The 230686-nt window shown below is 36.6% G+C and carries 168 protein-coding genes, 10 tRNA genes, 6 rRNA genes and 1 riboswitch (2 of these 185 running past the window's edge); of the genes, 120 read left to right on the forward strand and 64 right to left on the reverse strand.

Features of this window, described 5'->3' with window-relative positions; genetic code table 11:
- Both sov and gcvH read left to right on the forward strand, forming a co-directional pair.
- On the forward strand, positions 1 to 380 hold the 3' end of the coding sequence (sov, locus tag ACY0M5_RS04300) for a T9SS outer membrane translocon Sov/SprA (protein WP_461630918.1). It extends 7189 nt beyond the left edge of the window; only the last 380 of its 7569 coding nucleotides appear in the window; its start codon lies off the left edge, out of view; its stop codon occupies positions 378 to 380.
- A 174-nt stretch (positions 381 to 554) separates the two neighbouring features.
- Positions 555 to 929, forward strand: a complete 375-nt coding sequence (gene gcvH, locus ACY0M5_RS04305; protein WP_156195387.1) for a glycine cleavage system protein GcvH — start codon at positions 555 to 557, stop codon at positions 927 to 929.
- 283 nt (positions 930 to 1212) lie between these two features.
- Here the strand turns inward: gcvH and infB are convergent, their stop codons facing one another.
- The 3 genes from infB to rimP all read right to left on the reverse strand — a co-directional run bounded on the left by infB (position 1213) and on the right by rimP (position 6011).
- Complete coding sequence (gene infB, locus ACY0M5_RS04310; protein ID WP_156195388.1) at positions 1213 to 4230, reverse strand: translation initiation factor IF-2; 3018 nt, start codon at positions 4228 to 4230, stop codon at positions 1213 to 1215.
- A 61-nt stretch (positions 4231 to 4291) separates the two neighbouring features.
- Positions 4292 to 5527 (reverse strand): transcription termination factor NusA, encoded by a 1236-nt coding sequence (nusA, locus tag ACY0M5_RS04315; protein ID WP_101309910.1) that lies wholly within the window; start codon positions 5525 to 5527, stop codon positions 4292 to 4294.
- A 19-nt stretch (positions 5528 to 5546) separates the two neighbouring features.
- A complete protein-coding gene (rimP, locus tag ACY0M5_RS04320; RefSeq protein WP_461630919.1) occupies positions 5547 to 6011 on the reverse strand; it encodes a ribosome assembly cofactor RimP in 465 nt (154 codons plus the stop codon).
- 355 nt (positions 6012 to 6366) lie between these two features.
- Between rimP and ACY0M5_RS04325 the strand changes: the two genes are divergently transcribed.
- The 4 genes from ACY0M5_RS04325 to lpxA all read left to right on the forward strand — a co-directional run bounded on the left by ACY0M5_RS04325 (position 6367) and on the right by lpxA (position 11204).
- Positions 6367 to 7635, forward strand: coding sequence for an HD domain-containing protein (locus ACY0M5_RS04325; protein ID WP_461630920.1), 1269 nt, complete (start codon positions 6367 to 6369; stop codon positions 7633 to 7635).
- 224 nt (positions 7636 to 7859) lie between these two features.
- Positions 7860 to 8897 carry a UDP-3-O-(3-hydroxymyristoyl)glucosamine N-acyltransferase gene (gene lpxD / locus ACY0M5_RS04330; RefSeq protein WP_124994377.1) on the forward strand — a complete coding sequence of 346 codons (1038 nt, stop codon included), beginning with the start codon at positions 7860 to 7862 and terminating at the stop codon, positions 8895 to 8897.
- Between the two features lie 57 nt (positions 8898 to 8954).
- Positions 8955 to 10346: a bifunctional UDP-3-O-[3-hydroxymyristoyl] N-acetylglucosamine deacetylase/3-hydroxyacyl-ACP dehydratase gene (locus ACY0M5_RS04335; protein ID WP_461630921.1), complete on the forward strand. Its 1392-nt coding sequence runs from the start codon at positions 8955 to 8957 to the stop codon at positions 10344 to 10346.
- Positions 10347 to 10421: 75 nt separating this feature from the next.
- Entirely contained in the window at positions 10422 to 11204 is a 783-nt protein-coding gene (lpxA, locus tag ACY0M5_RS04340; protein WP_124994375.1) for an acyl-ACP--UDP-N-acetylglucosamine O-acyltransferase, read from the forward strand.
- A gap of 114 nt (positions 11205 to 11318) precedes the next feature.
- Here the strand turns inward: lpxA and ACY0M5_RS04345 are convergent, their stop codons facing one another.
- Both ACY0M5_RS04345 and thiL read right to left on the reverse strand, forming a co-directional pair.
- Complete coding sequence (locus tag ACY0M5_RS04345) at positions 11319 to 11780, reverse strand: hypothetical protein (protein WP_461630922.1); 462 nt, start codon at positions 11778 to 11780, stop codon at positions 11319 to 11321.
- Between the two features lie 141 nt (positions 11781 to 11921).
- The gene (thiL, locus tag ACY0M5_RS04350) at positions 11922 to 12968 is read right to left on the reverse strand and encodes a thiamine-phosphate kinase (RefSeq protein WP_461630923.1); all 1047 of its coding nucleotides are present in this window, start codon (positions 12966 to 12968) and stop codon (positions 11922 to 11924) included.
- A gap of 297 nt (positions 12969 to 13265) precedes the next feature.
- Between thiL and ACY0M5_RS04355 the strand changes: the two genes are divergently transcribed.
- Complete coding sequence (locus ACY0M5_RS04355) at positions 13266 to 14462, forward strand: S8 family peptidase (RefSeq protein ID WP_124994372.1); 1197 nt, start codon at positions 13266 to 13268, stop codon at positions 14460 to 14462.
- Positions 14463 to 14991: 529 nt separating this feature from the next.
- Here ACY0M5_RS04355 and ACY0M5_RS04360 read toward each other — a convergent pair.
- From ACY0M5_RS04360 to ACY0M5_RS04370, 3 genes are all read right to left on the reverse strand, one after another.
- Positions 14992 to 15471, reverse strand: a complete 480-nt coding sequence (locus ACY0M5_RS04360; protein ID WP_461630924.1) for a hypothetical protein — start codon at positions 15469 to 15471, stop codon at positions 14992 to 14994.
- 86 nt (positions 15472 to 15557) lie between these two features.
- Complete coding sequence (locus tag ACY0M5_RS04365) at positions 15558 to 17366, reverse strand: hypothetical protein (protein WP_461630925.1); 1809 nt, start codon at positions 17364 to 17366, stop codon at positions 15558 to 15560.
- A 339-nt stretch (positions 17367 to 17705) separates the two neighbouring features.
- Positions 17706 to 17921, reverse strand: a complete 216-nt coding sequence (locus ACY0M5_RS04370) for an HTH domain-containing protein (RefSeq protein ID WP_461630926.1) — start codon at positions 17919 to 17921, stop codon at positions 17706 to 17708.
- A 585-nt stretch (positions 17922 to 18506) separates the two neighbouring features.
- Here ACY0M5_RS04370 and sufB point away from each other — a divergent pair.
- The 16 genes from sufB to ACY0M5_RS04450 all read left to right on the forward strand — a co-directional run bounded on the left by sufB (position 18507) and on the right by ACY0M5_RS04450 (position 37318).
- Complete coding sequence (gene sufB, locus ACY0M5_RS04375) at positions 18507 to 19958, forward strand: Fe-S cluster assembly protein SufB (RefSeq protein ID WP_461630927.1); 1452 nt, start codon at positions 18507 to 18509, stop codon at positions 19956 to 19958.
- A 53-nt stretch (positions 19959 to 20011) separates the two neighbouring features.
- Positions 20012 to 20764 (forward strand): Fe-S cluster assembly ATPase SufC, encoded by a 753-nt coding sequence (sufC, locus tag ACY0M5_RS04380; RefSeq protein ID WP_101309900.1) that lies wholly within the window; start codon positions 20012 to 20014, stop codon positions 20762 to 20764.
- A gap of 63 nt (positions 20765 to 20827) precedes the next feature.
- Positions 20828 to 22189 (forward strand): Fe-S cluster assembly protein SufD, encoded by a 1362-nt coding sequence (gene sufD / locus ACY0M5_RS04385; RefSeq protein WP_461630928.1) that lies wholly within the window; start codon positions 20828 to 20830, stop codon positions 22187 to 22189.
- Between the two features lie 43 nt (positions 22190 to 22232).
- Entirely contained in the window at positions 22233 to 23459 is a 1227-nt protein-coding gene (locus ACY0M5_RS04390) for a SufS family cysteine desulfurase (RefSeq protein WP_461630929.1), read from the forward strand.
- Positions 23460 to 23593: 134 nt separating this feature from the next.
- Positions 23594 to 24016, forward strand: a complete 423-nt coding sequence (locus ACY0M5_RS04395; protein WP_124994365.1) for a SufE family protein — start codon at positions 23594 to 23596, stop codon at positions 24014 to 24016.
- A 10-nt stretch (positions 24017 to 24026) separates the two neighbouring features.
- Complete coding sequence (locus ACY0M5_RS04400; RefSeq protein ID WP_101309896.1) at positions 24027 to 24338, forward strand: metal-sulfur cluster assembly factor; 312 nt, start codon at positions 24027 to 24029, stop codon at positions 24336 to 24338.
- A 627-nt stretch (positions 24339 to 24965) separates the two neighbouring features.
- The gene (queG, locus tag ACY0M5_RS04405) at positions 24966 to 25907 is read left to right on the forward strand and encodes a tRNA epoxyqueuosine(34) reductase QueG (RefSeq protein WP_461630930.1); all 942 of its coding nucleotides are present in this window, start codon (positions 24966 to 24968) and stop codon (positions 25905 to 25907) included.
- Positions 25908 to 26070: 163 nt separating this feature from the next.
- Positions 26071 to 26922, forward strand: coding sequence for a lysophospholipase (locus ACY0M5_RS04410; RefSeq protein WP_461630931.1), 852 nt, complete (start codon positions 26071 to 26073; stop codon positions 26920 to 26922).
- 3 nt (positions 26923 to 26925) lie between these two features.
- Entirely contained in the window at positions 26926 to 27915 is a 990-nt protein-coding gene (locus ACY0M5_RS04415) for a GSCFA domain-containing protein (RefSeq protein ID WP_124994362.1), read from the forward strand.
- Between the two features lie 617 nt (positions 27916 to 28532).
- A 16S ribosomal RNA gene (locus ACY0M5_RS04420) occupies positions 28533 to 30052 on the forward strand.
- Between the two features lie 146 nt (positions 30053 to 30198).
- Positions 30199 to 30272, forward strand: a tRNA-Ile gene (locus ACY0M5_RS04425).
- A gap of 86 nt (positions 30273 to 30358) precedes the next feature.
- A tRNA-Ala gene (locus ACY0M5_RS04430) sits at positions 30359 to 30432 on the forward strand.
- Between the two features lie 121 nt (positions 30433 to 30553).
- Positions 30554 to 33430, forward strand: a 23S ribosomal RNA gene (locus ACY0M5_RS04435).
- Between the two features lie 106 nt (positions 33431 to 33536).
- A 5S ribosomal RNA gene (gene rrf / locus ACY0M5_RS04440) occupies positions 33537 to 33647 on the forward strand.
- The 16S, 23S and 5S rRNA genes sit together here with 2 tRNA genes alongside, the layout of an rRNA operon.
- A gap of 181 nt (positions 33648 to 33828) precedes the next feature.
- On the forward strand, positions 33829 to 35811 hold the full coding sequence (locus ACY0M5_RS04445; RefSeq protein WP_461630932.1) for a putative porin: 1983 nt from the start codon (positions 33829 to 33831) through the stop codon (positions 35809 to 35811).
- A 91-nt stretch (positions 35812 to 35902) separates the two neighbouring features.
- Positions 35903 to 37318, forward strand: coding sequence for an MltF family protein (locus ACY0M5_RS04450; RefSeq protein ID WP_461630933.1), 1416 nt, complete (start codon positions 35903 to 35905; stop codon positions 37316 to 37318).
- Here the strand turns inward: ACY0M5_RS04450 and ACY0M5_RS04455 are convergent.
- The 7 genes from ACY0M5_RS04455 to gdhA (ACY0M5_RS04485) all read right to left on the reverse strand — a co-directional run bounded on the left by ACY0M5_RS04455 (position 37307) and on the right by gdhA (ACY0M5_RS04485) (position 45236).
- The gene (locus ACY0M5_RS04455; RefSeq protein WP_461630934.1) at positions 37307 to 37966 is read right to left on the reverse strand and encodes an NUDIX hydrolase; all 660 of its coding nucleotides are present in this window, start codon (positions 37964 to 37966) and stop codon (positions 37307 to 37309) included. The two genes, ACY0M5_RS04450 and ACY0M5_RS04455, sit on opposite strands and share 12 nt — an antisense overlap.
- A 118-nt stretch (positions 37967 to 38084) precedes the next feature.
- A complete protein-coding gene (gene gatD, locus ACY0M5_RS04460) occupies positions 38085 to 39467 on the reverse strand; it encodes a Glu-tRNA(Gln) amidotransferase subunit GatD (RefSeq protein WP_461630935.1) in 1383 nt (460 codons plus the stop codon).
- The gene (gene gatE, locus ACY0M5_RS04465; RefSeq protein WP_461630936.1) at positions 39467 to 41440 is read right to left on the reverse strand and encodes a Glu-tRNA(Gln) amidotransferase subunit GatE; all 1974 of its coding nucleotides are present in this window, start codon (positions 41438 to 41440) and stop codon (positions 39467 to 39469) included. Before gatE ends, gatD begins: the two co-directional genes overlap by 1 nt.
- 102 nt (positions 41441 to 41542) lie before the next feature.
- Positions 41543 to 42016 carry a DUF2059 domain-containing protein gene (locus ACY0M5_RS04470; protein WP_101309602.1) on the reverse strand — a complete coding sequence of 158 codons (474 nt, stop codon included), beginning with the start codon at positions 42014 to 42016 and terminating at the stop codon, positions 41543 to 41545.
- A gap of 26 nt (positions 42017 to 42042) precedes the next feature.
- Positions 42043 to 42843, reverse strand: coding sequence for a class D beta-lactamase (gene blaOXA / locus ACY0M5_RS04475; protein WP_156194982.1), 801 nt, complete (start codon positions 42841 to 42843; stop codon positions 42043 to 42045).
- Between the two features lie 6 nt (positions 42844 to 42849).
- The gene (locus ACY0M5_RS04480; RefSeq protein ID WP_461630937.1) at positions 42850 to 43740 is read right to left on the reverse strand and encodes a lysostaphin resistance A-like protein; all 891 of its coding nucleotides are present in this window, start codon (positions 43738 to 43740) and stop codon (positions 42850 to 42852) included.
- Positions 43741 to 43880: 140 nt separating this feature from the next.
- The gene (gene gdhA, locus ACY0M5_RS04485) at positions 43881 to 45236 is read right to left on the reverse strand and encodes an NADP-specific glutamate dehydrogenase (RefSeq protein ID WP_461630938.1); all 1356 of its coding nucleotides are present in this window, start codon (positions 45234 to 45236) and stop codon (positions 43881 to 43883) included.
- A gap of 220 nt (positions 45237 to 45456) precedes the next feature.
- Between gdhA (ACY0M5_RS04485) and ACY0M5_RS04490 the strand changes: the two genes are divergently transcribed.
- A complete protein-coding gene (locus tag ACY0M5_RS04490) occupies positions 45457 to 48912 on the forward strand; it encodes a DUF5752 family protein (protein ID WP_461630939.1) in 3456 nt (1151 codons plus the stop codon).
- Positions 48913 to 48915: 3 nt separating this feature from the next.
- Here ACY0M5_RS04490 and ACY0M5_RS04495 read toward each other — a convergent pair whose 3' ends face one another.
- The 3 genes from ACY0M5_RS04495 to ACY0M5_RS04505 all read right to left on the reverse strand — a co-directional run bounded on the left by ACY0M5_RS04495 (position 48916) and on the right by ACY0M5_RS04505 (position 51716).
- On the reverse strand, positions 48916 to 49515 hold the full coding sequence (locus ACY0M5_RS04495) for a hypothetical protein (RefSeq protein WP_124994007.1): 600 nt from the start codon (positions 49513 to 49515) through the stop codon (positions 48916 to 48918).
- Positions 49515 to 50324: a metallophosphoesterase family protein gene (locus ACY0M5_RS04500; RefSeq protein WP_461630940.1), complete on the reverse strand. Its 810-nt coding sequence runs from the start codon at positions 50322 to 50324 to the stop codon at positions 49515 to 49517. Before ACY0M5_RS04500 ends, ACY0M5_RS04495 begins: the two co-directional genes overlap by 1 nt.
- A 147-nt stretch (positions 50325 to 50471) precedes the next feature.
- On the reverse strand, positions 50472 to 51716 hold the full coding sequence (locus ACY0M5_RS04505; protein WP_461630941.1) for an ABC transporter permease: 1245 nt from the start codon (positions 51714 to 51716) through the stop codon (positions 50472 to 50474).
- 70 nt (positions 51717 to 51786) lie between these two features.
- Between ACY0M5_RS04505 and ACY0M5_RS04510 the strand changes: the two genes are divergently transcribed.
- Both ACY0M5_RS04510 and ACY0M5_RS04515 read left to right on the forward strand, forming a co-directional pair.
- On the forward strand, positions 51787 to 52998 hold the full coding sequence (locus ACY0M5_RS04510) for an exo-beta-N-acetylmuramidase NamZ family protein (protein WP_461630942.1): 1212 nt from the start codon (positions 51787 to 51789) through the stop codon (positions 52996 to 52998).
- Between the two features lie 303 nt (positions 52999 to 53301).
- Entirely contained in the window at positions 53302 to 53883 is a 582-nt protein-coding gene (locus tag ACY0M5_RS04515) for a thioredoxin family protein (protein WP_461630943.1), read from the forward strand.
- An 80-nt stretch (positions 53884 to 53963) separates the two neighbouring features.
- Here ACY0M5_RS04515 and ACY0M5_RS04520 read toward each other — a convergent pair whose 3' ends face one another.
- The gene (locus ACY0M5_RS04520) at positions 53964 to 55163 is read right to left on the reverse strand and encodes a pyridoxal phosphate-dependent aminotransferase (RefSeq protein WP_461630944.1); all 1200 of its coding nucleotides are present in this window, start codon (positions 55161 to 55163) and stop codon (positions 53964 to 53966) included.
- Positions 55164 to 55468: 305 nt separating this feature from the next.
- Between ACY0M5_RS04520 and ACY0M5_RS04525 the strand changes: the two genes are divergently transcribed.
- Positions 55469 to 58090 carry a valine--tRNA ligase gene (locus ACY0M5_RS04525; RefSeq protein WP_461630945.1) on the forward strand — a complete coding sequence of 874 codons (2622 nt, stop codon included), beginning with the start codon at positions 55469 to 55471 and terminating at the stop codon, positions 58088 to 58090.
- A gap of 99 nt (positions 58091 to 58189) precedes the next feature.
- Here ACY0M5_RS04525 and ACY0M5_RS04530 read toward each other — a convergent pair whose 3' ends face one another.
- Entirely contained in the window at positions 58190 to 58555 is a 366-nt protein-coding gene (locus ACY0M5_RS04530) for a hypothetical protein (RefSeq protein WP_156194972.1), read from the reverse strand.
- Between the two features lie 470 nt (positions 58556 to 59025).
- Here ACY0M5_RS04530 and ACY0M5_RS04535 point away from each other — a divergent pair, with 470 nt between their 5' ends.
- The 4 genes from ACY0M5_RS04535 (at position 59026) to ACY0M5_RS04550 (ending at position 64023) form a co-directional block, all read left to right on the forward strand.
- A complete protein-coding gene (locus ACY0M5_RS04535) occupies positions 59026 to 59418 on the forward strand; it encodes an HU family DNA-binding protein (RefSeq protein WP_156194971.1) in 393 nt (130 codons plus the stop codon).
- A 254-nt stretch (positions 59419 to 59672) separates the two neighbouring features.
- A complete protein-coding gene (locus tag ACY0M5_RS04540) occupies positions 59673 to 61010 on the forward strand; it encodes an NAD(P)/FAD-dependent oxidoreductase (RefSeq protein ID WP_461630946.1) in 1338 nt (445 codons plus the stop codon).
- Between the two features lie 221 nt (positions 61011 to 61231).
- On the forward strand, positions 61232 to 61990 hold the full coding sequence (locus ACY0M5_RS04545; RefSeq protein ID WP_461630947.1) for a DUF6515 family protein: 759 nt from the start codon (positions 61232 to 61234) through the stop codon (positions 61988 to 61990).
- Positions 61991 to 62517: 527 nt separating this feature from the next.
- The gene (locus ACY0M5_RS04550; RefSeq protein WP_461630948.1) at positions 62518 to 64023 is read left to right on the forward strand and encodes a glutamine synthetase family protein; all 1506 of its coding nucleotides are present in this window, start codon (positions 62518 to 62520) and stop codon (positions 64021 to 64023) included.
- An 84-nt stretch (positions 64024 to 64107) separates the two neighbouring features.
- Here ACY0M5_RS04550 and ACY0M5_RS04555 read toward each other — a convergent pair whose 3' ends face one another.
- Both ACY0M5_RS04555 and ACY0M5_RS04560 read right to left on the reverse strand, forming a co-directional pair.
- Complete coding sequence (locus tag ACY0M5_RS04555) at positions 64108 to 65433, reverse strand: ammonium transporter (protein WP_124994019.1); 1326 nt, start codon at positions 65431 to 65433, stop codon at positions 64108 to 64110.
- 287 nt (positions 65434 to 65720) lie between these two features.
- Positions 65721 to 66122: a DUF4783 domain-containing protein gene (locus tag ACY0M5_RS04560; protein WP_124994020.1), complete on the reverse strand. Its 402-nt coding sequence runs from the start codon at positions 66120 to 66122 to the stop codon at positions 65721 to 65723.
- Between the two features lie 271 nt (positions 66123 to 66393).
- On the opposite strand from ACY0M5_RS04560, the gene rlmH reads away from it, so the two are divergent.
- The 3 genes from rlmH to ACY0M5_RS04575 all read left to right on the forward strand — a co-directional run bounded on the left by rlmH (position 66394) and on the right by ACY0M5_RS04575 (position 71399).
- Positions 66394 to 66867, forward strand: coding sequence for a 23S rRNA (pseudouridine(1915)-N(3))-methyltransferase RlmH (rlmH, locus tag ACY0M5_RS04565; protein WP_124994021.1), 474 nt, complete (start codon positions 66394 to 66396; stop codon positions 66865 to 66867).
- 82 nt (positions 66868 to 66949) lie between these two features.
- Positions 66950 to 70621: an ATP-binding protein gene (locus tag ACY0M5_RS04570; RefSeq protein WP_461630949.1), complete on the forward strand. Its 3672-nt coding sequence runs from the start codon at positions 66950 to 66952 to the stop codon at positions 70619 to 70621.
- Between the two features lies 1 nt (position 70622).
- Positions 70623 to 71399 (forward strand): MBL fold metallo-hydrolase, encoded by a 777-nt coding sequence (locus ACY0M5_RS04575; protein ID WP_461630950.1) that lies wholly within the window; start codon positions 70623 to 70625, stop codon positions 71397 to 71399.
- On the opposite strand, the gene ACY0M5_RS04580 is transcribed toward ACY0M5_RS04575, so the two are convergent.
- The 5 genes from ACY0M5_RS04580 to era all read right to left on the reverse strand — a co-directional run bounded on the left by ACY0M5_RS04580 (position 71400) and on the right by era (position 76753).
- On the reverse strand, positions 71400 to 71993 hold the full coding sequence (locus ACY0M5_RS04580; RefSeq protein WP_124994024.1) for a response regulator transcription factor: 594 nt from the start codon (positions 71991 to 71993) through the stop codon (positions 71400 to 71402).
- 9 nt (positions 71994 to 72002) lie between these two features.
- The gene (locus tag ACY0M5_RS04585) at positions 72003 to 72731 is read right to left on the reverse strand and encodes a hemerythrin domain-containing protein (RefSeq protein WP_101309628.1); all 729 of its coding nucleotides are present in this window, start codon (positions 72729 to 72731) and stop codon (positions 72003 to 72005) included.
- A gap of 349 nt (positions 72732 to 73080) precedes the next feature.
- Positions 73081 to 74340, reverse strand: coding sequence for a tetratricopeptide repeat protein (locus tag ACY0M5_RS04590; RefSeq protein WP_461630951.1), 1260 nt, complete (start codon positions 74338 to 74340; stop codon positions 73081 to 73083).
- 129 nt (positions 74341 to 74469) lie between these two features.
- Positions 74470 to 75777, reverse strand: a complete 1308-nt coding sequence (gene der / locus ACY0M5_RS04595; protein ID WP_461630952.1) for a ribosome biogenesis GTPase Der — start codon at positions 75775 to 75777, stop codon at positions 74470 to 74472.
- 94 nt (positions 75778 to 75871) lie between these two features.
- On the reverse strand, positions 75872 to 76753 hold the full coding sequence (gene era / locus ACY0M5_RS04600) for a GTPase Era (RefSeq protein WP_461630953.1): 882 nt from the start codon (positions 76751 to 76753) through the stop codon (positions 75872 to 75874).
- A gap of 294 nt (positions 76754 to 77047) precedes the next feature.
- Positions 77048 to 77166: riboswitch (FMN riboswitch) on the forward strand.
- 115 nt (positions 77167 to 77281) lie between these two features.
- Here era and ribD point away from each other — a divergent pair.
- The 4 genes from ribD (at position 77282) to ribH (ending at position 80942) form a co-directional block, all read left to right on the forward strand.
- Positions 77282 to 78406, forward strand: coding sequence for a bifunctional diaminohydroxyphosphoribosylaminopyrimidine deaminase/5-amino-6-(5-phosphoribosylamino)uracil reductase RibD (gene ribD, locus ACY0M5_RS04605; RefSeq protein WP_461630954.1), 1125 nt, complete (start codon positions 77282 to 77284; stop codon positions 78404 to 78406).
- Between the two features lie 37 nt (positions 78407 to 78443).
- Positions 78444 to 79103 carry a riboflavin synthase gene (locus tag ACY0M5_RS04610; protein WP_461630955.1) on the forward strand — a complete coding sequence of 220 codons (660 nt, stop codon included), beginning with the start codon at positions 78444 to 78446 and terminating at the stop codon, positions 79101 to 79103.
- A 38-nt stretch (positions 79104 to 79141) separates the two neighbouring features.
- Entirely contained in the window at positions 79142 to 80380 is a 1239-nt protein-coding gene (locus ACY0M5_RS04615; protein WP_124994029.1) for a bifunctional 3,4-dihydroxy-2-butanone-4-phosphate synthase/GTP cyclohydrolase II, read from the forward strand.
- 100 nt (positions 80381 to 80480) lie between these two features.
- Positions 80481 to 80942 carry a 6,7-dimethyl-8-ribityllumazine synthase gene (ribH, locus tag ACY0M5_RS04620; RefSeq protein ID WP_101309634.1) on the forward strand — a complete coding sequence of 154 codons (462 nt, stop codon included), beginning with the start codon at positions 80481 to 80483 and terminating at the stop codon, positions 80940 to 80942.
- An 82-nt stretch (positions 80943 to 81024) separates the two neighbouring features.
- Here the strand turns inward: ribH and ACY0M5_RS04625 are convergent, their stop codons facing one another.
- The gene (locus tag ACY0M5_RS04625) at positions 81025 to 82524 is read right to left on the reverse strand and encodes a pseudouridine synthase (RefSeq protein ID WP_461630956.1); all 1500 of its coding nucleotides are present in this window, start codon (positions 82522 to 82524) and stop codon (positions 81025 to 81027) included.
- Between the two features lie 218 nt (positions 82525 to 82742).
- On the opposite strand from ACY0M5_RS04625, the gene glmM reads away from it, so the two are divergent.
- The 9 genes from glmM to ACY0M5_RS04670 all read left to right on the forward strand — a co-directional run bounded on the left by glmM (position 82743) and on the right by ACY0M5_RS04670 (position 92823).
- Positions 82743 to 84131 carry a phosphoglucosamine mutase gene (glmM, locus tag ACY0M5_RS04630; RefSeq protein ID WP_156194957.1) on the forward strand — a complete coding sequence of 463 codons (1389 nt, stop codon included), beginning with the start codon at positions 82743 to 82745 and terminating at the stop codon, positions 84129 to 84131.
- A 438-nt stretch (positions 84132 to 84569) separates the two neighbouring features.
- Positions 84570 to 85508, forward strand: coding sequence for a malate dehydrogenase (mdh, locus tag ACY0M5_RS04635; RefSeq protein WP_101309636.1), 939 nt, complete (start codon positions 84570 to 84572; stop codon positions 85506 to 85508).
- 240 nt (positions 85509 to 85748) lie between these two features.
- Positions 85749 to 86177, forward strand: a complete 429-nt coding sequence (locus ACY0M5_RS04640) for an aspartyl protease family protein (protein ID WP_461630957.1) — start codon at positions 85749 to 85751, stop codon at positions 86175 to 86177.
- A gap of 149 nt (positions 86178 to 86326) precedes the next feature.
- Positions 86327 to 89302 (forward strand): protein translocase subunit SecDF, encoded by a 2976-nt coding sequence (gene secDF, locus ACY0M5_RS04645; protein WP_461630958.1) that lies wholly within the window; start codon positions 86327 to 86329, stop codon positions 89300 to 89302.
- A 133-nt stretch (positions 89303 to 89435) separates the two neighbouring features.
- Positions 89436 to 89663, forward strand: coding sequence for a twin-arginine translocase TatA/TatE family subunit (tatA, locus tag ACY0M5_RS04650; protein ID WP_124994034.1), 228 nt, complete (start codon positions 89436 to 89438; stop codon positions 89661 to 89663).
- A gap of 61 nt (positions 89664 to 89724) precedes the next feature.
- On the forward strand, positions 89725 to 90660 hold the full coding sequence (locus ACY0M5_RS04655; RefSeq protein ID WP_461630959.1) for a calcium/sodium antiporter: 936 nt from the start codon (positions 89725 to 89727) through the stop codon (positions 90658 to 90660).
- 9 nt (positions 90661 to 90669) lie between these two features.
- Positions 90670 to 91329, forward strand: coding sequence for an ABC transporter ATP-binding protein (locus ACY0M5_RS04660; protein WP_461630960.1), 660 nt, complete (start codon positions 90670 to 90672; stop codon positions 91327 to 91329).
- Positions 91316 to 92098 (forward strand): TIGR02757 family protein, encoded by a 783-nt coding sequence (locus tag ACY0M5_RS04665; protein WP_461630961.1) that lies wholly within the window; start codon positions 91316 to 91318, stop codon positions 92096 to 92098. The genes ACY0M5_RS04660 and ACY0M5_RS04665 overlap by 14 nt, the downstream gene beginning before the upstream one ends.
- Before the next feature lie 5 nt (positions 92099 to 92103).
- On the forward strand, positions 92104 to 92823 hold the full coding sequence (locus ACY0M5_RS04670) for a tRNA1(Val) (adenine(37)-N6)-methyltransferase (RefSeq protein WP_461630962.1): 720 nt from the start codon (positions 92104 to 92106) through the stop codon (positions 92821 to 92823).
- Between the two features lies 1 nt (position 92824).
- Here ACY0M5_RS04670 and ACY0M5_RS04675 read toward each other — a convergent pair whose 3' ends face one another.
- Both ACY0M5_RS04675 and ACY0M5_RS04680 read right to left on the reverse strand, forming a co-directional pair.
- Complete coding sequence (locus tag ACY0M5_RS04675) at positions 92825 to 93583, reverse strand: hypothetical protein (protein ID WP_461630963.1); 759 nt, start codon at positions 93581 to 93583, stop codon at positions 92825 to 92827.
- Between the two features lie 85 nt (positions 93584 to 93668).
- Positions 93669 to 95039, reverse strand: coding sequence for a saccharopine dehydrogenase C-terminal domain-containing protein (locus ACY0M5_RS04680; protein WP_461631693.1), 1371 nt, complete (start codon positions 95037 to 95039; stop codon positions 93669 to 93671).
- 310 nt (positions 95040 to 95349) lie between these two features.
- On the opposite strand from ACY0M5_RS04680, the gene mutS reads away from it, so the two are divergent.
- From mutS to ACY0M5_RS04695, 3 genes are all read left to right on the forward strand, one after another.
- Positions 95350 to 97929: a DNA mismatch repair protein MutS gene (gene mutS / locus ACY0M5_RS04685; protein WP_461630964.1), complete on the forward strand. Its 2580-nt coding sequence runs from the start codon at positions 95350 to 95352 to the stop codon at positions 97927 to 97929.
- 211 nt (positions 97930 to 98140) lie between these two features.
- A tRNA-Gly gene (locus tag ACY0M5_RS04690) sits at positions 98141 to 98213 on the forward strand.
- 16 nt (positions 98214 to 98229) lie between these two features.
- Positions 98230 to 98313 (forward strand) — tRNA-Leu (locus ACY0M5_RS04695).
- Between the two features lie 113 nt (positions 98314 to 98426).
- Here the strand turns inward: ACY0M5_RS04695 and ACY0M5_RS04700 are convergent.
- The 5 genes from ACY0M5_RS04700 to ACY0M5_RS04720 all read right to left on the reverse strand — a co-directional run bounded on the left by ACY0M5_RS04700 (position 98427) and on the right by ACY0M5_RS04720 (position 106867).
- A complete protein-coding gene (locus ACY0M5_RS04700) occupies positions 98427 to 99608 on the reverse strand; it encodes a PAS domain-containing sensor histidine kinase (protein WP_461630965.1) in 1182 nt (393 codons plus the stop codon).
- A 461-nt stretch (positions 99609 to 100069) separates the two neighbouring features.
- On the reverse strand, positions 100070 to 101335 hold the full coding sequence (locus ACY0M5_RS04705; protein WP_124994042.1) for a cation:proton antiporter domain-containing protein: 1266 nt from the start codon (positions 101333 to 101335) through the stop codon (positions 100070 to 100072).
- 5 nt (positions 101336 to 101340) lie between these two features.
- The gene (locus ACY0M5_RS04710) at positions 101341 to 102054 is read right to left on the reverse strand and encodes a hypothetical protein (RefSeq protein ID WP_124994043.1); all 714 of its coding nucleotides are present in this window, start codon (positions 102052 to 102054) and stop codon (positions 101341 to 101343) included.
- Complete coding sequence (locus ACY0M5_RS04715) at positions 102055 to 104439, reverse strand: ATP-binding protein (protein ID WP_461630966.1); 2385 nt, start codon at positions 104437 to 104439, stop codon at positions 102055 to 102057.
- A gap of 268 nt (positions 104440 to 104707) precedes the next feature.
- Positions 104708 to 106867 (reverse strand): glycoside hydrolase family 3 N-terminal domain-containing protein, encoded by a 2160-nt coding sequence (locus ACY0M5_RS04720; protein WP_461630967.1) that lies wholly within the window; start codon positions 106865 to 106867, stop codon positions 104708 to 104710.
- 298 nt (positions 106868 to 107165) lie between these two features.
- On the opposite strand from ACY0M5_RS04720, the gene ACY0M5_RS04725 reads away from it, so the two are divergent.
- The gene (locus ACY0M5_RS04725; RefSeq protein ID WP_124994046.1) at positions 107166 to 108590 is read left to right on the forward strand and encodes a bifunctional metallophosphatase/5'-nucleotidase; all 1425 of its coding nucleotides are present in this window, start codon (positions 107166 to 107168) and stop codon (positions 108588 to 108590) included.
- A 50-nt stretch (positions 108591 to 108640) separates the two neighbouring features.
- On the opposite strand, the gene ACY0M5_RS04730 is transcribed toward ACY0M5_RS04725, so the two are convergent.
- The 4 genes from ACY0M5_RS04730 to selD all read right to left on the reverse strand — a co-directional run bounded on the left by ACY0M5_RS04730 (position 108641) and on the right by selD (position 112970).
- Positions 108641 to 110881 (reverse strand): TonB-dependent receptor domain-containing protein, encoded by a 2241-nt coding sequence (locus ACY0M5_RS04730; RefSeq protein WP_461630968.1) that lies wholly within the window; start codon positions 110879 to 110881, stop codon positions 108641 to 108643.
- A gap of 90 nt (positions 110882 to 110971) precedes the next feature.
- Complete coding sequence (locus ACY0M5_RS04735; RefSeq protein ID WP_156194941.1) at positions 110972 to 111250, reverse strand: hypothetical protein; 279 nt, start codon at positions 111248 to 111250, stop codon at positions 110972 to 110974.
- Positions 111251 to 111581: 331 nt separating this feature from the next.
- Positions 111582 to 111923, reverse strand: a complete 342-nt coding sequence (yedF, locus tag ACY0M5_RS04740) for a sulfurtransferase-like selenium metabolism protein YedF (protein WP_124994049.1) — start codon at positions 111921 to 111923, stop codon at positions 111582 to 111584.
- A 6-nt stretch (positions 111924 to 111929) separates the two neighbouring features.
- Positions 111930 to 112970 carry a selenide, water dikinase SelD gene (gene selD, locus ACY0M5_RS04745; RefSeq protein WP_461630969.1) on the reverse strand — a complete coding sequence of 347 codons (1041 nt, stop codon included), beginning with the start codon at positions 112968 to 112970 and terminating at the stop codon, positions 111930 to 111932.
- Between the two features lie 266 nt (positions 112971 to 113236).
- On the opposite strand from selD, the gene ACY0M5_RS04750 reads away from it, so the two are divergent.
- Positions 113237 to 114019, forward strand: coding sequence for a histidine phosphatase family protein (locus ACY0M5_RS04750; RefSeq protein WP_461630970.1), 783 nt, complete (start codon positions 113237 to 113239; stop codon positions 114017 to 114019).
- Between the two features lie 45 nt (positions 114020 to 114064).
- Here ACY0M5_RS04750 and ACY0M5_RS04755 read toward each other — a convergent pair whose 3' ends face one another.
- Both ACY0M5_RS04755 and ACY0M5_RS04760 read right to left on the reverse strand, forming a co-directional pair.
- On the reverse strand, positions 114065 to 114706 hold the full coding sequence (locus ACY0M5_RS04755; RefSeq protein ID WP_461630971.1) for an O-methyltransferase: 642 nt from the start codon (positions 114704 to 114706) through the stop codon (positions 114065 to 114067).
- Positions 114707 to 114708: 2 nt separating this feature from the next.
- Positions 114709 to 115929 (reverse strand): M16 family metallopeptidase, encoded by a 1221-nt coding sequence (locus ACY0M5_RS04760; RefSeq protein ID WP_461630972.1) that lies wholly within the window; start codon positions 115927 to 115929, stop codon positions 114709 to 114711.
- Between the two features lie 126 nt (positions 115930 to 116055).
- Between ACY0M5_RS04760 and ACY0M5_RS04765 the strand changes: the two genes are divergently transcribed.
- Together ACY0M5_RS04765 and ACY0M5_RS04770 are read left to right on the forward strand one after the other, a co-directional pair.
- Positions 116056 to 116128 (forward strand) — tRNA-Phe (locus ACY0M5_RS04765).
- 28 nt (positions 116129 to 116156) lie between these two features.
- Positions 116157 to 116229, forward strand: a tRNA-Phe gene (locus ACY0M5_RS04770).
- Positions 116230 to 116289: 60 nt separating this feature from the next.
- On the opposite strand, the gene ACY0M5_RS04775 is transcribed toward ACY0M5_RS04770, so the two are convergent.
- Positions 116290 to 117582 carry a S41 family peptidase gene (locus ACY0M5_RS04775; protein ID WP_461630973.1) on the reverse strand — a complete coding sequence of 431 codons (1293 nt, stop codon included), beginning with the start codon at positions 117580 to 117582 and terminating at the stop codon, positions 116290 to 116292.
- Positions 117583 to 117943: 361 nt separating this feature from the next.
- On the opposite strand from ACY0M5_RS04775, the gene ACY0M5_RS04780 reads away from it, so the two are divergent.
- The 6 genes from ACY0M5_RS04780 (at position 117944) to ACY0M5_RS04805 (ending at position 123592) form a co-directional block, all read left to right on the forward strand.
- Positions 117944 to 118016, forward strand: a tRNA-Phe gene (locus tag ACY0M5_RS04780).
- Positions 118017 to 118144: 128 nt separating this feature from the next.
- Entirely contained in the window at positions 118145 to 118432 is a 288-nt protein-coding gene (locus tag ACY0M5_RS04785; RefSeq protein ID WP_156194935.1) for a GIY-YIG nuclease family protein, read from the forward strand.
- 318 nt (positions 118433 to 118750) lie between these two features.
- Entirely contained in the window at positions 118751 to 120280 is a 1530-nt protein-coding gene (gene gpmI, locus ACY0M5_RS04790) for a 2,3-bisphosphoglycerate-independent phosphoglycerate mutase (protein WP_461630974.1), read from the forward strand.
- A gap of 99 nt (positions 120281 to 120379) precedes the next feature.
- Positions 120380 to 120961, forward strand: a complete 582-nt coding sequence (locus ACY0M5_RS04795; protein WP_461630975.1) for a DUF3109 family protein — start codon at positions 120380 to 120382, stop codon at positions 120959 to 120961.
- 225 nt (positions 120962 to 121186) lie between these two features.
- Positions 121187 to 122557, forward strand: coding sequence for a dipeptidase (locus tag ACY0M5_RS04800; RefSeq protein WP_461630976.1), 1371 nt, complete (start codon positions 121187 to 121189; stop codon positions 122555 to 122557).
- A 315-nt stretch (positions 122558 to 122872) separates the two neighbouring features.
- The gene (locus ACY0M5_RS04805; protein WP_124994061.1) at positions 122873 to 123592 is read left to right on the forward strand and encodes a FadR/GntR family transcriptional regulator; all 720 of its coding nucleotides are present in this window, start codon (positions 122873 to 122875) and stop codon (positions 123590 to 123592) included.
- 72 nt (positions 123593 to 123664) lie between these two features.
- Here ACY0M5_RS04805 and murQ read toward each other — a convergent pair whose 3' ends face one another.
- Positions 123665 to 124495: an N-acetylmuramic acid 6-phosphate etherase gene (gene murQ / locus ACY0M5_RS04810; RefSeq protein WP_124994062.1), complete on the reverse strand. Its 831-nt coding sequence runs from the start codon at positions 124493 to 124495 to the stop codon at positions 123665 to 123667.
- Between the two features lie 10 nt (positions 124496 to 124505).
- Positions 124506 to 125336, reverse strand: a complete 831-nt coding sequence (locus ACY0M5_RS04815) for an ATPase (protein ID WP_461630977.1) — start codon at positions 125334 to 125336, stop codon at positions 124506 to 124508.
- Positions 125337 to 125605: 269 nt separating this feature from the next.
- Between ACY0M5_RS04815 and nagB the strand changes: the two genes are divergently transcribed.
- The 11 genes from nagB to ACY0M5_RS04870 all read left to right on the forward strand — a co-directional run bounded on the left by nagB (position 125606) and on the right by ACY0M5_RS04870 (position 142886).
- A complete protein-coding gene (nagB, locus tag ACY0M5_RS04820; protein ID WP_124994064.1) occupies positions 125606 to 127588 on the forward strand; it encodes a glucosamine-6-phosphate deaminase in 1983 nt (660 codons plus the stop codon).
- Positions 127589 to 127673: 85 nt separating this feature from the next.
- A complete protein-coding gene (locus ACY0M5_RS04825) occupies positions 127674 to 130793 on the forward strand; it encodes a golvesin C-terminal-like domain-containing protein (RefSeq protein ID WP_461630978.1) in 3120 nt (1039 codons plus the stop codon).
- A 27-nt stretch (positions 130794 to 130820) separates the two neighbouring features.
- A complete protein-coding gene (locus ACY0M5_RS04830; protein ID WP_461630979.1) occupies positions 130821 to 132290 on the forward strand; it encodes a glycosyltransferase family 2 protein in 1470 nt (489 codons plus the stop codon).
- A gap of 292 nt (positions 132291 to 132582) precedes the next feature.
- Entirely contained in the window at positions 132583 to 133461 is an 879-nt protein-coding gene (locus tag ACY0M5_RS04835) for an N-acetylmuramoyl-L-alanine amidase-like domain-containing protein (protein ID WP_461630980.1), read from the forward strand.
- A 76-nt stretch (positions 133462 to 133537) separates the two neighbouring features.
- Positions 133538 to 134566 carry a DUF4922 domain-containing protein gene (locus ACY0M5_RS04840; protein WP_461630981.1) on the forward strand — a complete coding sequence of 343 codons (1029 nt, stop codon included), beginning with the start codon at positions 133538 to 133540 and terminating at the stop codon, positions 134564 to 134566.
- A 298-nt stretch (positions 134567 to 134864) separates the two neighbouring features.
- Positions 134865 to 135779: a GNAT family N-acetyltransferase gene (locus ACY0M5_RS04845; protein ID WP_461630982.1), complete on the forward strand. Its 915-nt coding sequence runs from the start codon at positions 134865 to 134867 to the stop codon at positions 135777 to 135779.
- Positions 135780 to 135890: 111 nt separating this feature from the next.
- Positions 135891 to 137216 (forward strand): SpoIID/LytB domain-containing protein, encoded by a 1326-nt coding sequence (locus tag ACY0M5_RS04850; protein ID WP_461630983.1) that lies wholly within the window; start codon positions 135891 to 135893, stop codon positions 137214 to 137216.
- A 184-nt stretch (positions 137217 to 137400) separates the two neighbouring features.
- On the forward strand, positions 137401 to 138708 hold the full coding sequence (locus tag ACY0M5_RS04855; protein WP_461630984.1) for an MFS transporter: 1308 nt from the start codon (positions 137401 to 137403) through the stop codon (positions 138706 to 138708).
- Positions 138698 to 139228 carry a GDSL-type esterase/lipase family protein gene (locus ACY0M5_RS04860; protein WP_461630985.1) on the forward strand — a complete coding sequence of 177 codons (531 nt, stop codon included), beginning with the start codon at positions 138698 to 138700 and terminating at the stop codon, positions 139226 to 139228. Before ACY0M5_RS04855 ends, ACY0M5_RS04860 begins: the two co-directional genes overlap by 11 nt.
- Positions 139229 to 139241: 13 nt before the next feature.
- The gene (locus ACY0M5_RS04865) at positions 139242 to 140351 is read left to right on the forward strand and encodes an acyltransferase family protein (protein WP_461630986.1); all 1110 of its coding nucleotides are present in this window, start codon (positions 139242 to 139244) and stop codon (positions 140349 to 140351) included.
- Between the two features lie 57 nt (positions 140352 to 140408).
- Positions 140409 to 142886 carry a glycoside hydrolase family 9 protein gene (locus ACY0M5_RS04870; RefSeq protein ID WP_461630987.1) on the forward strand — a complete coding sequence of 826 codons (2478 nt, stop codon included), beginning with the start codon at positions 140409 to 140411 and terminating at the stop codon, positions 142884 to 142886.
- A 9-nt stretch (positions 142887 to 142895) separates the two neighbouring features.
- On the opposite strand, the gene ACY0M5_RS04875 is transcribed toward ACY0M5_RS04870, so the two are convergent.
- The 3 genes from ACY0M5_RS04875 to ACY0M5_RS04885 form a co-directional block, all read right to left on the reverse strand.
- The gene (locus ACY0M5_RS04875) at positions 142896 to 143405 is read right to left on the reverse strand and encodes a threonine/serine exporter family protein (RefSeq protein WP_461630988.1); all 510 of its coding nucleotides are present in this window, start codon (positions 143403 to 143405) and stop codon (positions 142896 to 142898) included.
- Between the two features lie 3 nt (positions 143406 to 143408).
- Positions 143409 to 144179, reverse strand: coding sequence for a threonine/serine exporter family protein (locus ACY0M5_RS04880; protein ID WP_156194921.1), 771 nt, complete (start codon positions 144177 to 144179; stop codon positions 143409 to 143411).
- Between the two features lie 283 nt (positions 144180 to 144462).
- Entirely contained in the window at positions 144463 to 145737 is a 1275-nt protein-coding gene (locus ACY0M5_RS04885) for an exo-beta-N-acetylmuramidase NamZ family protein (RefSeq protein ID WP_461630989.1), read from the reverse strand.
- Between the two features lie 311 nt (positions 145738 to 146048).
- Here ACY0M5_RS04885 and ACY0M5_RS04890 point away from each other — a divergent pair, with 311 nt between their 5' ends.
- Both ACY0M5_RS04890 and ACY0M5_RS04895 read left to right on the forward strand, forming a co-directional pair.
- Entirely contained in the window at positions 146049 to 147539 is a 1491-nt protein-coding gene (locus tag ACY0M5_RS04890) for a glycoside hydrolase family 10 protein (RefSeq protein WP_461630990.1), read from the forward strand.
- A gap of 59 nt (positions 147540 to 147598) precedes the next feature.
- Complete coding sequence (locus tag ACY0M5_RS04895; protein WP_461630991.1) at positions 147599 to 149056, forward strand: sodium:solute symporter; 1458 nt, start codon at positions 147599 to 147601, stop codon at positions 149054 to 149056.
- Between the two features lie 99 nt (positions 149057 to 149155).
- Here the strand turns inward: ACY0M5_RS04895 and ACY0M5_RS04900 are convergent, their stop codons facing one another.
- Positions 149156 to 150262 carry an anhydro-N-acetylmuramic acid kinase gene (locus ACY0M5_RS04900; RefSeq protein ID WP_461630992.1) on the reverse strand — a complete coding sequence of 369 codons (1107 nt, stop codon included), beginning with the start codon at positions 150260 to 150262 and terminating at the stop codon, positions 149156 to 149158.
- A gap of 320 nt (positions 150263 to 150582) precedes the next feature.
- Between ACY0M5_RS04900 and ACY0M5_RS04905 the strand changes: the two genes are divergently transcribed.
- From ACY0M5_RS04905 to ACY0M5_RS04965, 13 genes are all read left to right on the forward strand, one after another.
- The gene (locus ACY0M5_RS04905) at positions 150583 to 153534 is read left to right on the forward strand and encodes a SusC/RagA family TonB-linked outer membrane protein (protein WP_461630993.1); all 2952 of its coding nucleotides are present in this window, start codon (positions 150583 to 150585) and stop codon (positions 153532 to 153534) included.
- 12 nt (positions 153535 to 153546) lie between these two features.
- A complete protein-coding gene (locus tag ACY0M5_RS04910) occupies positions 153547 to 154872 on the forward strand; it encodes a RagB/SusD family nutrient uptake outer membrane protein (protein ID WP_461630994.1) in 1326 nt (441 codons plus the stop codon).
- A 60-nt stretch (positions 154873 to 154932) separates the two neighbouring features.
- Complete coding sequence (locus ACY0M5_RS04915) at positions 154933 to 157545, forward strand: serine hydrolase domain-containing protein (RefSeq protein WP_461630995.1); 2613 nt, start codon at positions 154933 to 154935, stop codon at positions 157543 to 157545.
- Positions 157542 to 158717 (forward strand): NlpC/P60 family protein, encoded by a 1176-nt coding sequence (locus ACY0M5_RS04920; protein WP_461630996.1) that lies wholly within the window; start codon positions 157542 to 157544, stop codon positions 158715 to 158717. Before ACY0M5_RS04915 ends, ACY0M5_RS04920 begins: the two co-directional genes overlap by 4 nt.
- Positions 158718 to 158723: 6 nt before the next feature.
- Positions 158724 to 159863 (forward strand): dipeptide epimerase, encoded by a 1140-nt coding sequence (locus ACY0M5_RS04925; protein WP_461630997.1) that lies wholly within the window; start codon positions 158724 to 158726, stop codon positions 159861 to 159863.
- A 40-nt stretch (positions 159864 to 159903) separates the two neighbouring features.
- A complete protein-coding gene (locus tag ACY0M5_RS04930; RefSeq protein WP_461630998.1) occupies positions 159904 to 163014 on the forward strand; it encodes a SusC/RagA family TonB-linked outer membrane protein in 3111 nt (1036 codons plus the stop codon).
- An 11-nt stretch (positions 163015 to 163025) separates the two neighbouring features.
- Positions 163026 to 164726 (forward strand): SusD/RagB family nutrient-binding outer membrane lipoprotein, encoded by a 1701-nt coding sequence (locus ACY0M5_RS04935; protein ID WP_461630999.1) that lies wholly within the window; start codon positions 163026 to 163028, stop codon positions 164724 to 164726.
- Between the two features lie 188 nt (positions 164727 to 164914).
- Positions 164915 to 166096, forward strand: coding sequence for a phosphodiester glycosidase family protein (locus ACY0M5_RS04940; protein WP_461631000.1), 1182 nt, complete (start codon positions 164915 to 164917; stop codon positions 166094 to 166096).
- Positions 166097 to 166370: 274 nt separating this feature from the next.
- Positions 166371 to 167576 carry a metallophosphoesterase gene (locus tag ACY0M5_RS04945; protein WP_124994081.1) on the forward strand — a complete coding sequence of 402 codons (1206 nt, stop codon included), beginning with the start codon at positions 166371 to 166373 and terminating at the stop codon, positions 167574 to 167576.
- Between the two features lie 20 nt (positions 167577 to 167596).
- Positions 167597 to 168712, forward strand: coding sequence for a hypothetical protein (locus tag ACY0M5_RS04950; RefSeq protein ID WP_461631001.1), 1116 nt, complete (start codon positions 167597 to 167599; stop codon positions 168710 to 168712).
- Positions 168713 to 168967: 255 nt separating this feature from the next.
- Positions 168968 to 171157, forward strand: a complete 2190-nt coding sequence (locus ACY0M5_RS04955; protein ID WP_461631002.1) for a glutamine synthetase III family protein — start codon at positions 168968 to 168970, stop codon at positions 171155 to 171157.
- A gap of 163 nt (positions 171158 to 171320) precedes the next feature.
- On the forward strand, positions 171321 to 173678 hold the full coding sequence (porE, locus tag ACY0M5_RS04960; protein ID WP_461631003.1) for a PorE family type IX secretion system protein: 2358 nt from the start codon (positions 171321 to 171323) through the stop codon (positions 173676 to 173678).
- 107 nt (positions 173679 to 173785) lie between these two features.
- Positions 173786 to 174955: an AIR synthase related protein gene (locus tag ACY0M5_RS04965; RefSeq protein ID WP_461631004.1), complete on the forward strand. Its 1170-nt coding sequence runs from the start codon at positions 173786 to 173788 to the stop codon at positions 174953 to 174955.
- Between the two features lie 69 nt (positions 174956 to 175024).
- Here the strand turns inward: ACY0M5_RS04965 and ACY0M5_RS04970 are convergent, their stop codons facing one another.
- On the reverse strand, positions 175025 to 177070 hold the full coding sequence (locus ACY0M5_RS04970) for a DUF3857 domain-containing protein (protein ID WP_461631005.1): 2046 nt from the start codon (positions 177068 to 177070) through the stop codon (positions 175025 to 175027).
- A gap of 265 nt (positions 177071 to 177335) precedes the next feature.
- Here ACY0M5_RS04970 and prfA point away from each other — a divergent pair, with 265 nt between their 5' ends.
- From prfA to rrf (ACY0M5_RS05015), 9 genes are all read left to right on the forward strand, one after another.
- Positions 177336 to 178421 carry a peptide chain release factor 1 gene (prfA, locus tag ACY0M5_RS04975; RefSeq protein ID WP_124994087.1) on the forward strand — a complete coding sequence of 362 codons (1086 nt, stop codon included), beginning with the start codon at positions 177336 to 177338 and terminating at the stop codon, positions 178419 to 178421.
- A 155-nt stretch (positions 178422 to 178576) separates the two neighbouring features.
- Entirely contained in the window at positions 178577 to 179404 is an 828-nt protein-coding gene (gene pyrF / locus ACY0M5_RS04980; protein ID WP_101309690.1) for an orotidine-5'-phosphate decarboxylase, read from the forward strand.
- A 110-nt stretch (positions 179405 to 179514) separates the two neighbouring features.
- Positions 179515 to 180792 (forward strand): DUF2851 family protein, encoded by a 1278-nt coding sequence (locus tag ACY0M5_RS04985; protein WP_461631006.1) that lies wholly within the window; start codon positions 179515 to 179517, stop codon positions 180790 to 180792.
- A 78-nt stretch (positions 180793 to 180870) separates the two neighbouring features.
- The gene (locus ACY0M5_RS04990) at positions 180871 to 181905 is read left to right on the forward strand and encodes a potassium channel family protein (protein WP_461631007.1); all 1035 of its coding nucleotides are present in this window, start codon (positions 180871 to 180873) and stop codon (positions 181903 to 181905) included.
- A gap of 664 nt (positions 181906 to 182569) precedes the next feature.
- Positions 182570 to 184089: ribosomal RNA gene (locus tag ACY0M5_RS04995) — 16S ribosomal RNA — on the forward strand.
- A gap of 146 nt (positions 184090 to 184235) precedes the next feature.
- Positions 184236 to 184309: transfer RNA gene (locus ACY0M5_RS05000), tRNA-Ile, on the forward strand.
- Positions 184310 to 184395: 86 nt separating this feature from the next.
- Positions 184396 to 184469: transfer RNA gene (locus ACY0M5_RS05005), tRNA-Ala, on the forward strand.
- Positions 184470 to 184590: 121 nt separating this feature from the next.
- Positions 184591 to 187467, forward strand: a 23S ribosomal RNA gene (locus ACY0M5_RS05010).
- A 106-nt stretch (positions 187468 to 187573) separates the two neighbouring features.
- Positions 187574 to 187684: ribosomal RNA gene (gene rrf / locus ACY0M5_RS05015) — 5S ribosomal RNA — on the forward strand.
- A gap of 88 nt (positions 187685 to 187772) precedes the next feature.
- Here the strand turns inward: rrf (ACY0M5_RS05015) and ACY0M5_RS05020 are convergent.
- The 4 genes from ACY0M5_RS05020 to ACY0M5_RS05035 form a co-directional block, all read right to left on the reverse strand.
- Positions 187773 to 188489 (reverse strand): response regulator transcription factor, encoded by a 717-nt coding sequence (locus ACY0M5_RS05020; RefSeq protein ID WP_124993995.1) that lies wholly within the window; start codon positions 188487 to 188489, stop codon positions 187773 to 187775.
- Positions 188479 to 190086, reverse strand: a complete 1608-nt coding sequence (locus ACY0M5_RS05025) for a sensor histidine kinase (RefSeq protein ID WP_461631008.1) — start codon at positions 190084 to 190086, stop codon at positions 188479 to 188481. The genes ACY0M5_RS05020 and ACY0M5_RS05025 overlap by 11 nt, the downstream gene beginning before the upstream one ends.
- A 116-nt stretch (positions 190087 to 190202) precedes the next feature.
- Positions 190203 to 190952, reverse strand: a complete 750-nt coding sequence (kdsB, locus tag ACY0M5_RS05030) for a 3-deoxy-manno-octulosonate cytidylyltransferase (RefSeq protein ID WP_461631009.1) — start codon at positions 190950 to 190952, stop codon at positions 190203 to 190205.
- Between the two features lie 21 nt (positions 190953 to 190973).
- Positions 190974 to 192143: a sensor histidine kinase gene (locus ACY0M5_RS05035; protein WP_461631010.1), complete on the reverse strand. Its 1170-nt coding sequence runs from the start codon at positions 192141 to 192143 to the stop codon at positions 190974 to 190976.
- Between the two features lie 191 nt (positions 192144 to 192334).
- Between ACY0M5_RS05035 and ACY0M5_RS05040 the strand changes: the two genes are divergently transcribed.
- The 6 genes from ACY0M5_RS05040 (at position 192335) to groL (ending at position 197824) form a co-directional block, all read left to right on the forward strand.
- A complete protein-coding gene (locus ACY0M5_RS05040) occupies positions 192335 to 193579 on the forward strand; it encodes a sigma-54 interaction domain-containing protein (protein ID WP_461631011.1) in 1245 nt (414 codons plus the stop codon).
- Between the two features lie 133 nt (positions 193580 to 193712).
- Positions 193713 to 194225 (forward strand): LptE family protein, encoded by a 513-nt coding sequence (locus ACY0M5_RS05045; protein WP_124993990.1) that lies wholly within the window; start codon positions 193713 to 193715, stop codon positions 194223 to 194225.
- Positions 194226 to 194228: 3 nt separating this feature from the next.
- Positions 194229 to 195266: a hypothetical protein gene (locus ACY0M5_RS05050; RefSeq protein WP_461631012.1), complete on the forward strand. Its 1038-nt coding sequence runs from the start codon at positions 194229 to 194231 to the stop codon at positions 195264 to 195266.
- Positions 195267 to 195273: 7 nt separating this feature from the next.
- Complete coding sequence (secG, locus tag ACY0M5_RS05055) at positions 195274 to 195615, forward strand: preprotein translocase subunit SecG (RefSeq protein WP_101311745.1); 342 nt, start codon at positions 195274 to 195276, stop codon at positions 195613 to 195615.
- A gap of 259 nt (positions 195616 to 195874) precedes the next feature.
- Positions 195875 to 196153: a co-chaperone GroES gene (locus ACY0M5_RS05060; protein WP_101311744.1), complete on the forward strand. Its 279-nt coding sequence runs from the start codon at positions 195875 to 195877 to the stop codon at positions 196151 to 196153.
- Positions 196154 to 196186: 33 nt separating this feature from the next.
- Positions 196187 to 197824 carry a chaperonin GroEL gene (gene groL, locus ACY0M5_RS05065; protein ID WP_124993988.1) on the forward strand — a complete coding sequence of 546 codons (1638 nt, stop codon included), beginning with the start codon at positions 196187 to 196189 and terminating at the stop codon, positions 197822 to 197824.
- Positions 197825 to 197879: 55 nt separating this feature from the next.
- Here the strand turns inward: groL and ACY0M5_RS05070 are convergent, their stop codons facing one another.
- Positions 197880 to 198509, reverse strand: a complete 630-nt coding sequence (locus tag ACY0M5_RS05070; protein WP_461631013.1) for a hypothetical protein — start codon at positions 198507 to 198509, stop codon at positions 197880 to 197882.
- Between the two features lie 145 nt (positions 198510 to 198654).
- Here ACY0M5_RS05070 and ACY0M5_RS05075 point away from each other — a divergent pair, with 145 nt between their 5' ends.
- Both ACY0M5_RS05075 and ACY0M5_RS05080 read left to right on the forward strand, forming a co-directional pair.
- Entirely contained in the window at positions 198655 to 199035 is a 381-nt protein-coding gene (locus ACY0M5_RS05075; RefSeq protein ID WP_461631014.1) for a BlaI/MecI/CopY family transcriptional regulator, read from the forward strand.
- Positions 199028 to 200383 (forward strand): peptidoglycan DD-metalloendopeptidase family protein, encoded by a 1356-nt coding sequence (locus ACY0M5_RS05080; protein WP_461631015.1) that lies wholly within the window; start codon positions 199028 to 199030, stop codon positions 200381 to 200383. Before ACY0M5_RS05075 ends, ACY0M5_RS05080 begins: the two co-directional genes overlap by 8 nt.
- 31 nt (positions 200384 to 200414) lie before the next feature.
- Here ACY0M5_RS05080 and ACY0M5_RS05085 read toward each other — a convergent pair whose 3' ends face one another.
- Positions 200415 to 201962: a hypothetical protein gene (locus ACY0M5_RS05085; protein ID WP_124993984.1), complete on the reverse strand. Its 1548-nt coding sequence runs from the start codon at positions 201960 to 201962 to the stop codon at positions 200415 to 200417.
- Between the two features lie 171 nt (positions 201963 to 202133).
- On the opposite strand from ACY0M5_RS05085, the gene ACY0M5_RS05090 reads away from it, so the two are divergent.
- Entirely contained in the window at positions 202134 to 202496 is a 363-nt protein-coding gene (locus tag ACY0M5_RS05090; RefSeq protein ID WP_461631016.1) for a hypothetical protein, read from the forward strand.
- 383 nt (positions 202497 to 202879) lie between these two features.
- Here the strand turns inward: ACY0M5_RS05090 and ACY0M5_RS05095 are convergent, their stop codons facing one another.
- The 4 genes from ACY0M5_RS05095 to ACY0M5_RS05110 all read right to left on the reverse strand — a co-directional run bounded on the left by ACY0M5_RS05095 (position 202880) and on the right by ACY0M5_RS05110 (position 207788).
- Positions 202880 to 205378: a TonB-dependent receptor gene (locus ACY0M5_RS05095; protein ID WP_461631017.1), complete on the reverse strand. Its 2499-nt coding sequence runs from the start codon at positions 205376 to 205378 to the stop codon at positions 202880 to 202882.
- Positions 205379 to 206248 (reverse strand): FecR family protein, encoded by an 870-nt coding sequence (locus ACY0M5_RS05100; RefSeq protein WP_461631018.1) that lies wholly within the window; start codon positions 206246 to 206248, stop codon positions 205379 to 205381.
- Positions 206249 to 206734 (reverse strand): sigma-70 family RNA polymerase sigma factor, encoded by a 486-nt coding sequence (locus ACY0M5_RS05105; RefSeq protein WP_321320423.1) that lies wholly within the window; start codon positions 206732 to 206734, stop codon positions 206249 to 206251.
- Between the two features lie 106 nt (positions 206735 to 206840).
- A complete protein-coding gene (locus tag ACY0M5_RS05110; RefSeq protein WP_461631019.1) occupies positions 206841 to 207788 on the reverse strand; it encodes a hypothetical protein in 948 nt (315 codons plus the stop codon).
- Between the two features lie 357 nt (positions 207789 to 208145).
- Between ACY0M5_RS05110 and lepA the strand changes: the two genes are divergently transcribed.
- The 3 genes from lepA (at position 208146) to ACY0M5_RS05125 (ending at position 212030) form a co-directional block, all read left to right on the forward strand.
- Positions 208146 to 209933: a translation elongation factor 4 gene (gene lepA / locus ACY0M5_RS05115; protein WP_124993978.1), complete on the forward strand. Its 1788-nt coding sequence runs from the start codon at positions 208146 to 208148 to the stop codon at positions 209931 to 209933.
- A gap of 343 nt (positions 209934 to 210276) precedes the next feature.
- On the forward strand, positions 210277 to 210975 hold the full coding sequence (locus tag ACY0M5_RS05120) for a hypothetical protein (RefSeq protein WP_461631020.1): 699 nt from the start codon (positions 210277 to 210279) through the stop codon (positions 210973 to 210975).
- Between the two features lie 371 nt (positions 210976 to 211346).
- The gene (locus tag ACY0M5_RS05125; RefSeq protein ID WP_461631021.1) at positions 211347 to 212030 is read left to right on the forward strand and encodes a LytR/AlgR family response regulator transcription factor; all 684 of its coding nucleotides are present in this window, start codon (positions 211347 to 211349) and stop codon (positions 212028 to 212030) included.
- A gap of 236 nt (positions 212031 to 212266) precedes the next feature.
- On the opposite strand, the gene aspS is transcribed toward ACY0M5_RS05125, so the two are convergent.
- Positions 212267 to 214024 (reverse strand): aspartate--tRNA ligase, encoded by a 1758-nt coding sequence (gene aspS, locus ACY0M5_RS05130; RefSeq protein WP_461631022.1) that lies wholly within the window; start codon positions 214022 to 214024, stop codon positions 212267 to 212269.
- 372 nt (positions 214025 to 214396) lie between these two features.
- Between aspS and ACY0M5_RS05135 the strand changes: the two genes are divergently transcribed.
- Both ACY0M5_RS05135 and deoD read left to right on the forward strand, forming a co-directional pair.
- Complete coding sequence (locus ACY0M5_RS05135) at positions 214397 to 214864, forward strand: nucleoside deaminase (protein ID WP_461631023.1); 468 nt, start codon at positions 214397 to 214399, stop codon at positions 214862 to 214864.
- 268 nt (positions 214865 to 215132) lie between these two features.
- Complete coding sequence (gene deoD / locus ACY0M5_RS05140) at positions 215133 to 215849, forward strand: purine-nucleoside phosphorylase (RefSeq protein WP_101309457.1); 717 nt, start codon at positions 215133 to 215135, stop codon at positions 215847 to 215849.
- Between the two features lie 797 nt (positions 215850 to 216646).
- On the opposite strand, the gene ACY0M5_RS05145 is transcribed toward deoD, so the two are convergent.
- The 3 genes from ACY0M5_RS05145 to ACY0M5_RS05155 all read right to left on the reverse strand — a co-directional run bounded on the left by ACY0M5_RS05145 (position 216647) and on the right by ACY0M5_RS05155 (position 219689).
- Complete coding sequence (locus tag ACY0M5_RS05145; RefSeq protein WP_461631024.1) at positions 216647 to 217390, reverse strand: carboxypeptidase-like regulatory domain-containing protein; 744 nt, start codon at positions 217388 to 217390, stop codon at positions 216647 to 216649.
- A 445-nt stretch (positions 217391 to 217835) separates the two neighbouring features.
- Positions 217836 to 219059, reverse strand: coding sequence for a 3-phosphoshikimate 1-carboxyvinyltransferase (gene aroA, locus ACY0M5_RS05150; protein ID WP_461631025.1), 1224 nt, complete (start codon positions 219057 to 219059; stop codon positions 217836 to 217838).
- Between the two features lie 99 nt (positions 219060 to 219158).
- The gene (locus ACY0M5_RS05155; protein ID WP_101309472.1) at positions 219159 to 219689 is read right to left on the reverse strand and encodes an adenine phosphoribosyltransferase; all 531 of its coding nucleotides are present in this window, start codon (positions 219687 to 219689) and stop codon (positions 219159 to 219161) included.
- Between the two features lie 314 nt (positions 219690 to 220003).
- Between ACY0M5_RS05155 and ACY0M5_RS05160 the strand changes: the two genes are divergently transcribed.
- The 10 genes from ACY0M5_RS05160 (at position 220004) to ACY0M5_RS05205 (ending at position 228365) form a co-directional block, all read left to right on the forward strand.
- Positions 220004 to 220465: a hypothetical protein gene (locus ACY0M5_RS05160; RefSeq protein WP_461631026.1), complete on the forward strand. Its 462-nt coding sequence runs from the start codon at positions 220004 to 220006 to the stop codon at positions 220463 to 220465.
- A 42-nt stretch (positions 220466 to 220507) separates the two neighbouring features.
- Positions 220508 to 221155, forward strand: coding sequence for a hypothetical protein (locus ACY0M5_RS05165; RefSeq protein WP_461631027.1), 648 nt, complete (start codon positions 220508 to 220510; stop codon positions 221153 to 221155).
- Positions 221156 to 221198: 43 nt separating this feature from the next.
- Positions 221199 to 222302 (forward strand): DNA-processing protein DprA, encoded by a 1104-nt coding sequence (gene dprA / locus ACY0M5_RS05170; protein WP_461631028.1) that lies wholly within the window; start codon positions 221199 to 221201, stop codon positions 222300 to 222302.
- Between the two features lie 203 nt (positions 222303 to 222505).
- Positions 222506 to 223840, forward strand: a complete 1335-nt coding sequence (gdhA, locus tag ACY0M5_RS05175; protein WP_461631029.1) for an NADP-specific glutamate dehydrogenase — start codon at positions 222506 to 222508, stop codon at positions 223838 to 223840.
- 120 nt (positions 223841 to 223960) lie between these two features.
- Positions 223961 to 224737: a TatD family hydrolase gene (locus ACY0M5_RS05180; RefSeq protein WP_461631030.1), complete on the forward strand. Its 777-nt coding sequence runs from the start codon at positions 223961 to 223963 to the stop codon at positions 224735 to 224737.
- 1 nt (position 224738) lies between these two features.
- Complete coding sequence (locus ACY0M5_RS05185; protein WP_461631031.1) at positions 224739 to 225773, forward strand: asparaginase; 1035 nt, start codon at positions 224739 to 224741, stop codon at positions 225771 to 225773.
- Positions 225774 to 225988: 215 nt separating this feature from the next.
- Entirely contained in the window at positions 225989 to 226810 is an 822-nt protein-coding gene (locus ACY0M5_RS05190; protein ID WP_124993962.1) for a MotA/TolQ/ExbB proton channel family protein, read from the forward strand.
- Between the two features lie 9 nt (positions 226811 to 226819).
- Positions 226820 to 227269, forward strand: a complete 450-nt coding sequence (locus ACY0M5_RS05195; protein ID WP_124993961.1) for a hypothetical protein — start codon at positions 226820 to 226822, stop codon at positions 227267 to 227269.
- 53 nt (positions 227270 to 227322) lie between these two features.
- Positions 227323 to 227898, forward strand: a complete 576-nt coding sequence (locus ACY0M5_RS05200) for an ExbD/TolR family protein (RefSeq protein WP_124993960.1) — start codon at positions 227323 to 227325, stop codon at positions 227896 to 227898.
- Positions 227898 to 228365: an ExbD/TolR family protein gene (locus tag ACY0M5_RS05205; RefSeq protein WP_124993959.1), complete on the forward strand. Its 468-nt coding sequence runs from the start codon at positions 227898 to 227900 to the stop codon at positions 228363 to 228365. Before ACY0M5_RS05200 ends, ACY0M5_RS05205 begins: the two co-directional genes overlap by 1 nt.
- A gap of 220 nt (positions 228366 to 228585) precedes the next feature.
- Here the strand turns inward: ACY0M5_RS05205 and ACY0M5_RS05210 are convergent.
- Positions 228586 to 228659: transfer RNA gene (locus tag ACY0M5_RS05210), tRNA-Arg, on the reverse strand.
- Between the two features lie 222 nt (positions 228660 to 228881).
- On the opposite strand from ACY0M5_RS05210, the gene leuS reads away from it, so the two are divergent.
- Positions 228882 to 230686, forward strand: partial view of a leucine--tRNA ligase gene (gene leuS, locus ACY0M5_RS05215; RefSeq protein ID WP_461631032.1) — the 5' portion only. The gene runs 958 nt beyond the window's last position; the window shows 1805 of its 2763 coding nt (coding positions 1-1805); the start codon lies at positions 228882 to 228884; the stop codon falls past the right edge of the window.

A 230686-nucleotide genomic window follows, 5' to 3' on the forward strand; every position in this document is an offset into this window, starting at 1 on the left:
TAAGTTTATCAAATACCCAGTTAACAGAAGTCGCTTCTAATGAAATGATTTTTGGTTTGGGGTATCGATTTGATGATTTTGGTATGATAATAGGCTCAGGGTCTAAGCAAAAAAAATATAAGAGTGATCTTAATTTGAGGGGAGATCTATCAATTCGTAAGAACAATACCATCATTAGAAAAATTGTTGATGAAGTGGATCAGTTAACATCAGGACAGAAAGTAGTAACAGTTAAGTTTAGTGCTGACTATGTTTTGAGTAACAGATTTAATTTAAGACTGTATTACGACCGGATTGTAAATACTCCTTATGTTTCACTTTCATACCCAACTACAACTACTGAATTTGGTGCGAGTATTCGTTTTACTCTTGCGAATTAGAGGTTTACTGTTATGCTCTTATATTCTGATTTTGCACTGATTATTAATCATCACATAGAATGAATAAGAATAAGTTCTAAAACATTCAATTACGTATGACGTGATATTTTATAATTAAAAAAAAAATGTAAATTTGGGCAGTAATTTAATACTCTTAATAAACAACATACTATCATGAATGTACCTGAAAATTTAAAGTATACCAAAGATCACGAATGGATTCGTGTTGAAGGAGAAGAAGCCTTTGTTGGTGTTACTGACTTTGCTCAAGGAGAGCTTGGAGATATCGTTTTTGTTGAAGTTGAAACCGAAGGCGACGAATTAGATAAAGAAGAAATATTCGGAACTATTGAGGCAGTTAAGACTGTTTCAGACATGTTTATGCCAATTGGGGGTGAAGTGTTAGAGTTCAATGAGAAATTGGAAGAGGCTCCGGATTTGATCAACTCTGATCCATATGGTGAAGGTTGGATTGTGAAAATTAAAATTGCAGATAATTCAGAATTAGAAGAATTATTAACTGCAGAACAATACAAAGAATTATTGTAATTATTCAATATGTAATGAAACCCTCATACCATCCGTGTGAGGGTTTTTTTATGCATTGAAATCTTTTGTGTAAAAAATAATTTAGGATTTATTTATCTGGCATATTAGTAATTTTGCACGATATAGAGTATTAAATTGTAGCCCTTTATACTCTCAATCTGCAATTTAAAAAATCTGGAATACTGATTTAGTAATATCCTGACATTAAAACTAATTGCAAAGTAAGAACATAAAAAAAGCAGGCTGAACAGCCTGCTTTTTACTATTTATAGAATTGTATATTTTACAATTTCTTTTTTACCTCTATTTCTTCAAATGCTTCTACCATATCGCCAACTTTAATGTCGTTGTATTTGTCGATATTTAATCCACATTCGTAACCTTTCGCTACTTCTTTCACATCGTCTTTGAAACGTTTCAGAGAACCAAGTACTCCTGTATAAACAACAATACCATCGCGAATTAATCGGATTCTAGAGTTACGGTTGATTTTTCCATCACGAACAAGACAACCTGCAATATTACCCACTTTGGTAATATTAAATACCTCCACAACTTCAACCGTAGCAGTAATTTCTTCCTTAATTTCAGGAGAAAGCATACCTTCCATTGCTGATTTTAATTCATCAATTGCATCGTAGATGATTGAGTACAAACGGATATCGATTTCTTCCTTCTCAGCAAGTTTTCTTGCTCCAATAGAAGGTCTAACCTGGAATCCAACAATAATAGCATTAGAAGCTGTTGCAAGCAATACATCCGATTCGGAAATCTGACCAACTGCTTTGTGAATAACATTCACCTGAATTTCCTCGGTAGAAAGTTTTATTAATGAATCAGAAAGAGCTTCAATCGATCCATCCACATCACCTTTTACAATAACATTAAGCTCCTGGAAGTTTCCAATTGCAATACGACGGCCAATTTCATCAAGTGTAATGTGTTTCTGAGTACGAAGACCTTGTTCACGTTGCAATTGTTCACGCTTATTTGCAATGGAACGAGCCTCTTTTTCACTTTCCATTACGTTGAAATTGTCACCAGCCTGTGGGGCACCATTCAAACCAAGAATTAAAGCTGGTTCTGAAGGACCAACCTTCTCTATTCTATTACCACGCTCATTGTACATTGCTTTTACGTGACCAGTGTAACTACCTGCTAATAGAACATCTCCAACTTTTAAGGTTCCTGCCTGTACTAATAATGTAGTAACATAACCTCTACCTTTATCTAGTGAGGATTCAATTACTGAACCAATAGCACGTTTATTTGGATTTGCCTTAAGTTCCAGCATTTCTGCTTCTAAAAGAACTTTTTCCAGCAACTCTTCAATGTTAATACCATTTTTTGCTGAGATTTCCTGACACTGGTATTTTCCACCCCAGTCCTCAACTAAATAGTTCATATTTGCTAATTCCCCTTTAATTCTTTCAGGGTCAGCACCTGGCTTATCAATCTTGTTAATTGCAAATACAATAGGAACTCCCGCTGCACTTGCGTGATTGATCGCCTCAATTGTTTGTGGCATTACGTTGTCGTCAGCTGCGATTATAATAATTGCAATATCAGTTACCTGAGCACCACGTGCACGCATTGCGGTAAACGCCTCGTGACCTGGAGTATCAAGGAAAGAAACTCTTCTTCCATCATCAAGTTTCACATTGTAAGCTCCAATGTGCTGCGTAATTCCTCCGGCTTCACCTGCAATTACATTCGCGTGACGAACGTAATCAAGCAGGGAGGTTTTACCGTGATCAACGTGTCCCATTACAGTAACAATTGGAGCACGGGATTGTAAATCTCCCTCTTCGTCAATTTCTTCTTCAATTGACTCCTGAAGTTCAACACTTACAAATTCAGCTTTAAAGTTAAATTCATCAGCAACAATAGCAATAGTTTCTGCATCTAATCGTTGATTGATAGACACAAATAAACCTAATCCCATACAAGTTGCAATAATATTGGTAACAGGAACAGCCATCATTGTTGCCAATTCATTAACTGTAACAAATTCAGTAAGCTTTAAAATATTTTTTTCAGCTTCAATTTGTTCTGCTATTTTTTCTCTTTTTGCACTTTCGATGTCACGTTTATCTCTACGGTGTCTCGATCCTTTCGATTTACCTCCTTTAGAAGTTAATCGGGCAAGAGTATCCTTAATCTGCTTTTGTACATCTTCTTCGCTAACTTCTTTTTTAACGACTCTTTTCTTCTTCAGCTTATTAAACTTAGCAGCACCAGCGCCAGTCCCTTTAAGTCTTACTTCAGTAGTTCCTGGTTTTCCTGGCTTTCCTTGTCCGGGATTTGCCAAATTTACTTTTTCAGTATCCTTTTTAATTCTTTTACGTTTCTTACGCTGATTGGCTGATACTTTATCTTTATTACCCGCACCCGGCTTTTTCTCAACTGGTAGTTCAATTTTTCCAACTACAGTAGGACCAGCTAGTCTTTGGGTAGAAGATTTAAAAATTTCTTCTTTTCCTGAGCCTGAATTTTCCTGAGCCTGAGGTTTTGAAGCAGGAGCTTTCTGTTTTTCCCTTCTTTCAACTTCTTTTTCGGCCTTGGTTTTTTTGGTTGGTCTGGTTTTTTGATTTAATGCAGATAAATCAATCATGCCAACCACTTTAAGCTCATCTTTTTTCTCCTCTTTAGGAGCTCGAGCTTTTTCCTCTTTTTTCGGGGTTTCCATTTTAACAGTTTGGTCATCAGAAACTGGATTTTTAGCAGGTTCAGATGTTTGTTCAGTAAGTTCTACTTTTGGAGGTGTAACTATTTTAACTACAGGTGTCTCTGCAGTCACATCCGCCTTAGGAGCTTCCTTCTTGGGAGCTTCAGACTGAACTGGCTTAATAGTTTTTTCTACCTTATCCGGATTCGTTTTTGCAACGACTTCCTGTTTTGTTTCCTGTGGTCTTTTTGCTTTAGGTTTTAATGCATCTAAATCAATTTTACCAACTATTTTAACAGGTTCCTTTTTAGCAATTACTTCTTCTGTTTTTTCAACAGATTTTTCTTTACTACGAGTTTCAGGCTCTGAATCTTCAGAAATTTTTTCAATTGAAACTGTTTCTTTTCTTTCGCGGGTACTTTTCAGATTTACCTTTTCAGATTCCTTTTTCAGATTCAAGTCAGAGCTAAACTCTTTAGCGAGGATATTATAAGCCTCTTCTGAAACTTTGGTATTTGGATTGGAATCAATCGGAATGCCTTTTTTGTTCAGAAATTCAACAATTGTTGAAGTACCAACGTTTAGTTCTCTTGCTAATTTACTAAGTCTTATATTTTTATCGACTTTCACCATATTTAAAAGTTAACTGTTAAAATGTCCCGTTTCAAAAATTTACATCATGATTCTGAAGAATTTAATTATCGAACTCGGATTTAAGAATATTCAAAATCTCATTAATGGTCTCTATTTCAAGATCAGTTCTTTTTTCTAACTCCTCAGGAGATAAATCAAGAACGCTTCTTGCTGTATCACAACCAATTTTCTTTAACTCATCAATTATCCAGGCATCAATTTCATCCGTAAATTCTGATAAGTTTACATCTTCTTCAACTTCCTCCTCAGACTTCTCACGATATACATCAATTTCATATCCTGATAACTGACTTGCCAGTTTGATGTTTAAACCACCTTTACCAATAGCTAAGGAAACCTCTTCAGGATCCAGATAAACTTCAGCACGCTTGGTTTCTTCGTTAAGTTTTACCGAGGAAACTTTCGCTGGGTTAAGAGCTCTTGTGATAAATAGCTGAGTGTTGGTTGTGTAGTTGATCACATCGATGTTTTCGTTACGTAATTCACGAACAATACCATGTATTCTCGATCCTTTCATACCTACACATGCTCCAACAGGATCAATTCTTTCATCGTATGATTCAACTGCAACCTTAGCTCTTTCACCTGGAATTCGAACAATATTTTTAATAGTGATTAAACCATCAAATATTTCCGGTACTTCCAGTTCAAATAATCTCTCAAGGAAAACAGGAGAAGTTCTTGAAACAACAATAAGAGGACTGTTATTTTTCACCTCAACACGAACAACTACCGCTCTAACTGTTTCTCCTTTGCGGAAATAGTCAGAAGGGATTTGTTCTGTTTTCGGCAGAATTAATTCATTTTCTTCATCATCCAGAATAAGAATTTCTTTTTTCCAGATTTGATAAACTTCACCGGTGACAATTTCGCCAACCCGGTCTTTGTATAAGTTAAAGATATTGTCTTTCTCCAATTCTAAAATTCTCGCAGAAAGATTCTGACGTAAAGTTAAAATCGATCGTCGGCCAAAATCCATAAATTTCACTTCGTCAGTAACTTCTTCACCAACTTCGTAATCATCATCTATCTTTTTTGCTTCAGAAAGTGAGATCTGCAGGTTTTCATCTTCTACTTGTCCGTCTTCTACAATTTCTCTATTTCTCCAGATCTCTAAGTCTCCTTTGTCTGGATTAATAATGATATCATAGTTTTCGTCGGTGCCATAATTTTTCAATAGAAGATTTCTGAAAACATCTTCTAACACGCTCATCATTGTAGCGCGGTCGATGCTTTTCAACTCCTTAAATTCTGAAAAAGTCTCAATAAGGTTCATGTATTCAGCTGTTTACCTGTTAAAAAGTAATAATATCTTTTGTTGATTTAATTTGATCTAAAGTGAAGGAGTAATTTTTCACAACAAGTTGCTTCTTCTTTTTTCCTTCAACCTTTTCCATTTCTTCAACTTCAATTTCTATTTCATTATCACCAACGGTGATCAGTTTTCCTGAGAATTTAATCCCCTCAGTTGTCAATACCTCAACATCTTTATTTATGTATTTGTGGTATTGTTTAAAAACCTGAAAGGGTTGACCGATTCCAGCTGAAGCAACTTGTAATTCAAAGTCTTCAACTTCACGATCAAAATGCCCTTCGATAGCTTTGCTTAGTTCGATACAAGTAATGATCGGTACTCCGTTATAGCTATCAATTACAACTGAAATGACATTTCCAGATGAAACACTCACATCAACCAGAAACAGGTCGGTATCAGCAATTTCATTTTCAATAATTTCAGTTATAGTTTTCTTATCAATCATATATCGGTTAATATCAATAAAATAGGGGACTTTTTGTCCCCTAAAGCTCACAATTTGTTTACTTTTCGATGCAAAATTAGAGATAAATGTTCTAAAAAACAAATGACATCCCTCTAAATTATTGTATTCTAATCGCTAATGAAAAATTATTCTCTTGAAAATGAGTTTTTTTAATGAAATTTGATCTCTTCCTTTGTTCAATTGAATGATTTTAACCCATTTGAACGATTTTACTTTATTTCAAGAAAGATATTTTTATTCACAAGCCAATTTTAATTGGGGTTTGAATAGTACTAAGATAGGCTTTTTTCGCTACTTTTTATACATTTGTTACCAGCCTATGATACAAAAGCGCATGAGTTTAAATACTGGTAGTAAGAAAAAAATAGTAAATGATCCGGTTCACGGATTTATTCATATCCCATCCGGGATATCGTACGATTTGGTTGAGCATTCTTTTTTTCAGCGTTTGAGAAGAATAAAACAGCTGGGGCTCTCCTTCCTGGTTTTTCCGGGAACTTTTCATAACAGATTTCAGCACGCTTTGGGTGCAACTCATTTAATGAGTCTTGCGATAGAAACCATTCGATCGAAAGGACACGTAATTACTCAGGAAGAGGAGGAAGGAGTACATGCGGCAATATTACTTCACGATATTGGACATGGGCCATTTTCTCATGCATTAGAGTATAGTATTGTTGATGGTATAACTCACGAGCAGATTTCTGAATTATTTATGAAACGTTTAAATCATCAATTTAAGGGTGAGTTGGATGTGGCCGTAAAAATATTTCGGAATGAATATCCAAAGCGTTTTTTGAATCAGTTGGTGTCGAGTCAGTTGGATATGGATCGTTTGGATTATTTAAGGCGCGATAGTTTTTTTGCCGGTGTTACCGAAGGGGTGGTTGGATCGGCACGGATTATTAAAATGCTGGATGTTCGTAATGATCAGTTGGTAGTGGAGGCTAAAGGCATTTATTCAATTGAAAAATTTTTGATCGCCCGGCGTTTGATGTATTGGCAGGTGTATTTGCACAAAACAGTTATTGCTGCAGAAGAGATGTTGGTTCATATTTTGAAGAGAGCTAAATGCCTTGCCGAAAAGGGAGAGGAATTGTTTGCGACTCCATCTTTAACCTACTTTTTGTATAACAAAGTAGGTAAGGTGGAGTTTGAAAATCCGAATGTTGTTTGTAATGGTAGAAATGCCTTGGAGATGTTTGCCGATCTTGATGATGACGATATCATGGTTAGCATTAAGGTTTGGGCTGACCACAGCGATAAAGTTCTTTCTTATTTGTGTAAATGCATACGCGATCGCCAATTGTTTAAAATTGAGATTCAAAAAACGACCTTCACTAAAGAATATATTGATCAAGTGAAAAAACGGGTGGGGCGTTATTTTGGATGTTCAGATCATGCTCTCGAATTTATGGTGATTTCAAATTCGATCAGCAATAATGCATATAGTTCGGATGATGATCAAATAAATATTTTATATAAGGATGGCACGCAGTGCGATATAGGAGAGGCTTCGGATATGCTGGATGCTTCTGTCTTGTCTAAAACAGTAAAAAAATATTACCTCTGTTATCCTAAAATCCAGGAGTCATTTGTTTGATTCAACAGCTTTTAAGAAGTGATTTCAACTTCATTTTCAAGAATACTTTTTCTATAGATAAAGCAGGCAATAGGAGAAAAAATTTCATGCGCATGAAATAATTATTAGATTTGCAGAAATTTTTTTCTTATAAATCAGCTATATTGGATGATTTGTGCTTGGTGTTTGTATTGTGAATACCGGATATAATGAATCTTTTTTTGATCTGATAAAAAATAGAACGAATGGAATTTACAGCAGAAGATATTGCAGAGTTTCTTAACGGAGAGGTAGATGGGAACGCTAAGGTTAAAGTAACCAATGTTTCCAGAATTGAAGAAGGGAAGCCTGGAACTCTTTCATTTTTAGCAAATCCTAAATACGAGCACTATATATACTCTACACAGTCATCAATTGTTTTGGTAAACAAGGATTTTGAGACTGAAAAGGAGATTGAGACAACACTTATTCGTGTTGATGATGCTTATCAGGCATTGGCTCAGTTGTTGGAAATGTATGAGCAAAGCAAACCTCAGAAAACAGGAATTGAAGAGCCTTCTTTTGTGAGCAAGTCATCGAAATTGGGTGAGAAGATTTATATTGGTGCCTTTGCATATATAGGTAGTAATGTTCAGATTGGAAATAATGTAAAAATTTATCCTCATTGCTATGTAGGCGATAATGTGATTATTGGCGACAATACCATATTAAATTCAGGAGTTAAAATTTACGAAGGATGTAAGATTGGTGCTGAATGCATTTTTCACTCCGGCGTTGTAATTGGCGGTGACGGATTTGGTTTTGCCCCTTCATCGGCAAACGACTACAAAAAAGTTCCTCAGGTAGGAAATGTAGTAATTGAAGATCATGTAGAGATTGGTGCAAATACGTGTGTTGATCGTGCTACTATGGGATCAACAATCATCCGTAAAGGAGTGAAGCTGGACAATTTGATTCAGGTTGCTCACAATGTAGAAATAGATGAAAATACAGTGATTGCCTCTCAAACCGGTATTGCAGGAAGTGCAAAGATTGGTAAAAATTGTATGATAGGCGGACAGGTGGGAATCGTAGGTCATTTATCAATTGCAGATGAAGTGAAAATTGCTGCTCAATCTGGTATTGGCCGCACGATTAAGAAAGAAGGAACTGTATTGCAAGGATCACCGGCTTTTGATTTTGGACCTTATCAAAAATCATATGTGCTGTTTAAGAATTTGCCTAAGATGAGAGAGCAAATTATTGAACTGGAAAAGGAAATAAAAAGATTAAAGGAAGAGTAAAGGGAAGTTTTGCTTTCAATTAGTTAACCTGGGATTTAAAAATATTGATGTCAAGTTATGGCAGATAAACAAAGAACATTAGCAAAAGAATTTACTCTTACAGGAAAAGGACTTCACACAGGACTGGAAGTTTCTATAAAGTTTCTGCCTGCATCCGAAAATCATGGATATCAGTTTAAACGGGTAGATTTAGAAGGTCAGCCTGTTATAGAAGCAAGTGCCGAGTATGTTGGTGATACATCGAGAGGAACTGTATTGGAAAAAGGAGAATGTAAAGTTCAGACTATTGAGCATGCATTGTCTGCTTTGTATGGATTGGGTATTGACAATTGTTTGATTGAGATGAATTCTACTGAGCCTCCAATTTTAGATGGGAGTGCTAAATTTTATGTAGAAGGAATTGAAAAAGTTGGTATTGTAGAGCAGGATGCAATTCGTGAGTATTACGTGCCAAAAGAAAAGATAACATACAGGGATGAAGCCCGTGGTTCAGAAATTACGATTCTGCCTGATGATGAGTATAGTGTGGATACAATGATTTCATTCGATTCTAGAGTGTTGAGAAATCAGTATGCCCGCCTAAGTTCTTTAAAAGATTATAATGAGGAAATTTCGATGTGTCGTACGTTTGTATTTGTACGGGAACTGGAGTTTCTGTTAAACCACAATTTAGTTAAGGGTGGAGATTTGGATAATGCCATTGTTATAATGGACCAAATGATGGATCAAAAAGAATTGGATCGTATTGCAGATTTATTCGACCATCAGCATGTTGAGGTAAAGGAAGGAATTTTAAGTAATTTAGAACTTTATTTTGATAATGAGTGTGCACGTCACAAATTATTAGATGTGATTGGCGACCTTGCTCTCTGCGGTAAGTTTATTAAAGGAAGGGTTATTGCAACCTGTCCTGGTCACGGACCAAACACTGAAATGGCAAAATTATTAATCAAACGAATTAAGAAAGAAATGGGAAAAGATTCAGTTCCGGCTTATGATCCAAACAAAGAGCCTGTTTTAGACATTAATGGCGTAATGGGCTTGTTGCCTCACCGTCCTCCATTCTTGTTGGTTGACAAAATTATTGATATTCAGGATGACAGTATTGTTGGGGTGAAGAATGTGTCTATGAACGAGCCGTTTTTTGTTGGCCATTTTCCTGGAGAACCGGTAATGCCAGGTGTTCTTATGGTAGAGGCTATGGCTCAATGTGGAGGTATTTTAGTACTTAACCAGGTCGAAGATCCTGAAAATTATTCTACTTATTTCCTAACTCAAAACAATATCAAGTTTAGAAAAAAAGTAGTTCCTGGTGATACTTTAATTTTTAAATTGTCATTTTTATCCCCTATTCGTAGGGGAATTGCTAACATGCGCGGTTTAGCTTTTGTTGGTGATACTGTTGTTGCCGAAGGTGAGTTTATGGCTCAAATCGCAAAGAAAAAATAATTAATTAATTAGAAACTACTGCTACGCAACAACTTCTTGTAACGGGAGTTTTGCATAAAACGAAATATAAAAAAAATGAAGCAACCGTTAGCATATGTACATCCTGAGGCTAAGATCGCTGATAATGTAGTGATTGAGCCCTTTGTTACCATTGACAAAAATGTTGTAATTGAAGAAGGAACACGTATTGGGTCGAATGCCACAATCATGGAAGGAACCCATATTGGTAAAAATTGCGTGGTATTTCCGGGAGCCGTTATTGGTGCTGTTCCGCAGGATTTAAAATTTCGTGGCGAAAAAACAACTGTTGAAATCGGCGACAACACCACCATTCGTGAGTGTGTTACCATTAACAGAGGTACTGTAGCCAAAGGGAAAACCATCATCGGAAGTAACTGTTTGTTGATGGCCTATGTGCATGTGGCGCATGATTGTGTTATTGGTAATAATTGTATCATTGGTAATGCAACTCAAATTGCCGGTGAGGTAATTATCGATGATTTCGCTATTCTTAGCGGACTGGTTGCTGTTCATCAGTTTGTTCACATTGGTTCACACGTAATGATTTCAGGTGGATCGTTGGTTCGTAAAGATGTTCCTCCCTTTGTAAAAGCAGGTCGCGAACCGGTTTCCTACATTGGTGTGAATTCAATTGGTTTGCGTCGTCGTGAATTTGGAAATGAAAAAATCCGTGAAATTCAGGATGTTTACCGTTACCTGTACCAAAAAGGAATGAATAACTTTAATGCACTGGAAGCTATCGAGGCCGAGATGCCTGCTTCTCCTGAGCGTGATGACATTATCTTATTTGTAAAAAATTCGAAACGTGGAATTATGAGAGGATATTTTCCTGAGTAAGCTATCGTTTTAAATGATATAAAAAAAAGTGAGACTTTCAGTGGAGAGTCTCACTTTTTTTATGTAATTCTCAAGCTCCAGGCACTTCTTTATGGTGATGGATAGAATGAGGAGTCAATACATTTTTGCTTTCTCCAAATGAGGACAATTATTTTCGATGGCAATTTTTAGATCATTTTTAATTTCCTTCCATTCTTTCTGGTGTGATTTGGTATCGAAATAATGAATTTTATATTTACGATTGTGTGTTTGGAGTATAATTTTTTCATAATTACCATATTTACTTCTATCAAATCGGTACCATTTAATTTGCTCCCAAGTTACTTTGCAGCTATCATATTGAACACCATCTTGTCTTATTGTAAAAGTTTTAATTTGGACTTTCTTTTTTCCGATAAAATTTGAGATTGTCACAAATAAAATAGGAGATAAAAAAAGAATAAATATTGTCCAGTTTATTGTTGGTTTTATAATTCCAATAAGTAGAAAGGCAATAAGAAGAATTACTACTATTGTAGATAAAAAAATAACCAGAAATTTACCAATGGATAAGTAGGTGTATGAATATTTCTTCATATAAGCTTGATAGGTTTTTTACTGCTAACTTACATCAATCCCCAGCCTTTTTCCTTGAAGAGATGAACCGGGGATTGTTTTTGTTTCTTTTTTTTGAGCTGTTTTCTCTTCTCCTTTAGGAGAAGGATAGGATGAGGTGTTCTAACCTTCCTTTATCGGATTCCAGCCCTGAGCCTGCAATTCAATTTCCACACCATCCCGTGTTACCAAATATTTTCCTTTCGAGATATCAGTGATGTGACCAATTATTTTCACATCCTCTATTTTTTCGATGGCATCGAATTGATCCAAAGGAACAGTAAACAGCAACTCGTAATCTTCACCGCCGTTTAACGAAAAGGTGCTGTAGTTCATGTTCAGCTCTTCGGCCATTTTGTGTGTTTCGTAGTCAACAGGAATTTTCTCTTCATAAATCTGGCAGCCAACTTTCGATTCCTCGCAGATGTGCATAATATCCGATGATAATCCGTCCGAAATATCAATCATCGAACTAGGAACAATCTTCGCATCCTGCAAACGCTCATAAATATCTTTTCGGGCCTCAGGCTTCAACTGACGCTCTAAGATGTAGTCATGCCCCGTTAAGTCTGGTTGCATGGCTGGATTGTTGTCGTAAACACGTTTTTCGCGCTCCAACAGCTGTAATCCGGCAAAGGCCGCTCCTAAATTTCCGCTTACGCAGATTAAATCATTCTCTTTGGCTCCGCTGCGGTAAGTCAGTTGCTCAGCATCAGCTTCGCCAATTGCAGTCACCGAAATGCACAATCCGGTTAAAGAGGATGTGGTGTCGCCACCCACTAAATCGACATTGTAATTTTCGCAGGCCAAATTAATTCCTTCGTAAAGCTCCTCGATAGCTTCCAGGGTGAATCGCTTCGAGATGGCAATAGAAACAGTCACCTGCTTTGGCAGGGCATTCATGGCATAAATATCCGAAACATTCACAGCAATTGACTTGTAGCCTAAATGTTTAAGCGGTGTGTACATTAAATCGAAATGGATACCTTCCAGCAGTAAATCGGTGGTAACAACAGTTTTTTTATTCTGATAATCTAAAACAGCGGCATCGTCGCCAACACCAACGTTGGTACTTGCGTGTTTTAGTTTTATATTTTTGGTAAGGTGTTTAATCAATCCGAATTCGCCCAATGTGGCAATATCGGTTCCTTTAGCATTATTTTCCTGCATAGTCTCCTTAGTTATTGATATTTGTCTGCAAAGGTAGATAAAAATTGGAAACTGAGAAGGTGATGTTATTGGTCATGGTTTATAATTTTAAGGAGGTGATTATTTTATAGATTTTGTTTTTTTATAGTTATGGAAAGCTTTAAGTGTATGGAATGAAATTGTGTGAATGGTCTTATTTTAGTGACTAATGATGAATAAAATGTTATTAGTGAATGTTTTAGACGTAAAAAAGATTTGTATTTGTGGTATCTCTTTCATAAATTAAGTAGGTATTACTAAATCTTAATTTAAATTATAATGAAAAATAAACTTATGCTATTGATGGTAGTGGCTGCTTTATTTACCATTACCAATTGTCAGAATGACAATACCGCCGATCTTAAAGAAAATGATGGGGATAACCTAGTGTTAACCGATGTTCAGAATGGTGAGCCAATTGAAGGACAGTATATTGTTGTTCTGAATGAGAGCTCGGTTAAATCTGCTAATCAAGGCAGTTACGATGAGAGAATTGCCGAAGTAAAAGCTTTTGCCAATTCTATGTTTCAAACAAAATCGAGTTCTGAATTTGAAGTAGGTTTAGCTTTTGCTACTGTAATTAAAGGTTTTAGTGTTAAAACAACACCTGATTTTGTTGAAGCATTGAAATTGGATAGCAGAGTAAAATACCTTGAACAAGATAAAATTATTGCTCTAAAAAAGCCTGGAACTGTTCCAACACCAGAACCTACTAGTGAGGTTATTCCCTGGGGAATTACACGGGTTGGTTATGGAAGTGGTATTGGAAAAACAGCTTGGATTATTGATAGCGGTATCGATTTAGATCACTCTGATTTAAATGTTGATGTGGCCAGAAGCAGAGATTTCACTGGTTCTCGTGTGGGAGCTGATGATCAAAATGGACACGGAACCCATTGCGCTGGTACGGTTGGTGCTATTGATAATGAAATTGGAGTAGTTGGAGTTGCTGCAGGAGCAAATCTTGTGGCAGTTCGGGTTTTAGATCGTAGGGGTAGTGGTTCCACTTCCGGAGTTATTGCAGGAGTTGATTATGTTGCAAGTGCTGCTTCTCCCGGCGATGCTGCCAATATGAGTTTAGGCGGAGGTATTTCTATTGCTTTGGATGATGCTGTATATGCCGCTTCTCAAAATGGCATTTACTTCGCATTAGCAGCCGGAAACGAAAGTGATGATGCTAACAATCACTCTCCGGCAAGAGTTAATGGAACTTATATTTGGACTATTTCGGCAATGGATATAAATGATAATTTTGCCTACTTTTCAAATTATGGAAATCCGCCTGTTGATTTTTGCGAGCCAGGTGTTAGTATTTATTCAACCTGGAAAGGCGATGCATACAATACAATAAGTGGAACTTCAATGGCTGCTCCGCACATGTGCGGTATTCTGCTAATGACCGATGGGAATCCAGTAACCGACGGTTTTGTAAATGGAGATCCTGATGGCAATGCAGATCCTATTGGAGGAATCTGAGATATTGCAAAATGAATGGGAATAGCCGTCAATTGACGGCTGTTTTTTTGAAAAATAAAAATTGGAAATAGAATTGAGAGGAGATGGGACGGGTTTTAGGATGTTGTCAGGTCTGGTTGCCTTGAATTTAACTTTAATTTTTTAGCCTTATTGGCAAAAGTTTTAGCCTTTTTGATGCTACGATACATGAATTTACCCAATGGATTTACCAAATAGTTAGGTTTATGTATTCCGATCGAAGGTCGAAGAATGAAGCAGGTGCTTCCACTCTTGAAAATCAAGCTTCGAAGCATTAAGATGATGCATTTACCCTTGACTTTGATGCCTCCAAGCATCTTCTTCGTGAAAAAATGCATGAAATTCATTCTTCAAGCCATCTAAATCAAGCTTCGAGATGCCTTGGTGGGGCTTCAATTCATCCTGTGCATGCATAAATGCTTCAAAAGAAAAGCGAAACCCGCATGTTTTGAGTTTCGCTTTCGCTGATGAATGCTTAATACGATTTTAGATACTGATCGGTATAAAGTAATTATTTAACCACTTCGGCCTCTTTTTTCTTGCCATGAGGGAAGAATTGTTTCAATTCTTCGTAAATAGGGATTGCTCCTTGCTGCTGTTCTGCAGCGTAATATCGAATCGACCGGTAAAATGCCATTGTATCCTGATAGTTATCATGATCCAAAAGAATTTTAGTATCACTTAGTTTGCGTTTAATTAAGTCGAGTTTCTGAATCATTTCTTCTATAGTTTCCCGCGCAATGTAATCGCGCTCAAATTCGTCTGTATTCACAAACTGAGGAACCAAATCGGGATGCTGATCCATAAACGACTTCGCTTTATTCACCAATAATTTATTGGTTTCGTTTATCGAACCATAGTTAGTCCTGTCTTCCGACGATAGTTGAGGTGCACTTTTTCCGGCAAAAGCCAGCAAGGCATCCAAATGAGCATTATTTTCGGTCAATTCTTCTGCTGTGAATGTGACCTGGATTAAATCGTTGTTTTTCATTTTGTAGTAATTTCTAGATAAATTGAATTTATTGTGATCTTGTATCCTATTGAAAAGTATACGGAATTATATGACTAGATAACAGTTTAAAAGCCAGGATCTCCTATACCTCCCCCAGTTGACCAAAGAATATTTACCCAATTTGATGGGAAGGGATTTCTTGTATTGTATTCTTTTACATCTGCTTTGTAAGTTTTTTGTAAATAGAAGGTTTCGCTTCCATTTTTTGGTACAACTCTATAGTTAACTTTTAAATAAATTTGATTTGATGGTTCTGAAATAATGAATTTTTTGCTTCCAGATTTATAGTTTAAGTATGAGTTGTGATCAAAGTGATGATAAGGCAATGCAATGATATTTGTATTCCAAACTTCTGTTTCTTTATCCAGGCCTACGATGTCTGCACTTCTATATGGGTATTTTTGACTCCCCCAAGTGAAATCAACACCTCGATCTGAGGAATTGGGAGCAAGATTAAAATCGGCACTTTTATCAATGTATAATACTTGTGTTGTAGTGTATATATCTACCTCATTTGCAATGTCAGGATTGACTACTACATCGCAGTTGGGAGTTCTGAATAGATGAGTTATCATATACGAATTGACATTGTCAGTATCAGGATTCCAAAGGCCAGAATTTAACCTAATAGATTCATTGGAATTTACGGTTGGAGTGGTAGCAAGATGCAATAACCCTATTCTTTTGTTAGGCATTTCTAAATCGAAAGAATAAGAGATTTGTGATGTGATTGTTCCTGTACCATTAAGATCTAATTTGGTTTGTAGTTTGACTTGTTGAATGTTTGGAGATGAGCTTCCAAACAAAGATGAACTTAGAGAAGAAAATAGACCGGAAATACCAGAACTCATAAAGTTAGCTACTCCTTTCTTAAGGGCACTGACACCATCTTTTACGATACCTTTAAATAGATTTTTCACATCAATACTAGCGGATGAGTTGTCAGCCTTACTTTCCAGAGTAGTTCCGACTGCATCTGCACTAGTGCCATTAACTTCAAGATTAACATTCGTTGTTGATGAGGTCTCGTCTTTTTGGGAAAATAAGTTTCCAATACTAAGAAGACTGCCCGAGGATGATGAGCTTCCTATAATACTACCTGTAATATTTCCAGAAATATTACCACTAAATTCGAGATTATCTCGTTGAATGGATGTTATTGCAAATATCAATCCGTCTGAATTTACATTGGGATCATAGCAAGAAACATCAAAGTCAAAACAATACCAATGGTTTGGAGCTAAACCATTATCAATATTGCTAAAGTTAGAAGAAAGAGCAGTACCCATTGTACTTAGGTATCTTTTAGTCTGATTAACTGGATAAGACTCTCCAATTGATGGGTGATTAAGTATTTTAGAGTTGTTGCCGGAAGCTAGAGCTAATATACCTACTACATCGTTACCTTCTGTGTTTAAAGCATGATAGTAGAAGAATCTGAAAATACCTCTATATCGATTATATAATCCAATGAAAGGGAAATCTGTAGTGCCTTGATATGTTGATGGGTTGTATTCTCGAATCGTGTTATATATAACTTCCCAGCCATCTTTATCAGATATGTCATTTTTAATATTGTAGGGGATTTTGCTTGCTACGTTGGTGTCAAACCAATATTTAAAATCGGAATGATATGTTCCGTTTATTTTGACACTTCTTGGAGGATTGGAAAGATCAATGGGATAATTTCCGATGGAAGAGGTGCTTTTTACACCGCCACTATTATTTATTTTAATTGAAGGCAAGGTCTGTAATTCAGTTTTTGCATAGGCATTTTCTCTACTTTCCGTGGGTTGAAGGTCTGCTGATAAATCATCTTGACAGCTAATAAGAAAAAGTAGTGAAGCTAATAGCCAAAAGAGTTTTGTTTTCATTTTGTCAAAATTTAAAGATTAATAATTAATTTACATTAATTTTGCCCTTATCTCCTCGAACGAGATCTTGGGCTTTGAGTTTTGGTATGCGAATATTGATAAACTCGAGAAGCAAGTTAAAAAAACTCACTGCCACTATTTGGCAGTGAGTTTATCTTTATTAAGTCTAATTGAAGAGTTGGGATTGTGCTGTGTTTGTGGTTGTTATTGTGATTGGGTAATTCACACAATAGAAAGGTGATTGTGTCATTCTAAATAACAGGAAAATTGAACATCATATAATGCAGATATCAGTGCACCGAAAGGATTCTATTTATCCGTACAGAGAGATTTTTACAATCACACTTCCTCTTTTTCATTTGCATAATAATAGCTTTGTTTGCATCTGCTGTAAGTTATGGGGTGCCCCATATTTTTTAAGGAGGAGATGATTCGATATAAACTGCGTTCTGAAATGTTTAATCTCTGGGCTAACTCCGTTGGTGTTCCTGTGCTTTCTTTTTCTGCATGTTCTTTAATGAACTCTGCTTTCTCTAAAATATTCAAATGTGTCATATGATTACTTTTTTGGCTGTTTGTGATTTACTCATTAGTTCCTGTAATGTTAAAAAGGTAACCCGATCATCTGTTAAATATTGTTAAGTTATTAATGGTTAACTTTGAGAATATTATGTAAGTGTAATGTTTTCAAACTGTTAGTTCTTAAATTGTGAGGCGGAATTTTTTTTTGTTAGATATTATTTAATTCAGTTAAGCTGTTGTATTTATCATACTTCAGCTAAGTTATTCGAAATGATTCATGGAACTGTTTAGGAGTAATTCGAAATAGAAAATGTAGTATCAAAAAGCATTGGAAAATCTTCGTTTCGTAAATGTATCCTTTCCGTTTAAATTACGTTAACAAATAAAAGGACTTGGAGGTATTTTATTCGTTTCAAGTAAAAAGATATCTAAATACTTTATTATATTTGCATGAAATTCCATTGGGGCATGCAATTGTGAGTAAGCTGAACGATTTAAAATTTCTTACGGAATTTGAGGTCTGTACTCTTCCCCTTTAATTTAAAATATTGAATTCTTTTAAGGAAATGCGATAAATCTCATGTGATTTTGAAGCTTTCTACCTGATACTTAAACAACATGGCAAAAGAAGAACAAGATAAAATATTAGATGAGGTAACGCAGAGCGATTATAAATATGGCTTTGTTACTGATATTGAAAATGATGATATAGGCAGAGGTCTTAGCGAGGATGTTATCCGCATGATATCGGCTAAAAAGAATGAGCCTGAATTTATGCTTGAATTTAGATTGAAAGCTTATCGTCATTGGCTGACTATGAAAATGCCGGAATGGGCATATTTAAAAATACCTGAAATTAATTATCAGGATATCATTTACTATTCATCGCCAAAACAAAAAGCAAAGTTGGAGAGTATGGATGATGTTGATCCTGAAATTCGTGCAACTTTCGATAAGCTGGGTATTCCTTTGGATGAACAAAAACTGTTATCGAATGTTGCAGTTGATGTGGTGATGGATTCATCATCGGTGAAAACTACATTTAAACAGGCTTTGGCTGAAAAGGGGGTTATTTTCTGTTCGTTTAGTGATGCTGTTCAGGAACATCCCGATTTAATTCAGGAATACATGGGAACGGTTGTTCCAATTCAGGACAATTTTTTTGCAGCTCTTAACTCCGCAGTATTTTCCGATGGTTCTTTTGTATACATCCCGAAAGGGGTTCGCTGTCCAATGGAGCTGTCTACCTATTTCCGTATTAATGCGGAAAATACAGGGCAGTTCGAACGTACATTAATAGTATGTGAAGATGATAGTTACGTGAGTTATCTGGAAGGATGTACGGCACCAATGCGTGATGAAAATCAGCTGCATGCAGCTATCGTTGAAATTATTGTGAAGGACAATGCAGAGGTGAAATACTCAACAGTTCAAAACTGGTATCCTGGTAACAAAGAGGGATTGGGAGGTATTTACAATTTTGTAACCAAACGGGGTATTTGCGAAGGTAAAAATGCGAAATTGATGTGGGCTCAGGTGGAGACCGGATCAGCAGTAACCTGGAAATATCCGTCTACCATATTAAAAGGTGATGGTTCGTCGAGTGAATTTTATTCGGTTGCTGTAACCAATAATCATCAGCAGGCTGATACGGGATCAAAAATGATTCACATTGGTAACAACACCAAAAGTACGATTATATCAAAAGGAATATCAGCAGGAAAAAGCAGCAACTCTTACCGGGGATTGGTTAAAGTAACCAGGAATTGTGAAGGAGCCCGTAATTTTTCTCAATGCGATTCATTACTTTTAGGAGACAAATGTGGTGCACATACATTCCCATATCTCGAAATTGGCAATAAATCGGCTAAAGTAGAACACGAAGCTACTACCTCTAAAATTGGTGAAGACCAGATTTTCTATTGCAATCAGCGGGGTATTTCTACCGAGGATGCTATTGGTTTAATTGTTAATGGATATGCCAAAGAGGTAATCAACAAAATGCCAATGGAATTTGCTGTAGAAGCTCAAAAGCTTTTGGCGATTAGTTTGGAAGGATCTGTAGGATAATAGATATATAATAAGTAGAACCCAACGCATAACTGCGACAAAATAGAAGTGAAATGTTAAGCATTAAAAATTTACACGTTTCCATTGATGGAAAAGAAATCTTAAAAGGAATTAATCTTGAGATTAAGCCGGGAGAAGTTCATGCTATTATGGGACCTAATGGTGCTGGTAAAAGTACTTTAGCTTCAGTATTGGCAGGAAGAGATTTGTATGAAGTAACCGAAGGTGAAATTATCTTTCAAGGGAAAAATTTGTTGGACATGGCACCTGAAGATCGTGCTAAAGAAGGAATTTTTCTGGGGTTTCAGTACCCGATAGAAATTCCTGGAGTTTCAACGGTTAATTTCATGAAAACTGCGGTTAACGAACATCGAAAGCACAAAGGCTTGGATCCATTAACTGCATCTGATTTTTTAAAGCTAATGCGCGATAAAAAAGCATTGGTTGAGATCGACTCAAAACTGACAAATCGTTCGGTAAACGAAGGATTTTCGGGTGGAGAGAAGAAAAAGAATGAGATTTTTCAAATGGCGATGCTGGAACCTAAATTGGCAGTTTTAGATGAGACCGATTCAGGATTGGATATTGATGCTCTTCGTATTGTTGCAAATGGGGTGAATAAATTAAAAACTGCTGAGAATTCAACAATTGTAATTACTCACTACCAACGTTTATTAGATTACATCATTCCTGATGTTGTTCATGTTTTGTTTGACGGTCGAATTGTAAAAACTGCCGGTAAAGAGCTTGCTCTTGAACTGGAAGAAAAAGGATACGACTGGATTAAAGAAGAAAACGGAAAATAGTAGAGGTGTTGGAAATTGGATTTATCTTATTTCTCATATCTATTATCTAATATCTAAAATAACATGGCCAACATAGATACAATAAATAAGGATTTCGCTGATCTGTTCGAACAAGGTAAAGAATTGCTTTCGAATGGTTCTTCTGATTGCATGAATAAGACTCGTGAAAAAGCCTTTGTTCAGTTTCAGGAATTAGGCGTACCTACTCGTGTCAACGAGAATTACAAATACACCAATCTAATACCAGCTTTCGATCATCCATACAATGTAAATCTTCGTTATATGGAAGTGGATGTTGACCTGAATGATATTTTTCAGTGCGATGTGCCCGAGTTGGATACCAATATGGTATTGCTGACAAATGGTTGGTTTTACGGAAATAATAAAGTGCTTACCGAATTACCCGAAGGAGTTATCGTTTGTGGGGTTCAGGAAGCATCACAAAAATATCCTGATATTTTTAATGCACATTACGGCAAGTATGCCAAGCCTGAAGAGGATGGTATCGTAGCATTGAATACAGCTTTGGCAAAAGATGGGTTATTCATTTATGTGCCTAAAGGTGTCGTAATCGACAAGCCTATTCAGGTGGTGAACCTTTTGCGTTCCGATCGCGATTTAATGGCAACTCAACGTAATTTATTTGTGATTGAGGAAAACGCGCAAGCCAAAATTATTGTTTGTGATCATACCTTAACGCATCATAAATATTTAAGCAATTCAGTTACAGAAGTAAATGTGGCGCCCAATGCGGTGTTCGATTTGTATACCTTGCAAAATCAGCATTTGAATTCAGTAATATTGAATTCCATTTTTATTCGTCAGGATAAACATTCAAATGTGTTGACCAATACCATTTCTCTTTACGGAGGAACCATTCGCAACAATCATCACGTATTGTTGGATGGAGAACATTGTGAGAATAATACATTTGGAATGTATTTGATGGATAACAAGCAACATGTTGATAATTTCACGTCTATAGATCATTCAAAACCGAATTGTTTAAGCAACGAGCATTTTAAAGGAGTAATGGATGGTGAGGCAACTGCAGCATTTGCGGGTCGAATATATGTTCGCCGCGATGCTCAAAAAACATTGGCCTATCAATCAAACAACAATTTGTTATTGAGTGATGATGCTCAAATCAACACAAAACCTCAGTTGATTATCGATGCCGACGATGTGAAGTGCAGTCATGGTGCTACAGTAGGTCAAATGGATGAGGATGCACTGTTTTACCTGCGCGCAAGAGGAATTGATGAGAAAGAAGCGCGTCAGATGTTGATGTTTGCTTTCGCTCACGAAATAATTGAAAAAATTAGAGTGAAGCCGCTTAAAGATCGAATTGATGCCTTGGTTGATACAAGATTAAGAGGTGAAATATCGAAATGCAATACTTGCGCACTTGCTTGTAAAAATTAGATTTAATTAATTCTGGTACTGTGGTACTTGATTCTCTTATAGAATGACAATAGATATCAATAAAATACGTAAAGATTTTCCCATTCTTGAGGAACTGATTCACGGTAAACCTCTTGTTTACTTTGATAATGCTGCAACTACGCAAAAGCCTCGTCAGGTAGTTGATAAGTTGGTTGAGTACTATTACAGGTACAATTCGAATATTCACCGCGGCGTTCATTATTTGAGCAACAAATCCACCGATGGAAACGAGAATGCAAGAGTAATTGTGCAGAATTTCATCAATGCAAAACATTCGCACGAGGTGATTTTCACCAGCGGAGCCACTGAATCTGTAAATTTGGTGGCCAATTCGTTTGGTGATCGATTCATTTCCGAAGGCGACGAGGTGATTGTATCTGAACTGGAACATCACTCCAATATTGTTCCCTGGCAATTAATTTGTGAACGGAAAAAAGCAACTTTAAAAGTATTGCCTTTTAACGATCGTGGAGAATTGATGATTGAGAAATTGGATGATTTAATTACGGATCGTACAAAAATTATTGCAGTTAATCACATTTCCAATTCATTGGGAACCATAAATCCTATTTGTAAAATAATTGAGATTGCGCATGCTAAAAATGTACGTGTTTTAATTGATGCAGCTCAATCGGTACAGCACAAAAAAATCGATGTTCAGGATTTGAATGTGGATTTTCTGGTGTTCTCCGGACATAAAATTTACGGACCAACCGGAATTGGTGTTTTATACGGCAAAGAAGAATTACTGAATGAAATGCCGCCATGGAAAGGCGGAGGGGAAATGATTTCCGAAGTAACTTTCGAAAAAACAACCTATAACGAACTTCCGTATAAATTCGAAGCTGGAACGCCAAATTATATCGATGCAATCGGATTGGGTGCCGCAATCGAATATGTTGAGAATATAGGTATTCACAATATTGATGCTTACGAACAGGAATTATTAAAATACGCAACCGAAAAATTGCTTTCAATTGATGGTTTGCGAATTTATGGAACCGCAAAAGAGAAAACTTCAGTCATTTCTTTTCTGGTGGAGGGAATTCATTTCTACGATATGGGAATGTTGCTTGACCAAATGGGAATTGCAGTAAGGACTGGGACGCATTGCACCGAACCGGTAATGCAGCATTTCGGAATCGACGGTACTGTTCGTGCTTCATTTTCCTTTTACAACACAAAGGAAGAAATTGATTCACTTTATAACGGAATTCTGAAAGTCTGCAAAATGTTTGCAGTAAAATAGTTCGTTGGTTCGATTTTCACAGATAGAAAATTATTGTAACTTTCGGCTGGAAAAAATATAAATTAGATACGTTCGCAGATTTTGAATGGGGGATATTTTCTCATATCTAAAATCTCATATCTAAAATCTATAGTATGACAATAAACGAAATTCAGGAAGATATAATTGAGGAATTTGCAGGTTTTGAAGATTGGATGGACAAATATGCCTACCTAATTGAGTTGGGAACAGATCTTTCCGGTTTGGATGAAAAATATCAAACAGAATCGAATCTTATAAAAGGTTGTCAGTCAAAAGTTTGGTTCAATGCATCCCTCGAAAACGGTGTTGTAAAGTTGGAGGCCGACAGCGATGCGATCATCGTAAAAGGAATTGCAGCTTTGTTGATTCGCGTTTTCAACAATCAAACTCCTGAAGATATTATGAATGCCGATTTAAAATTCATCGATGAAATCGGCTTAAAGCAACATTTATCGCCCACTCGCTCTAATGGATTGGTTTCCATGGTGAAACAAATAAAAATGTATGGAATTGCTTTCAATCACGTAAGCAAATAATCAGGAAAAGATGGGAAAAAAAGAAACAGAAGCAATAATCGTCGAGGTTTTAAAAACCATTTACGATCCCGAAATTCCAGTGAATATCTACGATCTGGGATTGATATATGAAATTGATATGTATGAGGAAGATGAGGTGAAAATCCTGATGACTCTTACAGCGCCAAATTGCCCGATGGCCGATCAAATTTTGGAAGAGGTAAATGAAAAAACAAAATCACTGCCGCAAATCGAAGATGTAACCGTTGTGTTAACATTCGATCCACCTTGGGACAAGGATATGATGACCGAAGAAGCAAAACTCGAATTGGGTTTTCTCTAAATATATCAAAGGGCTGTTTTTTCACAGTCCTTTTTTGGTTCCTGCTAATTTGGTTTCCGATTTTTGTTTTGGGCGTTTCCTTCGTTCCTCAGGTCGGGCTTTTTGTTTTTACTCCTCGCTCATTCTTCGCTGTGGGGTAACCACTTCAATCCCTAACGCAAAATAATTCGAGTTTTCGGGTTCAATATAATAAGCTTAAGATACGGCTTTGTTGCATTTTCAGATAAAACTATTTAAATGAATATTTTTTTGAGTTTTGAAGTCTAAGCGAGAGCTGTCAATAGAGCGTGCCATGTGATACTTTAGTTGATTTAGAATGCAGAAGAGCTTTCTATTGGCTTGATTCTTTTGCTTACTTTTCTCATTTAAGGAGAAAAGTAAGAGCTGTCCGGCTTAAGGACAAAGTAATTGAAAAGTTACAATGTTTAAATTTCAAGGAATTAAACAAATTTAAGAATGTTATGTTCTGACTATAATCAAGCCTCCCATGTAAGGGTATGACTTGATCCTAAAACCAAAATAACTATTTATTAAGATGAGCTTCAATATTAATTTGGTATTATTATAAAATGCAAAATGTTTATCTGCGCTTATCGTGAATTTCGGTAACAATCTTAATTTAGCACCATGAATCTCACTCTTTCTGCCAAATCAAACCTCATAAAAGCCAAAGCTATCGAGCTTGGCTTGGATCTTTGTGGAATCGCAAAAGCAGATTTTCTGGATGAGGGAAAAGAGAATTTTCAATCTTGGCTAGATAAAAAATATCATGGTGAGATGTTGTATATGGCCAATAATATTGAGAAACGATTGGATCCTCGTTTATTGGTTGAAAATACCAAGTCAATTGTTGTTGTAGGTCTGAACTATTTCCCAAAACAGCAGCAACAAGATCCTGAAGCACCCGTAATTGCAAAATATGCGTACGGAAAAGATTATCATTTCGTATTAAAGGATCGATTAAACCAGCTTTTGGAATACATCAACACAGAAATTGGTGAAGTTTCGGGTCGCGCATTTGTCGATTCCGCTCCAATATTAGAGCATGCATGGGCAAAAAAAGCAGGTTTGGGCTGGATTGGAAAAAATTCACTGTTGCTCAACCGTAAAATAGGATCATTTCTTTTCCTGGGCGAATTACTAATCGATATGGAGTTGGAGTATGAGGAAGAAAAATATCAGGATTTTTGCGGAGGATGCAGTAAGTGCATTCGTGCTTGTCCTACCGGAGCAATAACGGAACCCTATGTGGTTAATGGCAGCAAGTGCATTTCCTATTTCACCATAGAACTCAAAGGTGAAATTCCCGAAGAAATGAAGGGTAAATTCAAAAATCGTGTATTTGGTTGTGATATTTGTCAGGATGTTTGTCCTTGGAATCGCATGGTAAAATCCAATTCAGTTCCTGAATTTCAACCTAATTCTGATTTACTTTCTTTATCAAAGGCAGAGTGGGAACAATTGGATGCGTATAAGTTTGGTGAGATATTTAAAAACTCTGCTGTAAAACGAACAAAATTCAAAGGATTAAAACGCAATCTCGATTTTCTTCATACAGAGAGCGAATAGCTTATATTGAATTGCTTTCTATAGGTTTTAGTAATGAACTTTTGTTTTCCCTTTTTTTCTATATTTATACATTCAAGAAGTGGATTTTACTTTTTTTGTTCTTCCCGAAAAAGTTTGATGCCCCTCTGTACATGAATTTTATTCGTCGTTAATATCAAATTTGATGATACACAATATTTACAATCTAACTACAAATGATAATACGCGTTTGTTTTTTCAAGTTTGGCAACCTGCAGTTCCACCCAAAGCAGTAATTTGTTTAGTTCATGGCATTGGTGAACATTCTTCCAGATATCACAATTGGGTGGAACAATTTGTGGAAAAGAACATAGCTGTTTTACGTTACGATCAGCGGGGGCATGGTTTGTCTGATGGAAAAAGAGGAGTCATTCAATCTTACGAAAAATTAATGGACGATATTGATTTCGCTCTTAAGGAAGTAAAAAAGCATTTTGAAGATACCCCATGCTTTCTATACGGACATAGCATGGGAGGAGGAGAGGTTTTGAATCATTTAATCACCCGGAAATCGGATTATTTGGGCGTCATTTCCACTTCGCCATGGATTGTTACGCAGGAGGCACCACCGAAAATTGCAATTCCTTTTCTTCGGACACTTGCGAATTTATTTCCTTCCTTTAGTATTAAAACCAGCTTCGATGCTAAAATGTTATCTCATAACAAGGAGGTGTGCATTAAATATGATGAGGATGAATTGGTGCATCATATGGTTTCATTCAGATTATTTGTTGATGCTTATGATGCCGGATACGGTATTTTGAAGAATCCGGATAAAGTAAAAAAGCCATTATTGTTGCTGCATGGAAATAATGATCAGATTACAGACTCCAATGCAAGTAAAATTTTCTCGGAGGGAATTAAGGATTGCTGTACATTTATTCAGTACGATAAAGCTTATCATGAATTGCATAATGAATTCTGTCATCAAGAGGTTTTTACAGATATTATAAATTGGTTGGACGCTCTATTAGCAAAGAACAAGCAAATTATTTAGAATATGACAATTTTTAGAACTGAGGTAAAGATTCCAGCATCGCGGGATAAGTTTGGTTACAATTCAAAAGCAATTATGCTGGGTTCTTGTTTTACCGAGAATATTGGTGAGCAGCTCAGCAAATATAAATTTGATGTCAATACCAATCCGTTTGGAGTAATTTATAACCCGATCAGTGTAGGCAATAGTTTAAAAATACTAATCGAGAACAAAAAATTCTCTGAAGAAGATTTAAATTTTGCCAATGACATGTGGTTTAGTTTTTCTCATCACGGACGATTCTCCAATGCCGATGTGAATGAATGTTTGGATGCAATCAATACCGAAATTAAAAAGTCATCATTAGATCTCGCAAATTCAGATGTTCTTTACATTACATTCGGAACTGCCTGGGTTTATGAATTGCTTGATACTGGAGTGATAGTTTCCAATTGCCATAAATTACCAGCAAAGGAATTTCATCGTTACCGACTGGATGTTGACGAAATTGTCCAATTCTATAAAAAATTGATTGTTTCTTTAGCAATTTTCAATCCGGATTTAAAAATAGTTTTTACGGTGAGTCCAATTCGCCATTGGAAAGATGGAGCACATGGAAATCAGCTTAGTAAAGCGACTTTACTTTTGGCGATTGAGCAGCTGGTGGAGTTGTTTGAACAGGTGTCTTACTTTCCTTCTTACGAAATTGTTATGGATGAGTTAAGAGATTATCGATTTTATGGAGAGGACATGCTGCATATGAATACCACATCAGTCAATTATATTTGGACTCGTTTCGTTGATACATATATGGAGAATGAAACACTTGCCGTGATGAAACGGGTAGATAAAATTGTTTTGGCAGCCAGTCATCGTCCCTTTAATCCAGACACGGTCAGTCATCAGGAGTTTATTACCAGTACATTAAGTGATGTGAAGAAGTTAGAGAGTCAATATCCAAATATTGTCTTTGATAAAGAAAAATCACTTTTATTAAAAAATCTTCACCATTAGTCTGGACATTCTCATTTGAATTTTGTAATTTGTTTTTCCCATTCGGATAAAAAAATAGCTTCTGATTATCAGGCAGCTATTTCTTTTTGTGAAAAAACTTTATGGAATGGTTTGGAATTGGGAAAAATAATGGTTTATCTTTGCACCGCTTTCAACGGAAAGTGAGCAGGGTTTTGAGTGATTTGGGGAGTAATTTTTTTATCACCGGAACGGGTTTTATTTTTTTTTGAAATTTTTTCACTTTGGGATTAGGATATAATGAAATAAATGATTTATCTTTGCACCCGCTTTGGGAGCTAACGAGCTCGTGAGACCCTAGGAAACTTGGGGATTACAGCGAAATTGTCCTGAAAAAAAAAGTTGAAAAAAGATTTGCAGGTTTGGGATTTATTTCTTTATCTTTGCACTCGCTTTTAGAGACAGCAACGGCTGTCTTGTTTAAGAATGAAATTTTAGAACAGGTTGCCTTTTTAAGTAAGGGGTATACAGCCGACAGAAGTTCTTTGAAAATATTGGAAACAACAAGTTAGGTAAATACAGGGAATAAAACCTTGTCAAGTAAGAATTACGATAACTATAAATACATCCAAGAGCAGAATTATAACAAAAGTTTTTATACAACGAAGAGTTTGATCCTGGCTCAGGATGAACGCTAGCGACAGGCCTAACACATGCAAGTCGAGGGGTATAGGCAGCTTGCTGCTTAGAGACCGGCGCACGGGTGAGTAACGCGTATGCAACCTACCTTTTACTGGGGGATAGCCCAAAGAAATTTGGATTAATACCGCATAATATATTTGAATCGCATGGTTTGAATATTAAATCTACGGAGGTAAAAGATGGGCATGCGTAGCATTAGTTAGTTGGTGAGGTAACGGCTCACCAAGACTATGATGCTTAGGGGGTCTGAGAGGATAGTCCCCCACACTGGTACTGAGACACGGACCAGACTCCTACGGGAGGCAGCAGTGAGGAATATTGGTCAATGGGCGCAAGCCTGAACCAGCCATGTCGCGTGCAGGATGACGGCCCTATGGGTTGTAAACTGCTTTTTTACAGGAATAAACTTTGCTACGTGTAGTGAACTGAAGGTACTGTAAGAATAAGGATCGGCTAACTCCGTGCCAGCAGCCGCGGTAATACGGAGGATCCAAGCGTTATCCGGATTTATTGGGTTTAAAGGGTCCGTAGGCGGGCTTTTAAGTCAGTGGTGAAATCCCGGAGCTCAACTCCGGAACTGCCATTGATACTGAAAGCCTTGAATTTAGTTGAGGTGGGCGGAATACGTTATGTAGCGGTGAAATGCATAGATATAACGTAGAACACCGATTGCGAAGGCAGCTCACTAAGCTAACATTGACGCTGATGGACGAAAGCGTGGGGAGCGAACAGGATTAGATACCCTGGTAGTCCACGCCGTAAACGATGATTACTCGTTGTGCACAATACACCGTGCGTGACTGAGCGAAAGCATTAAGTAATCCACCTGGGGAGTACGTTCGCAAGAATGAAACTCAAAGGAATTGACGGGGGCCCGCACAAGCGGAGGAACATGTGGTTTAATTCGATGATACGCGAGGAACCTTACCTGGACTTAAATGTAGATTGACCGGCTTAGAAATAGGCTTTCTCTTCGGAGCAATTTACAAGGTGCTGCATGGTTGTCGTCAGCTCGTGCCGTGAGGTGTCGGGTTAAGTCCCATAACGAGCGCAACCCCTATCGTTAGTTGCTAACAGGTTAAGCTGAGGACTCTAGCGAGACTGCCACCGTAAGGTGAGAGGAAGGTGGGGATGACGTCAAATCAGCACGGCCCTTACGTCCAGGGCTACACACGTGTTACAATGGCCAGTACAAAGGGCAGCTACCAGGTGACTGGATGCTAATCTCAAAAGCTGGTCTCAGTTCGGATCGGAGTCTGCAACTCGACTCCGTGAAGTTGGATTCGCTAGTAATCGTAGATCAGCAACGCTACGGTGAATACGTTCCCGGGCCTTGTACACACCGCCCGTCAAGCCATGGAAGCCGAGGGGACCTGAAGTACGTAACCGCAAGGAGCGTCCTAGGGTAAAATTGGTAACTGGGGCTAAGTCGTAACAAGGTAGCCGTACCGGAAGGTGTGGCTGGAACACCTCCTTTCTAGAGATTGGAAGTATTGTACTATAGGAATTGAGATTCGATAAGAGTTTTAGACTGTATTTCCTGACTGATTGTTTTCATAAATTTATTTATACCATAACCCATAGCGTTAGGGTGTTTTCACCGCTAAGCTGATAGGTAGTAATAGTCCTGTAGCTCAGTTGGTTAGAGCACTACACTGATAATGTAGGGGTCCGCAGTTCAAATCTGCGCAGGACTACTATTTAATTATCCATTAGGAGTTATTGATTACGAATAGAACGTAATTAAATGATTTGTAATTTGTAATTGGAGTGAAACGATTATGGGGGATTAGCTCAGTTGGCTAGAGCGCCTGCCTTGCACGCAGGAGGTCATCGGTTCGACTCCGATATTCTCCACAAAAATACGATGGTGTATTTAAAGTTCTTTGACATATTGAAACAAAATTAAAGTAGAAGTAACAAAAGTAAAGAAACAGGGATGAATTCCGGTAACGGGATTTAATTTTTGTTAACACAATAAGAAGTAATTAAGAGCGTATGGCGGATGCCTTGGCTCTCAGAGGCGATGAAGGACGTGATAAGCTGCGATAAGTCATGGAGAGGTGCAAATAACCTTTGACCCGTGAATTTCCGAATGGGGCAACCCACCTATTTTAATAGGTATCCAGCAATGGAGGCAAACCCGGAGAACTGAAACATCTAAGTACCCGGAGGAGAAGAAAACAAAAGTGATTCCCCTAGTAGTGGCGATCGAACGGGGATCAGCCCAAACCTATATTGTTTCGGCAATGTAGGGGTTGTAGGACTGCAATAAGAGAAATGGCGTGAAGTGGAAGTGTTTGGAAAGACACACCGAAGAGAGTGATAGTCTCGTACACGTAAGCAAAATGCCTCCAGCAGTATCCTGAGTAGCGCGGAACACGAGAAATTCTGTGTGAATCTGCCGGGACCATCCGGTAAGGCTAAATACTCCTGAGAGACCGATAGTGAACAAGTACCGTGAGGGAAAGGTGAAAAGCACCTCGAATAGAGGAGTGAAATAGTACCTGAAACCATACGCTTACAAGCGGTCGGAGCACCTTTTGGTGTGACGGCGTGCCTTTTGCATAATGAGCCTACGAGTTACTCCTCACTAGCGAGATTAAGGGCTTCAGGTCCGTAGTCGAAGCGAAAGCGAGTCTGAATAGGGCGTAAAGTTAGTGGGGGTAGACGCGAAACTTGGTGATCTACCCATGGTCAGGCTGAAGCTCTGTTAATCCAGAGTGGAGGGCCCAACCCGTTGACGTTGAAAAGTCTTGGGATGAACTGTGGGTAGGGGTGAAAGGCCAATCAAACTGAGAAATAGCTCGTACTCCCCGAAATGCATTTAGGTGCAGCGTCAGAGTCGAGAGTTATAGAGGTAGAGCTACTGATTGGATGCGAGGGCTTCACCGCCTATCAAATCCAGACAAACTCCGAATGCTATAACTTATATCTGGCAGTGAGCCCGTGGGTGCTAAGGTCCACGGACGAGAGGGAAAGAACCCAGACCATCAGCTAAGGTCCCCAAATGTATGTTAAGTTGAACTAACGAGGTGAGATTGCATTGACAGCTAGGATGTTGGCTTGGAAGCAGCCATTCATTTAAAGAGTGCGTAACAGCTCACTAGTCGAGCGATCTTGCATGGATGATAATCGGGCATAAAACATACTACCGAAGCTATGGATTTAGAATTTATTCTAACTGGTAGGGGAGCATTCCAGCGGCGCAGAAGCAGTGTGGTAATGCATTGTGGAGCTTCTGGAAAAGCAAATGTAGGCATAAGTAACGATAATGCGGGTGAGAAACCCGCACGCCAATAGACTAAGGTTTCCTGATCAACGCTAATCGGATCAGGGTTAGTCGGGACCTAAGGGGTAGCCGAAAGGCGAACTCGATGGACAACGGGTTAATATTCCCGTACCGGCTTTAACTGCGATGGGGTGACGAAGAGATGAAAGCACCGCGAACTGACGGAATAGTTCGTTGAAGACCGTACGTGATGAGAGATGCAGGTAAATCCGCATTTTGAGCTGAAAGTCGATAGTACTGCAATGCTACGGCAGCGCAGATAGTGTGCCTAATTTTACTTCCAAGAAAAACCTCTAAGCTTCAGGTTAAAGCTGCCCGTACCTCAAACCGACACAGGTAGTCAAGTAGAGTATACTAAGGCGCTCGAGTGATTCATGGCTAAGGAACTCGGCAAAATAGTCCTGTAACTTCGGGAGAAAGGACGCTCTCAGCGATGAGAGCCGCAGTGAAATGGCCCAGGCGACTGTTTATCAAAAACACATGGCTTTGCAAAAACGAAAGTTGAAGTATAAGGCCTGACACCTGCCCGGTGCTGGAAGGTTAAGTGGAGATGTTATTTTCGGAGAAGCATTGAAATGAAGCCCCAGTAAACGGCGGCCGTAACTATAACGGTCCTAAGGTAGCGAAATTCCTTGTCGGGTAAGTTCCGACCTGCACGAATGGTGTAACGATCTGGGCACTGTCTCAGCCATGAGCTCGGTGAAATTGTAGTATCGGTGAAGATGCCGATTACCCGCAACGGGACGGAAAGACCCCGTGCACCTTTACTGCAGCTTCACATTGATTTTGGGTAAGTAATGTGTAGGATAGGACGGAGACTATGAAGCGGGTTCGCCAGGACTTGTGGAGTCAACCTTGAAATACGTCCCTTTGCTTATCTGGAGTCTAACGTCTGACGACGGACAGTGTGTGGTGGGTAGTTTGACTGGGGTGGTCGCCTCCAAAAGAGTAACGGAGGCTTCTAAAGGTACCCTCAACACGTTTGGTAATCGTGTGTAGAGTGCAATGGCACAAGGGTGCTTGACTGTGAGACATACAGGTCGATCAGGTACGAAAGTAGAGCATAGTGATCCGGTGGTTCCGCATGGAAGGGCCATCGCTCAAAGGATAAAAGGTACGCCGGGGATAACAGGCTGATCGCTCCCAAGAGCTCATATCGACGGAGCGGTTTGGCACCTCGATGTCGGCTCGTCACATCCTGGGGCTGGAGAAGGTCCCAAGGGTTGGGCTGTTCGCCCATTAAAGTGGCACGCGAGCTGGGTTCAGAACGTCGTGAGACAGTTCGGTCCCTATCTGTTGTGGGCGTTGGAAATTTGAGAGGATCTGACTCTAGTACGAGAGGACCGGGTTGGACGAACCTCTAGTGCATCTGTTGTGGCGCCAGCTGCATTGCAGAGTAGCTACGTTCGGAAGGGATAAGTGCTGAAAGCATCTAAGCACGAAGCCTACCTCAAGATGAGATTTCCTTTAAGGGTCGTTGGAGACTACGACGTTGATAGGTTGCAGGTGTAAAGGCGGTGACGTCAAAGCCGAGCAATACTAATTACCCTAAAACTTTTGAGTGCGGTGTTCATTTCTGAATTTTTTCGGATGTTATTTTTACTTTGATTTTTTTGATATGTCTATGATATTATCTTGAGGGTGTAAGCTCAATATTAGATGAATGATTTTAGGTGTCTATTGCATCGGGGTTCCACCTCTTCCCATTCCGAACAGAGAAGTTAAGCCCGATAGCGCCGATGGTACTGCCAACAGGTGGGAGAGTAGGTCGACGCCAACTTTTAAAGAGTCTTGTTCCAATGGAATGAGACTCTTTTTTGTTATATATGTAAATTTTTAACAGCAGAATTTCAATACAGATCGTAAATATATTCTCTTCTTTAACTCTCTCTAAGGTTTTTTAACCTATATTTTGAATCAATCCATTCAACTTAATAACAGTTTGTTTATCTTTGTTGGCTATGAAACAATTCTTCCTATTAGTAACAATTTTAGTTTGTCTTTGTCTGAATTCTTATGCTCAGGTGTATGATGGTGGTCCTGATGATCTTCAAAGAGATAAATTAGGGAGTAGAGGTAAATTGGGAAAGGAAGGTAATGAACTTGACAGTTTAGGCTATAATAATGTAAAATCTGTTATAAAGAGTTGGAAACTCACTGATTTTGCTTCGAGAAATGAATTAGTTGAATTGGATACAATTTTGGGCTCTCAACATAATTACAACCCAATATTTAAAAAGAGTATTTCCAATACTTATTTAGGCAATTTAGGTTCTCCATACTTATCAAATATTTATAGAGATCGCAATGTCAATGAACAGTTCTTACCGTTTTCGCCTTATAGAAACTATATGCTTAAACCGGAAGATATCGTATTCTTTAATACAACCACACCTTTTACAAGTGTTTATTACGAAACAGGTGGCCCTAAGGGACGAGCGGAGAATTTATTGAGAGTGTTGCAAACACAGAATATTAATCCTAACTTGAATGTAGGAGTTAGTTATAACTTAATTTCCAGTGATGGGCAGTATCAAAATCAGAAAACAAAGTTGTATGATTTTAGCTTTTTCTCTTCTTATAAAAAAGAAAGGTACGGGTTGGATTTTGTTTTGAATCAAAATAGTCTGAATAATGAGGAGAACGGTGGTTTGTCTGAAGATACTGACTTAACTGATAAAAGTGAGGATCCGGAAAATTTGGAAGTCCGGCTTGATGGTGCTAAAAGTAAATTGACCAATTTTAATTTTTTCATGAATCATTCTTATGGCATTGGTGAAGAAAGAGAAGTTATTCAGGAGAAGGATACAACTTATTCTTATCCTATAAATTTTATTTATAATTTTAAGTATGAATCAGATAGTTGGAGATACAAGGAAACAATAATCGACAATTCTTTTTATTCACATTATTATTATGATACTAAGTCGACATTTGATAAAGTTGAATATTCAAACATTAGAAATACGTTTCAGCTTGTATTTAATGAAAATAAAAACAAATGGATTCGTTTGGGAGCTAGGTTTGGAATTATAAGTGATCTTGGAAAATACAACACCAGATTAGCGGTAAAGGAAATTTCTTTTCATCAAACGGACACGAAAATTCATAATAATCAACTTCTTGCCGGTTTGTTTAGTTCAGCAGGTTCATCTTTAAATTGGAATGCAACCGGAAGGTATGTATTCGAAGGATATAAGCAAAATGATTTTGAGCTAAAATATGAATTAACAAAATGGATTGGAAAAAAAGATTCAATTCATCACGGTGTATCTGTTCTTGCTAAATTAAATTCTAAAACACCTGATTTTCTTCTTTCTAAGTACTATGGAAATAACCAGCAGTGGAATTTGAATTTGGATAAGATTACAGAATTAGAGCTTGGAATTGAATATTTTAATGAGAAAAGGAATTTAAAAATAGGTGGGCAAATTAACCAAATAGATAATTATACTTATTTTGGACTGGATACTATTCCAGAACAAACAAGCAAAGGAATTACGGTATTGACCGGATATTTAGAAAAAAGATTCAAGTTGGGAAACTTTTATCTAAACCAAAAGTTAGTTGGTCAAAAAGGATCTGAGGATAAAATTTTACCATTACCAACTTTTTCAATCTATAGTAATAATTACTATAAAAATACATTTTTTAAAGGCGCACTTGGGCTTCAAGTAGGATTTGCAGTACATTACAATACTGCATTTTATGCCCCTGACTATATGCCATCAACAGGACAGTTCTTTTTGCAGAATCAGAAAGAAATTGGTGATTATCCTAAGGTTGATGTATACATTAATTTTAGAATTAGACGTACTCGGATATTTGTTATGTATGAGCACATGAACGCGTCGATTGGCAGTAAAAATTATTTTGTTGCTCCACACTACCCTCTCAATCCAGCCATGTTAAAATATGGACTAATCTGGACTTTTTACAATTAAGGATTTATTATAAAAACCAAGAACTGGAATCAAATATTTCTAGGTTGGAAATCTGATTTTTTCTAATTTTTAATTAGGAAAGGAAAAAGTTATGTCTGGAATCAAATATTTAAAATTATTTATCCCCGTGATTTTCATGGTCTTTCTTCAGACTTGTAATCAAAACCGTAAGATGGTTGGATTGCAGATTGAGGAGAAACCAGTTGTGGAGTTAAAGCATGTAAAACTTCGTGGGAAGTTGCGTGTGGTTACGGATTACAATTCCACCAATTACTTTGTATACAAGGGGCATACAATGGGGTTTCAATATGAAATGCTGGAAGCTTTGGCTAAACACTTAGGTGTTAAATTGGAGCTGACTGTAAACAATGATTTGGTATCCGCTTTTGCTTCTTTGGAACGAGGTGATGTGGATTTATTAGGGATGAATTTAGCAGTGACAACTGATCGCATGGAGAAATTCAATTTTACGATTCCTCATAGTCAGTCGCCGCAGGTATTAATTCAGCGGAGTCCTGTTAATGATTCTATTGGTTTCATTAGGAACAAGGCTGATTTAGGAGGTAAGCGAATTCATGTACAGTCAGGATCATCATTTCAAGAGCATTTGGTAAAACTCTCTAATGAAATGAAAATGCCTATTGATATAGTAGTTGTTGATATGTTGGAGGAAGAGGGGCTGATATCGATGGTAGCCAGTGGTGAGATCGATTATACTATTGCAGATGAAAATGTTGCGATGGTTAATTCTTCGTATTATCCGGGTATTGAGTTTAAGACAAGTGTGAGTTTACCTCAGAACCTGGCATGGGCATTGCGCAAAGGAGCGAATCATTTAACTCATGATGTTAATATGTGGTTAATGAATTTTCAAAAAACGAAAGAATACAAACGAATATACCAGCGATATTTTAAGAGTAGCCGAATTGAAGAGATGATGCAAAGTGAGTATTTTACTGTAAAAAGTGGTAAGATTTCGGATTTTGATGATCTTCTTAAGGAAAAAGCGAAAATAATAAATTGGGATTGGAGATTGCTGTCAGCTTTGATATCTCAGGAATCAAATTTTGATCCTAAGGCGCAATCATGGGTTGGTGCTTTTGGTTTAATGCAATTGATGCCCGAAACAGCTTATAGATACGATGTTGATTCACTTTCTTCTCCTATTGAGAATGTTGATGCCGGAGTTAGGCATTTAAAATATTTAAAAGGGAAATTGGACAAGACTCTGTCTGACAAGACGGATGAGTTGAAATTTTTACTTGCATCATATAATGTTGGATTAGGACATGTGCTGGATGCAAGACGATTGGCAGAAAAAAATGGTAAGAATCCTGATCAATGGAAGGGAAGTGTCGACTATTATTTATTGAATAAATCGAAACCGGAGTTTTTTAATGATCCGGTAGTGAAATATGGTTATTGCCGTGGTTCGGAGCCTTATCAGTATGTGAATAAAATTTTGGTACGTTATAATAATTACCAAAACATTGTATTACTGAATTAGTCTGGCTCGAAGAAACATCTCTCTTAATTCGGATAGAATCATTGCAGTGGCTCCCCAAATTTTGTGCTCTTTTGCTTGAAAATAAGGAGCGTGAATTTCGAATCCGTTTTTGTTAATGGTGAAATTGCTAATATTCTCTTTTCCTAATAGTTGAGATACAGGCATTTCGATTATTTCTTCAACTTCGAATTCATTCAATTTAAATTCAGGTCTTTTTTCGCAATATCCTAATACGGGTAAAACCATAAAATTACTGACTGGAATGTAAAGTTCTGTTAAGAAGCCTAATATTTTTATTTTTTTGCAGTCGACACCAAGTTCTTCATTTGTTTCTCGAATTGCAGTTATTGTTCTATTTGCATCACTTTCTTCATATTTTCCTCCAGGTAAACTAATTTGACCACTATGGCTGTTGTTTCCTGTTGTTCTTTTCATGAAAGGAATATACAATTGACCATTGTGAGGATAAAATAATAATAGAACACTACTATCCCTGGCAATACTAGGATCACTTGTTTTAAGGGCGTGATCCCGAATCGACGGGGACATTAAATTTTGAGCCTCGAAACCAGGCAATCCATTATTTAGTTCATTATTTACTAAACTGGTAAATTGTTCAAGGTCAAATATCGTTTCTAAAGTACTCATAAAGGCTTTTTTCTAATAGTACTTAAAGATAATAATAATGTTTCCCTCTAGTAAGAAAAAAATATTAATCTTTTTTAGATCAGCAAAAAGTAACCCCGAAAAAAAATCGGGGTTTAAACTATTTTCTAAAGTTTTTAACAAATTGTTCTACTTCAGGAACTCCTCCCTGATAGAGAAGATATCCATTATAAGGTTCTCTTTTTGTTGTTTCGTCGTTTACGGGTTTTTGCATAATGTCAATTACCTCTTTTCGTTTGCTGGTTTGGCCTAGTGTCCATCCTAATTTAATATAGGCGGCTTCGGGCAGCATATTATCAAGCGGAACAATTCCCATTGAGAGTAAGTCTCGTCCTGTATCGTAAACAAACATGTGAGTGTAACCCCAAAGAGTTTGAACGGTCATGAATATATGAACCCCTTTTTCAACTGCTCTTTTTAAAGCTGGGTAAACCGGTTTGTTGACATGACCAAGGCCAGTACCAGCGATAATTATTCCCTTATAGCCACAGTCAACTAATGCATCGATAATATCGGGTTGCATATTAGGATAGTAGTATAGAATCGTAACTTTTTCTTCGAAGTAAGGAAGGATTTTTACGTTTCGATCTTTTCGTCGGTGATTGTACTGTTTTTTAATTGGTTTAACTCCTTTTCTGGTAACCGTAGCTAAGGGTGTATCGCCAAGAGTCCGGAAGGTAGATCGATAACTCGAATGCATTTTTCTCACTCTGGTTCCCCGATGCAAAAATCCATATTCATCCGAAGTTGGGCCAAACATACAAACCATTACTTCTGCAATATCACCGTGACCGGCAGCTACTGCTGAGTGCATTAAATTTAAAGCTGCATCTGATGACGGTCGATCTGATGATCGCTGAGAACCTACTAAAACAATTGGAACGGGTGAATCCTGAACCATATAGGTTAAGGCGGCCGCGGTATGATGCAATGTATCTGTTCCATGAGCGATAATAATTCCATCAATTCCGTTTTCAATTTCTTTTCCAATTGCAATGGCTAATGAAATGTATTGTTTCGGTCCCATATTTTCACTGAACACAGCAAAAACCTTTTCGGTAGATAGATTACATATATCAGCCAATTCAGGAACAGAACCATAAAGTTCTCCTGGCGAAAAGGCCGGAATAACAGCTCCGGTTCTATAATCTAACCGGGATGCGATTGTTCCTCCGGTTCCAAACAGCTTTACAGCTGGTTGTCCGTCTGTATAAGGAAATTTTTTTTCGGGAACTTTATAATTGGCTTTTTTGTAACCGGTTTCCTTCATTTCTTTTATAGTTGTAACATTTATCCCAATGTTGTAACCGGTTATTATTTTAAGCACAATGTGCTGATCATCATCATTTTCTGCTCTCGGTAGAATTGTTCCGTCGAATTCGCCTCGGGTGGTAACAATATGTGTTTTGCCCCATACCCGAACACTGTATTTTTTTAGGGTCTCAAGAGCCATCCCTTTGTATCCTTGAAAAATATCTTCCATTAGTTAAGTCGTTTGTCGATGTTTACTCTTAATTCTCTTAATTCAATATTCCCAATTGCCTGACGATGCAATTGTCCCATGATCCAGTGACTGGCATTCTCATTGTTCTCTGATGGATGTAAGTCCTTAAATTTTTCTTCCAGAAAATCAATTGGAGCGATCAACTCGGCCAGACTTCTTTTTTTAAATTTTAAGCTGATTAACATGGAGGCAAAATCCATACTTGGGTTTTGGTATAGAATAGGGAACAGGTATCGTGTAATGTTTGGATGTAATTCCTGATCGTGAATGAACTTGAATAGTCCGACTAATTTTCGGTAATTGAATTCGGGATGGATGCTGTATTTTCCGATGATGTTTTTATAAGTGTGGCCAAAGAATATTGCGGTACTTTTAGGATCGAATTGAAATCTGTCAGTTATTTCTTTAATGATCGAATAAAGATCTTTACTAAGAATAAAATGATGAGAATCTTTAGGTACTCCCCATTCATTCATTTGATTAATTCGCTCACAAATATCATTTGGTAAATCTTTACCAAGATTATTGATGTATTCATCCGATAGGGGAATTGGTGCAGAGTCTGTATCCGGATACATTCGATCGGCACCCGGAAGAACTCTCTCGAAGATTGTTGTTCCATCGGGCAACGATTTGCGTGTTTCGTTTGGGACACCATCAAAAACCATTTTACAACGTTCTTTTATTGTTTCGATTGCTGTAGGGATATCTTCTTTCGCTCCCCAAATAATTAATTGTGCATCATTTGAATTTGATCCTAATTTGGCAAGCATTTTACCAAAATCTTCTTTTGACAGCAATTCTTCTTCTTGCTCTGAATGCACTAAATTGGGATGTTCGATACAGGCAATTACTTTTAAACGCTGGGCAATTTCATCGGCAAAGTTTTGACCTGGCTGGGTGAAATGCGATAGTAATCCTTTAAATTCAGGAAGGTTAACAGCAATAATCTGATGTTCTTTTTCTTTGCATTCAATTAAAGGGGCATATGTGAAATTATAGTCGTGATAATCTAGTTTTTGTGTGAGAATGCTCCAATCTTCTTTTTGAATTCGTTCGATTAATAGTTTTCTGATATTTAGCAAAGCCCATTGTCTGAAAGCCTCATTGTGTGAAAGTTCCGGAATCCATTTGTTGTGAGCAACTCCTTTAATTTCGACTCTCGATCCGCCTTTGCAACTAACATTTACGTCTTCGCGGCCTGCTCCCATTCCTGTGCGGACCAAGCCTGTGCTTCTGTTTAAAAAACGGATGTATTCTGCAGCTTCCCGTAATTCATCAGGAGTGTTTAGTTCGGGGGCGGTAACTGTTTCTATCAGTGGCGTGCCAAGACGGTCTGTTTTATAATATCGCTCATGTCCAACGTCTGAAATCTCGCGGCAAGAGTCTTCTTCGATGCTTAACTGTATCAAATTCACCTTTTTATTGCTTAGTTGAATTTGTCCGTTTACACCTAAAATTGCGGTTCGCTGAAAGCCTGTAGGTATACTTCCATCCAAATATTGTTTTCGGGTAATATGTACTTCACCTACGATATTTAATTTGCACAAAAGTGAGATTCGAAGGGCAATTCTTAGAGCTTCCTGATTAATTCTAAAGGGAGGAGTATCGTCAATCTCGTAAGTACAGGCTGTTTCGTTGTTGATACGATATATAATGTTTTTTCGGGTTTTAAACTCCATTAGCGCCGTGCCGTCATATCCGCCAAGTTCGCTCATTGCAGGGCGCATATGTCGTATTATTTCAGCATCGTAAGCTCCGTTTTTGTGAAAGACACCACTGGGACAGTGACAAAACAATTTTTCTTTTGTGTCAAGTTGCTGGTGAACTTCCAGTCCGGACATGAAACCAATTCGACGATAATCGTCCTCGGTGGCTTGCTGGCGGGTGACATAGCCAATTTGTTCTTTGGTTTGGAGATGGTTTTTGTTGGGTGTGAATATAGTATTCATTGGGTTAGTTTTTAGTAACCCCAAAAAATACTAATAATCTGTTGGTTAAGAAATGATTTAATTCAGGTTTGCCCCCTGTTTTAATGAATTTTGATTTTGAAATTAGGGTGTAAACGGCAATCTGATTTTGTAGCCTTTACTTTCAATATCTGCTTTTATTTTTGCCCCAATTGCTTGTCCCCACGACATTCCGGCCTGCATACTTTCAGTGGTGATTTTCGGTAATTTCTGAGCAATTCTTTTTCCGGCAACCGATTCGTAAAAGTCAATCATGGCTAATACATCCTCGTGAGAAAGGTTCTGCCTGTAGATTGGCAAAAGCATTTTGATTAAATCATTAACTGAAGTATTCACGAATTCAACTTCAGCTTTGTCCCAATATTCTGTTGGAATATTTGATTCCTGACTTCGTAGTTGAATAATCATCGCTTTAATTGATTCCTGATAGCTGGCTTGTGATCCGTTTATCTGAAACAGATATTTTAAATCTTTTTCGTACGTGTTGGTTTCTTGCCCCGAAGAAGCGAATGTAGATGTCGAAAGGGTAAGAAATAAAAACAATACTATATTTTTCATGGTTTTTTAATTTGCTGAGAGTTTTTTTATTTAGTTAATTGAAGACGATCAAGTATTTTGGAAACTATGATTTTCCTTTTGGGAGCATCATCAGAATTTTTAATATCGATATTAATTGCGAAAAAATATACATTCTCTCCTTTTTCAAGATAGCCAACATACCATCCAATTTGCTTGTTTATTCTTGCAGCCCATCCTGTTTTCGCTCTGATTGTATAATCAGGAGTCTGTTCAACAATCATTATTTTTTTTACAATTTCTTGATTTTTTTGCGAAAATGGAAGTTGGTTAAAATATAATTTTTGTAAAAAATCAATTTGTTGGTTTGGGCTGATTCTAATGTCTCCGCTCAACCAGAAAACATCGATTCCTCCGTTTATATTTTTATTGCCGTAATCTGATACCTCTACCCAATGTTTCATTCTTTCTTCGCCGATTCTTCGAGCCAGTTCCTGATAAAACCAAACGGCGGAATATTTTAATCCGCTTTCCAAATTTTGATCCCTATTCCATTCGTTATATCTACGATGGATACTATCCCACTTAATGATTTCTTTTTCATCCTGAATCACTCCGGTTTCCAAAGCAATCATCGAATTAATTATTTTGAATGTGGAAGCCGGCAAAAATGCCGAATCTAATCGTTCCGAATTAAAGCTGAGTTTTGCATCATTTTTTAAATCATAAATTGCAAAACAGCCGTTGATTTTTTCTGATTTGAAAATACCTTCCAAATCGGAAGAAGAGTAATTGTTTAAAATTGAATTTGATTGTGGTGAACAAGCAAAAAGGATAAACAATAAAAAAAGAGAAAGTAAGGTTTTCATAATGAACTAGTTTGCAGTTGATAAAACATTCTGTTTTTTGTATACCATCCAAAATAATACAATACCAAGAGAACAAAGAACTGTTGCAATAATTGATCCTTCCAAACCAAATTGACCTCCGGTAAGAATTTCATTCCCTTGAATACTTTGTGATATTAGAGAGGAGGAACTGGTTCCGCTAACTTCGAATCCGAAAATTGGTCCCTGAAAAAAATTCCAGCTAAAATGAAGGGCCAAAGGAAACCACAGATTTTTAGTGAAGATATAGCCAATTCCCAAGAGTAATCCTGCAAGGAAAATATTTGTAATACCAACAAGTGAAACATTAGGATTCATTAGATGAAGAGCCATAAATATCAATGATGATGAAATTAAGGCAATATATTTATTCATGGAATCCATGAAATTTCGAAGAAGATATCCTCTTACAAATACTTCCTCGTTAATTGAAACTAAAATAAACAATACTACTGATTGAGCTAACCCAATCAAATTAAAAGTAATGGAATTAAACGTTAAGTTTCCAGAAAAATACAGAATTAAACTGCCTGCTCCCATCATGATAAAACCGGACAGTAATCCGTAAATGATATCTTTTGTCCTTTTTTGAAAGGACAATCCCAAATCAATCATTTTTTTTCGATCGATAAAACGGGTAAACAGCCAAATCAACAACAGCGTTCCAATTGTTCCAAAAAATTGAATTACTAAGAATGAGGAAGTAGAATTATCTGCCTGATTTTGTAGCATTTCCAAAAGGTCTTTGTTCGACGCAAGAGCCAATACAAAAGTACCAATAAGTTGAAAAATTCCGGTAAATATTATAAAGGGAAGAAGAATTAAAATGGCTCTGAGCCATCCTCTTTTAATCGCTGGTTCATTGTTTGTTGGGTTCATTAATTTGGATTTTGGTTTGTGTGGGTAAAATTAACAAAATCCTGATGTTATGAAAGGGAAAATAAACGTCTCTTAATTTATGACGACATAAAAAAGGGGCTGTCCCAAAAGAACAACCCTTTTTTTTATTGAGTATATACCTATACGATGCCCTGTGCAATCATGGCATTGGCAACTTTTACAAAACCGCCAATATTTGCACCATTCATGTAGTTTACAAATCCATTTGAAGATTTACCATACTTAACACATGTGGTATGAATATCCTTCATAATCCTTTTAAGCTGATTGTCAACTTCCTCGCGGGTCCAGCTTAAACGCATTGCGTTTTGAGACATTTCTAAGCCAGAAACAGCAACACCACCAGCATTGGCCGCTTTGCCGGGACCATACAGAATTTCATTTTTAATATAAATATCCACAGCTTCGGGAGTAGAAGGCATATTGGCACCTTCCGAAACGCAAATGCAACCATTATCAATTAAGATTTTAGCTTCTTCAGCATTTATTTCATTTTGTGTGGCACTTGGCAAAGCAACATCACACTTCACTCCCCAAGGTCTTGCGTCTGGATAGTAGGCAACATTGTATTTCTTGGCATATTCTTCAATTCTGCCTCGTTTAATGTTTTTAAGTCTCATCACGTAAGTAAGTTTTTCTCCATCAATTCCATCCGGATCATGAATAAAACCGGAAGAATCGGATAAGGTAACCACTTTACCTCCTAATTCATTCACTTTTTCGACAGTAAACTGAGCAACATTTCCAGAACCGGAAACAGTTACGATTTTGCCTTTCAGACTGTCATTTTTCGTATTCAGCATTTCTTCGGCAAAATATACATTGCCATAGCCGGTTGCTTCCGGACGAATAAGGCTTCCTCCCCATTCTGCACCTTTACCGGTTAAAACGCCTGTAAATTCGTTACGTATTCGTTTATATTGACCAAATAGATAACCAATTTCTCTGCCTCCAACTCCTATATCTCCGGCAGGAACATCAGTATTTGGTCCTATGTGCTTACAAAGTTCAGTCATGAAGCTCTGGCAGAATCTCATTACTTCATTATCCGATTTTTGTTTTGGATCAAAGTCTGAGCCCCCTTTTCCGCCTCCCATTGGGAGTGTGGTTAAGCTGTTTTTAAAAACTTGTTCGAATGCAAGAAATTTTAGAATACCAAGGTTTACCGTTGGGTGGAAACGCAATCCACCTTTGTAGGGGCCAATTGCACTGTTCATCTCAATACGGTATCCGCGGTTCACTTGAATTTCCCCTTTGTCATCAACCCAGGGAACCCGGAAAATTAAGATTCTTTCAGGCTCTGAAATCCTCTCCAAAATTTTAGCTGTTTTGTACTTTGGGTTTTCCTCTAAAAAAGGAAGTAATGACTCCACCACTTCGTGAACAGCCTGATGAAATTCAATTTCTCCTGGTGTTCTGCTTTTTAATTTGTCCATAAATTCCTTGCTGGAAGGAGCCTTTAACATAGTTGTCATGGTAATTAATGTTTAAGTTAGACATGAATTATACTGGGTGTGAATGAATGTGATCGCTAATACCAGCGATCATATTTAAAGGTAAAAAAGAAATCCCTCAAGGTCAAGGGCTTAGGTTTCACTTAAATTGTTTAAATTTAAAAGAGCCTACAAACAGTAGTCAAATCACCACGATCTTTTTACAATTTTTAATGCATCTACGTAAGTAAACCGAAAATGTATGGAATCAAATCCGGGTAAAGAGCAGGGAATCAATAAGATTATAGCCGAAAATATAGAGCGGTTAAAAGAACTTTCCGCAATCAATCAAACCACAGGTATTATCAAGGAAGGAAAATCCATTGAGGATACTTTACAGCAAATCTGCTTTATTCTTCCTAAAGCATGGCAATATCCGGAGTTTACGGTTGCCCGTATTGTATTTGACGGACAAGAATACCTCAGCCCCGGATTTCGTCTCTCGCAATGGACACTAACACAGGAATTTTTAACGATCAATAATCGAAGCGGACGAATTGAGGTTTGTTATGTGAAAAAATTCCCAACACAAGATGAAGGCCCATTTTTGAAAGAAGAAAGGCACTTGATTGAGAATATTGGGAATATTATTGTTGGTTATATCAATAGCGAAACGGGAAAGGAACTGCTTAGTCGGAAAAGGAAAATTGATCCTGAGAAGAAGGAAATAATAGGTCCTTATGTTCCGGTTACAAATCGAAAATTATTACAGGATTTTTTGAATAAGAACAATGCTGATCGGGATATTTATCATGATTTAATGCCATTTAAAGTAAAGGAAATATTGTTGGTTGCGAACCTGTATGATGCTTATTGTATTGAGCGTGAAGGGCGTTTTTCAGAACAAATTTCCAGCGAATATCATCAGCTTAACTTAACATCAATGCCTCGGGTTACAGGTGTTTCTAATTTGGAAGAAGCCATGGAACAATTACATTCCAAGCATTTTGATATGATTATATTAATGGTTGGAGTGGATAAAAAAACACCAATAATTTTAAGTGAGCATATTAAAAAGGAATTTCCGTACATATCCATTTTTTTATTGCTGAATAACGATGCCGATATTGCCATGTTTGAAGAACAACGGGCTGAACTAAAAAGTGTAGATAAAATATTTGTGTGGAATGGCGAGTCGCAGGTTTTCTTTGCCATGATTAAGAGTTTGGAAGATAAGGTAAATGTAGAAAATGACACAAAGATTGGTTTGGCTCGGGTAATTTTATTGGTTGAAGATTCGGCAAAGTATTATTCGAGATATATGCCAATGCTTTATCAGAGTGTTTTGGCGCAAACCCAGCGAATAATAGATGATGTGAGCACCGATGCTCAGTATAAAATACTTCGCTTGCGAGCGCGACCTAAAATATTATTGGCTTCGAATTACGAAGAGGCAATGAATATTTATTATCGGTTTAGGGAGTATTTGTTGTGCTTAATTTCTGATGTGAAGTTTAAAAAAGATGGAATATTTTTAGATGATGCGGGAATTAGTTTGGTAAAAGAAATTAAAGATGAATATCCGAATATGCCGGTTATATTGCAATCTTCTGATGTTTCGAATGCCAGCCATGCTTTTAAGCTGAAAGCTAGTTTTATCGATAAAAACTCTGAAACGCTTAGAGGGGATATTCGTTTGTTTATTCGTCAGTTTCTGGGTTTTGGCGATTTTGTTTATAAGGATGCTGAAGGAAAGGAAATTGCTACGGCAAAATCTTTAAAAGAATTTGAGGAGTATTTGTATCATATTCCCGCTGAATCGTTGGTTTATCATGCTCAGAAAAATCATTTCTCATTATGGTTAATGGCTAGGGGAGAAATTCGGGTTGCAAAAATGATTGCTCCCTATCACATCACCGATTTTAAATCTGCTGAAGATGTGCGGGATTATTTAATTAATGTAATTCAAAACTACAGGGACGAAAAAAATAAGGGAAAGGTTGTGGAGTTCAATGCCGATTTTGCTCTTAATTCCAACAATATAGTCACCTTATCTACCGGTTCCTTAGGTGGAAAAGGGCGAGGATTGGCTTTCATTAATTCCATGCTTTTTAATCTAAATTTGAGCCGGTTTGTTCCCGGAATAAATATAAAGGCACCTATGACTGCAGTAATTGGTGTTGATGAATACGAATCATTCTTAGATCGAAATAACCTTTTAGACCGAATTAAGGATATGGATGATTTTGAACAAATTCAGAGGGTATTTCTGGATGCGGAATTAACGCAGCGTCTGGTTCAAAAAATAAGAATCATTCTGAATAACTTTGAGCAGCCACTGGCGATCCGATCTTCCGGATTGTTTGAAGATTCATTGCTTCAGCCTGTAGCAGGGGTTTTTCAAACTTACCTTGTGCCCAATAATCATCCCGATTTAAATACGAGGGTTAAGCAGGTAACTGACGCAGTAAAATTGGTTTATTCCTCCATTTTTTCCAATGATGCAAGGTTGAATGTTTCGGCCATGAATTATAAAATTGATGAAGAAAAAATGGCTGTAGTCATTCAGGAAGTAGTGGGCAATCAGTATGGATCGACTTTTTATCCTCACATTTCGGGTGTAGCTCAATCGTATAATTATTATCCCTTTGGGCACATGAAACCCGAAGAAGGGTACGCTGTGATAGGTGTTGGTTTGGGTAAATATGTTGTAGATGGTGAAAAGGCATTTCGGTTTTCTCCTGTTTTCCCAACCATTGAGAATAACAGCGCAAAAGATCAATTTAAAAATTCGCAGGTAGAGTTTTATGCTGTTGACCTAAACAAAAAAGATTTGGATCTTCTGGAGGGAGATACGGCAGGGTTAATTCGTTTGGATATTGATGAAGCAGAAGAACATGGTAATTTGGTGCATTGTGCTTCTGTTTATAATTCCATGAGTGATACAATTAGTCCTGGTTTGGATATTATGGGACCAAGAATCATCAATTTCGCCAACATTTTAAAATACAATTATATTCCACTGGCAAAAACGATTGAACTTGTTTTGGATATTATAAAAGAAGCAATGGGCTCACCGATTGAGATAGAGTTTGCAGTCGATTTAACGAAAGATAAAGAAGGGAAGGCTTCGTTTTATCTTCTGCAGATTAAACCTTTGGTTGGTAATATAGATGATTACCATATTGATTTGAATGAAATTGACAGAAGCAAGCTTTTGATGATTTCTGAAATGAGTATGGGAAACGGATTGGTAGATGATATTGTTGATGTTGTTTATGTTGTGCCCGAATTATTCAAAAAAGATTTGACTCTTGAGATTGCGGATACCATCTCAAAAATTAATCATGAAATGAGAGAAAAAAATAAACGTTTTGTATTGATTGGTCCGGGGCGCTGGGGCACCCGCGACCGATGGATTGGAATTCCCGTAAAATGGAACGACATTTCTTTCTCAAAATTAATTGTGGAGACAAGTTTTGAGGATTATCCTTTGGAAGCATCATCTGGATCTCACTTTTTTCACAATGTAACATCAATGAATATTGGCTACAGCTCCATTCACCACCATTCAGAAACATCCTTTATCGAATATCAATTACTAAAAAAGCAGAAATTAATTGGGGAGTATGGCGCCGTTCGTCACGTTCAGTTTAAAAACCCATTAAGTATTAAATTGGATGGTAAAAAACGACTGGCTGTTGTGAGTTGGGAATGATATTTAAAAATGAATGGAAATGCCTAAAGCCAGATTCCAGATATCGTAAAATTTAACATATTCTGTTCTTATGCCTTCTAATAGATAATTGTCAATTGTTCCAATTTCGGTGTAAAAATCGATTCCTTTAATTATTTTATAAGGAAGAGGGTGGTAAACCATAGCGCCGACAAAAGGAGCAAAATGTATTTTATTCTGAAAATAATAATCATTGGGGAAGTAGCTGGGTAAATTTCGGTAGGTATTGTGGGTTGAACCAAAATTGATACTTAAGCCTGCCGTTGGAGCAACTACAAAATCACCAATGTGAAATTGTTTGATAAGAAATGTGTTCTTAAATGCAACTGTATTTAGAGTATGAACATGTGAATGCATTGATGTACTGCCATACATGAATGAAAGACGATACCAGTCTTTTGCAAGATAATAGGTAATTCCGGCAGAAAGAAAGCCAATATTACCTGCGTATTGAATTTTTGCATCACGTGGTAAATACCATTTTCTTTTTATCGAATCAGTTTGGCCTTCGTTAATATTACTACCCAAGGCTGATAGGTTAAAACAGCAGCTACATACTAAAATGATTAATATATATTTTTTCATTAAAAAGCGATGTTTTCAATCGAATAATTACCATTATCAATAGTAATTACCTGATAGTGATTATCAGCAATATCACCTCCTACCAAAAAATCTGTTTTGCCATATTTTTTGCCATGATAAAAGCTGTGTGTATGGCCATGTATGGAGAGTTTAATATTGTTATTTTCCAATATTTGATTCAGAATTGAATCTTCTCCGTTATATTGATCCGAATAAGGTGGGATGTGTGAGACCGGAATCACCAGATCAGCACTGCCATCATTCTTTAAATTCTCATTGAACCAATCAAAATCAGGATCTGTGTTTTTTCGTTCCCATACAATATTATCAAACATTACAAATTTGCAGCCTTTGTAAGTAAATGTGTAGTTGTTTTCACCAAAGGAGGTATGGTATAATCTTTCGCCATTTGATAAGTAGTCGTGATTCCCTATTACTGTAAAAAAAGGAACGTTTAGCTTGGCTATTATTTCGTTAAACCAAGTAAATTCTTTGTGAAGGGCACTTAAGGTTAAATCGCCGCCATGTATTACAAAATCAATATCGTCTCTTTTGTTTAAAGCTGTAACAGCATTATTGAATTCATCATAAAACGTGTGAGTATCTGTTATAAAAGCGAATTTGAACGCTTCATTATTATTGATAATCTTTATTTTATCCAGATTTTTAGCGGTTAAATTTCTGAATTTACTTTTTACTTCATTATCATATGGACTGTATTCATAAGGCAGACTGCATCCTGGGAATACTCCCAAAATTGCAGATAGGCATACCAGTCCGTTGGTTTTTATAAAATCACGTCGGATCATATCTGTTGGTTTTATTCTTTCAGAATAAATTCAATAAAATTAGTGTGGAGCAAAGATATTATAGAAAAAGAAAGATGATGAAAGTTATAACAATTCTTAACTTTTTTAACAATTCAAAGCATTTTAGCTGCGTGAAGAAGCGATTTGTTAATCAAATTTAATCGCCTTTGCAGGAGTTATTTTTGTAATTAAATAGGAGGGAACAAGCAACATCGAAACTGTAACAATTAAACTGCCAATATTCAGAAGAATAATGTGAGTGATTTTAAGATTGATTGGTACGGTATCTACATAATAGTTGGTTGGATCTAAAGGAATGATTTCAAAAAAGTACTGAAGCAGACAGATAGAGATTCCAATAATATTACCCCATAATAATCCTTGTCCGATAAGCATGGCAGACTGGTAAAGAAATATTTTACGAATCGACCAGTTTTCTGTCCCCAGTGCTTTTAAAATTCCAATCATATTGGTCTTTTCCAGAATAATAATTAAAAGTCCCGAAACCATATTAAAACCGGCAACCAGTATCATTAGGCTTAAAATAATCCATACATTCATATCGAGCATATCAAGCCAGCTAAATATTTGCGGATATTTACGAACAATGCTTCTTACTTTTAAACCGGCACCATCATCGGTAAATGATGCAGCTGTAATTCCTTTTATCTGTTGATCGATAAGATCTAAATCGTCAAAATTATCAATGAAAATTTCGTAGCCGCTAACTTGATTGTTACTCCAGTCATTTAATTTTTGAATGTGTTGTATATCGCAGATAAGGAATAGTTTGTCGAATTCTTCCATTCCGGTATTGTATATCCCGGTAACAGTAAAACTTCTTACCCTGGGCGGTTGCTGAATAAAATAAACCGATAATTTGTTACCTACTTTTAATTGAAGAAGATTTGATAGTTTTTCCGAAATCAAGATATCATTACTTTTGGTGCTGTCGGTGAGCTGAATGGTTTTTCCCTCCACCAAATGATTTTTAAAAAAACTCCAATCGTAATCTTTACCTATTCCGTTTAAAACAATTCCTTGAATATCCGATTTTGTTTTAAGTATACCCGGTTTCATTGCAAAGGATTGTATGTGCGAAACTCCGGGTATTTTTTCAATGCTGCTTACGGAGATTGCATTTTTTTCGATGGGGTTAGTTTCAAACGACGAGTTGTTATCGTAATTTGTGATTTGTATATGGGAACCAAATCCGATAACCTTATTGGTAATTTCAGATTTGAACCCGGTAACAATAGCTACAGCCAATATCATTACTGCGATGCCAAGAGCAATACTTATTTTGGCAATACTAATAATAGGATGAGATATATTTCCACCGCTTTTTTTGCTGATGGTAATTTTCTTAGCTATAAAAAGTTCTAGATTCAAATTGAGTTTCTTTTTAAAGATTAATACAAAAGTAGTAATTTCGGGTTTACAGATGTGAAAAATTAGTTAAATGAGAAAAATAAAACAATTGATTCAATATTGTGTGCTGTGTTCATACTTTTTGTTTGTAATATGTGTAACATCTTGTGCACAAAAACAATCAGATTCATTATCGACCGGAGCCGAAAACTTCACAGAATTTATACCTCTGCTGAAAGAGAAAAAAATTGCAGTTGTCGCCAATCAATCCTCATTGGTTAAAGGCGAACATTTGGTTGATGTATTACTGGCAAAAGACATACACATTACTCAAATTTTCAGTCCCGAACATGGCTTTCGGGGTGATGCTGATGCAGGCGAGAAAATTACCAATGGCATAGATGCGAAAACAGGATTGCCGATTGTGTCCCTATATGGAAAGCATTATAAACCTTCGGTGGCTGATTTAAAAGATGTTGATATTGTAGTATTTGATATTCAGGATGTTGGCGTTCGGTTTTACACATACATATCCACGCTTCATTATGTGATGGAAGCTTGCGCCGAGCAGGGAAAACAGGTAATTGTTCTCGATCGGCCAAATCCAAACGGACATTACGTGGATGGACCAGTCCTGGAGATGAAATACAGTTCCTTTGTTGGAATGCATCCGGTGCCTGTGGTTTATGGCATGTCGATAGGTGAATATGCCCAAATGATTAACGGGGAAAAATGGTTGAAGAATAAAGTACAATGTGAATTAAAAGTGATTCCATGTAAAAACTGGAACCGGGAGAAATCCTATTTGCTGCCGGTAAAGCCGTCGCCCAATCTGCCGAATCAATTGTCTGTTGCTTTGTATCCGTCTCTGTGTTTTTTCGAAGGAACAGTGGTTAGTGCCGGTCGTGGTACAAATTATCCGTTTCAAGTATACGGACATCCTTTTTTTACCAAGGGGGATTTTGTGTTTACACCAAGAAGTATTACCGGAGCAAGTAAATATCCAAAGTTTAAAGGTGAAAAATGTATTGGTTACGATTTGCGTAAAATAAATGCGGATGACTTCCGAAAGAAGAAAAAATTGGATCTGTCTTTTTTATTAAATGCTTATAGTGAATTGAAAGCGGCCCCGGATTTTTTCAATTCTTTTTTTGAAAAGCTTGCAGGAACAGCAAATCTGAGAACTCAAATTGAAAACTCCATATCGGAAGAACAAATTAGAGAGAGCTGGAAAATGGATCGCAAAAAATTTATGGCAATTCGAGCGAAGTATCTCATTTATCCCGACTTTACAAAAAAGTAGGTAGAAAGAGAAACAGAAGCATCGGAGTGAAAGGAAAGTTGTATCGACTAAGTTGCAAATCCGATGTTCTGTTTCTGAGGGATTCTTTTATTTGTGGTTGAATTTGTATTCGACCTTAACAAGAGCAAGTTTACAAAAGAAAAATTTAGGAAGTATAAACTGACTATTAATTATGTGTTAATTACTATTTATTTTTTCAGATTTAGGAGCAGAAATTAACAATAGAATAGCTTGAAATTAATTTAGATTTTCTCAAAATAATAAGTAAATTTAAAGGAGTGTTCAATAAATAAAATATTTAAAATGGCATTTACCTTGCAAATTAATGATAAAGTTCCTGAATTTGATCTGATAGCTACCGATGGAATTCGATATAAATTAAACGATTTTAAATCATCTAAACTTTTAGTCGTTTTTTTTACTTGTAATCATTGTCCTTATGTTATCGGTTCCGATGAAGATACCAGAATGATTGCTGATAAATACATTCCAAATGGAGTTGAATTTGTGGGAATTAATTCTAATTCAGCAAACACTTACGAGGAAGATGATTACGATCATATGGTAACACGAATGGAAGAAAATGATTTTCCATGGGTTTATTTGTACGATGAAACACAAGAGGTGGCAATGGCATACGGTGCATTGAGAACTCCCCATTTTTATTTGTTTAACGAAGTACGCAAATTAATTTATACAGGCAGAGCAGTCGATAATCCCAAAGATACGTCCAAAGTTACTTCCAGAGATTTGGAGAGAGCTATAGATGAATATTTGGCTGGAAAAGAAATTTCTGTTCCGGTAACCAACCCAATTGGCTGCAACGTAAAATGGGATGGGAAAGACAAACATTGGATGCCTGCAGATGCTTGTGATTTGTTGTAAGTATTTTTCCCAATCAGATAAAAAATAAAAAACGGCTCCAATTTTAGAGCCGTTTTTTGTATTATATGTTGAGAAACTTCTTAAATAGTTCTTCCCGGATAAACCTTCAATGCTTCAGCAAGAGTTTCCATCGCTTTCGCCAACTCTTCTTTTTTAAGAACGTAAGCAATACGTACTTCATTTTTGCCTAAACCTTTTGTAGCATAAAATCCTGTAGCAGGAGCCACCATTACAGTTTGGTTTTTGTATTCAAAATCCTCTAAAATCCACCGTGCAAACTTGTCTGCATCATCAATTGGAAGTTTAACTACAGTGTAGAAAGCTCCTTTAGGAGTTGGACAGTAAACGCCATCCATATTATTTAAAGCAGCCACCATAAAGTTACGGCGATCGATGTATTCGTTGTAAACTTCGGTGAAGTAATCTGCAGGTGTCTCCAAAGAAGCTTCGGCAGCAATTTGTCCAAAAGCAGGAGGGCACAAACGAGCCTGAGCAAATTTTAAAGCGGTGGTAATTACTTCTTTATTTTTTGTAATCATTGCACCAATACGAACACCGCACTCGCTGTAGCGTTTCGAAACAGAATCAATTAGAATTACATTTTGCTCCAAGCCTTCCAGTTTCATAGCTGAGAAATGCTCTTCGCCATCGTAACAAAACTCACGGTAAACTTCGTCTGAGAAAAGGAACAGGTCGTGCTTGATAATCAACTCACGCAATTGATTCAATTCCTCTTTTGAGTACAGGTAACCAGTTGGGTTATTTGGGTTACAAATAACAATTCCTTTGGTTTTAGGAGTCATTAATTTCTCGAATTCTTCAATTGCAGGCAATGCAAAATCATTTTCGATACTCGATGTAATTGGTTTTACAACCACACCGGCACTTACAGCAAAACCGTTGTAGTTTGCGTAAAATGGCTCCGGAATCAAAATCTCATCACCAGGATTCATACAAGTCATTAAAGCAAAAGTAATTGCTTCCGAACCACCTGTAGTAATCAACATCTCATTTTCGTCCACGTTAATTCCGATGTTCTGATAGTATTTCGCCAATTTCCTGCGGTAAGAAATATTACCCGCCGAATGAGAATACTCAATCACCTTTTCGGTACAATTTCTAATGGCTTCCATGGCAACCTCAGGTGTTTTAATATCCGGCTGACCAATGTTTAATGGATACACAGTTTTTCCTGCAGCTCTTGCAGCTTCAGCGTAAGGAACCAATTTACGAATTGGCGACTCAGGCATTAATCTTCCTTTGTCTGATATTTGTGGCATTTGTTATGTGTTTATATATTTTATGAATGAAGTTTTTTGTTGCTCAAAAATAGATAAATTTCCATGTAAAAAAAATGATTTTTATTGCTTTTCAGCATCCCGTTAAAAATCTGAAATTTACTCTCCAAATCAGTGATTATAAAATAAATGCATAGTTTTATTAATTCCCTTATTTTTATTGCAAATTACTTACAGATCGCTTTCAGACAGATTGTTGCTTTTTGTTGGAGATATATCTCTCAGATTTTCTTAATTTTGAGCCAAATTTTTTTAGTAGTATAGATTTTTAAATTTTAGTTAAACACATGGAAATCCCAACAAAGTACAATCCTGCAGAATCGGAGGACAAATGGTATAAGTATTGGATGGATAAAGGATTCTTCCACTCTGTACCTGATGAGAGAGAGCCGTATACAATTGTGATACCTCCGCCAAACGTCACCGGAGTGTTGCACATGGGGCATATGCTAAACAATACAATTCAAGATGTATTGGTGCGTAGAGCCAGATTGCAGGGAAAAAATGTCTGTTGGGTGCCGGGTACCGATCATGCATCTATTGCGACAGAAGCTAAAGTTGTAAACAAGCTAAAGCAGGAAGGCATTTCAAAAGATGACATTACCCGCGATGAGTTTATGGCGCATGCCTGGGAATGGAAAGAAAAACATGGCGGAATTATTTTAGAGCAGCTGAAAAAATTGGGTGCTTCATGTGATTGGGAGCGTACAGCTTTCACCATGGACGAATCTCTTTATGAATCTGTGATCGATGTTTTTATCGATTTATATAAGAAGGAAAAGGTTTATCGTGGTGTTCGTATGGTGAATTGGGATCCATCTGCACAAACAGCTGTTTCCGACGAGGAGGTAATCTATAAAGAATTACAATCGAAACTATATTATTTAAGATATCAGGTGGAAGGCAGCGATGAGTACATTACCATTGCCACCACCCGTCCTGAAACAATTTTGGGTGATACGGCAGTTTGTATCAATCCAAAGGACGAACGCTTTGCTCATTTAAGAGGCAAGCGTTGCATTGTTCCTTTGGTGAATCGTTCCATTCCGATCATCGAAGATGAGTATGTTGATATGGAATTTGGTACCGGTGCTTTAAAAATTACGCCAGCTCATGATATTCATGATTACGAAATTGGTGATCGTCATAATCTGGAAACCATCGATATTTTTAACGATAACGGAACCATGAGTGAGGCAGCACAGCTTTATGTTGGTAAAGATCGTTTCGAAGTTCGTGATTTAATTATGCCTGATTTGGAGAAAGCTGGCAACTTGGTGAAGGTAGAAGATTACGTAAATAAAGTAGGTTTTTCGGAACGTACCGATGCTGTAATCGAACCTAAATTGAGTATGCAGTGGTTCCTGAATATGAAAGAATTGGCCAAACCGGCTCTTGAGCATGTAATGAACGACGATATTCAGTTGCATCCTCCAAAATTCAAGAACACTTACCGTCATTGGATGGAAAATGTGAAGGATTGGTGTATTTCCCGTCAGTTGTGGTGGGGACAACGAATTCCGGTTTATTATTTGCCTGAAGGCGGATATGTAGTAGCCAGATCAATTGAAGCCGCACTTGTTGAAGCAAATGCCAAAACAGGAAAAACATACAAAGCAGAAGACTTACGTCAGGATGAGGATGTGTTGGATACATGGTTCTCTTCATGGTTGTGGCCAATTTCTGTCTTCGATGGTATTCGTAATCCTGAAAACGAGGAGATCAAATACTATTATCCAACCAACGATTTGGTTTCCGGACCGGATATTCTGTTTTTCTGGATTGCCCGTATGGTAATTTCAGGTTATGAGTACCGTGGCGAAAAGCCATTTAGTAATGTTTATTTAACTGGTATTGTTCGCGATGAATTGGGCCGTAAAATGTCAAAATCATTGGGTAACTCACCTGATCCGTTAGACTTAATTGCTAAATATGGAGCAGACGGGGTTCGTGTGGGAATGCTGTTGTGTTCTCCTGCCGGAGGCGATTTGCTCTTCAACGAGAACCTACCTGAACAAGGACGTAATTTTACTACCAAGATCTGGAATGCATTCCGTTTGGTAAAAGGTTGGGAAGTTGCCGATATCGAGCAACCTGAATATGCCCGATTGGCAACAGAGGTTTTCCATGCACGTTTAAACAACACCATGGAAGCTTTGGATGAGCAGTTCAAGCAATATCGCATCAGCGAAGCATTAATGACTGTTTACACCTTATTCCGCGATGAGTTCTCATCATGGTATTTGGAAATGGTGAAACCAGCTTATCAGCAGCCAATCGACAGGAAAACTTTCGATTCGACCGTAGCTCTTTTCGAGAAGTTGATGCAGTTACTCCACCCATTCATGCCTTTCTTAACAGAGGAAATCTGGCAGTTACTTGCCGATCGTACCGATGAGGACAGCATTATGGTTTCAGTGATGCATAAGCCAGATTCTTATGACGCTAATTTGTTAGCCAAGTTCGAGCAGGTAAAAGAAGTGATTGTTGCTGTTCGTAATATCCGTAAGCAAAAAAATATCGCTTTTAAGGAAGCTTTAGAGATGAACTACAAAGCAAAAGAGGATAATTACGATACTTCTTTCGATTGTGTAGTGGCTAAAATGTGTAACCTAAAAGAGATTACTGTAGCAAATGGAGAAATGACTGGTGCAATGTCGTTCATCGTAAATGCAGTTGAATATTTTATTCCTTTGGGCGACTTGGTCGACGTTGAGGAAGAATTGAAGAAAATGGAAGAAGAGTTGAAATATACCAAAGGTTTCCTGATTTCGGTTCAAAAGAAAATGAGCAACGAGCGTTTTGTAAACAATGCACCAGCTAAAGTCATCGAAATTGAGAAAAAGAAAATGGCCGATGCCGAAGCTAAAATCAAAGTTTTAGAAGAACGTATTGCCAGTATGAAATAAGAGAAGTATTCTCTATTATAGTAATGCCGTTTCATCCATTTGAAACGGCATTTTCTTTATTCGTCTAAGGAATGAGGATTAAATCATATTCATGTCTTATTAACTATCCTTGCAGCTAAATAAAAGAATGTTATCTGTTACCATTTCGTAGAATTTTTCCTTCTCTTCAGCTTCAAAAATTTTTACAATATTTCCTTCGCAATCCCACAATGTTATTTTAAACATAGTAAGTGCAGCAGGGTCGTTATTTGTAATCAACACGTAAAAAACAGTTTGTTCTTCATATACTGCCTGATATATATATTTATTAGTATATCTATCACAGTTAGTTAAAGTGTTTTTCACTTTTTGCAGCCATGTTAAATCTGTGCATTCACATTCGCACGTAAGTAAAGGTTCATCTTCCTTATTGTCACAATAAGTTAGGGTAGCAAAACAAAATAATAGAAAAAGAAACTGTTTCATTTTTTTTAGATTTAAGATGTGTATTTATCTGCAGGATGTATGTTTTGTTAAATGGTTGCGCTGTTTGCAGAATTTTATTTTGAGAATAACCAATCGAGAAAAAGAAAATGGTCGATGCCGAAGCTAAAATCAAAGTTTTAGAAGATCGCATTGCCAGTATAAAATAAGAGAAGTATACTCTATTGTATTAATGCCGTTCCAATGATTTGGAGCGGTATTTTTATGCTCTAAAGTCTAAGTTCTAAACCTGCCTCTATCTGTACTCTACCTACAAGTTGATTAGCTTCTACCGTACATTGGATATTTCTCTCAGTACAATAAGAAAGTTTAATGTACATCAAATTATATTTTGATGTACATTAAAATTATTTTTCATGTACATCAAAAATGATTAACTTATAGGTGTAAGTTAGATATTCTCATTAGGAAGAAATCAACTTGTAGTAAGGGACAATTCAAATTATCAGCATATGGCAGTCTTCTATAAAGCAGTGAAAATAAAAACACCATTGAGTAAAAATGGTAAAACTGAAATGTATTATCCCCGGGTAGCTAACCGACGGAAGGAAAATTTAAGGGATATAGCAGAACGTATTTCAGACATGTCCTCGTTTAACAGGTCGGATGTGATTGGAGTTTTAGAGGCATTTACTCAATTAATTCCTCAGTTGCTGAAAGATAACAGTAGTGTTGAATTGGGAGATTTGGGTACATTTTCTCTTCATATTTCGGCCGAAGGGGTAGATTCGGAAGAACTGGTAACACGACATCGTATTAAGAAAAGTACGATTGCTTTTCGTCCCGGTAAGCGAGTGAAGCAAGATATTGCAAGAGTCGATTATCGAAAAATTCCGAAGAAGTGAAAGAGATTTTTTTTTGCTTGTGGTTGGAAAATAAGAGTTTTCCACATATTTTTTGATCCATGCAAATGGGTTTTAACCCGTTCGAAAAATATATTTTCCGTTGCAAACGGTTGTAGTTTCTGTTCAATTAGCTTATTAGAGAAATAATTCTTTATTTTGTAGAGGATAAAAGAGTCCGAAATTCCAAAATAAGATTTGGATGAGGGGAATAGTGGCTGAATAGTCTAATTTGAATACTAAAAGATTAAAAAAATATGGATACGATTAAGCATATCCCTGAAAATGGAAAAACCAGAATTGTAATTATTGGTGGTGGTTTTGCAGGTTTAAAACTTGCACGTCAGCTGGTAAAAACAAAGTATCAGGTGGTGTTAATTGATAAAAACAATTTTCATCAGTTTCAGCCTTTGTTTTATCAGGTGGCAACCTCTGGTTTGGAGCCAAGCTCTATTGCTTTTCCCTTGCGGAAGATTTTTCAGAAGCGGAAAAATGTGCATTTTCGAATGGCTGAATTGTTGGAGGTGAATCCAAATGTGCAAGAGATATACACAAGTCTGGGGTCTTTGAAATACGATCATTTGGTATTGGCTACCGGTGTGGATACCAATTATTTCGGAAATAAGAACATCGAGGAGTTTGGTATTCCTATGAAATCGGTGTCCGAAGCCATTTTTCTGCGCAATTCAATTTTGCGTAACTACGAAAAGGCGTTGAATGAATCGGATCCGAAAAAGGCGGCCAATTACATGAATATTGTTTTGGTGGGAGGTGGTCCTACCGGTGTTGAATTGGCAGGTGCTTTGGCCGAAATGAAAAATGAAATCCTGCCAAAGGATTACCCGGAGCTTGATTTTTCTTTAATGAATGTGTATTTGTTCGAAGCGTCAGATCGATTGTTGAGCGGCATGTCGGAGAAAGCATCAGCGAAAGCGAAAACTTACTTAGAGAAATTGGGTGTAATTGTAAAAACGGAGGCTCGGGTTGCCGATTACGACGGACTTAAAATTAGTTTGGCTGATGGAGAGGAGTTTTACTCATACGCTTTGGTTTGGGCTGCGGGGGTTGTGGCTAATTCCATTAAGGGTATTTCGGAGATTGCTGCAAGTCGTGGAGGAAGACTTCGTGTTGACATGTATAATAAGGTAAGCGGTTTAAACAATGTGTATGCTTTGGGCGATTTGGCTTTGCAAAAAGAGGGGGAATATCAGAATGGTCACCCACAGGTTGCACAGGTTGGTTTGCAGCAAGCTGGTGTTTTGGGTAAAAACCTCATAAATATTCAACAGGGAAAAAGCATGAAACCTTTTCATTATAAGGATAGAGGATCATTGGCAACAATTGGAAAGAATTTGGCTGTCGCTGATTTGCCTGGAATTAAAACACAGGGTTTTTTGGCGTGGATTCTTTGGTTGTTTGTGCATTTAATGGCAATTGTGGGTGTAAAGAACCGATTCTTTATCTTGATTAATTGGGTTTGGAATTATTGGACTTCGGATCAATCGCTGCGGGTTTTAATTCGACCGGATAAACGAAGTTTTACGGATAGGGCTTCAAAAAGGCATCAGATTAAAGACCCGGTTAACTTGAATTAAGGAGGCTGAAAGTACCAATTTTACTGAAGATTGGTGCTTTTTTTATTTTTGGCACAAGCTTTGCATCTATTCAGTCAAAGTATACCGGTACTTGACTTTTAGAAGATTCGTCCCTACCATAGGATGACAATATTGAAAGCCATACAAGAGTGTGAATTGAGTATTTAAATTTCATCCTGCACGAAAGGGCTATTTGGCTTACACATTAAAAACTAAATGCCATGAGAAAGTCTGTATTATATAAGTTGACAGCCAGTATAGTATTGGTTTCAGCAATCGCAATTTCTACTACAAGTGTATCAGCTCAGCGCAGATCGCAACAAAATGAGAAGACCCGTTACGAAGAACGAAATAAATCAACTCGTTTGAAAGATGCTGATAGAAATGAGAAATACAACAAGAGTCGTTATTCAGATTACTCAGATCAGAAAAGGAATAATGCGTCTAATAAGAAGAGTGCAAAATATCACAAAGCGTGGCATGCAAATGGGCATTCAGGTCAATATAAAAACGAGCACGTAAATAGAAATAAGCATTGGGATCGGAATCACAGAGGGGCGCATGTGAAATCTTATCATTCTTCAGGTGATCGTTACAGAAGTTATCGTTATCCAAAAATGGTTCATACCAATCAACGTTACAGAAACTTTTACAACAATCATGGAAACAATTGTTATCGTCATGAACGTTACGGAAATGTAGTTTTAAGATTTGCTGTTGCACCGGTTGTAATCCGACATAGTTACGGAGATTACTATTTTTCTGATGGAGATTTTTATAGATTCTATCCTGAAGTGGGATATGTTGTAGTTGATGCGCCAAATTCTTTGTATTTCTCTTATGTTCCTGATAACTGCCATAGGATTTTGCATCATGGAAATGAATATTACACAAATGGAGATATGTGTTTTGTGAAGCATAGATATGGGTTTAGATTGGTGAGTGCTCCTGCCGGAATACATTTATCTTTGAGATTTTAAGTGAAAGACTAATTATTCGAGCATTATTGAACAGTACTAAAATAGACTTGCTTTTAAAAAATAAAAAAATACAGGGGTGTGGTTTGTAAAAAAGACAAAAATGGTCTTAAAATTTGCAAAACTACACCCTTCTCTTGTAAAAAATGACGTTTTATGGCTGGCATACTCAAAAACGGGGTATTTTGTTGTGACTTGTTTTTCTTTTGAGTTGATACCTGATCAATAAAGGGAGTAGGAAGGGGAGAAATATAAGATAATCTGCTTGTGTATACACTTTTTAGGGGTGTATGTGAAAAATCTTATTTTTTGTACTCGAAAACGATTTCGAGAAGCTGTTGTAAAACAGGTTTTAGCTTGGGTTGATCAATGAATTTTATCTTTTGTGTGTTCTGATTTTATTGGGATTTATGGCTTTTTATGTTGTGTGTTCTAAATTCTGAATTCCGCTTGGATATTCAGTGGAAACTAGGCTATTTTATCCCTCAATAACAAATGATAACAACAACACAATTTAAAACAAGCGTATTATGACAAGGGATGAATATTTAATGGATCCAAATAAGTTGGTTCAATTCCTGCAAAAACCAAGCAACGAGTTCACAAAAGAGGATCTGATAAGATATATAGCAGAGAATGGAATTAAGATGATTAATTTCCGTTACGTTGCTGAGGATGGAAAATTGAAAACCTTGAACTTTATTATTACCGGGAAAAGCCATTTGGATAGTATTCTATCTTCTGGCGAGCGCGTTGATGGATCAAGTTTGTTCTCTTATATAGGAGCAGGTTCAAGTGATTTATACGTGATTCCCAGATTTAAAACGGCATTTGTGAATCCTTTTTCAGAAGTGCCGTGTCTGGATATTCTTTGTTCGTTTTATACTGCTGAAGGAAAACCAATGGAAAGTGCTCCTGAGTACATTCTAAAAAAGGCACATGAGAGCTTTAAAAAAACAACAGGCCTTACTTTTAAGGCAATGGGTGAGCTCGAATACTATATTAAAAGTTCAAATCATACATTATATGCTGATGTTGATCAGAAAGGATATCACAGTTCCCGGCCTTTTACTAAATGGGAAGGTTTGAGACGCGAAGCAATGGTTTTAATTGCTCAATGCGGAGGGAAAATAAAATACGGACACTCAGAGGTTGGGAATTTTTCAGCGGGTGATGATGGTTACGAACAACATGAAATTGAGTTTTTACCGGTTGAGGCAGAAGATGCAGTTGATCAGTTGGTGATTGCAAAATGGATTGTGAGAATGTTGGCTGCCCGTGAGAATGTATTGGTGAGTTGGGCACCAAAAATTACTGTTGGTAAAGCCGGTAGTGGTTTGCATATTCATATGTTGGTAGAAAAAGACGGCAAAAATATTTGTATTGAAAATGGAAAGTTGAGTGATACGGCTAAGAAAATGATTGCTGGTATTTTGAAACTTTCCGGAGCTTTAACAGCTTTTGGAAATACGATTCCGACTTCTTATTTACGTTTGGTTCCGCATCAGGAGGCTCCGACTTACGTTTGTTGGGGAGATCGTAACCGCTCTGTTTTAGTGAGGGTTCCTCTTGGTTGGGTAGGTGCTGCGGATATGATTAAGAGTGTGAATCCGTTCGAACCGGCTGATGCAAGAGATTTTTCAAGTAAGCAAACTTTTGAGTTCAGAGTGCCGGATGGTTCTGCAGATATTTATTCATTGGTGGCTGGTTTGATTGTTGCAGGACAGTATGGATTGGAAATGGAAGATGGCTTGCAGGCAGCTGATGAATTGTATGCAGATGTAGATATTTTTGCTTCGCAGTATAAAGAAAAATTAGATGGTTTGAAGCAATTGCCGACTTGTTGTTGGGAGAGTGCAGATTGCTTGCTTGAGCAAAGAGAGGTTTTTGAGCGAAATGGTATTTTTACAAAGGGAAGAATTGATGCGGTTGTGAAAAAATTAAAATTATATGAAGATTATGGGTTGAATGACCGAATTCTGGGTAATGAAGTTAGGATTATGGAGATTGTAAATGATTACATTCACTGTATGTAAATTTGGGAAGAATACTTACTAATAAGTTTTTTATATGGGGGTAGTCCCGCAACGAAAGTTGCGGGACTTTTTTTATGATTTCCTTTATTCTTTGTATGCAAATGAGTAGGATTCATCGTGTTGTGATATATCTAAACCTTTGGCTTCAGAGTATTCTGAAACTCTAAGTGTAACAAATTTGTTTGTTATCCAATATAGGATGTAGGATCCTCCGAAAGTAAAAATTCCAACAATTACCAATGCAATGATGTGCATTAAAAAAGTTCTGATCTCTCCATGTATCAGTCCAACATCATGAGCAAATACAGCGGTTAAAATCATTCCTGTAATTCCTCCCATTCCGTGTGCCGGAAATACATCAAGGGTATCATCAAGAGATGTTTTTCCTTGTAAGGTGATTGCGTAATTGCTTACGATGGATGCTATTACACCAATAGTAATGGATGCTCCGACAGTTACAAATCCTGCGGCAGGAGTAATGGCTACAAGTCCAACAACCAAACCAATTGCAGCTCCTAATCCTGATGGCTTGTGTCCTCGGGCACCATCAAGGAAAATCCAGGTTAGCATGGCTGCCGCTGATGCTGTATTTGTATTTAGTAAGGCTAATACTGCTGTCGATGAGGCTTCCAGGGCCGATCCGGCATTGAATCCAAACCATCCGAACCAAAGCATTCCTGCACCAAGAAGCACGAATGGAATGTTGGAGCGTTTTTCGTTGTATTTCGATTTTGTTCTTTTTCCGAGAAACATGGCTCCGGCAAGCGCTGCGAATCCTGCAGACATATGAACAACAGTACCTCCTGCAAAATCTAATACTCCCATGTTGCGAAGAAATCCGTTTGGATGCCAGGTCCAGTGTGCAAGCGGAGCATATATAAATATCGTGAAAAGGCTTATGAAAATCATATATGCTCTAAATCTTACCCTTCCTGCAAAAGATCCTGTGATTAAAGCGGGTGTGATAATTGCAAATTTTAACTGGAAGAGTGCAAAAAGAGCAAATGGAATGGTTGGCGACATTTCAGGATTTGTGTAGCCTCCTACATTTTTAAACATCAGGAAAGTTAGCGGGTTTCCAACCAATCCAAAGCCGTCAGGTCCAATGCTGTCTCCAAAAGCCAGACTGAATCCAATAACAACCCATATCATACTTACAATTCCCATTGCGACAAAACTTTGAAGAATTGTTGATATAATGTTTCTGGGATCCACCATACCACCGTAAAAAAATGCAAGTCCGGGAGTCATAAGAAGAACCAGGGCGGTTGAGGTCAGCATCCATGCTACATCTCCCGAAACAATGTTTGGATCGTCAACTCCCAATTCAACACTAGGGACAAATATTCCGACAATAGCCACTACAATAAGCAGCAATAAGGCATAAAGCCATTTTTTACTGTTTTTCATCACAATAATGATTTATAAAATGTACAAAATCCGGTTGGTGTGATTATGGATTGTAGTCCGTCAAATATTACGCTTGGGTGGTAAAAATAGAATAAAATTTAGAAACGACCTAATTGAAATGAGGGGTATGGTTATTTAAAATGATTATATTTTTGAGACGGCCCTATTTTTTTAGGGTGAAAGTTCTTTTTGTGTATGGTTTTTTATTTGGAAGGATTTGGATTTGTGGTGGAATTAGGACGAGACATCCTGTAAAAAGAAAGGCTCCAATGTATTTGGAGCCTTAATTAGTTTTTTTCGATTCGTAGTTGATGTACAACAAATTTTCCTGTATCATTTTTTAGCAGAAAATTAACCCGGAAGTCTCCATGGCTAGTTGTTAAGCTCCCAATCACATATCGGGCTTCAGGTTTCCCGCCTTCATGTTTTTTATTGAATCCTGTCGGAGGAAATTCCTTAAAGAATTTAGCCATGATTTGTTTTGCTTGTGATTTGCTGTAAATAGCTTCCTTATCTTGTATCGTTAATTGAACTCGATCTCCAAAGAAATTTGATAAGCTTATACTATTGCCTTGTTTAAAAGCATTGATCAGTTCTCGTGGTAAATCATCCTGATTTTGTGAAATTGCTGATGAACAACAAACTAAAAGGAAGAATATTCCTGTAAATATGTATTTTATAGATCTCATATGAATAATTTTCAACTTAATATCATATACCTTTACACAAATACTGTGCGAAAAATACACTGCAAGTTAAAAAAAATCTGAATTTCTTTTTCTAAATAAGAAAAGAATTGATTATTATGATGTGTGCAGTCAGTCATATAGATACTTTCATCTTGCAGGAATTGTTTAAAGTTTGAGTACTATTTTCGACGAAAGGAAATTAAGATTTTTTTTGCGCAAATTTTTGCCAAAACAACAAATAAGGGGAGTCATAATTGAAAATTATAAATAAATGAAAATTGTTCTTTTAGTTATTGGAAAGACAGATAAGGATTTTGTGAAAACGGGGATGGAAGAATATCAAAAGAGATTGGTGCACTATCTTCCTTTCGAGATGAAAATAATTCCAGATATAAAAAATACGAAGAATCTTTCTGAAAATCAGCAGAAGCAAAAAGAGGGGGAATTAATTTTAGAAAAGATTAAGGCCGGAGATACATTAATATTGCTCGATGAGGGAGGAAAAGAGTTTTCTTCTGTAGCTTTTTCTAATTTTATAGAACAAAAGATGATCGGCGGAATTAAAAATTTGGTTTTTGTAATTGGCGGTCCTTATGGGTTTTCTGAAGATGTGTATCGGAACGCACAAGGAAAGGTTTCGTTATCGAAAATGACTTTTTCCCACCAAATGATTCGGATGATTTTTACCGAGCAATTGTATCGGGCAATGACAATTATTAAAGGAGAGCCTTATCATCACGTTTGATGCTTTGAACTAATTATGCTAATTTGTGAGGAGTTTAGCATGAATTTTGTATCTACAATAAAACATTTCAAAACTATCCGAATTGAAAAATAGACTTCTCAAATATATTCCTGCGATTTTAACGTTGGTATTTCTTCTGTTGGCAGTTTCTACAGAGTATTATTTTAGGCAAAATGACCGCCTTGCAAATGTGGCCAATCATGCCCGGCAGGTTTTGGAGAGAAAAGAACAGCTGCTGAAAAATGATCTTGGCGAACTGCAGACTGCAATCGCACAAAAGGATGGAGTACTTCAAAAATACGATAGCTTTTCTGAGTTTGAGAAGGACCTAAAAAAAGATGGATTTGTTCTGGTTGCCTATAAACAAGATAGTTTGTTGTTTTGGAGCGATAATTCATTTCTGATACCTGAGAAAAGCTTTCTTGAAGAAGAGAATTCATTGGTTGTCCGGCTGGATGATGGATTCTATTTTATGCAAAAACAGAAGGTGGATTCAATTGATCTTTATGGATTCTTACTTTTAAAAAAGATTTATCCATATCAGAATAAATTTCTGAAAAATCATTTTGGGCCGGATTTTTTCATCCCCGATTCTTTTGATATTTCTTTACATCCGAATGTGGGAGCTTCTGTTAGCAATTCTGATGGCAAATTCTTGTTTTCTTTATCGGATGATAATGCGGGAATGGGCAGCAGAAGGGGACAAAAAGGAGTGGGTTTACTGTATTTATTGGCGATTCTGTCTGGTTTAGTATTCTTCAGTATCTTACTGCGGCAATTAAAAGATTTGAAATTAGGTCTTTCAGCTTTTCTTGTTTGGGGAGCAGGTTTGGTGCTTTTACGATATTTTATGTTGCTTTGGGGATTTCCTGCTGTTTTTTCAAAGTTTGAGATCTTTTCGCCTGTTTTATTTGCGAGTTCATTTTTCTTTCCATCCTTAGGCGATTTTGTAATCAACTCGTTCTTTTTATTTGTTTTCGTTTATACCTATTCAAGGTTTTTGGTAAGCAATCAATTCTTCAAGCCTAAAAGTTCATATCAGGTTGCCGGATGGATTTATGTGCATTTAATACTGTTTTATCTACTGTATTTTACAATCGAGGATTTGTTTGAAAGCTTGATTTTTGACTCTAGCTTTAGTTTGCAGATGTTTGTATTTCAGGACAATGGAATTTATGTTTTTATAGGTTTTGCCATTTTGATTTTTTTATTTTACGCTCTGGGACAAATTGCAAATCTATTAGGCCAAATTGCCCGGGATTATTGGAATTTAAAAACTTATTTACTCGCAGTTATTCCTGTATCCATAATTTTAAGTTTGATATTTTATTATTTCAATCCTGTAAAACCCGATGCTGTAACTCTGGGCTTTCCAATTTTGATGGTTTTTGTCTTGGGTCTCATAAATTATCAGAAAGATAAGGGAGGCCGATATTCTTTATATGTGGCTTTGCTTTTAGGTGTTTCAATCTTTGTTACCAACAGGATCAATTCTTTCTCCAGCCAAAAGGAAAAACAGGATAGACAAGTGGTGGCAATGAATCTTTCTACAGAATATGATCCAACTTCTGAATTTTTTTTGATGGAAATTCAAGAGAAACTCGATCAGGATTCAATATTGAAAGATTTGTGCAAGCAACCTTTTAGAAATGAACCTGAAATAGCAGACTATATTCAAAATAAATACTTTACAGGATTTTGGGAGCAATATCATCTTCAGGTTACTATTTGCAGCAACATAGATGACTTAAATATTGAGCCCGATAATCAGATCAGAAATTGTTTTGAGTTTTTTGAAGAAATGATTGTGACAACGGGTGAACCCATTCCGAATAGTAATTTTTACTACTTGAATGAGTTTGATGGGATGGTTTCATATTTAGGTGTTATTTCCAATCCATCGTTTGCTTCCGATGAGGTTAAAATTTATCTGCGTCTCGATTCTAAATTTGGCAATGAGGGTTTGGGATATCCGGATTTGTTGTTGGATGAAAAAGTTGATTTGCGCCCGGTAAGTCATGAATATTCGTATGGGAAATATCAAAATGGGAAGCTGATTGCTTCTTCCGGCAAATTCAATTATTTCATGAGTAATGCCGGATTTGGTGAAAGTTCTGCCGATTTTTTCTGGAAACAGATTGATGGGTACGACCATTTGGTATATAAGTTTGGTGATAATGCTGTTGTAGTGAGTTGCCCTTCAGTATCATGGTATGACCGAGGGATAACTATTCCGTATGTTTTTGTTCTTTTTTATGTTTTTGGATTTTGTATTTGGATGCTTGAGAAGGTTTCTTCTAAATTCAGAATAAATCTAAGTTTCAAATACCGGATTCAATATTCAATTATTGCTCTGCTGATGCTATTCTTCCTTTTGTTGGGTGGTGGGACTGTATATTATAACATTAATCAGGCCAACGAAGCGAATAGCAGAAGTCTGCAAGAGAAGTTACTGTTGGTTAAACGTGAGGTAATTCGGGATTTATCGGGTGATAGTTCACAAAAATCAGAGGTGTTAACAGATCAATTAAGGCAATTGTCAAATTTGATTTTTGCAGATATTCATTTGTATGATTTGTCAGGGAAATTGATTGCAACATCCAGACCAGAGATATTTGAGAAAAAACTGCAGGGGAAGAGGATGAATTTTGCCGCTTACGATCAACTTTTTTTTAATGAGCGAACTCATTTTATTCATAAAGAACAAATTGGGAAAATGTCTTACTTGTCGGCTTACGAATCTTTGGTTGATGAAAATAATGAAACCATTGCATTTGTAAATCTCCCTTATTTCCTAAAAAGCAAAGAGCTGGAAAAAGAAATGTTTAATTTAATTCTTGCCGGGGTAAATCTTCATGTATTGATGATTTTGCTGGCCATTTTTCTTTCGGTAATTATATCGAATAAAATAACTTATCCGCTTCGTTTAATTCAGAGCAGACTGAAGGCAACACGTTTTGGTTCGTATGGTGAGCAAATTGAATATACTAAAAATGATGAAATAGGTAGTTTGGTGAAGGAATATAATCAAATGCTTATTGAGCTTGAAGAGAGTGCTTCCCGTTTGGCAAAATCGGAGCGGGAATCTGCATGGCGGGAAATGGCAAAGCAAATTGCTCATGAAATTAAGAATCCATTAACCCCAATGAAATTAAGTATTCAGTTTCTGCAGAAACGCTTCGAGGACAAAACACCAAATTGGGAAGAGCATTTTAATCGTGTGAGTAAAACATTAATAGAGCAAATTAATGCTTTGTCATCTATTGCTACTGCATTTTCGAATTTTGCAAAGATGCCGGCAGCCAAAAATGAGAATTTAAATTTGGTTGAAATTCTAGAACATACAGTTGATTTGTTTAAGAACGATGATTTTGATTTGAAACTCGATTTGAATTCCATTGAGAATGCAAGTGTTTTTGTTGACAAAGAACAGTTTGTCCGCGTTTTTGTGAATTTAATTAACAATGCGATTCAATCTATTCCGGAAGAAAACCTGGCTCAGGTTGTAATTGAGTTAGAGGATATAAATTCTGATTATCAGGTAAGTGTAATTGATAATGGTTCCGGAATTAACCCGGAGATTAAAGAGAAGTTGTTTTCTCCTAACTTTACAACAAAATCGAGTGGTATGGGATTGGGTTTATCGATTGTTAAAAATATTGTTGAGAATGCTAACGGAAGCATTTGGGTTGAATCGGAGAGGCATATTGGATCTTGTTTTATTGTTCGGATTCCTAAAAGAAAAGAGATATAAGATGATTGTAAAAATACTGGTAGATAATACCGCGAAAGATGGTTTTGAGGCAGTTCATGGTTTTTCGGCTGTGATTGAGGCCGATGAGAAAATTTTATTTGATGTTGGACCAAATTCCCTTTTTATCGAGAATGCGGGAAAAATGGGTGTTGATTTGGATAAAATCAATACTCTGGTTTTGAGTCATGGTCATTGGGATCATGGTGATGGTTTGCAGTTTGTGTCAGGGAAACGTTTGATTACACATCCCGATTCATTTTCTCTTCGTTTTCGAAAGGAAAGCAAGACTACTGTTGGCCTAAAAATGACAAGAAAAGAGATTGCCGAACAATTCGAATTAAAGGAATCAAAATTGCCGGTTTGGATCAGTGAGAAAATGGTTTATCTGGGTGAAATTCCACGATTAAATGATTTTGAATCCCAATCAACAACTTTCCTTTTGGAAGACGGATCGCCGGATTTTGTTGCTGATGATTCTGCACTTGCCATTAAGAGCGAAAAAGGATTAATAGTCATCAGCGGGTGTGCGCACGCCGGCATTTGCAATACGGTGGCTTACGCAAAAGAGGTTTGTGGGGAGGATAAGGTTTATGCGGTGTTGGGAGGTTTTCATTTAAAGAAACTGGATGAAGTTTTTCAGAAAACCGCAAGCTTTTTTCAGGAAGAGAAATTGGAAATATTAGGAGCAACACATTGCACAAGCTTTCTTGTTCAGGATGAGTTTAAAAAATATTTTAAAACGATAAATTTAGAAGCTGGAGTTGAGGTAGAATTGTAACTATTTTACCTCGTCCATAGAAATAAGATTGTGCAGAATTGCATATACCGTTAATCCGGATACAGATTTAATACCCAATTTTTGTGTGATGTTTTTACGGTGAGTGACCACGGTATGAATGCTGATGAATAATTGATCGGCAATTTCTTTGTTGGTTAATCCAAGAGCAATATGTTTTAAGATATTTTTCTCACGGGAACTAATTGTTTCTGAATTTTTATCAGGAAATGAACTTTTGTTATTTTTATTTAGAATTTCCTGCATCATATCAAGAATGGTATTTTGCCCATCCATATAATTGATATAACCATCTGCCTTTAAGTCATTTTTAAGGTTTTTCTTGTTCGATAACAAGATCAGAGAGAGTTTATTTTCATTGAAAAATTCCCTCTTTGCATCCAGACAATCACCGGGCAGCATGTCTGGATTAATAATGAGAATATCCGGTTTTCTTTTGTGCACAATTCCGCATACATCCTCTTTATTATCGATGAGCTGAATCACCTCAGAATTCTCCAGATTTTGAAGTATTGACCGGAGTCCTTTTCGGATCATGCACGAATTATCAGCAATAAGAATCGTAGATCTTGCCATAGTTAGAATTTAAATAAGATTGCAGATCGATTTTTCCATTAAGATAACTTTAGGAGTTAGTACCTTATCCTCAATTCTGGAATGATAGTTCAAATCTTCCTCTAATTTGAACAGATCCTGTATAATTGTATGGTAAAGTGTGCTGTTTGCCGGAGGCGTAAGATATTTGATCATGATGGTTTTTAAATCCATCAGTTTTTCTTCTACATCATTATGCCCTTCCTCGTATTTTTCAATGGAAAATGATTCGAAAATTTCACGGTTTCTTTCTGTAAAATTTTGATTCTTAATGATTTCTTCAACGGCTAAAACATATGGGAAAACAACATTTTCCTCATGCATAATGTGTTCTGTCAGCTCAGATTTATATCCCTCAAAGAAGTTTCTGATCAGCAGAATGTATTTCTGATCTTCAGTGTCTTCCGATTGCAGAGAGATAATTTTTTGTTCAATCTCTGATAATTTATCATTTAAATAACTTGAATGAGTCATTTTAAGATAGTTGACAATGTTCTTAACCGGAATAGTTTGAAGCTCTTCTTTTGGGAAGTAGTCTTTATCGTGATATGCGTTTACAAGCTGTAAAAAGAAGTTTATGTCGACCTCGTTTTCCCTGCAAACATCAGCAACGGTTTTGTCCCCAAATCCCAAATTGATTCCAAAACGGTGAATGACTGGAATGAGCATATAATTCAATTGAATTACATCAGCCAGCTTCATATCCTTTTTAATACGCATAGCTTGTTTTTTTAATTAATCTAAATTAATAAAAAGTGTGGAATATTCGCAAAAACGCATGAAGAATGCAACCGAAAACCGAAACCAAATGGAGGAATAACACTAAAAATTATCTTATGGCAAAAGATTTTTTGAATACCATTTGGTTTCAGTTGTCGCCGGCATGTTTTATCTGTACAAAATTAGTTTCTCCAAATTTGCGGACAATACCTACTTATAGGTATATTATCCCATTTTAAAATTAAGATGAGTCGGTGCAATGCCGATAGATATTTGACAATCAATGTCAAGCCTGCGCAGATAGGGATTATTTGATTTCGTTGATTTTCAATTCAAATACTAACTGGTATTATCTCCCGAAGTGAATGATTTCCTTGATATGAAGTATTCGCGATTTTGCATATTCATATTTAGGATCGTCTATGTCGGAGGTTTGCTGGAGGAATTCGGTGTAATAATCCAGTGCTTTATCTTTATTTTCCCCATACTCTTCGTAGGTTGTTGCAATTTCGTAAAGAATATCTGGGTTCGTGTTGTCTATTTCAAGAAGATTCAGATAGGATGCTGTCGCTTTTTCAAATTGTCTGGTTGCTCCGTACGATTTTGCCAAATACAAATGCATTGAGGCTTCAATAGGTGAAGTGATATAAAAAAGAGCATCTTCCAAAAATTTAATCCCTTTCTCGTGTTGATTCAATCGGGCATAACAAATTCCTGTATGGAAATTAATCATTGGGTCTTTTTCAAAGGTCGGGCCACAACTTGCAAAAGCAGTTAATGCATCTTCATATTGCCGGGTCTGCATGTAGCAAATTCCCAGTTGCCTGTGTTCGGCATCAGTTAGGTCGTTGGATACTTTAAGATCTTTTAAAATTGTTAAGGCATTGTCGTACCATTCCAATCCAATTAAAACCTGAGCCTTTTTCTTTAGCAGTATGGTGTTGTCCGGATAGGTTGCCAATCCCTTTGAGCAGTATTCCAATGCTTGCTGGTAAGCGGTCATTTCATAAAGTTGTTGGATAATATGAACCAATACAGATAAGTCATCAGGGTTGAGTTCGTACGAAATCATATAAGAAGACAAAGATCCTGTGAAATCCTGCATTCGGTCTTTTAAATTTCCTATTTGTTTGTAAATGAAAGGATTTAAAGAATCCGTTTGGATGATTTGTTTATAGACATTTAAGCTTTCTTTGAGTTTATTTTGACCGGAAAGGGTTTTTGCTAAAAGTAAGTTGATTTGATAATCAGAGGAATCAATGGAATGTAAATTGGAAAGATATTTCTCTGCTCCGGGATAATTTCCTAATGAGTACAGACAGGAACTTAAATTCAAGAGTATTGTTTTGGAATTATTGTTTAAAGAGTTAGCTTTTTGATAATTGATGATGGCTAATTTGTCTTTGTTAAGGTTTTGAAAGGCTTTGCCAAGTTGAAAATACAAGAGACTGTTTAAGCTGTCTTTTTTTATCATTTGCTCAAGCATTGGAATTGCTTTGGAGTATTGTTCCGAATACAGGAGTTGATCTACCTTAGTTGCTTTTTGAGAAAAACTTGCAGGAATGTTAATTGCTATACTTAACAGAAGTAGGAGGATGATTTGTTTCATGTCTTGGGTTTATGATTAGGATTTAAATATAACTAAAATTTTAGTTATCAAAAATATTTTTCTCTTTAATGACAAAAAAAACCGACTCAGAAAAACTGAATCGGCTAATGATTGTGCTGTGTACAACACTTATTTTTTTCTCACAAAAATTTGAATCGGCACCCCGGTAAATGACCAGTTTTTGCGGATCTGATTCTCAAGATATCTTTTGTAAGGATCTTTAATGTATTGAGGCAGATTGCAATAGAATGCAAATGTTGGTGCGTGAGTTGGTAATTGAGTTACATATTTTATTTTAATAAATTTCCCTTTCAACGCAGGAGGATTAAGAGCTGCAATTACTTTTTGCATCACATTGTTTAGTTCCGATGTTGGTATTTTACGAATACGATTCTCATAAACCTCAAGCGCCGATTCCAAAACTTGAATTAATCGTTGTTTTGTAATGGCAGAGGTGAAAATAATTGGAACATCTTTAAATGGTGCAATTCGATTTCTAATTTCTTCTTCGAATTCTTTCATGGTATTGGTTTCTTTATCCACCAAATCCCATTTGTTAATCATGATTACAACTCCTTTGCGATTGTTGAGAATAATGTCAAGAATACTTAAATCCTGAGCTTCTACACCACGTGTTGCATCTAAAATCAATACACAAACATCAGCGCTTTCAATTGTTCTGATTGATCGCATTACCGAATAGAATTCAAGATCTTCGTGCACTTTTGGTTTCTTGCGAACTCCGGCAGTATCTACCATGATAAAATCATGACCGAATTTCTGAAATCGGGTATGAATTGAATCTCTTGTTGTTCCTGCAACATCAGTCACAATATTTCGGTCGATTCCAACCAAAGCATTCACAGTTGATGATTTTCCTACGTTAGGACGACCAACAAATGCTATTCTTGGCAAACCTTCATCATCGTCGTTTGGTTTGATCTCAAAATCATTTACTACAGCATCCAGTAAATCTCCTGTTCCCGATCCATTAACCGATGAAATTGGGAAAACCTGTCCGCTCAGACCAATCGAATAGAATTCGTTCGCTGCAAAAATTAAATCCGCATTGTCAGACTTATTTGCAACCAAATAAACTTTCTTTTTGGTGCGGCGAAGTATTCCTGCAACAGCCGAATCTAAATCTGTGATTCCGTGCTGTACATCTAAAACAAATAAAATAGAATCAGCTTCCTCAATGGCAATCATTACCTGTTTGCGGATTTCCTCTTCAAAAATATCGTCTGAATTGGTAGCGTAGCCTCCGGTATCAATAATAGAAAATTCTATGCCATTCCATTCAGATTTTCCGTAATTACGATCACGGGTAACACCAGCAGTTTCGTTTACGATTGCTTTTCTAGTACCTGATAATCGATTAAAAAGTGTAGATTTTCCAACATTTGGCCTTCCTACGATTGCAACTATATTGCTCATTATTTTATTTTTCTAACGCAATCTCTGCGTGTAATTCTTATTCAATTGATTAAAATCCTAAAGATTTCTTCGATTTGTCAATACAGTTTTGAACTTATTGATTGTATCCAAAATTCTTTAGCTGAGAGTCTTTGCTTCTCCAGTCTTTTGCAACCTTAACGTATAGTTTTAAGAACACTTTTTTCCCAAAGAATTTTTCCATGTCCAGTCGGGCTTCAGTTCCAACTTTCTTCAGTGCTTTCCCCTGGTGTCCAATGATGATTCCTTTTTGAGAAGTTCTTTCAACATTAATTACGGCCATAATACTGATCATTTTAGGCTCATCTTTAAATTCTTCAACGGCAACCTCTACCGAATATGGAATTTCTTTGTCGTAGTTAGTCAGTATTTTCTCTCTGATAATTTCATTTACAAAAAAACGGGATGGTTTATCAGTTAGTTCGTCTTTTGCGAAAAAAGGAGGACCTTCAGGCAATAATTCCAAAATGCGGTTAAACAAATTCGGAACGTTAAAATTCTCTGTTGCCGACATTGGGAATATTTCAGCTTTAGGAAGTGTTACTTTCCATCTATCTACCAGTTTATTTAATTTTTCCTGATCAGATAAATCAATCTTGTTGATCAGCAAAAGAACCGGGATGTCAGAATTTTGTACCTTCTTAAGGAATTCTTCGTTTTTATCGATGGTTTCAATAACGTCGGTAACATATAAAATAACGTCAGCATCAACCAATGCCGAAGTTGAAAATTTCATCATCGACTCCTGAAGTTTGTAGTTTGGCTGCAAAACTCCTGGTGTATCAGAGTATACAATTTGAAAATCATCACCATTAACAATTCCTTTAATCCGGTGACGCGTGGTTTGTGATTTCGACGTAATAATTGAGATGCGTTCCCCAACCAAATTATTCATTAAGGTTGATTTCCCAACGTTGGGATTTCCAATAATATTTACAAAACCTGATTTATGAGGCATATGTACTCCAATTTAGTGATTTAAAAATTTTTGCAAAGATAGTACAATTAATACCATTTACGAAAATGTCTGCCACTCATTAAGATGGAATAAAGAACTTGTTGGAGTTTTTTTTATAGAAATACCAATATGTAATGGTTTAAAAGTCCTAATTCGAAGCGTTAGTGTGGCTTAAGTTTTAATGTTTTGAATTTACAGTGTGTTGTAAAGACTGTTTGTGCGATTTGTTTTTATTTTCTAAAACTATATATTTGTAGCAGAATAAGGAATGAGAACTTTGTTCTAAATATTTTATTGTTTCTTCAGGGCAGGGTGAAATTCCCGACCGGCGGTGATAGTCCGCGAATCTTTAACGAGATTGAACTGGTGTGATTCCAGTACCGACAGTACAGTCTGGATGGGAGAAGAAAAACAATTGATCAATTTGATTGATTTCATGTCGATGGAAATTATTTCCGTTCGGCTATACCTATAATAGATGCCCTGAATAGTTTAATGAACTGTTCAGGGCTTTTTGTTTTTATGCAGATGAGCAAAGAATATCAATACATGCAGAGAGCCTTTGAGTTGGCTAAAAAGGGAATAGGAAGAGTAAATCCTAATCCTTTGGTTGGTGCTGTTATTGTTCGTGATAATAAAATTATTGGCGAGGGATATCATGAGTTCTTTGGTGGTCCGCATGCCGAGGTAAATGCATTTCGATCTGCAACAGAATCTGTTGAAGGGGCAACAATGTATGTGACTTTGGAGCCATGTTCCCATTATGGTAAAACACCGCCTTGCGCCGAAGCAATTGTGAAAAATAGAATTGGGAAAGTGGTGATTGGGATGCTGGATCCGAATCCATTGGTGGCGGGAAAAGGAGTAAAATTACTTGAGGATAATGGAATTGAGGTTGAATACGGCTATTTGTGCGAAGAATTAAGTCAGATGAACCGTGTTTTTCTGAAATTTATTCAAAATAAAATTCCCTATGTGGTGATGAAAACAGCCATGACTCTGGATGGGAAGATTGCCAGTGAAACGGGTGATTCCCGTTGGGTTTCCAACGAAAAATCACGGGCACGGGTTCATCAGTTAAGAAATGAACTGGCAGGAATCATGATTGGTGTTGATACGGTGATTGCCGATGATCCGATGCTGACGACCAGATTGGGAAAAGGAGAAGGACGAAATCCGGTAAGGATAGTGGTGGACAGTAGTGCCCGGATTCCTTTGGAATCAAAAATATTGAATACGGGTGTTCAGTCCAAAACAATTGTTGTTGTAACAGATAAAGCTGACTCTGTAAAGATTGCACAAATTGAGGACTTAGGAAATTCCGTTATTATTGCAAAATCCAGAGATGGAAGAGTTGATCTTGCTGATTTAATGGTGAAGCTTGGAAGTGAAGGCATTGATGGAATTTTACTGGAAGGAGGAGCAACGCTTAATTTTTCGGCTTTGGAAGCAGGCATTGTTGATGAGGTAATGTCGTTTATTGCGCCTAAAATTATTGGTGGTGCCAATTCTAAATCACCGGTTGGGGGCGAAGGAATCAAATTCATGAAAGATGCCATCGAATTGGAGCATATCAAGATCGATCAGCTTGGAAATGATCTGATGCTGACAGGGAAAATAAAAAAAGTGTGGCAGATAGTGGATGCTTTGTAATCTGATAACTGTTTACCAATAACTGATAATTGAAAAAATGTTTACAGGTTTAATTGAAGAAATAGGAAACATTAAGTCCATTCAAGGTGGAGGCAAGTCAATTCGATTGACTGTTTCGGCCCGTAAAATTATGGATGATGTGAAGCTGGGTGATAGTATTGCAACCAATGGAATTTGTTTGACAGTGGTTAGCTTTAATTCTACCGGTTTTTCGGCAGATGTTATGCCGGAGACAATGAGCCGAACAAATTTCGGATTGTTGGGAGCGGGAAGCCGCGTGAATTTAGAGCGGGCTCTTCGCGTTGGCGACCGGATGGGTGGTCATATGGTAAGCGGACATATCGATGGTTTGGGCGAAGTTGTAGGCAGGGAGCAAGATGATAATGCCATTTGGGTTAGCATTGCGGCACCTGGTAATATATTGAAATATATTGTGGAGAAAGGTTCTGTTGCCATTGATGGTATCAGTTTGACTGTGGCCTATGTAGATGAGAAAATTTTTAAAGTTTCAATTATTCCCCTTACACAGGAAGATACAACTTTAACTTCTAAGAAAAAGGGAGAAAAAGTAAATCTGGAATGCGATATGACTGCAAAGTATATTGAAAAATTCATGCTTCATAGAGATGAGGAAAGTGCTCAGGTGGAGAAATCGGATATTTCGATGAATTTCCTGAAAGAGAATGGGTTTGCATAAAAAGTAAAATTGGAAACAAAACAACAATACATAAAACTATGAAATTTCATACAATTGAAGAAGCGATTGAAGACATCAAATTAGGGAAGATGATTGTGGTGGTTGACGATGAAGATCGTGAAAATGAGGGTGATTTGCTGATGGCGGCGGAAATGGTTACTCCTGAGGCAATCAATTTTATGGCCCGACAGGCTGGAGGATTGATTTGTATGCCAATTGTTAAGGAGCGTTTGGATGAGTTGAATATCGATATGATGGTGTACCATAATACTGATGCAAAGCAAACGGCCTTTACTGTAAGTATTGATGCTGCAGATTGTTCAACCGGTATTTCTGCTCACGAACGTGCGCATACAATACAAAAAGTGTTTGATAAGAATGCCAAACCGGAAGATTTTACCCGTCCGGGACACATTTTTCCTTTGGTAGCGCGTAAAAATGGAGTTTTGGTTCGTGCAGGACACACCGAAGCTGCTGTTGATCTGGCAAGAATGGCTGGATTGTATCCGGCAGGCGTAATTTGTGAAATTATGAATGAGGATGGGACCATGGCCCGTGTTCCTCAGCTCAGAGAATACATCAAAAAGCATGATTTAAAAATGATTACGATTGCTGATTTGATTGAGTATCGCAGACAAACAGAGAGTGTAATCGAAAAAGTAACTGAAACAGCAATGCCAACAAAACATGGCGAATTTAGAGCTCATGGTTTTGTCAATAAAATTACCGGTGAGCATCATGTCGCTTTGGTAAAAGGAGATATTGATACTTCTGAACCAGTGTTGGTTCGGGTGCATTCTGAATGTTTAACCGGTGATGCGTTTGGTTCTATGCGTTGCGACTGCGGCGATCAGCTGCAGGAAGCTTTGCGGAGAATCGAAGAGGCTGGCAGAGGTGTGTTGTTATATATGCGTCAGGAAGGCAGAGGTATTGGTTTAATCAATAAATTGAAGGCTTATCAACTTCAGGATATGGGGATGGATACTGTTGAAGCAAATTTGGCATTAGGATTTAAGGCCGATTTACGTGATTATGGTATTGGTGCTGCGATTTTAGCTGAATTGGGTGTTAAGAATTTGACTTTAATGACTAATAATCCACTGAAAGTTGCTGGTTTAAAAGGTTATGGATTGAAAATTGTTGCTCGTGAAGAGATTGAAATGACTTGCAATGAAAAGAATGAATTCTATATGCAGACCAAAATGAATAAAATGGGTCATCTATTGCATCAGGATGTAAAGTGGAATTTGCAAAACGATGATAAAAAGATAAAATAAGTATATGTGTTAATGAGTGAATGAGGTAACAAGAATTGCTTTTTGAAGAAGAGTAATCTCACAGCTGAAATCTCATTTCTCACATCTAAAATCAAATAAAATGAATATTATTGAAGGTAAGCTTATTGCGAAAGATTTAAAATTCGGTATTGTTGCCGGTCGTTTTAATGAATTTATTGGAGGTAAATTGTTAGCAGGTGCTTTGGATGCGATCAACCGTCATGGAGCTTCAACTGATGATGTAGATGTCGCCTGGGTTCCCGGAGCATTTGAAATTCCATTGATTGCCAAGAAGATGGCAAAAAGCGGTAAATACGATGCGGTTATTTGTTTGGGTGCTGTAATTAAAGGTTCAACTCCTCATTTTGAATATGTGTCGAGCGAAGTAACTAAAGGTGTTGCAAGTGTTTCCTTAGATTCGGAAGTGCCTGTTATTTTTGGTGTTTTAACTACCGATTCTATTGAGCAGGCTATTGAACGTGCTGGAACTAAAGCTGGAAACAAGGGATTTGAAGCAGCGGTATCTGCTATTGAGATGGCTAATTTGCTGAAGCAATTTTAAGAATACAATATATCAAAAAAATCCCGGCAGTGATGCCGGGATTTTTTTTATACAATGTCTACTGAGTAGATACTTATTGCGATTAATATATTTTAAGCATGCTCACCTCTTTTTCGCTTAGGAATCTCCATTTCCCTCTTGGGATGTTTTTCTTTGTGATTCCTGCAAAAAGTACGCGGTCCAATTTTTCGATTTCGTAACCCAGATGCTCAAAAATGCGTCGAACAATTCTGTTTCGTCCCGAATGAATTTCTATTCCAACCTGAGTTTTATCGGTTTCACTTGTAAAACTAATGGCATCAGCTTTAATTTCTCCATCTTCTAATTCCAGTCCGGCAATTACCTGATCTAGTTCTTCCTGAGAAATTGGTCTGTCAAGGAATACATGGTAAATCTTTTTTTTGTTGTAGCTCGGATGAGTAAGACGTTTTGTTAAATCGCCATCGTTGGTGAAAATTAAAACTCCGGTAGTCATACGATCCAGTCTTCCTACAGGATAAACTCTTTCGGGACATGCATGACTAATTAAATCCATAACCGTTTTTCTTCCCAGAGGATCATCAAGAGTAGTTACAAAATCTTTGGGTTTGTTTAAAACCAAATAGACTTTTGCTTCGGCCTCCAATTGTTTACCATCCATGCAAACTACATCATCAATGTTTACTTTGGTGCCAACCTCTTTAACAATTTCGCCGTTAACGGTTATTCTGCCTTCTTCAATCCGCAGGTCTGCAGCTCTTCTTGAGCATGCTCCTGTGTTCGAAATGTATTTGTTAAGTCTTAGGATACCATCTTCCGGACCTGATAGTTTAGCAAAAGCCAATTGTTTTTTCTTGCTGTAATGCTTTTTTTGAAGCGTTTCTTTATCAGGTTTGTTCTTAAAACGATCATAAGGTTTTGCAGTAGAATCTTGATCTTCATCAAAATCATTTGCAAATCTTTTTTTGTTTCCTGTAAATTCTGATCTTTCTTCGCCTCTTTTTGAGTGGTCGAAATCTCTTCCCGGTCTGAAGTTTGAGTCTTCAGATCTGTGTCTTCTTCTGTCAGAATTTTCTGATCTGCCGCCAAAGTTGTGATCTCGTGATCCTGAATCCCGGCCAAATTTACGGGTTGAGTCTCCAAATCGGGGTTTTCCTCTGTAAGAGTCTTTTTCAGATCTGTTGTCGTCAGATCTTCTTGACGAGCCTGATCTTGAATCAGAACCTCGTGAATTTCTGTAAGAATCACTGCTGCGTCTGTCAGAACTTTCTGATCTGCTGCCAGTATTTCTATTTCTTGAATCCGAATCCCTGCCAAATTTGCGATTTGGTTCTTCCGATCCGGATCTTCTTCTGTCGGAACTTCTTTCCGAACTGTCACCACCAGATCTTTTTGATGATTGTGGTCTTGTGTTGTCTCTTTGAAAAGGTTTTTCTGAATTGTCTCTTCGTTGTCGGGGATATTCTGATTTCCCCTCATTGTTGCGTGATTCTGAATCCTTTTTGAATCGAGGATTTGCACCACCAGGTTTTCTATCGTTTTCTGTTTTTGATCTAAAAGAAGATTTTTCTTTTCTATCTTTCCCGTATTTTTTTTCTTCCATTTTTGAGTAAATGATCATTGTTCTGAACCTGCAAAGGTACTAATAATCAAAGAATATATTAATTCCACCAGTTAAAAAAGTGAAATAAAGAAAATCAATTTCAATTTTGCTTTTTTACTCTTGATCGAAATTATAAATTTGTCATACAAATTAAGAGATGAATGTTTGTTCAGAATCTTTTTTTATGAATCAGTAAGCATTAAAATTGGATAAATAATATGGCATTAATTAAATCAATTTCCGGAATCAGAGGAACGATTGGCGGTAAGGTTGGAGATGGATTAAGTCCTCTTGATGTTGTGAAATTTTCAGCAGCATACGGTACCTGGGTATTACGAAGAAACAGCGGACAAAAGGTAAAAGTAGTTGTTGGACGGGATGCCCGGATTTCCGGCGAAATGGTCGATATGCTTGTGGTTGGAACTCTTTTGGGCTTAGGAATTGATGTTGTGGAAATTGGCTTGGCAACTACGCCAACCACTGAAATTGCAGTTGCTGAAGAAAAAGCTCAGGGAGGTATTATTTTAACTGCCAGTCACAATCCTAAACAATGGAATGCATTAAAACTACTCGATGAAAAAGGGGAGTTTTTGAACGATAACGATGGGAAAATTGTTCTTTCCATCGCTGATAATGAGGATTTTCTATTTGCCGATGTAGATGATTTAGGTCAGCTTTCTCATGTAGATAATTACACTCAAAAACATATTGATCATGTTTTAGCACTTAAGTTGGTTGATGCTGATACAATAAGAAAAGCAAATTTTACGGTTGCTGTTGATGCAGTAAATTCGGTTGGTGGTATTGTAATTCCGCAATTATTGAAAGCTTTGGGTGTTGAAAATGTTGTAGAATTATATTGCGAGCCAAACGGACAATTTCCTCATAATCCGGAGCCGTTGCCAGAGCATTTAACTGAAATTGCTTCGGTAATGAAGGAAGGTAAGGCCGATTTAGGATTTGTAGTTGATCCTGACGTTGATCGTTTGGCTATTGTGAACGAAGATGGAAGCATGTTTGGTGAAGAATATACATTGGTGGCATGCGCTGATTACGTATTGGCAAATACACCTGGAAATACGGTTTCAAATCTTTCATCAACCCGTGCTTTGCGCGATGTTACAGAGAAACATGGAGGAACATACGAAGCTTCGGCTGTTGGCGAAGTGAATGTAGTTACCAAAATGAAAGAAAATAATGCCATAATTGGTGGTGAGGGTAATGGAGGTATTATTTATCCTGAAAGTCATTATGGCAGAGATGCTTTGGTTGGGGTTGCTTTGATTTTGACGCACATGGCAAAAACAAAGAAAAAAGCTTCGGAGTTAAGAGCAAGTTATCCGAACTATTTTATCTCAAAAAATAAAATTCAGTTAACTCCCGAAATTGATGTTGATGAGGTTTTAGTTGCCATGAAAGAAAAATACAGGAATGAGAAAGTGAACGATATTGATGGGATTAAAATTGATTTTGCATCGGAATGGGTTCATCTGCGAAAATCAAATACTGAACCAATTATCCGAATTTATTCGGAAAGTGAAAATGAGGATTCAGCAAATCAATTGGCAGAAAAAATTATTTCAGAGATTGAAGAAATTATCAAATAGGATTTTTTTTTGAGAAGCGCAGGATATTAATTTTCCTGCGCTTTTTTTCTGATAAAAGAAAATTTTCCGTAATCGTTTGCATTTCTTCGATCTTATAAAATTAAAGCTTTTTTGGAACGATTTAATCAGATTTCTTCCGATTTAATTTTATCTCGGAACTTCTATTCTCCTTGCTAAATGTGGCTTCTGATAATAAGATCTGTTTGTCGTTATTGAACAGAAGAGCCTGTATGGGTGTTTATACCCAGTTTTGAAATAGTTAAATATGTCAGAAGTTAGATAATTGTTATCTAATTTTTATATATTTAAGTGAGACTGTTGAAAAGCAGGTCTTTTTCTGAATTATTTTCTGGCATTGTGTATATATTTGCTAGCCAATAAAGAAAAAATTCTCCATTGATACGAATACAAATAGATATAATCAAAGATTAAAGCCTTATGAAAATTACCGTTGTAGGTGCAGGAAATGTTGGCGCAACTTGTGCAAATTGCATTGCCCAAAAGGAATTAGCAAACGAAGTAATTATTGTTGACATTAAAGATGGATTGTCAGAGGGAAAAGCTCTTGATATGTGGCAAACTGCTCCGATTAATTATTACGATACAAGAGTTAAAGGAGTAACTAATGATTATGCCGCAACTGCTGGATCAGAGGTTGTTGTTATTACATCAGGTCTTCCGCGTAAACCGGGAATGAGTCGTGATGACTTAATCGCTACCAATGCAGGTATTGTAAAATCGGTTACTGAAAATGTAATTGCTCATTCTCCTGATGCAATCATCATTATCGTGTCAAATCCTTTAGATGTTATGACTTACGCTGCTTTCTTAACAGCTAAAAAAGCATCTAACAAAGTATTTGGTATGGCTGGTGTATTGGATACAGCTCGTTACCGTGCTTTTCTTGCTGAAGAATTAAATGTTTCTCCTAAGGATATTCAGGCATTGTTGATGGGTGGACACGGAGATACAATGGTTCCGCTTCCTCGTTACACTACCGTAGCAGGTATTCCTGTAACTGATTTGATCGAAGAAGATAAATTGAATGCTATTATCGAAAGAACTAAATTTGGTGGTGGTGAATTGGTAAACCTGATGGGAACTTCAGCTTGGTATGCTCCAGGTGCTGCTGCTGCTCAAATGGTAGAAGCCATTGTTCGCGATCAAAAAAGAATTTTCCCGGTATGTGCTCTGTTGAACGGAGAATATGGAATGAAAGATATTTTCTTGGGAGTACCTGTTGTTTTAGGTAAAAACGGTATCGAGAAAGTAATCGAAGTGAAATTAAACACAGAGGAAATGGAATTGTTGAAAGGATCAGCAGAGGCTGTTAAATCTGTAATGAAAGTGTTAGATGAAATGAATATTCTATCTTAGTTGGAAGATTTCATTTACTAAAATATTGAGGTTGTCTCCATGAGAGACAACCTTTTTTGTTTTGTAAAATCAAACAGAAATAAATTCCACCTTAAATTCTGAACAATGTCATCTGTAAATCAGTATCTATAAAATTTTTAGATAGATTATTATTTTGTTAATGTTTTAAGGGTTTTATGTAATTTATGGCACAAAATCCTGTTCTTTTGGTATATTTGCTGTCCTTTGTTCAGAAAGCCCATGAAAATTGAAATCCCAATAGAGATAATCGAACTTGAAACCGAAAGTTTCCATCTTTTAATCAGATGTAAAGTAAACAGTAGTCATGAAGGAGATCTTGTGATTGATACCGGCGCTTCAAAAACGGTTTTAGACCGGAATTTCGTACCTGCTTACACCTTGTCTGAGTATCAAACCTCAGAAATAAAGTCGCGGGGTTTGGGGGAAGGAAGTTTAAATACCGAAATGGTTAAGATAGATTCATTCCAATTAGGAGATCTTCTTGTAAATGATTTTCATTGTGCAATTATTGATTTGGCAGGTATAAACGAGATGTACATGGAGCACTGTCAGCGGGAAATTTGCGGATTACTTGGAAGTGACTTTCTTTTAAAATACGGAGCAATTATCGATTATGGAAGAAAAATTCTGGAATTGAGAATTCTTTAAATCCCATGTCTTTCACCAAAGACGTAAAGTCGGTTAAATACCTGAGATTATTGAACAAAGGAATTTGAAAAAAATTAATATATTTGTGCGTTAATTGCGGTTAAGAATATTATATACCACATAAATAAGAATTAAATAAACCTAAACACATGCGAAATAAAGGAGCGATTCGTCTACTCGCTATACTCTTTGCGTTAGTGAGTTTGTATCAATTGACATTTACTTACGTTACCAAATCAGTTGAAAAGGAAGCTCAAGAGTTCGGAGCCGGCGATATTAAGAAGGAACAAGCTTATCTTGACTCTATTAGGGGTGAAGGAGTTTACAATTTTCTTTGGATTAAAGATTACACTTACAAAGAGTGTAAGGAATTGGAGATGAACCTTGGTCTTGACCTTAAAGGAGGTATGAACGTTACCATGGAAGTTTCTGTAATTGATATTATTAAGGCTATGGCCAATAATAGCAAGGATGAAACTTTTGTAGCAGCTATAGAAAAAGCCAAAGCGATGCAAAAAGATAGTCAAAAAGAATTTGTTGTTCTTTTTGGTGAAGCGTTCGAATCAATCAATCCAAATGCTCAGTTATCTTCTCCCGATATCTTCGGAACTTTAGAGATGAAAGATAAAATTCCTTTTGGAGCTTCTAATGCTGAGGTGTTAAAAGTGATTAAAAAAGAAGCTGATGCAGCGATTGATAATACCTTTAACATCCTTCGTTCCCGTATTGACCGTTTCGGTGTTGCACAGCCAAATATTCAAAAAGCTGATGTTTCGGGACGTATTATTATCGAACTTCCAGGTATTAAAGATGCAGCTCGTGTACGTAAGTTACTACAGGGAACTGCAAGTTTGGAGTTTTGGGAAACTTATAGTGCTAACGAAGTAACTCAGTATTTAAATGCTGCAAACGAAAAGTTAGCAGCTATCAATACAATGGCTGAGCCTGCCGAAGCAGCCAAAGAAGCTACTAAAGAAGAGGTGAAGGAAGAGGCAAAAGATGAAGATGTTGCTCTTTTGGACAAAATTGAAGAAACAGCTAAAGATTCAACTACTGACCTTAACGCAAAAGAAATTGCAAAAAAATACCCATTGTTTTCTGTTTTGAATCCTACACAAAGAGGTTCATCGAAAGCAGTTGTTGGTATGTCTCATATTAAAGATACTGCCAGAGTAAATCAGATTTTGGCAATGCCGGCTGTTCAATCAGTAATGCCACGTAATTTGAAATTCTTTTGGGGGGTTAAACCTATTGATAAAGGTGGTAATGTATTCGAATTATTTGCAATTAAAGTAACCAGCCGCGATGGAAAAGCTCCGTTAGATGGTGATGCTGTTACTTCTGCACGTGAGCAAATTGATCAAAACAAAGCGCAAGCTGAAGTTTCGATGAGTATGAGTGGTGAAGGAGCAAAAGTTTGGGCTCGTTTAACTAAAGATAACATTGACCGCGCAATTGCAATTGTTTTGGACGGATATGTTTATTCTGCTCCAAATGTAATTAGTGAAATAAAAGGCGGACAGTCCAGTATCAGTGGTAATTTCACCATTGCAGAGGCGAAAGATCTTGCAAACATATTAAAGTCAGGTAAATTACCTGCTCCTGCTCATATTATTGCTGATGAAGTTGTTGGACCATCTTTGGGACAGGAATCTATTCAAAAAGGGATGTGGTCATTCATCATTGCTTTTGTGTTGGTGTTGATTTATATGTTTTTCTTCTATAGTAAAGGTGCAGGTCTTACTGCAAATATTGCTTTGATTGCCAACTTGTTCTTCATTTTTGGAGTGCTGGCTTCACTGGGCGCTGTGTTGACTTTACCTGGTATTGCCGGTATTGTATTAACAATCGGTATGTCGGTGGATGCGAACGTACTGATTTATGAGCGTATTCAGGAAGAGCTGAAAGGTGGAAAAGGATTGAGTCTTGCCATTTCTGATGGATACAAGAATGCCTATTCTGCGATTATTGATGGTAACATCACAACTCTTTTAACTGGTATTATTCTTTATCTTTTTGGAGAAGGTCCAATTAAAGGTTTTGCAACTACTTTGGTTGTCGGTATTTTCTCATCTTTATTTGCTGCAATTTTTATCACCCGATTAATTATTGAAGGTTCTCTTAAACGTAACCGTAACATTACTTTTACAACTAAGTTTACCGATAACTGGTTGCGAAATGCACATATTAAATTTCTTGAGAAAAGAAAAGTGTTTTATGTGATTTCAGGTATTGCGGTTCTTGTTAGTATTGGGTCTCTTGCAACAAGAGGTTTAAATCAAGGTATCGATTTTACCGGGGGTAGAACATATGTTGTTGCTTTTGATCAGGATGTTTCGGTTGAAGCTATTTCTAAGTCGTTGGAAACTGTTTACGGGCATGCTCCTGAAGTGAAAACTTTTGGTGGTGATTCTCAGGTGAAAATTACCACAAAATATAAAATTGATGAATCAGGAAACGAAGTTGATGATGAAGTAGAAGGTTTACTTTACACAGGGTTACAACCATATTTAAATGGAGCTTCTAAAACTGATTTCCTTGAGAACAATAGAAAGATGTCGCAAAAAGTGGGACCTACTATTGCTGATGATATTCGTCAGTCTGCAGTTTGGTCAATCTTGTTTGCTCTTATCGTGATTTTCCTTTACATCATGCTTCGTTTCTCAAACTGGCAGTATGGGTTCGGTGCTATCGTTGCTTTGGCTCACGATTCAATCATAGTATTGGGTATCTTCTCATTGTGTTACGGATGGCTGCCATTCTCACTTGAAGTTGATCAGGCATTTATTGCAGCAATACTTACTGTGGTGGGGTATTCTATTAATGATACCGTGGTTGTATTTGACCGTATCCGTGAGTACATTGGATTGCATCCAAAACGTGATCGTGTTGAGGTTGTGGATAGTGCTTTGAATAGTACATTACGTCGTACTTTCAGTACTTCATTATCTACTATGGTTGTTTTGTTAGCCATCTTCCTTTTCGGGGGAACTTCAATTCAAGGATTTACATTTGCTTTGTTGGTAGGGGTAATGGTTGGAACCTATTCTTCACTTTTCATTGCAACACCAATTGCTTACGACACAAGTTTACGTGTATCTAAAGTGATTGCTAAAAAGAAATAATTAGAAATTAATTATAAAATTGTCCCCCGAATCGTATGGTTCGGGGGATTTTTTTTGCTTAGGTTCAAATCGAATGCAATCTATCTTCATGATTTAAAATTTCTTCGGTATATTTGTTTAAAATTTCAATCAAATGAATGATATTCTTTTATTTATTAGTGGCGGTGAAATTGTTGTCGTACTAGTTGTTATTCTGTTGTTGTTCGGATCGAAAAAGATTCCTGAATTGGCTCAAGGTTTGGGGAAAGGAATGAAAGAATTCAAAAGGGCGACGGAAGATATTAAATCCGAGATCAGAAAGGAAACTGAAGTTCTTGATCATATCAAGGAATTTAAGGATGACCTTACTAAGAAGCTGTAATCCCATATTCTAGGTTTAATCATTCCACCAATATACAGTGTGGAATTTTTTTTTTAATTCAATGGACTATTTGTATCTCTTTATTGGTTTCGTTATTCTTTTATATAGCGGGAATTTGTTGGTGAAAGGAGGAGTGGCCTTATCTTCTCATTTTAAGATTTCTACACTTGTTGTTGGAGTTACTGTAGTTGCGTTTGGAACATCGGCACCAGAGCTTTTTGTGAGTCTGGGTGCAGCTCTTCATGGCAGCCCTGATATTGCTGTCGGCAATGTTATTGGCTCTAATATTGCAAATATTGCCCTCGTTCTTGGTTTTACAGCTATATTAATGCCTTTGCCTGTTCGCAGTAATTCCATAAAGTTCGATTGGCCTTTTATGATGGGCGCATCCTTACTGTTTTATGTGTTTATTTTAAATCAGAAATTAGAGTACTATGAAGGAATTATTTTTGTAATTCTTTTGATCGCATTTATGGTGTGGACGGTTTGGAAATCAAGAAAGGAAAACAGAGATTTAATAATAGGATTTAAAACAGCTGAGCACTCAATATTTGTTGCAGTTCTACTAATTCTTGCTGCCTCGGTTGGCTTGTATTTTGGAGCTGATATTTTGGTGGACAGTGCTAAAAATATCGCTCTCGACTTTGGAGTAAGTGAACGTGTAGTCGGATTGACTTTGGTTGCTTTCGGCACATCAGTACCTGAATTAGCGACTTCTGCGGTGGCTGCTTATAAGAAAGAGATGGATATCTCTATTGGAAATATTATTGGCTCTAATATATTCAATATCTTAGGAGTGTTGGGAGTTACATCAATTATCAAAAATATTTTCATTAGTCAGCCAATCATATCTTTTGATATACTTATTATGCTGGGGGTGTCTTTTCTTCTGTTTTTGTTGATTTTGCCGTTGAATAATGGGAAACTTCACAGATGGAAAGGATTTTTACTGCTTGCAGTTTATCTGATTTATGTATATTTGGTTTTCACGAAGTAATTCATCTGTATGATAACTGCTGATCAAATCAAAAAAAGTTTTGGAACGGTTAATGTTCTTAAAGGAATCGATCTAAATATTACAAAAGGAGAAATTGTTTCTGTTGTTGGCGCCAGTGGTGCCGGCAAAACTACACTTTTGCAAATACTCGGGACATTAGACAGACCCGATTCAGGAAAAGTGTTTTATGATGGTGTTGATATTACTTCATACAATGAGAAAGAATTATCTGCATTTCGAAATTCGAACATTGGCTTTGTATTCCAGTTTCATCATTTACTTCCTGAGTTTACAGCTTTAGAGAATGTTTGTATTCCTGCCTATATTGCCAAGAAATCCAGATCCGAAGCTATTGCGAAGGCAAAAGAATTGCTCGAAATGCTGAATTTGGGTCATAGAATGGATCATAAACCTTCCGAACTTTCGGGTGGGGAGAAGCAACGGGTTGCAGTAGCAAGGGCTCTGATTAATGATCCAATTGTAATTTTGGCTGATGAACCTTCCGGTAATTTAGATTCTAAAACGCGTCAGGAGCTTCACGAATTATTTTTCACCTTGCGTGACCGTTTCAATCAAACATTTGTGATTGTAACCCACGATACGGAATTGGCGGATATGTCCGATCGAAAAATTAGTATTTCAGATGGATTGATCGATGGGAATGACTAGTTTTTCATTTGCAGATTTAAAGGAATTTTTGGATGAGAAATACGATTTATTCAATCGGGAATCTTTCATTAGCACCGATCCCATACAAATACCACGATCTTTTTCGAAAAAAGAAGATGTTGAAATAGCCGGTTTCTTAAGTGCAAGTATTGCCTGGGGACAAAGACCTACAATTATTCGCAATGCAAAATGGCTGGTCGAAAGAATGGATCACCAACCTCATGAATTTATTCTGAACGCATCCAATCTTGATTTTGAAGTTTTTAAGGATTTTAAGCATCGCACGTTTAATGGTGATGATTGCATCTTTTTTCTGAAATCATTGCAAAATATCTATAAAAACTACGGTGGATTGGAAGAAGTTTTTGCGAAGGGAGTAAATGATTCAGGTACTGTAAAAGGTGCATTGGCCTATTTTAGAGACGTATTTTTTGAAGCTGAGCATTTGGACAGAAGTCAGAAACACATCTCAAATGTTTTGAAAAAATCCTCAGCCAAGCGATTGAATATGTATTTGAGGTGGATGGTGCGGAAAGATGACCGGGGAGTAGATTTTGGTTTGTGGAATCAACTTTCATCGGCAGACTTGTATTTGCCTTTGGATGTACATACCGGAAATGTTGGACGTAAACTGGGTTTGCTAACCAGAAAACAAAACGATTGGCAGGCTGTTGAAGAAATAACCGAAAACCTTAGGAAATTCGATCCCAACGATCCTGTGAAATATGACTATGCCTTATTTGGTTTGGGTGCTTTTGAGAAATTTTAAGAAGAATGGCAAATAATTATTTTGAGTTCAAGCAGTTTCGGGTCGATCAGGATGGCTCTGCAATGAAGGTTGGAACCGATGGAGTTCTTTTAGGTGCTTGGGCGAATATTTCCAAAGCCAATCGAATTTTGGATATTGGAACCGGAACCGGATTGATTGCCATGATGATGGGGCAGAGAACCAATTCTGAGGTGAAAATTGATGCCGTTGAAATTGAATTGTCCTCTTATCAACAAGCTGTTAATAACTTCGAAAATTGCCCGTGGACTTCAAGATTGAGTGCATTTCATCTTTCTTTTCATGAGTTTTGCCAAATTACAACGGTCAGGTATGATTTGATTGTAAGTAATCCGCCTTACTTTCTTAATGGTTTAAAAGCGAAATGCGAAACACGGACACAGGCTCGCCATGCAGATTATTTGCCTTTTGAGGATCTGTTGAAAGGAGCCATGAATTTATTAACAGAATCAGGAGTTTTATCTGTTGTGCTGCCTGTTGAAGAAGGGGAATATTTTCAGAGATTGGCTGGATTAACAGGCTTTTATTTGAAAAGAAAGATTTCTGTTCTGCCTAATCCAGGGAAGCCCGCCAAGCGTTATTTGTTAGAATTTTGTTTGCAGAAATGCGAGGCTCAATTCGCTGAATTAATAGTGGAAAATGGACACAGACACGTCTATTCTCCTGAATATATAAATCTGACAAAAGACTTTTATTTGAAATTTTAGGCTACTGTTCCGACTCGGTTGATAGTTTAAATTTCACCCACCATTCCGCGAGTTCATAAGGGTTTTGATTGGTGCCGGCTTTTAATCTTTCCATGCGTTTATTAATGTATTCTTTACTGCTTAAAGCGGAATAATATTCCTCATTTGCTTCATTAATACTTGCAACTCCAATGCCTATTATTTCATTGCCCGACAGGTTTTTGGAGTAAAATTCACTCATTGCTATTCGAAGGTGATAACTAAATAGAACTTCGTTTTTCGAACTTAGCTTTACCTGATAGGTATCGTCTTCCTGCAGAGTACTTATAGAAAGACTTTCATTTTTTTTCGCGTTAACAACCTCGAAAAGTTGGAAACGATCCCAAAATTCCTCATTTAATTCTGTTAGTGAAAAACGGGATAAATAATTTTCAAATTTTTCTTCTGTAAAAGGAAATTCAGCCGGCATTGGAAAGTTAATGGCAAAATTGTTTTGAAGTTTTGCTTCTGGATCAATCCAAATACTAAGTCCAAGATTGTATATTTTCCTAAGTGTATTTGTTGAATTTGTCTCAAGAATAATATCGATAAATTTATCGTTGTTGAAAACCTTAACACTTATTTGGTCTTCGGCATTGTAATAGTTTGCCTCTGTTGTTGAATATATTTCGGAATTGAAATTTCTCTCATTTTGCCAATAGGTTGATATTTGATTTTTTACTGTACAGGAATTAAGAGTGAAAAGACTCACTAAAAAAGTAAATTGAACTATTCGGGACATGTATTTTCGTATAATTAATGCAGATCAAAAATATAAAAAAGAGAATGATCTTAGGTGAAAAACGCAATTAATTATACTGAAGTGCCTACAAAACAGTTTCTTCTTCAATAAATTTTATGCCCAAATTTTCAAGTTCAGTAAGAATTGGTTTGTAAAGTTCAGGTAAGGTTGGGATATGAACTCCTTTCAAATGAATCTTATCTTTGGCCAATAGTTTTGTTGCTATCGCTAAAGGAGTTCCAACAGTATACGACATGGCGGTGTGTTCGCGGTCGGTTCCTTCATAAGTCATTGAAGAAGTAATTCGTTTCCTTTCTCCGTTGATTTCAAAATCAAACAGATGCTGCATAACCAGTAAATCTCTGTCGGTAGGTTCGAGAGCCCATTTTTGTTCCAAAATTTTCTGAAGAATCATGGCTGGAGTGGCATTTTTTAAAGCAACAACTTCATCAGAAAACAATCCAAGCCATTTTAGTTTTGTCATTATTACAGAGTTGACATCGATGTGTGTAAAATCGGCTAAGTTTTCCTCAGTGGATTTTTCACTATCGGGCAGAAAACTCAATAAATAATCGAGATAAGTTAATTTGTGAGAGTCCTTCATTATATACGTATCGTCGGTGCAGCCCAATTGAACCAGAACGTTCCATGCCTCCGAATAACCAGGTCTTCGCATGGTTCCCCGCATAATGGTTGGAATGTTATTCAGTCCGTATAATTCACAATATTGCAGCGAATCTCTGTTTGGATAAACTTCAAAATCGCCATAACCTGTAATTTGAGTTTTGGTAAGAGTAGAAAATAATTTGTGATAGGGAATGTATTTGTAATGGTTATTTTCTTTAAACTGTGCTGTTCCTTGTCCCGCAACAACTACATTTCTTGGATTCCATGAAAATTTATAATTCCAGGGGTTGTTGTCGCAGTCAGGAGCGACTAAGCCACCGCAAAACGATTTAAATGTTTTAATTTTTCCACCACGATCCTTTATCTGATCGATAATTTTCATGGCAGACATGTGATCCAATCCTGGATCAACACCGAGTTCATTCAAAAAACACAGCCCTTTTTCTTTGGCTTCTTCATCCAATTCCATCATTTCAGAGGAAACATATGATGGCGTCAGCATGTGTTTTCTATGGCGCAAACACTCTTTCGCAACAATAATGTGCATAGAGGCCGGAACCATACTCACAACAATGTCTGCCGTCGAAATTTCTTCAGCCCTTTGTTCTAAATCTTTTAAATTAAACCGAAGTGCTGTTCCGTTGGGATGGTTGTTAATTTTCTTTTGGGCAGACTCTAACGACATATCGCCAACAGTAATTTTCCAATTATTTTTTTCCGAATGCTTTAATAAATATTGTATTAAGCTGGTTGATGAAAGACCTGCGCCAATAATTAGAATATTTTTCATGTGAGTGTCGTTAGTTAGTGTGTTCTGCGTCTCATAAATTTATAATAAAGTGGCTAAAAAACGATAAATAGTTGATTGTTTTTTATGAAGGGATTTTTGGAATGTGAATCCTAAATTTAAGATGCTAAATGGATTGTTACTTTCAAACGCCTGATTTAAAGGTGTAGATTTTTTTTATATGTAAATTAAGAAAATGTCAGCACAAAAATTTATGAGATTTGTTATGATTTTTATTTTCTGATCTCTAAATCGGAATGATTATATTTGTTCGGGAAAGATAAAAAATTGCGTAACCTCTAAATATATTAACTCCTTGGTACAAGCTAGAAAAGCCGTTGAAACCCCATTAATGAAGCAGTATTATCAGATGAAGGATAAACATCCTGATGCTATTTTGCTGTTTCGGGTTGGTGACTTTTACGAAACATTTTCTGATGATGCAATTCGCACTTCTGAAATTTTAGGCATTACCCTGACTAAGCGTGCTAACGGATCGGCATCCTATGTTGAGCTGGCGGGATTTCCACATCATTCTATAGATACTTATCTGCCTAAATTGGTTCGGGCAGGCATGCGTGTGGCCATATGTGAGCAATTGGAAGATCCGAAGAAAACCAAAACGTTGGTTAAACGTGGCATTGTTGAATTGGTAACTCCAGGGGTATCCTATAATGACAACGTTTTGGAGCATCGGGAGAATAATTTTCTTGCCTGTATTCATATGGAAAAAAATTCAGCCGGGATCGCATTTTTAGATGCCTCAACAGGTGAGTTTTTAACTGCCGAAGGAAGTTTTGAGTATATCGATAAATTATTGGGCAATTTTCAGCCAAAAGAGGTTTTGTATCAGAGAGGTAAAGAGAAAATCTTTCATGAATTATTTGGTGGTAAGTTTTATACTTTCACCATGGATGACTGGGTTTTTACCGAAAGTGCGGCTAAGGACAGGTTGCTTCGTCATTTTGAGACAAGTTCGTTGAAAGGCTTCGGCGTTCAGACTCTACGAAATGGAATCATTGCCTCGGGTGCCGTTTTGCATTATCTGGATATCACAAAACACAGTCAGGCAGCTCATGTAACTCAGCTTTCGCGGATAGAGGAAGACAAATACGTGTGGCTGGATAAATTTACAGTTCGGAATTTAGAGCTGTTTGGAGCCTTAAACGATGGAGCAAGTACACTTTCGGGTGTAATGGATAAAACCTTATCGCCAATGGGAGCACGTCTTTTAAAAAGGTGGATTGCTCTTCCCTTAAAGGATTCGGCGAGTATTAATGATCGCCTGAGTGTTGTGAATCATTTTTTCGGGAATGAAAAGGTTTCTCATTCCATAGGGGATGAAATACAGCAAATCGGAGATTTGGAACGGATTATTTCCAAGGTTGCTGTGGGCAGAGTCAGTCCGCGGGAAATTGTTCAGCTAAAAAATGCCCTGATTGCCATTGAACCTATCCGAAACTATTGTTTGAGTAGTGGTAATGATGGCTTACTAAAAATAGGGGATCAGTTAAATCCTTGTGCTTCGGTTCGGGAAAAGGTTGAAAAGGAAATTCATGCTGATCCGCCAAACATGGTTAGCAAAGGCGGTGTAATTGCTGATGGGGTTTGCGAAGAACTGGATGATTTAAGGAAGATATCGTTCTCGGGTAAAGATTATTTACTGCAAATGCAGATGCGTGAGATTGAAAGAACAGGTATTACCTCTCTTAAAATTGCGTTTAATAATGTGTTTGGATACTATATTGAGGTAAGAAATACTCACAAAGACAAGGTTCCTGAAGAATGGATCAGAAAGCAAACTTTAGTTAGTGCTGAGCGCTACATTACTCAGGAATTAAAGGATTACGAAGAGAAAATATTGGGAGCCGAAGAAAAAATACTGGCTTTGGAAACCCGTTTGTATAACGAACTGGTTCTGGGTATTGCAGATTATATTTCTACCATTCAGTTAAACGCGGCCATGATAGCGCGATTGGATTGTTTGCTGTCTTTTGCGAAACTGGCAAAAGAGAACCATTACAATTGTCCGGGCATTAACGATTCTCAGGTAATTGATATCAAGCAGGGAAGACATCCTGTTATTGAAAAGCAACTGCCAATCGACGAAAAATACATTGCCAATGATGTTTATCTGGACAATGAATCGCAACAGGTAATTATTATTACAGGGCCAAATATGGCGGGTAAGTCGGCTCTGCTCCGACAAACTGCACTAATTGTTTTAATGGCGCAAATTGGGAGTTTTGTGCCGGCTAAGGAAGCAAATATTGGTTGTGTTGATAAGATTTTCACCCGTGTGGGTGCTTCGGATAACATTTCATTGGGTGAATCTACTTTTATGGTGGAAATGAATGAAGCTGCCAGTATTCTTAACAACCTTTCATCAAGGAGTTTGATTTTGTTTGATGAATTGGGACGGGGTACAAGCACTTATGACGGGATTTCTATCGCCTGGTCGATTGTGGAATACATTCACGAGAATAGTAACAGCAGAGCCAAAACATTATTTGCAACGCACTACCATGAGCTTAACGAGATGGAGAAATCATTCTCCCGAGTGAAGAATTTCAATGTTTCGGTGAAAGAAGTCAACAATAAGGTTATTTTCCTGAGAAAGTTAGTTTCCGGAGGATCCAATCACAGCTTTGGTATTCATGTGGCACGTATGGCCGGAATGCCCAAATCCGTTGTGAAACGAGCTGATGAAATATTACTTCAGCTGGAAGGAAAACAAAATGGAGAATCGCTCGCCAAACCAGTAGGTGAGATCGCTCAACAGCGGGAAGGTTATCAAATGAGCTTTTTTCAACTCGACGATCCGGTACTTCTGCAAATCAGAAACGAAATTTCGGATCTGGATATTAATAATCTGACACCAATTGAGGCTCTAAATAAGTTGAATGAGATAAAAAAGATATCCGGATTGTAAAAAAAGATAAAAAATGTGAGTGTCCCATATACAAAGGCTTTTGATGGGTAGTGCCTGAATTTCAAGGAGTCAGATTCAGGATTCTTGTAATGTCTTTTATGATGATTGAAAAAAAATGAGTCAAAAGGTTTTTTTCCTTTGCAGAATCAAAAAATACGCATATATTTGCATCGCAATTGAGAGAACAACGGTTCACTTTTAAAAGCACAATGCGAGAATAGCTCAGTTGGTAGAGCACAACCTTGCCAAGGTTGGGGTCGCGAGTTCGAGTCTCGTTTCTCGCTCAAAATCCGAAAGGATGCCCAGGTGGTGGAATTGGTAGACACGCTGGACTTAAAATCCAGTGGCTTCACGGCCGTGCGGGTTCAAGTCCCGCCCCGGGTACAATAACCCTCTTAAACAGCAATGTTTAGGAGGGTTTTGTTTTTTTGGGGGAACGAATGGGGGAAAGTAGGGTTATTAAATTTGGATAGATCAAGGGATCAAGTCGAAAATAATTAGTGGATTGGTAAAACAAAGTAAAACTGAGATCCTTTTCCTTCTACTGATTCGACCCTTATTTTACCTCCAAGTATTTTGGCGTATTCTTTAACAATAGTTAAGCCTAAGCCAGCTCCTTCATAAATTATTTCTCTTCCATTATCAATACGGTAAAAATGCTCAAAAATAAGTTCTTGGTTCTCCGAAGAAATACCAATACCTGTGTCTTTAATATAAAATTGAATCTCGTTCGTTTTGGTTTTAAAATTAAATCCAAATTCTACACTTCCCTGGTTTGTATATTTAATAGCTTTTGAAATCAACTTACTAAGTATTACTGTTATTTTTTCTTTATCCGAGAAAATAATTATTTCTTTTGCCTTATGATTATTTTTATATGAAAATTCGATGCCTTTAGCATCAGCTTCAGGTTTATACAGAACATACATGTCCTCAATTACATTCTTAACATTAATATCTTCAATATAAATATCCAAACAATCAGCATCTAACTTTGACATTTGAATAAGCTCATCTATTGTATTTAACATTCTAATAGAACTTTGCTGAATAGCATCAATATATCTCAGATGATCTTCTTTTGATAAAACAGAATCTTCAAGTATTTCTGAAAACCCAAGAATACTATTCATTGGTGTTCGGATTTCATGACTCATATTTGTTAAAAAAGACGATTTCAATTTGCTGGCCTCTTCAGCTTCTTGTGTAGCCTTAATTAAACTCATTTGGGTCAGTTTAAAATCTGTAATATTATCTATATAACCATCGTACCTAAAGATTTTTCCATTAACATCCCTTACAATACGAGCTCCTTCTTTTACATAAATAATATCACCGTCTTTTGTGTACCATTCAGATTGAAAATTAATTATTTCACCTTTTTCTTCCAGTATTTTCTTGAAAACTTCTCTCTTATTATTGTCTGCATAACATCCCTTTGACAGGTTTTTTTTAACTAAATCTTCCAATGAGTCATACTTCAGCATTTTTAAAATTGCTCGATTTGCATAGATGATTTGCCCTTCTGGTGTTGTTTGATACAAACCCACCAATGAGTTTTTCACCAAATCCAAATAAAGACTATTATTTTCCCAGTTTCTATTTTTTAGAATCCGGGATACGGAAAAAATCTCACCCAACGGTTTAGATAAGATCTTCTTAAGGGAGTTAAAAATCATTGCCATAATCTAATTTACAAATAAATTCTTATTTATCAAGTTGATTTTCATTGCTGTAAAATAAGTATGTTATCGTAAAATAATTTTTATATGGTGTAGTTTTTAACTAATCTGTAGAAATCTATGTGATGCTTTTTATTTTATCTCAATATTCAACTAAGAATATAAGGAGATCGACAATTTCTATTCTCCAATTCCGTTTTAGGTAATTTAACTATACTATATTCCATCCCATAGTATCAGTCTGTTTAGGGCAGTGTGTTCAGTTTAATTGCAATAGTTTTTGATATAGGTAGTTTTTCCTCCGAATTGATTACAGCCATTAGGATAATAAGTCGTAATTAATACCCAGACTATTAAAAATATTGTTCCTCCGACCATATTTTATTTTTAATTGCGCCCAATTCCTAAATAAACACCATGAAATTCATTTTTATTTTTTCTGCTCAAGAGGTATTTACTTATTTTACATCATCAATGCTTGGTGCTTTCCATTTTACGCTTTCTACTTTTCTGTCTAAGGCTATATTTATGGCCATTGTGTTTCGGTACTTGTCGTAAATCATTGCGAAAGTCATAATTAAACTGGTTCCAATGATTACACAAAGCAATATTCCCGGCTCAAAATCTTCAATTTGTGCTTCGGAAGGTATGCTGTAAAATAAAAGTACGGTGATTAAGCCACGAGGAGCTACAAATAATTGCGGCAGTATATCTTTTCCTGCAAAAATGCGCAGAATAACGTATCGTATCGTATAAATTGAAATCAAAATCAGAAAGCTTACTATTGTTACGTTTAAACTCAGTAAGGAAGAAATGGCAATCGAAAGTCCGAAAATTACAAAGAAAAAGGTTCGTACAACAAAGGCTGTTTCTGCTGTGATTGTATGCAACTCATTGTAGATATGATGTGCTTTTTCGAAATCAATTAATTTTGAGAGTTTTCCTTTGAAAAAAAGTTTCATGTTCGCAATCACTAATCCAAATATCAGGATAATAATAAGCGAAGAAAGGTGCATTTTTTTGCCCAGTGCATATAGTAGTAACAGTACGGCTATTAGTAAAAAGAGTTTTACCTTGCTTTTTATGCGTTGAAAAATTAAAATAATTGCATAACTGGCTATCAGGGAGATAATGATGGTGAGCAGAATGTTTCCTGCAAAACCTGTTACTCCGCTATCTTCGGCGGGATTTAATTTTCCGGTTAAAAAATAGAACATCATAATGCCCATTATATCCGAAAAAGTACTTTCGTAGATATGAAATTCTTTTTTGCCTGCATTTAAACCTGATACGCTTGGTATGATAATGGCACTGGATAGTATGGACAATGGGGTTGCGTAAAGCCAGGCCGATTCCATGGTCATTCCGGGAATGAAATTGTAGAGAATCAATACAACGGCCCAAGTTGACAAAATAAGGCCGGTTAAGGCAACAGTAAATGATTTTAGGATGGGAACTAATTTCTCTCTTTTCAGTTCCAGTTCAAGAGCCGCTTCCAGCACAATCATAATTAATCCAACAATTCCCAAAACTTCAAGAATAGGAAAGAAATTTAATGCTTCTGCATTGAAATATTTTAAAATATATTGCAACCCAACCCCCAGTACGATGAGCATCAGTACTGCAGGGATATTTGTTTTTCTGGACAATCCATTGAATAAAAAAGATAAAATGATGATTATGGATACTTCAATAATCAAATTATAGGATGAAATGATTTCCATAGTTGTTACTTAAAATTGTTTGTTACACTTGTTTCAATCTGTATTTCATGTAAAAAGGCAGTTAAATCTTCTGTGGCAGCACCATTTTCGAGTGTGTACTGAAATTTAAATACCTGAGGAATTTCACTGTTCTTTATGGTAGGTTTTTGTCCGAAATCTAAAATTGGATTGTCAAAAATCAGATTTAAAACCTGTTCTTTTGTTAATTGTGTACGCAGGTAAAGTGTTTGTCGTAATTTGGTATTCACATTTGAGTAGATCGCAAATCCTAAATTTTCAATTTCGGTGTAATTAATAAATCGTTCTCCATATTCGGCATTAATGATTAATCCGAAGGATTGCAGACTCTTAACTTCTCCCTTAAAATCCCCAATTGTGATAAATGCGTCTTTGCTCACCAGAGGGTTTGCCCTAAAAAAAATTCCGCTCACGAAGTTTTTGATATAGTAGAAACCAAAAAGACTTATAAAAACCAACAGAATACTATGTGTAATGTAATTGATAGATATAAAATCGAGTAGTAAAAAGGATATTGCAATAGGTTTGTAAAACAACATGCCTTTTTTTAAAAAGCTTATTATTTTTTTGTTGGTTACGTTTTTTTTAGCAAATCGCTCTCCAATGTATGTTAGCAGCTTTAGTATCCAATAACAGACTGCCAGCAGTACAAGCAGGCCTAGTAAACCGCTCCAGGTGTATAATGTTTCGATATTTTCCATTTAGTTGAGTGTTCCTCTGTATTTTAGAATTTCACGAATATTGTGGTACAATACTTGGTTTAAAACAAGATTTCCCTCTGTGTTTCGAAGAAATACTTTGGTGTTTGTTAAACGTTTTAATCCTGATTTATAGGAGATGTTGTATCGATTTCCCAAAAGGTTTTTCAATACAATTTCGTTAATGTGTTTGTATAATAATACATATTTAAGAATAATAATTTCTTCGGGAGTGAAAAAGTCTTCAAAATCATACTCTTTTTCTTCAAAAATTACTTTATGATCATCCGCAGTAGTAATTGCATAGGTCCATGCCTGCAATACTTCGCCCATATTATTGTCGTAATTTTTACACAACTTTTGTACGTAAAGCTCCAGTTGTTTATTGAGCAGGGGAAGTCCTTTTTCCGTCACCAAACTTCGGTGCGAGGCACCATGCCGCAATAATATGGCTTTGTGTATTTCGTCAGTTTTTGCTTTGTTAACATCAATAATAGAGCTGAACGAATTGGAAAAAGGAAGTCTTTTATCCAAATGAGACTGCATGGCATTTGAAGTAGTCATGATAACGAAAACCTGATCGGATTCCGATTCCACGAATTCTATGGCGGCTCGTACATTATCCAATAAACTGTGGTTTTTGTCTCTCCAGAGTTCCAGATTATCAATTACCAATAAAGGATGGAAATTATAGGTGTGTTTCTTAATATGCTGAAGAGCCTCTGCAAGGTTTTTGGTGGTTGTAAATTTTCTTCCTTCAACGGAAATAGTACTGTCAACTTCGAGAAAAATACTTTGTTTGTCAAAATGATCTTTTGCAGCGCTTTCAATAAAAGTAGATTTCCCGCTTAAACTATTTCCTACAACAAGGACTGCTTTGTTGTGTCCTTTTTTCCATAGACTTAAGGTTTCCTGTAGTTTTTGTTTTTCGGTTTCGCGCGGAACGAAAAATAAATCTCCAATAAAATTCTTATTTAAAAAAAGAGTATCGTAATGAACGTTAGATGCTTTAAATGTTCTGTATTCAATGCATTTTGACGATGCCTCTAATTTCATAAACGGATTATCAGCGGTACTGATTTCGTATGTTCTGCTAAAAAAGGAAAGGATATTTTTAAATTTTTTTTCTACTTCAAGTAAGAATTTGTTTTTTGAAGATGTGAGTTGAGTTATTGATGATTGCAAAGAAACTCTTAGAAAATCTTCTGTTTGATAAATATTTGAGACTAAGAATTCGGCACTAAATTTTTCTTGTACCAAACCAATTATCTTCCTCTGCAAATTTTCATTTGTATTGGCCGAGCGCAGTAAGTTTTGTATGCTTTGAACCTGAGAAGGCAGTGTTTCAAGTGTGTTGTTGTTTTTTAGTAAAGTTAAACTGCTCTTTAAATTTATTAAACTGTGTTTATAAAAAGCAAGCAGATTTGTCCTGTTTTGCCACAGCTCGATCATATCGGGAAGCAGCATATAGTTCAGCCACTTTTTAGCCGATTTATTAAAGTCTATTTTTTTAATGAGTAATAAACCATCTTCACTTGCAACAGGAATGCTGTTTTCTTCGAGCGAAGCAATTTTTAATTCAATATCAAAGGCATAGGTTTCTTGTTCTGTATTTGTTACCTCTAAATCATCCAGAATATCTTCAATTAGTGAAATGGTGTCTGCAGTTTTAACAATTTCATCCAAATTCTGAACAGAATCCAACACTTTACTTATGGTTTGTTTAGAATTTTCAAGTTCACTGATAAGCGTTGTGCAAATGTTTTGGGTATGATTTTTAATATCTTTAAAAACAAGAATGATATTGGATAAAGTATGAGTTGATTTCTCAATTTCTTTGGCTTGATTTTGCACCGTTAGAAATTGATTTTTGTAAACTTCCCATGGATTTTGCTGGTGTTTGGTTTTGGAAATATGTTTCTTTCTTTTTTTATCGGTTTGTTGAGCCGGATTTAGTTCTGCGCTAATTTTCTGAGCAAAGGAGTTGATTGCTTTTTCTAAAATTGCTTTGGATTCTTTTAAGTGATGCTGAACAGTCTGATCATCGACCAGAGATTCTTGTTTTTTATTTTTTGAAATTTGAAGCTGTAACAATACATCTCGATGTATCAGCATCGTATTTTTAAACGACTCCGGCAAAAGATAATTCAGAATATATATTTTTTTAAAATCCGGATTTTTATCGGTTTGTGCTTTGTTGTATTCCTGATCACCAATAGAAATAAAGAAATTGCTTACTTCTATAAATTCTTTTAGAATAAGCAGAGAAAGGCCTTCTGTTGTCAGGCTTTGTTCCAATAGGTTCAGATAGTCCTCTAAATGTTTATTTAAAACCTCTAAAACGCTCAAGTTTTTGGTTGTTATATCTTTCTCTTTATCAGACTTCATGTGTTTTAAATCTTTATTAATTCATAGCAAACCCTATGCAATATAAGAATTCCAAGTTCAGGATTTTTAAAATTAAAAATACTTTTTATGATGATTTAATAAATAAGCTGAAAGAGAGAGTTATCAAATCAACGATACTGTCAAAATGAGATTTTGATTAAATTAACCGGGAGTATAAGGAGTCTTAAATAGGTGTATTTCCCATTTAGAAGACTAGTTTCTTGTATTATTTTATGAAATGTTTTGTGTATAAAACCAGTACCTGTATTTATTTTATTGTGAATGTGTGTTCCAGAACTGTTTCGGCTGCATTTTTTGCGATGAGTATTTTATAATCTCCTTTGTACAGCAGCCATTGTTCATGTTGTAAATCCCATTTTTTGAGGTCATTAATATCAATGCTCAGGCTTATTGTTTTTGAGGTATTTGCCTGTAAAGAGACTCTCTTAAAGTTTTTTAGTTCTTTAATTGGCATTCGCTCCATTTTAGGGAATTCAACATACACTTGAACAACATCATCCGCATCCCAATTTCCCGTGTTTATCACATCAATTTGAAGCGATATCTGCTCATTCTTTTTGTATTGGTTAGAAGGTTTTTGAGCCCAGCGATAATTAAAATGAGTATAGCTTAACCCAAATCCAAAAGGATAAGCTACCTCACCGTTAAAATAACGATAGGTTCTGTTTTTCATACTGTAATCGGTGAATGGAGGCACATCATCGATAGATTTATAGAAGGTCAGAGGTAATTTTCCCGATGGGGAGATATCTCCGTAAATAATATTTGCTAATGCGTTGCCGCCTTGCTCTCCCGGATACCATGAAAGGATGATTGCATCTGCATATGGTTCTACTGCCTGAACATCAACAGCACTCCCACTTGTTAAAACAACAACAATTGGTTTGTTATGAGATTTTCTCATTTTTTTCAGATAAACCAGATGGGAGTAAGGAATGCTTAAATCAGCTTTGTCTCCGCTGTTTTTAGATAGAAAAGCATCACCGTCTTCACCTTCAAACAAGGGAGTAAGTCCAAGAACGAGTATCGTGGCATCAGAATTTTCTGCTGCCCAAATTCCACCAAAGCGGGTGGTATCTGCATAACTGCAACCAAAATCATATTGTACTGCTGTTTCCGGTCCCGCTTTTTTTGCAATACCTTCGGCAAAGGTTACCATATTGCCCGACATGCCATGGTAGTTGCCAACCAAAGTACTGATGTTAGCAGCGTTTTCACCGGCTACCATTATGGAGCCAATTTTATCTTTACTTAAAGGCAAAACACCATTGTTTTTAAGAAGTACCATGCTCTTTTCTGCAGCCTTAAGTGCCAGCTGTGTGTGATAGGAATTGTTTATACTATCCAGACCAAAATTTGCATAGGGCGAATTCCCGGGATCATCATATAAACCCAATTTAAGTTGAGTGATGATTGTAGGATAAATTGATTTATCAATGTCAGCTTTGCTGATTAATCCTTTTTTTATTGCTTCAAGTGCATCGTCTTGAAGTAAGTTGGAGCAGTCCATATTCACTCCTTTTTTAATTGCTTCTGCTGCTACTTCAACGCTGGTAGGAATGCTTTTATGTCGCAGCCAAATATCTTCCAATGCCCAGCAATCTGTAGTTATTTGCCCTTTAAAGCCCCATTCTTTTGTAAGTATATTTTCCAGAAGTTTTTCGCTTGTGCAGCAAGGCTCGTCATTCAAGCGGTTATATCCGCACATAATGCCTGAAACACCATTGTCCACCAAAGTTTTAAATGCCGGAAGGTAGGTTTCTCTTAAATCTTTTTCGTCTACAATTGCATTAAATGTATGCCTGATTGCTTCAGGACCACTATGCGCAGCAAAATGTTTGGCGCAGGCAGCAATTTTATAATGATCCGAATCATCGCCCTGCAGGCCTTTCACAAAAGCGGTTCCCATTTTTCCTGTTAAAAAGGGATCTTCACCGTATGTTTCCTGACCTCTTCCCCATCTGGGATCGCGGAAAATATTGATGTTTGGAGTCCAAAAATTGACTCCTAAATACTGCAATCGTCTGTTTTTGGCTGTAGCCAGATTATACTTGGCACGAGCTTCGGTAGAAATAGCATCAGCAACAGATTGAGCCAGTAATGGATCAAAAGTCGCAGCTAAACCAATCGCCTGAGGAAAAACGGTTGCTTCTCCAGCTCTCGCAACTCCGTGTAATCCCTCGTTCCACCAATTGTAAGCAGGTATTTGCAGGCGTTCAACGGCTGGAGAGTTGAAACCGAGTAAAAATATTTTTTCCTCCAGAGTAAGTTTGTTTATCAAGTCATTGGCTCTTTCTTCGATGGAAAAAGAGCAATCTCTAAATTTTTCGTTTTGTGCCCATGTATTGTAAGGAATAATTAGGAAGTACAGGGTAAATAGTATGATGGGTTTTTTATATGAATACATAATACTTAAATTTTAATTGTTTAGGCACTGTTACTAATGGACATTTCATGCGTTTCAAATCGTTATTATTCATGGCAAACGCTATGCAATATAAGAATTCCAAGTTCGGTTTTTAAATTTTTTTAATACTTTTTATGATGACTTTCAAATGGAAAGAATGAAAGAGTTATCGTATTGATAGCATTTTAGAGATAAGATCAAAAATGAAATTAACATTATTTTAGTGATTGATATCTAGGCTGTATTTGAATAGACAGGCATTTATTATTACTTTTCGGTTGAATAAAAATTTTTCCCGATGTTCCGAAATATATCATTCCTTATTTTTTTTGTTTTTAATCTAAGTGTGAATGCACAAAAGGTAGACTTACTGTATTTTACAGATGCTCACCAAATTTTTCCGGTAGATGATGTTGACGGAGGACGAGGTGGTGTTGCCCGCTTAAAAACTATTGTTGATGAGGTACGAACGGTTAATCCAAACACTTTGGTAATTCATGGAGGTGATTTGTGTGGTGGTGTTCTGTTTGGAGGAATGTACAGAGGCGAACCAATGATTGAAGCTTTTAATGAGATTCCCGTTGATATCTGCAATTTCGGACAGCATGAATTTGATTTTGGTGCACAACATACCATTCAGCTTTTATCCAAATCCAAATCGCAGTGGTTTAGTTCCAATCTTAAAAACAGAGATGGTGGTGTGTTTGGGAATTTACCTGCTTTTTTAGTGAAAAAGATTGGCGGTTTACGAATTGGATTTATTGGCCTGACCGATGCTATGAATACAAGTATTCATGATGATTTGGTGGTTCAGGAAAATTTATTTGTTTCTGTTTCTAAGCTTCAGCCTGAAATGGGGAATGTTGATTTTTTGGTACTCATAACCCAAACAGATTTGGAAACCAATCGGAAATTGTTGGAGCAGTTTCCTGAAATTGATTTGATTTTAACTGAGGAGCAGTTTGAGCACGAAAGCAATATTTTTTACAAAGGCAGTGTTCCGATTGTTGCTACTGCCGGAAACATGAGTTCAGTTGCTAAATTGAGCCTGGAAAAGAATAAAAAACCGTTCGTTGAAATTATTCCTTTAACTAGTGATGTGACTTCCGAGAAGTATATGAGAGATATGGAGCTGTATTACAAAAAGGATATGGAATTGCAGTTGTCCGAAAAGATTGGTCGGTTAGAAGTTCCTCTTCGTTTTAAAGATGGGATTACCGGCGAAAGCCTTGCCGGAAATTTAATTGCTGATGCATTTAGGGAATGGCACAGTTCCAATGTGGGAATTATTAATGGTGGTGGAATAAGAGCTGATGTACCTGTGGGAGATTTTACTTTAAAATCTGTTCGCTCGCTGCTGCCTTTTGGAAATAGAATTTGTCAAATACTGATTAAAGGGAAGGTGTTGAAACAGTTTTTAAAAGAGAATGCTGCAGATAAAAATGGTCAGTTGCTTCAGGTTTCAGGAATTAGTTACAAATATTCACCGGCCGATAATGAGATAATTGTTGAGAGGGACGGGAAAGAGTTGGATGATGAGGAATTATTGACGGTTTCATTGAACAATTACAGTTTGGGTAAATTAACCGGAGAGTTTGAAGTTTTGGTTGATGAATTGAATCCCAAGGCAATTGAGGATTTTGAAGTGCTAAAAGCATATTGTAAAAAATTAAAGCTTGTAAAACCGGTTTTGGAAGGACGGATTGTGCTATTGGGAGAGTAAAAATATACCGAAAGAATCACATATATAATTCAATCGGTACATTTGATTAATTACATCAAACTAATTGCCAGAGTCAGATAAAAACTACGCCCGGGAGCATAAATTGCCTTGTTGCTGCCTTTTACCGACCTGTTTAAATGCTCGTAGTAAGCTTCGTCAAAAAGATTTCTTACACCACCAATTAATTTGATTTTATCGGAAAAATCGTAAGATGCTTTAATATCAGCTATAGTAAAAGCAGGTGTTTTGCTTTCGCCGTAATTATTTGATATTCTATTTTGCTTTAAAGCATGTCGGATCATTATTTCCGGATGAAACTTATTCCTGCAAAAGGAAGCTCCCAATGCATATCTGATATCAAGAGGAGGAATTTCAGGCAAGGGCTGATTGAAATCCATATTCTTTCCATAAGTATAGGCAACATTTACCTTGTGATAAATGGAAGATGTGATTTTCTGATACCAGGAAAATTCAAAGCCACGCATAACTGCTTTATCGATGTTGTAATATTGTTTTACACCGGGAGCAGTGGCTAGTCTCGGCGATAAATCAGGTCTGATTTCTGCACTGATGTAATCTCTTAACATGGATGCAAAAAGGGTGATGTCCAATTCTGATTGATCAGTTTTCCAGGTAAAATTATAGTCTAACTGGTAGTTTACCTCCGATTTCAGCTTTGCGTTTCCAATTCTTTCGTACGGGTCAACATCAACTGCTAAATAGTTGATGAAGCGTTCGGTTAAGCTTCCGCTGCGTTCGGCTCTTCCCAGCCACAATCCCATTCTAATCTGTTTCGAGAAATCGTGAGTGGCACCAAAACTTGCCGAAACATTTAGTTTGTCAGATGGATTTTTTGAGTTGGCATTTATAAATTCAGTGGTTATTTCTCTACTCTTGGCACTGTTGTGTTCCAAACGGGTAGAGGCAACAAAATAGACCTCTTGCAATGCAAAATGATATTCTCCAAACAATGAAAATTTGGAAATTTTACTGTCCTGCCAAAGATTATCGAAGAAGGTTGTCCCGCTTTTCGGCCCCATCAGCATTTCGCGGGTACGAGTTCCCTCTGCTTCTTCCGCTTTGTAGTCGATACCGGAAAAAAGAGAACTGTTCTTAAACTGAAACCTTGCCTCCGATCGGCCACCATAGTTTTTGGTTTTTGCCAAAGTGATTGCATTCACCGTTCTCGGATTCAAATCTTTTGTCAGGTTGTCCATGCTGTGATCAACAAAAGAGCCGTAAAATGAAGTGGATAAAGAGCTAAAGTTCGAGTTCTTAAAGTTGATTTTGTGAGAAAGATTTAGCAACCAGGTATCATCTTCCCGCAAATCCATATTCAGAGCAGGAAAATCTACATCCTTGGCAAAGTTGTTATTTGCCGACAGCTTGATGCTCTGAGAACCGGATAATTTAAAGACGCTGCTCATTCCAATGTTGCGCCGGTTAAATCCGGAAGGTGTTTTGTTGCCGTTTCCATCTTCGTAATCATCACCTTCGCTGTAGGCTCCGTAAATGCCAAAGTTATAGAATTTCCCTTTTGCTCCGGCCATGGCTTCTGTGCGGAAGATATTTCCGTTGCTTTCGTAACTGCCGCTTGCCCTGCCAAATGCTTTTGTGGTTTCGCTAAAACTTGCAGGTGCTGATTTAAAATGAATACTGCCGCCAAAAGCATTTCCATATCGCAGTGAATGCGGGCCTTTTACAATTTCTACCCGATCGACCATGCTCATCGGAATTTGACTTGCGGGAGGATCCATTCGGTTTGGACAAGCTGCAGTTGCGCTCATCCCATTGTCCATAACCAGGTTTAACTGATCGTATTTAAAGCCGCGAAGAACGGGATCGAAACCATAACTTCCGCTTTTTCGGATGCCTCCAATCATGGCACTCTGACTCAAAAAATCACCTGCGTCGTGCGATAGTTTATCACTGATGCGGACCTTCATGATATCACTTTTAGCAGAGCTGTTTGCTCTTGCAATTACAGTTGTTGGCAGCAAAGAAATGTATGATTGGGTGAGAGTTAATACTCCGTTTTTAATTGCTTCCTGCAGTCTGTCGCCTGATATTTCAAGTTTCCCATAGTTTACATGCGAAATTTGAAGTTTTTCTGCAGCGATAAATTTGATTGATATTTCGCCTTCGGGAGTGCTTGTCCCTTTCTGATTCTGATATAGGTAATGGGCATACTGGATTGGCTCTCCGGTTTCAGTATCTTTCAGTATTATAGTTTGTTGTGAATGCGCTTGTATCCCAATGAATAGGAGACAAATGATTAGAATATTTTTCATTCCTGAGTGTTTTAAGTAATGGAATTACTTGACAGGATTAGCCTGCTTTGATTGTGTAAAACCAATGCAAGCCTCCCAATAAAGTAAGATTTACAGTGAATTATCAATTCGGGATTGATAATAATTAATTGACCAAAATTTGATTCTTGGAGGATGAAAAATATCAAAGGAATGTTGAGTGGGATGCAATGGCTCTATGTAAGCTAATTGTTTTGCAGAAGCAAGAACTGCGGGTTCATTCTTGAGTATGCTTATGCTTTGAATGAATAATTGATATTCTTTTTCGGTGATCTGTTTATCCTTCGAAGACTCTTCCTTTTCGTGTTCCTGAATTTGTTTTTTTAGGTGACATTTTCCGTTACACTTCATTTCAGGTTTGTCTTTATTGGTGCAGATTGACGCAAAAAAATCCTGATTTATTTTAAAGTTCACAGTGATTAATACCACTTCAAAACTTTGAAATGAGAAAGTTAAAAGGAGTAGGTAGGCAAAGATTCTATTCAGGAACATAAATAAAGACAATTGTGTATTAAATATACAAAGCTTTATGTAATATGTAGTTGTTATGGATAGAAAATCAGAGAAGAAGTAATAATATGCCTAAACAAAAAGATATCTTATGGGAGAGTTCTGGAAGCCGAAAATAAAAAAAGCTCATTTGTGGTTCAGATGAGCTTCTTTATTTTCTTTTGAAATCCGTTTATAGATTGATTACCTTATCGGCATCAGCCTGAAGGGTGATAATATCAGGCATACTTCCAACGGTTCCTACTTTTATTTGATCAGATAAATTAAAATAATCCAAACAGGTTTTGCAGGCAAGAAGCTGTACTCCTTTTTTGTTTAGATTTTGTAAAGATTCCAAAGCAGGAGAGTTTTCACAAATTAATTTTACTCCTGCGTTGTAAAAAACAATGATTTTAGGTGTTCGCCCATCAGCATCCAGAAGTTTAAAATAGTTGGTAATTAATTTCAAACCCAATTCTTCGCTGCCGGTTCCCATTCCATTCTGAGTAACCTGAATTAATGTATTTCGCTGCATATGTTTTTATTTAACGCTGATATAAGGTTCATTTGCATTTGTACGCTCAATCATTTTCCCAATTGGATTTAGATCAAAGCCTTCGCTTTTGGCCAGAGCAACAAACTCGTTGATGTGATTATCGTCTACAGCTACCAAAAGGCCACCGCTTGTCTGCGGATCACAAAGCAGTGATTTCTGATCTTCGCTAATCGCCCCAATTAAATGTCCGTACGAAGCCCAGTTTCTTCTGGTTCCGCCAGGAGTACATCCTTGTTTAATTAATTCTTCTACACCCTCAATTTTTGGAACGGCAGTATAATCAATTTCAGCATTTACATTACTGCCTTCGCAGATTTCACCCAAATGCCCCAATAAACCAAAACCGGTAACATCAGTCATCGATTTGATATAGGTTTGCTCACCAAAAACGATTCCAGCCTTATTTAGAGTGCACATTAAATCAACAACGATCTTATTGTTTTCGTGTGCTATTAATTTCTTTTTTTCACCAGTGGTTAGTACTCCAATACCCAATGGTTTTGTAAGGAAAAGCGTGCAGTTTGGAGTTGCAGTGTTGTTTTTCTTTACCCGATCGGTAGCAACAAGTCCGTTTACCGAAAGACCAAAAACAGGATCGCCTATATCGATGGAATGACCACCAGCCAATTGAATTCCAGCGTCAGCGCAAACATCCCGGGCACCTTCCACCACTTTTTGAGCAATATCAGTAGATAATTTCTCCAAAGGCCAGGCTAAAATAGCCAAAGCCATAATGGGTTTTCCACCCATAGCGTAGATATCACTGATGGCATTTGTTGCTGCAATTCGACCAAAATCGTAAGGATCATCAACAATTGGAGTAAAAAAATCGGTGGTACTGATTAAAGCTTGTCCATTTCCCAAATCGTAAACTGCTGCGTCATCTTTTGTATCGTTGCCCACCAGCATTTTTGGATTGGGAATGGCAGGAGTACTGCTTTTTAGAATGCACTCCAGATCTTTAGGAGATATTTTACAGCCACAGCCTGCTCCAGGACTAAATTGGGTTAATTTTTTTGTTTCCATATTGTTTTTGAATCTAATAAACGGTGCAAAGATATTACTTTTTATGCTTCATTATTGGCAAACAAGATGCTTTATTGTTAGAATAGTGAAAAGGATCCGTTTAGAATTTAAGATCTTAGTTATGACATTTAGATTATTTTCCGCAACAGAAAAAGAATCTAACAACAGAGAGCACTGAGGTTTGCAGCGTTTTCCTAATTGAATTTCTTCTCGTTCAATTAATAATTGTTAATTTTGGTTTTGTCTCAAATCATAAAATCAGAAACTTGATAACAATTAAATGTAGTATAAAAGCAATTTCAATAGTCGTTCTGGGATTTTTCCTTTTGGGATGTTCTGTTCAAAGTAATTTGCGAAAGGAGAAAATGTCGCTTGAACAGATTGCTGAAACTAAATGTGAGACGTTTACCTGCATTTCGGAGGTTGATTCAACACTTCAGTCTGACTTGGAGACGCAGGGGAAACAGATGCTTCAAATCTATTTAATTCGTCATGCAAAGCCCAATGTGAAAAAGAATTGGTTTTATTCGGCTGATGAGGCTAAACAGTATGTACTTGATTACAATTCTGTACCAATTATTCCTTTCGATTCTTCGTTGGTGGCAGTCAATTTACGGCCTAATCATATTATTTATTGCTCCAGTTTACCTCGTGCGCAGGAAACGGCATTAAAAATTTTTGGAGATAAATTTCCGGTCGTTTCTGATTCTATATTTCGGGAATTTGAAATCAGAATGATATCGGCGAGTAGTTTTTTGAAAATGCCATTGGGAATTTGGCAGGCTTTTAGTCGGGGCAGTTGGATGCTGGGTTTTAATCATCGGGGCATCGAGAGCCGCAAAGAAGCAAGACTTCGAGCCAGACAAGCATCTGAAAATTTAATTAAAGTTGCTTATGATGAGGAAACCGCCGTTTTAGTTGCCCATGGCATGCTGAATGGTGCAATTGCCAAAGAATTGGAGAAGAAAGGATGGAAACTGATTCAAAAGCAAGGGCATGTTAATCTTGGTGCGACCATCCTTGTTAAAACTGTTGATATAAATGATTAAATGAGGTTTGAGTAAATATGCCAGCTTTGATGACTGATCACTGAATTACTTTTTCCTGATCATCATTAATCCGTGACGTATGGGAAGAATCAGGTTCTCGACTCTGGAATCTTCCTGAATAAAATGATTGAAATTTATTATACCCTGAGTTTGTTTGTCGTTGTTTTCGATTTCTTCTACAACTTTTCCATCCCACAAAACATCGTCGGCCAAAATAAAACCACCTTTATTTAGCTTCGGAAACACAGCCTCAAAATATTCGATGTACTGACGTTTATCAGCATCAATAAAAACGAGATCGAAATCTTCTTCCAGCTTTGGAATTATTTCAAGTGCATCTCCAATATGAAATTGAATACGATTTTCAAATCCAGATCGCTTAATGTATTTACGGGTAAATTGTTCCAGTTCGTCGTTGCAGTCAATGGTGTGAATGATACAATCCTCACTGGTTCCCATGGCCATACTTATCGCCGAATATCCTGTATAGGTTCCAATTTCTAAAATGCGCAGTGGTTGAATCATCTGGCAAGTCATCTTTAAGAATTTTCCCTGAAGATGCCCCGACAGCATTCTTGGGCGCAACATTTTAACGTGAGTTTCACGGGTAAGATCCTTCAATACCAAATCTTCTGTTTCAGTATGCTGCAGTATATAATCTTCAAGTTCTTTATTAACTTCTATCATGCTTATTTGTACATCAAAGTGGTTAACAGATCTTTATTTAGAATTTCGTTGGCAACTTCAAGCAATTCATCCGCTGTAATGCTCTCCACCTTTTGATACAATTCCTCCAATGAGTCAATTCGATTGTATAATAAAAAGCTTTTCGCAATGTTGAGCATTAGGTTTTCATTGTTTTCCGAAGAAATAGCAATCTGACCAATCATCTGATTTTTAGCTCGTTTTAATTGCCCGGAGCCAAGTTTATGGGTACAGAGTAAATCCATCTCTTTGTTGATTAAACTTAAGCACTTATCCAAATTGCCTTTGTCGGTACCAAAGTAGATGCTGAAAACACCTGTATCTGCATAAGGCGTGTAATTTGCTTCAATATTATAGGCCAATCCGTGTCGTTCCCGAAGGGTTAAATTCAAACGTGAATTCATGCCCGGGCCACCTAAAATATTGGTGAGTAACGATAAGGGAATTCGTTTTTCATCATTTAAGTCGTAGGCTATATTTCCAATCACACAATGTCTCTGATAAGTTTTCTTTATCATGGTTTGTGTGCGGGCTTCATACGAATTTGGCTTTTTTCTCTTGGTCGTGCGAATATTCTCAGGTATATGCCCAAAGTATTTCTCTACCATTTTTACCAATTTGCTGAATTTAATGTTCCCCACCGAACTTATTACCATTTGATCTGTGTGGTAATTGTTCTTAATGAAATTCAATATATCATCACGTTTGAACTTTTTAACATGTTTTGGAGTTCCCAAAATATTCCGGCCAATTGGATCATTTTTGAAAATTAGTTCCTCAAAATCATCAAAGATCAATTCCGAAGGAGAATCCTTATACGAATTGATTTCATCCAGAATAACTTCTTTTTCTTTCTCTAATTCTTTGTCAGGGAAAACAGAATTGAAAGTGATATCGCTGATTAGCTCTAAAGCTCTTTTGTAGTCTTTGTCCAGGAAAGTAGTGTAAATACAGGTTTCCTCCTTGGTTGTGTATGCGTTTAATTCTCCGCCTACATCTTCCATTCTACTCAGAATATGGTATGCCTTCCGTTTAGTTGTACCTTTAAACACAACATGCTCTATGTAGTGAGCAATTCCCCATTCCTCCTCTTTTTCATCACGCGAACCGGTATTTAAAATAATTCCGCAGTGTGCAACATTTGCGTTCACGGCATGGTGAATTAGTCGTATACCATTTGATAATGTGTGAGTTTCGAATACCATATATTTTTTTATTAGGTCGCAAAGGTAATAAGAAGTTTAGATTCCTTTAAAATTCCTCTCTAATTTTATTGATTTTATTTGGTGATTTTATTTTTTTGCGTATTTTTGCATCGCTCAAGTAAAGAGGGTACCATAGCTCAGTTGGTAGAGCAATGGACTGAAAATCCATGTGTCCCTGGTTCGATTCCAGGTGGTACCACATCCTTTTTCTTTGAGTACACCAGTAGGGTACCATAGCTCAGTTGGTAGAGCAATGGACTGAAAATCCATGTGTCCCTGGTTCGATTCCAGGTGGTACCACGAAAAGAGAGAAAAACATTGCGTTTTTCTCTCTTTTTTGTTTTGTGAAAATCACTAATTTTAGAAAGCATCAATCAGCTCTTCCAATCCTTTTTTCTTGAATTCCCGTTCGTTTGTTGATAAAGCTTTTGCAGCAGTTATAACTGGGAATTTCTCATTCTTAATATATTCCAGCGCAGCATGCAGATTTGATTCATCAATATCCCCAAAGTCATGAGTTAAATCATCTGATATTTTATAGTTAACCGGAATGCCATCAAAATAGCCGCCTTCGTCATTTGCATTGGTAATTGAAAAGCTAATAGGGACAATTGCCAAATTCAAAGCTTTCTCCTCAAATACATACATTCCAACTGGTTTTCCGTGTGTTTTGCTTCCTATCAGAATCACATTTTCTTTGCCCAAGTATGGTTTTAATCCATTAATAACCATCTCACTTGCCGAAGCGGTTCCGGATGTGGTAATTACAAAAACTCTTTCGAAACCATAGGCTGAAGGTTGTTCGAAAAAAACCTCGAATCTATCATTTTTTTCTCTTTGCAAAGCATTGTGAAATGTCTTCGAGTAGATTTTATCTTGAAATGCATTTCCAGTAATCAAAGATGCCAGTTGGTTCGATATGTAAGTACTGCCACCTCCGTTGTATCTTAAATCCAATACAAGTTCTTTTGCATTTTTTTTTTTAAAATAGGTGAAGGCTTCGTTCAATTCATCTTCCGATTTGCCTAAAAAGCTGTCAAATGCCAGATAGGCAACTTGAGTTCCTTCATAAGGAATAACTTTTCTTTTTAATACTGTATTTTGATCAAGTACCTTTTGAGAAGCGGTGATTTTTTTTTGCTCGCCGGCATTATTTTCAAAAATGAAGGTTCCGCTCGATTTGTCAAGTTCATTTAATATTTGTTCTTCACTTAGGTTTGAAATTGCCAATTGGTTAATGTTTACCAATTTCCATCCGCGTGTAACTCCTTCTGCAGCCAAAGGTGATTCATCAAATATAAGTTTTACTCTTAAATCATTATAGCTGTCAAATTTGAAGGATAAACCATAACCTGTGTAGGTGCCATTCTCAAAATAAGCTAGTAATTCATCAAGGTTGGCTATATAGCTCCATCGATCTTGATCAGCAAGTAGTGCTTCAAAATAGTCGTTTGCCGATGAGTAATTGGCTGAACTAATATCCGGTAAATCTTCATTCCACAAATACCACTCCTGCATCGTTTTATCAATAACTTCATAGGCTGTTTTATCAGTACCCGATCTTGGCAATATATTATTGTCATCACTACACGATAGAAATAAGGATGCCAGAATTACTACAAGTGAATATTTATTGAGAATTGAGAATTTCATGTGATTATAATTTTAAATTTTTGCCATATGGTTCCGAAAGTTTTCGGGATTACCAAACTGGACTAATTATTCCTATGTGTCAATTTATCTTGACAATTAATCAGCTCGATATTGTAATTTATTGAAAAAACAAGACAATTTAGGTTTAACAAAAACCATACCTAAGATTTCTTTAACGGGTAAAATCGTCATCTATTGTTTAATTTTCAGCAAAACAATCTATAGAATCAATCTAAATAACATTGTGAAAAAATTGATACTTAATCATATTGACATTTTATATCTGCTATTTATATTCGATGTGGCCTGCTTTGTTTTGCGAAGTACAAATTTTCTTTACATTTGTAACACCAAAATAAAGGGTACCATAGCTCAGTTGGTAGAGCAATGGACTGAAAATCCATGTGTCCCTGGTTCGATTCCAGGTGGTACCACAAAAAGAGAGAAAAACGCTATGTTTTTCTCTCTTTTTGTTTATATTGAATTTTAGGAAAATGAAACTGATCCGGATCAAGTCGAAAAGTTTTGGGGACGTGGTTAAATTTTGTCCTCTTTTGGTTTTATGAAGATTGAAGTTTACATACTGCAAAGTGTTGCCGGAAATTGCTATTACATTGGTTACACAAAAGATTTAACAAATCGATTGTATCTTCATGATGAAGGTACATTTGAAAATTCTTTCACATCAAATTACAAAGATTGGCAGCTGTTTTATCAGTTAGAGTGTGAATCTATAGCTCAAGCTAGGAGAATTGAGAAACATATCAAAAAAATGAAAAGTAAGAAGTATGTTGAAAACCTACTGCTTTATAAGAATATTGCTATTCGATTGTTAGAAAAATACAAGTAGTACCTGTTGTTTGCTCCAAATGTTTTTGGAGCCGGGAGATACAATGAAAAGAGAGAAATGTATCTGGTTCGCCCCGAAAGCTTTCGGGGCCAGGTGGTACCACGAAAAAAGCCGATCATATGATTGGCTTTTTTTATGCTTTTGAATGTGGAAATCCATTTGAAATGTTAAAGTTTGAATAAATTACAAAAAACAAACGTTTTCGATCTAAAATAAAGAAATTCAAGTCTCTAACTAATTTTTTTATTTGAATTAATACGATATTTTTGTAACACTTAGACCAAGTAATAAAGAATTTAAGATATAAAATACTTCAAAATGACAAATAGTAAAAAAGCTTTATTGATGATCCTTGACGGATGGGGGATCGGTGATAAATCAAAATCAGATGTAATTTCTTCAGTAGCTACTCCATACATGGATAGTCTGTTGGCAAAATATCCTAACTCACAATTGCAGGCTGCAGGTAGATTTGTTGGTTTGCCTGAGGGACAAATGGGAAACTCAGAAGTTGGACATTTAAATATTGGTGCGGGTCGTGTTGTTTATCAGGATCTGGTTAAAATAAACATGGCGGTAGAGCAGGACACCCTTAAAGAAAATGAGCAGGTTGTTAAAGCTTTTACTTATGCCAAAGAGAATGGTAAAAAAGTTCACCTGATTGGATTGATTGGTAATGGTGGTGTTCACTCATTAAGTTCTCATGCAATTGCTCTTTGCGATGCAGCACAAGCTTTTGGATTAAAAGATGTGTTTGTTCATGGATTAACCGATGGACGTGATACTGATCCTAAATCAGGATTAGGATTTGTAAAAGAATTTGTTGAAGCAATTGAAACTAAAGGATCAGCAAAATTTGCATCTCTTATTGGCCGTTACTACGGAATGGATAGAGACAGCAACTGGGAACGTGTTAAGCTTGCTTACGATTTATATACAAAAGGAGAAGGAGAATCAGCTTCCAACGTTGTTACTGCAATGGAAAAATCGTATGCAGAAGGCGTAACAGATGAATTTATCAAGCCAATTGTAATGGTTGATGAGTCAGGAGCCCCTCTTGCTACCATTGAAAAAGGTGATGTAGTTATCTGTTTTAATTTCCGTACTGATCGCTTGCGTCAAATGACAACTGTGTTCACTCAGGAAGACAAGCGTGAGTTTGGAATGCATACCATGGATGTAGAATGGTATACCATGACTTGTTACAATTCTAACTTTAAGGGAGTGAATGTAATCTACGATAAAGATAACGTTCAAAACACAATGGGTGAGGTTGTATCTAAAGCTGGAAAAAAACAAATTCGTATTGCTGAAACTGAAAAGTATGCTCACGTAACTTTCTTTTTCTCGGGTGGCAGAGAAGCTGAATTCGAAGGTGAAAAAAGATTAATGGTTCCATCTCCAAAAGTGGCAACTTACGATTTACAACCAGAAATGTCTGCACCGGCTGTTGCCGATATGATTACTGCTGAATTGAATGCTCAATCGGCTGATTTTGTTTGTTTGAACTTTGCTAATGGTGATATGGTTGGACACACAGGAGTTTATGAAGCAATCTCAAAAGCAGTTCAGGCTGTTGATAAATGTGTTGAGCAAGTTGTTGAGGCAGCAAAAGCAAATGGATATGATGTAATTATTATTGCAGATCATGGAAATGCTGATTTTGCTGTAAATGCCGATGGTTCTCCAAATACTGCTCACTCCTTAAATCCTGTTCCCTGCATTTGGGTGACTGAAAATTCCAAAGGAATTGAGAATGGTATTCTTGCCGATGTTGCTCCAACTTTATTGGATATTATGGGGATTGAGAAACCTGAGGATATGACCGGTAAATCTTTGATAAAATAGAAGATTGTAACTGAAAATATAAGTTTCCGTATTATCTTTGCCGATAATACGGATTTTTTTTTAAATCCACGAAAGTAGAAATTGTAAAAGGATAGCATTGTGTTACAGATAGGAAAAACCATAGTAAGTTTAGACGTGATTGAAAAGAAATTCATTTGTGACATTTCAAAATGTTGCGGGGCTTGCTGTGTAGAGGGAGATTCGGGAGCACCGTTAGAGGAAGAAGAGAAGCTGATTATTGAGGAGATTTATCCTGTTATAGAAGAGTATCTTACCGAAAAAGGCATTGAAGAAATTGAAAAACAAGGTAAGACTGTAATCGATTCGGATGGTGATTTGGTAACGCCTATCATTAACAATAAAGAATGTGTTTATACTGTTTTTGAAAATGGATCGGCACAATGTGGTATCGAAAAAGCTTTTTTCGATGGTAAAATAAACTTTCGCAAACCAATTTCATGTCAGTTATACCCGATTCGAATTCAGAAATATGAAGAGTTTGATGCGGTGAATTATAACAAATGGGATATTTGCAAACCTGCCAGAGAATTGGGATTTAAAAATGGAACTCCGGTTTATGTTTTCTTAAAAGAACCATTAATCAGAAAATATGGTGAAGAATGGTATAAAGAGCTTCAGTATGCAGCTGAACACATTGATGAAATCATGAAAAAAATGTAGATGACAAAGTACCAAGTGTAAGAGTAAAAACATCACGAAATTATATTGTAAACAGTAGCCGTTTGGTTGCTGTTTTTTTATGCTTTTATGTCTGTTTATTTGATTTGTGATTTAATGGGTGTTGACATATAGAGGTTGCAAATCTCTATTAGATGAAGACTGAAAGCTAATTTCTATTTACTATATTTACGTTTCAAATTACTTAAATCCAATAAACACACTATTATGGATAACATTAAAGAATATATTGAAGAGAACAAAGAGAGATTTTTAGAGGAATTGTTTGGACTGATTCGAATTCCATCGATTAGCTCGATTGAAGCAAATAAACCAGAGATGTATAAAGCTGCCGAATACTGGAAGCAGTTAATGCTGAATGCGGGTGCTGATAAGGCGGTGGTAATGGAGACAGAGGGAAATCCTGTTACTTATGGCGAAAAGATTATTGATCCAAAATTGCCGACAGTTATGGTTTACGGACATATGGATGTAATGCCGGTTGATCCAATTAATTTGTGGGATACTGATCCTTTTGAGCCGGTAATTAAAGATGGTAAAATTTGGGCCCGTGGTGCTGATGATGATAAAGGTCAGGCATTTATGCATGCAAAGGCTTTCGAATATATGGTGAAAAATAATTGTCTTCCTTGTAATGTGAAGTTCATGATTGAAGGGGAAGAAGAAGTAGGATCACCTAATCTGCCTAAATTTTGTGAAGAGCACAAAGAAATGTTGCAGGCAGATGTGATTTTAGTTTCTGATACAGGAATGATTGCTCCGGATATACCATCTATTACAACAGGATTACGTGGATTGATGTATTGGGAAGTTGAAGTGACCGGTCCTAATCGCGATCTTCATTCAGGATTGTTTGGTGGTGCTGTAGCAAATCCAATTAACGTATTGGCTAAAATGATTACTCAGATGGTAGATGATAATGGACATATTACCATTCCTGGATTTTACGATGATGTAATTGAAGTTACTAAGGAAGAAAGAGCAATGATGGCTGAAGCTCCTTTCGATGTTGAGGAGTACAAAAAAGCAATCGACGTAAAAGAGTTAGCTGGTGAGAAAGGTTATACTCCTTCTGAACATACAGGAATTCGCCCTTCGTTTGATGTTTGTGGTATTTGGGGTGGATATATTGGCGAAGGTGCTAAAACAGTTCTTCCTTCAAAAGCATATGCAAAAATTTCAACGCGTTTGGTTCCGAATCAAGACTGGGAAAAAATTTCAGTTCTATTTAAAGAGCATTTCGAAGCAATTGCTCCGGATTGTGTAAAGGTAGTTGTTACTCCGCTGCATGGTGGACAAGGATATGTTTGTCCCATAGATTTCCCGGCTTATATTGCGGCAGATAAAGCGTATACCGAAGTTTATGGAAAACGCCCTGTACCTGTTCGCAGTGGTGGAAGTATACCAATTATTTCTTCTTTCGAAGAGATTTTAGGAATTAAATCTGTACTCATGGGATTTGGATTGGAAAGTGATGCGATTCACTCACCAAATGAGAATTTCCCTTTGGAACAATTCTTCAATGGAATCAATACAATTCCATTATTTTATAAGTATTTTGCCGAATTGAAGAAGTAATAATTTGTAATTCAAATATAAGTTGGAAAGGGTATTCTTGTGCAGAGTACCCTTTTTTTATAAATATATGTTTTGGTATGATCAGTTTAAAGATTGATTGGGATTTGTCTTAATTCCTGATTTTTCGGGGCTATAATTATTATTTTATTTCATTGATACTTCGGAATCGTTTAAAATAAAGCTTAAACCTTGAAAATCGGTATTTTTCTGGTTATGTTTGTATTTGGGTTTAATTGCATGGTTTTTTGATGGAATACAGACTAATTGCTGTATATTTCGTAACAGATCATACAAGTTGAAGTAAATTTGCAGTTCATGGATGAAATTTTTGAAAAAATAGGATCAGCTCAAACTCTTAGTCAGAAGATTGAGCGCCGAATAGAAGAGGCTATTCGCCAGAAGAAATTGCTGGTGGGAGCTAAACTTCCTTCGGAGCGGGAATTATGCGAGATGTTTGCAGTTAGTCGGACTGCATTGCGCGAAGCTTTGCGTAGACTTAGTGCCCGGGGCTTAATTGAAATCAAAAAGGGTAGTGGCATGTATGTTAGTGAATTGAAAATCAAAGATGCTATTGATTCTTTAAATTTGTATTATGATTTAAGTTTTGATAGTAACCTGATCCCTCAAATTATTGAAGTACGGCGCGTTTTTGAACCGGAAATTGCCCGGATGGCAGCGAATAACCGAAGGGATAAGGATTTGGATTTATTGCTTAAGAATATTTCGGATTTGGAAGATTGTGATCCGGATAATACCCAAATGGAAGCAGATATCATCAATAAATTTCATTTGAATGTTGCTAAGGCCTCCTGCAATCCGATTGTGATTATTACTATGGAGCCAATCTATTCTCTTTTGCCACGCATGCGAAATTTGATTTATGCCAATGTGGATGGAGAGAAAGATTTTACAATTAAAGCTCATCGTACCATTTATGAAGCTATTCGGGATAAGGATGCTGATAAAGCTTTTGAAGCAATGGTTGGACAGATAAACAGAACCCTTGAGATCTACACACAGTATTTGAAAAAGTAAGAACTGTATTTTCAATAAAAAACGGAGATTGATGATTCAATCTCCGTTTTTTTTATCGTTTTAAAACAATATTTATTTGTAAGCCTCAATGGCCTTTTTTACTGAACCATGTTTTAACAGTAAGCTTTTAGCAACTTCTTTTTCAAGTTTTAATTCTTCCATAATCATTTTGGTTCCTCGTTCAACCAACTTTTTGTTGGTTAACTGCATGTTTACCATTCTATTGCCCTGAACTCTTCCCAATTTAATCATTAAGCTGGTGGTGATCATGTTTAGAATCATTTTTTGAGCAGTTCCGGCTTTTAATCTGGTACTTCCGGTAACAAATTCGGGGCCAACAATTGCTTCAATCACAATTTCAGCTTCTTTGGAAACTGGCGCCTCAGGATTACAAGTAATACATGCGGTAAGCAGACTATTTTCGCGGGCTTTTTTTATGCCGCCTATTACATAAGGTGTTGTGCCTGAAGCGGCAATTCCTAATACCGTATCATTTTGATTAAAACCATGTTCCTGTATTTCTTCCCAGGCTTTGTTCCAATCATCTTCGGCCGATTCAACGGCATTTCGTAAGGCCTTTTCTCCTCCTGCAATCAATCCAATTACAATATTATCCGGAACTCCAAAAGTTGGCGGTAATTCCGAAGCATCCAATACGCCAAGTCTGCCACTTGTGCCAGCTCCAATATAAAATAATCTACCTCCGGCTTTAACACGGTCAACAAGTAGGGAAACAAATTTCTCGATTTCTGGAATCGCGCGATTTACTGCTAAATGAACTTGTCCGTCTTCCTGATTAATTCCAATAAGTAGTTCATTAACCGACATCTTTTCCAAATTGGAAAAGTTAGAAGGTGATTCTGTTATTTTGTTTGAAGTTTTCTGGTTACCTGCTTTATTCATTATTTTGTTTTTATTTACCAAGATGGTACTGAATCAATCCTTCCAATGGGCTTTGCTCAATTTTTCCAAGATGTAAACCGATCTTGGCTGCGACCATTTCCAATTCTTTTTTAAAGTAAAATGCAATACTTCCTATAAAATGAATTGGCAGGCTGATGTGATTGTTGTATTGTTTTATATTTCTTTCGAAAAATTCCCCGAAGCTCTTCTTTACAAGCTCCGATATATATGGTGATTGAATGTTTTCAGAAAGAAAGACTGTAAATTGAGCAAGAAAACGGCTGGGCGCTTCCTCTTTGTATACTTTGTTTATAATATCTGCATATTCCAAATTGTATTTCTGATAGAATGCACTTTTTATTTCAGCAGGAGCAATATTTTTAAGAATATCAGCCAGCAATTTTTTACCCATAACAGCTCCGCTGCCTTCGTCACCCAATATGTATCCCAAGGGAGGAACGTTGTGTTCAATGTTTTCCCCATCATATAAGCAGGAATTAGATCCTGTTCCAATGATGCACGCTATGCCTTTTTCTCTTCTGCAAACCGATCGGGCTGCAGCTAAAACATCGCTGTTAATTTCGCAATTTGCATCAGGAAAAATTTGTAGTAAAGAGTCTTTAATGATTTTCTTCTTCTCATCAACAGCACAACCGGCGCCGTAAAAAAAGATTTGGGTAACCGAACCAAAATCATCAAGTGAGCTAATTATTTTAATTATCGAACTCGTATTTTGATGATATGGGTTAATTCCCAAAGTCTGTTGGCGTTTAGTTACGCCTTTACTTCCGAGAAGAACCCAGTCGGTTTTGGTTGATCCGCTCTCTGCAATTAATATCATGATTTTATTTTTATAACATGTATGATGAATGTTAATTTAAAATGAATTTACAAATAATTAAATTAATATTGAATTTGTATTTTTCCATTTTCATTCCTTCTACATTGCTTAATATCCTTATCGTACGGGTGAATTTATTTTCACGTTACAAATATATAAAAATTAAACATTTGTAAAAAGTATTATATAACATGTATGACCAATTTTGGAAAATATGATTTTCTGTTCTATTTTTGATCCGAAAGTAATTTAAATCAGGAGATAGCAAAATGGAGAATCAGATACTGCAATTTAGGGAAGAGCTTGATGAAGCCAAGTTGTATTACCAACCTTCAGATGAGTTCGACAGAACAGTGAAAACCCGGTATGAGAAAATGCCGGCAGATATTTTTTCAACTGCTGAAAAGGCAGCCAAGTGGGTTGCAGGTGAAATTGCAAATGAAATTAAGCAAAAACAAAAGCTTGGCGAAATGTGTGTTGTAGGATTAGCTACCGGTGCAACGCCATTGGGAGTGTATTCCGAACTGATTCGTTTGCACAAAGAAGAAGGCTTGTCATTTTTGAATGTGGTTACTTTTAATTTGGATGAGTATTATCCGATGTTGAAATTAAGCGCACAAAGCTATAATCATTACATGAACGACGTTTTATTTAATCATATCGATATTCCTAAAAATCAAATTCATGTACCAAATGGTGAGGTAAGCAAGGTCACAATTACCGGATACTGCAATGAGTATGAAAGACTGATTGATTCTTTTGGGGGATTGGATTTGCAAATACTTGGAATTGGTCGTACAGGGCACATTGGATTTAATGAACCAGGTTCACAATTGGATTCGATAACCCGCTTGATTATGCTCGATTCTTTGACCAGACGAGATGCTGCCAAAGATTTTAATGGCTTAAATAATGTACCTAAGGCGGCTATAACAATGGGTGTTGGAACCATATTTAAAGCCAAAAGGGTTATTTTAATGGCTTGGGGCGAAGGAAAAGCGGCGATTGTAAAAAAAGCATTGGAAGAAAGTCAGTGTGATGCTGTTCCCGCCAGTTATTTGCAACGACATACCGATGTGAAGTTCGTTTTGGATGTGCCTGCGGCAAGTGAATTGTCAAGAGTGAAAAATCCTTGGTTGGTTGGAAGTATTGAGTGGGATCGGTATTGGATTCGGAAAGCGGCAGTTTGGTTGTGTAATAAATTACAAAAACCAATTTTAAAACTGACTAATCGTGATTATAATGATAATGGATTGAGTGAGTTACTTGCTTTGTATGGCTCGGCTTACGAGGTAAATATTAAGGTGTTTAATGATTTGCAGCACACCATAACCGGTTGGCCTGGAGGCAAGCCAAATGCTGATGATTCTCATCGTCCGGAGAGAGCAGAACCTGCAAGTAAAAGAGTTTTGGTTTTTAGTCCGCACCCTGATGATGATGTAATTTCGATGGGAGGAACTTTGAAACGATTGGTGGATCAAAACCATGAAGTTCATGTTGCATACCAAACTTCAGGAAATATTGCGGTTGCCGATGATGAGGCGGTGAGATATCTTTCTTTTGTAAAAAGTTTTTCGAGAACTCATGATACAAACGAGGGCAATCTTCAGTGTGTAATTGAAGACATTCAAAAATTTCTTTTGGAAAATAAAAAGCCGGGAGGAATGGATACAGCTGAAGTGCGCAATATGAAAGCCTTAATCAGGAGAGGAGAGGCAAAAGCTGCCTGCCGTTTTGTAGGTATTCGATCTAAGAACCTTCATTTTTTGGATCTTCCTTTTTATGAAACGGGTACGGTTAAGAAAAATCCGTTGGGGAAAGAAGATGTTCGTATTCTTGTGAATTTGCTTCGAAAAATAAAGCCGCATCAGATATTTGCTGCGGGTGATTGGTCTGATCCTCATGGAACGCACCGGGTATGTTGGGAAGGAATTTACCAGGCATTAAAAATAGTGAAAGATGAAGAGTGGATGAAGGATTGCTATATATGGTTATACCGTGGAGCTTGGCAGGAGTGGGATTTGGACGAAATTCAAATGGCTGTTCCGGTTAGTCCTGAAGAATTGCAGCACAAACGGAATGCAATATTACGACATCAATCGCAAATGGAAAGTGCTCCCTTTATGGGAAATGATTCCCGATTATTCTGGCAAAGATCAGAAGAAAGAAATAGGGCTACAGCCGATTTATTTAACAAATTGGGCTTGGCAGAATACGAGGCAATTGAAGCTTTTGTCAGGTTTATTGTTTAGATTTATCTGAGAATTTCCGAATTCGACAGCTTGAATTCGGGCTTCTCTTTAACTGGTTCATTTTAACTGAAAAACAATGATTTCCATGTCTGGATTTTTTATAAATATCCGTTTTCTTAGAATGCTTTGTGTAATCTCTGTATTGTTGTTCTCAAATTTTAATTTGATAGCTGCTAAGAAATCGGACCGACTAACTCGAAAAGCCGATAAAGCGGCACAATCTTTTGTTGAGCAAGCTTCCAAAGATTTTGTTTTCACATTTAAGTACGATAGTTTACAAATAGATTCAGAGCAAGAAGAAATTATATTGTATATGAATCCGGTGTTTTCGTATATTCCGTTTCGTCCGGAGTCTGTACAGAGATATAAGAAAGATTTCAAGGAAGATTTGGGTCGGAGATTTAAAAACTATTCCATCCGAATGGAAAGTATGGGACAGGAAATAAGTGATTTAATCCCTAATTTCTATCGGAATGGAATTGTTGAGGCGGATACAAATCGTTTGAATAAGAATCATGAAGTAACGCAAGCTTTGGTGCGAAGAGTAAACACAGGGAACGATGCAAAACTTGGATTGGAAAATAAACACATTGCTTTGTGGCATTCTCATGGATGGTACTATGAAAACACGCTGGACAGATGGGAATGGCAGCGGGCAAGAGTGTACACAACAGTGGAAGATTTGTGGACAATGGAATTTGTTGTTCCATATATTGCTCCCATGCTCGAAAAGGCCGGTGCTAACGTATTGTTCCCGCGCGAAAGAGATGTTCAAAGAAATGAGCTGATCGTTGATGCTGATTGGTCATCGGAAGGTTCGGAGTGTATGGTAGATGCTTCCGTTTGGGAATTGAATTCTCAAGCGGGTTTCGCAAACAAATATCCCTTTTATATTGAAGGAGAAAATCCATTTGAACTGGGAAAGAGCTATCAGACAGAGGCGAGTGCGGTAGAATCTACGAAAGTTCAATATTTACCCAATTTTACGGAAAAAGGAGAATATGCAGTGTCTGTTTCCTATTCTGATGATGAGGATAATGTGAATGATGCGCACTATACCGTGTATCATGCAGGAGGTAAAACTGAATTTTTGGTGAATCAAAGCATGGGTGGTAAAACCTGGATTTATTTGGGGACTTTTCTTTTTGATAAAGGGAAGAATCCCGAAAAGGGAATGGTTGAACTGACTAACGAAAGTAAGGAGCCTGGGAAATGGATTTCGGCTGATGCAATACGATTTGGAGGAGGAATGGGAAACATTGCCCGAGGGAATCCTGAAGAATTGGATGAATTGAAAAAGCAAAGAACAGAGCTTGGTTTTAAATTGGACTCCTGTGTTTGGCAAAAATATACGAGTAATCGGCCAAGATATCAGGAGGCTGCACGTTACTATCTTCAGTATGCAGGAATGCCTGATTCGATAGTTTATAGTATCAATAAAGATTACGATGCTGATTACAGTAACCGAGGAAAAGATGCGGTTAAGTTTCAGAAAAGAGAAGTTGGTAAAACGGATTACAAAGATGATTATATGAGTCGTGGAGAGTGGGTGGACTATTTGATCGGAGCACCATCTGGACCAACAAAAAATGTGGATGCAAAAGGTTTGGGTATTCCAATTGATATGGCCCTGGCGTTTCATACAGATGCTGGAATTACACCGAATGATGCTATCATTGGAAGTTTGGCTATTTATTCGACCACCTGGGATGAGGATTATTTTCCAAATGGAGAATCGAAATGGGCAAGCCGTGATTTAACGGATATTGTTCAGTCACAGGTTGTGGAAGATATTCGCAAGAAGTATGAGCCTAAATGGAGGCGCCGAGGAATGTGGAACAAACAATATTCAGAAGCTTATCGCCCAAAAGTTCCTACCATGTTGTCTGAACTCTTATCGCATCAGAATTTTGCTGATATGTATCAGGGAATGGATCCGAAATTCAAATTCGATATCAGCAGAGCTTATTACAAAGGGATTTTAAAGTTTCTGTCATCTCAGGATGGAAGGGATTATGTGGTGCAGCCTTTGCCGGTTGATCATTTTCAAATCAGGGAAACTGAAAAAGGAATTGTTCTTTCTTGGAAACCAGTAATAGACCAATTGGAGCCTACGGCAGTTTCTGAATCATACAAAGTTTACACAAGAATTGAAGATGGTGGGTTTGATAACGGAATAGTTGTCCCCAATTCAGAATACATTATTACGAATTGCAAACCGGGTGTGATTTACAGTTTTAAGGTAACTGCTTTGAATAATGGCGGAGAAAGTTTTGATTCGGAAATATTAGCCTATTGCAAATCAGAAAATGGTAAAAAACCGGTTTTGATTGTAAATGGATTCGATCGAGTCTCTGCTCCTCAGGGTTTTGACGATGGCAAATTGGCCGGTTTCGTAAGTTCGGAAGATGAGGGTGTCGCATACAAAAGAAATATTGCCTATGTAGGTGATCAGTACGATTTCGATCGAAAATCAAAGTGGTTGAATGATGATGCATCGGGTCATGGAAGCTCATATGCCGATCAGGAAGAACGAATCATTCCGGGTAATAGTTTCGATTATCCGTTTGTGCACGGACAAGCAGTTCGGGATAATGGTTTTGGATTTGTGTCGATGAGTGATGAGGCCTTTGAGGAATTGAATTGGGCGGCGCAGGATTATTCTGTGTTGGATTTAATTTTTGGAGAGGAAAAAACGACCAAAAGAATTTACGGCAAAGAGAATAAAGATTTTACAATTTACACTCCTGAAATGAGAGAGGCGATTCGTAAGTATCTAAAAGGGAATAATGCAAAATTAATTATTTCCGGAGCTTATGTGGGAACAGATTTGGAATTGTGCGGCGATACTTTGGCAAAATCTTTTGCGGAGGATGAATTGCATTATCAGTTCAGAACCAATCATGCAAGCAAATTGGGCAGCGTATCGCATACAAACGAAGTGAGAAATAATTTTACAGGAGAATATCAATTCGAAACAGGATATTCACCTGATATATATAAGGTTGAAGCACCCGATGCGATTGAACCTAAAGGGGAAGATGCAAAAGTTCTTCTTCGTTATTCAGGAAATAATAAAAGTGCCGGTGTAGTGTATGATGGAAACTATCAATCTGTAATTTTAGGCATTCCATTTGAAACACTGGAAACGAAAGAGTATCGCATTGAATTGATGAAACAGATGTTTCAATTTTTTAATCAGTAAGAAAATAATAAAAACACAATAATTACTATGAACGAAAAGGTGACATGTTTTATTCCTTTTGGAACAAAGGAAGAGACCGAAATAACAATCAATGAGCTGATTAAATCAGATTTGACAGCTGCGATTTATGTGGTAGGCGGAGATGCAGAACTAGATGCTGAAGGTGTTACTGTTTTAACATCGGAAACCTTATCGCACGGAAAAACGATTCATGCAATTGCTGAGAAAACAGATTCTGAATATGTTTTCATCTATACAAAAACAAGTGCCTTAACTTTGGGTCAATTGGCTTTGGATCGGTTTATGAAAGTAGCCAAGGATACAAATAGTGGTTTGGTGTATTCAAATTATCGTGCCATTAAAGATGGTGTGGTTGAAAATTGTCCGGTAATCGATTATCAGGAAGGAAGTTTGAGAGATGATTTTAATTTTGGATCGGTTCTTTTTTATGATGCGAAAGTGTTAAGAGAAGCCGTGAAAGATGTTGATACTTCTTTTCGTCATGCAGGATTGTATGAATTGCGTTTGGCAATGGCTGCCCGTTCCGAATTCATGAGAATTCCGGAAGTATTGTACACCGAAGAAGAAATGGATACAAGAAAATCGGGAGAGAAAATTTTTGATTACGTTGATCCTAAGAATCGTGCCGTACAAATTGAAATGGAGATTGCCTGCACCGAGCATCTGAAGAGAATCGGAGCTTTTTTAGCGCCAAAATTTGACGATGTTGCCTTTGATGAAGGTAATTTTAAAGTGGAAGCTTCTGTTGTGATTCCGGTTCGCGATCGTGTAAAAACCATCGAGGATGCGATTAAATCGGTATTGGCTCAAAAGGCGGATGTGGATTTCAATTTGATTGTTGTTGACAATTATTCTACAGATGGAACGACTGAAATTATTCAGAAATATGCTGCTGTGGACAATCGGATCATTCATATTATTCCGGAACGAAAAGATTTGGGAATTGGTGGTTGCTGGAATGAGGCAGTAGCTCACGAGTCTTGCGGTAAATTTGCCATTCAGTTGGATAGTGATGATTTATATGCCGATGAAACCACTGTGCAGAAAGTTGTAGATGCATTTTACAGTCAAAACTGTGCTATGGTTGTAGGAACTTATCAGATGGTAAATTTTGCATTGGAAGAAATTCCTCCGGGAATTATTGATCACAAAGAGTGGACTCCGGAAAACGGAAGAAACAATGCGCTTCGTATTAATGGATTGGGAGCTCCCCGTGCATTCTATACTCCGGTATTGCGAAGGAATCCAATTCCAAATGTAAATTACGGTGAGGATTATGCTTTAGGATTAGCAATTTCGCGTAATTATCAGATTGGTAGAATTTACGATCCAATTTATTTGTGTCGTCGGTGGGATGATAATTCGGATGCATCTTTGGATATTGAAAAAATGAATACTCACAATACGTACAAGGATCGTATTCGTACCATCGAATTGAAGGCTAGAAAACTGTTGTGTAAAAAATACATGATTTAGACTCTGTGTAACTAGTGATCTCTGTGGTAAAAAAAGTCTAACCACTGAGAGCACAGAGTTACACAGAGAAAAAAAAGGAATACAGGGGTGATTTGCAAAATGTTAATTTGGTGTAATTTGATCGTGCCAATAGTTTGTTAAATCTTTGTAAATACCTACGATTTAGACTCTGTGAACCTCAGTGTTCTCCGTGGTAAAAAAATAGTTTAATCACAAAAAGCAGGGAGATTCACAGAGAAAAATAGGAATACAGGTATTATTTTAGTGAGAAACCTGATAAAAAATAAGAAGTATGAAGCAATTTTTTCAAATTTTAGTGGTATTGCTTATTTCTCTAAGCTCTTGTCAAGGAAAAAAAATCCAACAAGAGGTAAAGGACTCTGTTCAATTAAAAGATTCTGTTGATCAGGAAATTTTTAATTCCATTCGGGAAATTGCAGTTTCGGCTTCACTGGATTCGCTCTCTTTGGAAGACAGGGTAATTGAAGTGGCAAAAATGTTTATGCAAACAGCCTATGTTGGCGGTACTTTGGATGGGGGAGAGAAAGAACAGTTGGTCGTTAATTTCCGGGAGTTGGATTGTACTACTTATCTGGAGAATGTGGTGGCCTTATCAAAAGTACTATCCAACGACTCGCTTACAACTGATGATTTTTTGAAAGAACTTGAAAATCTGCGTTACCGAAATGGCAAACTGACTGATTATTCTTCGCGTCTGCATTATTTCTCCGATTGGATTTATGAAAATGAAAAGAAGGGAATCGTAAAAAACATTACGTCTGAAATTGGTGGTGAAAAGTACAACAAAACAATCAATTTTATGAGTACGCATGTCGATTCTTATCCTGTTTTAAAAGCCGATTCTTCATTGGTAGAAGAGATCCGGAAGACCGAAAATGAAATCAATAAAAGAGAATTGTTCTATATACCGGAAGCAAAAATACAACAGCTTGAGGATAAAATTCATAATGGAGATTTAATTGCTATTACTACTAAAATAGAAGGACTGGATATATCTCATGTGGGAATTGCTATTCATGTGAATAACCGATTGCATCTGATGCACGCTTCCAGCAAAGCTAAAAAAGTGGTGATTTCAGATATTCCCTTGGCAGAAATGCTCATGCAAAGTAAATATCAATCGGGGATTATGGTGGCCAGGTTGCAGTAAACTATAACTCTGACAGAGTCGGAGACCGGTAAGCGTTAAATGATTTAATTTAACAAACAGACTAAAGGAATATATTTTGTCAAGATATTGGGAAACAATGAATGTAAACAGCATAAATAAATTAGAGAATTTATTGGAGGAGAAATCTTCCACACAGATATTAGGTGATTTTCTGAACGATCAGCTTAGAAATTGGCCTTTGGCAACAGGAAATTACAAGGGATTGGAAAAAGTTGAAGAGAAAGAATTTCAATTCGATGGATATAAGATAAAAGTTCAGTTCAATCCTGAAAGAATCAGATCATCAGCCGCGAAAGTAGATCAAAAGAGTATTGAAAATCGTGCTTGTTTTTTGTGCCTCGATAAACTTCCCAAAGAACAAGGTGGTATCGCTCAAGGCGATGATTTTGTGATTTTGGTAAATCCGTTTCCAATTATCCCACAACATTTTACCATTCCAAAAATCGATCATGTCGATCAGAGTTTTGAAGAGAATGTTTCAGGAATGTTGTCTTTGGCTAAAAATATGCAAGGATATACTTTGTTTTATAACGGGCCAAAGTGCGGTGCTTCAGCTCCCGATCATATGCATTTTCAGGCAGGGAATAAATATTTTATGCCAGTAGAAACAGAGTATGCAGTTTTGAAAAATTTGCAATCGGAGCTTTTGAGCGATTCGAATCAATTTGAGATGCGTGCTTTTCCGAATTATCTTAGGAAAATGATTTCCATAGAGTCGGAAAATGAAAAAGAAATGATGAAGGCTGTTTCTGTTTTTTATCAGACTTTTTCGGCGATGCAACCGGAGGAAAAAGAGCCAATGCTAAATGCAATTTGTTTTTTTTCTGATGGCAAATATAGTATGCATTTGTTTCCACGAAAACTGCATCGTCCATCGCAATATTTTGCTGAAGGTGATCAGCAATTGCTGATAAGCCCTGCATCAGTAGATTTTGGCGGTGTATTTATTACTCCCCGGCGGGAGGATTTTGAGAAAATCACATCGGAGGATATCGTAGATATCTTCAAACAAGTAAGTGTTGACGATGAGTTTTTCGGAACTCTTTGCGAGAAGTTAAGAGCTAAATTAGGAATCTCACTTTAAGGAGAAAAGAAATTGTATACTCCCGTAAAAGACACGGTTTTTTCTCGAGAGAAACTAAAATGTAGATCTTGGGACTGAAAATGTAACAAAAGGGAGTATGAATGTAGGTCGAGGAACTGTGAATGTAACAGGAAGTAATTCAAATGTAAGTCGAGGGAATGCAATTGTAGCACGAAGTAATTTAAATGTAAGTTGAGGGACTGTGAATGTAACAGGAAGTAACGCAAATGTAAGCCGAAGGAATGCAATTGTAAAAAAGCCTTTACTTCAAATTAACCTCTAAGTAATTAAAAGAAACATGTCCAATACCATACGACAATATCACGACAACGATTTTGATGAAGTTTTGACTCTTTGTCAAAATACTCACAAGTTCGATTCTTTTACCAAAGAATTACTTCACGAGAAAATCTACGAAGATCCTTTTTTTAATCCTGAAATTATTTGGGTTACCACGGAAGGAAATGCTATTGTTGGATTTTTAATGGGAACCTGCCGAATGGATATTCGGGGAGTGAATTATGGCTACGTAAAACTAATGGCAGTGCAGGAATCTCATCGAAGAAAGGGAATTGCCCGAAGCATGTATGAGTTGCTCGAAAAAGAGTTGCGTTCGCGAAAGGTTGATGTGATGCGTTTGGGTGATGTTCCAATGAATTATTTTATGCCGGGTATCGATCCCCGGTACACACCTGCACTCTGTTTTGCTATGCGAATGGGATTCAATCGATTTATGGACACTTCCAATCTTGTAGTCAATTTATCTGATCGGGAATGGTCTGATGAAAAGAAAATAATGACTTTAAAATCTGAGAATATTGAAGTTTCACGTGCAACAAAAGAAGACAAGGATGAATTGATGGATTTTGTGGCTGAAGAATGGAAGCTATGGCAATATGAATTGGAGATGGCCTGCAAATCGAATCCGATTGCCATTCATATTGCAAAGATGAATGGAAAAATAAAAGCATTCTCGGCACACAGCGCAAATAATAAAGGCTTGCCATGGTTTGGCCCAATGGGAACACATCCCGATTTACGCGGAAAAGGAATGGGAAAAGTGTTGCTGTATCGCTGCATGGAAGATTTGAAAAATATAGGCTTCAAAACAGCAATAATTCCATGGGTAGGACCAATCGATTTTTATTCTCATCATGCAGGAGCTGTGGTCGAAAGAGTATTTTGGCGATATGAGAAAAAACTGACTGAATAAATTGATAAGAAATAAGATGGGAAAGATGAGATAATAAAAGTTGAGTTCCGGATAGTTTGGAGCTGTAAATAATCTATTGTCTGGGATCTAATATCTAAAACCTATTAAAAAATGAACGAACCACAATTACGGGTAGGCATCATGTACGAGCCTAAAATTTCATTTACATTAAATGGAATTTACATCCTCCAGCAAAATGGAAAAGAATATACAGGAAAGCAAAATGCCTGCTATATTAATGATAAAATATCTTTTGATGGTCTTGTAGATGAAGAATTGGTTTTTTATCCTAAATATTACGAAGAAGCATCTTTCGATTTGTCTGATGTGACAATTGGGATTAAATTCCATTGGGAACGAAAAGAAAATCAACGATTTAAAGGGGCTTTGCAATTTATTTGCGAGGATGAAAAATTGACTGCCATCAATGTTCTTTCTTTAGAGGATTATTTGGTAAGTGTTATTTCATCTGAAATGAGTGCTACCAGCAGTATAGAATTGTTGAAAGCTCATGCAATTATTTCCCGTTCCTGGCTAATTGCGCAGGTGATAAAAGGAGCTGAATTGCAAAAAACAGAAACTAATTATCAGAGTATAGTTGAAACCGATGAGCAATATATTCGTTGGTACGATCGCGAAGATCATGTGAATTTTGATGTTTGTGCCGATGATCATTGTCAGCGTTATCAAGGCATTACCAAACAATCTACCCAATTGGTAGTTGATGCAATTAATGCAACCCGTGGATTGGTACTTACCAGTGAGGGGGAAGTCTGTGATGCCCGTTTCTCGAAATGTTGCGGCGGCGTTGCAGAGACGTTTGAAAATGTATGGGAACCTAAAAATCATAAATACCTGCAGGCTGTTATCGATAATCCGAAAGTTCCTGCTGGATACGATATGAATCTGGGAAATGAAGTCGCCGCGGTCAAATGGATCCGTACTTCACCTGAAGCATTTTGCAATACCACCAATAAGGAAATTTTGTCGCAGGTTTTGAATGATTACGATCAGGAAACCATGGATTTTTATCGTTGGAAGGTGGAATATACACAAGATGTAATTTCAGAATTAATAGCACGTAAAACGGGTAAAGATTTTGGACAAATTCTGGATTTAATTCCTGTTGAACGAGGTGAGTCAGGTCGTTTAATCAAGCTGAAAATTGTTGGTTCAAAACGAAGTTTCGTGATCGGAAAAGAATTGGAAATCAGAAAAGTACTTTCCGAATCACATTTATACAGTTCTGAATTTGTAGTTGATAAAGAAGGAGAAGAGAATGGAGTTCCGGCTAAATTTATTTTGATTGGTGCCGGCTGGGGACATGGGGTTGGTCTTTGTCAGATTGGAGCTGCAGTGATGGGTGCCAAAGGATACAAATACGATGAAATTTTGCTGCATTATTTCCGTGGAGCAGAATTGGAAAAAAGATATTAATTATAGATGTGAGATTTAAAATGTGAGGTATTCTTTTTTTTGAATGCTGTAAATAGCCTCATACCTTACATCTCAAATCTAAGAAAAATAAGATACGTGAATCGGTACTTTTGAAGCTGTAAATAATCTCAGTTCTCAAATCTCACTTCTCATATCTCAGTTCTCAAATCTAAACAAAGAAAGAATGTCAAAAACAAAAACCCGCTCACCATGGGCGTGGATTCCATCTCTTTATTTTGCAGAAGGTATTCCTTACGTTGTGGTGATGACCGTTGCTGTAATCATGTACAAAAAGCTGGGAATTTCTAATACAGATATTGCTTTGTATACTTCCTGGTTGTATTTGCCTTGGATGATTAAGCCTTTTTGGAGTCCGATTGTGGATATCGTTAAAAGTAAACGCTGGTGGATTGTTAGTATGCAATTGTTGATTGGTGCGGGTCTGGCTGGGGTAGCGTTTACGGTTCCTACAACATTCTTTTTTCAGTCAACATTGGCCTTTTTCTGGTTGTTGGCTTTTAGTTCGGCAACTCACGATATTGCTGCCGATGGTTTTTACATGTATGGAATGGACTCCAATAAGCAGGCATATTTTATTGGAATACGAAGTACATTTTATCGTCTGGCGATGATTACCGGACAAGGACTTTTAATTATTCTGGCAGGATATTTTGAAACAACAAAACTGTTCGGGAATAGTGAAAATAACATTCCGCTGGCATGGTCGCTGACCTTTTATATTTTGGCAGTCGGATTTTTGTTATTTTGTGTTTATCACAAGTTTGCACTTCCGCATCCACAAGAAGATGAAGACCGGGAAGTGAAAAGTTTTTCTACAGTGTTTTCTGATTTTGGAGAGACCTTTGTTACTTTCTTCTTGAAAAAGGATATCTGGAAAATCGTAGGATTGCTTTTGGTGTATCGTTTGGGGGAATCTCAGTTGGTAAAAATGGCATCTCCTTTTCTTCTCGATCCTAAAGAGGTTGGCGGATTGGGTTTAACTACAAGTGATGTAGGATTGGTTTATGGAACCATAGGAATTATTTTCCTGACTTTAGGCGGTTTATTGGGTGGATTTTTAGCTTCTAAAAATGGGTTGAAACATTGGCTGTGGCCAATGGTTATTGCTATTAACTTACCAAATCTGGTATATGTTTATCTTTCTTACGCATTGCCCGAATCTTTCTTTTTGATTTGTGTTTCGGTGGCAGTTGAGCAATTTGGCTACGGCTTTGGTTTTACAGCTTACATGCTTTATCAGATTTATGTATCTGAAGGAAAACACAAAACAGCTCACTTTGCATTTTGCACAGGTTTAATGGCTGCGGGAATGATGTTTCCAGGAATGATTTCCGGTTGGCTGCAGGAGTTGTTGGGTTATCAGCACTTCTTTATTTGGGTGATGATTTGTACCATTCCAAGTTTTATTATGGTGAAAGTGATTGATATAGATCCAAAATTTGGTATTAAAACAGGAAACAATGAAAAATAGAATTGCTTTTTTAGGAGATAGTTTAACCGAGGGAGGATGCTGGGAAGAATACTTTCCTGCTTATGAAATCTCCAATTTTGGAATATCCGGAGAGCGGTCTGATGAAATCCTATTTCGATTGGATGAGGTTTTGTTCAAGAAGCCTAAAAAGATTTTTTTGATGATGGGAATTAACGATCTGGGTGAAGGTTTAAGTTCTGAAAAGATTCTTACGAATTATCAAAAAATATTTTCAATAATGAAGGAGCATAAGAACATTGAATTGATCGTTCAAAGTCTTTTGCCTACTAATGATACGATGTTTAAGAGTGCCAATTTTGATGGAATGAAAATTCTGGAGGTCAATTATCATTTAAGAGATTTGTGTGATAAAGAGAAGATAACTTTCGTGGATTTGTACACGGCTTTTTCAACCTATAAATCCCAACTGATAAAAGATTATACCAATGATGGTTTGCATTTGAATGAAGCAGGTTACAGAATATGGCAGAATTGTTTGCAATCTGAAAATCTCATTTAAAAATCTTAAAAAGATGAAAAAAACGGAACGTTTAATGGCTTTGGATGCCTTTCGGGGATTAACCATTGCTGCCATGATTACTGTAAATACTCCTGGGAGTTGGGGACATGTTTATGCTCCATTGCTGCATTCCAAGTGGCATGGCTGTACACCAACCGATTTGGTATTTCCTTTCTTTCTATTTGCTGTTGGTGTTGCTATGTGGTTTGCTTTCGGAAAATTTGATCATAAATTAAGTCCCGAAGCAGGCAGGAAGATTCTGAAGCGGACTGTAATCATTTTCGGGATCGGTTTGTTGTTAAATGCGTTTCCATTTGTTCAGGTTGAATGGGAAAATTTCCGGATAATGGGTGTTTTGCAGCGGATTGCCTTGGCCTATGGAATAGGTAGTTTGCTTTGTTTGTCGCTGAGTAAGCTTCGTTTGGTATTTGTTGCATTGGCTATTCTTCTGGTATACTGGGGGTTGATTTTTTCCCTTGGCGGTGATGATCCGTATAGTTTAGAAGGAAATCCCACAATGGCTTTCGATGCCATGATTCTTGGAGCGAACCATATGTACAAAGGGTTTGGCGTAACTTTTGATCCGGAAGGATTGTTTAGCACTCTTCCTGCAATCGCTACAGTAATCCTCGGATATCTTTCAGGATTTTTAATTGAGTCAACCGAGCGTAAAAAGTTGGTTGCAAAGTTATTGTTGTTTGGTTCCTTAGGTGTGATTGCTGGTTTAATTTGGAACTTGGGATTCCCTATTAATAAACCAATTTGGTCTAGTTCTTATGTGATTTATACAGCAGGTTTGGCACTTTTGGTTTTAGCTGTAATGATTTACCTGATAGATATTTTGGAGTACAAAAAATGGGCTCATCCTTTTTTGGTTTTCGGAATGAATCCTTTGTTTATTTATGTTCTTTCAGGAGTTTGGATAAGAGTGATTATTTATCTGGTTCATTTTTCAGATCAGGCAGGAAATTCAACAACCGGATATGTTTGGTTGTATAAAAATGCATTTGCATCCTGGGCAGGAGATATGAATGGATCTTTGTTTTTTGCTCTGGCACATATCGTTGTCTATTGGCTCATCGTGCTGTTTCTCTATCGTCGGAAAATTTTTATTAAGATATAATGTTGTCTTTTATTGAAAATTAAGTTGTTGAAATTGATTAAAATAATTCTAGAAATAATGAATCCAATGTGGTGTCGATTATTATTATTTATATTTCTTTTACCATTACACCTTTTCGCTGAAAAAGTAATTCGAATTAACCAATTGGGATACTTGCCAAATGCGCATAAATCAGCTGTTTTTTTGAGTGATAAACCGATCTTTAATGATAATTTCTATCTTTTTAACAGCTTGTCCGGTAAAAAGGTTTTTGAAGGAAAAGTAGAGATTTATGACGGATCAAGCTGGGGAAAACAAGCGGCTTGCCGACTTGATTTTTCAAAGTTTAAACAAAAAGGTGGGTTTTTTCTGAAGGTAGGTGAAACACAATCAAAATCATTTCGAATCGACTTTGATATATATGATGAAACAGCTGATTTTCTACTGAACTATATGCGTCAGCAACGCTGTGGGTACAATCCATTTTTAAAAGATTCGTGTCATGTGCACGACGGAATAATTGTTGACCATCCAACTCGTTCTGGTGAAAAAATAGATGTAACCGGCGGATGGCATGATGCCTCTGATTACCTTCAGTACGTAACGACATCGGCCAATGCTGTTTACCAAATGTTATTTGCTTACCAGCAAAATCCGGAAGTGTTTAGTGACCGGTTTAACGCGAAGGGACTCTCAGGGGCTAATGGTATTCCTGATATTTTGGACGAAGCTCGTTGGGGCTTGGATTGGCTGTATAAGATGAACCCGGCAAAAAATGAAATGTATAATCAGATTGCTGATGATCGAGATCATCGCGGATTTAGATTGCCAACTCAGGATACGGTTGATTATGGATTTGGAGAGTACCGTCCGGTTTATTTTGTGACTGGAAAGCCGCAAGGGCTTGGTAAATACAAAAATAGAAGCACCGGTGTAGCTTCCACGGCAGCTAAGTATGTCTCGTGTTTTGCATTAGGTGCTAAATTGTTTCAATCTATTGATGCTGATTTTGCAGGTAGAATAACAGAGAAAGCTATTGATGCCTGGGAATGTGCTAAATCTAATCCTGGTGTTTGCCAAACTGCATGTGTCGTTTCACCTTATTTTTATGAGGAAGATAATTATGTAGACGATATGGAGCTGGCGGCATCCTCCTTGTATCATTTGTTCGGAAGCGATGAATATCAGCAACAAGCCAGATATTGGGGAGAGTTGGAGCCGGTGACCCCCTGGATGGAATTACACCGTGCCCGTCATTATCAGTATTATCCTTTTGTTAATTTGGGACATACATGGTTGGCACAATCTCAGGATTCTGTAATTGCAGGACAATTTGTAGCTTTAATGAAACAAGGATTAGATGACTTGGAGCGATTTGATGCAGGGGATCCGTTTTGTATTGGTGTTCCCTTCCAATGGTGTTCTAATAATTTTGTTGTAGCGGCAGCATCTCAGGCTAGGCTATATAGATTGATAACTGGTGATGAAAAGTATGCCGGTATGGAAGCGGCTCTTACTGATTGGCTTTTTGGTTGCAATCCATGGGGAACCAGTATGGTTTGCGGGCTCCCAGCAGGGGGTGATTATCCGGAAGCACCACATTCTTCTATTACTTTTAAATTGGGGCAAACGACAACAGGGGGCTTGGTTGACGGACCTGTTTATAAAGATATCTACGAAAAATTGAGGGGAATTGAGTTGTTTGAGCCGGATGAGTATTCTAATTATCAGGAAGGTAAAGTGGTTTATCATGATGATATTGGAGATTATTCTTCAAATGAGCCTACAATGGACGGTACTGCAAGTTTGACTTATTTACTTTCGTCGCTTGATGCTGAAGGGCAACAAGCAACAACAAAAAATATTGTAAAAGATGAGCAAGGAGCAGTTGTACGAATGGATACAATCAAACGGGAAATTTACTTTATATTTTCAGCGCATAATTTTAATGATGGCGGGCTTGCTATCGAGAAAACTTTAAAGGAGCAAAAGGTTCTGGCTTCTTTTTTCTTTACAGGAGATTTTTATTCTAATCCTGAAAACCAATTGTTAATTAAGAACTTAATAGCTGACGGGCATTATCTGGGAGCACATTCCGATAAGCATTTGCTATATGCTGACTGGTACAAGCGGGATTCATTATTGCTTAGCAGGGATCAATTTGAAACAGACCTGAAAGCTAACTATAGGAATATGGAAAAATCAGGTGTTGATGTGAGATCTGCATCCGTATTTTTGCCTCCTTACGAATGGTATAATTCAATCGTTGTTGATTGGAGTCATCAATTAGGCTTATCATTGATTAATTTTACACCTGGTATACGAACGAATGCTGATTATACGACTCCGAATATGTTAAATTACAGGTCATCAGAAACTATCTTGAACGATTTGGAGCAGTTTGAAATAAATGATCCAAATGGACTTAATGGATGTGTCATATTAGTACATTTAGGGACTGATCCTGCAAGGACAGATAAATTTTATAACCGGATGAAGGAGTTAATTATATCCTTAAAGAAAAAAGGATATAAATTTGCACGATTTGGGGAATAGATTGTCCTTTTATTTAAGGATTTTGGTTGTTTTCAATTTGGTTCGTTTAATTTCTTTTGTCGATTTGTTACGGCTGAGTAACATGGGGGCCGAAACGCCAAGCGAAAGTGCCGATAATACAAAAAAGGCTTTCAATCCATTGTCAACAGTTTCTTGTAACAACTGCAGAAAAACAGCATGGTCATTTTCTGCAGTTAAATGGATAATTCCCAGCATCATTCGGTAAGTAAATGCACCGGGAACCATTGGTATAACCGCAGGAATAGCAAATACGAAGGGTGGCGAATGTCTTAAGTGAGCAGCCCGGATGCTTAAAAAACCAATTAGTAAAGCTCCCATAAGCGAGCTGAGAATGATATTCATTCCCAGCTTCATGCAGATTAGTTTTACTGTTCCGCCCAAAGCACCCATGATGAATATTACCCATAATGTACGGGGAGGAACATTAAAGAGTATTGCAAAACCACAAGCAGCAAACCCCAGCCAAATCCATGTTTCAAAAAATACAATCCACTCCATATTCTAAATGTTATAAATAAGAATCGCTCCCAGTAAACCCAAAGCAATCGAAAAAGCGATAATTAATCCATTAAGTCCTCTTACCACTCCGTTTATAATATTTCCATCCAAAAGATCCAGCAGGGAATTAATTAATGGAATTCCAGGAATTAGATATAAAACAGAGGTTGCAAAAGCATATTCCGGATTGCTGCTAATGTGCAGATTAACTGCAGCTCCCGAAATCATAGCTGATACAAAAGCGGCCAGGAAAATACATAAATAAGGATTGAATTCTCTTTTTGTGACTTCCTGTCTTACAAATAAGCCAACAAAAGTTGCCGCAAAAGCAATTAGCATTTCGATAGCTTCACCACCAAAAATGCGGCAGAATGAGGCGCCTGCCAAAGCTACCATCAGTAATGTTACGATCCGGGGATAATGAGGTACAGATTTTAATCGGTCTATTTCATGACGAACCATTTCCAAATCCCATTTTTCCTCTATAATGTGCCAGCTCATTCTGCTGAGTCCGCTAACAATTTTGAAATTGACACGATGAGCCGATGTCTGCATCAGCCGGCTAAAGAACTGATCAGACTCTTCGTTGTTGATGGTTAACATTAATGCGCGATGGGTAATTAATAATTCTGCATGGTATCCAAAGGCCGAAGCAATACGCATTACGGTAACCCGAATTCTAAATGTATTTGCTCCGGTCTCCATAAGTAAGGCTCCTACTTCGAGCAGAATTTTACACAGCTCGTTAATCTTTTCTTTTTCGGATAAAACCATATTTTTTTATTGTTTTGAAATGATATTAACCTGATTGTTGAATACTTCAAATGAGTTTTTTGTAAACCGATCTATTTGTTACTCTGTGGTCCTATGTTTAACAGCAAAAAAATGTTTCTTAATTTGTTGTTGTTGTACAAAGTTGTTTAACGGAAAGGTTTTGTTTTGAAGTAGATTTTATTTTCTCTAAAATAAAGAATATATCAGGCAAAAGTAATCATTTTTACAATTTCACATTCTGATGCAATGATAAATTATGATTCTAATTTTCATTTTATTGCGATCAATTATACAGCCAGTATTTTTTTGATTTTTCCAAAAATGATTCTCTGGGCGCAAACCAAAGTTCTTCGATGTCACTTACCAAAAAGTTTTCGGTAAATCTCTTTCTTATTTCTTTACTTCCACATACTTTGTCGAACATACTTAAGCGTGATACTTCGCACATTTTAAATGGATTTTTATTCGGATACAATTTGTGGCATTCCTGCATCACATAAAATTGAATGAGTGAGATTGGTGCTTGCTGAATGTCTGTAAAATGCAATTGAACTCCATGAAGCATAAGGTCTTTCCCGACTGAATAGTATGGTTTATAGTGTACTGGTCGAAAAAGAACACCCGAAATTTGCAGATTATTTAAACTTTCAGCTAAATCGTCAGCATTGATCCATTCGGCAGCAAATAATTCGAAAGGCTGAGTATAACCAACACCAATCGAAATGGTATATAATTCTCCAAGTATGCCCGAAGCTGCATAGTAAATTGCACTTGCTGAGTTAGGGATATGCGGAGATGTTGGTACCCAAGGCAAACCGGTTTCCTGAAAAGTCATGTTTCGTTTCCATCCTTCCATTTTCACAACATGTAATTTGCATTTTTTACCATCCTTCAGTAAGCCTTCTTCATTCAAATAACCAGCCAGTTCGCCACAAGTTAGTCCGTACACATAGGGTATTGGGAACTGACTCACAAAAGATATTTGTTTAGGTTCAACCAAGCAACCTTCTATTTTATTTCCTCCAAAAGGATTTGGTCGATCCAATACGATAAATTCTACATTGTTTTCGGCACAAGCCTCCATTAATAATCCCATACTGCTGATGTATGTGTAGGAACGGACGCCAATATCCTGAATGTCGTATACAATAGCATCTAAACCTTTTAGCATTTTGGCACTGGGTTTCTGTTGTCTGCCATACAGAGAATAGACTTGAATACCTGTTTTTTTGTCGGTGTAGGTTGCTACTTTCTCGCCGGCAGCATGATCTCCCCGTATTCCATGTTCAGGGCTGAATAGAACTTTAACATCTACATCATTGCAATCATGAAGCAGATCGATAGTCGATTCTAAATATTGATTTACTCCAGTAGGGTTGGTGATAATTCCAATCTTTTTTCCGGTAAGAAAAGAGTAATTGGTTTTTTGTAGTACATCTATGCCTGTTTCCACTTTTTGGGCAAGGATAGATGTTTGGAAAAATAATATTTGAATACAGATTAAAAGAAGGGAATATCTTAATCCTCTGTAAATACGCAATGTGTTGTTGTTAACCATGATGACTGTTTTTTATATTTTTGCAATTTAGGTATTTGTTTTCTTTAATTTCTCGTTGCAAAACTAATAAATTTTATATTTTTGTAACATGTATGACAACTTGATCGATTTAGCGAAATGAATAACTCTTTAAGTCATTATTTTTTGCTTCCTTTTCATAGGTTGCAAGTTGTCTGATGTAAACAAAGCAAATTTACCCTTTTTAATTGAGATGGGTGAATTTACTATTGCCAGTCAATTTATTGAGGAGAAGCTTTTGGATGCTGATTGTTTTGTTGGGAATAGGTAATGGAAATGATAAATAATTTGAAATGAGTAAAAAAGGATTTATAGGATTGTTGTTGCTGTTGATTGCCTTTGGTGCAATGGCGAAAAACAAATCGCCGAAAAGAGAGATGCGTGCAGTTTGGGTAGCAACAGTTGATAATATTGACTGGCCATCGAAAGCAGGCCTTTCTGTTGAGGAACAAAAGAAAGAAATGATCACTTTATTGGATCAGCACAAAAAGAATGGAATGAATACTATTGTATTTCAGATTCGACCAGCTACGGATGCATTTTACATATCTCCCTACGAGCCTTGGTCGCAATGGTTGAGTGGTGAGCAAGGAATTGCTCCCGACCCATTTTATGATCCACTTGAATTTGTAATAGACGAATGTCACAAAAGAGCAATGGAATTGCATGCATGGCTGAATCCTTACAGAGCTGTTTATAATGATGCAGTAACTAAAACTGATTCGATGCATATCACCAATGTTCATCCAGAATGGTTTTTGAAGTATGGAAAGCATAGATATTTTAACCCTGGTTTACAGGAAACACGAGATCATTTTGCTAAAGTTGTTGGAGATGTGGTTAGAAGGTATGATGTTGACGCGATTCATTTTGATGATTATTTCTACCCATATAAAATTGCAGGAAAATCATTTCCTGATTCGTTGAGCTTTGTGAAAAACGGAGGTGAATTTTATCCGGATCGAATTGAGGATTGGAGAAGAGATAACGTAAATTGTGTGATCAAGCAAATTAACGATACAATTAAATCAATAAAGCCATGGATGCCGTTCGGAATATCTCCTTTTGGGGTTTGGCGCAATAAGGATGTGGATAAATGCGGATCGAGAACTAAGGCTGGTCAAACCAATTATGATGATTTGTATGCGGATGTGCTTCTTTGGCTAAAAAATGATTGGATTGATTATGTGACGCCACAAATTTATTGGCACATTGGTAAAAAAGTAGCCGATCATAGAATAATTGCTAAATGGTGGCGAAAAAATTCTTTTGGCAAGCCCTGTTATATTGGTCATGGTGCGTACCGGTTGAATTCTAAATCGAAAGTAAAAGCTTGGCGCAATTCAGATCAAATAATTAGACAGATTCGAATGGTTCGCAGATTGAAGGGGCTTGACGGAAGTATGTTTTTTAGCTCTAAATCATTCATGAACGATTTGGAAGGAATAAACGAAAAACTAACTGAAGATGTATATTCTAAGCCTGCAATTGTTCCGGAAAATGGAACGATTAAAGCTATTGTTCCAAACATTCCGGTGGGTGTTAAGTTGAATAAAAGCAGCAGTTTCTTAGAGTGGGATGGTACAGAGCTAGCAAAATCATATGTGATTTATAGATTTAAAAAAGCTTCTAAAGTGAATTTAAAATATGCCGATAAAATTATTGGTCTAACTGCGAACTCTTATTTTAAATTAAATGATGATGATAAGGGATACAAATACGTGGTAACATCACTAAGTAGAACAAATACGGAAAGTGAACCCTCAGTGGAGGTATGGAGGTAATCCGATAATTATCAGTTTTTGTACTTATTGAGTCGAGGAAAAATTAAAAAGTAGAGCTAGTGAATATTTGGATTGTTTTTGGAATTGTTTTTGGATATTTTGGTTTGTTATTATTTGTTTCATGGTTAACCTCCAGAAATAGCAATAATGAATCTTTTTTTACAGGAAATAGAAAATCACGATGGTATTTGGTTGCGTTTGGAATGATCGGTGCGTCATTATCCGGTGTAACCTTTATCTCTGTGCCTGGCGAGGTTGGGAATACAGGATGGAGTTACTTTCAATTTGTATTGGGAAATCTTGTAGGATATTGGGTGGTTGCACAAGTACTAATTCCACTATATTATCGTCTCGAATTGGTTTCGATTTATACTTACCTGAATCAACGATTTGGCCTTAGAACTTATAAAACAGGATCAATTTTCTTTTTGATTTCGCAAACAATAGGAGCATCTTTTCGCTTGTTTTTAGTTGCAGGAGTTCTTCAATTGGCCTTTTTTAATACTTTTGGCATTCCATTTTGGATTACGGTATTTATAACCATATTACTTATTTGGGCTTATACCTTTAGAGGTGGAATTAAAACTATTGTTTGGACAGATACGCTTCAAACCTTATTCATGCTAACTTCGGTTGTTGTTACTATTGTTGTTATTATGAATAAATTAGATTTGGATCAGCAAAGTGTTTTAAATGCAATAGGTGAAAGTAAACTATCAAAAATATTTACTTGGGACTGGCAGTCTCCTCAAAACTTTTTCAAACAATTTTTTGCGGGAATTGCAGTGGTAATTGTTATGAATGGATTGGATCAGAATATGATGCAAAAGAATTTGACATGTAAAAATACCAAAGAAGCTCAGAAAAACATTTATTGGTTTAGTTTGTCTTTTGTACTGGCAAACGTGATGTTTCTTTGTTTAGGGGTACTTTTGTATATTTTTGCGCAACAGAATGGAATTAATATACCTGAGAGAACTGATGATTTATATGCTTTTCTTGCTTTAAACCATTTTGGGTTACTAGTAGGTATGATGTTTTTGTTAGGGATTACAGCGGCGGCTTATTCTAGTGCCGATTCAGCCCTGACTGCTTTAACAACTTCCTTTTGTGTCGATTTCTTGAATGGGAATGTTACGCAAAAAAAGAGATTGGGAATTCATTTAATGTTTTCAGCTATTATGTTTGTTGTGATAGTGGTGTTTAGTCTGATAAATGACCAGAGTGTTGTTACTGCTGTGTTTAAAGTGGCTGGATATACTTATGGACCATTATTGGGCTTGTTTGCTTTTGGTATGAGTAACTCCAGAAAAGTAAAAGATTTTTGGGTTCCATATATTTGTTTTGTATCTCCAATATTAACCTATTTAATTTGTGCTTATTCAGAGCAACTGTTGTGGGGATATCGGTTTGGATTTGAGTTGCTGATTTTGAATGGGTTGATTACTTTCTTGGGTTTGATTCTTATTTCTGAACGAAAAAGGATGGTGATGTCTAATACCAAATTAACATCATGACAAGTATAATAGAAGAAACATTTGGTTAATTAAGTGAGAAAATAAAAAGGAGTTTAGTTTATAATAATCAAACTCCTTTTTGATTTGTGTCGTGGCGTTTTACTTGCTTTCATAGATTGCACCGAGCAATGTGTTTTGTGATGCTCCAGTAACAGAAGGTAAATTTCCAGCTTGCTTGTTTATTCTTTGCATGGCTAACCATGCGAATGCTATTGACTCAACAAGTTGTACTGATACTCCAAGTTCATCAGTTGTTGATATTTTTACCTTTGGCAAGTGGTATTGGAGCCTTTCCAGTAGATAATCGTTATATGCTCCGCCACCACAGGTATAAATTGCGTCAAGTTTATGATTTAATTTTATTAAAGAATTGGAAACTGTAACCGCAGTTAATTCAAGTAAAGTTGATTGGACATCAACATTCTGATAAGTTGGCAATAGTTTGAGGTGATTGTTTAACCAGTTTAAGTTAAATAGTTCCCTTCCCGTACTTTTTGGAGCAGGTTTTTGAAAGTATTCTTCTTTTAGCATGCTATCTAATAAGTCAGGGATAATTTTGCCGGATTTCGCCCAATCTCCTCCCTTGTCAAATTTTTCATTTTTGATTTTGTAAATCCAGGAATCCATTAAACAATTTGCGGGACCGCTGTCGAATCCAACTACATTTGTTTCTTGATCTGTAGTAATTGTTAGGTTTGCAATTCCTCCCAAATTTAGAATTCCTCTTTTTTCCTCGTTTGAATTCAGAAAGGCTTGATGGAAAGCCGGTGCGAGAGGTGCACCATTACCTCCTAAAGCCATATCCATTCGTCTAAAATCGGTTACCGTAGTAATTTTTGTTTTGGCAGCAATTAAATTGCCATCGCCCAGTTGCATTGTGAACGGATACTTGGATAACGGTGAATGAAAAACGGTCTGCCCGTGACAGCCAATGGCTTTTATTTGGGAATGATGAACACCCGCTTTATTAATTAAATTATTTACCGTTTCGGCGTAGCATAGTGCTAGTTGATGATCAATTTCTCCAAGCGTAAGTAGATCGGTCTGGAATGTTCTTACTAATTGATCTAATTTTTCTTTTAGATTAATAGGGAAATCTTCTGAATGTTTTTGGAGTACATTCACTTTCCCTTCACTGAAATCTACCAGAACAGCATCAATACCATCCATGCTTGTTCCTGACATTATGCCAATATGTAAATTCATCTGATTGAAATTTAAATAAGTGATGTTTATGTGCATTTTTGTACAAAATAGGAATACTTTTTAATAATATGTATTACATCAAGACAGATTTTGTAAAATTTGAAAGAAAAAGCCTGTTCTTGGTGTCAATTCTTTTTTTATGTCATTTATTCGGGAATTAATAGTTGTGTGTGTAATATCTTTGTTAATAGCTGTTAAGGCTATTTTTTAGCCTCCTGTAGAATATTTTAATGAAACACGGAAAAAAGTTAGGTAGGATGTAATACAACTTTTAAAAAAATTAATATATTTGAACCTAAATAACTAACCATTTAACTTTTATGATGAAAAAAACCCTACTATTAATGGTCCTGGTCGGATTTGCAATGAATCTTTTGGCTCAGGAGAAGAAAATTACGGGAGTTGTGACTGGAAGCTCCGATGGCAATACGTTACCTGGGGTAAATATTGTTGTTAAAGGAACCAGTGTTGGAACTGTAACTGATTTAGACGGTAATTATTCTATTACTGTTGATGCGCAGGATGAAATTCTGATTTTTTCTTTTATTGGAATGAAGACAAGAGAGGAAAAAATTGCATCAAGAAATGTTGTTAATGTTGAACTTTCACAAGATGCATTAGGTTTGGACGAAGTTGTTGTGACCGGAGCTGGCGCTTTAACCAAAAAGAAACAGCTTGGGAATGCAATTTCAACAATTCCTGCATTGGATATTCAGGAGTCGGGCGCTGTGAGTGTTGGTGGTGCGCTGTCAGGAAAATTGGCAGGAGCACAAGTAATGCAGAATTCTGGTGGTCCGGCTGGTGGAATTTCTGTTCGTTTGAGGGGAGCTAGTACTGTATTAGGTAGTTCTGATCCTCTTTATATTATTGACGGAGTGGTTGTAAATAATGAATCGAGAGAATTGATTAATCTAGGGGGTTATACTCAAAATCGATTGGTTGATATAGAACCTCAGGATATTGAACGGGTAGAAGTTATTAAAGGAGCTGCAGCTGCTGCGATTTATGGATCCCGAGCCAGTAACGGTGTTGTTCAGATTTGGACAAAAAGAGGTAGTTCAAAAGAAACGACAGTTAACTTTATTTCTTCAATAAGTGTTAGTGAGGTTCGAAAAAAGCTTCCTTATAATAATGTCGAAATGGTGTGGGATGGAGATGTGGCAGTTGATCACAATCCTGATGGAAGTAAGGTGCAACGTAACGATTATCAGGATTTAATATTTAGAACAGCTGTTGGAACTAAGAATTATCTTTCTCTTTCCAGAGCCGTTGGTGATACCAAGTATTTTTTCTCAGCTTCTCATTTTAATAATGAAGGTGTTGTTGATAATACAAGTTTTCAACGAACAACAGCTCGTTTAAGGATTGACGATCAGATATATCCTTGGTTAAATGTTAGTGTGGGAACAAATGTATCCTATAACGAAAGTAGTGATCAGTTTAATAATGAAGATTTTAATTATGGTCTTTTAACCAGTTTTCTTTTTGCCGACAATACTACAGATATGCATCCTACTGCTGGAGTTTATCCGGGTTTTGGGTGGATTACAAACATTCAGGAGGCAATTGATCAGGTAAAAGCCAAGCAGGTAAATAAAAGAGTAATATCTGATTTTAAATTGAGATTAACTCCTTTTAAAGGTTTTTCATTGGATTATTCTTTTGGATATGATTATAGTAATTCCATAGCTACACTGTATGTTCCTGTCGGTTTTAATACTACACCGCAAGGTGTTGCTCAGAGGGGAAGTATGGATGAAATTAAAATGAATAACGATATCAATGCTCGGTATATGTTTGCAATTAACGATGATATTGTTTCAACAACTTCAGCTGGATATAGTCTTCAATACGATCGATATGAAAGATTATCATTATCGGCAGAGGGGTTAATTCCAACAGTAGAATCAACTAATGCAGGTACTGTTACGGGGCGTACTGATTACGCCGCGGAAAAATCAATTAGAGGGTACTATTTTCAGCAGACTTTTGGCATTTACGATAAATTATTTCTTACTGGTGCAATAAGAGTTGATGAATCGTCGGTTTTTGGAAATGATGAACGTCGTCAAACCTATCCTAAATTAAGCGCTTCGTATGTGGTCTCTGATAATGACTTTTGGAAAAACAGTAAGATTGGGAATGTTTTAAATACTTTTAAAGTAAGGTCTTCATGGGGGCGGGCAGGAAATATGACGGCTATCGATGCTTATGATCGTTATACAAATTATAATACTGTTGCAATTAATGGTGCAACAGGATTAGTAAAACCAAGTGTTTTAGGGAATGAAAACATTAAGCCGGAACGTCAAACGGAATATGAAGTTGGAACAGATTTGGAATTCTTTAAAGGGAAATTTGGCTTGGAGTTGACTTATTATCATCAGGACATAGATGATCTGTTGTTAAATAGAACTTTAGCTTCTTCAACCGGAGCTGATTTTCGAGTTGAAAATGTTGGAACAATGTCTAATAGAGGGTTCGAACTTTTATTTAGAGCCAATTTAATACAAAAAAAATCATTTAGCTGGGATTTGACTGCAACCTACAGTACTAACGAGAATGAAGTGAATGGTATTGAAGGCGATCTTATTACCTATGCATGGGGAGAATCAGCGGCTAAAAATGGAAATCCGTTAGGTGTGTTTTATGGTTATTATTATGCTCGTAATGCGGATGGAAGTTTGCTATTAGATGCAAATGGATTGCCTCAAAGAGAAAAGGGGGGATACGAAAATAATGAGGCTGTTTCTGAAAGAGGAAGTGATGGACAACCTACGGGAGAAAACTTAAAGAAAGTAATTGGAGATCCTAATCCTGATTTTATAGCTTCTTTGACAAATGAGATGAGGTATAAGAATTGGTCTTTTAGGGCGCAGTTTGATGCTGTTCAAGGCTTTGATGTTATTTCCTGGGACAAAAGGATTCTGAATCGTTTTCCCGGAGGAGATGGTGAAGCTAAAGAATTGTTGGGAAAACGTCCTAAAGGATGGGGGAAAGCTGAGTATAACATTTATGAGTCGTTTGTTGAAGATGGTTCTTTTATTAAATTACGCGAAGTGTCATTAGGGTATAACTATAAGCCGAAAGTTGATTGGTGCGAATCCATTAAATTTTCCATTACAGGTAGAAACTTGTTTTCAATTGATAGTTATTATGGAATGGATCCTGAAGTTAATCGGGAGGGACAGTCTAATGTGGTTCGGGGTAATGATATGGCTAGTGTACCAATTCCAAGAACAATTACTTTCGGTGTAAATGTTAAATTTTAAAATTTGAGAAACATGAAGATTATACTTAAAAATATACTGTTGGGATTTGTTCTGTTGCTGTTTTCATGCCAGAAAGAATATACGAATCCAAACGAGCCAAGCGAAGAAAGTGTTTATAGCAGTGTTGATGGGTTTTTATCCGTATGTATTGGCTTAAAAGCGAATTATTCAACTTCTGCTTTGAGATATGCTATATATGTCCCTGGTATTACAGCTCGTGAAATTGGTACGACAAGTACTTATCAAACACCCATGGATTTGTCTTATGGTGGTACATCTTTAACCAATATTAATACTGGTGTTGGTGGTTTGTTTTCTGGACTTTTACAAAATAAAGGGCAGGCCGAGGATTTGATTGAAAATATTGATCAGGTAACAATGCAGGATGGTACCAGAAACGGTGTATTAGCTTTTGCTTATTATTTCAAGGCTTTGGATTTGTGCAATCTATATCAGAATTTCGAGCAATCCCCTTTGATGAATTCGGCAGATGGTGATGCTGTTTTTTCTAATGATTCTGAAGTTTTGGATGAGGCGATTAGTTTGTTATTGCTTGCTAAGGAAAATATCAGTGGTGGAATGTCAGATGAGTTTTTGGCAGTTATAGGGGATATGGAAATGGAAGAGTGTTGTGATGCTTTATTATCCCGACTTTATTTGTATAGTGGGGAATATGATTCGTGTATATCCGTCTCCTCAGGTATTAATTTAACATCTCAGTCAACTTTTACTTTTGACAATGAAAACTACAATCCTGTTTTCGCTTTTGCAGTTGATGGCTCTCCATATTTATTTCCTAAAGATAATTTTGGTTTGGTGGGAGCTTATCTACCAGATTCAGATGACGGACGTTATGATTTTTACCTTTCAGAACCAAATAAAACTGAACTTGAAGAATTGGGCGGTGATGTGTTAAAATCTATAGGTGGTTTCTTTAGCACTTTCGATACACCAATTCCTGTTTATTTACCGGGTGAAATTCTTTTGAACATGTCCGAAGCATATGCCAGAGATAATGATCTTGCTAATGCAGTAATTTATTTGAATATGGTGATGACAAAAACAGATGATGTTTTTGGTGTTAATGCAGGATTACCTGACCAAACAAGTTTTTTGACTTCTCTTTCAAAGGATGATTTGTTAGAGGAAATATACAAAAACCGTTGTGTGGAATTATTCTTCACAGGTCAACGATTAGTTGATAGTAGAAGATTTCATCCGAACCTTGTATTTACAAAATCATCAGACTTGGAAAGCGAAAGAAATAGAAATTATTATCCTTATCCTCAGGAAGAAAGAGATAATAATCCGAATTGTCCTGCGGATCCTGAAATTTAAATACTCATCAATATATTCGTTGTTCCGGACATGTTTCGGAGCAACGAATATTTTACTTAATTGAAAATAAAAAGAATGGTTTCGTATCGGTTTTTGCAAATTCTGGTTATTATATTGCTTGTAAGTTTCAATGCCTCTTTTGGGATTAATGTTCATGACAGCGAATGTAATCCTGTTAAAGATCATATTTCACATACTTCTAAAGCCAGACAGGTAGAACAACAAATTTGGTTAAAGGTGGATGTTGATCGTGATTCTGAATTATTCCCCCTGTTATTAAAAGTAGTTAAGAAAAGAAAAATTGGAGGAATTGTTTTCTCCGGGCATAACATGAATGCGCTTGTAAATATATTGGAAGAGCTTAAATCAAAAAGTAAATCAGATATATTATTTGCGGTCGATGGAGAATATGGGATTGGAAAGCATTTTAAGCTTTCAAAAGCTTTCCCTTCAAACGAAACACTTGCCTCAATTACTGATTCTTTGTTGCAGAAAAAGGTTGTATCTGTATTATCTGATCAACTTAAAACATTGGGAATTCAAATTAATATTGCTGATTTTAAAGATGAGGATACGGGAAAAAAAATAAAGGCATTGTTCTTAGAAAATCAAATTTTTGTTTCCTCGCCTGTAGAAAAATTAATACCCGACAAAACAGCAAAACAAGATTCTTTGTATCCTCAATTATTTTTTCTGACAAATGATCTGGAAAAAGAAATTGATTATTTCCTGAAAGAAGTAAAAACACAATACAAAAGTAAAAAAGAATCAAAATTGGCAATCAGAAGTTATGCAGAGAAAATACAAAAAGTAAGAGAGCAAACAAAATGCAAGTATTTAAGAAAAGAGGATGTGACTTCAGTTTGTGCATTAGTCAATGCTTCGAATTCAAAAGTTTTAAGCCGGGAAGCTTATCGTTTTGGATCTGTTCTTTTGAAAAACGAGAATGACTTTCTTCCAATACCAGACTTGGGAAAACAAAAGATTGCCTATGTTTCTTTTTCTGATAAAAGGGAGAATCAGTATTTCGGTAATATTTTATCGAAGTATACCAAATTGGATTGTTATCAATACATACAGAGTGAGAATGATAGTGTTTCAAATAAGCTGTTTAAAGATTTGAAACAATACAATCTAATTATCTTAGGCATTTTTGATGATAAAACGAATTGTAATCCTGCGTTAGATAAACTAATGTTTTATGTGACAGAAGAACAAAATGTAGTCAATAGTTTTTTTGGAACCAGTGATGTTTCTCAAGCAACACGATCTAATGCTGTTCTTTATAGTTATGATTCTGATTCGCTGACACAATCTTACGCTGCGCAAATTATTTTTGGAGGAATTTCATCAGGAGCTAAGCTTTCTTATTCTTTAAAAGAATATCCGAGAGGAAGTGGTCTTACCACAAAAGGAGGAACTCGTTTTGAATATACGATTCCTGAGATGGCCGGAGTAGATGGTGATTATCTTTCGTTTGAAATTGATTCTCTTGCTAATATGGCAATAGATGTGCAAGCTTTTCCGGGGTGTCAGGTGCTTGTTGCTAAAGACCGAAAGATAATTTACCATCAATCATTTGGTTATCACACTTATTATAAAGACCAAAAGGTAACGAACAACGATATATATGATTTAGCTTCAGTAACAAAAATAACAGGAACACTGCCTGCTTTGATGCAATTTGTTGATCAGAAAAAAATAGATTTAGATCATAAATTTTCGGAGTATTGGGAAGATTTTAAAGGAACAAATAAAGAGGATTTATATTTTAGGGAAATATTAGCACATCAGTCAGGCTTACAATCATGGATTCCGTTTTGGAAAAATACGGTTGACAGTTTGGGGAATTATTTACCCAATATATACAGCACTGTAGCAACAGATACATTTTCAGTTCCGATTTTCAAACATTTATTTTTGAATAAGAATTATCATAAAGTAATGTTTCATGATATTAATGAATCACTTGTTTCCAGTGAGAAAAAATATGTTTATTCAGGGCTTCCGTTCTATATTTTTCCTAAACTGATTGAACAAATAACTAAACAGGAATATCCTGAGTACATACAACAGTCATTTTATCGTCCATTGGGAGCATACAATATTATTTTTAATGCAGGTCAGGTTTTTCCAGTCGAACGAATTATACCAACAGAATACGACAGCAGTTTTCGATGCAGCCTTTTGCATGGGTCTGTTGATGATGAGGGAGCTGCTATGATGGGGGGAATTTCCGGCAATGCTGGTTTGTTTTCTGATGCCAATGATTTAGCAAAATTATTGCAAATGTACCTTCAGATGGGGGAATACGGAGGAAAACGATATATCTCTGAGAAAACAATGCGTGAATTTACCCGGTACCAGTTTCCTGAAAATGAAAATCGAAGAGGGTTAGGTTTTGATAAACCCGAATTAGGGAATGATACTTTAAATATTGAGAATTGTTATCCGGCTTATTCTGCAAGTACTGCAAGTTTTGGGCACTCTGGTTACACGGGAACATTTGTTTGGTGTGATCCGGAAAGTCAATTGGTTTATATCTTTTTATCAAATCGGGTATATCCGTCCAGAAAAAACTCTAAAATATACGAAACTAATGTTCGGATACGTATCCATGAGGCTATTTATGAGTCTATTGATAGATTTAAGAATAAAAACATTGTTCAATGAAGAATTTATATTGGGTAATCATGATTTTTATTTGTTTTGCATGCAGTAACAACTCAAACCTGTTGCAGGAAGCAAATGAAATATCATTAAAAATTGAGGAACGAATGGTTCCTGATAGCAGAGAAGGTGTCTATAAAATAGATTTCTCTATTCTAAATGGAAATTCGTTGGTAATAAAAGGTGAAACATCTCTGCCGGAGGTACAATTAGCCTTATTTTCAGCTCTGGAAGACTTGGAAGTTCATTTGGTAGATAGCTTGGTTGTACTTCCTGAGAAAAAATTAGGGGATAAAACTTGGGGAGTAATCAACTTAAGTGTTGTGAACTTAAGAGCTTACCCAAAGCATTCGGCAGAGCTCGTTTCGCAATCAATAATGGGCACGCCGGTCAGGCTTTTAAAAGAAGAGAATGGCTGGTATCAACTACAGACCCCGGACAAATATATTGCCTGGGTTGACGGAGCTGCAATTGCTCAAAAAACAGAGTCTGAAATGAAGGCTTGGAGGAATTCAACAAGAATAATTTTTATTCCGGATTTTGAAGTCGTAAAAGATCCTGGACAAAATGAAGTAGTTACCGATTTAGTTGCAGGAGCAATTCTGGAAGTTGAGAAAGAAAATCAGAACAGTTATGATCTGAGCTTACCCGATGGAAGAAAAATTCAAGTAGAAAAATCGAATTGCGAACAATTTTCTGATTGGAAAACAAGGGAGTTGAATGATGCATCCATTTTAACCAAGACAGCTAAACAATTTCTTGGCCGCCCTTATTTATGGGGCGGAACTTCTGTGAAAGGTGTCGATTGTAGTGGATTTGTCAAATCAGTTTATTTTATAAACGGGATTATTTTGGCCCGTGATGCTTCATTGCAGTTTCTTCATGGAGATACCATTTCTCCCGGGCAGGGCTTTTTAAAATTGACAGAGGGAGATTTGATTTTTTTTGGAAGAGCTAAGACTGATGAGAAACCAATGAAAGTTACTCATGTGGGAATGTATATGAATCATGGAGAATACATTCATTCTTCAGGTCGGGTTAGGATTAATAGTTTCGATCCAAAAGCAGAAAATTATAATGATTATAGATCGGTAACCTGGCTGGGTGGCCGTAGGATTTTAAGTCGAATAGGAGAATCAGGAATAACTAGAGTTTCTGAGCATCCATGGTATTAGAAAGATATGACTATAGACAGAAGAAAATTTTTAGGAAATACTGGTTTGTTGGCTGGAGCTGCATTTTTGCTTCCGGCAATGAATTCTTGCGGAGAAGCAGGAAAAGGTAAATCAAAACATTCAGGAACCGGATTGAAACTTAGTTTCGAACCTTATGAGTTGCAGTTGAAACATGTATTTACCATCGCATCTTTTTCTAGAACAACCACCCCGGTTATGCTTACGAAAATTGAGTGGGATGGAATTGTTGGTTATGGCGAAGCTTCCATGCCTCCTTATTTGGGAGAATCCCACGAAACAGCCGCCAAATTTTTAAGCAGTTTAAATTTGAGACAGTTCTCTGATCCGTTTCGGCTGAATGAAATATTAAGCTATGTAGATGCCGTTGCTGAAGGAAATTGTGCGGCAAAGGCGTCAATTGATATCGCTTTGCACGATCTGATCGGAAAATTACTGGAAAAGCCTTGGTTTAAAATCTGGGGATACAACCAGGAAGATACTCCCATAACAACTTTTACCATTGGCATGGATAAGCCGGATGTGGTAATTGAAAAAGTGAAGGAAGCTTCTCCTTATAAAATGTTGAAAGTGAAAATTGGGCGAGGTACCGATGAGGAGATGATTAATACAATACGCAAAATTACTGATGTGCCTTTGTGTGTTGATGTGAATCAGGGTTGGAAAGATAAGCATGAGGCTTTAGATAAAATTCATTGGTTAAAAGAACAAGGAGTTGTTTTTGTTGAACAACCTATGGATAAACACAATTTGGATGATATGGCGTGGTTGACACAGCATAGTCCCTTGCCTACAATTGCCGATGAAGCTATTCAGCGATTGGATGATGTGGCAAAATTGCATGGAGTTTATTCCGGGATCAATATCAAATTGATGAAGTGTACTGGAATGCGTGAAGCTCACAAAATGATGAATGTAGCCCGTTCATTGGATATGAACGTGATGATAGGATGCATGACGGAAACGTCTTGTGGTGTTAGTGCGGCAGCCCAGCTGTCGCCTATGGTCGACTGGGCCGATTTGGATGGAAATTTATTAATATCAAACGATCCTTTTAAAGGAATTGAGGTTCAGGACGGAAAAGTTATTTTGCCCGACCTACCTGGAATTGGAGTTATAAAAATATAAATGATTTAGAATTATTTTTTACTAACCAAAAATTAATACAATGAGAAAAATTGCATGTATTACCCTAATCATGCTTCTTGGTTGGCAAGTATCCTGGGCACAGGATTTGCTGGTTAAAGGCAAGGTTACAGACAGTGATAAGGTATCTTTACCCGGGGTATCCATTGTCAAAAAAGGAACATCGACTGGAACCATTTCAGATATAGATGGAAAATACGAATTGAAAGCAGAGATTGGTACTACCTTGATATTTAGTTTTGTTGGGATGGAACCTCAAGAGATTGAGTTTACAGGACAAAAGATTGTTGACGTAGAACTGGCAGCTCAGTCGATTGGAGTTGACGAAGTTATTGTTACAGCTTTGGGTATTAAAAAGAATAAAAAATCTTTGGGGTATGCAGTTCAGAATATTAAATCTGAAGAATTACTTGATGGGAACCAAAGTAATATGGTTAACTCTTTGCAGGGAAAAATTGCAGGGGTAAGCATTAGTAGTGCTGGTGGATCCCCAGGAGCTTCGTCTATTATTATGATTAGAGGTGGTTCTTCGTTGAGTGGAAATAACCAACCTCTGTTTATTGTTGATGGATTACCTATCGATAACTCGACTAATTCGAGTTCTGAAGTTGCTAGCGCTAACCGTGCTTCCGATATTAATCCAGAGGATATAGAATCTATATCTGTATTGAAAGGTGCTACAGCTGCTGCTCTTTATGGTATTCAAGCAGCTGAAGGTGCAATTATTATTACAACTAAGAAAGGTAAAACGGGTGAGGGTAAAATTTCATTCTCTTCTACTTTATCTGTTGATGAGGTTATAGGTACTCCTGATATACAGAATACCTATGGACAGGGAAGTTACGAGTATAATAGTGATGGAGATATTCTTGGTTACGACGCATCACCGGGAATACACTTACAGTCGTGGGGTGATGTAATTCCTGAAGGGACTCCTACTTATGATAACATTAGTGAATTATTCGATAAGGCAGTTACACAAAAATATAATGCTAATTACTCAGGAGGTAATGAACAAACAAATATATTTGCTTCAGCATCTTATTTAGATCAAAATGGTGTTATTGAAAATACAGGTTACGAAAAATTGAATCTTACTTTCAATGCACAGTCGAAATTTAGAAAAAATTTGACTATTGGTGTTAATGGTAAGTATATTAACACTCAAACTAAAAGTAATAAGCAAGGTACCTCTTCTGGAGGTTCTTATATAAGTATGCTTAAATATCCTGTTACCTACAATGCACGCGATTACGCAAACGAAGATGGTACGCAAAAGATATTTATGGATTCAAAAGAAGATCAAGATTTTGATAATCCTTACTGGAGTCTTGATAACTCTCCTAATACTGATGAGGTTGATAGATTAATTGGACAAGTTAATTTGAATTACAAACCTGTCGATTTTCTTACTATTTCTTATCGTATCGGAACAGACTATTATTCTCAATTTAATAAGAAGATTACTGATTTCGGCTCTCTTATAAAAAGTAGATCAAATGGTTACCTTAGACAATACGAGAAGAATAGTCGCTTAGTGACCTCCACGCTTCTTTTAATGTTTAACAAAACCTTCGACGAAGATTATTCTCTTGACGTAACTTTGGGACAAACGGTTGACGAAAAGAAGACAAGAACAACTTATACTGGAGGTAATAAGTTTCAAGCTCCTGATATATATAGTGTGTCAAATATTGCTGCTGATGACCAAACGCTTTCGGAGTCTAAATATAGAAGGAGAAGTATGGGGGTTTTTGGTGAAGCTAAATTTGGTTGGAAAAACATCGCATTTTTAAATGTAACCGGAAGAAACGACTGGTCTTCTACTTTGCCAATTGGAGATCATTCATTCTTCTATCCATCTGTAGGTACTTCTGTTGTCGTTTCCGATCTTCTTAAAGAATTTGGTACTGATATTACATCAAAAGATTTCCTTTCATATCTTAAATTGAGAGCTACCTGGGCGCAAGTTGGTAAAGATGCCAGTGCTCATATGTCGGAATCTTATTTAACACTACGTTCATGGCATTATGTCCCTGTTTCTGAAGGTTACACATGGAATTCAGATCAGGCTGGTAATCCAAATTTGAAACCTGAATTTACCACTTCATTCGAAATTGGTATGGATGCTCGTTTATTTAAGAATAGAGTTAAGTTAGATTTTAGTTACTATCATAGTTTATCTGAAGATCAGCTCTTAAATGTTAGACTACCACCGGCTGCAGGGGCTTATATAGCTCAGCTTAATGGTGGATCAGTTAAAAACGAAGGATACGAAGCTTTAGTCAATGTTTCTTTATTTCCTAGATCGAGTGAATTTCAATGGGACATGTCATTCAATTTTGCAAAAATGGAAAGTACTGTTTATGATCTTCCTGGTGAATTAGTTGAGGTAAATAACGATCAATCGTGGACATGGAATAACACTGCTTTAGGTGCTGCTGTTTTGGATGGTTACCTTTTCGGATTGAAGGGGAAAAGACCAAAGAGAAACGATAATGGTGATATTATAATTAATAGCGATGGAAACTATTCTCTTAGCGAAGACATCTTCCCGGATGTTAATCGTATGCCAGATTGGACCATGGGGATTATCAATTCAATGTCGTACAAAAATTTTAGATTGTCATTCCTTTTCGATATGAGTATAGGTGGCGATGTTTATAATGCTACTGAAGCAGCTTTAACCTATTATGGTTTGAGCAAAACCTCAGAGGACAGATCTATGACCGAAACAATTATTATGGATGGTGTTGTGGCAAATGGTGTAGAAGCAGACGGAAATACGATTTATGAAAAAAATACTACTCCTATCTTGAAGGATCAGAATTATTATCAAAAACAATATTCTCAAAATGCTGAGAACTTTATTGAAGATGCTACATTCGTTAAGCTTAGATATATAACGCTCTCTTATAATCTTCCTAAGACCCTTCTTGATAAGATTGGTTTTGAAAGAATGGAGGTTTTTGCTACTGGTCGAAATCTATTGATGATTTCTGATTACTCAGGTGTTGATCCTGAAATAGCTTCTTTTGGTGCCTCTGTAAGTGGTTCTGGAGCTATAGGGCTCGATAATCTAAGTACTCCTAATACCAAAGGTTTTGATTTAGGTGTTAAAATTAATTTCTAAAATTGCGATAAATGAAAAAATTAAATATAATTAGCGGATTTCTAGTTTTACTTTTGTTAGGAGGTTTGTTTTCCTGTTCCGATGATTTTTTCGATGTTAATGAATCAGAAACAAAACCGTCGAATATGTCATTACCGCCTCAACAGCGATTGTTGGCTACAATAGATAATACTACCGGTTTTGGACAAGGTAGATTGTCTAGAGAGGTGACTGTGCTCTCTTATCATATTACTGAAAGAACAACATATTATTCAAGATGGAACTGGGGGACGCTGTCTTATGCTGCTGAGCAGTATCTATATGCTAATGCTCTTCCAAATACTGCTGATTTAATTGTCTTAGGTGAAAAATACAATTCACCTCATTTTTCCGCAGTGGGAAAGATATTGAGAGCGTATCTTTTTTCTATGGTTAGCGATCAGCTTGGTGATATAATACTAGACGATTCTTATGATGCTAAAAATCAGCTTGTTCTTACGCCTAAGTTAAATTCGCAAAAGGATGCTTATTCGAAAATTCATAAGCTTATCGATGATGCTCTCTTAGATTTTGATAAGCCAAATGAGATTGACCTTAATGTAATTGGTACAGATGTGATGTTTCAGGGAGATATTGCGAAGTGGAAGAAATTTGCTTGGGCTCTTAAAGCTCGTCTTTTGAACCATATGACTGCTAAAACTTCCGGTGATTTTAAATATGATCCAACGGCTGTTATTGCTGCTTGTCAGAAAGCAATGACTTCAAATGAAGACAATGCCAAAAGAGAATTTACTGGTGAAGAGACTCTAAATAATATTTACCCATGGTCCGATACTGAAGGTGGTGATGTTGAAGGTGCTTTTGATTCTCGTGCAGATAATTGGTCGAAGTTTTTTGTTGATAATCTTAAAGATCCTTTATTGTTAAATAATGAGTCTGTTCCAGATCCACGCCTACCTCTTATAGTGCAACCTGCTTTAGATGCAGAGCTTTATGGTTTAACGGGTTTAGATATGTATCAAGGTGTTCCTATGGGAACATATCGTGAAAATGGTTTTAATGGTGTAAAGGAGACTGTCAATTTTGTTGCTGGTGATATCAATCCGTTTACAGGACTTGCTTTTACGGAGGATACTCAAATAGTTATGGATTCAACAGAGTATTTCTCTAGAGGTCATCAGTATGGTAAACCTAATGGTCTGTTTTATACTAGTCCAAATTCCGATTGGTATATGATTACTTATGCAGAATGTAAATTTATTGAAGCTGAGGCTAATTTTAGAAATGGTGATAAGGCGGCTGCTTTTACGGCATACAAAGAAGGTATTCAGGCTGATATGACAAATATGGGTGTTGATGCTGCTGATATTGCTAATTATTTGACTCATGTTGATAATATTGGTTCGGCAAATATTACTCTTGAGCATATAATGACTCAAAAACATATTGCAATGGTAATGAATCCTGAAACTTGGGTTGATTTGCGTAGAGTTGAGTACGATAATACTTTTACAAGACTTAAGAGACCTGAAAATCTTGATGCTAGCATATTTCCAGCTTCAGGTGATGAAGTTGATGGTAAAGAGAAGTGGATTCGTGCTCTTAAATATGACGTTAGAAATGTTGAGAGAAATGCAGCAAATTTACCTGATAATGATGATGCATCGCGTTTACCAACTAGAGTTTGGTGGAACACTCCTGATGCTGATGATGTAGTTGATTTAACGAACTAATTTTTATTACTACTTACTTTTATTAGTAGAGTATTGCGGAGAATGGGGTGACGCCTTACGTATAAAGTTGAATTTATATTAGCTGCAAGTTAGTTTAGTTAGCATTATAAAGTGTAGGGTATCTACTTTGCACTTTATAATGTATTTGCTTTATGTAAATTGAGGTGTGAGTTTTAATAAGCATAAACGTGAGAAAGAATAGAGATATTGCCTTAAGTATTTATAAGAAATTACACAATCCGAGATTGTTTCTTCTGGTTTTGTCTACTTTTTTCGTTGTGAATACATTCGCTTCTGATCCTGATGCAACTATGGTAGAGAAAGTCGTTAATGGAGTAGAATATAGCAAAATTACTTTGAAGAATGGACCTGTTGTTATTCATCAGTTGCGTATTGATATGTCCTGTGAAAATTTAGAGTTTTCGGGTAGCGTAGCAAATAATTATTTGGGATTTGGTTTAGAAAAGACTTCCCAAATGGTAGCCAGAGAAAATAGGAAGGAAAATAAAGTGATTGCAGCTGTAAATGCAGATTTTTTTGGAGGTAAGAGGCCCGTTTTTCAGAATTGTATGATTTTAGATGGCGAATTTGTAAAAGGAGTTAAAATGTCTCGTACACTTTTTATGGCGGACGAACAGGGTTTTATTCATTTGGATAACTATCAATTTAATGGAATTTGCATGGTGAATAATGATACTCTTGTTTTGGATGGTCTTAATATTCCCGTTGAAAAACACAAATGTTCTTTTTATAATAAATTTTACCGAAAAATGCCGGTTCAGAATGACTCTGTAGTATATTGGAGGTTAATGCCATTAAAAAAACCTATTATTGGCTCTTTTTGTAGTTATCAGGTTGGAAAATGTTTTGTTAATCCAGATTCTCTCAATTTTGTGTTAGGTTGGAATTATTTAGGTTTGGGATGTTCAGGTAAAAGAATAATAAGAGAAAATGACACTATTGATATTAGGTTAAGTATTTCACCTGAGGGTGTTGCTCCGCATTTTATGATAGGAGGCTTACCAAGGTTAATTCAGAATGGGAAAAGAATTGTCAAATTTAAAAATAGAGAAGGACTAAGTAGAAAAGGTTTTTGGAATGATAGACATCCACGAACTGCGGTTGGTATTGATCACAAAAATAATTACCTGTATATGATTGTTGTAGATGGTCGCCAGCCAGATTATAGTATAGGGATGAAATTAAAAGAATTAGGGAAATATCTTAAAAAATTAGGGTGCGATGAAGCATTGAATTTTGATGGTGGAGGTTCATCTGCTATGATTGTGAATGAATTGCTGATGAATCACCCTTCCGATAAAAATGGAGAGCGAAATGTTTCGAATATATTTTTAATTAGAGAACGTTAAAATTTTCGAATGAAACAAAATCCTGGATACTAATTCAGGTACTATGTAGTAGTAGTGTAACAGGGATTCTTCGGGATCCCTGTTTTTTTGTATGTAAAAGCTTCGTTAATTTTTTACTATCTTCATAAGATGCCATCACAGTTCGTATTCGAACACTTGGTGTGTTAATTGCGGACAGTTAACTCTTTTTCATTTTTTAGAATTTTGCTTTAGTTTTTGATTTAAAGAGATATAGTAATTTTGGTATTTGATTTGAATAAGAAAAACAGATGATATGTATCGAAGGGTTAAGTTTTATAAATATGTGATTGTATTATTTCTGGCCATAATTAATTTATGGTCATTCAATGTGGAAGCACAAGAAAAGAAGAATGAATTAGGCTCAGGTGCATTTTCATCTTACGATAAGGTTTTTAATGGAAATATTCAGGATCTTAATTTGGCAGACTACTCTGATGGTCCGCATTTTTTCTGGCTCGACGATAAAACTGTGAAGTCGTGGTATATCAATCATAAAAAAGAAGGAAATATCATTGATATCCGGGAGAAGAAAATAAAGATAAAAGGCGATTCAGTAGTAGTTAAAGGACAGAAAGGTGATAAGAATAAGTATTGGCTTCGAAAGGGAAAGTATCCGGTTCAAAGTGCTGAATACTCGGGGGTGACAAAGTTGTTGGCAATTGGAGATGTGCATGGAGAATATGATGCACTGGTGGAATTATTGCTGAATATTGGAGTAATTAATAAGGATTTGGATTGGAATTGGGGAGATGGACATCTGGTTTTTGTTGGAGATATTTTTGACCGGGGAGATAAAGTAACTGAAAGTCTGTATTTAATTAAGAAATTACAAAGACAGGCAAATGAAAATAAAGGGAAACTGCATTTATTGCTTGGGAATCATGAAATAATGGTTTTAATGAACGATTCTCGTTACGTTGCTCCAAAGTATAAGAATATGTGCCAAAGGTTAATGTTTAATTACCCGCGTTTTTTTAAGGCAGATACAGAATTGGGGAAGTGGCTGCGATCATTAAATTCTGTAGTTAAAATTAATGATTTACTATTTGTTCATGGTGGCTTGTCTCCTGATTTAGTTGATAGAGGACTTAGCTTGGAGCAAATAAACAATGATATTCGGAAAAGTATAAGTGCAGATAATAAGATGACACATGAGAAGTTGATGAGATCCATATATTTCCCTGAAAACCCTTTGTGGTATAGAGGTTATCTGATGAAATCAAGAAGTTATTCAATCATTACTAATGAGGAGTTAACTAAGGTGCTTACTTATTATAATGTAAATAGAATTTTTATCGGGCATACAGAGGTTGAATCTATTCATTTTTTGCATGAAGGTAGAGTCGTAGCAATAAATGTTCCAATGGGATATTCTGAAATTGAACCTCAGGTAGTGTTAATTGAAGATGGAAAATATTATCGTTGTTTTTCAGATGGAAGAAGAGAGTTAATTGAATAATGTTTTTACAAAGAAATGCAATGAGTAGACTGTCGAATGCAATTAGGCTGGAAAATAATAACAAGAAAGATTTTTTCACAAAAGCTTTCTTAATCTTATTGATATTCCTTTATTCGATTCCAGTCAGTGCTGTTTCCAGAAAGGATAGAGACAGCTTGTTGCAATTGCCATTGTTTAAAAACGAAAAACTCCTTGAGTTCGAATTAAAAACTAATTTGTCAATTTTGATAAATGATATTGGAGAGGACAGGAGGTATCATAAATGCGAATTGCGGTTAATTGAGAATGAGAAACAACCGGAAAGTAAGATAGACGTTGAAGTAATGACCCGGGGAAATTTCCGAAGGCGAAAACAAAACTGCGATTTCCCGCCATTACGATTTAAACTGCCTTCAGAAAAGTTGACAGGAACCGAGTTCGAAGGGCAAAGCAAGTTAAAATACGTAAGTCATTGCCAGTCTTATCAGGATGGATTCGAACAGAATACCATTAAAGAATATCTGATCTACAAGATGTATAATCTTATCGACGAACACAGTTATAGGGTTCGTTTGTCTCAAATTTCATTTATTGATAGTCTTACTAATGATACCATTCAAAAGTTTGGTTTTTTTCTGGAAGATAAAAATGATCTTGCCACCCGAAACGGAAAAATAATACTGCATTATAAAAATTTAAAGCAATACAATATTCTTCGAAAGAATATGGTAATGCTGTCTTTGTTTCAGTTGATGATTGGAAATTCAGACTGGGATATTTGTCGGTTGCACAATATTGAGATTTTGTCGGTGGATGAACAGAGCATTCCCGTTGCAGTACCTTTCGATTTTGATTGGTCGGGAATAATCAATCAGACTTATTTTACTTTGGATCCTCAAATAGCTCCCGATGCAAAGTACAAAAGAATATACAAAGGTTACAGATGGAGTGATGAGGAATTTAATGCCGCTTTCACAGATTTTAATGAACTGAAAGAAGCGTTTTTGGAATTGATTTCACGATGTGAATATTTAAATGAAGAGAATAGGCATGGGGTAATAGAGTATATCCTGAAATTTTATGAATTGATAGGTTCAAAAAAGGATGTAAGGGACGTTATTCGGAAAAATGCTCCTAAAATTCCATTGGTCAGATAAAAAGCAGTTTTTTTTTGAAAAAAACTGAAATTTTCAGCGCAAACGATAAAAATAAGGGTGTTTGATCCTGTTTTTATCGTTTTTTTGTTTCGTTGAGCTTATTTTTTTGGAAGTAGAATTGTGAAATCGAATTATTTTATTCACATTTGTATCACTGCAAAGGGGGGTGTTGAGTAAAAATTGAATATTTTTTTGCTGAGTACCCCTTTTTTTTCAATACGGATTAAGATATCAATAACTAAAATTTTTTCATTTATGACCACAATTAGATTTAAAGCGTTAGGGGAGTTACTTAAAAGAGAACCTAAAGCAGTTCATTTTCCTTCAAATAAGGTAACTGATTATTATGGGGAATTAGTTTTTAATGTAGAATCTATGAGAAAGTATCTTTCTAAAGAGGCTTTCCGTGCAGTAATGACTGCAAATCAAAAAGGTTTGTCTGTAGATCGAAAAATGGCAGATGGTATTGCTGCTGGTATGAAAGCATGGTCTATTGAAAAAGGAGCAACTCATTACACTCACTGGTTTCAGCCATTAACAGACGGAACTGCTGAAAAACACGACGGTTTTATCGATTATGGTGATGGTGGTCATATGATTGAAAACTTTTCCGGAAGTTTATTGGCTCAGCAGGAACCGGATGCATCTTCATTCCCTTCAGGAGGTATCCGTCAAACATTTGAGGCCCGTGGTTATACTGCTTGGGATGTATCATCTCCGGCTTTTATTGTTGGAACAACTCTTTGTATTCCTACTATATTTATATCTTATACAGGAGAGGCACTTGATTACAAGGCGCCGTTATTGAAAGCATTAGCTGCAGTTGATGAAGCCGCTGTTTCTGTTTGTCAGTATTTCGATAAAAATGTAACTAAAGTTCATACCAATTTAGGATGGGAACAGGAATACTTCTTAATAGATGAAGCTCTATATCAAGCTCGTCCGGATCTTGTGCTTACAGGCCGTACCTTAATGGGACACTCTTCTTCTAAGGATCAGCAATTGGATGATCATTATTTTGGATCTATTCCAGAGCGTGTTACTGCTTTTATGATGGAGTTGGAAGTTGAATGTCATAAATTGGGAATTCCTGTGAAAACCCGTCACAATGAGGTGGCTCCAAGTCAGTTTGAATTGGCTCCTATTTTTGAAGAAGCTAACCTTGCCAATGACCACAATCAATTGTTAATGGATGTGATGAAAAAGGTTGCCCGTCACCATAAATTCCGTGTTCTTTTTCACGAAAAACCATTTGCTGGAATTAATGGATCAGGTAAACACAACAACTGGTCATTAGGAACCGATACAGGTGTTGTTCTTTTGGCTCCGGGAAAAAATCCTAAAGCGAATATTCAATTCCTTACTTTTGTTGTAAATACTTTGATGGCCGTATATAAGAATCAGGATTTATTGCGTGCGTCAATTCTTACAGCATCAAACAGTCACCGTTTAGGTGCTAACGAGGCACCTCCTTCAATTGTTTCAGCTTTCCTTGGAGATGAAGTCTCAAGTATGTTGGATAGAATTGTAGAGGAAGTTGGTGAAAGAAAAATGACACCTGATGAAAAAACGGCTTTGAAATTGGGTATTGGCCGAATTCCTGAAATTATTCTGGATAATACAGATCGTAACCGTACTTCGCCATTTGCATTTACAGGAAACCGTTTTGAGTTCCGTGCTGTAGGTTCTTCAGTGAATAACGCTGCTGCTATGACTGCCTTAAGTGCGGCTGTTGCTGTTGAGTTAAAAGAATTTAAAATTGCAGTAGATGCTTTAATTGAACAAGGAATCAAAAAAGATGAAGCTATCTTCCAGATTCTTAAGAAAATGATCATTGAATGCAAGCCAATCCGTTTTAATGGTGATGGTTACTCTGATGAATGGTTGGTTGAGGCAAAAAGAAGAGGTCTGACAAATATTACAAGTGTTCCGGAATCAATTTCTAAGTATCTTGATCCAGCGGCTAGAAAATCCTTGATTGAAAGTGGCGTGATGACTAACAAGGAATTGGAAGCTCGTGTTGAAGTTGAATTAGAGAAATTTACTAAGAAAATTCAAATTGAAGCTCGTGTTCTTGGAGATTTGGCAATTAATCATATTGTACCAACGGCTGTAGCTTATCAAACTAAGCTAATTCAAAACGTTCAGGGCTTAAGAGATATCTTTACCAACAGTGAGTATGAAGACTTGTCTGGCGCACGTAAAGAGTTAATTAAAGAGATTTCGGTTCATATCAGCTCAATTAAAGCTAAAGTGAGAGAAATGGTTGATGCTCGTAAAGAATGTAATGTATTGAAAGAAGGCATGGAAATGGCTGTGGCTTATGATGAAAAAGTTCGTCCTTACCTTTCAAGTATTAGATATCATATTGATAAGTTGGAGTTGGTCGTTGATAACGAAATGTGGCCATTGCCAAAATATCGTGAATTGTTATTCAATAACTAGTCGAGACAACAATAAAAATTGCAAAAGGATGTTCATTTATTTGAACATCCTTTTCTGTTTTATATAAGAAATGTTTATCTCTACTAACAAAACATTGACCACTGGAATAAAATAATTATTTTTATACCTTGTTAGTTCAATAAGTGAATTTTAAACTCATCTGATGAAGCTTTTTTCCAATATCTGTATTTTTATAATTCTGGGAGTATTTGTTTCCTGTTCTTCGCAATCCTACGTAAATCGTGGCGATAAAATGGTTCAGTCCGGACAGTATTACTATGCACAAGGTTTGTACGAAAAAGCTTATAAAAAGTCAAAGGATAAAGAACTAAAAGCCGATATAGCATTTAAAGCAGCGTCCTGTTTCGATCAGGTAAATGAAGTGCGTAAGGCTTCCTCATGGTATCGAAGAGCTATATTAAACCGGGATACTTTCTCAAATGCAGTTTTAAATTTAGCTTATGCTGAAGTGAAAAATGGGAAAATGGAAGAGGCCGAGGAAAATTTCTGGGAATATCTGGATCTAAAGCCCGAAGCAAAAGCAGAGAATGATCCTTCTGAAATACTAAAAAGAATTAGCACATGGGAAGAGTATCCGGGAAGATATAAAGTGGAGATATTGAATGATTTTAATTCGTCGGGCAGTGATTTTTGCCCTGTTTATATGGGGAAAGATACAAATGTTATCTTTTTTTCATCAACAAGAAAGTTGAACGATAAGCCTAAAAAAGACGGTGTTACAGGAGATTTTCATTCAAATATTTTTGAATCGCACTATTCGAATGAAGTGATTCGAAAGAGTAAAAAGAGAAAAGGGAGAAAGGCAACATCACGAAAAGTAATAGTTGATACTTATCAATGGAGCAAGGCTCGTGGTGTGGGAGATACAATTAATTCAGAATGGAACGAAGGCGCGGCATGTTTTTCTCCTGAGGCAGATGTGTTGTATTTTACTTCTTCTCGAAAAATAACCAAAGATAATCAGGGAACAAAAATATTTGCTGTGCAAAGGCAGGAAGATGGCTGGGGAAGTGTCGCTCAACTTGATCTGGTTCCGGATAGTCTGTCCGTGGGGCATCCTTCTATTTCGGCTGATGGTAATATTCTGTATTTCGTATCCGATATGCCTGGTGGTTACGGAGGAAATGACATTTGGATGGCGAAAAAGAGTGGAAGCAGTTGGAGTGAACCTCAAAATATGGGGCGCCCAATCAATTCTCCAAACAATGAGTTATTCCCCTTCATAAAGAACAATGGCGATTTATTCTTTGCCTCTGATCGAAAGGAAGGCATGGGTGGTTTGGATATTTATCAGGCAAAACGTCAGGAAACCGGTGTGTGGAAAGTGGAGAATATGAAATATCCAATCAATTCGACTGCCGATGATTTTGCAATGGTATTTCAGACTGGTCAGGAGAAGGGAATGTTTACATCGTCGAGAAAAAATGGAAATGACGATATTTATAGATTTGATTATGTGCCTTTACAGTTTTCTTTTTCGGGAAAAATTGTAAATTCTGAAACAAACGAATTTATCCCTAATGCAGATATTCATATCGTTTCTTCGAATGGTGAACAAATGGATAGTAAATCTGCTGAAGAAGGGCAATTTAATGTGGAGTTTGATCCTGAATTGGAATATATTGTAATGGTTTCGGCAGAAGGATATCTGAATGGTAAAGAGCAGGTGAGTACTTTAGGAATAGAAATCAGCCGCAATTTTAAATCAGTAATTGGTTTAAAACCGATTGAGAAACCAATTGAATTGCCAAATATATTTTACGATTTTGGATCATGGCAATTAAGAGAAGAATCTAAAACGGCTTTAGATGGTTTGGTGGAAACATTAAACGATAATCCTAAAATTACGATTGAATTGGGATCGCATACCGATTATGTCGGAAGTGAGTCCACAAACCGTGATCTTTCTCAGAAAAGAGCACAGTCAGTTGTCGATTATTTAATAGAGAAAGGAATCTACTGGGATCGGTTAATTGCTCATGGTTATGGGGAATCGAAACCTCAGACAATTAATGCGGTGAAGGCCAAAGAGTTTAACTTTTTAGCTGAAGGCGATATGTTGAGTGAATCTTTTATCAGTAAGCTGAAAGAGAAAGAGAAGGATGAGGCGAATCAGTTGAATCGCAGAACCGATTTTAGAGTGCTGTCAACAGACTATCAGCCGGGGCCAAATTCTAAAGTAAAACCAGGATCTGATTCCAGTCAAATAGGGAATACATTAATAAAAAATTTATCAGAAATTAAAGGTGTTTTCTATACCGTTCAGATAGGAGCATTCAATAAAAATACGATTCCGCCGATACTTCAAAAATACAAAGTGGTTTTCCGTGGAAGCGTAGATGATTCTACAGTGAGATATACTACCGGAATATTTGATGATCTGGAAGAAGCAAGAGCCGAAGCGGGTAAGATTAGTGAAACTGGAATTAATGCATTTGTAATCGCTTACAATAAAGGGAAAAAGATTACCTTTGCCGAAGCAAAAAAAATGAAGAAGTAAATGAGTAAGTAAGAGCGAGACTGTTTTATCTGTTTGCTATTTAGCGACTTATAGTCTGTAAGTTCTAATCTTTTTGCTTGTTGCTTTTACCTTTTATCTAAACAACCATGAGAAAAGACGAAAGATATAACCTTAGAGGAGTGTCAGCTTCGAAGGAAGATGTGCATAGTGCAATTAAAAATCTGGATAAAGGATTGTATCCAAATGCATTTTGTAAAGTTGTTCCGGATTACCTTACCGGCGATGCAGATTATTGCAATATTATGCACGCCGATGGTGCAGGAACAAAATCATCTCTTGCCTACATGTATTGGAAGGAAACAGGCGATATTTCTGTGTGGAAGGGAATCGCTCAGGATGCATTGATTATGAATTTGGATGATTTACTTTGTGTAGGTGCAGTTGATAATATTCTGTTGTCATCCACAATTGGACGAAATAAAAATCTGATTCCCGGAGAAGTTCTTTCTCAGATTATTAACGGAACTGAAGAGTTATTAGCTGAGTACAGTAAAATGGGAGTTAATATTCATTCAACAGGTGGCGAAACTGCCGATGTAGGAGATTTAGTTCGAACCATTATTGTCGACTCAACGGTTACCTGCCGAATGAAAAGAGAAGACGTAATTACGAATGAAAAAATTCAGGCTGGCGATGTAATTGTTGGTTTGTCATCATCAGGGAAGGCAACTTACGAAACAGAATACAATGGAGGAATGGGATCTAACGGTTTGACTTCTGCGCGTCATGATGTATTTTCAAAATATTTGGCCGAAAAATATCCTGAAAGTTTCGATAATGCAGTGCCTGCGGAATTGGTTTACTCAGGAAACTGTAAATTAACCGATAAAGTTGACGGTGTTGATATTGACGCTGGTAAATTGGTACTTTCGCCAACAAGAACCTATGCTCCGATTATTAAAAAGATCTTGGATCAATTCCGATCTCAAATCCATGGAATGATTCATTGTTCAGGTGGTGCTCAAACGAAAGTGCTTAATTTTGTCGACAATATCCATATCGTGAAGGATAATATGTTTTCGGTTCCTCCTTTGTTTAAACTGATAAAAGAGCAGAGCGGAACTTCTTGGGATGAAATGTATAAGGTGTTTAATATGGGACATCGGTTTGAATTGTACGTTCCACAGGAAATCGCTGAAAATATTATCGCGATATCAGAAGAATTTAATGTAGATGCTCAAATAATTGGCCGTTGTGAGCCAAACACAGGAAAAAAATTGACGATAAAAAGTGAATTCGGAGAATTTGAGTATTAGGATATTTGAATATACTACAAAAGAGGCTGTCGATAAGACAGCCTCTTTTTGTTTGAACTCGATTGAGATTTATTTTATTGCGGTAGGCTCGACTTTTTTCAATACCAGAATTTGGTTTTCTTTGGTAATTACATAATTGTAAAATTCTTTTAAATAATCATATTCAGAAGGTAAATATTGTGATTTTCCTGTGTTAAAAGAGTATTTAATCATCACCTTGTTAGCAGATTGATTAATTTTGTATATGTATTCCCCACCATTATCAGGAAGTGTAATTTTAGAAGATTTTGGTTGTTCCTCGATTGTGTAGTTGGTAGGAAGCTCCAGAATCAGCAGGTAATTTACAGATATTGGATATCCAAAATTAACCGGATATTCTCTTTGTTCCAGCTTAAAAGGGTTTTCATGTGTTTTGTTTTTTAAAATAGGATTCAAATAGATTCTTTCACCTTCCATATTTACAAGGTTTTCTATTTCTGTTGAGTAGCTGATTTGCAAAGGCTTATTTTTGTCTTCTAGATTTTTATATTCAATTTCTGAGATATTCCAGTCTTCATAATCCGATTTTAATTTTTCGGTATACCCATCTGTGTTGTTTGAAATTGTTTTTCTGATGTCCACTCCTTCGTAGTCATAAAAAGCTTCGGTCACTTTACCTTTAAGTGTACCTTCCTCAGTTAAACTAAGAGTCGACATAATCGCACATTTTGATCCTTTGTTAGTTTCAAGGTTGATCCATTCGGAGTTAGTTTCAGTGATCAACCTGCCTTTGTCATTTAAACATCGAAACGGAAGAATTCCGATTGGGCAATAGGGATCCGTTGCATCCATTAAATAGTTTTTGTCTCCTATCTTTGCGCAGGCAATAACATAGTTCATTTGGGTTATTGTAGGATGCGAGGGATGAATAATTCCGTTTTGTCGTGTGCTCAAAACAACAGGGTTCGCATTTATGCCAGCAGAGCGTAACATGGCTATTAATAATAAGTTCACCTCAGCTGTATTTCCCGATTTTTCTTTCCATGTAGCTCTCAAGCTTTTTTCACAAAACAATCGGTATTTTTCATTCCATTTAATGTTGTTCTGCACTGCCTGAAAAATTAAGACCGTTTTTTCTTCTTCGCTTTTCGCGTCAGCAATAAGTTCAGGCAGAATATCCTTAATAAATCCATCTTTTTTTAAGACACCTCCAAAATCGTCTGATTTAATTAGTTTGTCTTGAACATCCTCCCATGTGGAAGTGAAATTATGCAATACCCCGTAATCATACTTGTAAGATTGCAATTCAAATTCAATGCAGCTTAAGTAGTTTTCTTCGGCAAGCATGTATGATTCTTTTTTAAAAGAAGGAATGTTTTCCGCATAGTATTCATTAATATTGGAATTGGGCGTGAGAGTGTATTGGTGTACTTTGCTATCAACATTTCCTGTGGAATTATCTCTGTATCTAATCAAAAAATTTTCTGGTCTGCTCTTTTCATCTAATTTCTTTATGGGATAATATCCTTTTGTTGTAATCTGATAGTTGAAATAACTTGGGATTCGTGTATTGTATTTTGAATAGACAACAGGAATGCTGTATTGAAATTGCCAGGCTCTAAAATTTTGTTTGAATGGTGAAGAAATTTGATATTTTATCTCAATAACAGAGCCTGCTTTTATATTCGGCATAGTGAATTTTATTCTATTCCAGTTTGGAGTAGTTTCTTCTTTGAAAATTGAATTTTTTTCCAATTTATCGATTAGAATTTTTTCATCTAAGTTATAGGTTCTTGCTTTTAATGCCCCTATTTTCTCTTCCCCGTTTGTACTATGATATAATGGGATTTTAAATGTTGCAAAATCAAAGCCTTCAGGTTTTAGTATTTTTATTCTCACATGGCGCTCAAATTTACAGACAAAATCAGTATCATCATTTTTGGCTTCAGTTTCAAAATAAGAAGCTCCGCTGTCATATAAAATAACGGCTGCTGCACTGGTGTCTTTTTCATACACTTTCATTTCCAATTCTTCCGCAGAGACTTTTCCAAATTTAATTTTTTCATTATCAGCTTTGGAGTTTCCAGCTAATAAAATAAGAAGAAGCGAAAAAGTAATCTTTATTAAATTGTTCATAGTTTGTTTGGTTAGGGTGTGATTATAATATTTTAATCTTGTTTGTTGGGCAGTTTGGAACCACATTTCTAAAATTAAGATTTATTAGATTAAATAAAAATTTTTAAATGAGTGATAAATAATTTACTACGCGAAAATATTGGCCAAATAATTCATAAAACAGCCTTAAGTCGTGGATTTCTTAAAAATCAGCATCTAAATAGTGAAAGCTTTATTTAAAATGATTTTATTTTTATAATTTTGTCCAAAATTTAGAATACAGAATATGAGCAGTAATTTGTTACTCGATAAATTAGAAGGTGTCCTTATCCGATTCAAGGAGGTTAGTCAGTTGATTACCGACCCCGAGGTGATGGGAGACATGAAGAGGTATGTAAAGTTAAGCAAGGAATATAAGGAATTGGAAGCTGTTTCGGATGCCGCTAAGGAATTTAGAAATGCTCTTGATAGGATTGAAGAATCAAAGGAGATTTTAAACAGCGAATCGGATGAGGAGCTGCGCGAAATGGCAAAAATGGAATTGGAAGAATTGGAAGTTAAAATTCCAGAGCTGGAAGAAGAAATAAAATTGCTTCTGATACCTGCTGATCCCGAAGATTCTAAAAATGCTATTCTTGAAGTTCGTGCAGGTGCCGGAGGAGATGAGGCTAGTATTTTTGCCGGTGAATTGGCCAGAATGTATACAAAGTTTTGTGAATCTAAGGGTTGGAAGGTTTCAATTTCAAGTTTTAGTGAAGGAACTTCGGGAGGATATAAGGAAATTGTAATGAACGTAACCGGAAACGGTGTTTACGGGATTTTAAAATATGAATCGGGAGTACACCGTGTACAAAGGGTTCCACAAACAGAAACACAAGGTCGTGTTCATACCAGTGCTGCTTCGGTTGCTGTTCTTCCTGAAGCGGAAGAATTTGATATCGATGTAAAAGAAAGTGATATTCGTAAGGATACCTATTGTTCATCGGGCCCCGGAGGACAGTCCGTGAATACAACCTATTCTGCCATTCGTTTAACTCACAATCCAACCGGTATTGTGGTTACATGTCAGGATCAGAAATCACAGATTAAGAATTTAGCTAAAGCAATGGTTGAATTGCGTTCCCGTATTTATGCATTGGAGCATCAAAAATATCTTGATGAAATTTCATCCAAGCGTAAAACAATGGTTTCTACCGGCGACAGATCAGCAAAAATCCGCACATACAATTTTCCGCAGGGAAGGGTGACGGATCATCGTATTAACTTTACGATGTACAATTTGGCGGCCACGATGGATGGGGATATTCAGGAAGTAATTGACAAGCTTCAAATTGAAGAAAATTCAGAACGACTTAAAGAAAGTGGTTTGTAATAATATTGGCAGTGGTTTTTCCACTGCCTTTTTTGTAATAATCTAGTAAACAACCAAAGAAATGGAATGCCTGTTTTTATATAATCAATATTCTGGGTACGATTATTTAATTTTCGGAAAGTTCCATCTCATCAAAACATTAAAATTATAAACGGATGAATTATCAAGCATTATTCGAGCAAATTAAGAAGAAGAGGAGTTTTCTCTGCGTAGGTTTAGATAGTGATATAAAGAAAATACCTGCTCATCTTTTGAATACCGAAGATCCGGTTTTCGAATTCAACAAAGCAATAGTTGATGCTACAGCAGAATTTACTGTTGCCTATAAACCGAATATTGCATTTTATGAATGTCTTGGTGCTAAAGGATGGATTAGTCTTGAAAAAACGGTAAACTACATCAAAGAGAATTATTCAGATATTTTTTTGATCGCTGATGCTAAAAGAGGTGATATCGGAAACACTTCAAAAATGTATGCAAGTGCTTTTCTCGAGAATATGCCTTTCGATTCAATTACGGTGGCTCCTTATATGGGAGAAGATTCAGTAACGCCCTTTCTCGAATACGATAATAAATGGGTGATTCTTTTGGCTCTTACTTCAAATAAGGGAGCTTTCGATTTACAGTTTTTTGAACAGAATAATCAGAGGTTGTTTGAAAGAGTTCTGGAAAAATCTCAGGAATGGGGTACGAAAGAGAATATGATGTATGTTGTTGGAGCTACAAAAGCTGAAATGTTAGGCGATATAAGAAAAATTGTCCCGGAACATTTCTTGTTGGTTCCGGGTGTGGGAGCTCAAGGTGGAAGCTTGCAAGAGGTGGCGAAATATGGAATGAATAATGCTTGCGGATTATTAGTGAATTCTTCGAGAGGAATTATTTTTGCTGATTCTTCCGAAAAATTTGCTGAGGCAGCTAAGGAGGAATCCAGAAAATTGCAGGAGGAAATGGAGCTTTTACTTAAAGAAAAATCTTTGATTTAAATTCAAACTAAATATTTTACAAGGCGGTAATCAATGATTTACCGCCTTTTTTATTGATAAATACATGATAAATTGTTAAATTCGATTTTTGATGATTTAAAATTGATTGGATGAATGAAGATTTCCTGCAGTTTATTTGGAAACAGAATCTGTTTTCAAAAACAAATATTTTCTCCACAAAAGGAAATGCAATTGAGATTATTGATGTAGGAAAACAAAATTTCGACTCCGGGCCCGATTTTTTTGATGCAAGAATTAAAATCGATAATGTTCTTTGGGCCGGAAATGTTGAAATTCATCTAAAATCTTCATCTTGGTATTCTCATGGGCACAATACTGATCCTGCCTACGAAAATGTAATTTTGCATGTTGTTTTGGAAGATGATTCACCTGTTGTTTTGAAAAATGATCGCGTCATTCCCTGTTTGGAACTTCGTTTCACTCCTGAATTATTGAATAAATACAGAAAGTTAATGTTATCTGAAAAATGGATTCCTTGTGTGGATGAAATTGGTGAGATTGAAAGTTTCTTTGTTCGGAATTGGCTTGATAGAATGCTTCTGGAACGTTTGGAGCGGAAGTCTCACGAGATTCAAAAGATTTTAGAGCAAAATAATAACTCTTGGGAGGAAACATTTTATCAGGTGCTGGCACGATATTTTGGAATGAAAGTGAATGCTGATCCTTTTCAACAGCTGGCCAGATCCATTCCAATGAAATTTCTTGCCCGGCAAAAGAACTCGATTTTCCAATTGGAAGCATTGCTTTTTGGACAATCAGGTTTATTTGAAAAGTTCGATTGTGAAGATGTATATTTGAATAAGTTGAAGTTGGAATATGAATTTCTAGCTGATAAATATCAATTGAAAGCATTGTCTCCTGGTCAATGGAAGTGGTTACGCCTGCGGCCATCAAATTTTCCTACAATTAGAATCGCGCAATTTGCCGCCTTGGTTCATAATTCACAGTCCTTGTTTTCGCAAATTCTTCATGCGAATTCAATAGAGGATATCTCAAATCTATTGAATTGTCAAGCTTCCGAGTATTGGACTAGGCATTATCAATTCGGCTTGGACTCGAATGAAAAAGTTAAGATTCTTGGGCAATCGAGTGTCGATGGGTTAATTATTAATTGTGTTATCCCTGTTTTATTTCTCTATGGAGTAGTAAATGACTCTCAAAAATTGAAAGATAAAGCTTATGATTTGCTGGATAAAGTTTCTGCCGAGGAGAATTCGGTTACCCGAAAATGGAAAAAATGTGGTGTTAACGTGAAGTCTGCGTATCATTCTCAGGCTTTATTGCAACTAAAGTCTAATTATTGTGATTTATTTAATTGTTTGCAGTGCGAATTTGGAAATAGAATTATTCGTAGTGTTGATATATAATTTATATTGATGAAAATATAATGTTGCCGTTGTTATTGTAAGGCTTTAATGATTATATTGGATTTTAATCTTGCACGAATGAATAAGCAGAAAATTTGGGAGGAAAACATACGTACATTAGGTATTGCAATGTCATTTTTGATACTGGCAATTCTTATTGGTACAGCTGGATTCATGTTTTTGAATGAAGCCTATACTTTTGTAGATGCCCTCTATATGACCGTGATCACTATCACAACAGTAGGATTTACCGAAGTGCATCCGTTGTCAGATACAGGGAAACTTTTTACAATATTTTTAATTTTCGTCAGTTTTGGAATATTTGGATATTTGGCTTCGGCCATAACCCGATTTATTTTAGATGGCGTTTTTCGTAGAAATTTAAAAGATTATAGAACCGTGAGGAGTATAGAGAAATTAAGTGGACACGTTATTGTTTGTGGTTTTGGAAGAAATGGGAAACAGGCATGCCTCGAATTGATTGCGCATGGAGAAAATGTAGTTGTTGTTGATTCTGAGGAAAGCAGTATTGATAATGTTCGTTTAATTCCGGAACTATTGTTTGTTCAGGGTGATGCTACTCAGGAAGAAGTGCTCAGTTTGGCAAATATTTCAAGTGCCAAAGCGCTGATAACAGCAATCCCGAATGATGCAGAGAATGTGTATGTTGTTCTTACTGCCCGGGAAATGAATGCAACGATAAAGATTATATCACGATCAGAAAAAAGTCAATCCGATAATAAATTAAAAAGAGCAGGAGCCAATAATGTCATTATGCCTGATCGACTGGGTGGACAACAAATGGCAAAGTTGGTTGCACAGCCTGATGTTGTGGAATTTCTGGATAATATTCTGTTGCAATCAACCAAAGGGGTGAAGTTGGAAGAAGTTAGCTGTTGTGAGCTGTCAAATTGTTTTGTGGGTAAATCCATTCGTGAGCTAAATGTACGAGATAAATCAGGAGCCAATATAATTGGTTTAAAAGATGAAGGTGGGGCATATGTATATAATCCGTCTCCCGAAATAGTTCTCGATAAATCTTTTCATCTATTTGTTCTGGGAAATAAAGAGCAGGTTTACAATCTAAAGCAGCTATTAGTAGAAGGCGTATAAGACTAAATTTCTTATTGCTGATATAAAATAGGAAATCACAATCTATGTTATGATTTTTTTTTATGTCTGTAAATCAGTGTCTTGACTTTTTGTTTAAATTTTTTTCATAAAACATTTGGAAGTGTGGAGACTCTTCTGTTATATTTGCATCCACTTTCAACGGAGAGTGGATTTATAAAATGGTTGTTTAGTAGTATTTTATAGGCAGTGGTAGGGTGGTCGTAGGAATCTTTTTATGATTGTATACACCTACTAAACTTCCAATTTTATTTTTTTTGAAATTTTTTCACTTTGGGATTAGGATATAATGAAATAAATGATTTATCTTTGCACCCGCTTTGGGAGCTAACGAGCTCGTGAGACCCTAGGAAACTTGGGGATTACAGCGAAATTGTCCTGAAAAAAAGTTGAAAAAAGATTTGCAGGTTTGGGATTTATTTCTTTATCTTTGCACTCGCTTTTAGAGACAGTAACGACTGTCTTGTTTAAGAATGAAATTTTAGAACAGGTTGCCTTTTTAAGTAAGGGGTATACAGCCGACAGAAGTTCTTTGAAAATATTGGAAACAACAAGTTAGGTAAATACAGGGAATAAAACCTTGTCAAGTAAGAATTACGATAACTATAAATACATCCAAGAGCAGAATTATAACAAAAGTTTTTATACAACGAAGAGTTTGATCCTGGCTCAGGATGAACGCTAGCGACAGGCCTAACACATGCAAGTCGAGGGGTATAGGCAGCTTGCTGCTTAGAGACCGGCGCACGGGTGAGTAACGCGTATGCAACCTACCTTTTACTGGGGGATAGCCCAAAGAAATTTGGATTAATACCGCATAATATATTTGAATCGCATGGTTTGAATATTAAATCTACGGAGGTAAAAGATGGGCATGCGTAGCATTAGTTAGTTGGTGAGGTAACGGCTCACCAAGACTATGATGCTTAGGGGGTCTGAGAGGATAGTCCCCCACACTGGTACTGAGACACGGACCAGACTCCTACGGGAGGCAGCAGTGAGGAATATTGGTCAATGGGCGCAAGCCTGAACCAGCCATGTCGCGTGCAGGATGACGGCCCTATGGGTTGTAAACTGCTTTTTTACAGGAATAAACTTTGCTACGTGTAGTGAACTGAAGGTACTGTAAGAATAAGGATCGGCTAACTCCGTGCCAGCAGCCGCGGTAATACGGAGGATCCAAGCGTTATCCGGATTTATTGGGTTTAAAGGGTCCGTAGGCGGGCTTTTAAGTCAGTGGTGAAATCCCGGAGCTCAACTCCGGAACTGCCATTGATACTGAAAGCCTTGAATTTAGTTGAGGTGGGCGGAATACGTTATGTAGCGGTGAAATGCATAGATATAACGTAGAACACCGATTGCGAAGGCAGCTCACTAAGCTAACATTGACGCTGATGGACGAAAGCGTGGGGAGCGAACAGGATTAGATACCCTGGTAGTCCACGCCGTAAACGATGATTACTCGTTGTGCACAATACACCGTGCGTGACTGAGCGAAAGCATTAAGTAATCCACCTGGGGAGTACGTTCGCAAGAATGAAACTCAAAGGAATTGACGGGGGCCCGCACAAGCGGAGGAACATGTGGTTTAATTCGATGATACGCGAGGAACCTTACCTGGACTTAAATGTAGATTGACCGGCTTAGAAATAGGCTTTCTCTTCGGAGCAATTTACAAGGTGCTGCATGGTTGTCGTCAGCTCGTGCCGTGAGGTGTCGGGTTAAGTCCCATAACGAGCGCAACCCCTATCGTTAGTTGCTAACAGGTTAAGCTGAGGACTCTAGCGAGACTGCCACCGTAAGGTGAGAGGAAGGTGGGGATGACGTCAAATCAGCACGGCCCTTACGTCCAGGGCTACACACGTGTTACAATGGCCAGTACAAAGGGCAGCTACCAGGTGACTGGATGCTAATCTCAAAAGCTGGTCTCAGTTCGGATCGGAGTCTGCAACTCGACTCCGTGAAGTTGGATTCGCTAGTAATCGTAGATCAGCAACGCTACGGTGAATACGTTCCCGGGCCTTGTACACACCGCCCGTCAAGCCATGGAAGCCGAGGGGACCTGAAGTACGTAACCGCAAGGAGCGTCCTAGGGTAAAATTGGTAACTGGGGCTAAGTCGTAACAAGGTAGCCGTACCGGAAGGTGTGGCTGGAACACCTCCTTTCTAGAGATTGGAAGTATTGTACTATAGGAATTGAGATTCGATAAGAGTTTTAGACTGTATTTCCTGACTGATTGTTTTCATAAATTTATTTATACCATAACCCATAGCGTTAGGGTGTTTTCACCGCTAAGCTGATAGGTAGTAATAGTCCTGTAGCTCAGTTGGTTAGAGCACTACACTGATAATGTAGGGGTCCGCAGTTCAAATCTGCGCAGGACTACTATTTAATTATCCATTAGGAGTTATTGATTACGAATAGAACGTAATTAAATGATTTGTAATTTGTAATTGGAGTGAAACGATTATGGGGGATTAGCTCAGTTGGCTAGAGCGCCTGCCTTGCACGCAGGAGGTCATCGGTTCGACTCCGATATTCTCCACAAAAATACGATGGTGTATTTAAAGTTCTTTGACATATTGAAACAAAATTAAAGTAGAAGTAACAAAAGTAAAGAAACAGGGATGAATTCCGGTAACGGGATTTAATTTTTGTTAACACAATAAGAAGTAATTAAGAGCGTATGGCGGATGCCTTGGCTCTCAGAGGCGATGAAGGACGTGATAAGCTGCGATAAGTCATGGAGAGGTGCAAATAACCTTTGACCCGTGAATTTCCGAATGGGGCAACCCACCTATTTTAATAGGTATCCAGCAATGGAGGCAAACCCGGAGAACTGAAACATCTAAGTACCCGGAGGAGAAGAAAACAAAAGTGATTCCCCTAGTAGTGGCGATCGAACGGGGATCAGCCCAAACCTATATTGTTTCGGCAATGTAGGGGTTGTAGGACTGCAATAAGAGAAATGGCGTGAAGTGGAAGTGTTTGGAAAGACACACCGAAGAGAGTGATAGTCTCGTACACGTAAGCAAAATGCCTCCAGCAGTATCCTGAGTAGCGCGGAACACGAGAAATTCTGTGTGAATCTGCCGGGACCATCCGGTAAGGCTAAATACTCCTGAGAGACCGATAGTGAACAAGTACCGTGAGGGAAAGGTGAAAAGCACCTCGAATAGAGGAGTGAAATAGTACCTGAAACCATACGCTTACAAGCGGTCGGAGCACCTTTTGGTGTGACGGCGTGCCTTTTGCATAATGAGCCTACGAGTTACTCCTCACTAGCGAGATTAAGGGCTTCAGGTCCGTAGTCGAAGCGAAAGCGAGTCTGAATAGGGCGTAAAGTTAGTGGGGGTAGACGCGAAACTTGGTGATCTACCCATGGTCAGGCTGAAGCTCTGTTAATCCAGAGTGGAGGGCCCAACCCGTTGACGTTGAAAAGTCTTGGGATGAACTGTGGGTAGGGGTGAAAGGCCAATCAAACTGAGAAATAGCTCGTACTCCCCGAAATGCATTTAGGTGCAGCGTCAGAGTCGAGAGTTATAGAGGTAGAGCTACTGATTGGATGCGAGGGCTTCACCGCCTATCAAATCCAGACAAACTCCGAATGCTATAACTTATATCTGGCAGTGAGCCCGTGGGTGCTAAGGTCCACGGACGAGAGGGAAAGAACCCAGACCATCAGCTAAGGTCCCCAAATGTATGTTAAGTTGAACTAACGAGGTGAGATTGCATTGACAGCTAGGATGTTGGCTTGGAAGCAGCCATTCATTTAAAGAGTGCGTAACAGCTCACTAGTCGAGCGATCTTGCATGGATGATAATCGGGCATAAAACATACTACCGAAGCTATGGATTTAGAATTTATTCTAACTGGTAGGGGAGCATTCCAGCGGCGCAGAAGCAGTGTGGTAATGCATTGTGGAGCTTCTGGAAAAGCAAATGTAGGCATAAGTAACGATAATGCGGGTGAGAAACCCGCACGCCAATAGACTAAGGTTTCCTGATCAACGCTAATCGGATCAGGGTTAGTCGGGACCTAAGGGGTAGCCGAAAGGCGAACTCGATGGACAACGGGTTAATATTCCCGTACCGGCTTTAACTGCGATGGGGTGACGAAGAGATGAAAGCACCGCGAACTGACGGAATAGTTCGTTGAAGACCGTACGTGATGAGAGATGCAGGTAAATCCGCATTTTGAGCTGAAAGTCGATAGTACTGCAATGCTACGGCAGCGCAGATAGTGTGCCTAATTTTACTTCCAAGAAAAACCTCTAAGCTTCAGGTTAAAGCTGCCCGTACCTCAAACCGACACAGGTAGTCAAGTAGAGTATACTAAGGCGCTCGAGTGATTCATGGCTAAGGAACTCGGCAAAATAGTCCTGTAACTTCGGGAGAAAGGACGCTCTCAGCGATGAGAGCCGCAGTGAAATGGCCCAGGCGACTGTTTATCAAAAACACATGGCTTTGCAAAAACGAAAGTTGAAGTATAAGGCCTGACACCTGCCCGGTGCTGGAAGGTTAAGTGGAGATGTTATTTTCGGAGAAGCATTGAAATGAAGCCCCAGTAAACGGCGGCCGTAACTATAACGGTCCTAAGGTAGCGAAATTCCTTGTCGGGTAAGTTCCGACCTGCACGAATGGTGTAACGATCTGGGCACTGTCTCAGCCATGAGCTCGGTGAAATTGTAGTATCGGTGAAGATGCCGATTACCCGCAACGGGACGGAAAGACCCCGTGCACCTTTACTGCAGCTTCACATTGATTTTGGGTAAGTAATGTGTAGGATAGGACGGAGACTATGAAGCGGGTTCGCCAGGACTTGTGGAGTCAACCTTGAAATACGTCCCTTTGCTTATCTGGAGTCTAACGTCTGACGACGGACAGTGTGTGGTGGGTAGTTTGACTGGGGTGGTCGCCTCCAAAAGAGTAACGGAGGCTTCTAAAGGTACCCTCAACACGTTTGGTAATCGTGTGTAGAGTGCAATGGCACAAGGGTGCTTGACTGTGAGACATACAGGTCGATCAGGTACGAAAGTAGAGCATAGTGATCCGGTGGTTCCGCATGGAAGGGCCATCGCTCAAAGGATAAAAGGTACGCCGGGGATAACAGGCTGATCGCTCCCAAGAGCTCATATCGACGGAGCGGTTTGGCACCTCGATGTCGGCTCGTCACATCCTGGGGCTGGAGAAGGTCCCAAGGGTTGGGCTGTTCGCCCATTAAAGTGGCACGCGAGCTGGGTTCAGAACGTCGTGAGACAGTTCGGTCCCTATCTGTTGTGGGCGTTGGAAATTTGAGAGGATCTGACTCTAGTACGAGAGGACCGGGTTGGACGAACCTCTAGTGCATCTGTTGTGGCGCCAGCTGCATTGCAGAGTAGCTACGTTCGGAAGGGATAAGTGCTGAAAGCATCTAAGCACGAAGCCTACCTCAAGATGAGATTTCCTTTAAGGGTCGTTGGAGACTACGACGTTGATAGGTTGCAGGTGTAAAGGCGGTGACGTCAAAGCCGAGCAATACTAATTACCCTAAAACTTCTGAGTGCGGTGTTCATTTCTGAATTTTTTCGGATGTTATTTTTACTTTGATTTTTTTGATATGTCTATGATATTATCTTGAGAGTGTAAGCTCAATATTAGATGAATGATTTTAGGTGTCTATTGCATCGGGGTTCCACCTCTTCCCATTCCGAACAGAGAAGTTAAGCCCGATAGCGCCGATGGTACTGCCAACAGGTGGGAGAGTAGGTCGACGCCAACTTTTAAAGAGTCTTGTTCCAATGGAATGAGACTCTTTTTTTTTGCCTGAAATTTGGTATTGAAAATGGCTTTGAATAATTTTTTACAATTTACTTTGTAGAATCAAATGGTGTATTGATTTGAAGTAAACGAAAGCCACTTCCGTGAATGTTCTCAATTGATAAATTGGAATCTGGTTTTAAATACTTTCTAAGTTTAGTAATGTAAACATCCATACTTCTTGTTGTATAGAAGTTATCATCCCCCCAAATGGTTCGTAAGGCATTCTCTCTGGGTAAAATTTGATTCATATTAGCGCAGAGCAAGCTTAACAACTCAGATTCTTTTGGGGAGAGCTTTTCTTGCTGATTATTTAAAGTTAATGTTCGCAATACTGGATCGAAAATGAATTTACCGATTGAGTATTGCTTTATTGTTGATGCTTTGCTGATACCATTATTTCTTGATAGTATGGCTTTAATCTTATAGATTAATAGTTCTGAGTCAAATGGTTTCGTAATATAATCATCGGCACCTAAACGATATCCTTGAATAATATCTTCTTTAAGTGCTTTTGCTGTAAGAAAAATGAGTGGTATATCCGCATTAATTAGTTTTATTCTTTTTGCTAAAGTAAATCCATCCATTTCCGGCATCATTACATCGAGAATGCAAAGATCGTATTTTGAATTTTCGAAACTCTCTAATCCTTCTTTTCCATTTTTACACAAGACAACATCAAAATCTGAAATTTCCAGATAGTTTTTCATGACAGCACCAAAATTAGGTTCGTCTTCAACTAATAGTATTCTAATATTATTTTTCATTTTGGCTTTTTAATGGAAGCGTTAAATTGACAGTTGTTCCCTCGTTAGGTTTACTGATAATATCGATATGTCCATTGTGTTTTTCAATGATCAGCTTTACGTAGCTCAATCCGAGGCCAAATCCTTTTACGTTGTGAATATTTCCTGTTTCCGCCCTGAAGAATTTTCTGAACACTTTTTTCTTGGTTTGTGGATTCATACCAATTCCTGAATCTTTTATCCAAATATGGATTTTGTTGTCCTGATTTTTTGTCCCGATTTCAATTTCGGGTTTTTCTATTGAATACTTAATTGAATTGTCGAATAAATTGAAAATAGCATTTAAAAAATGGACTTCGTCGATTTCAGCTATATCGTTGATTGCCTTTAAATCGATTTTTAAAGTGCCGTTTTTCTCATCAACTTGTAATTGAATATGCTCTGCAGCTTTTTGAAGTATTTCGTTTATATGATTGGTTTGCGGATTAATATCCAATTCATGTTTACCGAATAAAGAAAGTTGAAGAATATTTTCCACTTGTTTGTTCATTCGGAAGTTCTCATCTTTTATAATTGATGTAAAGTATCTGATTCTATCAGGATCTCCGATTATTTTTGGATTATTGATAGAATCTGAAGCTAGTGCTATGGTAGCAATTGGGGTTTTAAATTCGTGAGTGATGTTATTGATAAAATCAGATTTGATATCATTAATACGCTTTTGTTTTAAGATGAAAAAAATGGCATTACCAAAGGTGAAAATAATAAACAGGGTGAAAATTGCTGATAGTATCAGTAATGAAAAAATGGATTTGTATATAAAATTGAATTGGTCAGGAAAAAGCAGACATAGTTTATGATTTGATAAAAAAATATCATTTGGGAATAAATTTACCTGATGATTCGAAGCAACTAGTTCTGAATTTAAACTGGAGTCAGATGAAAGGACAATGTTCTTTGTTTTATCATCAATTACGGCATAATCGAATTCGGTATTAATATCAAAAAAGGTTAAGCTTTCCCGAATGTCATTGGGTAAATCCTTTTCATTGATTCGATCTTTGATCGTAATATCCTTAGAATTGAATTCATAGACAACTTTTTCAAAAATGTTTTCAATTTGCTCCTCTTTTTTTCTCGCTCTAATTATGGTATCATTTGTAGTTACTTGTATATCAATATTTAGAGATGAATCAAGAATTGTTTTTGGCTGCCAAAATTTGATGGATTTACTTTTAGGATTTTTGCGCGATACTATTAATTGTGTATCAGAACTGGTTGCATTATTTTGTTTTCCGTTGATTTTCCGGGTTGTTTTTATGCGGATGTGATGATCGTTTTTGTGATTCTTCTCATCAAGAAATTGTTTAATCTCATGAATTTCAATATTGCCAACTTTAACATCGGTGGCAGAATTCAGGCCTTCTGAGATTAAAAAAACGGATTCTTCCTTTTCAAGATTAGTAACAATTTTGTGTAAAGCTTCATTAATATTTGAATCAAAAGTCTGCTCCTGAATTTCGATTGCATTTTTTATCCAGAGAATTTGAACTCCAATAATCCCAATTAATGAAATTGACATTAGGAGGATTAAACTGGTGATAATTTTTCTGCTCATTGTGATTTTTATATAGATATCTGAAGATACAATTCAAATATATAAAGAGCAAGATTCATTATTGGTTAATGGCTTCCTAATAAGTCTTAATGAAAAGTTAAAGTATAAAAAAAGGACTATAAAAGTCCCATTTCCTTTACTCTAAGTAAATCTTCAGGAGTATCTATTCCTATCGATTCGTGTTCAGTTATTTCTGTTTGTATCCAATAACCATTCTCAAGCCAACGTAATTGTTCTAAAGATTCTGATAATTCTAATTTGCTTTGTTCTAGTTTCGTAACCTTCATTAAAGCATCAAATCGGTAGGCATACATCCCTATGTGTTTGTAGAAAGTATTTTGAGACAGCCATTTATCCTGATCTTCGCCACGAACAAACGGGATTGGTGACCGGCTGAAATATAAGGCGCGATTATCCTTAGCAGTTACCACCTTGACTTTATTTGGATCAAAAATTTCAGCAGTATTTGTAATTGCTTTTATTAATGTTGCAATTTCGGTAGCCGGATTATTGAAGCAGGATTTTAATGAATTAATTTGTTCAGGCTGAATAAAAGGCTCATCGCCCTGAATGTTAATAACTACGTCGAAATCAAGTTTTAAATTTTGGGAGATAATATTAGCCGCTTCAGCAATTCGATCGGTTCCGCTTTGATGATTTGGAGAGGTCATGATTATTTTTCCTCCAAAACTTTTAACAGCTTCCTCTATTCTTTTATCATCAGTAGCAACATAAACATGATCAAGTGCTTTAAGAGCTTGCTCGTATACTTTTTGAATCATTGGTTTGCCGTTAATATCGGCCAAAGGTTTACCAGGAAACCTAGTAGATGCATATCTTGCAGGTATAATTCCTAAGAATTTCATTTTTGTTTTATTTTGCGTGTTTTAATTTAATGGCAAAGTAAACAAAAATTCAGAACCTTCCCCTAGTTTGCTATGAGCCATTATTCTTCCACCATGACCGTTCACAATTTTTTTAGCGATAGCTAAACCTAAACCAGTACTACTTTCATTAGCTGTAGTTTTTGCACTGGTTGTTCCAAATTCGGTAAATAAATTTTTTACTTCCTGATCTGGAATACCAACGCCCTGATCTGTAACTGATATTTCAATATATGAATTGTTCTTTTTAAGAATGACAGATATTGTTGTATCTGGGTTAGAGTATTTAATAGCATTGCTTAATAGATTGTGCAATACCTGCTCAATTTTATTTTTGTCGATCCAAATTGAAATAATACTTATTGTTGGATTAAAATTGATTTGGATGTTCTTTTTTTTTGCGAAAATCTTATTGATTTTTATTGTATTTTCAATTATTTCCTGAATATTTTGTTCCTTCTTATCCAGTTTGAGTTTACCCAGTTCAATTTTGGAGATATCTAATAACTCATTAATCAGGTCAAGGGAAAACTGACTGCTGTCTTTTATTAATTCCATGAATTCAATTCTATCTTCATCGGAAAAATCGTGATACGAATCTAAGAGCAGATTGGAAAAGGATTTTATTGCGCCAATAGGATTACGAAGGTCGTGTGCGGCTATACCCAGAAATTTTGATTTTTGCTCATTAAGTACACGAAGTATTTCATTCTGTTCTTCAAGTTTATTCCTGCTATTCTCTAACTCAGTATGGTCATCAAGAATTACCAAAATATATTCATTTCCACCATATTGTATGTGTCGGGTTGAATACAAAAAATGTTTGGTTTCTTTTTGGTTATTTGAGTAAAAACCTCGGGTAAGTTTTTTATCATTTGTTGGAACTTTTTGGCACATGGTAAGCAGAAGATCACTTCTCAATTTACAGTTTTTACATTGAGAGGTTTCACCACATAAAGCATTTTCATCAACGGTGTATTGACATCCTAAGGAATTTCCACATAATTTATCAAGTACCTTTTCTTCTCTTTTTTGAAAGAGGAGTGTAAAAGACTCGTTTACACTTTTAACGCGGGTATGCTTATCTAGAATAAATATTGCTGATGTTATATTGTTGAATAAAATATTTAAAAATTCATTTGATTCTTTAAGACTTTTGAGATGGATTGACATAGGCTCTTGGATTTTACTATTTGTAATATGAAGTATTACTGAGATTGCGTGAAAAAGATACTGAAAATTAACAATCTTTAAAGATATTAATTAGGCAGAATAGCCTTCTAAATCTAAAAAGTAGTAATTTTGTCAGGTAGCATGATAAAATTTCATGTTTTTTATTTAGGTAACAATCAAATTAGATTTTTTTGATGGATATACAAACAATAAAACATCGTTTCTCAATTATCGGGAATACATATTCTTTGAACAGATCGCTTGACATTGCTATTCAGGTTGCCCCAACTGATTTATCGGTATTAATTACAGGAGAGAGCGGAACCGGAAAAGAAGTGTTTCCTCAAATAATACATCAATTCAGCTCTCGAAAACATGCACCATATATAGCTGTGAATTGTGGCGCTATTCCGGAAGGGACTATTGATTCAGAATTATTTGGACATGAAAAGGGTGCATTTACGGGAGCCTTATCAGATCGGAAGGGATATTTTGAGGTAGCTAATAAAGGAACCATTTTTTTGGACGAGATTGGTGAATTGCCATTATCGACACAGGTTCGTTTGTTACGTGTTTTGGAAACCGGTGAGTTCATTAAAGTTGGTTCATCAAAAGTTTTAAAATCAGATGTAAGAGTTGTTGCCGCAACAAATCTTAATGTTCCTAAAGCTGTAAAAGATGGTAAATTTAGAGAGGATTTGTATTACCGTTTAAATACTGTACCTATCAACATGCCTCCTCTGAGGGAGAGACAAGAGGATATTTATCTGCTGTTCCGAAAATTTGCACAAGATTTTGCTGAAAAATATAGAATGCCGCCTTTGCGTCTTGATCCCGGAGCTCAACAGTTATTGAAGTCTTATCGCTGGCCTGGGAATATTCGACAATTGAAAAATATTACAGAGCAAGTTTCCATTATTGAAAAGGAAAGGCAAATTAGTGCTGACATACTGAGGAACTATCTTCCAAGGAATGATGAGCATATGTTACCCGCTATTTATACTGATGTGTCTAAAAAAGATCAGGCCTTTTCTTCAGAAAGGGAAATACTTTACAAGGTTCTTTTTGATATGAAAAAGGACATGACTGATTTGAAAAAGTTAGTGTTTGAGTTGATGCAAACAAGTGGAGATTCTTCGTCTTTGCAAAAAGATAACGCTTTGCTTATCCGGAAGCTGTATGAAGATCAGGAGATTGATATTCTTCATCATCAATCTTCGGCGCAAACTTCTTCAACTATTTCATCGCCTAAAGATTCGGTAATTCAAGATACAGAGGAATTTGTTGAGGAATCTTTATCGCTTGAAGATAAGGAGGTTGAATTGATCAGGAAAGCCTTGGAGAAGCACAATGGAAAACGGAAGTACGCTGCGCAGGACTTAGGAATATCTGAGCGGACACTGTATCGTAAAATCAAAGAATACGATATCAACTAATATTCACAATTTATTGTTATTTTTATTTCCCAATATTATGAAACTTCTATGACAGGCAATTGTGACACACAGAGGCATGATTATTGGTTCATGGTAAGTTCCGTATGGCAACTAAAAAACATATTATAATCATATGAATTTAATTAAAGTCTTGTTTTTAAGTTTTTGTGTTGCCTTTGTGGTAACAGCATGTAAGGTGTCCTATTCATTTACAGGAGGAACCCTTTCTCCTGAGGTGAAAACTTTTTCGGTGCAATTTTTTCCTAATAGAGCTCCCCTTGTAAATCCTAATTTGAGTAATCAGTTTACGGAGGCACTTAAAGAAAAATTTCGTGGGCAAACTACTTTGGATGAAATTGTAGATGGAGAAGGACATTTGAATTTTGAAGGAGAAATAACCGGATACAGAACTCAGGCTTTAGATGTTACTGCAGATGATATTTCTGCAACCAATCGATTAACGGTTACTGTAAAAGTTCGTTTCACAAACGAAATAGAGCCTGATAATGATTTTGATAAGAGCTTTTCAGCCTTTCGGGATTTTGATAGTACCAAACAGTTAAGTGAAGTGGAAGAAGGATTAGTGGCAGAGATTTTAGAAGATATTATTGATGATATATACAATGAAGCGGTTGTAAACTGGTAAAAAATGGATCAAAGTTTATTACAGGATTGGATTAGAAATTCAGCGAAAATGGATCGGAACAGTCATCGGGAATTAAAAAGTCTGATTGACAAATATCCTTATTTTCAGACTGCTCATCTACTCTTGTTGAAAAACTTGCATGACAGCCAAAGCATTCGGTTTAAAGAAGAGTTGAGAAATTCAGCTTTGTACATTCCAGACCGGCGTCAGTTGTTTTTGTTAATTCAAGATCAAATTAAGATACAATCCCGTTTTAAGAGTAGCGAAAACATACTTATTGCTCCAGAAACACCAGAGCCTGTTACACAAGAGGAAAGTACAGATCTTCTGATCGATGAAAAGTCACTTGTATCTGAAATAGAAGCGGAGGAGCAGGATGGATTGTTTCAATTATCAGAGGAGTCGGAAGTAATGGATTCTGAGGTTTTGAATGATCAGAATAATCCTGTGGAATCTGAAAATTTGTTTGCTGCAAATGATGAAATTTTGGAGATCGCTGATTCTGAAAACAAAAAAGAGGAATCTACAGCGAAAACTGAGAAGTTACAAACAGAAAAGCAGTTGAGCGACTCGGAATTATTGGTGGCGGCAACAGAGGTTTATCATATTGGTTTTGGTGGTAATTTATATACTTTATCAGAAGAACCAAAGATCAGGAAAACAGAATCGGATAAGGATGAAAGTCACACCTTTACTGATTGGATGACAGTTGTTAATAAGAAAGACAGTAATGAATTTCATTCGGATTCAGATAAGGAAAAATCGAAAAAAGGAATTGATCTGATTGATAGTTTTATTCAAAATGAACCAAGAATAAGCAGGAACATTAAAGTTGTTGATAAACAAGAGGATATTTCATTGGGAAGTTTAGAGGATAAAGATGGTTTTATTAGTGAAACTTTGGCCTCTATCTACGTGAAACAGAAACTGTTCGATAAGGCTATTGCTGTTTATGACAAATTAGTTTTGAAAAATCCCGAAAAAAACGCTTACTTTGCGAGTCAGATTGAGAGAATAGAAAAATTAAAAAATAGTAAATAAGATAAGTATGTATACCTTTGTTTTAGTATTGATCTTTATTGTTTGTGTACTTTTAGTGCTAATCGTATTAGTACAGAACTCTAAAGGAGGTGGATTAGCTTCAAACTTTTCATCCTCAAACCAAATTATGGGAGTTAAGAAAACAACTGATTTCCTTGAGAAAGCAACCTGGGGTTTGGCCGGAAGTTTATTAGTTCTTTGTCTTTTAGCTGCGATGACTATTGATCGTGGTGAAGTAGAAGGTCAGAAATCACAAATCGAGCAGCAATTGCAGGAAACTGAAACTGCTACTGATGTTCCTACTTTCCCTACTGAAGCTCCTTCTACAGAAAAGGATACAGCAAAATAAGAGAAGAAAAATATCATTGATATAAATAAATGTCAGTATGTCATATCATACTGACATTTTTTTTGTCTTGTTATCGTTCTGTTTTTCAGTATATTTATTCATTCCCAGCTGAAATGTTGATAAGTCTTTTTCACATTTGTTATTGATGCTTTAAAATAGGAACAGTATTGTGGCAATATTGTCAATGAATTTCTTTTGGCATGAATTGTGAAAGAGAATGAATCATAAATTGTAATTTAAAACTTAAAATATTTTGAAAATGGCAGACTTAAAAGGTAGAATTCTTGCTGGTAAAATTTTGGTTGAAGCTATTAAAGCTGAAGAAAAAACTGCAAGTGGTATCATTATTCCGGATGCTGCAAAAGAAAAGCCAATGCAAGGTAAAGTAGTATTGGTTGGTTCTGATAAGAAAGATGAACCAATGGAATTAAAAATCGGAGATACGGTTTTTTATGGCAAATATTCAGGAACAGAACTGGTAATTGATGGAGATGATTATCTGTTAATGTCTCAATCAGACGTTTTGTACATTGCATAATTAATTACACAAACTTTCAAAATTAAGTAAGAAATGGCTAAAGAAATTAAATTTAATATAGAAGCCCGCGACCTTTTAAAAAAAGGTGTTGATGAGTTGGCAAATGCAGTAAAAGTAACTTTAGGACCTAAGGGTAGAAATGTTGTGATTGATCGCAAGTTTGGTGCACCTCAGATTACCAAAGATGGAGTTACTGTTGCAAAGGAAATTGAATTGGCTGATCCAGGAGCAAATATGGGTGCTCAGATGGTTAAGGAAGTTGCTTCGAAAACTGGTGATGATGCTGGTGATGGAACTACGACAGCAACTGTTTTGGCGCAATCTATTGTAAATGTTGGATTGAAAAATGTAACAGCCGGTGCGAATCCAATGGATTTAAAACGTGGTATTGATATTGCCGTTGCAGCTGTTGTTGCTAACATTAAAGAGCAAGCTCAGGAAGTTGGAGATAACTTCGACAAGATCAAGCAAGTTGCTAAAATCTCTGCAAATAATGACGAGACTATTGGTGCACTGATTGCTGAGGCAATGGAAAAAGTGAAAAAAGAAGGTGTAATTACTGTTGAAGAGGCAAAAGGAACTGAAACTTACGTGAAAGTGGTTGAAGGAATGCAATTTGACAGAGGATACATTTCTCCGTATTTCATTACCGATCCTGAAAAAATGGAAGCTGATTTGGAGAATCCATATATTTTATTGTACGACAAGAAAATTTCTACAATGAAAGAGTTAATGCCGGTTCTTGAACCAGTTGCTCAATCAGGTCGTCCGTTAATGATTATTGCAGAAGACGTAGAAGGCGAAGCATTGGCCACTTTGGTTGTGAATCGTTTAAGAGGTTCATTAAAAGTTGCTGCTGTTAAGGCTCCTGGTTTTGGTGACAGAAGAAAAGAAATGTTGGAAGATATTGCTATTCTTACAGGCGGAGTTGTTATTTCTGAAGAAAAAGGAATGAAATTGGAGCAGGCAACCTTGGAAATGCTTGGTCAATCAGAAAAAATTACCATTGATAAAGAAAACACAACGATTGTAAATGGAAGTGGAGAAAAAGATGGTATTGTTGCCCGTGTTTCTCAAATCAAAACTTTAATCGAGAATTCAACTTCTGATTACGATAAAGAAAAACTTCAGGAAAGATTAGCCAAATTAGCTGGTGGTGTTGCTGTACTTTATGTTGGAGCAGCTTCTGAAGTTGAAATGAAAGAGAAAAAAGATCGTGTTGATGATGCATTGAGTGCTACTCGTGCCGCTGTTGAAGAAGGCATTGTTCCTGGAGGTGGCGTAGCGTACATTCGTGCAATTGCTGCTTTAGAGAACCTTAAAGGTGAGAACGAGGACGAAACAACCGGTATTGAGATTATAAAGCGTGCTATTGAAGAGCCATTGCGTCAGATTGTTGCCAATGCTGGCGGCGAAGGTGCAGTTGTTGTTGATAAGGTGAGAGCTGGAAAAGGAGACTTTGGTTACAATGCGCGTATCGGAGAATATCAGAATCTATTTGAAACCGGTGTTATTGATCCTGCTAAAGTATCTCGCGTAGCTCTTGAAAATGCGGCTTCAATAGCTGGTATGTTCTTAACTACAGAATGTGTTTTGATTGAAATAAAGGAAGAAGCTCCTGCTATGCCAATGGGTGGTGGAATGGGTGGCGGAATGCCTGGTATGATGTAATCATTCTTCATCTGGAATATAGAAGGCGGCTGTTTGGCCGCCTTTTTTATTTTCTTTACTTGCGTATCAATAAAGGAGGCAATAGAATTTTTTCTTTGATTAGTCGTTTATTTAGCCTTCTGCTCATACTCCTGTAGATTGTGCCGGCATCATCCCATTGCGTGCCCGAAGAATAAATTTTACCAACCCAAAAAGGTTGCATACTATTTATATCTATTAAGTAGGCTTGAAATACAGCTTTCGGACTTTCTGATTTTTTAATTTCTCCACACTTACTAATTCTTTCGCTTACCTCATAATAGTAATCTGTTTCATTGATAAGAAGAATCGCTTCAGTATCAGATTTGCGTAAAGTTGAAATAAAATCATTGTAATTAATATCAATATTTATTTTGAATTTGTCTTTTGATGATGTGATTGGAGTTCTTGGATTGGATATTTCATTTCTAAGAACATTCTCCAGAAGTCTTCTGCTATCCATCGATTTCAGATCATTAATATTATCCCTGAAATATTTATCGTAAGTTTCTTCATTTAATGTTTTAACATTTATTTCATTAAAAATCGTAATTACAAATATTTTGTGATATTGTTTCTTTGGTTTTTCAATGTTTTGAAAAGATACATATGAACTTGCACATCCACCTAAAAGAATAGAAATACATACTGTTAGCAGGCTTTTCATGATATATATTTTTGTGTATACTAAATAGAATTCTCTATGTATATGACAGTTTCATGACGGGATACACGTATTCTGAATTGCATTTTTTTTCGTTGTGACTATTTAAATAGTTGCACAACTATAAAAATAGTCATACATTAGCACCATGAAAGAATTAACAAAGGCGGAAGAACAAGTTATGCAATATTTATGGAAGCTGGAAAAAGCTTTTCTTAAAGATATTATTGAGGAATTTCCAAATCCAAGACCGGCATATACAACAATATCAACAGTGGTTCGGGTTTTGGTAAAAAAGGGAATAATCGGTTTTACAACTTATGGGAAAGTAAATCAGTACTATCCATTAATCTCTAAAAGAGCTTACACTCGTGCGTTTATGAAAGGAGTAATGAAGAGTTTCTTTAACGATTCGGTTGGAGGATTTACTTCCTTTTTTACTCGCGAACAGGATTTATCACTTTCGGAATTGGAGGAAATGAGAGTTCTAATTGAGGAACAAATTCATAATAAGAAGAAAAATGGCTGAGTTTGGAATTTATTTGCTGGAATCCAGTATTTGTTTGGCTGGATTTTATTTCATGTACAAATTATTTTTGTCCGGAGATACTTTTACAAGCAGAAATAGATACTATCTCCTGTTTGTTACATTTATTTCGTTGATTATCCCTCTGTTAAATTTTTCATTTCAGACTGAGAATTTTTCTGCAGCCAATAAATTTGTATGGGAATTTGAACAGTCATTTCAAACAGAAATTTTGCAATCAAATGAATTGGAGCCAGGAACACCTTTATTTTCTATGATTTCAGTTGTATGGATTTTGTATTTTTTAGGAGTTTCTGTTTCTTTTTTTCGGATTGCTAAACATGTATTTCATCTCTTTAAATTAATAAAAGCCAATGAAATAAGAATTTATAATGGTTTAAAAATTGTATCGGTAAACGAAAATTCTTCGCCGTATTCTTTCTTTGGGTACATATTTTTGAATCAGCAAATACTTACCGAATCGGAACAAGAACATGTTCTTTTGCACGAATCCATACATGCCAGACAATTTCATTCTCTCGACCTATTGTTTGTTGAGTTAGTGAAAATGGTTTTATGGTTTAATCCTTTCATTTATTTAATAAATCGATCATTGATCGAAATGCATGAATACCTGGCCGATCGGGAATGTTTTAATGAAGGAATTGACAAGGTGTATTATCAAACCTTACTACTAAGAAATGCAGAACGTCAAATGATGTTTGCTTTAACCAGTTCCTTTAATTCATCGTTAACTTTAAAAAGAATTAAAATGATCAAAAAAATAGATACATCTAAATTAGCACATCTTAAAATTATTTTGGTAATCCCAGTGGTTTTAATCAGTTTATTGAGTTTTAGCTTTTCAGAATCAATCCCAAGATTGTCAGAGGGGAATTTTGATAATTTTTATCCGCTGGAATCGCTTGCATTTCCATTAAAACCAGGCGATCAAATTTACATTTCTTCCGGTTACGGAGAACGAATTCATCCGATTACCAAAAAGAAAGGATTTCATAATGGAATGGATATTGCTGCGCCAAAAGGAACATCAGTTCTTTCCGTTTCGGATGGGATTGTTACCAAGGTGAACAACCAATTTGTACAAGGAAAAGGATATGGTCGTTTTGTAATTGTAGATCATCAGAATGGGTTTTCCAGTTTGTATTCTCAGATGGATTCCTATTCTGTAAAAGAAGGCCAGAAGATATCAAAAGGAGGTCTTGTTGGAACAATTGGAACATCAGGTTTAACAACTGGCCCTCATTTGCATTTTGAGCTTAAAAAGGATGGAAAACTTGTAAATCCGGCAGACTTTTTTGAAAAGGATTTGTCTGCTTATCAGAAATAAAAAAAGGGGATCGTTCGATCCCCCTTTTCTATTATCTCTTGTTTTTTTCTATTTTTTCCATAATTATTTCCTGTACAGGCCGGTTCTCAATTTTTGAATCCAGCCACGACATGAAATCCAAATATAAAAATGCTCTTTTCTCGAAAGGATCATTAACCCATTTTTGCAAATCAATTCTTGATTTTTTCAACTCATCTTTCAATTGGTCCGGACTTATCGAACTTAGTTTTCTAAGGAAACGAAGGATGTATTTTTGAACTTCCTGTAAATCGTCCATTTTTGCCAGAAAACGATAAGTTGACCGTATTTGGTATTCCAAGAGTTCTGTATTTTCCAACTCGTAGTGGCTAATCAGATTTAATATTCTTCCAAAGCAATGAATATCGCCGCGAAGCGTGGTATCTTTTACATCTGAAATTCGATTCAAATATTTAATTGCCTCTTTGTATTGTCCATTGCCGAAATACAAACATGCAATTTTATAGTAGAAAACCAGGGCGCGGTGATTGTCCATTCCAAATTTATTCTCTTCAAGAAAATGTTCAATTTTTGGGATTAAATGTATTCCCTTATTAAATGTTCCATCCATAAAATGCCTGTTTATACGGTGTACATACAGGAACATATTTAAAAGGATATTTAAATTTGAATTGTGCTGGAATTGTTCTTCATTCTCCAATTTTCGTAATAAGCGCAGGTTCTTTTTAAACGTAGTTACATGATTTGTGTAAAAGAGAGCTGCCAAAACATTGTTCAGTCCTTTCAGATACAAATCGGTATGAATATGAATCATCTCCGGATTTGTTTGAAAAAGATCAACCCACTTTTGTGCATACTTATAGCACATTAAAAAATCCTGAACAATTAAATAATACCAAACGTAGGATTGGAACAAATACAATTTCTCAAAGAAACTTAAGGATTGAATATCATAGGGGTGTAAGTTGGCGTTAAAAAATTCTTTCACCATCAATAAATCTTTCTCGTTTCGGACATATCCAACTTTAAGATATAAACCATAAAGTCGAATCGACATATTTGAGAAGAATACAACTCCATCCATAATTTTACTGATTTCTGTTGCTTCCCGGGTAATTTCTTCGGCTCTGTTTTCAATACTTTTAGTAACGTATTGCGATTCTAATAATTTCTCGAATTGGACAATTTCAAATACCAAAATATTCTTCTTGTTTTTTCGGGCCAGGGCTTTCGTTTTATCAAGTATTCGTAAGCTTTGCTGATACAGGCCTTTGTTATACAGAACTTTTGCGTGATCAATCTGTTCACGGATACTGATGCTGATATCATGATTAATCTGCGTTAACCGAAGGCTGGTAAGAAGTTGTTTGTACAAGTGTGCCTTTAGATTAGGAAGCTGAGATTGCTTTATTTCTTTTGCTTTTTTTAAAATAATGCTCTCATTGTAGTCATCCATTTTATCCAAAACATCGAAAAGTTGTAAAAATTTGGTCTCCTTTTCGCTGCTAATTCTATTGGCATACAGCTTAAAATTTCGTTTCTCCGATTTCGAAATCGATTTAATTAATTGAAACAGAGGGTCTATTTGTTGTTTAGGCATTGTAAAAGATGTGTAAGTTAACTGTTTGGTAAACAGTGTAATTTTCAATATTCATTTTGCTTGAACTTCGTAGTTTGTATTAAAAAACGATTTTCGTAATCTCAATTCATGAGCTACATTTGAATCATCAAATCAAGAGAATGATTCAATTAAATAATCTTGAAACGGAACATGAATACAACAAATCTGTTATCAAAATTAACAAAATCCGAGAAACTAGAAACAGTTATAGGATTAAATCAAGCTCTTGAATGTATTGGAGTCGATCAAATTAACAAAGATCTCAGCCGAAATCAGGCTATTGAAATTGGGAATGTGATTGTTGATAAATTTGCTTGTGTAATGAATTTAACCAAATTGGTGGAATCCATTAAAGAAGTGGTTTCGGTTGAAGAATTGGAGGCATTTAGAAATGAATTATCAGGCAAACTAAATTCTGTTGTTACAAATACAAAGAAAGCTCCGATTCATCAGAAACGTATGGCTGCTTTAAAGAGTAGTTTTGAGGAAATTTCTGGTGACAACGTACTTTGAAAACCATTTGTAGTTGTTAATTCAATTGCAATTTTTTAGAGAGTTGGTAACACTATCCCCCTTGTGTTATTAATGATCTAACTATTAACCAAACATGAAGAATACTAAGTTGTGATGGTTCTGTGAGGAAATGAACGATTTCTTTTTGGCTTGTTAGTAAATATTTACGAATGATCCAATCCGTTAGAATTAGTAGTTTAAAAGTAAGTTAGGTGTGATTATACTTTTTTGAGAAACATTCCATGCTTAATCGGATCTCTTAGATTCTTCTTGTTATTATTTAGACCATCTTTTTGATTATGTTTTAATATTAGTTGTGATAACCGGCAAGATTCTTCTTGTCGGTTTTTTTTTATGGAGTGTTTTGAGTAATCAACTACCATTTAAATTGTGATTTTAAAATACAGACGTATCGAAGTAGGTACTGTTTCTGTATAGATACTGATCGAATTGATCTGATCCAATGGTATTTTCTCGTACGATTCGTAGGTAATGTTGTTGCGGTCTAGAATATTATGGAACAAAACTCCAAGTTCGCATTTTGTCTTTTTAGGATAGAACTTGTAGATAAGAGCGGCATCAAGTCTGGTGTAATCTGGTTCTGCAACAATTTTGTTTCGGCTTGAATAAATAGGAAAGCCTGATCCGTAAATATAATTTGCTGAAATGTAAAATGGTTTTAAAGCCAGTAAACCTGCTGTTTTTATTTCATGGCGCTGATCATGCAGTGCTCTGCGATATTCGTTGGTATTAAAATAATCGAAATTTTCGAGAGTTTTGCTTAAGGTGTAAGAGATCCATAAGGTATGATCGCCCAGATCCTTTTTGGCAAAAATATCCAACCCGTAACTTTTGCTTTTACCCAAAGATATATTGCCTTCTTGCCGGTATTTGTAATATCGTGTATGTCCGTCTGTTTTTTTATAATATCCCTCAATGCTAAATGTAAATCCATTGTTGTTGTAAGATCCTCCGGCAACATGATGAACTGATTCCAACACGGGAATGTCTTTTTCATTGGCACCGACCCAAATGTAACGGAAATCACCGGTTTCACTTACGACAGAACTTTTTGTAATGAATTGTTTGTACAAACCCCAGGCTCCATTGATCGCAACTCTCTCGGAAAGTTTTAGACTAAGAGAGATTCGGGGCTCCCAATAAACTTTTTTCAGATTGATTGGATAATTGGCCAGAAACCCTGCTTTTATGGAAACACCGCTGCTAATATTCAGATTGTTTTGAAAATAGCAGCCAATCCGGTCTGCTTTGGATTTTATGTGCAGGATATTGATATCGAGAGAATCTTCCTTTAAATTAACTTCATCGTTGATGTAATTAATTCCAGTCTCGAAATTCTGATCTTCAGCAAAAACAAATGAATTTTTAAGTGTTGCTCTGTATTCTAATATGTTGTTTTTTGATTTATCATCTCTTCTGAAAAACTCTTCGTTGGTACGAATTCGGGTAATGGACACCACATCGCTGGTTCTTGTATCTAACTCAGACCGGGAAACAGATAGCGAGCTGGTGTTCCCATTTCGCCATACTTTTCCGTAGTTAATAGAACCACCAAACTGATCATTGCCTTCGTATTTGTGCTTTTTTGCATTTGTATACGATTCTGTTGTAATATCGTATGAGTAGCGATCTTGTCCAGACATTAAACTAAGCGAAAAATTATCTCCGTTTTCCCAATTGCTTGTAAATTTAAAATTGAAATCATGAAATTTATAATCCGGAGCAACATCCAAATCACCTAAAGAGGAAACTAAAGCTTGTCCTAAGCCTTGTCCCTGAAGGTTTGCGTTTGATGAAGCATACTTAATTTGTTCATCTTTAAAAAGGTTGTAATAGGTTTGCCGGAAAGCCAACAGCAGAGAGGATCGTTTGCCAATAGGCTGTTCGTAGGAACCACTTGCCGTGATATTATTTAAGGTTAGATTTAAAGTGGGTTTAAGCCGACTGCCGTTTTTGCCGGTAATGTGCACAATTCCGCCAACCCGATCGCCGTAACGGGCATCAAAACCACCTTTTAAAACTTCAATGTTTTTTACAACCAAAGGATTCACTGCACCAATATCTTCATAAACATTTTTTAATCCCCAAAGGGTAATGTTATCGAATAATACCTGACTTTCACCTTCGTAAGATCCCCATATAATCAGGTCGTTTTTTTGCTCGCCGGCGGCAAGAATTCCTGGCTGTAAACGAAGCAATTCAAATACAGAATTGTCGTTGTTGGTAGGTAAAAAACCCGCAATTTTATGATTTAATTTTAGATTCCCTGCCTGATTGCCCATTTTAATGAATGTTTGAACAATTTTATCGGTAACGGTTATTTCAGGTAAGTCGGTGCTCGCAGCTGTTAGTAAAATATTTTGATTTGCTCCTTGGTTTATAAGTGTATCGTGAATAAAGTATCCTAAATGGGAAGCTAAAATCCGAAAAGTACTGTCTGTTTCTGAAGTAAACGAAAAGTTCCCCTGCTCATCGGTAGCCATGGGCGAATTGTTAATGGTAAGATGAGAAAAAGGAAGGGGCTCCAGGCTTTCCTTGTCCATAATTTGGCCGAAAATTCGATATTGAGCAATTCTCTCTTCCGGAAATATCAAGTATACCTCATTTGATTTTTGGTAATTAAGAGGAAGCTTTCGCAGCAAAAAGTCTATTGTTTTATCTTTCGAAGAAAAAGATTTATCGAGACTTACGATATAAGCTGAAAGTAAATCGTTGTTAAAAGAAAGTTGAAAATCATATTGATCCCTTAGATCAATCAATACTTCGCTCAAAGCTTTTTTGTTGGCAGTAACTGTAATTTTTTGAGCAGAAATATTTGAAAAAACCAATCCTAATAATAGAAAGATGATGATTCGTTTCACTTATTGGGCATTAGAGGTTATGATGTAATTGTTGTTAGGTCCTTTTACAAATTTCAATCCAAGAGGCATACAGACAGTATGAAGTACCGTTTCTACAGATTTTTCTTTGTCAAACTTCCCGGTATAAATTAAATCAAATTTCCCCTTTTCTACAATTTTAATATCATACTGTAATTCTATTTCTTCGAAAACCAATTGCAATGGGGTTTTAGTAAATAGGAATAAATTGTTGCGCCATGATATTTTATCCTCGGTGTTTTTACATTTCTGAAGCTTTATTTTGCCATTCTTGGTAACGAAAGCGTGGTCGTTTGGCAGTAAAAGAATTTTGTCGGATGTAAGAGTTGAAACAACTTTTACTTTTCCGGTGTAACAGGTTACTTTGTATTGATTTCCCCGGGCATATATATTAAAACTTGTGCCTAAGATATAAGTTTTCCCATAGTTAGAGGCAATTTCGAATTTGTTTCCTTTTGTAATTGTAAAGAATGCTTCGCCTTCAAATTTCACTTTTCTCGAAAATTTCCACCAGTAGGGTTTGTAGGATATGCTTGAGTTAGCGTTTAAATCGACTATTGACTGATCGGGTAAGTTTACACTTAAATGTTCCCCTTTTGGACAATGAATAGTTTTTGTGTAAAGATTAATAAAACCGGTGAATCCGATTAGTATTACTATACAGGCTGCGGCTGCATATTTCACCCATTGCATCCTTTTCACTTTAGCAGGTGCCACTGAAGCAGAGGTTTTTTTCGAAAGCTCTTTCCATACATCCTCTTTGGATTTTGAATAGGTGACTTCGATTTTCGGAAGTGAATTGATAAAATCCATGTCCGGCTTGAGTTCGTTATGTTGGTTGTCGTTTTTCATTTATCTTCCTAATGCATTTCTTAAATACGAAAGTGCGTATGACATTCTTTTTTCAACAGCTTTAACGCTTAATTCTAATCGATCGGCAATTTCCTGATATTTTAAACCTTCCATTCTGCTCATTAAAAAAACAGTTCGTTGTTTTTCTGAGAGTTCATCCAGTGCTGTTTCATATTTTGTTGTAAGTTCCTGATACGCTAATTGGTCTTCAGGTGAGTGATTGTCAATAGCAGGTTCTAACTTTACCAAGTATTTTTGGGCTACTTTTTCTCTTCTGTATTTACTGATAAAAAGATCGCCTGCAATTTTGTAAAGTAATGATCGTAAAGGTTTCTCATCGAATTCTAGATTTTTCTCCCACAATTTCATGAAACTATCTTGCGCAATATCAGTGGCCAGTTCTTCATCCCGGGAACGGTAGTAAATGTAGTTCCGGATTGAATCGAAATGGTTGTCAAATAAGAGTTTAAATTCTTCCTGTGTCAAGGCTAGAGGATTGGTTTAAGGTAAAAATAAACTTTTTCGGTGAATTTGGTGCAGAGGATTATTGCAATACTCTGCACCAGTTTCAGTTTTTATTGATTCAAATCTACTATTTGTCCCTAAGTCTTAGGTGTATTCCAATCTCAATTTCTTCGGTTACTGTTTCGCCGGCATCATTAATGTATGTGTAAGTTGCTATGTTATCACATTCTCCGTCACCATAATCAAGTCTTGCAAATTCAATTTGGTTTTGAGTAAATATTACCAATCCACTTACAATTACACGACAGGTTCCAATTCTTACCAACGGATTTTCAACATCAATTGTCTTTGAATATTCATTTTGCTCTGAATCTACACAAGTAACAGAACCTCTGATTTCAATTCTATCGTCGCTTACATCCCATTTTGTATCCAATCCTGATACCCATTCTTTGGTTCTATTTTCCGAACGGAAAAGAGTAGTTTCATCAGGGAAGGTGAATGTTAATTCGCTAGTATAAGCAAACATTTTTGAGACACCTCTTTCTCCAGTATATTCAATACGTTTCCATCCATCAACAGCAATGCCATCAATCACTAAGTCGAGAGTAATTTCACGAACTGCGCCATCTGTAAAAGGAGCTGCTGTTAGCACAATAGCAATGGTACCACTAATAACACGACCGTTGTTTAGAACAGTAGAATCACTATAATTGATAGTAATTGTCATTGGGAAACGATTTTCGTCACCAAATTCAATTGATACATCAGGCAACTGATCGGTTTTGTATCGATTCCAAAGTTGAAAGAATTGACAGTAACGGTCAGCAACGGCACATTTTGTAGAAGAAGTAACCTCATCAAATGATTCCTGAGCAAATGAGAATAAATCAGTTTCATAATCAACCGATACCATAACATCTTCGGTTAATTCTTCAGAAGCAACTACTGTTTTAACCGTGTTGTTCAATTCAACCTGATCTTCGTTCAATACATCAATTACATCATCACTTTTATCACAAGAGAAAAATATAACTGCTAAACTTACTACTAGTAAAAAAGAAAACTTTTTCATGATTCTAATTTTTATGATTTTACATTTAAGTTTTATGAGCTCGCTTACTTGTGAACCGATAAATGAAAAAAATACCCTACCTGAAACGAAATGTTTTTTGCTTATTTACAATATCTAAAAATGGAAGTATATGAAAGGGCTATATTTAGTAAGTTTTGGTTGACGTGGGATGGTTAGAGATCGATTGAGTTGTTGATGATTATTCAGTCAAACCAAATTCTTATTATTCCAAGGATTTGAATATCTTTGCGGATTCAGTTAGGGATTTAATAATTGCCAACTACGAATAGATAAAAAACGTTCGTAATTTGTAATTGACAATTCGTAATTACTAATTCTTAATTTGTTATTGATAAGATGAAGAACATACGTAATTTTTGTATCATAGCCCATATCGACCATGGGAAAAGCACCCTGGCCGACCGCTTGCTGGACGTGACCCACACCATTACCGATCGTGAGAAACAAGCTCAGGTATTGGATGATATGGATTTAGAACGCGAACGTGGAATTACCATTAAGAGTCATGCCATACAAATGGATTATGAGCTAAATGGTGAGAAATATGTACTGAATTTAATAGACACTCCTGGTCATGTTGATTTTTCTTATGAAGTTTCGCGATCGATAGCTGCCTGCGAAGGAGCCTTGTTGATTGTTGATGCAACTCAGGGAATTCAGGCTCAAACCATTTCCAATTTGTATTTGGCCATTGAGAATGACTTGGAGATCATACCAGTTTTAAATAAAATAGATTTACCCAATGCAAATCCCGAAGATGTAAAAGATCAGATTGTGGATTTGTTAGGCTGCGATGTGGATGATATTCTTTCGGCAAGTGGAAAAACCGGCGAGGGAGTACCTGAAATACTGGAGGCAATTGTTTCACGTGTTCCTGCACCTACCGGCGATACAGAAGCTCCTTTACAGGCTCTCATCTTCGATTCGGAATTCAACTCGTTTCGGGGAATTGTTGCTTATATCCGTGTGATGAACGGGGAAATAAAGAAAGGCGACACGGTTAAGTTTGTAAATACAAAAAAAGAATACCAAGCGGATGAGATTGGTGTATTGAGGTTAATACAGGAGCCAAGAGCATCTCTTAAAACAGGAGATGTTGGGTATATTATTTCGGGTATTAAAACTTCAACCGAAGTAAAAGTTGGAGATACCATTACACACAAAGAAAATCCGTGTAAAGAGGGAATCGATGGTTTTGCGGAAGTAAAACCAATGGTGTTTGCCGGGGTATATCCTATCGATTCAGAGGATTATGAAGATTTGCGTGCATCGATGGAAAAATTAAGGTTGAATGATGCTTCTCTTACTTTTGAGCCGGAATCATCAATGGCGCTTGGTTTTGGTTTCCGTTGCGGATTTTTGGGCATGCTGCACATGGAAATTATTCAGGAACGTTTGGATCGTGAATTCGATATGAATGTAATTACTACGGTTCCCAACGTTTCGTACATTGCTCACACCAAGAAAGGCGATAAATTCGAAATGCACAATCCGTCGGATATGCCGGATCCCAATTCATTGGATTTTATCGAGGAGCCATTTATCAGAGCACAAATTATTACCAAGTCGGAATATACCGGGTCTATTATGAATCTTTGCATGAGCAAACGAGGAATAATGACCAATCAGCAATACTTAACCAGTGATAGAGTAGAGTTGACCTACGAAATGCCATTGGGAGAGATTGTGTTCGATTTTTACGACAAACTAAAAAGTATTTCGAAAGGATATGCTTCCTTCGATTATTTCTTAATTGGTGTCCGGCCAGCCAAATTGGTGAAGTTGGATATTCTTTTGAATGGTGAAGGAGTGGATGCTTTGTCTACTTTAATTCACTTCGATAATGCCCAGTCGTTTGGCCGACGCATGTGTGAGAAATTGAAGGAATTAATTCCCCGTCAGCAATTTGATATTGCCATTCAGGGAGCCATCGGAGCCAAAATTATTTCCCGAGAAACCGTAAAAGCTGTTCGTAAAGATGTTACTGCAAAATGTTATGGTGGTGATATCACGCGTAAGCGTAAGCTTTTGGAGAAACAAAAGAAGGGAAAGAAAAAGATGAAACAGATTGGTAATGTGGAAGTTCCTCAGAAAGCTTTCCTTGCTGTACTAAAACTGGACTAAATGATTAAGAGTTATGAATTAGAAATGATGAATTAATTCTGATCAATAAATTTTTAAAAAGCTGTTCTACTCTTAGGACAGCTTTTTTTGTCTCTCATTATCTGTGTTTATCATTTCTTTCATAAATAATCTGCGTCTCATTTTAACCTTTCCTTAACTCTTTTTAGCTAAAGCTTAACTGCCTTTGTTTAAGTAGTATCGTAATTTTGATTGTAGAAATTATTAATCCAATTTAAAAGATAAGTTATGAAACGTCCATGCCAAAGAGATTTTGACACACAGGGAGATGATAATCTCAGCATGGTAAGTTCCATATGACAAATCAAAAACAAATTATAAACATATGAAACGGTTATCAATCTATTTATTGCTGGTTTGTTTTGCAGTTTTTGCTGCTCAAAGCTCTTCGGCTCAGAAGAAAGAAAAAAAAGATGAAAAACATGAAACGCATGTAAAGGTTAAGCTTATTGAAGATGGGAAAGAAACGGTTATCGATACTGTCTTTTATGATGCTGATGGTCACGAAAAAATGTTTGAAATGATGGAGTTAAGGGGATTGTCCGATTCTCTGATAAAAAAGCATCATGTTTGGATCTCTGATGATGGGGGTGAGAATCATGGCAGACACAAGAAAATAATGAAGACATTTGTTTTTTCATCTGATTCAGCTTGCGATGGTAAAGAGATGAGAATAATGAATAGAATCAGAATTTCTGATGAGGATGGAAATGTAATTCTTCATGGTGGTGATTCTTGTATTAAAAAGGATATCTGTATTGAAATGCTGGAAGGAGGAGATCATAAAATGCATATGATGGAATCTCATGGTAAAAAAGGAGAGAAAGTTTTTATTATCAACGATTCTGATGACGTTGAAATAACAGAAGAGGATGGTCATAAAATCATCAAAATAAAAACTTCTGGTGATGAGAAAATGTGGATTGAAAAGGATAAGGATGTAGATGTTACCGTAGAAGTAGAGGTTGATGATCAGAATGGTAAAAAAGTGAAAAAAATCAAGAGAAAGAAGAAAAAGGAATAGATCTTGAAAGGATCAAAACAAAATGCCTCGATATTGTCGGGGCTTTTTTGTTGATAAGAAGATGGGTTTTTTCCGGAAATTAAGAATGGCTATCTTTAATTTGAACTCAAAAAAACAGAGTGTAAATTTTCTTATATTTATGTCCAATAACAAATTCGTATTGAGCCCAAATAATGAACTTAAGCCAAATAAAAATCATTAATAGAAAGTACCCGTTTTCGGTATTAAATCTGAAGCATCTTTTTTTTATTGGAATAGCTGTAAGCGCAATTCTGTATATTTTTCAGCCTTTTGGATTTTACAGTTATGAAAATAACAAAATGATCGCTTCGTTGGGATTTGGCATGATCACTTTTCTGTGTCTGCTTTGCATGAATAGCTTTGTCAAAAAACAGCTTCATCAACTTTTCAGTAAAAAGTGGACTGTTCTTAAAGAAATGGGATACATCCTTTTCCTTCTGATTTTAATTTCCTTATCGAATCTGTATTATTTGTCATTGATTATTAATGGTTTTCAGGTAAACGCCTTGTCTTTTCTGTATACACTATTACTAACAAGTGCGATTGGCATATTTCCAATTACCGGAATGGTTTTAATTCGGTACAACAAAACACTTAAAAATAATTTGAGTCAGATTATTCAAGAAGGACGGAGTGGTGAAACAATGGAGCACAACAGCCCGATCACTTTTGAGAATGCAAACAAAACCGAGCCGGATTTTACAATCGAAATAAATAATTTTCTGTTTTTGGAAGCAATTAAAAATCATGTCCACATCTATTACTTAGTTGATGGGCTGGTAAAAACAACAAGTATTCGCAATACGCTAACCAATATCGTAGATCAGGTGGAAAATGATGCTGTTTTTCAATGCCATCGCTCTTTCTTAATCAACTTAAACCAAATAAAGACTGCAAAAGGAAATTCGAATGGATATAAAATTCACTTGAAAAATTACGATCAGACAATACCCGTTTCGAGAAAATATGTTCCTGAATTTCAAAATCTTAAGGGATTTATCACGAGAGGATATCAATGGAATTTAGTGAATTAATTCTTTTTTTCTCTTTAAGTAATAGGAATGATTTATTGTTGTATTCTTCCTAATCAGACAGATTGCGGAACTATTGTTTGGATGTAGTAAACAAGTCCCCTTTAGGGGATTTAGGGGTGAAAAGAGAAATGTGACATTATATTGTTTTCATACTTAAAACCATATTATCAGAAAAAAAGGACACAAAAAAAGCTCCGATCATATGATCGGAGCCTGTACTAATATTTTCAAGATCCTTACTTCAATTTCTTTCTGTAGTCAAGACCCAATTCAACCATTTGTGCTTCGGCAATCGGCGATGGAGAATCAATCATTACATCACGACCCGAATTGTTTTTAGGGAATGCAATAACGTCTCTGATTGATTCGATACCTGCAAACATAGATGCCAAGCGGTCAAATCCAAAAGCGATTCCGCCGTGTGGTGGCGCACCATATTTAAATGCATTCATTAAGAAACCAAACTGAGCTTGTGCTTCTTCATCGGTAAAACCAAGATGCTTGAACATTCGAGCCTGAAGTTCTGTATCGTGAATACGAATAGAACCGCCGCCAATTTCAACACCATTAATTACCAAATCGTAAGCATTGGCACGAACTTTACCAGGATCAGTTTCCAGCATATGCAAATCTTCTTTCTTAGGCGAAGTAAATGGATGGTGCATGGCGTGGAAACGTTCTGAATCTTCATCCCACTCTAAAAGAGGGAAATCAACAACCCAAAGCGGAGCGTAAACATTCTTATCGCGCAAGCCTAACTGATTACCCATTTCCAAACGCAGTTCGCTTAGTTGAGGTAATGTTTTGGCTTTTTCACCCACCAAAATCAAAATCAAATCGCCTGGTTTTGCGTTACAAGCTTCCGCCCATTTCTGCAATTGCTCTTCTCCGTAAAATTTATCAACCGATGATTTATATGAACCATCCTCATTGTATCGCAGGTAAACCAATCCTTTGGCTCCAATTTGCGGTTTTTTCACAAAATCAGTCAGCGCATCCAGTTGTTTACGAGTATAAGTAGCACATCCGCCAGCACAAATTGCTCCGATATATTCTGCTTCATCAAAAACTTTAAAGTCACTTCCTTTCGCAATTACGCTTAAGTCAACAAACTTCATATCAAAACGGATATCAGGCTTATCGTTACCATAAAATTCCATGGCATCAGCGTAATCCAATCTTGGGAATTTGAAGTTCATCTCCACATTTTTCAATTTCTTGAATAAATGTTTGGTCAATCCTTCAAAAGTATCTAAAATGTCATCTTGCTCAACAAAGGCCATTTCGCAATCAATCTGCGTAAATTCAGGCTGACGGTCGGCACGTAAATCTTCATCGCGGAAACATTTTACAATCTGATAGTAACGGTCGAAACCGGAAATCATCAACAATTGTTTAAATACCTGCGGTGACTGTGGCAAAGCATAAAACTCACCCTGATTCATTCTCGAAGGAACAATAAAGTCACGCGCACCTTCCGGAGTCGATTTTATCAATACAGGAGTTTCTGTTTCAATAAAATTCAACTGATCCAAATAGTTACGAACTTCGATACCCATTTTGTGACGCAAAATTAAATTCTCGCGAACACAAGAACGACGCAAATCGAGGTAACGATATTTCATTCTTAATTCATCACCACCATCGGTATTGTCTTCAATGGTAAAAGGAGGAATTGCCGATTTGCTTAAAATAGTTATATCATCAGCAATAATCTCAACAGCTCCTGTAGGTATTTTGTCGTTTTTACTTTGTCTTTCAGCAACCTTACCGGTAATTGAAACAACGAATTCGCGGCCTAATTTTCTTGCCTTTTCGCATAATTCAGTATTGCTTTCCATATCGAAAACAAATTGAGTAATGCCATATCTATCACGAAGATCAACAAAGGTCATTCCCCCCAGATTACGTGCTTTTTGCACCCAACCACTAAGTGTTACCGTATCGTTTACATTCTGAATTCTTAATTCTCCACAAGTATGAGTCCTGTACATCTTATACCATTTAATGATTTAACAAGCTATTAGTTATTAGCCATTAGTTGATTTCTGTTATTTAGGTCTGTTTCTTTTGATTTACTGTCGAACAATTATTAATATCAATTGCAGTGACTAATCACCAATAGCTTTCTGTTATTAACCTCGTTCTTTGTTATTGGTTTTGTTAACTTTGCGAAATTACTAACAATTTGCGAAACTGAATACGCTTTTATTAATAGATTGTTAAATTTTAGCGATAAGAAATGAAATTAGGTCTTAAATTGTATGAAAGCAGTAGTTTGCAGCTCTGTTTGCGGGCAATTACAAGTTGACCTGTCAGCGGTAGTCCCTGACAAAGTTTTTCTTCTCACATCTCAAATCAAAAACATGAACCAAGAGTCAATTATATCTCCGTTTTCCGACGAATATTTTATGAAACAGGCCATGCAGGAAGCCCACAAAGCTTTCGAGGCCGATGAAATTCCGGTGGGCGCCATAGTGGTGTGCAACAATAGAATAATAGCGCGATCGCACAATCTTACAGAGCGGTTGAATGATGTGACCGCTCACGCCGAAATGCAGGCCATAACTTCTGCAGCTAATTTTCTGGGGGGAAAATATCTCATAGACTGTACTTTATATGTAACTCTTGAACCTTGCAATATGTGTGCAGGCGCATTGGCGTGGTCGCAAATCTCAAAAATTGTATACGGTGCAAAAGATGAGAAAAGAGGATATACCCGTTTTTCACCCAATCCAATGCATCCAAGAACCGAAGTAGTTTCAGGTATTATGGAACAGGAAAGTGCTGCTTTAATTCGCGACTTCTTTGCTCGTAAAAGAATGTCACTATAGAAAACGGAGAAAAGTGTAAAATAAAAAGGAGCAAAGTCCGATAAAATTATTATTTTTGCCTGCGGTAAGTAAAAAAAGTGATTCGTAAAGTTTAGTCGGGATAATTCTACATTTTAGCACGATTGCTTGCCAAACTGCCATCCAACCAATTTATAATCCATATTTTTTTCGAAACTGAATAGTATATAATGCTGTTTCTGTGTTTGGTTCCTGTGATCCTTGCCGGAAATCCATTATCTTTATTTGTAAATCTATAAATCAATATATCATGAGTGCACACAATGAAGCCAAAATGGGCGATATTGCTGAAACTATCCTTTTACCTGGAGATCCTTTACGGGCAAAATACATAGCCGATAATTTTCTGGAAGATGTGGTTTGTTACAATAAAGTAAGAAACATGCTCGGTTTCACAGGAACTTATAAAGGCAAACGCATTTCTGTGCAGGGAACGGGAATGGGCGTACCGTCAATTTCAATTTATTCTCATGAGCTGATAACGCAATATGGTGTGAAAAACCTGATTCGTATCGGAACCTGTGGATCATTTAACGAAGATGTGCACGTGCGCGACGTAATTTTGGCGATGACATCCTGTACCGATTCAGCCATCAATAAGAATTTATTTAAAGGCATGGATTATTCTCCATGTGCCGATTTTGGTTTGTTGAGCGATGCCCATAAAGCGGCCACCGAACAAGGAGTAAATATTAAAGTGGGCAGTACATTAACGTCCGATATTTTTTATCACGATTTAGAAAATAATCCTGAACCATTTAAAATTTGGGCAGATTACGGCGTTTTAGCGGTAGAAATGGAAGCAACAGCTTTGTACACAATCGCAGCCCGAAACAAGGCGAAAGCTTTGGCAATTCTTACCGTTAGCGATCATATCCTAACCGGCGAAGAAACTAGTGCCGAAGAGCGCCAAACAACTCTTCATACCATGATAAAAATTGGGTTGGAGACAGCAATCAGACAATAATTTTAGATCAGATATATTTATTGTAAGTAAGGGAGAAACATTGGGGAGTTTCTCCTTTTTTATTTTCTATTTTGGTCATGCTCTGACTGTAAGTAAGTCGTTCGTGTCAGGGGATTACTTGATTCATATTTCAAAATGCCAATTTTACCTTTAATTGCGCATTACTCATTGTTAATTATTTTAGGGCGTGTCCCTCATTCTTCGGGTCAGGCTTTCCGTTTCAACTCCTCGCGCTAACGCACAAATCCAGCACCACCTGCGGGGTTTTCTCTTCAATCCTTCACGCATGCCACTTCGTAAAGATGCTCTTTGGAGTATTTATGCTTTGATTTTAACTGAATTTTGAGGGGCTCACTGTAAGTGAGGCTCTCAATGTGTTTAGTAATTGGCACTACTCGCAGCACATCAAGGTGCAATGTACCACACTATTTGGGTAAAAGCAGCTCCTGTAGATTTGTAATCTATAGGTTTCGAATTGAGGATTTGTGATCCTCCTGTTAAAGGGATTTTCTTGGATGTGGGTGATTTAAAATCACTTATCTGGGTACGATTTGATTCAGATGAATTTTGAGGGTCTCACTTTAAGTGAGGCTCTCAATATGTTTATAATTGGTACCCTCACTGTAAGTGAGAGCACCAAGTTCTTTTTGTGTTCTGCTTAAGCTTCCACGCCTGTCATGCTCTAACTATACGCAAGCCGTTCATGTCAGGGGATTACTTGATTACATGTGGATTTTTGGTGTTAATCTGAAATAAATCTCCACTAAGAATTTCCGATTACATATTAGCATAAAGAACTATTGGTACCCGTCTTTTTCTTTAAAATAAACCGCTTCACCTTTATCTCCATTTTCCAAATCGGTCATTTCTATCCGGAAAATATCACATCCTTTTTTACTCAATTCTTTTGGAGCATCAACATGTAATAAATAGCCATTGCATATTCCATTTGAAACATACTCTTTCACTTTCTGTTTCATGTTAATTTTAACCGGCACTCCATTTATGGTAACCTTTACATCAAGCAAATCAGGATCAGTGCAAAGATCTGTATCATCAATAGGCTTATCTGGATTCGAATAATACTTGGATAAACTCATGGGTCTGCAATATATCGTATATCCCGGGCTTGCTCCTTCTATTTTAAAAACGGTAATACCATAAATCTCAAGGCGGTGGTAATGAATATTCAATACCATATCATCTTCAGCAATAACATTCCATGCCCAAAATTCAAGCCGCATATCCTCATGTGATAATTGAGAATTTGATTTTGGATACTCACATAGTTTCATCGATGCCAATGCAAGGTATTTTCCCTTTTTCACTTTCAGGGAATATCTTCCATCGCTGTCGGAATAGGTTTCATACATTGATTCTTTTCCAAATTCTCTACCTTTTATTTCAACAAAAGCACTGTCTTTGGCATTGCCTTCAAAATCAGTTACAATTCCCGAAATAGTTATAGAATCTTTTTGAGCGCTTGCATGCAAATACAGAGAGCAAACCAGGAGTAGAGCAGATAAAATCTTTTTAGTCATGTTTTTTTCAGTTTGGTTTTTATTTGACGCTCTAACTCGAAATAATGTTACATCCTTATCTGTAAATCATCCGCTAAGTACCTTTTGGTATCGTCTTCATTATCTTTTAAATTTTTTATCCTGGTTAAAATATATTTTGATGTACATCAAGTTATATTTTTGATGTACATCAAACTTATGCTTTGCCACTAGTATATAATCAACTTGTGCTTACAATAGTTTAAGATCATCATTATATAACCATAGAGAACAAAGTGGTTCAGATTATCAAAATATTGAGGGGTTCACTTTAAGTGTCGTTCTCAGTGTGGTTAATAATTGGCGCCCAAACTGCAATTGAGAGCGCCAAGCTTATTTTAGATCAAATAAATTAAATGACTGTAGTTTATAAAACAACCCCGTTAGACTTAGTTCTAACGGGGTTGTTTCTGATATCACATAGAATTTATTCCTTCACTTCGAAACCCAATTCTTTTAGCTGTTCCCAAAAATTAGGGTACGATTTTTTTACCACATCGGGCGAATCAATTACCACATTTGGCCAAGCCAGTGCGATGGGAGCAAATGCCATGGCCATCCGATGATCGTGGTAAGTTTCGATCACAATATTCTCTTCTTCTGTTTTTCGTTCACCATTCCAGGCCAATTCGCCTTCGGCCGGTTCAGTAAGAACGTAACCTAATTTCCCCAATTCTGTGATTAGTGCATAAATGCGATCTGTTTCTTTAATCTTCAAAGTTTCTAAGCCGGTAAAGTGGAAAGGAATGTTTTTTAAACAGGCACAAACGGCAAATGTTTGAGCCAAATCGGGCATCTGATTAAAATCGAACTTTAGCTTTGTACAATTGGCTGCCATCTTTTCAATGAACATTCCCCGTTTCGAGAATTGAGCTTTAACGCCTAGTTTCTCAAAAACCGGAACCAATCCTGAATCACCCTGAAAACTGTGTCTTCTTAAACCATCTAAATATAATTTTCCTTCATCGGCCAAAGCCATAAAAGCAAACCAGTACGATGCACCCGACCAATCGCCTTCAACGATATAAGGAATCCGTTGATAAGCCTGATTTGCCACATAAATTTCTTGTCCCTTAAATTCCGATTTCACACCAAACTCCTCCATAATATTCAGAGTCATTTCGATGTACGAACGCGATACAATTTTTCCGCTTAGTTTAATTCGTAACCCTTTTTCAAGAGTTGGTGCAATTAAAAGCAATGCAGTAATGTACTGAGAGCTGGTATTTCCTTTTAGTTCTACTACTTCACCGGTAAGGTTCGATCCAAAAATTTTAAGCGGAGGATAACCTTCTTTTTCCAAATAGGTAATTTGAGCGCCTATTGAGTTTAGAGCATCAACCAAAACGCCAATGGGTCTTTCCTTCATTCTGTGCGAACCGGTTAAGGTCCATTCGCCAACAATTTTAGAGAGGTATGCAGTTAAAAAACGCATGGTAGTTCCTGCATGTCCAACATCAAAACTATTGGTGTTGGAATTTAGAATGCTCTGCATTGCTTTTGAATCATCACAATCCGAAAGATTTTTAATCGGCTCAAAATTGTAGCTCAACGCATTAATAATTTGAACTCTGTTTGATATGCTTTTAGAGGCGGGAAGAACAATTCTTCCTTCCAGTAAATTATTTTTTTTCGAAATGGAATATTGCATCGAACTCAGTTTTGTCTGTGAAAAATACCGGGATAGCGCAAATCAGGTCATCAAAACCATTTGGGTTAAGATGACCTGAATGATAATTTTATGCTTTATTTAAAAGTGGAATACAGAATCAACTTCATATTGAGTAGCCAATTTATCACGGCCTTTCAAAAAGTCAAGTTCTATCAAAAAGTTCACGAAAACATTTTTCAAATTAAATCGACTCAATAAATCGATAGAAGCTTTTGCTGTACCACCCGTTGCCAATAAATCATCGTGCAGCAAAACTACATCGTCAGAATCTAAAGCATCCTGATGGATAAAAATTTCATCTTCTCCGTATTCCAAAGAATATTTCTCAGAGAAAGTTGGCGATGGTAATTTACCAGGTTTTCTTACCGGAACAAAACCAGCACCTAAACGATAGGCTAAAACGGTTCCTAAAATAAAACCACGGCTTTCTAAACCAACAACCTTTGTTATTCCTTTGTCTTTATATTGATTGTAAAGAGTGTCAACTAAAGTTGCCAGATGTTTATCATCTTTCAACATTGTTGTGATATCCTTAAATACGATTCCCGTTTTAGGAAAGTCAATTACGTCTCTTATCGAATCTTTTGCTTCCTGAAGTCTTACTTCCATTTTATTTTCTTTTTCCAAACCAGGAGTACGAAAACATCCAATTTCATTCTGTTTTTTCTGTCTGTAAGACGTGAAAAAGCAGAAGAAGTGGAACATTCACCCCCTCCTCACTTAATTATTCTACAATTACTAACTTGATATAGTGTGGGATAATTCCGGGTAAAAATAAAAAAGTCTGAGTAAATATTCATTATATATTAGCAAAAACTGCATTTATGATTTGAAATGAGAAACTATTTTTCAGATCCTTCGATTTTCATTGTTGAACTCCACTTTAGTTTTTACCTTTGAGTAAATTCAATTTTAGAATCAAAATGACTATAAATAATCAAAATCGCGCAGCCTGGATTAAGCTTTTTTACTACGTGTTTATATTTTTATATCTGGCGGTAAGCATTATTTTAATCTATTTAAAGGCAAAGCCGATTTATCCAATTTTTGGAGCAGTCAGTGGTTTCGTTTTTGCCTGCATCGCACTTAGTTTATCGCTCAATTTGAATTATATTATCTATCAGGAATCAGAAGAGAAAATAGTTTTGAGATATTATCCGCTGCACCCTTTTCACCAGAAGTTCAAATCTATTGAAATTCCCAAAAGTCAATTGTCTCATTTCGATTTAAAAAGAAAACTGTTTGGCTTACGGCCTGAAGTTACTTTGTATCAGCAAACAGAAAGAGGATTAGCAAAATACCCATCAGTTAGTATCTCTTCTCTTACAAAATCCAGTCAGGCGGAAATGATTAAATCATTGCAAAAGAATTCCAAAAAAAAGTAATAAGATTTACTTTTGCGGTTGAGCGTACTAAAATATAATTGTATGCGTTATCAGTTTTGTAAATCCTTTATTGAAGATTATTATAACATGATTAGAAAAATTAAAAGTCAGTTAGCACTATTGATTGTGGTGCTTGTATTGCCAAATACCATATTGGCTCAGAAAAATGATGTAAGACTTAATATTGGAATCCCTTTAGGGAAATATGGGAAGTTTGATCACAACTTTATGGGCACCAATGAAACCAATTCTCCTTCTTTTATTATTCAGTTGGAGAAAAACTGGAAGCCTGATTTAAGTATTGGAGCTTATGTTGGCTATGCCGGGCAAAAGCATGAGTTCAATTTGGGTTTTGATGAGGTGAAATATAACTATTATCGATTTGGAACGGTATTAACTTATGAATTAAATGGCTGGCTTTCCGAAATGAATATTGCACCTGACAATGGGATTGAAATGTATGCCAGTGTAAAAACAGGGCTTTCTCTGGAGAATCGAAAATCTACAATTTCCAGATTGGATGGAGGAAATGTTCCTACTGTTAGAACCAACAGGAATAACGAGTTGCTTTTCGATCTAGGTGTTTTGCTGGGTACCCGTTACCATTTTTCAAATCAATTTGGCATTTTTGCAGAATTAGGTTGGGGAAATGCAGGATTTTTCACCATAGGAACAACCTTTACCTTATAAATATTTTGTAAATTAGGCCTCGTTTATTTAATTTGATGAATATATGGAGGATATTTATAAAATTGCTGTTAGTTTTTTGAATGGGATAGGCCCGGTTAATACAAAGAAAGTAATTGCCTATACCGGAAGTATTGAGGGACTGTTTAAAGAGAAAAAACAAAATTTGCTAAAAATTCCGGGAATCGGCCAATCTTTTATCGATAAGCTGGATCGTGATAACGCGATCCAATTGGCAGAGGAAGAGCAAAAGTTTATATCAGATAATCATATCAATGTTAGTTTCTATTTAGAGAAAGATTATCCGCAAAGGCTTTTAAATTGTGCCGATTCGCCTTGCACACTATATTATAAAGGAAATACTGATTTTAATGCGGCACGTACTCTTAGTATTGTAGGAACCAGAAATGCCAGTGATTACGGACGGGAGATCTGCAATAAGCTGATACAGGATTTATCCGAAAAGGAGGTTAAGCCTTTAATTATAAGTGGTCTTGCTTATGGTGTTGATATTTGTGCCCATAAGGCAGCTTTGCGAAACCAATTGCAAACTGTTGCCGCAATAGGTCACGGATTGCATATGATGTATCCTTCGCTGCACAAAAGATATGCTGAGGAGATAGTTAACCAAGGGGCATTAATTAGTGAATTCACATCCAAAAGTAAATTCGATCCTAAAAATTTCGTTCGCAGGAACAGAATCATCGCAGGAATGGCAGATGCTACTATTGTTATTGAGTCGGCATCAAAAGGAGGTTCGTTGGTGACTGCTGATATTGCTAATTCGTACAATAGAGATGTTTTTGCATTTCCAGGCCGAACATATGATAAAGGTTCTACGGGTTGTAATAAACTAATAAAAACGAATCAGGCTCACCTTATAGAGAGTGTTGCCGATTTGGAATACATATTAGGATGGGAAAATAAGAATAAGAGTCCTAAAACGGTTCAGACAAAATTATTTATTGAGCTATCTCCCGAAGAGGAGTCACTTGTTCAGGTACTTAAGGAGAAAGGTAACATGCCTATAGATAGCATTAGTCTGAAAACATCATTTCCGATGAGTAAAGTGTCGAGTTTACTTCTGAAATTGGAATTTGAAGGCATAATAAAGTCACTTCCGGGGAAAATCTACACTTTGAATACATGAATTTTATCATTTTTTTTTGATAAATGTTGTAGAGCAGAAATTTATACCGCGTAAAGTATTGATAATGAGGCGTAAAAAGTTTACGGAAACGTTGTAAAAAAAATATTAATTTAATTTGTGATTATGAAAAAATATATACTTTTGAACCAAGAACTAATATTTAAAACAACACAATCTAATTTAATTTCATAACATAGTTTGGCATGGAAGCAAAGATTAATGAATTCATGGAAGGCCTAAAGGCCAAAACTCCTGGAGAAGCAGAATTTCATCAGGCAGTTCAAGAAGTAGTAGAAACAGTTTGGGAAACTTATGATGCAAATCCTAAGTACAAAGCTGCGAAAATTCTTGATAAAATGTGTGAGCCGGAACGTACAATCATGTTTCGTGTACCATGGATCAATGATAATGGTGAAGTAGAAATCAACCGCGGATACCGTGTTGAATTCAATAGTGCAATTGGACCCTATAAAGGTGGATTACGTTTTCACCCATCGGTTACATTAAGTGCATTAAAATTTTTAGGCTTTGAGCAGACATTCAAAAACTCTTTAACAACATTACCTATGGGTGGTGGAAAAGGAGGTTCTGATTTCAACGCTAAAGGAAGATCAGATAACGAAATTATGCGTTTTTGTCAAAGTTTCATGACTGAGCTTTGCAGACACATCGGTCCTAATACAGATGTTCCTGCCGGTGATATCGGAGTAGGTGGTCGTGAGATTGGATATTTATTCGGACAGTACAAGAGAATTCGTAACGAATTTGTTGGTGTATTGACTGGTAAAGGTCTGGAATTTGGTGGATCATTAATTCGTCCTGAAGCAACTGGATTTGGAGCTGTATATTTCGCTCAGCACATGCTGGCTGAAAACAATGAAACCTTAGATGGTAAAATTGTTGCACTTTCAGGTTTTGGTAATGTTACTTGGGGTGCTGCCCTTAAATTAGTAGAGCTAGGTGCTAAAGTTGTTACTATCTCTGGTCCTGATGGATATGTATATGATCAGGAAGGTTTAAATGCTGAAAAGATCGATTATTTATTGGATTTGAGAGCTTCTAATAATGATGTTGTTGCTCCTTATGCTGAAAAATTTGGTGCTAAATTCTTCCCTGGTAAAAAACCTTGGGAGGTTAAAGTAGATTTGGCTTTTCCTTGTGCAATTCAAAATGAGTTGAATTTAGAGGATGCTAAATTATTGGAAGCAAACGGATGTAAATATGTTGTTGAGACTTCAAACATGGGTTGTACTGCAGATGCAGCTTTCTATTTAGTGGATGCTTTGGCTTTCGCTCCTGGTAAAGCGGCTAATGCTGGTGGTGTTGCTGTGTCTGGTTTAGAGATGTCACAAAATTCTATGCGTTTCAACTGGTCTACTGAAGAGGTGGATGAGAAGTTGGGTCGTATCATGAAAGATATTCACGATACTTGTGTTAAATTCGGTACTGAAAATGGACACATCAACTATATTAAAGGTGCTAATATTGGCGGTTTCGTAAAAGTTGCCGAAGCTATGTTGGCTCAAGGCTGCGTATAATATACTATATCGCCTACTATATAAAAGCCGGCTTTGCCGGCTTTTTTTAATTGATATTCGCTTATTATTAGTTTGGCAAGTCACTCCTGTTTGTATATGTTTGCAGAAAAGTTGTGAAAGATGAAATTGATTGATACCCATTCCCATATCTATTCAGATGATTTTAAAGATGATATTGAAGAGATTATCTCAAATTGCAGGAAAGTAAATATCGGGAAAATTCTACTTCCTAATATTGATTCGGAATCGATACCAAAAATGAATCGATTGGTTCAACGTTTTCCTGATGTGTGCGTGCCCATGATGGGACTTCACCCTACATCAGTAAAAGAAAACTACAGGGAAGAGTTGGAGAATTGTAAGGCCTGGCTTGCAAAAGGAGATTATTGTGCGATTGGTGAAATAGGTATGGATTTGTATTGGGACAAAGCTTTTGTGAAAGAGCAGCAAATTGTTTTCGATACTCAAATAAATTGGGCACTTGAAAGAGAGCTTCCAATTGTTATTCATGCCAGAGATTCATTTGATGAGATTTTTGAAATATTGGAATCTTACCGCAATAGTAATTTAAAAGGTGTGTTTCACAGCTTTACCGGAAATACGGAGCAAGCAGTAAAAGCAATTGGTTTTGGATTTCTGTTAGGGATTAATGGAATTGTAACCTTTAAGAATTCCGGACTTGATAAAACAATTGAATCTATTGGATTGGATCATCTGATTTTGGAAACTGATGCTCCTTATCTGGCCCCTGTGCCAAAGAGGGGAAAAAGAAACGAAAGTTCGTACTTGGTTTATATTGCCAGTAAGCTTTCTGAAATTTATCAGCTTAGCTTAGATGAGGTGGCCAAAACAACAAGTGCAAATGCGGCAAAATTATTCAATATTGAATTGAAATAAAATGGAACAGAAACAAACTTCTATTTTAATAATATATACCGGAGGAACAATTGGTATGGTGAACGATCCTGAAACAGGTTCGTTAAAACCATTTGATTTTGATCATATCCTAAAACAGGTTCCGGAATTGAACGGATTTGGGTTTAAATTGGAATCAATAGCTTTTGAGCCATTGATTGATTCATCAAACTTAAATCCGAGGGTATGGATAAAGATTGTTGAAATAATAAAAGAGAATTATCAGAACTTTGATGGCTTTGTTGTATTGCATGGAACGGATACTATGTCGTACACTGCTTCAGCTTTAAGTTTTATGCTGGATAATTTACAAAAACCAGTTATCCTTACCGGATCTCAATTGCCAATAGGTACATTAAGAACTGACGGGAAAGAGAATTTAATTACAGCTATTGAAATTGCTGCTGCTTATCAAAACGGACAAGCTATGGTGCCTGAAGTTTGTGTTGTGTTCGAGAATAAACTTTTTCGGGGCAATAGAACTACAAAGCACAATGCAGAACATTTCAATGCGTTTCATTCGTATAATTATCCTGATTTGGCAAAGATTGGAATCCATATCAATTATAATTATGCCGCTATTCATTACCCAAGTCAGCCGGGAGAATTAGAAATATCAACATCTTTGGATCTAAATATTGCGATCTTAAAGATATTTCCGGGTATAAATAAGACTGTGGTTGACTCCATTCTTAACAGTAAAGGATTGAAAGCTGTAATAATGGAAACATATGGAGCCGGAAATGCACCTACGGATAAGTGGTTTATCGACTCAGTAAAAGCTGCAATCGAGAAGGGGATAATCGTATATAATGTTACTCAATGTGCTGCTGGAAGTGTTGAGATGGGCTTGTATGAAACTAGTCTGGAGCTATTACATGCAGGTGTTGTTAGTGGCAGAGATATAACTACTGAGGCTGCGGTAACCAAACTTATGTATGTGTTGGGGAAAAACTTAAATTCAGAACAAATCAAATTCCTTTTAAATAAATCTTTGAAAGGCGAATTAAGCCAATAGTTTATTTGTTTTTCACATTTTTTTTGTAATTTGGTGCACTGTTTAGTCCCTTCTGTATTACATAAAATTAAATTCATGATTATCATGGAAAACAGATGTAGAAAGACTTTTCTTATTAAAAGGAATATTCAACTAAGTAATTAGTTGTTTTAGAGATCGTAATCGTTTAATTTTGTAAAAAATAATTTCGTTAATTAAAATTTGAAAAACAGACTATGAAAAAGTTATTTGCATTTATAGCAGTTATCGGGATGCTAAGCTTAGGAGCGTCAACAAACGTATTTGCTCAGGATGAGACAGCAGAACAAGCTACCGTAGATACAACGCAAGTTGCTGGGGAAGTTGCAGAAGAAGTTGTTGAAAAAGCAACCCCAGTAATGGAAGAAGAAGCTATCGAAAGTACTTCTTTTCACCAAGTTGTGAAAAAACAATTCATCCAAGGTGGTGCGATGTTTATGAGTTTTGTATTGTTAACACTTATTTTAGGTTTAGCTCTTTCTATCGAAAGAATCATTTACTTGAATATGTCGACAACTAATACTAAAAAATTGTTCGCTAATCTTGAAGATGCATTGAACAACGGTGGCGTTGAAGCAGCTAAAGAAGTTTGTAGAAATACTCGTGGCCCTATTGCCAGTATTTTCTATCAAGGTCTTGATCGTATCGATGAAGGTATTGAAGTAGTTGAGAAATCAGTTGTTTCTTACGGATCTGTACAGATGGGTCTTTTAGAAAAAGGTCTTTCTTGGATTGGTTTGATGATTGGTCTGGCTCCTATGTTAGGATTTATGGGTACTGTAATTGGTATGATCGACGCTTTCGATTCTATCCAGTCTATGGGTACTATTTCTCCAGCAGCTGTAGCAGGTGGTATTAAAGTGGCCTTGATTACTACTGTATCTGGTTTGATCGTTGCGATGATCCTTCAGGTATTCTATAACTACTGTACTTCAAAAATTGACAGTATCGTGAATAACATGGAAGATGCCTCTATCTCTCTTCTTGATATCCTTGTAAAATACAACATGAAAAAATAATTTTAGACTATGTCAAATACATTGAGTAAATATTTAAATATTCTCACCTATGTAATGATTGGTCTAACAGCAATTTTTGTTGCCATGTTTTACTTAGGTGGAGATCTACCAAATCAAGCGGATCAAACACCTGTTTATACTGATGTTTTATTGAATTGGGCCAAAGCATTGTTTGTTGTTTGTGCTGGTTTGGCTTTGGGTTTTCCTATCATTCAGTTAGTGACTAATCCTAAAGGAGCTGTTAAAGGTTTGGGTGGATTAGTTGGTTTGGGTTTGGTAATCCTTATTGCTTATTCATTATCAGATGCAACACTGTTAGATCTTCCTGGTTATACTGGTGCTGATAACACTCCAGGAGCACTGCAATTTGCGGATACTGTACTTTACACCATGTACATTCTAGGTGTTGGAACAGTTGCAGCTATTGTTGTGACCGAAATATTAAGAAAATTACGTTAAGTAAATGATTCGGGTTTTTAATTCGGATCGATATACCTTTAGATTATAATATTATGGCAAGAAAGACACCAGAGATTAATTCTAGTTCGATGGCCGATATTGCATTCTTGTTGTTAATTTTCTTCTTGGTTTCGACTACTATGGACATTGATACAGGTATCTATAAAAAGTTACCACCAATTCCAGAGGAAGAGGAAATAGACGCACCAAAGGTTAAACAACGTAATGTTTTAGCTATTTTGGTTAACCGCAACGATGACTTATTGGTTAATGGAGAAATTCTAAGTATTTCACAACTGCGTGAAAAAACAAAAGAATTTATCCTGAACCCGCTGAATAGTGCAGATTTACCTGAGAAAAAATTGACTACAATTCCTTTTTTTGGAGATGTAATGGTTTCAAAAGGTTTGGTTTCTTTGCAAAATGACCGCGGAACTAGTTACGAAATGTACATTAAAGTACAGGACGAACTTGCAGCAGCATCTCGTGAATTAAAAGATGAGAAGGCAATGCAAAAGTGGAACAAGAAATATGCAGACTTGAATGAGGAGCAGCAGGATGCTGTTCGGGATTATGTGCCAATGCAAATTTCTGAAGCTGAACCTAAAAATGTGGGAGGAAAAAAATAATGGGAAAATTTAAAAAAGGTGGTTCTAAGGAGCTTCCGGAAATTTCAACAGCCTCTCTTCCTGATATCGTATTCATGCTTTTATTTTTCTTCATGGTTAGTACAACCATGCGTGAAGTGGAGTTGAATGTTAATATTATGGTTCCAAGTGCAAAAGAAATCGTGAAATTGGAAAAAAAGGATCTTGTTAGTAACATCTATGTAGGTGTTCCAATGAGAAAATTTGCAAAAACGATGGGTACTGAACCACAAATTCAATTGAACGACCAATTTTCAACAGTTGATGATATTCAGGCTTTTATTGCTGCTGAAAGAGAAGCAAGAAAAGAGGAATTACGAAACAAGTTGACTACTTCTCTTAAAGTTGATCAATATACCAAGATGGGTATTATTATCGACATTAAGCAAGAACTTAGAAAAGCAAGTTCGTTAAAGTTGAATTATTCTACACGTGAAACAGCGGAATAATATTCCAAGTTTATACATATTAAAGAAGGAGTCCGTTTGGACTCCTTTTTTTGTTAGCCCATCCCCAAAAGAATCAGATTCATGTCAATGTATTCTGTAAAAACTCTTGTCACAATTATATTGAAAGAGATAATTGTTTGAGAATGTGTTGATTTTTGGATTGCACCCGATGGAATAAAATAAAAAGCCAATCAAAAAATATGATTGGCTTTTCTATTTGTGACCCGTACAGGATTCAAACCTGTGACCTTCAGAACCGGAATCTGACGTTCTATTCAGCTGAACTAACGGGCCGATTACGAGTGCAAATTTAGAAAAATATTTTGTTCTGCATCGCATCTAAATGCATTCCTGTAAATAAATATAATTCATTGTTTTAAACTTACATGCCTAAACCATTAGAATCCATATCTTAATAAAATTATACTTCCTTCTTAAACTCGGTAAATATTTATAAACTTTTGCTAATTTTGCGCTTTGAAACGCAAGAAATAACCATATTTTATCAAGATTACCATGGAGTATAACTTTAAAGAAATAGAACAAAAGTGGCAGAAGTATTGGACTGAAGAGAAAACCTACAAAGTTGAAGTGAATTCTGAAAAGCCCAAATTTTATGTGCTCGATATGTTTCCATATCCTTCGGGGGCTGGTTTGCATGTTGGTCACCCACTTGGATATATCGCTTCGGATATATATTCCCGCTATAAAACTTTAAAGGGATTTAATGTGCTTCATCCGATGGGGTATGATGCTTATGGTTTGCCTGCTGAGCAATATGCAATACAAACAGGACAGCATCCCGCTATTACAACAGAAACAAATATTACCAGATATCGCCAGCAATTAAACAAAATTGGTTTTTCATACGATTGGGATCGTGAAGTTCGTACTTGCGAGCCTGAGTATTATAAGTGGACTCAATGGGCATTTATTCAAATGTTCAATCACTATTTCAATATCGATTCACAAAAAGCAGAATCAATTGAGTCTTTAGTTACACAATTTGAGCTTTCAGGAAATGGAAAAGTGAATGCTGCCTGTTCAGAAACAGAAATGTTTACTGCTGATGAGTGGAAAGGCTTTACTGATATCGAAAAACAAACTGTTCTTTTAAACTACAGATTGGCATATTTAGCCGATACAATGGTTAACTGGTGTCCTAAATTAGGTACCGTTTTAGCGAATGATGAGGTGAAAGATGGAGCTTCTGTTCGCGGAGGACACCTTGTTGAGCAAAAGAAAATGCGTCAATGGTCATTGCGTGTTTCTGCCTACGCAAAACGTTTGTTGGATGGTTTGGATAATTTGGAGTGGACGGACTCTTTAAAAGAGATTCAGAAAAACTGGATTGGAAGGTCTGTAGGTGCTGAAGTTAACTTTGGCGTAAAAGGTTCTGATCTGAAAATGGAGATTTTCACTACCCGTCCGGACACCATTTTTGGTGTTACTTTTATGGTTTTAGCTCCGGAGAGCGATTTGGTGAAGGAATTAACGACTCCAGATTGCCAGGCGAATATTGATGCTTACATCGAGGCAACCAGCAAAAGAACAGAAAGAGAGCGTTTGGCCGATGTTAAAACGGTAAGCGGTGCATTTACCGGTGCATATGCAATTCATCCTTTTACAGGCGAGGAAATACCAGTTTGGGTGAGTGATTATGTGCTTGCCGGATATGGAACAGGTGCAATTATGGCGGTTCCGGCTCATGATAGCCGCGATTACGCTTTTGCAAAATATTTCGATTTGCCGATTGTTCAGGTTGTGTCAGGTGGTGATATTTCTGAGGAATCCTACGATGCCAAAGAAGGACAATCAATGAACTCTGATTTTTTGAATGGATTGGATGTAAAAGATGCTATTGTAAAGGCAAACGAGGAAGTTGAAGCCAGAGGTTTAGGAAAGAAAAAAATCAACTACAGATTGAGAGATGCTATCTTCTCTCGTCAAAGATATTGGGGAGAACCTTTTCCTGTTTATTTTAAAGATGGTATGCCTCAAATGATGGATTTGGACAAGTTGCCTTTAGAATTGCCTGAGATTGATAAATACCTGCCAACAGAGAGCGGAGAACCACCTTTAGGACGCGCAAAAGATTGGATTACCGAAGATGGATATCCAATTGAATTGAATACAATGCCTGGTTTTGCAGGGTCATCGGCTTACTATTTACGATATATGGATCCTCGTAATAATGAGGCATTGGTTTCTGCAGAAGCAAATGAGTACTGGCAGGATGTTGATCTGTATATTGGTGGTACCGAGCATGCTACGGGGCACTTAATCTATTCTCGTTTTTGGAATAAGTTCCTTTTCGATAT

It is taken from the genome of Labilibaculum euxinicum (genome assembly GCF_963678175.1).
GTDB classification, from domain to species: domain Bacteria; phylum Bacteroidota; class Bacteroidia; order Bacteroidales; family Marinifilaceae; genus Labilibaculum; species Labilibaculum euxinus.

Coding starts and splice junctions, on each gene's coding strand:
- gcvH (WP_156195387.1), top strand. CDS start 555: ATGAATGTACCTGAAAATTTAAAGTATACCAAAGATCACGAATGGATT.
- infB (WP_156195388.1), bottom strand. CDS start 4,230: ATGGTGAAAGTCGATAAAAATATAAGACTTAGTAAATTAGCAAGAGAA.
- nusA (WP_101309910.1), bottom strand. CDS start 5,527: ATGAACCTTATTGAGACTTTTTCAGAATTTAAGGAGTTGAAAAGCATC.
- rimP (WP_461630919.1), bottom strand. CDS start 6,011: ATGATTGATAAGAAAACTATAACTGAAATTATTGAAAATGAAATTGCT.
- ACY0M5_RS04325 (WP_461630920.1), top strand. CDS start 6,367: ATGAGTTTAAATACTGGTAGTAAGAAAAAAATAGTAAATGATCCGGTT.
- lpxD (WP_124994377.1), top strand. CDS start 7,860: ATGGAATTTACAGCAGAAGATATTGCAGAGTTTCTTAACGGAGAGGTA.
- ACY0M5_RS04335 (WP_461630921.1), top strand. CDS start 8,955: ATGGCAGATAAACAAAGAACATTAGCAAAAGAATTTACTCTTACAGGA.
- lpxA (WP_124994375.1), top strand. CDS start 10,422: ATGAAGCAACCGTTAGCATATGTACATCCTGAGGCTAAGATCGCTGAT.
- ACY0M5_RS04345 (WP_461630922.1), bottom strand. CDS start 11,780: ATGAAGAAATATTCATACACCTACTTATCCATTGGTAAATTTCTGGTT.
- thiL (WP_461630923.1), bottom strand. CDS start 12,968: ATGCAGGAAAATAATGCTAAAGGAACCGATATTGCCACATTGGGCGAA.
- ACY0M5_RS04355 (WP_124994372.1), top strand. CDS start 13,266: ATGAAAAATAAACTTATGCTATTGATGGTAGTGGCTGCTTTATTTACC.
- ACY0M5_RS04360 (WP_461630924.1), bottom strand. CDS start 15,471: ATGAAAAACAACGATTTAATCCAGGTCACATTCACAGCAGAAGAATTG.
- ACY0M5_RS04365 (WP_461630925.1), bottom strand. CDS start 17,366: ATGAAAACAAAACTCTTTTGGCTATTAGCTTCACTACTTTTTCTTATT.
- ACY0M5_RS04370 (WP_461630926.1), bottom strand. CDS start 17,921: ATGACACATTTGAATATTTTAGAGAAAGCAGAGTTCATTAAAGAACAT.
- sufB (WP_461630927.1), top strand. CDS start 18,507: ATGGCAAAAGAAGAACAAGATAAAATATTAGATGAGGTAACGCAGAGC.
- sufC (WP_101309900.1), top strand. CDS start 20,012: ATGTTAAGCATTAAAAATTTACACGTTTCCATTGATGGAAAAGAAATC.
- sufD (WP_461630928.1), top strand. CDS start 20,828: ATGGCCAACATAGATACAATAAATAAGGATTTCGCTGATCTGTTCGAA.
- ACY0M5_RS04390 (WP_461630929.1), top strand. CDS start 22,233: ATGACAATAGATATCAATAAAATACGTAAAGATTTTCCCATTCTTGAG.
- ACY0M5_RS04395 (WP_124994365.1), top strand. CDS start 23,594: ATGACAATAAACGAAATTCAGGAAGATATAATTGAGGAATTTGCAGGT.
- ACY0M5_RS04400 (WP_101309896.1), top strand. CDS start 24,027: ATGGGAAAAAAAGAAACAGAAGCAATAATCGTCGAGGTTTTAAAAACC.
- queG (WP_461630930.1), top strand. CDS start 24,966: ATGAATCTCACTCTTTCTGCCAAATCAAACCTCATAAAAGCCAAAGCT.
- ACY0M5_RS04410 (WP_461630931.1), top strand. CDS start 26,071: ATGATACACAATATTTACAATCTAACTACAAATGATAATACGCGTTTG.
- ACY0M5_RS04415 (WP_124994362.1), top strand. CDS start 26,926: ATGACAATTTTTAGAACTGAGGTAAAGATTCCAGCATCGCGGGATAAG.
- ACY0M5_RS04445 (WP_461630932.1), top strand. CDS start 33,829: ATGAAACAATTCTTCCTATTAGTAACAATTTTAGTTTGTCTTTGTCTG.
- ACY0M5_RS04450 (WP_461630933.1), top strand. CDS start 35,903: ATGTCTGGAATCAAATATTTAAAATTATTTATCCCCGTGATTTTCATG.
- ACY0M5_RS04455 (WP_461630934.1), bottom strand. CDS start 37,966: ATGAGTACTTTAGAAACGATATTTGACCTTGAACAATTTACCAGTTTA.
- gatD (WP_461630935.1), bottom strand. CDS start 39,467: ATGGAAGATATTTTTCAAGGATACAAAGGGATGGCTCTTGAGACCCTA.
- gatE (WP_461630936.1), bottom strand. CDS start 41,440: ATGAATACTATATTCACACCCAACAAAAACCATCTCCAAACCAAAGAA.
- ACY0M5_RS04470 (WP_101309602.1), bottom strand. CDS start 42,016: ATGAAAAATATAGTATTGTTTTTATTTCTTACCCTTTCGACATCTACA.
- blaOXA (WP_156194982.1), bottom strand. CDS start 42,843: ATGAAAACCTTACTTTCTCTTTTTTTATTGTTTATCCTTTTTGCTTGT.
- ACY0M5_RS04480 (WP_461630937.1), bottom strand. CDS start 43,740: ATGAACCCAACAAACAATGAACCAGCGATTAAAAGAGGATGGCTCAGA.
- gdhA (WP_461630938.1), bottom strand. CDS start 45,236: ATGACAACTATGTTAAAGGCTCCTTCCAGCAAGGAATTTATGGACAAA.
- ACY0M5_RS04490 (WP_461630939.1), top strand. CDS start 45,457: ATGGAATCAAATCCGGGTAAAGAGCAGGGAATCAATAAGATTATAGCC.
- ACY0M5_RS04495 (WP_124994007.1), bottom strand. CDS start 49,515: ATGAAAAAATATATATTAATCATTTTAGTATGTAGCTGCTGTTTTAAC.
- ACY0M5_RS04500 (WP_461630940.1), bottom strand. CDS start 50,324: ATGATCCGACGTGATTTTATAAAAACCAACGGACTGGTATGCCTATCT.
- ACY0M5_RS04510 (WP_461630942.1), top strand. CDS start 51,787: ATGAGAAAAATAAAACAATTGATTCAATATTGTGTGCTGTGTTCATAC.
- ACY0M5_RS04515 (WP_461630943.1), top strand. CDS start 53,302: ATGGCATTTACCTTGCAAATTAATGATAAAGTTCCTGAATTTGATCTG.
- ACY0M5_RS04520 (WP_461630944.1), bottom strand. CDS start 55,163: ATGCCACAAATATCAGACAAAGGAAGATTAATGCCTGAGTCGCCAATT.
- ACY0M5_RS04525 (WP_461630945.1), top strand. CDS start 55,469: ATGGAAATCCCAACAAAGTACAATCCTGCAGAATCGGAGGACAAATGG.
- ACY0M5_RS04530 (WP_156194972.1), bottom strand. CDS start 58,555: ATGAAACAGTTTCTTTTTCTATTATTTTGTTTTGCTACCCTAACTTAT.
- ACY0M5_RS04535 (WP_156194971.1), top strand. CDS start 59,026: ATGGCAGTCTTCTATAAAGCAGTGAAAATAAAAACACCATTGAGTAAA.
- ACY0M5_RS04540 (WP_461630946.1), top strand. CDS start 59,673: ATGGATACGATTAAGCATATCCCTGAAAATGGAAAAACCAGAATTGTA.
- ACY0M5_RS04545 (WP_461630947.1), top strand. CDS start 61,232: ATGAGAAAGTCTGTATTATATAAGTTGACAGCCAGTATAGTATTGGTT.
- ACY0M5_RS04550 (WP_461630948.1), top strand. CDS start 62,518: ATGACAAGGGATGAATATTTAATGGATCCAAATAAGTTGGTTCAATTC.
- ACY0M5_RS04555 (WP_124994019.1), bottom strand. CDS start 65,433: ATGAAAAACAGTAAAAAATGGCTTTATGCCTTATTGCTGCTTATTGTA.
- ACY0M5_RS04560 (WP_124994020.1), bottom strand. CDS start 66,122: ATGAGATCTATAAAATACATATTTACAGGAATATTCTTCCTTTTAGTT.
- rlmH (WP_124994021.1), top strand. CDS start 66,394: ATGAAAATTGTTCTTTTAGTTATTGGAAAGACAGATAAGGATTTTGTG.
- ACY0M5_RS04575 (WP_461630950.1), top strand. CDS start 70,623: ATGATTGTAAAAATACTGGTAGATAATACCGCGAAAGATGGTTTTGAG.
- ACY0M5_RS04580 (WP_124994024.1), bottom strand. CDS start 71,993: ATGGCAAGATCTACGATTCTTATTGCTGATAATTCGTGCATGATCCGA.
- ACY0M5_RS04585 (WP_101309628.1), bottom strand. CDS start 72,731: ATGCGTATTAAAAAGGATATGAAGCTGGCTGATGTAATTCAATTGAAT.
- ACY0M5_RS04590 (WP_461630951.1), bottom strand. CDS start 74,340: ATGAAACAAATCATCCTCCTACTTCTGTTAAGTATAGCAATTAACATT.
- der (WP_461630952.1), bottom strand. CDS start 75,777: ATGAGCAATATAGTTGCAATCGTAGGAAGGCCAAATGTTGGAAAATCT.
- era (WP_461630953.1), bottom strand. CDS start 76,753: ATGCCTCATAAATCAGGTTTTGTAAATATTATTGGAAATCCCAACGTT.
- ribD (WP_461630954.1), top strand. CDS start 77,282: ATGAGCAAAGAATATCAATACATGCAGAGAGCCTTTGAGTTGGCTAAA.
- ACY0M5_RS04610 (WP_461630955.1), top strand. CDS start 78,444: ATGTTTACAGGTTTAATTGAAGAAATAGGAAACATTAAGTCCATTCAA.
- ACY0M5_RS04615 (WP_124994029.1), top strand. CDS start 79,142: ATGAAATTTCATACAATTGAAGAAGCGATTGAAGACATCAAATTAGGG.
- ribH (WP_101309634.1), top strand. CDS start 80,481: ATGAATATTATTGAAGGTAAGCTTATTGCGAAAGATTTAAAATTCGGT.
- ACY0M5_RS04625 (WP_461630956.1), bottom strand. CDS start 82,524: ATGGAAGAAAAAAAATACGGGAAAGATAGAAAAGAAAAATCTTCTTTT.
- glmM (WP_156194957.1), top strand. CDS start 82,743: ATGGCATTAATTAAATCAATTTCCGGAATCAGAGGAACGATTGGCGGT.
- mdh (WP_101309636.1), top strand. CDS start 84,570: ATGAAAATTACCGTTGTAGGTGCAGGAAATGTTGGCGCAACTTGTGCA.
- ACY0M5_RS04640 (WP_461630957.1), top strand. CDS start 85,749: ATGAAAATTGAAATCCCAATAGAGATAATCGAACTTGAAACCGAAAGT.
- secDF (WP_461630958.1), top strand. CDS start 86,327: ATGCGAAATAAAGGAGCGATTCGTCTACTCGCTATACTCTTTGCGTTA.
- tatA (WP_124994034.1), top strand. CDS start 89,436: ATGAATGATATTCTTTTATTTATTAGTGGCGGTGAAATTGTTGTCGTA.
- ACY0M5_RS04655 (WP_461630959.1), top strand. CDS start 89,725: ATGGACTATTTGTATCTCTTTATTGGTTTCGTTATTCTTTTATATAGC.
- ACY0M5_RS04660 (WP_461630960.1), top strand. CDS start 90,670: ATGATAACTGCTGATCAAATCAAAAAAAGTTTTGGAACGGTTAATGTT.
- ACY0M5_RS04665 (WP_461630961.1), top strand. CDS start 91,316: ATGGGAATGACTAGTTTTTCATTTGCAGATTTAAAGGAATTTTTGGAT.
- ACY0M5_RS04670 (WP_461630962.1), top strand. CDS start 92,104: ATGGCAAATAATTATTTTGAGTTCAAGCAGTTTCGGGTCGATCAGGAT.
- ACY0M5_RS04675 (WP_461630963.1), bottom strand. CDS start 93,583: ATGTCCCGAATAGTTCAATTTACTTTTTTAGTGAGTCTTTTCACTCTT.
- mutS (WP_461630964.1), top strand. CDS start 95,350: ATGAAGCAGTATTATCAGATGAAGGATAAACATCCTGATGCTATTTTG.
- ACY0M5_RS04700 (WP_461630965.1), bottom strand. CDS start 99,608: ATGATTTTTAACTCCCTTAAGAAGATCTTATCTAAACCGTTGGGTGAG.
- ACY0M5_RS04705 (WP_124994042.1), bottom strand. CDS start 101,335: ATGGAAATCATTTCATCCTATAATTTGATTATTGAAGTATCCATAATC.
- ACY0M5_RS04710 (WP_124994043.1), bottom strand. CDS start 102,054: ATGGAAAATATCGAAACATTATACACCTGGAGCGGTTTACTAGGCCTG.
- ACY0M5_RS04715 (WP_461630966.1), bottom strand. CDS start 104,439: ATGAAGTCTGATAAAGAGAAAGATATAACAACCAAAAACTTGAGCGTT.
- ACY0M5_RS04720 (WP_461630967.1), bottom strand. CDS start 106,867: ATGTATTCATATAAAAAACCCATCATACTATTTACCCTGTACTTCCTA.
- ACY0M5_RS04725 (WP_124994046.1), top strand. CDS start 107,166: ATGTTCCGAAATATATCATTCCTTATTTTTTTTGTTTTTAATCTAAGT.
- ACY0M5_RS04730 (WP_461630968.1), bottom strand. CDS start 110,881: ATGAAAAATATTCTAATCATTTGTCTCCTATTCATTGGGATACAAGCG.
- ACY0M5_RS04735 (WP_156194941.1), bottom strand. CDS start 111,250: ATGAAGTGTAACGGAAAATGTCACCTAAAAAAACAAATTCAGGAACAC.
- yedF (WP_124994049.1), bottom strand. CDS start 111,923: ATGCAGCGAAATACATTAATTCAGGTTACTCAGAATGGAATGGGAACC.
- selD (WP_461630969.1), bottom strand. CDS start 112,970: ATGGAAACAAAAAAATTAACCCAATTTAGTCCTGGAGCAGGCTGTGGC.
- ACY0M5_RS04755 (WP_461630971.1), bottom strand. CDS start 114,706: ATGATAGAAGTTAATAAAGAACTTGAAGATTATATACTGCAGCATACT.
- ACY0M5_RS04760 (WP_461630972.1), bottom strand. CDS start 115,929: ATGGTATTCGAAACTCACACATTATCAAATGGTATACGACTAATTCAC.
- ACY0M5_RS04775 (WP_461630973.1), bottom strand. CDS start 117,582: ATGAAATTCTCAATTCTCAATAAATATTCACTTGTAGTAATTCTGGCA.
- ACY0M5_RS04785 (WP_156194935.1), top strand. CDS start 118,145: ATGAAGATTGAAGTTTACATACTGCAAAGTGTTGCCGGAAATTGCTAT.
- gpmI (WP_461630974.1), top strand. CDS start 118,751: ATGACAAATAGTAAAAAAGCTTTATTGATGATCCTTGACGGATGGGGG.
- ACY0M5_RS04800 (WP_461630976.1), top strand. CDS start 121,187: ATGGATAACATTAAAGAATATATTGAAGAGAACAAAGAGAGATTTTTA.
- ACY0M5_RS04805 (WP_124994061.1), top strand. CDS start 122,873: ATGGATGAAATTTTTGAAAAAATAGGATCAGCTCAAACTCTTAGTCAG.
- murQ (WP_124994062.1), bottom strand. CDS start 124,495: ATGAATAAAGCAGGTAACCAGAAAACTTCAAACAAAATAACAGAATCA.
- ACY0M5_RS04815 (WP_461630977.1), bottom strand. CDS start 125,336: ATGATATTAATTGCAGAGAGCGGATCAACCAAAACCGACTGGGTTCTT.
- nagB (WP_124994064.1), top strand. CDS start 125,606: ATGGAGAATCAGATACTGCAATTTAGGGAAGAGCTTGATGAAGCCAAG.
- ACY0M5_RS04825 (WP_461630978.1), top strand. CDS start 127,674: ATGTCTGGATTTTTTATAAATATCCGTTTTCTTAGAATGCTTTGTGTA.
- ACY0M5_RS04830 (WP_461630979.1), top strand. CDS start 130,821: ATGAACGAAAAGGTGACATGTTTTATTCCTTTTGGAACAAAGGAAGAG.
- ACY0M5_RS04835 (WP_461630980.1), top strand. CDS start 132,583: ATGAAGCAATTTTTTCAAATTTTAGTGGTATTGCTTATTTCTCTAAGC.
- ACY0M5_RS04845 (WP_461630982.1), top strand. CDS start 134,865: ATGTCCAATACCATACGACAATATCACGACAACGATTTTGATGAAGTT.
- ACY0M5_RS04850 (WP_461630983.1), top strand. CDS start 135,891: ATGAACGAACCACAATTACGGGTAGGCATCATGTACGAGCCTAAAATT.
- ACY0M5_RS04855 (WP_461630984.1), top strand. CDS start 137,401: ATGTCAAAAACAAAAACCCGCTCACCATGGGCGTGGATTCCATCTCTT.
- ACY0M5_RS04860 (WP_461630985.1), top strand. CDS start 138,698: ATGAAAAATAGAATTGCTTTTTTAGGAGATAGTTTAACCGAGGGAGGA.
- ACY0M5_RS04865 (WP_461630986.1), top strand. CDS start 139,242: ATGAAAAAAACGGAACGTTTAATGGCTTTGGATGCCTTTCGGGGATTA.
- ACY0M5_RS04870 (WP_461630987.1), top strand. CDS start 140,409: ATGAATCCAATGTGGTGTCGATTATTATTATTTATATTTCTTTTACCA.
- ACY0M5_RS04875 (WP_461630988.1), bottom strand. CDS start 143,405: ATGGAGTGGATTGTATTTTTTGAAACATGGATTTGGCTGGGGTTTGCT.
- ACY0M5_RS04880 (WP_156194921.1), bottom strand. CDS start 144,179: ATGGTTTTATCCGAAAAAGAAAAGATTAACGAGCTGTGTAAAATTCTG.
- ACY0M5_RS04885 (WP_461630989.1), bottom strand. CDS start 145,737: ATGGTTAACAACAACACATTGCGTATTTACAGAGGATTAAGATATTCC.
- ACY0M5_RS04890 (WP_461630990.1), top strand. CDS start 146,049: ATGAGTAAAAAAGGATTTATAGGATTGTTGTTGCTGTTGATTGCCTTT.
- ACY0M5_RS04900 (WP_461630992.1), bottom strand. CDS start 150,262: ATGAATTTACATATTGGCATAATGTCAGGAACAAGCATGGATGGTATT.
- ACY0M5_RS04905 (WP_461630993.1), top strand. CDS start 150,583: ATGATGAAAAAAACCCTACTATTAATGGTCCTGGTCGGATTTGCAATG.
- ACY0M5_RS04910 (WP_461630994.1), top strand. CDS start 153,547: ATGAAGATTATACTTAAAAATATACTGTTGGGATTTGTTCTGTTGCTG.
- ACY0M5_RS04920 (WP_461630996.1), top strand. CDS start 157,542: ATGAAGAATTTATATTGGGTAATCATGATTTTTATTTGTTTTGCATGC.
- ACY0M5_RS04925 (WP_461630997.1), top strand. CDS start 158,724: ATGACTATAGACAGAAGAAAATTTTTAGGAAATACTGGTTTGTTGGCT.
- ACY0M5_RS04930 (WP_461630998.1), top strand. CDS start 159,904: ATGAGAAAAATTGCATGTATTACCCTAATCATGCTTCTTGGTTGGCAA.
- ACY0M5_RS04935 (WP_461630999.1), top strand. CDS start 163,026: ATGAAAAAATTAAATATAATTAGCGGATTTCTAGTTTTACTTTTGTTA.
- ACY0M5_RS04945 (WP_124994081.1), top strand. CDS start 166,371: ATGTATCGAAGGGTTAAGTTTTATAAATATGTGATTGTATTATTTCTG.
- ACY0M5_RS04950 (WP_461631001.1), top strand. CDS start 167,597: ATGAGTAGACTGTCGAATGCAATTAGGCTGGAAAATAATAACAAGAAA.
- ACY0M5_RS04955 (WP_461631002.1), top strand. CDS start 168,968: ATGACCACAATTAGATTTAAAGCGTTAGGGGAGTTACTTAAAAGAGAA.
- porE (WP_461631003.1), top strand. CDS start 171,321: ATGAAGCTTTTTTCCAATATCTGTATTTTTATAATTCTGGGAGTATTT.
- ACY0M5_RS04965 (WP_461631004.1), top strand. CDS start 173,786: ATGAGAAAAGACGAAAGATATAACCTTAGAGGAGTGTCAGCTTCGAAG.
- ACY0M5_RS04970 (WP_461631005.1), bottom strand. CDS start 177,070: ATGAACAATTTAATAAAGATTACTTTTTCGCTTCTTCTTATTTTATTA.
- prfA (WP_124994087.1), top strand. CDS start 177,336: ATGAGCAGTAATTTGTTACTCGATAAATTAGAAGGTGTCCTTATCCGA.
- pyrF (WP_101309690.1), top strand. CDS start 178,577: ATGAATTATCAAGCATTATTCGAGCAAATTAAGAAGAAGAGGAGTTTT.
- ACY0M5_RS04985 (WP_461631006.1), top strand. CDS start 179,515: ATGAATGAAGATTTCCTGCAGTTTATTTGGAAACAGAATCTGTTTTCA.
- ACY0M5_RS04990 (WP_461631007.1), top strand. CDS start 180,871: ATGAATAAGCAGAAAATTTGGGAGGAAAACATACGTACATTAGGTATT.
- ACY0M5_RS05020 (WP_124993995.1), bottom strand. CDS start 188,489: ATGAAAAATAATATTAGAATACTATTAGTTGAAGACGAACCTAATTTT.
- ACY0M5_RS05025 (WP_461631008.1), bottom strand. CDS start 190,086: ATGAGCAGAAAAATTATCACCAGTTTAATCCTCCTAATGTCAATTTCA.
- kdsB (WP_461631009.1), bottom strand. CDS start 190,952: ATGAAATTCTTAGGAATTATACCTGCAAGATATGCATCTACTAGGTTT.
- ACY0M5_RS05035 (WP_461631010.1), bottom strand. CDS start 192,143: ATGTCAATCCATCTCAAAAGTCTTAAAGAATCAAATGAATTTTTAAAT.
- ACY0M5_RS05045 (WP_124993990.1), top strand. CDS start 193,713: ATGAATTTAATTAAAGTCTTGTTTTTAAGTTTTTGTGTTGCCTTTGTG.
- ACY0M5_RS05050 (WP_461631012.1), top strand. CDS start 194,229: ATGGATCAAAGTTTATTACAGGATTGGATTAGAAATTCAGCGAAAATG.
- secG (WP_101311745.1), top strand. CDS start 195,274: ATGTATACCTTTGTTTTAGTATTGATCTTTATTGTTTGTGTACTTTTA.
- ACY0M5_RS05060 (WP_101311744.1), top strand. CDS start 195,875: ATGGCAGACTTAAAAGGTAGAATTCTTGCTGGTAAAATTTTGGTTGAA.
- groL (WP_124993988.1), top strand. CDS start 196,187: ATGGCTAAAGAAATTAAATTTAATATAGAAGCCCGCGACCTTTTAAAA.
- ACY0M5_RS05070 (WP_461631013.1), bottom strand. CDS start 198,509: ATGAAAAGCCTGCTAACAGTATGTATTTCTATTCTTTTAGGTGGATGT.
- ACY0M5_RS05075 (WP_461631014.1), top strand. CDS start 198,655: ATGAAAGAATTAACAAAGGCGGAAGAACAAGTTATGCAATATTTATGG.
- ACY0M5_RS05080 (WP_461631015.1), top strand. CDS start 199,028: ATGGCTGAGTTTGGAATTTATTTGCTGGAATCCAGTATTTGTTTGGCT.
- ACY0M5_RS05085 (WP_124993984.1), bottom strand. CDS start 201,962: ATGCCTAAACAACAAATAGACCCTCTGTTTCAATTAATTAAATCGATT.
- ACY0M5_RS05090 (WP_461631016.1), top strand. CDS start 202,134: ATGAATACAACAAATCTGTTATCAAAATTAACAAAATCCGAGAAACTA.
- ACY0M5_RS05100 (WP_461631018.1), bottom strand. CDS start 206,248: ATGAAAAACGACAACCAACATAACGAACTCAAGCCGGACATGGATTTT.
- ACY0M5_RS05110 (WP_461631019.1), bottom strand. CDS start 207,788: ATGAAAAAGTTTTCTTTTTTACTAGTAGTAAGTTTAGCAGTTATATTT.
- lepA (WP_124993978.1), top strand. CDS start 208,146: ATGAAGAACATACGTAATTTTTGTATCATAGCCCATATCGACCATGGG.
- ACY0M5_RS05120 (WP_461631020.1), top strand. CDS start 210,277: ATGAAACGGTTATCAATCTATTTATTGCTGGTTTGTTTTGCAGTTTTT.
- ACY0M5_RS05125 (WP_461631021.1), top strand. CDS start 211,347: ATGAATAGCTTTGTCAAAAAACAGCTTCATCAACTTTTCAGTAAAAAG.
- aspS (WP_461631022.1), bottom strand. CDS start 214,024: ATGTACAGGACTCATACTTGTGGAGAATTAAGAATTCAGAATGTAAAC.
- ACY0M5_RS05135 (WP_461631023.1), top strand. CDS start 214,397: ATGAACCAAGAGTCAATTATATCTCCGTTTTCCGACGAATATTTTATG.
- deoD (WP_101309457.1), top strand. CDS start 215,133: ATGAGTGCACACAATGAAGCCAAAATGGGCGATATTGCTGAAACTATC.
- ACY0M5_RS05145 (WP_461631024.1), bottom strand. CDS start 217,390: ATGACTAAAAAGATTTTATCTGCTCTACTCCTGGTTTGCTCTCTGTAT.
- aroA (WP_461631025.1), bottom strand. CDS start 219,059: ATGCAATATTCCATTTCGAAAAAAAATAATTTACTGGAAGGAAGAATT.
- ACY0M5_RS05155 (WP_101309472.1), bottom strand. CDS start 219,689: ATGGAAGTAAGACTTCAGGAAGCAAAAGATTCGATAAGAGACGTAATT.
- ACY0M5_RS05160 (WP_461631026.1), top strand. CDS start 220,004: ATGACTATAAATAATCAAAATCGCGCAGCCTGGATTAAGCTTTTTTAC.
- ACY0M5_RS05165 (WP_461631027.1), top strand. CDS start 220,508: ATGCGTTATCAGTTTTGTAAATCCTTTATTGAAGATTATTATAACATG.
- dprA (WP_461631028.1), top strand. CDS start 221,199: ATGGAGGATATTTATAAAATTGCTGTTAGTTTTTTGAATGGGATAGGC.
- gdhA (WP_461631029.1), top strand. CDS start 222,506: ATGGAAGCAAAGATTAATGAATTCATGGAAGGCCTAAAGGCCAAAACT.
- ACY0M5_RS05180 (WP_461631030.1), top strand. CDS start 223,961: ATGAAATTGATTGATACCCATTCCCATATCTATTCAGATGATTTTAAA.
- ACY0M5_RS05185 (WP_461631031.1), top strand. CDS start 224,739: ATGGAACAGAAACAAACTTCTATTTTAATAATATATACCGGAGGAACA.
- ACY0M5_RS05190 (WP_124993962.1), top strand. CDS start 225,989: ATGAAAAAGTTATTTGCATTTATAGCAGTTATCGGGATGCTAAGCTTA.
- ACY0M5_RS05195 (WP_124993961.1), top strand. CDS start 226,820: ATGTCAAATACATTGAGTAAATATTTAAATATTCTCACCTATGTAATG.
- ACY0M5_RS05200 (WP_124993960.1), top strand. CDS start 227,323: ATGGCAAGAAAGACACCAGAGATTAATTCTAGTTCGATGGCCGATATT.
- ACY0M5_RS05205 (WP_124993959.1), top strand. CDS start 227,898: ATGGGAAAATTTAAAAAAGGTGGTTCTAAGGAGCTTCCGGAAATTTCA.